Consider the following 227504-nt stretch of genomic DNA (forward strand, 5'->3'; position numbering starts at 1 on the left):
TGAGCTCCGCCGCTGGGCCGCTGTACCGAACGGCGTGCTGGTGGACCGCCCGGTAACGCAGCCCGCGCTCGCAGGCGTCGAGGTAGCCGGCGGGCGGCACGCGGTGCGTGCCGGGCTCGAGCACGGACACGCTGGAGACTGATCGCGACAGCTCGTCGTCCAGCAGGTCGGCAAGGGCCGTCTCATCGCCGACGATCTCCAGCGCCTGCCCGTACTTGGAGTGTTGCAGCTGTTCATGGACGGGCACGAGCCGCTGGAGCTGATGGCGCAACCGCGCCGCTTGGGCCGCTCGCCGGCGGGCGTCCGCCTCGATCGGCGACACCAGTCGCGCCATCGCCACGTGCGGCGACACGGCGGTCCAGCCCCGGCCCCGCTCCGGGCTGGGCTCGATGACCCGCAGCGCGGCCAGGCTGCGCAAGACGGCGTCGAGATCCTCTACCGCGGCGCCGGTGACGGCACGCAGGCTGTCGTCGTCCCAGCCGCCGGTCTCGGCGATCTGACGGTAAGCCGTCACTGTCAGGTCGTCCAGTTGGTCGACGACCCCCTTGGCAAGGTCCACCACTCTTATCTCCTTCCACGCCATCAGTCGACTTAACGACGGACTCCATCGGTTCTGTCCGGTTGATGGCGCAAACTCTGCACAGGTCCCGTTACGGATACCAGCCTGGTCACGACCGGAGGCGCCGTCCTGAGTAGGCGGTACTCAATCGAACCGGCCCAAAGGCGACGCCGTTAAAGCATTGAACGAGAGGGTGTACAGCCGAATGCCGCCACATGTCGATGCTGCTCAGAGCCCCTGCCGGCGCGGTCCGGCGGGCGAGAATCCAGCGGCGGCGGCGTCGACTGAGTACCGAAAGGACAGGCTTGCGCATGGGTGACGGAGAGATGACAGCGCGGGATCACCGGCTCGTCGGCCGGATCGAGGAACTCGCGGCGGTGCGACGATCGCTTTCCGCGGGCACCGGTTCGGGAGCGCTGTTGACCGGCGAGCCCGGCGTCGGCAAGAGCTGGCTGCTCGGGGCGGCCCTCGACCAACTGGAAGGCGACGGCTTCGGCATCGTGCGCGTCAGCGCGACGCCGTCGTGGCAGGACGTGCCGTTCGGCTCCGTGCCCGGGTTCGCACCGCCGGACGACTCTGACCTCGCCGGGGCGTTCCAGCACGTGAGAGGGAGGTTCACTACGGGCTGCCCGACCGGTCCGATGGTCATCGGCATCGACGACGTCAACTGGCTCGACGACGCGTCCACCGCGTTGCTGGAGCGGTTGCTCGCCGACCGGCTGGTCAAGGTGCTCGCCACGGTGCGCAGCAACGCGGTCAATTCGCGTGTCGTAGCGCTGGTACGCCGGGCCGGCGCGCTCGACCGCGTCGACGTGCCGCCACTCGACCGCGCCGGCCATGACGACCTGGTGGCGGCGGTGCTCGGCGGCCCGGTCAGCGGCCTGACCCTCGACGCGCTGTGGCGGATCACGCTGGGCAACCCGCTGTTCGTCCGGGAGACGCTGCGTGCCGCCGCCGCCGAGGGCACCCTCGTGGCCCAGGAGGGCGTCTGGACCTGGCGGCCGAGCGGTCGCGCCATTCCCAGGCTGTACGAAGCCGTCGATCTGACGGTCGGGATCCTGTCGGACGAGGAGGCGGCCGCACTGGCGTACGTCGCCTACGCGGAGCCGCTGCGGCTCGCCGTGCTGGACCGGCTCGTCGCACCGGCGGTGGCCGAGCAGCTGGAGGATCGAGGCGTCATCAAACTGGTGGATACCGGCGGTGTGTTCGTGCGACTCGGTCATCCGCTGTTCGGCGAGGCTATTCGAACCCGGACGAAGCCGTTGCGCCGCCGGCGCCTGCTGCGGGAGCTCGTCGAGGCCATGCAGGACGATGTGGTGTCGGTCGAGGACCGCATCCGTGTCATGTCCTGGCGTTGCGAGGCGGGCCTGCCGGTCGACCTCGGCGATGTGCTGGCCGCGGCCGACGCCGCGCTGGACCGGGGCGGCGCATCCCTGGCCGAGCGGCTTGCCCGGGGCATCCCCGGTCCGATGGGTGCGTGGTATCTGGGGCGGACGCAGGTCGCGCTGGGCCGGCCACAGGACGCCGAGGTGTCGTTGGCGACGGCGTACACGCAGCTCGACGCCCCACTGTTGCGGGCTCGGGCGGCCGCGTTGCGCGCCCTGAACCTGTTCTGGGGATTGCGGCAGCCGGACGTCGCGTTGTCGCTGCTCGAAGAGGCCCATCGGGACCTGCCGGATGAGGTGCACGCGGAGATGCTCGTCGCCGAGGCCGGCATCGCGGTGTTCTACAAGGCCGACATCAACGCCGCGGCCACCGTCGTCGCCGCGTGGGAGAAACCGCCGCAGGAGCCGCTGCTGGCCGGCGCGCTGACCCCGCTGCTGCCGTTCGTCCTGGTGTACGCGGGAGCGCCCAGACAGGCCGCGAGCGAGCTCGCGGGCGGCGTGTCACCGCAGCCGAGCTGGCCGACGATGCGGGCCGCGACCCAGGCCTGCCACATCCACGCGCTCGTGATGTGCGGGCAGTTGGAGGAGGCCGCGCTCCTCGCCGAGCGGTACTACGAGGATGCGGTGGCGCACGGCTCCCCCGACGGGGTCGGCCTGCTCGCCATGATGGTGGGCGTCTGCCACGGCGAGCAGGGCCGGGTCGAACAGGCCGCGAAGTGGACCAGCGAGGCGTTCGCCCTCACCGACGCCCATACGCTCTTCCCCATCCGAGCGAACATCCTCGGCATGCAGGCGTGGTGGGCGGCGCACCAGGGCCACGTCGAACGCGCCACCCGGGCCCTGGCCGCGATCGATGACCTGCTGCCCTCCGCGGACAGCCGCAGTGGCGACTACGCCCAGCTCGCCCGGGCCCTGCTGCTGGCCAGCACCGACCAGCCGGCGATCGCCGTGAAGATCCTGCGGGACCTGGCCGAGCAGTTCATCGGCACAGGCGTCGTCGGCTCGGCCATGGAGGCGTTGCACCTGTGGTCCCGGGTCGAACCATCGGCCGAGGCCGCCGCCGAGGTCCGGCGAGTGGCGGACATGTCGGACAGCCCGCTGTTCTCGTGGTATGCCGATTACGCCGCCGCCCTGGCCGGCGCCGACCGAGGCCGGCTGGAAGCGCTGAGCCTGGATTGGGAGCAACGCAACTACACCGTGCTCGCCCTCGAGGCGGCGGTGCGGGCGCGGCAGGCGTGTCCGGATTCGGACCAGCGTGCGGCGGGGCGGCTGACGCGACGGATCGCCGAGCTGCGAGACCGCTGCGGCGGCCACTGGCCCGCGTGGCTGGTCGAACCGGTGGCGGTGTCCGGCCTCACCAGGCGGGAGCAGGGGGTCTGCGCGCTGGCGGCGGCCGGGCTCAGCAACACCGAGATCTCCGTGCGGCTGGTACTGTCCGTCCGTACGGTGGAGAATCACCTGCAGCGCGCCTACGACAAGCTCGGCATCCGCCAGCGCAGCCAGCTCGCCCAGGTGCTGTACGTGACGGACCCGAACCCAACACCGCAATGATCGGCCATCGTGGCGACGCGCGGCCGCACCCGGGGCGAGGGGTTGCGGCCTGGCAGGTTGTTCGACCGGTGTCACCCTGCCGGCGCCGGGGCTGCTCCCCTAGCGTCGAGCCGTGCGGAAGACACTCGCGTTCGAGCAGCCGCTCGCCTACGGCTTCTTGTTCTACGCCGCCCCCCTCGGCATTCTGGCGGCCCGTCCGAAGGCCACGGACTGGGTACTCAGCAATTACGTCCAGGTCGTTTACGAGCATTCAGGCGAGGCCGCACCCGTGCCGTTCGCCTTCTACGTCCACGACTACTCGGTCAGCCCGTGGCTGGAGACGCTCCGGCTGAACCGGGACTGGGTGAGCCGGCAGGACCGGGGCATCGCCGGTATCGTACGGGACGCGATCGAGTTGGACTTCTACGTCTACCTCGGCCTCAACGAGCGGTACGTCCCGGAACGGCTGGCCTACGGTCGCAACGACTACCCGCACGAAAACCTGATCCGCGGCGTCGACGACCGGGACGACTGCTTCGAGCTCTACGGGTGGGACCAGCACCAGGTCTTCCGCGCCACGCAGCTGCCGCAGGACGACCTGCCGATCGCGTATCACAACAACGGCTCCGGCCCGTTCTACGACGTGCCACTGACGCTCTACCGGTACAACGACGCCGGCGAGTACACCTTCGACCTCAAGTACGTCGAGCGCGGCGTCATCGAATATCTGGAGTCCTTCAACACCTCAACGCACTTCCAGGCGCAGCGGGACCCTTGGGACCGGGCGTACGGGCTGGAGACCTACAACCTGCTCGAATCCTACCTGGACGGTTACGCGGCCGGTCGCGAGGAGTACAACCCCCGCAACGTGCATGTCCTGTGGGAGCACAAGCGCCTGATGGTGGCCCGGTTGAGCCGCTGCGCCGAGCTCGTTCCCGCGGTCGGGGACCTGGTCGAGCCGTACCGGCAGGTCGAGCGCATGGCCCGAGCCCTGCGCATGATGACGATCGCGCACGCCGAGGGCCATGGCACCGACTTCCGCGCTGAGGCCATCGCGCTGCTGCGCTCGATCAGGGCCCAGGACGAGCGGCTGCTGCGACGGTTCGCGGCGTGCCTGGCGGACGCCCGGGAGGCCGTGGCATGAGATGCCTGTTCGTCACCCAGGAGTACGCGCCCTACTTCGCCGAGGGCGGCCTCGGCCTGACCAGCAACGCGCTGCCCGCCGCGCTCGCCGGGCGGCACGGCATCGAGCACGATCTCGTTCTGCCGTACTATCCGCGACTGGTCCACCGACTCGGCCTGCGCACCGAGGCGGTGCTGGAGCTGCCGGAGCGGGCGGCCACCGTGCACCGGCTGCTGGACGGCACGCCGGCCGGCAACATGTACCTGATCCGCGCCGACCGCTGGTACGACCGGCCCGGCATCTACCGCGACGACGACTACGTGGCGTTCGCGGACGAGGCCGAGCGGGCGGCCTACTTCGGCCTGTGCGTCGCCGACTGGGTGTCGGCGACGGCCGCGGGCTCCGCGGCGCACACGCTGGTGCACGGCAACGACTGGCAGTCCGGCGCCGCCATGGCCCATCTGCGCGAGCGGTTTCCTCACCTGCCCCAGCTGCTGACCATCCACAATGGACTGTACCGGGGCGACCTGCGCGGGCGCGACCCGGTCGTGCGGGGTCTGCCGGACCGCGTCGCCCGGCGGCTGCGCGACGACTCCCGTGGCCGGCCCAGCCTGCTGCTCGCCGGGTTGTTCGTGGCGGACGCCGCGGTGACGTGCAGCCCGACGTACGCCGACGAGCTGCGGGCACCGGTCGACGGCGACCCCATGCCTGAGGCGCTGTGGCGGCTGGAACTGTCCGGCGTCCTCTTCGGCGTCGACGAGCGGCTGTGGGACCCCGCCGCCCCCGGCCGCTCGTCCACGGTGTACGACGCGACGACGGTCGAGCAGGGCAAGCGGTCGAACAAGCTGGCCCTGCAGAAGCGGCTCGGGCTGCCGCAGGACGACATGCTGCCGGTGGTGGGGGTCTGCTCGCGGCTGGTCCCGGAGAAGGGCTCCGACCTGTTGGTCGCGGCACTCGCGCCGCTGCTGCGCGCGGGGCGGCTGCAGCTGGTGCTCGTCGGCCCCGCCACGGCCGACGTGCGACGGCAGATGCGGGGGCTACCCGGGCTCGCCCACGTGCCGGGCTACGACCAGGACATAGCGTGGCTGACGTTCGCCGGTGCCGACCTCACCGTGATGCCCTCACGGGTCGAGCCGGGCGGACTCAACCAGCTCATCGCGTTTCGCTACGGCACCGTCCCGGTGGTCAGCCCGGTCGGCGGCCTCAACGACACGGTTGCGGATCTGCGCCGCGACCCGGACCGCGGGACCGGCTTCGTCATCGCCGAGCACACGGTGGCTTCGGTGCGCGACACGGTCACTACCGCCCTGGACTGGATGGCCGGCGACCCGGGGCGGCACACCGAGCTGCGCCGCAGGATCATGGCCGACGACTGGTCCTGGGCCCGCACCGCGGCCCACTACGCCGCCGTCTACTCCCGGCTGAGCCGAGGGTGAGCGGGTCGCGGCGGGTGGCGCCAGACCTGCCGCTCGACGCGAGCCGCGCCCGGCCGATGGCTCACGTGGTGGCTCAGGCCGCCTCCAACGAGGCGGATCGGCGGCTCTCGATCTCCAGCAGGCGCAGCAGCAACGCGCCGGCGAGGCCGTAACCCGCGCCGATGAGCGCCTCGGTGATCAGCAGATGGCCGACCCCGGCCAGAGTCGCTCCGGCGACCAGCGCGCGGGTGGCCGCGATGCCGTGCGTCAGCGGCATCCACTCGCCGATCGCCGCCATCCACGACGGCAACGCGCCCGGCGGGATGTTGGCCCCGCTGAACAGCAGCAGCACGCCGAACAGCAGGTTCGACAGCACCGCGGTGTCGAGCAGCCGCAGTCCGAAGGCCGCGTTGACCAGTCCGAGGCCGATGCACGAGCCCGAGCACGTCAGAACTGCCAGCACGACGGGCCCGATCGCCGCGTACGGCACCGCCACCCCCAGCAGCGCGCCGCCGGCGAACAGCCCGAACAGCGCAACCCCGAAGCCGTTGACGAGGACCGGCAGCGCCCGGCCCAGCACGAGCGCCAGCCGGGACGCCGGCGAGACGAGAACGATGCCAAGCGTGCCCTGCAGCCGCTCGCCCGCGATGGTGCTGGTCATCCCGAACAGGCACGGGATGGCGGCGTACTGCACCGCGTTGCCGACGACGAAGAACGTGTCAGTCTCAAGGCCGGCACTGCGCCCGATGTAGGCGAACAGCATGATCTGCGCCAGCGGCGCGACGACCAGCGACGGGATCAGGATCCACGGGGAGAGCCATCCGAACAAGGCACGGTAGCTGGTGACCCCGCCGACGACAAGAATTCGAAGCCAGTTCATGCGGCCCACCGTTCAGCTGAGGGACAGGGCGGCGTTCTTCCGGGCGGAACGCAGGATCGTCTCCGTGAGCCACACGCCGAGGGTGCCGTAGGCCACCGCGAGCCCGGCACACAGCGCCAGCTGCCGCCACGGGTTGGCGCCCTCGACCGTGGCCCTGATCGCCGCCATCCCCCAGGAAGGCGGTAGCGCCCACGACAGCGGCCGCAGCCACTCCGGCAACAGCCCGGTTCGCACGAGGAACCCGCAGACCAGCCATACGGGGTACTCGAGCAGGCCGCTCAGAGCCCATGCGACGCGGTACCGTACGACCGTCACGCACAGTACGAAGCCCAGGACCGCGAAGGACAGCACGGTCGCGGCGACCGCCCCGGCGAACAGCAGGGGCCGGCCGAGGTGCAGCTCCACGCCGAACAGCAGGCGCGCCCACACCAGCGTCGCAAGCATCCCGTAGCTGCCCACGGTCGAGACCGCGGACACGATTGCCGCGATCGACAGCGGGAACGGCGCCGGGGCCGCCACCAGCAGCTCCAGCGTGCCGAACCCGCGCTCGCGCTGCAGGACGGCGCTCGCGGTGGTGCTGATCGCGGTCCAGATCGTCATCACGCTCGCGCCGAGTGCCGCGTAGACGAGCGCGTCGGCATCGCCGTGGACCCGGTAGATCAGCAGCGCTGCGGTGGCGAAGAACAGCGGCCACACCACCTGCATGACGCCGTCGAACACCGATCGATGCAGCATCTTCATGTGCATCCGCCACGTGATGGCGAAGACGCGCAGCACGCGGCCGGCGGTCATGACCGGCCCACCAGCTCGACGTAAGCGTCTTCCAGCGTCGGCTCGCGGGTCAGCACGCTGCCGATGGTGACGCCGTCGAGACAGGCCAGCACCGCCTGCGCCACCTCGGCCCCCGGCTCGGTCCGCACCAGCAGCGCCTGCGCCTGCGCCCGCTCCTCGACGGCGACCGATCGCACGCCTGCGAGATCGCCGATCCGCTCGACCGTGCCGTCCGGCACCCCGTAGACGACGACGTCGAGGACGGTGCTTCCGGACGCGCGGGCCTTGAGCTCCGCCGGGGTTCCCTCGGCGACGATCGACCCGTCGCGGATGACCGCGATCCGGTCGCACAGCTCGTCGGCCTCGTACATGTAGTGCGTGGTGAGCAGCACCGTCTTGCCCACGGCCGTCAGCGCCGCCACGGTCGCGCGCAGCTTCCGCGCGCCGATCGGGTCGATGCCGATCGAGGGTTCGTCGAGGAAGATCACGGGCGGGTCGTGCAGCAGGCCGCGAGCGATGTGCAGGCGCTGCCGCATGCCGCGGGAGAAACCCTCGACCCTTTCCCGTTGCCGGCCGGCAAGGTCGACCGTCTCCAGCACCTGCGCGATCCGGCGCCGCTGCTTCCGGGCCGGCACGCCGTACAGTTCGGCGAAGTAGCGCAGGTTGTCCAGCGCCGACAGCCGGTCGTAGAGGCCGCGGTCGCCGCCGAACACGTAACCGACCCGCCGGCGGACCTCGGTCGTGGCGGAGACCACGTCGTGGCCGAGCACCCGTGCCGATCCTGAGGTGGGCAGCAGCAGCGTGGTCAGCATCTTGATGATGGTGGTCTTCCCGGCGCCGTTCGGCCCGAGCAGGCCGAACAGCTCACCCTGCCGAACCGCGAAGCTGACCTCGCGCACCGCCTCGGTCTCCTGGCGCTGCCGCCACAGCACGCCGGTGCGGCTGTGGTACCGCCGCGAGATCCGGTCGACCTCGATCCCGGCCACTAGACGTGCTCGGCCCGAGCCGCGGCGGCAGCCTTGACGCCGGCCTGCCACCGCAGCAGTTCGCGCGGTGTGGCACCCGGCGGCACGGCCACGGTCCGCTCCTGGAACCACGAAACGACCTCGTCCATGCGCTTGAACAGCTCCGCGCGGGAGTCCGCCGCGAACAGCACATGACCCATTTTCATGATGGTGCTCACCATCGGCTCCATGTCAAAGCCGATCGGCCACTCGACCATGGCGTATTCGACGTTCGGCAGCGCCATCAGCTCGTGCTCCGTCGGGTGGGACACGAGCAGGCCGGGCACGTAGGGCAGGAAAGCCGCACCGACCGCGGCGGGGCGGATCTCCGGCTTCAGGGTCGGCTCGATGCCCAGCGCGCACTGGGCCGCGGCCTCGGCGAGGCTGACGCCGAACTTGTGGAGGACCTCCTCCTCGACGCATCCACCGCCGCGGCGGGCCGCGCACTCGCCGAACGTCAGGCGTTCGTGCTCCGCGTCGTAGAACATCTCCATGTGGAACACGCCGGCCCGCAGCCCAAGCACCCGTAGCGCCTGCTCCGCCATCGGGGTAACCCGCTCGTAGACGGCCGCGTCCTGGACCGGGTCGAACACGAACGTGCGCAGCCACTGATTGTTGGACACCGCGGTCAGGCAAGGCTGCACGTAGCCGCCAACGCTGAGGAACCGCAGCTCGCCGTCGAACACCACGCCGTTGAGGTGGTACTCGTCCCCGGGTACGAACGACTCGAGAATGTACGTACGGAAGCGCCGGTCGGCCCGCGCCCGCTTCGCCGCCTCCTGCAGCTCCGCGCTCGACCGGATGACGGACGTGTAGTAGGTGGCACCGCCGGAGACGGGCTTCAGCACCGCCGGGGCGAACGGCACCTCGAAGTCGGCCGGCAGCTCGCACAGGTCGTCGATGACGATGAAATCGGCCGTGGGCACGCCGGCGGCGGACAGCGCGGCCTTCGCCAGCGATTTGTCCCGGCACAGCGCGGCGACGCGTGGCGACATGGACGGGATACCCAGCGCCTGGCCGAGGAACGCCGCGGCGGTGACGCCGCCCTCGTCCGTGGAGTACACGCCGTCGAAGCTCGACGGATCGATTCCGGCCCGGTACAGGCCGAGCAGCACGGTCTCGACGTCGTGGGCGCTCTCGAGGAAGAGCTGCCGGTCGGCGGACGGGATCGCCACCCGGCCGAAGTCGGCCTGCGGCAGTCCACAAGCGACGGTGAGATCGACGCCGAGGTCGGCACAGGCGCGTACGACGTGGGCATCGTCGCTGAGCATGAGCAGAGATTTCCGAGTCATGGGCACAGTCCCATCCGAAACAGTTCAGGGCAGATTCGCTCGCTGCAAGCCGATGCTAGGCCCCCGCACGGGCCCCCGGCCCGTCTCCGTGCGCGGTACAAGTTGCCTGTCCGCAACTGCCACCGGCAACGGCTGGCCCGCGGTCCGTGCCGCGCCATAGCTTCGGTGCTCATGGACTTCCGCGTCTTCACCGAGCCGCAGCTGCAGGGCGCGACCTATGCGCAACAGGTGACCGCCGCCCAGGCCGCCGAGGATCTCGGCTACACCGGCTATTTCCGATCCGACCACTTCCTGGCCTTCGGCCCCGGCAGCGACCGGGCCGGGCCCACCGACTCCTGGCTGACTTTGGCCGGCATCGCCCGCGAGACCCGCACGATCCGGCTGGGCACGCTGGTGTCGGCGGCCACCCTGCGGCTGCCCGGCCCGCTGGCGATCCAGGTGGCGCAGGTCGACGAGATGTCCGAGGGCCGCGTCGAACTGGGACTCGGCGCGGGCTCCCACGAGGACGAGCACACCGCCTACGGCATCCCGTTTCCCGCCCGGCGCTTCGACCCGCTGGAAGAACAGCTGGAGATCCTCAAGGGCCTGTGGTCGACGCCGGCCGGTTCGACGTTCGATTTCATCGGTAAGCACTACCGACTCCACGATGCCCCGGCGTTGCCCGGCATCCGGCAACGCCCGCATCCGCCGCTGATCGTCGGCGGGCACGGTGCCCGCCGCACGCCGCGCCTGGCGGCACGGTTCGCCGACGAGTTCAACATCGGCATGGCCGGCATCGAGAAGACCGCGACAGCGTTCGAGCGGGTCCGGGCGGCCTGCGCTGAGACCGGCCGGGACCCGCGAGACCTCACGTATTCGGTCGCGCTCACCATCTGCTGCGGCGGCACCGACGCCGAGGTGACCACCCGCGCGCACCGCCTGCAGCGGGGCACCGCCGAGCTGCGCTCGACCGGTCTCGCCGGGTCACCGGCCGAGATCGTCGAGAAGGTCGGACGATACGCCGAAGCCGGCGTCCAGCGCTGTTACCTGCAGTTCCTGGACCTCACCGACCTCGACCACCTGGAGCTGGTCGCGCACCAGGTGCTGTCACAGGCTCGCTAGCGCAGCGGCGGTGAGCTCGACGTAGGGCGGCACAGCCGGTCCTGCGCCGGGCCGCAGCCGCAGCCGCCGGACGAGTTCGCCGCTACCGCCGTCGCCGGTCTCGACGAAGCCGGCGAGCCGGTAGACCATGTACATCGGACGGTTGACGTCATTGGGCAGGAAGTCGGCGGTCAGGATGCGTCCGTGTGTGCTGGCCTGCTGCGCCAGGTAGGCCAGGACCGCGCCGCCGATGTTGCGGCCCATGACCCGGCACGACATGAGGAAGAGCCGGATCCGCCACTCGTTGTCGTCGAGGCCGAGCAGCACGATGCCGATCGTGCCGTACGAGCCGAACCGATCCTCCAGCGACATCGTCAACAGCGCCTGATCGGCGCGCGGCAGCAGCGCCGCCAGCTCGTCGGCCGAGAACGTGAGACCCGTGGTGTTGAGCTGATGGGTCCGCTGGCTCAGCTCGGCGGCGCGCAGCAGATCGTCCACCGTGGCCGGTGCGATCGTGAGCCGCATGCCGAGCGTGGCCAGGAAGTCGTTGCGCGGCCCCTCGAAGGTCTCCTCGTAGGCGCGCCTGGTCTCCTCCTGCCGGTACATCAGCCGGCGGTTGCGCGACTCGGGCGTGACCGCCGCCGCCAGCCCCGGAAGGGCCAGCAGCTCGTGCAGGTCGGCGGCGTCGACGCAGCGCACCTGCGGGCACACGTGGGCCACCTCGGCCCGCTCGAACGGCGAGTCGTCGACGAACAGCAGCGTGTCCAGGCCGATGTTCAACGCCTTCGCGATGGCCTGGACCAGCTCCGACTTCGGCTGCCAGGAGATCTGCGGGTACAGGAAGTAGTCCGCTACGCCCAGTTCGCGAAGCCGTGCCATCGCTCGTTGCGGCTCGTTCTTGCTGGCGATCGAGTGCAGCACGCCCCGTTCGTCGAGGGCGGTGAGGATTTCGGCCAGCCGCGGGCGCAGTTCGGCGCCGCCGCCCTCGGCCAGGATGCCGGACCACACAGTGTCGTCGAGGTCCCAGACCACGCACTTCACGCGGCTGGATGGCGCTGGGGACAATTCCTCGATCCTTTCAACGGGACGGTGGCGGCTCAATGTGGCCGGTGGTGCGGAACCGCGCGAGCTGCTGCTCCGCGATGAGGTGCTGCAGCAGCTGGGTGCTGCCCTCGATGATCTCCATGACCCGGGCGTCGGCCACGTGCCGGTCGACCGCGCTGCCGGCGACGAGGCCCTCCGCGCCGTGCAGCTGGGCGGCCGTCGCCGCCGCGGCCGATGCTGCGCGGCTCGCCGCCAGCTTGGCGGTGAGCACGTGGGCGACGGCCCATTCGTTCCGGTCGTCGAGCGCCCGGGCGGCCCGACGGCACAGCAGCTCCGCGGCGTCCACGGCCACCGCGCTGTCGGCGAGGAGGCCGCGGACGAGTTGCAGCCGGTGCAGCGGGCCGTCGAACTGCTCGCGGCGGATCGCCCGTCCGGTCGCCGCGGACAGCGCGGCCCGGGCCAGCCCCCACGCGCCGAAGGCCACACTGAGCCGGCCGACGATGAGCGCGTCCGCCGCGATGTGCGACAGTGCCGTTCCCGGCCGGCCGAGGAGCCGTTCCGCCGGGACGTGGCATCCGGCGAGCTCGACGTCGGCGAGCCGGGAGCCGCGGAAGCCGCTGGTGGCCGGGGCCGGCCGGGTGCGCAGGCCGGGGTCGTCGCGCCGGACGAGCACCGCGACCGGACCGGCCGGGGAGGTGGCGAAGACCAGGAACAGGTCGGCGGTCTCCCCGAAGGTCACCCACCGCTTCCGTCCGGTCAGCTCCCACCCGCCGGCCACCGGCCGGGCGGTCGTCGTGATCCGGCGCACGTCACTGCCGGCGTTCTCCTCGCTCAGCGCGAAAGATGCGGTGGCGGTACCGTCGGCGAAATCCGGCAGCAGGGACTTGCGGAGCTCCTCCTGGCCCCAGCGGGACACCGCCCGGCAGACCATGCCGTGCACGGTGAACAGGCTCTGCAACGACGGCGACCGTTCGGCGACCGCGCGGTTGAGCTCGCCGAAGCGGGCGTAGTCGAGGCCGAGACCGCCGTGTTCGCGCGGCACGAGCGCGCCAAGCAGACCGGTGCGGGCGGTGTCACGGACGAACTGCGCCGGGAACTGCGCCGCGGGCTCCTGGATCGAGGCGAGGAACCCGGCCAGCGCCACCGGCAGGCCGTCGTCGGCGGTCACGTGCCGACCTTCCGGCCGACGAACGCGACGATGGCCGCCACGCTGTCGAAGTTTTCGATGTCGAGGTCCTCGTCGTCGACGGTCAGGGCGAACTGGCGTTCCAGCTGCGCGATGAGCTCCACGGCGGCGAGTGAGTCGAGCAGGCCGCCGGTGATGAGCCGTTCGTTGTCGATGAGGGTGGTGTCGTCGACGTAGCGCGCCAGGAAACGGGTGACGACACCCCGGATCGTCGCCTGGTCCGGTGTTGTGGACGGCGCGGACGAGATGGTCATGACGCCTCCCCGGCGTAGATGTAGAAGCCCCGGCCCGTCTTGCGGCCGAGGTGCCCGTCTCGCACCATGCGCAGCAGGCGGGCGGAAGGGGTGAAGCGCTCGGGCCCGTAGGCGTCTGTGAGGACGCGCAACGTGTGCACGATCGTGTCGATGCCGATGATGTCGGCGGTGCGCAGCGGGCCGGTGCGGTGCCCGACGCACCCGCGGAACAGCCGGTCGACCTGCTGAGGGCTGGCCACGTCGTCGTCCAGGACGGCTGCGGCCTCGTTGATGAACATCATGAGGCAGCGGTTGATGACGAACCCGGTGGCGTCGGCGACCACCACCGAGTCCTTGCCGAGCCGACGGACGAGCGCGCCGAGCCGGTCCAGCGCCCACTGCGCGGTGTACGGCGTCCGGATCACCTCGACCATTGACGACGTCGCCACCGGGTTCATGAAGTGGGCGCCGACGACCCGCTCGGGGTGGCCGGTCACCAGCGCCAAGCCCGACACGGCGATGGCGGAGGTGTTGACGGCCACGACCGCGCCCGGGTCGAGGATCCGGTCGAGCCGGTCGTGCAGAGCCTCCTTGACCCGCGCGTCCTCGGTGACGTTCTCGATGACCAGCGCGCAGTGTGCGAGCTCCTCCGTCGCCGTGACGTAGCTGAGCCGTCCCGGGCCGTCCGCGGGGCCACCGGATCCGCCCGCGGTAAGGCGGGCCAACCGGTCGCCCGCGGCGATCCGGTGGGCGGCCTCCTGCAGGGCCGCGGGATCGGCGTCCTGCAGCACGGTGGCGACGCCGCGGGCGGTGAGGGCCTGGGCGAGGCTGGCGCCCATCACGCCGGCGCCGACGACACCGACGACACCGCTGTCATCGGCCACGCTGTCCATGGTTGCGTTCATCGCGCTGTGTTCCCGTCCCGCCATGCGCCGACGTGTTTGGCCATGCCTTCGAGTGACGACGCCTCGAAGGCCACGGTCGCGGGCACCCTGACGCCGACGGTGCGCTCGATGCCGGCGAGCAGCCGGACGCTCATCATCGAGTCGCCGCCCAGCTCGAAGAAGTCCGCGGCGGGGCCGAGGTCGGCGACGCCGAGGATCTCCCGCCACAGCCCCGCCAGGACGGTGCGGAGCTCGTCCGGGTCCTCGTCGGCGGTAGCCGTCGCCGGGCGCTGTGCGGCGGTCGGTGGGCCGGCGGGCGCGACGGGTGCCGCGACCATCGAGCCGGCCGGCGCGACCAGCGTCCAGCCTTCGGCGATGTAGACGCTGCGGTCGTCGGTGGCGGTCGGTGGCGCACTCACCCGCTTCGGCGGGCGGCCCGGCCGCAGCGCCTGCCAGTCGGGTTCGGTGCCGGTCTGCCAGAGCCGGCCGAGCGCCCGCAGCAGGACGGCGGCGTCGGAGTCGTTCTGGTACTCGCGGCGAACCGTCGCGACGACCGCCGTGCCGCCGAGCTCGGCCCTGGCCTGGGCCACGAGGGTACGTAGCTGGCCGGGTCCGATCTCCAGCAGGACCCCGCACCGCTCGGCGGCGGTGCGTAGCGCATCGCTGAACAGGACCGGTGCGGTCAACTGCCGGTGCCAGTAGCCGGGCAGGCGGATCTCGTCGGTGCTCCAGGTGCCGGTCAGATTGGCGATCATCGCGACGTCCGGTGCCGCGATGGGGATGTCGGCGAGCAGTTCGGCGAGCTGGCGCCCGGCGTCGTCGAGCATCGGCGTGTGGAATGCGTGCCGAGCCGGGAGCAGCCGTCCGGGCATCCCTTGCTGGTCGAGCCGGTCGGCGACCGCCATGACGGCGGGCCGCTCGCCCGCCAGAACGCAGCTGCGGGGTGAGTTCACGGCCGCCAGCCAGACACCGGGGCCGGTCAGCTCCTCGGCCTGCGTCCTGGGCAGGCTGACGGCGAGCATCACGCCTTCGGGCTGGGCCGCGACGAGGGCGGCGCGCGCGACGACGATCCGGAGTGCGTCGTCGTCGCTGAACATGTTCGCGGATGCGGCGGCGGCCAGCTCACCGAGGCTGTGCCCGGTGACGGCAGCGGGCTGGACGCCGATCGCTCGCAGCGACCGGGCCAGTGCGAGCTGCACCGAGAACAGCGCCGCGTGGACCGCGACCGGATCAGTCAGCGCGGGGTCCTGGGTCCGGCGGCCGTCGACGAGCCGCCGGAGGTCGACGGCCGCACCCGTTCGCCGCGCTCCCGCAGCCGGTGCCCGCAGGATGCCGCGCAGGTCGCGCCCGGCGTGGTCGCTGCAGACGCTCAGGTACCGCTCGACCAGGTCGGCGAAGCCCGGCAACAGCTCCGCCAGCCCGCCGCACATGCCCGGATAGTGGTCACCGACGCCGGGGAAGACGAAGCACACCTCGGATGCGGGAACCGCGTCGTGAGTGTGGCCCGTGCCGTCGTCGAGCTCCGCGGCCAGCTCCGCGCCGTCGTGGCCGATACCGAAGCGGCGGTAGCGGCGTTGCCGGCGACCGAACTGCGAGACGTCGGCGGCCTCCGCGGGAGACATCCGCCCGGCGGTCACCGCAGCACGCCATGCCGTCGCGGTACGGTCCGCGGCGGCGGCCGAGCTCGCCGACACGAGCACGAGCGACGGTGCGGCGCCGTCGGTTTCCCGGTCTGCCGGCAGCGGCGGCTGCTCGACGATGACGTGCACGTTGGTGCCACCGAGGCCGAACGAGCTGATCGCGCCGCGGCGCAGGTCGGTGTCCGCCCAGTCCCGGGCCACCCTGGCCAGCTGCAGGCCGGACCCGCGCCCGACCGCCTGCGCCGGTGTGCCCACGTGCAGGGTCGGCGGGATCCGTCCATGGTGGACACTGCGCACCATACGGACGAAGCCGGCGAGCCCGGAGACCTCGCGCACGTGCCCGATGGAGGACTTCACGGAGCCGACGAAGGCCGGACGCTGCCCGCCGTACACTGCGGACAGGGCCGCCCACTCCACCGCGTCGCCGAGGGGGGTGCCGGAGCCGTGCGCCTCAACGGCACCGATCTGCTCGGCGTCCACCTCGGCGAAGAGCAGGGCATCGCGGATCACCCGTTCCTGCGCCTCGGCGCTGACCATGGCGTAGCCGCTCTTCGCACCGTCGTTGTTCACCGCCGAGCCGCGGACGACAGCGTAGATCCGGTCACCGTCGGCCCGGGCGTCGTCGAGGCGCTTCAGCACGACGGACACGACACCGTCGCCGCTGACCGTCCCGCTCGCACGGGTGGAAAACGGTCGGCAGTACCCATCGGGTGAGCCGATACCGCCGGCCAAGTAGAGATATCCGAACTGGTCGGGCAGGCGCATCGTAGCGGCGGCCACGACGGCCACATCGCACTCGTAGCCGCCGAGGCTCTGCCCGGCCTGGTGCAGGGCCACGAGGCCGGTCGAGCAGGCCGACTGCACGGTGATCGCGGGGCCACACAGGCCCAGCCGGTACGCGACCTTGGTTGCGCTGTGGTCCTTGTCATTGCCTACTTCGAGCGCCAGTTCGTCGACCGCTTCACCGTTCGCGGCGAGCACCCCACGCACCAGCTCCTCGTGCCGGTTGCGGCCGACCCCGGTGAAGACGCCGATGGTGCCGGCGGTCCGCTCGGGCACCACGCAGGCGTCCTCGAGGGCGTCGTGCACCACGCTCAGCAGCAGCCGGTGCTGCGGGTCGGTGATCAACGCCTCCTTCGGCGACATGCGGAAGAACGCTGCGTCGAAGTCGAAGGCGCGGGAGAGGCGACCCGACGCACCGACCCACCGGGGGTCGTCGAGCAGGTCGTCGGGGACGAGGCCTCGCAGGTCGGCGGCCGGCGTGCGGCTGATCCCGTCCCGCCCGCCGAGCAGGTTGTGCCAGAACTCGTCCAGGGTGTCGGCGCCGGGGAGCCGGCCGGCCATGCCGATCACGGCGATTTCTGTCATCGGTCACCCACCTTCCGTCCTGTCTCGTCGGGCTCTCTCGGGTCGGGCTCACACACGGCTGTCCACCCGCCACTCTGGGGTCTCGGCCTCGTAGTGCTCGGCGAATGGCCGGAAGAACAGGTGATCGGCGGGCCGGCCCTGGTTGCGTATCCGCCGGATCATCCAATGGCAGAAGAGCGGGGTGAGCCGCATGATCGCGGCGGAGTCCGCGCCGGTGAGCCGCGCATAGCGGTCCAGGGCCTGGTCAACGGCGAGCCGGAACGCGCCGGTGCCGTGGAACACCTGCTCGAACAGCCAGCCGAAGCCGCGTTCCCGATAGTCGGGGTGGGCGATGAGCGCCGCCGTGTGCACGACGTTGAGCACGTCGAGTGCCGGCAGGCCGGTCGGCTGGTAGTCCTCCCAGTCGATGAGCGAGATCCGGCCACGGCCGTCGACGCGCAGATTCCACGGGCCGAGGTCGCCATGGGCGGGGCCGACGGCGGCGCCGTCCAGACCCGCCAGGGCGGAGCCGGGCAGGCGGTCGAGGTCGGGCAGGTAGGCGGCGGCGACGTCGATCGCGGTGACCGACGTCGAGGCCGGCGCGCTGCGGTGGACCGTCGCGGCGAGTTCGAGTGCATCGCCGAGCAGTTCCGGCCACGCCGCGGGCGACGCGGCGGCCATCCGGTCCGGGAAGTCGACGGCCGCCACGTAGGTCATGACGAAGCCCCGTCCGAGCCGCCGGACGGCCCGCGGTCGCAGCGTGTCCAGTCCGCGCAGGCCCGACAGGATCTGCCACTCGCGCTGGACCATGCCGTCCTGCTCGTCGAGCGGGACTTTGGCCACGTATCGCGGGGTTCCGTCGAGCGTGGACTCCACGAAGAGCCGTTGCCGTTGTTTGCGCTCGCTGTGCGGCGTCCAGGACCGGAAAGTGATCCGCTCCTTGGTGGCACCGTCGGTGTCGCGGTGAACCGCGAGCAGCGCCTCGGACACCTCGGCGACGGTCGGAGCGGGCCGGCCGGTCATGATGTGCTCCGCGCAGTGGCTCCGACCGGCAGCAGCCGGCCGAGCAGCTCAGTGAAGCGCTCGCCGTGGAACAGCGATCGTAGTTCGGCCGCGCCGGTGGCCCGCTCGTCCGCGCTCAGCGCGACGAACGCCTCGATGCGTTCGTTCATCCCGCGCCGGAACCTGCGGTACGCCGCGTCGTCGGTCAGCAGCGGGGCGACCTGTGCGATGATCGCGGCGGTGCCCTGGTAGTCGTGGTCGGGCACGGCGTAGTTGTCGACCATGTCGGCGAAGCGGCTGCCGCACTTCGCGAACAGGGTCCCGCGCAGGCCGGCGAGGTTGACGATGTGACCGTAATGCTCCTCCGGCAGGGCCATCGGGAACCGGTCGAGGACCGTGGCCTCGTGAATTGCCGTCAACCCCGGCGTAAGCATGCAGTGCCGGGCGGACGCCAGGAACCGCATGAACGCCGGCTGGGCCAGGCACGTCAGGTCCGCCCGCCGGTCGCCGACCGAGACAGAGCCGGCCCGGTCGCCCGCGAATCCGCCCGAGCACGCGACCACCCGCTCGAACCGGGGCCAGTCCGCCAGCAGATCGCTCATCCATCGGGCGATGAGCCGCAGGTACTCGTTGTTGTGGTCGAAGTCGAGCAGGAAGTTCTTGTACCCGCCGAGGCTGAGCAGCAGGTCCGGACCCGCACCGGACCCGGCGGCGACGGCGAGGCTCTGCTCGTCCACGATGGAACCGGTGAGGTGGATCCGGCCGTCGTACACCCGCTGGATCTCGGCCAACCGCTCGGGGACCCCGGGGAAGTTCTGCACCGCCGAGGCGTCCGCGAGCAGATGCGCGGCGTATTGCCGCTCGTGCGGCGACAGGCCGCCGAGGTGATGTTCGAGGGTCCCGAAGCCGGCGCGGCGCACCTTCGCGCACAGCTCGGCGATCGCCGCGGGCTCCCGCCGCAGCTGCCAGAACGCGAAGAGACTGTCGACGTAGAACACCGGACGGCCCAGGGCGACCGCTCGGAACACCAGGTCGGCATCCATCACCGAAATGACGTAGTCACTGTCGAGGATCAGGCCATCCAGTGCGGTCGGTGAGCTGTCCCGCGGGGCCACCACCTCGTCGAACGCATCGGCGTTGATCCGGGCGAAGTCGGCCCGGATCGTCGTGCCGGTCAGGACGCGGTGGTGGCCGGCCAAGGCCCGGGATATCGCGGTGAGCTTGGATATCGGGCCGAACCCGAAATCCGACGCGCCTAGGACGATGCGCACGGTGCTCTCCCTGCTCGTGAGTGCGTCAACTCGAGCACGGTCCGCGCGATCGTGGCCGCGTTGATGCCGTAGAAGTGGTAAAGGTCGTCCCGGTCCAGTGCCGGGGCCGGCCGGTCGTCGACCGCAAGAGCGGCGAAGGGCAGGTGGTGCCGTCCGGCGAGGGTGAGCGCGACCCGGCCGGCGATGCCGCCCAGGGCGAAATGGTCCTCGACGGTGACGACCACGGTCGCCGTGCGCACAGCGTCGAACAGCGCCTGCTCCGGGAACGGATGCACGGCCGTGAGCGCGAGCACCCGCACGGGTCCGGCCGCGTCGCGCAGCAGCTGCGCGGCGTGCAGTGCCTCCGCGACGGTCGACCCGGTGGCCACCACGAGGGCGCCGCCGGGGGGCCCGAGCAGCCGCGGCTGCAGCGCCGAGAACGGCTGGGCCTCGTCGTGGACGACCGTGTCGGCGCGGGCACCGAGACGGACATAGCCGGGGCCGTCGCCGTCGACCGCCTCCCGCACCGCCCACGCGGCGTCGTGGACGTCGGCCGGGCAGAAGACCCGGACACCCGGCATGGCGGACATCGCGGCCAGGTCCTCCGGCACGTGGTGGCTGGCGCCGAGGCTGCCGTAACTGAGACCGCCGCCGACGCCGAGGAACGTCACGTCCAGGCCGGGGCGGCACACGTCGATGCGGATCTGCTCCGCCGCCCGGCGGACGAGGAACGGCGCCATGGCGGCGACGACCACCTTGCTGCCGCCCCGGGCGAGTCCGGCGGCGACACCGACGAGGTTGGCCTCGGCGATACCGACGTCGACGGCCCGGGCGGGATGTCGCCGCTCCACCCCCGCCGTGAGGGCTCGGGCGTCGGCGGTGACGACAACGAGGTCGGGATGCCGGTCGCTGAGGTCGACGAGCACCTCGGCGACGATCGGCCGCATGCTCAGCGTCTGCGTCGTGGTGGCCGGCTCAGCCATGCGCCACCGGGGCCGGGTCGCCGAGGCCGCGCAGAGCCGTGCTGAGGAGGTCCGGAGTGAGCGAGCCGACGTGCCATTCGGCGCTGTGTTCCATGAATGAGACGCCGCGGCCTTTGACGGTGCGGGCGAGGACGACCGTGGGCCGGTCGCCGTCGGCGGCCGCCGGCAGGCAGCGGGTCAGCGCGGCGTGGTCGTGGCCGTCGACCGTCGCGACATTCCAGCCGAACGCCCGCCACTTGTCGTCGAGCGGCGCGAGGTCCAGCACGTCGGCCGTGCGCCCCTCTTGTTGCATGCCGTTGACGTCGACGATCGCGGTGAGGCGGCCGAGTCGCCGGTGCGCGGCAAACATCGCGGCCTCCCACACGGAGCCCTCGTTGAGCTCGCCGTCACCCAGGACGACGAACGTGCGGTGGGCCCGTCCGTGCAGCCGGGCCGCCATGGCCAGGCCGGCGCCGATCGACAGACCATGACCGAGTGCGCCGGTGGCCGCATCGACGCCGGGGGTGCCGTCCGCGGGGTGGCCGGGCAGGAGTCGTCCGGGGCCGAGGTCGAGCAGGCCCAGCTCACTGAGCACGGCATAGAGCGCCCAGACAGCGTGCCCCTTGCTCAGGATCAGCCGATCCCGGTCAGGGTCGGTCAGGTCCTCCGGCGTCAACCGCATCACGCCGTGGACGGCGACGAGAATGTCCACGACGGACAGCGACGATCCCAGATGGACGCTCTGGGTGGCGGCGAGCCGGAGCAGCGCACGCCGCGCGCCGACGGCAACGTCGGCGGCCGGACGGAGCGCCTGCGGTGCGGTCATTACGTGTCTCCTCTCCTTTCGAGGATCAGCCGGGCAGGCGTTCGAGGACGGCCGACAGGTCGTCGTCGAACTCGGCGACCGCACGATCCAGCGGTCCGGTCGCCTCGGGAAGGATCTCGGTGGCGTCGAACTGGCTGTCCAGGAGGAATCGGCCCGGGCAGATCCGTCGTGCGCGCATGGCGGTGAGGACCGGGTGCAGACCGTACGCCAGCGCCAGCGCATGGGCCGGTGAGCCGCCGGTCGCCAGCGGCAGCACGCATTTGCCGGCGAGTGCGTGCCGCGGCAGCAGGTCGAGAAAGACCTTGAGCAGCCCGGAGTACGACGCCTTGTAGATCGGGGTACCGATGACCACGCCGTCGGCGTCGCGGACCAGGTCCACCGCCATACGCACCGGCGGGTCGTCGGCCCGGCCCTGAAGCAGCGCCTCAGCCGGGAGCTCGCGCAGCTCCAGGTGGCCGACGTCGTGGCCGCGCGCCAGCAGCCCGCCGCGCACGTGCGAGACGAGGCACGACGTGCGCGAGGAAGGCGACGGCGACGCGGCCAACGTCACGACGACGGCCATCAGTGGTACCCCCGTTCGGTTGCAGGACTGGCGACGGCCGCGAAGCCCAGGTCGCGGCGGGAGGTCAGACGGTCTCGGCCGTGTCGCCGGCGAGCCGCTGCAGGTCGCGCTCGCTGAACCCGGCCAGCGCTCGCAGCTCGAGGTTGGGCTTGCCCCGGCCACGGAACGCCATATGGTCGGTCTCGCGTTTGGCGTAGTCGCCGAGGCCGACCTCGTCGACGATCTCGTTGTGCCGCGCCAGGCACCGCTCGGTCGCCGCTTCGACGGCCAGGTCGTCGCCGTCGTAGAGGTGCCGCAGCCACCGGTTGGCGTACGTGACGTGGCGGACCTCGTCGGCGAGCACGTGGTCGAACATGATGCCGACGGACTCGTAGCCGGCGGCGCGGAGCCTCGGCACGGCGTTGGAGAACACCTCGATGGCGGCGTCCTCGCCGGTGCGGCTCAGCACGATCATCCGGTGGTCGAGCGGCTGCCCGGCCATCGCCGAGTAGAGGTCCGGCTCGCGGTACGGAAACTGGCGGTAGTCGACGCCCATCGCAACGAGGTGCTCGACGAGCAGGTCGGTGTGCCGCAGCTCGTCGTGACCGTGGCGATTCATGTCCAGGTAGAACCCGAGCGGGAGATCCTCGAAGTCCGCCATGCTGCGTAGCGGCACGTCGGTCGCGATGAACTCGATCTGGATGCTCTTGCGCAGCAGGTAGACGACCGTGGCGTCGTCCAGCTCGCCGAACGACGGGTCGGGCGTCGCCCCGCCGATTGCCGGCACGCGCGGTGCCCAGCTCGGGTAGCTGCGGTGCGGGCACGGCGCGGGCCGCAGCGCCACGGTACCGGTCGGGGTCACCGACGGGCCCGGCTGGTGCTCCGCGCGCAGGATCGCGCCGATGCCGACGTCCGGCAGATCGACGCCGCGGTAGTAGTCGAGCCCGTCCTCGGCGAGGGCGAGGCAGCGAAGGTACAGCCGCTTGTCGTGGAAGGTCGTCTCGGCCTCGCACTGGCCGCCGGCGGTCCGGTACAGCTCGGCCAGACCGGCGAGCAGCGTGCGGCTCCAGGCCAGTGCCCGGGCGGGGTCGTCCGCGTCGAGCAGGGCGGTCACCTCGTCGATCGCCTCCGGCGACGGCCGGCCCAGGTTCCCCGGCCTGACCCGCAGCTCGTGGGCGCGGGCGTGCAGCAGCTCTGCCTGCAGGATCAGGCTGTGGACGCCTTGCACCAGCGCGCGCCTTGGTTCGAGGTCGCCGGTCCGGGGCGCGAACGCGGCCAGGACGCGCCCGGCGAGCAGGGTGGCGTGGAACAGCGTGAGATCGAAGGCGGCGAGGTCACTGATGAGCATCGCATCGATCCGCTTGCTTCGGGTGTTGGCACTCATACGAATCGCTCTCCTATCGGTCCGCGACACCCTCGACGGTAAGGACTTTCGCGGTGGCGATGCCACGGATCCGTTGCGGGACTAGAGGCCTGGCAGCAACTTGCGCCGACGTCGCGGCGGACTCATTGAGGGCGGGCGACCCACGCGTCGTGGAGGGCGGCGTACGCACCGCCACGGCGCAGCAGCGCTTCCGGTGGGCCGGACTCGACGATCCGCCCGCCGGCGAAGACCAGCACCGTGCCGGCGGTCTGCGCGGTCGCCAGGCGGTGCGCCACGACGATCGCGGTGCGGCCGGCCGTCAGCCGGTCCAGCGCCCGCTGGATGCGTTCCTCGGTGGCCGGATCGACGGCCGAGGTGGCCTCGTCCAGAATCAGCACGGACGGTTCGGCGGCGTGTGCGCGAGCCAGTGCCACCAACTGCCGTTCGCCGGCCGAGAGAAGCCCGCCGCGCGGCCCCGTCGGCGTGCCCAGGCCCAGCGGCAGCGCGGCCAGCCAGGCGGCCAGGCCGAGGTCGGCGAACGCCTGCCGGATCGTGTCGTCGGTCGGCGACGGCGCCCCGAGGCGGACGTTCTCGGCAATGGTGGTGTCGAAGAGGTACCCCTCCTGCGGGACGACGACGATCCGCCGGCGCAGCGAGTCCCGGCTCAGCTCCCGCAACGGCACGCCGCCGATGCTGACCTGACCGGCGGCGGGCTCGAGCAGCCCGCAGGCGAGCTTCGCGAAGGTGGTCTTGCCCGCGCCGGTCTCGCCGACCACGGCCACCCGCGCGCCGGCCGGCAGGGTCACCGACAGGTCGTCCAGCACCGGACGGCCACTCGGGTAGGCGAACGTCACGCGATCGAAACGGATCTCGGCCGGCCCGGGCCCCAGGACGGCGGTGCCGAGGCACGACGCGTCGCCGTCGCTGGGCCCGTCGTCGGCCGGCTCGTCCAGCACCCCGAGGAGCCTGCGCCAGCCCGACAGCGCGCGCTGCGCCTCGGTGAGCGCGGTGACGCTCAACCGGGTCGGGGTCACGAGCAGCACCGACAAGAACAGGAACGCCGCGAGATCGCCGACGGTGAGCGTGGCGCCGGCGACGAGCCGGGCACCGTACAGCACGAGGGCCGCCGTGATGAGGCCGGGGACGATCTCGGCGACGATTTGGGCGCGTACCGTTCCCCACTGGGCGTGCAGCTGGGCGGAGCTCACCGCGTCGATGGCGGCGTCGGCCCGGCCGGTGACATAGCGCTGCGCGGCGTGGGCGTGGACCGCCTCCGCCCCCGCCAACATCTCCGACGCGACACCGAGCAGGCCGGCGACGCTTTCCTGGAGGCGGCCGAACCGTGCGGCCAAGGCCCGCTGCGCCCGGCTGAGCAGCACGATCAGCGGTAGCTGGAAGGCCCAGACGACGAGGGTGAGGCGCAAGTCGTACCAGGCCATCACCGCGGTCGTGGCGATCAGCTGCAATCCGCTCAAGGCGAGCATGAGTCCCTTGTACTGCAAGAAGCCGCTTACCACGTCCACATCGGAGGTGACACTGGCGACCAGCGCGCCGCGCGGCTTGCGCTCCTGACGGACCAGCGGCAGGGCGTGGATGTGCCGGAACACGAGCGTCCGGACGTCGGCCAGGCCGGCCTCGCTGCTGCGATACAGGCGGACACTTACCAGATAAGCGCACGTCGCCGTGGCGAGCACCGCGCCGGCGGCGAGAAGGACCGGCCCGGCGACGTCGGCCGCGCCGGACGTGTCGGTGGCCGTGACGGTATCCAGCGCCGTCTGGACCGCCACGGGGAGCGCGACTCGGCCGGCCGCGGCGACCAGACCGAGCACCGAGGTCGTGACGATCCCGGCGTGCAACGCCGGCGACAGCCGGAAAGCGCGGCGGAGGACGCTCAGAGCCCCGCCGGTGGTGGCGGCCCGGTTCACCGCGGCAGGTCCACGTCGACCGCGCAGCGGTCGCGATCCCGGCGATACGCCGAGATCAGCGCGGCGTAGGCGGTCCGGCGGCGCAGCAGCTCGTGATGCGGACCGCGAGCGACGACGGTGCCGCGGTCGAGGTACACCACCTCGTCCGCACGTTGGATCGCAGGCAGGCTGGAGGCGGCGAACACGATGGTCAGGTCCGGTCGCAAGGTGTCGAGTCCTTCCAGGATCGCGGCCTCCACGCGGGCGTCGACCGCCGACGTGGCGTCGTCGAGGACCAGCAGTCCCGGGCGGCGCACCAGCGCGCGGGCCAGCGCGATCCGCTGCCGCTGCCCGCCGGACAGGGTGTGCCCGCGCTCGCCGACGAGCGTGTCGAGACCGCCGGGCAGGGCTCCGACGAACTCGTCGGCCTGCGCGAGCCGCAGGGCCGCCCAGATGTCGTCTTCGGGCGCGGCCGCGCCGAGCAGGACGTTGGCGCGGATCGTGTCCCGGAACAAGAACGGCTGCTGCGGTACCAGTGAGATCCGCCGGGTCCGGAAGTCCTCCGCCGTCCGATGGAGCTCGGCACCGTCGACGCGGACCGTGCCCGTGCCGGGCTCGCCGAGCCCGGCCAGCAGCCCGCAGAGGGTGGACTTGCCCGAGCCGGACGGTCCCACGAGCGCCAGCCATCCGCCGGGCTCGGCGGTGAGCGAGACGTCGCGCAGCGCCGGCTCCCGCGCGTCGACGTGGTGGAACGTGACCCGGTCGAGCCGGACCCGGGCGGGTCCCGCGGCGACCGGCCCCGGCTCGGTCCCCGCCGATGGAGCCGGCGTGCCGAGCACGGTCATGACCCGTGCGTGCGCGGTGGCATTGAGCGGGAACTCGCTGATGATCCAGCCGAGCGACACCAATGGCAGCGCGATCAGGGCGACCAGGAACGCAACCCGGACCACGTCACCCGGCTGGACCGCACCGGCGGCGGCCCCGTGCGCCCCCACCAGGACGACCGTCAGCACGCTCAGGCTCGGCAGGGCCTCCATGACGGGGTCGAAAACCGACCGGACCCGACCGGCGGCCATGGCGGCCCGGCGCAGGCGTTGCGCGGCCGCGCCGAACCTTTCGCCCTCGGTACGCTGCCGTCCCATGGCCTTCACCAGCAGCGCCGCCTCGAAGCTCTCGAGCGCGACGGCGGCGAGGTCACCCCGCACCGTCTGCTGGAACGCGATCCGTGGCCCGGCTCGCTGTTCGTAGGCCACGCTGAACCCGACGGAGCACACGAACAGGGCCACACCGACCCAGCCGAACATCGGGTGGGTGAGGAACATGGCGGTCAGGCCGCCGGCGAGCATCAGCAGGGCGCTGCACGCCGACGGCAGTTGCCGGACGGCCTGCCAGGTGACCTCCACGTCGGTGTCTACGATGGACAGCAGGTCCCCGGCGGACCGCCCGCGGTGCCAGGCCGGCGGCAGCGCGGCGAGCCGCCGCACGAGGCGCCGGCGCAGGTCCGCCTGCAGCCGGAACCGCATGACCGCGGAGAGCGACTCGCGGCACACGAAGCCGGCCGCCTGCAGTACCGCTGCCGCCAGCAGCCACCCGGCGATGGCGCCGAGACCGGCTGAGGTCCCGGTGCCCGCGATCCGCACCAGCTGGTCGGTGGACCGGCCGAGCAGCCACGCCGTCGCCACCGTGGTGGTCGCGTAGACGGCGCTACCGGCGAACGCACAGGCGAAGCTGACCGGTTCGGCGCGCACGGCGGACATCAGTAGTCGCAGGCCGTGCCGCGACCGCGAGCCCCACGACTCCACGCTCAGCACGCCGCCGGAACGCGGCTCGCGTAGGCCTGGTCGTAGAGGTCGAGCACGGTGTCCAGGGTGTCGGCGGCGGCGGCGGCCGGCACCATCATGGCGGCGCCGGTGGACACCGCCCGCCCGAAGTCCGCGATCTGCCGCCGGTGCGAGATGCCGTAGTAGTCGATGCCCGGCGCCGTTTCCTCGTGCGACCGCGCACGCTCCAGCTCCGCGCGGCGCAGCAGGTCCGCCGAGCCGGCGCAGTGGTGCAGCGTGCCTGGGTGGTCGAGGTCGATGACCGCGGTACCGTCGCCGCCCACGACTTCGAGCCGGGTCCGCCAATCGACCCGGCCGGCCACGGTGACGTGCAGGGTCACCGGCACGTCGGCCGCCTGGAGCAGACCCACGATCGTGTCCTCCGTCTCCAGGGCGTCGCCGAGGAACCGGGCCGATGCCATGGCGTCGCGCACGGTGAGGTCGCCGCAGATCCACCGGATGGCGTCGAGGCAGTGGTACCCCTGGTTGATCAGCGCCGATCCCCCTTCGCCGGTGCGCCGACCCCGCCAGTAGCTGCCGGTGTAGTACTCGTTGGTACGGCGGGCCTGCAGGCTGGCGGTGACGTACACGAGGTCGCCGAGCAGTCCCTCCCGCACCCATGACCGCAGGGCGAGGACGAGCGGGTCGTAGCGGTGCTGCGCCACCGTGGACAGCACCAGCCCGCGGTCGGCGGCGAAGGCCACCAGTTCACGGGCCTCCCGCCGGTCGAGGCAGATCGGCTTCTCTACGAGCACGTGCTTGCCGGCCTGCAGTGCCTGGCGAACGAGCGGCCCATGCTGGGCGTGGTCGACGGCGATGGAGACGCTGCCCACGCTCGGGTCCTCGAGCACGTCGCGCACCGACTGCGTCCAGCGGGGGATGCCGTGCGCCGCGGCGAAGCGCGCCACGGCCGGGTCGCGGTCGCAGGCGACGTCCACGGACCAGCCGGAAAGCTGACCGAAGCCGTCGACGTGATTCGGCGCGACCCGCCCGCAGCCGATGATCGCGTGGCTGCGTTTCGCGGGCGCCGTCGTGTCGGTCGTCATGTCGTCTCCACTCCTACGAAGCCCTGGCTCACAGGTAGCCGTAGCTCAGCCAGCCGCCGTCGACGACGAGCGTCTGGCCGGTGACGTACTCCGCGGCCGCGGAGCACAGGAACAGCACCGGGCCGCTGATGTCCTCCGGGCGCCCCCGGCGCCGCATCGGGATCCGGCCGACGATCTCGTCCTCGGCCAGCGTGCCCGCCTGGACGGCCGGGTGCGGCGTCTCGACGGCGATCATGCCCGGAGCGACCGCATTGACGGTGATACCGCGGGCCGCCCACTCCACGCCGAGCACCCTGGTCAGCTGCAGCACGGCGCCTTTGCTGGCCGCATACATCGCCCGGCCCGGGAACGCGGTGAACGACAGCAGGGAGGCGATGTTGACGATGCGCCCGCCGCCCTCGGCCAGCATGTGCCGCCCGACCTCCTGGCACATCAGCATGGTGCCGAGCGTGTTTGTGGCCAGGAGTTCCCGCGACGCATCGACCGGAGCCTCCTCCGACGGGCCCATCGCGAAGATGCCGGCGCAGTTGACAAGGACGTCGATGCCGCCGAAGCGTTGCCGAACCGTCGACACGGTGTCCCGCACACGGTCCACGTCGGACACGTCGCACGGCACGGCGAGCGCCTCGACGCCGTGCTCGGCGATCTCCCGCGCGACCTTGCCGAGCTGGTCGGCGCTGCGGCTGGCCACCGCGACCCGCGCGCCTTCGGCGGCGAACGCGAGCGCGACAACCCGGCCGATGCCCCGCCCGCCACCGGTGACGAGTACCCGGCGGCCGGCGAAACGCCCGGCCCCGACGGCCATCACCGCCTCCGGAACAGGCCGAGCCAGTGCCATTGGTCGGGTCGTTTCTCGGTCGGCAGGTTGCGGAACCGGCGCAGCTCCTCCACCGCGAAGTGCGGCAGCAGCGGCTGGACAATGTCGTCGGAGGTCAACCGGATCGGTCCGGTGCCGGGCGTCATCCGGTCGGAGAACCCGACGAGGACGAACAGGCCACCGGGTGACAGCAGCCGCGCGGCCTCGGCGGCGTAGAGCCGCCGTGCGTCCGGGCGCACGTTGTGGTAGACGAACGAGTCGTGGACCACGTCGGCGCCGGCGTCGGGTAGCGGTACGGCAAGGATGTCGCCGCTGATGAAGTCCGCCTCCACGCCGTAGAGGCCGGCCAGCGCCCGGGCCTTCTCCAGCGCCGCGGCGGACCTGTCGACACCGGTGACTCGCATCCCGTGCGCGGCGAGGAACGTGGCGTGGACGCCGGGCCCGCAGGCCAGGTCTATGACCCGGGCACCGCGCGGGATGGTCTGGTCGATGACGAGTTGCTGCAGAGCCGGGCTGACCGAGGTGGTCACCCAGGAGATCGTGCCGAGCCGCTCTGTCTCGTACAGCGACGAGAACCCGGCGACCCAGCGGTCGGTGAACGCTTCCATCGGCAGATGCCCCTTCAGCTGAGCAACGGTTTCATGAGCTACTGGAACGGCGGGCGGCCTGCGCGCCCCGCAGCGCGCCACGCCGTTGCCGCTCGGCCGCGGCGAGTGCACGCGACCCGCCGCCGGGTGGTGTGACGGCCGGCGCGGGAGCCGCGGTGACGGAACCACCGGTCAGCAGTTCGGCCTGGGCCCGGATGGTCGACGCGCCGAGGAGCAGGGCCAGCTCGACGGTGGTGCCGAACTCGTCCTCGATGGCGGAGCGCAACACCAGCACACGCAGGGAGTCGCCGCCGAGCTGGGTGAAGTCGTCGTCAATGCCGACCGGCCCGGCATGCAGGACCCGCTGCCAAAGCTCGCGTACCCGGCGCTGGGTCTCGGTGCCGGGCGGGGCGGGCGGGCCGAGGTCTTCCGGGCGAGCCGCCGCCGGCGCGCGTAGCGCCTGCCGGTCGACCTTGCCGCTGGGCAGCTGGGGCAGCCGGGCCAGCCGGACGAGGTAGCGGGGCACCATGTACTCCGGCAGCCGCTGCCGCAGGAACCGGCGCAGGTCGTGGTCGTCCGGGGTGGCCCCGTCGACGGGCACGAGGAACGCCACGACCATGCCGCCCTGCTCGGCGTCCGGGTATCCGACGACGGCGACGTCGTGCACGCCCGGGTGCTCCCGCAGGTGATGCTCGACGTCGGTCGGCTCGACCCGCTGACCCCGGACCTTGATCTGCAGGTCGCGTCGTCCGTGGTACTCCAGCAGGCCGTCGGGGCGGTGCCGGGCCAGATCTCCGGTGCGGAACACGATCGGCGCCTGTGGATCGCCGAACGGGTTGGCGATGAACCGCTCCGCGGTGCGGACCGGGTCACCGACGTAGCCGGACGCGAGGCCCGGGCCTCCGACGAGGATCTCGCCGACGACGCCCGGCGGCACCAGCCGGCCCCGGTCGTCGCACAGATAGACGCGGGCGTTGCGAGGCTCGCCGAGCACCGATGCGCCCGACCCGCCGCCCGGAACCGGCTCGCCGCGGCTGGCGACGTGGTCGGCCTCGGTGAGCACGTAGGCGTTGTCGACGCCGTACCCCATGGCGCGCAGGCTCTCCTCGAGGTCGGGCGGCAGGGCCTCGCCGCCCACGAAGATCTGCCGCAGGTCGGCACAGGCGGCGAAGCCTGCGTTCGCCGACAGCACGCGTAGCATCGACGGCACGAAGCTGATCACCGAGATCCGCTCGCGCCGAATCAGCTCCACCAGGTAGCGATCGTCGCGCTCGCCGCCCTGATCCGCCACCACCGCGGTGCCGCCGGTCGTCAGCGGCAGGAACAGTTCACGAGCGCTGATCACGAGCTTGAGCAGGTGCCGGTCCGCCGATCCGAAGCCGTAGAGCCCACTCTGCAACAGGATCGTGGAGGTGTGCAGCCGGTGGGAGCGCAGCACGCCCTTGGGCACGCCGGTCGACCCGGACGTGAACAGCACGTACGCCGGATCCTCCGGGCCGACCACCACGTTGGGTGCGGTGCGCGGCATCGACGGGTCCGGGGCGGGCAGCGCATCGAATTCCACGACCGGCAGCGCGGTGGCGGGCAGGACCGCACCGGGGCCGCGCAGCACCAGCCGGGCGTCGCTGAGGTCGAGGAACTCCGCGAGCCGTGCGGCCGGCTGGTCCGGGTCGAGGTAGAGGAACACCCCACCTGCCTTCAGCGTGGCCAGCAGCGCCACGAACAGTCCGATGCGGCGTTCACCCGCCACGGCCACGACGCCGCCGGGCGGGACGTGGGCGGTCAGTCGGTGGGCGAGCTGGTTCGCGGCGATCTCCAGCTGGCGATAGGTCATACTCGCGGTGCCGTGCCGGATGGCCTCGGCGTCGGGCGTTCGCCACGTCTGCAGCGACACGAGCTGGTGCAGGGTCACCGGCGGGTGGTCGGGGAGTTCCGCCGGGGTGCCGCCGTTCACCGCACGGTCCTGCGGGGTGAGCAGGTCCAGCGCGGACAGCGGTAGGTCGGGGTCGTCGGCCAGTTGCGCCGCGAGCCGCTCGAGGTGGTCGAGGATCCGCTCGACCGTGCCCGGTGGATAGGCCGCCGGGCGGAACGCGACCTCGACCTCTGCGTGTGCCGCGGTGAACATCAGGTCTGCGCCAGCGGATTCGGTCGCCTCGATGCCGACCACGACTGATGGAGCGTCGGCCGGCCCGTCGGACAGGCCGTCGACGGCCCTCAGGAGGTCGGCCCAGCGCAGCGTCCCGGCGTCGGCGGCGAGCAGCCGCGCGGCTTCCGCGCCGGCACGCACCGACGCGCCGGCCCCGTACCGTTCGAACTGGACCGCGAGCAGCCCGCGCAGCAGGCGGTCCGGCGCCTCGCCGGTGTCACACAGCGCGGTCCAGCCGGCGGCGGTCCACCGTCGGCGGGCCAGCGGCGCGGCGCGGTCGGGGATCCTGGTGGGTAGCTCGAGCACGACTCTCCTCAGCCCCGCAGGATCGCGTCGGCCGCGGCCAGGCCGGTCGCGGCGCCGTACGTCACACCGATGATCTTCGACGAGCAGTCGCCGGCGAAGTACAGGCCCGGCCGGTTGCTGGCCATGTCGGCGGAGAGCTCGATCTCCGGGTACACCTTCTCGACCACGGGTGCGGCGACGACGGTCCGCGGGCCGACGATGTCCGGGAGGATCGCGGCGAGCCGGTCCACCATGCCCTCGATGTCGGCGACCCGCTGGGGGCCGAGCGCCGCGGCAAGGTCGGTGTACGCCGCCCGGATCAGGCTGCTGTGCACCGGGGCGTCCACGCGGCCCCGGCCGAGCAGCTCCACGAGCGGTTGAACAACCGGAAGCCCGGCGCCCGCCATGTTGACGCGGCGGGCGAAGTCGATCCCGTGGTCCGTGCCGTCCTGCGTCTCCGGCACCGCGACGGTGCTGACGATGCCGAAGTTGGTCCGCTGCGTCGGCGACGTCAGGCAGTGCTGGCCGTCCAGCACCACGGTGCCGGCGAACTCGTACTGCATGATCCGCCCGCCCTCGCAGACGCAGAACGTCCGTACCGGCTCGTCCCGCTCGTTGATGAAGGTCAGCTTCGGGTTGTGGCACGACGCGGTGAGCGGGGCGGCGATGTCGCGGTCGGTCTCCAGGCGCACCCCGACGTCGACCTTCCGGCTGGGCCGGTGCGCGACGCCGAGGCGCTGCAGGAGCGGACGCAGCCAGTCCAGGCCGAGCTTGCCGACGGCGAGCACGACCGAACGGGTCGTCAGCGCGCCCGAGCCGTCGGCCAGGCGCACCGTGAAGCCCTGCGGTGCGTCCGTGACGTCGTCCACCCGCCGGCCGAGGTACAGGCGCATGCCGTGGTCAACCGCCTCGCGGGTCAGCGCGTCGACCATGCCGAGCGCGTCGTCGACGGTGATGGCCTGCGACGCGGCCTGGTCGGCGAGCGCGAACGGCGCCGTCGCGGGCACGGCTTGCTGTTCGGCTCGAAGTGCCGTGCCGCCGACGCGGGGCAGCCCGAACCCGTACATCAGCCGGTACACGTCGTCGACCGCTCGCGCGGCCCGGGCGAAGTCACCGAAGACGCGCTCCAGCCCGCTGTACGACCGGACTCCACCGTGGCCGTCCGTCTCGATCTTCGATCGGGACAGACCCTGCACGTAGCCGAGGTTGGTGTCGAAGTGGAACGCCGCACCGCCGAGTCCGGTCAGGCAGTCGCAGCGTTCGCACTGCAGCCGGAACTTCTCGGCCGGCCGTACCGTCTGGCCCCGCACCCGGGCGGTCACCCGGGGGCACAGGCTCTGGCGCATCCCACCGCCGGCCTCGACCAGTGCGACCCGGGCACCGCCGACGGCGAGCCGCCACGCGGCGAACAAGCCGGCCGGGCCGCCACCGACCACCACGGCGTCGAGCAGGTCGTCGTTCATCACGACTCGGGTCGGCGGAACACCGACACGACGTTGCCGGACTGCGCGGTGAACGGTTCGCCGGCCCATCCGCCGAAGCGCTCGATCGGTTCGAGGCCGGCCAGCCGCGCCATCAGGTCCATCTCGGACGGCCAGGTGTAGCGCAGGAAGGCCGGGAACAGCTCCGCCTTGCCCTGCCGGAAGTGGATGTGCTGCTCCAGGATCCGTTGCGTCGACGGGTCGTGCTGATCGGCTTCGATCAGCACGTGGTCGAGGCCGACCTGGTGCACCTGGGTCCATGAATTACGCCGGAAGCGGGTCGGGTCGGGCATGAACGCCTCGACGACGAAGTGCCCGCCCGGGCACAGGGCGGCGGCCACACTGCGGAAGCAGCTGAGCTGCTCCTCCTGGGTTTGCAACGCGTACAGCGTATTGAGCACCAGGAATGCGAGGGCGTATTCGCCCTCCACGGTGAACGCCGCGATGTCGGCCGTCCGCACCGGGATGTCGGCGCCGCCGTCCTTTGCCCGCAGCTGGGCCACCATCTCCGGCGACGTGTCCAGTCCGTGCACCTCGACGCCCCGCTGCACCAGCGGAATCGCGACGCGGCCGGTGCCGATCGCCAGCTCCAGCGCCGGGCCGTCAGCGGCGAGCTTCGCCAGGAAGTCGACCGCCGCCGTGGGCTCAGGCCAGGGCAATCCATCGTAGATCTCGTGCCACCGGCTGCCGTAGGTCTGCGCGTCCCACACGTCCATTCGGTTCCCTCATTCCATTCCGTGGCGGAAAGCTGCCCGTATGCGGGCGCGCGGCATCACCGGCGGAGGCGTCTTCGGCGCTGTGCCGGTGAATGCGAGCAGTCGATGTCGAACTCCGGTTTTGCGGTGGTACGTCGATGCTAGGACGGCCGAGGCGGGCCGACGACGCCCTGCGCGGCCGCACTAGTTGCTTGGCCGCTTGTTCGCCGCCGGGCCGGCCACGCGTCTGGCCGTTCGTTCGCCGGGCCGATCACCGGCGCCGGACGCCCAGCCGTTCGGCGGCGGCGACGCCCTCGGCGCAGGCCCGCCGAGCCTCGTCGGTGGTGAGGGTCCGCCAGGGCGAGCCGAACTCCAGCCGTACGGTGACGGCGCGGTGGCCGTCGGGCACGCCGGTGCCGAGGTAGACGTCGGCCACGTGCCCGGACAGCAGCAGGGGCCCACATGCGCGCAACGCTCGCAGAACGTCGGCGGTGTGCACCGTGTCCGGCACGACGAGACCGATGTCGAGGCGTACGGCCGGCCGGCCGAGCGGCGCTGCCACCTCGGGCCGGCACTCCGGCAGCTCCAGGACCGTGTCCAGGGCGATCTCCGCGGATACCGCCCGCTGCCCGGCCGCGGTGCCGGTGAGCCCGTGGACGGCCAGGTGACCGACCGACCGGCCGGCAACGGTGACGAGGGCGCGTATCTCGTCCTCCGCATGCGGGTCGGGGCTCAGGGTGATCTCGCAGTCGGGCCGGCCGGCGGCCGCCAGTGCCGCCGAGACGGTCGCGGCGACCTCGGCGAACCGGTGGCCGACCGTTTCATCGGTGGTGCCCTTGCCGCCCACCGTCCGCAACACCGCGAGCGCGACGCCTTCACCGCCTGGTCGCACCACGGTGCCGAGTTCGAACACGGCGCGGTCCGGCCGCGTCGGCGCTCCAGCGGCCGCGACGGACTCCAGCCCGGGCACCAGGCGGCGCCGCAGCACGCGCGGCGCCCCGTTGACGCCGACGGCGCAGCAGCTCCCGGCCCGCGTCGTTCGGCCGGCCCGGGCGGGCGTCGACCGCGAGCGGAGTGACGAGCTCTTGGTATCCGCTCGCCACCACGGCCGCCCGGGCCCGTTCCCGCCGCGCCCGGCGCGTGTCCCGGTCGACGACGACGGGATCGGCCGGCACCGTCGGCGGCAACCGCCGGAAGCCGAGCAGCCGCACGATCTCGGCCATCAACTCCGCGCCGGCCGTCAGGTCGGACCGTGACGCCGGGATGGCGACGGACAGCCACCCGCCGGCGAGCGGCTCGACCAGGGCGCCGATCCGGGCCAAGAGCCCAGCGATCTCGGCCGGGCGCAGCGCAACGCCGACGACGTCGGCGATCTCGGACAGTCCGATGTGGACGCGGATAGGAGGCGATGCGGGACCGGTGGCCGTGACGGGGATCGACCCGACCGGTCCGGTGCGGCACGGGGACAGCAGTTCAGCCAGCCGTTGGACCGCTGCCCGGCATCGCGCCCCGCCGTCGGCGGCCTCGGTCGGGGCCGCGGCCAGGACGAGCAGTCGACTCGCCGGGTCCCGGGCACCTTCGACGGCCACGGGCAGTTCGACCGGCCAGCCCAGCTCCGCGGCCGGGGCGGCGGCGAGCGCCGATCCTCCGACCACCGCCCGCACGCCGGCGTCGCCGGCCGGAAAGGCGGCCAGCCGCACACCATACTCGAACGCGGTGACGTTCAGGGCGTCCCCAAGAGCGTCGTTGCTCCAGAGCCCCGCGAGCGTGGCTTGCGGCCGGATCCGCTCCAGCGCCGGCGACGGGCCGTCGTGCGCGACGACCGAAGCGCTCACCGTCCAACCTGGACGATCGACCGCGAGCCCGTCCGGCGGTGCGGCGGTGCCGTCGGAACGCGGGGTGACGCGTGCGGTGCCGGCGCGCGGCGCGAGCTCACCGGCGAGACCCCACAGCCCGGCCGCGTGGACGAAGGTGTCCGGCACGGTGACCTGCAGCACCTCGGCCCGTGGACCCGGCGGCAGTACCTGCGCGACCGGAGTACCGGGCCGGGAACCGTCCGGCAGCGTGTACGGTCCGCTGTCGTGGCCGAGGCCGAGGTCGGCGGCGGTGCAGATCAGGCCGACCGGCGACGGGTCGTGGCGCGAGCGATCGATCCGCCGCACGCCCTGCCGCCCTCGCGGGTCGAACAGCTGGGCGCCGGGCAGCGCCACCGCGACAAGGGTGCCGGGGGGCGGCGGGCCGGCCGGCGCGCTGACGCGCTCCGGTGTCGGTACCGACGCCGTCACGCAGCAGTCCGATTCGGGCGGTTGCGCCTCGACGCGCCCCACGACCACGCGGGGGTCACCGGCGCCCGGCGACGAGACCCGGGTGACCGCGATGCCCGCCTCTCCGAGATACCGGTCGGCGTCAGCGGCGGTCACCGGCCGGGCGAGAAAGTCGTTGAGCCAGGACAGAACGACACGCGGCACGGGCGTCTCCTCAGCGGAACTGGTTGAGCACACGCGGGTCGTTGCGCAGGAAGTGCCGGATGTCACCGAGCCCGTGGCGGACCGCCAGGACCCGTTCCAGGGACACGGCCAACGCCACGGCGCGCAACTGAGGTGGCAGGCCCGCGGCTCGCAGGACGGCCGCAGTCAGCAGGCCGCCGCCGATGACCTCGACTTGTCCGCTCCCCCGGCACAGCTCGCAGCCCACCGTCCGGCACGCGGTGCACGGCACGTCGACTGCGAGTCCGGGGGAGACGTACGGCAACGAACGGAACCGTAGCCGCGCCTCCACGCCGCTACCGAGCGCCGCGGCGACATAGCCGAGCACCAGGCCGGTGAGATCGCTGATCCGCACCGCGGGACCGACCGCAACGGCCTCCACCTGGTGGAACTGGTGAACGATCCGCGCCGACGGCACCGCGTTGCGATGGCACGCGCCGGCGACCGTGAATCGCCTCGCGCCCGTTCCACCGCGCAGGACGCGGAGGGCGGACGAGGTCATGTGGCTGCGCAGGAGCGCCCCGTCGACGGTGTAGAACGTCCGGGCCGATGTGCGGGTCGGATGGTCGGCGGGGACACCGAGCAGGTCAAACGTGAACCAGGCGTCCTCCAGCTCCGGCGCCTCGCGGGGAGAGAACCCGAGGTCGGCGAAGTGCCGAACTGTCTCTTCCAGCAGCGCCGTCACGGGATGCAGCCCGCCACGGTGCGACCCGTCCGACGGTGCCATGGGGTCGACGCGAAGCCTGCTGCCCGGCATGAAGACGGTCCTCTCCGACAAGGGACCTCCGACGCTACGAGCGCCGCCTCCGCCGTGCCAGCGGCCCCACCCCCGGAGAACCTGCCTGGCCTGAAGTGCCCCGGGCCGGCAGGTCGGGAGCCCGCGTGGACAAGAACGTCGAGATTCTTACGCTGCGCCACCAAGTCGCCATGCTGCAGCGTCAGATCGACAAACCTCGCCTCACCCCGCCCGACCGGGCGTTCCTTGCCGCCCTTCTGCACCGGCTACCAAGACCGACGCTGCGCCAGCTACACCTGATCGTCTCCCCTGGCACCGTCCTGCGCTGGCACCGCGACCTGCTCCGACGTCACCACGCCAAGGCATCCCGCCCGAAACAGCCCGGCGGGCGCTGTTGCGTTTGGAGACCGTAGGGGCGCGTGTGAGCGCGTGTTGCCGGTCTTCAGATGGCGGTAGCGAGCTCGGTGAACGCCGCGGCGACGCGGAGCCCGCGTGGGGCGTCGAGTCCGAGTTCGTAGTGGCCGCGGCGTAGGTTCTGCATGAAGGCGTGTCCGGCGATGACGGTCTGTGCGGTCCGGTCGGTTCGTAGGCCGCGCATCGGTCTGAGCCGGTGCTTGAGTTGGCTGTGGTAGGCCTCGATCCGGTTGTTGGCATGCCGTTCGACGTGGTGCCACGCCGAGGGAACCAGTTCATCGAGGACCGCCGGGTACACCGGTGCCGCGTCAGTGACCACCTCGGTGGGTCGCACCTTCAACATGGTCATCGACCTGCGAAGGAACCGGCGTGCCGCGGCCGCGTCGCGGCGGGCGGAGACGAGGACGTCGATGACCTGGCCGCCCTGGTCGACGGCCCGGTACACGTACCGCCAAACACCGCTGACCTTCACGTACGTCTCGTCGACATACCACCTGTCACCGGGTGCGTGCCGGCAGAACCGGGCCGCGTCGGCCAGCAGCGGGGTGAAGCGTTGCACCCAGCGGAAGACGGTGACGTGGTCGACCTCGACACCACGCTCAAGCAGCAACTCCTCGACGTCGCGGTAGGACAGGTCGTACCGCAGGTAGAGCCGGACCGCGACCACGATGACGTCGGGCGGGAACCGGAATCCGGCGAACGCCGACCGAGGTGGCAGGGACGGACGCCGACGGCTCGATTACTTCATCGTTCAAGGCTGCCTGACGTGGGAACGCTCAACGCAACGGACCCGTACAGTCCGCTCCGCGCATTATTCGTCGCGAGCCGTGCTCGGTACTCCCGTACGGTGCCTGCCCACCTGTTGCCGTGCGGCTGGCCCCCTCCCGTCCGGCCTCCCGGGTCGGCAGAATCGGCTCGGAGGTGTTTCGCGGTGGCTGTTGTCCGGGTGCTGGTGGTCGACGACCAGGCGGCGTTCCTGCGCGCCATGGCGTCCGTCGTCCGGGAGACTCCCGGTTTCGAGGTCGTCGGCGCGGCGTCGTCCGGGGAGGAGTCCCTGGTCGTCGCCGCCGAACTGTTGCCGGACCTCGTGCTGATGGACGTGAACCTGCCGGGCATCGACGGGCTGGAGGCCACCCGGCGGTTGCTCGGGCGCGACCACCCGCCGGTGGTGTTGCTGCTGTCCACCTACGACGAGGACGCCGGCGAGGATTTCGTCGCCGAGTCCGGGGCCTCGGCCTATGTGACCAAGTCGGCGTTCGGGCCGGACCAGCTTCAGGAGGCGTGGTCCGCCGCTGCGCGCTGATGCGTCGCCGGCGCGCGGACCTCGATGACGGTCTGTCCATGTTCCCCACTGATGGAGACCGAGCCGCCGGCCGCCTCGACCCGGTCGCGCATGTGGTCCTGTGGCAGGCCGCCATGGTCACTGCCGCTCACGACGAGGGATAGTTGGTCGTCGGGAGCGTCCAGCACCACCACGATCGGGCCGTCGAGGTTGCGCATTGCCTCGGCCACGCAGAAGTACGCCGCGGCTTCGATCCGGGGGTCGAAGCGTCGGCCGGCGGCGGGGGTCTCCACGACGAGCCGCCCGGTGCTGCCGGTGCGGCCGAGCAGCGACGCCAGCGCTGTCGCGAGACCGGAGCGGGCGAGCTGGGCCGGGAACACTCCCCGGGTGATCTCCCGCAACTCCGCAAGGGCGGTGTTCACGGTCTCGACCAGAGGCCCGAGCAGCGCAGCGTCCACCGGGACCGTGGCCCGGTGGCCGGGGCCGGACAGCTGGCGCAGCCGGTCCGGAAGTGGGGCGAGGTGCCGGATGACCTGCCGGGCGATCGCACGTTCGAGCCGGCTCCGTTCGGCGTCGCCGGCGCTGATCAGCCGACGGCGGGACTCGGCCAGCTCGTCGGTGCGATGGCCGAGTTGCGCCACCTGCCCCGACAGTTCGGCGGTCAGCCGGGCGTTGCGGAATGCCAGACCGGCCTGGTCCGCCAGGTCGGCCAGCAGCCGGTGTTCCCTGGCCTGCAGCGGGCGGCCGGTCCGCATGTCGACGGTGATGCTTCCCAGCCGTTCCCCATGGTCGATCACCGGCAGCGCGACGCCGACGGGCGGCGGGTCGTCCGGGCTGGACAGCGGCCATGCCACCGTCCGGTCGGGACCGGCCTCGACGTGGAGCACAACGATGACCCGGCTCGCTGCGACCGCGCGCGCGGCCGCGTCGGCCACGGCCGGCAACAGGTCCGCCGGGTCGGGGCGGTCGCCGAGGCGGCGGCTGAAGTCGGCGAGTGCCTCATAGGGGGCAGCCGCCGCGCCGAAGGCCAATCGGTCGGCGAGCCGCACCACGCGCCGCCGTAGCGGCTGGAAGATCAACGCCACCAGGGCTGTCGCGAGCAGCGAGGGCCAGAAGCCGCCGGTGCCACCGCCGACCGCAAGGCCCACCACCACGACAACAAGCACGTAACCGACGGCGACCAGCCCGGTGGCGAAGGCGAGCAACAGGGCCCGGTTGACGATGAGGTCGATCTGGAGCAGGCGGTGCCGCAGCACCGCGACCGCGACGCAGACCGGGACCGCGAGTAGCGCAAGCCGCAGCGGCAGCCCGGCCAGCCAGGTGCCCTCCGCCCCCTGGATGCGCGGGACCACGAGCACGACCACGACACCGAACGCCAGGAAAGCGGCGGACGAGGCGATCCACAGCAACTGCCGCCGTACGTCGTCGGTGGCCTTTCGCAGGCGCAGCGCGATGGATACGGCCGAGATGACCAGGCCCGCCGCGACGAGCAAGACCCCGACGGTCATCAGCGGCTCCGAGATGCCGCGATTGCCGTAGTCCTCCCCGTACACGAAAGCGCCGGGGTCGATCGTCAGCGTGCCCACCGTATGCAGGCCGAGGCCGGCCATCGTGACCCAGACCACCCAGCGCCACCTGGGTGACGGCAGGTGGCCGTCGGGTGCGAAGAGGAAGATCATGATCAACGCGGTGAAGGCAGGCCAGCCCAGCAGAGGCGACGCCCAGGCCGACACGTGCGCCCAGCGTTGCGAACCGGGGCCGTCACCGTCCAGAACCCACATGCTGTACGCGTCAACGGCGAGTGTCACCGAGAGCAGGCTCGCCGCGGACAGAAGCCAGCCGAGCAGCTGCCCCGGGTGGCGCGAGACGATGAGCGCACCCATGAACGCGCAGCCGACACCGGCCAACGGCGCCAGTGGCCATCCGTGGTCCGCCCACGTCGCCTCGCTCAGCAGCGAACGGTGAGCGGCCGTGAAAACGGTGTCCAGGATCCCGGCGAGCGTGGTCAGACCGAGAACAGCCCAGGCGATCCGGGCACGCACCTCAACTCACCTGTCCCTCGGGACCACGGCGGTGACCGTCGTACCCGAGCCGGGCACCGATCCGACGGTGACCGTGCCGCCGACCGCGTCCAGCCGGTCGCGCATGTTGGCCAGCCCCGCTCCCGTCCCCGCCGCACCGGCTGGCGCCTGATCGAAACCGCCCCCGTCGTCCTCGACGATGAGCAGCCATCGGTCCCGGTTCGCCGCCAGCCGCACCGACACACTCCGCGCTCCTGAGTGCTTAGCGGCGTTCTGCACCGCCTCCATGCAGCAGAAGTACAGCGCCGCTTCGACCGCCGCCGGAAGACGCCCGACACCGATCGCATCAACGGTGACCGGGACAGGACTGGTCCCGACCGCGGACAGCAGGGCCGCAACCAGCCCTTCACTCGAGAGCAGCCTCGGGTAAATGCCGCGCGACAGCGAGGAGAGGGTCTCGATGGCGACGTCCGCCGCGTCGGCCTGCTCGGCCAGCACGCGCGCCGCGCGTTCCGGGGAGCGAACTGCCATCCGCTGCGCCAGTCGCAGGCTGACGGCCAACGCCACCAGGTGTTGCTGCGCGCCGTCGTGGATGTCGCGCTCCAGGCGACGCCGCTCGGCGTCCTGCGTCCTGATCAGCCGCTGCCGGGACACCTGCAGCTCGTCCGCCTGCGCCATCAGCTCCACGCGGCGGACCTCGAGCTCGGCCCGCAAACCCACCATCCGCAGCACCAGCCCGGCCTGCGCCGCCAGCCCGGCGAACAGCCGCTCCTCGACCGCGGTGAGTGCCAAGCCGGGTCGCTCCTGGAGCCGGAGCACCCCCAGCAGCCGGCCACCGTGCCGCACGGTCAGGGAGCGCCGGCCCACTGCCCCGACGTCCACCCCGCCGGGTTCAACGGACGGGGCGGTCCGGTCCTCCTCGGCGTTCGCGGGCCAAGTGGCCGCCAGGTTCAGCTGGCCCGAAACCATCAGCCACACCTGCGCCCACGCGGCCCCGGTGCCCTGAGCGAGCAGCATCGACATGCGCGCGGGAAGCGCTCCGGCCGGGTCGCCGTCCGTGACCGATTCCGAGAATCGACGCAAAACATCGTACGGCGTAGCCACCCCGCCGTATCCCATCCTGGTCGCGACCCGTTCGAGAGCGGCCGTGACAGGGGCGAACAACAGCGCCACCGCGGCGGTCGCCAACACCGCCAGGTACGGGCTGGGTGAGTCCGTCCGGCCGACGAGCGCCCCGCCGCCGAGCACGACGGTCACATAGACCGCGACCACGAACCCGGCCAGGCCGACCGTCACCACCAGCCGACCCTGCCCGCCGCGCCGCAGCCAACCGATCACGCGACGGGTCTGCATGTGGTCAGTGTGCGCCCTTCGGTCATCGGCCGGAGCCGGTGGCCTCCAAGTAGGCAAGGACCGCCATCACCCGCCGGTTCACCTCGTGTTCGTCGACCAGGCCCAGCTTCTGAAATACCGACCCGATGTGCTTCTCGACGGCGCGGTCGCTCATGAACAACGACTTCGCGATCGCCGCGTTGTTCCGGCCAGCCGCCATCTCCCGCAGGACCTCGTGCTCCCGCGTCGTCAGCCCCAGCAGCGGACCGTCGCCGGCCCTGCGCGCGAGCAGCGCCTCGACCACCTGCGGGTCGAGCACCGACCCGCCACGGGCCACCTCCCGCAGCGCACGAACGAGCTCATCGAGCTCGGTCACGCGCTCCTTGAGCAGGTAGCCCATTCCGGCCACGCCGTCGGCCAGCAGCTCGAAAACGTAGTCCTCCTCGACGTACTGCGAAAGCACGACGACGCCGACACCCGGATGCTCGGAACGGATCCGCTTCGCGGCCCGGATGCCCTCGTTCGTGCCGGTCGGGGGCATGCGAATGTCAGTCAGCACCACGTCCGGCGAGTGCTCGGCCACCGATGCGATCAGCGACCCCAGGTCGGTCGCGGTGGCCACCACATCGACGCCCTCGGCCTCCGCCAGCAGCGCCGAAACACCCTCGCGAACCAGGTAGTTGTCGTCGGCGAAGATCACTCGAAGGGCCACGACCTCGACTGTAGCGACCGCGGTGGTGCCAGCACCCACGCGCAGGTGTGCTAACCCCCGCTCTCCGTGCTGCCTACCCCATCGTGGCGGGCACCGCTGCTTCCTAGTGTCAGGGACGCGGCCGGCGCACCGGGTACTCAACCAAGGAGAGTCATGTCAAGAAGGATGATCGCGGTCACCGTAGGCATTCTGTTCATCGTCCAGATGGTCACCGCCATGGTAGGCACCTCACTGATCGAAGCATTCCTGAACGGTGACACCGCAAGATCACCGCTGACGGTCGGCGTGCTGCTCATGATGTGTTCCGGCGTGGCGGTCGTCGGCATCGGCCTGCTGATGTACCAGGTCTTGAAGCCCGTCAACCAGCGACTGGCGTTCTGGTACACGGCACTGAGAATCGTCGAGTGCGCCGTCTCCGCCGGATGCGGCGTCTACCTCCTGACGCAGTCGCATGTGGTCCCGAACCACATGCTGTGGGTCTACATTCCGACCGGCTTCGGCGGCGTGATCCTCACCTACCTGCTCTTCGTCTCCCGGCTGGTTCCCCGGCCCATCGCGGTGCTCGGCCTTGCCGGATACACGCTGCTCACCCTGGGAGTGCCGCTCGACCTCCTCGGCATGCTCAACATGAACGAAGGAACCGGGCTCGCGCTGCTGGCCCCCGGTGGGCTGTTCGAGGCGGTGTTCCTGCCGATCTGGCTGATCGCCAAGGGATTCAGATCACCGTCGCCCGCGACAGCATTCGCGGCGCCTGCACTGGCGTCGACCCGATGAACAAGGTCTGCGTCGTCGGGGCGTCGGGGAAGCTCGGACAGTACATGATTCAGCACGCGCTGGATCGCGGCTTCGAGGTCGTCGGCGTCTGCCGCGAGGCAAGCGTCAAGAAGCTCGATCGGTTCAGCGGCCGCATCACCATCATCCCGGGAGCGACGAACGACCCCGAGGTCATCAAGCGGGCGGTCGCCGGTTGCGACGGCGTGCTCACCGTGCTGGTCCCGCCCGGGACCGACAACTACTCGTCGGGAACGGCCCAGGCGGTGCTCGACCATGCCGAGCCCGGCGCACGCCTCGTGTTCTCCTGCGGATGGCACATCACGCGCGACGGCCGTGACGTGTACACATGGAAGGTCAAAGCCCTGGTGTTCGCCGCCCGGCTAGCGAAGCTCGCCCGCCTCGCGGACCTCGACGACCAGGTCGAGGCGTGCCGGCGGGTGTTCGCCAGCGACACCCGATGGACCGTCGTGCGCGGCAGCAGCCTGGAGGAGGGCGCCAGCCAGGGCCTGCCGGTATGGAGCCGCCACGCGGGTGACCCGATCCTCAAGAGCGACCTCACGCGCCGCGTGGACTTCGCGCTGTTCATGATCCACGCCCTTGCCAACGACGAACTGATCCACGAGGCACCAGCAATCGTCGGCAGCCGAACGCCGTCGGCGCTTGCCCACGCCTCCGCGACCCCGTCGCCGTAGCGACGATGCCGACGGCTCAGGTACCGAATGCTGAGCCGCTCCCTCGGCGAACACATCCACCTGATCACCAGCCTCGATCGGCAGTTGTGGCCGCTGTACGCCGACGCCAGCCAACTCGAACAGATCCTGGTCAACCTCGCGGTCAACGCCCGCGATGCCATGCCGACCGGCGGCACCCCGTCCATCGACACCAGCAACGCCGAACTCGGCAACGACGCCGGGACACCGCTGCAACCGGGCCGCTACGTGCGCCTACGGGTCAGCGACACCGGCACCCCAGCGACCGCCGCACCGGTCAGCCACCAGACCACCGAGCCGGCGACCCGCACCTCGCCCCACGAAACCATCCTCATGGACGAAGACGACCTCCGCCAGATCACCGCCCGCATCCTGACCCGCGCCGGCTACCAGGTCCTCAGCGCCACCGGCGGAACCCACGCGATCCACCTCGCCCACACCCACCCGGGCCCGATCCACCTGCTCCCCACCGACGTGATCATGCCCAAGATGCTGGGCAACGAAGTCGCCGCCCAGGTACGACAGCGCCGCCCCGACCTCTCCGTGCTCTACATGTCCGGCTACGCCGGACCGGTGCTCACCGAGAACGGCACCCTTCCCGACGGCGTCACCATCGTCGAGAAACCCTTCACCAGCCGCGAACTCCTCGACCGCGTCTACACGATCCTGCACACCGCCACAAGAACCAGGGACGCAGTCCGCCAGTAGCTCCCAGCGACACCGCGGGAAACGTCAAGCCCTCCAGATAGCACTGATCCATCGAGACTCGCCAGATTGTCCGAGACGTCTGCCAGGCATACATGTACATATCGGTCCTCTGCCGCCACCGTGCACGAGAGTCGGCCGGGAAGCACGCCTGCTGTCTGACGCTGGAAGCGTGATCTAGGGGCCCTGCATTGTTGCTTCGAGCACGCGAGTCCGCCTCTGTCCTTGCCCCGTACCGTTCCCGCGGGTGACCACCCTGTTGCTGCGTGAATGAAGGGTGGTACCGGTGGAAGAGGTCACCGAGGAGCCGGTGCAAGTGGTCGCGCGGGTCTGCGCGATCGACATCGGTAAGGCAGGTTTGGTGGCGTGCGTGCGGGTGCCGCACCCACGCCGGTCGGATCGGCGGGTGCAGGAGGTCCGTGAGTATGCGACGGTGACGCCGGCGTTGCTGGCGTTGGCGGACTGGCTGCGGGTCGAGCGGGTCCAGTTGGTGGCGGTGGAGGCAACGTCGGATTACTGGAAGCCGGTGTTCTACCTGCTGGAGGCGGAGGGCTTCACCTGCTGGCTGCTCAACGCCAGACATGTCAAGAACGTGCCCGGCAGGCCGAAGACCGACCGGCTCGACGCGGCGTGGCTGGCCAAGGTCGTCGAGCGGGGGATGTGCCGGCCCAGCCTGGTGCACCCCAAGGCGATCCGCCAACTACGGGGTGTGACTCGTTACCGGCGCAGTCTGGTGCGGGAGCAGACCAGAGAGAAGCAGCGGCTGGAGAAGACCCTGCAGGACGCGCAGATCAAGCTGGACTCGGTGATCAGTGACCTGCACGGGGTGTCCGGTCGGCAGATGCTGCAGGCGATGATCGACGGGCAGCGCGACCCGAAGGTGCTCGCGGAGATGGCCTACGGTTCGATGCGCCGCAAGATTCCCCAGTTGCGGGAGGCGTTGACCGGCCACTTCGACGACCATCACGCGTTCATCTGCGCCACCATGCTGCGCCGCATCGACGCTCTCGCCGCCGACATCGCCGAGCAGGACACCAAGATCGAGGAGTTGATCGCCCCTTTCGCCCAGGCGGTGGAGAAACTGGATGAGATCACCGGTATCGGCGCGCGGTGCGCCCAGGAGATCATCGCGGAGATCGGGGTCGACATGGCCGTCTTTCCCACCGCCGCGCACCTGGTGTCCTGGGCGAAGTTCTCCCCGATCGACGCCCAGTCGGCCGGCCGGAAGAAGGGCAACTCCACCGGCAAGGGCAACCCGTGGCTGGCCGGTGCCATCGGAGAGGTCGTTGCCGGACTTGCCCGGACCAACACCTTCCTCGGCGAGCGTTACCGGCGCCTGGTCCGCCGGCGGGGTAAGAAACGCGCGATCGTCGCGGTCGGCAACTCGGTGCTGACCATCGTCTGGCACCTGCTGTCCGACCCGGACGCCCGCTACCACGATCTCGGCCCTGGCTACCACGAGTCTCGGATCAACAAGCAGCGCCGCCAACGTGACCTCACCCGTCAGCTTGAACACCTGACTGGCCAGAAGGTCACCCTTCAGCCTCAACCCGAACTGCCCACCGCGGCCTGACCGCAACCAACCACGAGCCCGGCTCCGCTGCGCTACGCCGGGCGCTACCGCCTGCCCGCTCACTCACCGATTTTCGAGTCAGGCAACAGAGTCGTACAGGTGCACCACGACGAAGAAGTTGAACACGCTGTCCCGCCAGGCGTCGCCGCTACCCGGCGCCGTGCCGCCGTAGATCGCGATGATCTACGCGTGGTAGCGCTCGACCCGGCGCCACTGCTCCTGCCACGGCCGGCATGGCTTATAGATCACGGTGGACGTGATCTCTGCGCGGATTGGCCCGATGCGGGCGCTTGCAGTCGTGTACAGCCGACGCGTCAGCCCGCCGCAGGACGGGCAAGCTATGCCCCCGCATCGTTGAGCACATGCCTCAGGCCCGGCCTGCCGTCGACGAGGCTCTGCGCCTCCTGGACCGTCAGGACTTCTTCGAGCTGGCCTTCGCCACCGCAGTCTGCTGGGGCCGCAAGCCAGCACCGCATCAGCCCGCACACCAGCACTGAGCCACCGCCTCACACCCCGCCCAGGCCCGACCGGCGGCATGGCGCGCGGCCGATCAAGCGGTCCAGGCAATGGCGGCTGTGCTGTTGTCGCTGTCGGTTCAGACCGCGGTGAGATGGACGAGCATGATCGTCTCCGGGCGCGGCGGCGGTGCCGGGAGCCCGACATCGCCCAGGACCGCGCCGGAGCAGCGCACCCCTTCGCCTCGCCACGGCGGCGCGCCGGATGCCGGCAGCAGCTGCCGGGCGACGTAGTCCTGCCCGGCCGGCAGCCCGGGGACGCGGAGCGGCTCGGGCTCGTGCACCTGATCGTCGAGCTGCACGTACGCGATGACGGCCGCGCTCGCGTCCGGTGCGACGACGCCGTGCGTGAACACCGCGGGCTGGGTGGTGTCGCCGCGGAAGGCGCGCCCGCCGTGCAGCAGCCCACGCAGCCGCCGGTGCTCGGCGATCCACTCGGCCAGCCGGGCCAGCTCCTGCGGGCCGGCCGCGGTGAGGTCCCACTCGATGCCCATGCTGCCGAAGAACGCCGTGGCGGCCCGGAAGTCCAGCGACAGCCGCCGGCCGGTCTGGTGGTTGACCGGGGCGCTGACGTGGCTGCCCAGGTACTCCGGCGGCACCAGCTGCCCGGTCCATCGCTGGATGAGCTGCCGGGACAGCGCGTCGGTCATGTCCGAGGTCCAGCACCGCTCGACCCGCTCGATCACGCCGAGGTCGATGCGCCCGCCGCCGGAGGCGCAGCTCTCCCACTCCACGTCCGGGTGGGCTGCGCGGAGCCTGTCCAGCAGCGCGTAGAACCCCAGGGTGGCGGCGTGCACCCCGGGCGCGTCGCCGCGCGGCGTCGAGCCCGCGTCGGCGAGGGCCCGGTTGTGGTCCCACTTGACGAACCGGATCGGGTATTCACGCAGTACCGCGTCGATCCGCGCGAAAAGATGTTCGCGGACGTCCTCCCGGCCCAGGTCGAGCACGAGCTGGTGACGCGAGCGGCGGGGCGGCCGGTCGCCGACGGACAGGACCCAGTCCGGGTGGGCCCGGTACAGCTCGGAGTCGGGGTTGACCATCTCCGGCTCGAACCACAGTCCGAACTGCATGCCCCGGTCGGCGACCCGCTCGACCAGCGGGCCGAGCCCGTCGGGCCAGACGTCTTTGGAGACGTACCAGTCGCCCAGCCCGGTGGTGTCGTCGCGGCGCCCGCCGAACCAGCCGTCGTCGAGCACGAACCGCTCCACGCCCACCTCGGCGGCGAGGTCTGCGAGCGTGGTGAGCCGGTCGAGATCGTGATCGAAGTAGGTCGCCTCCCACACGTTGTACACAACGGGCCGGGGGGTGCGTGGGTGGGCCGGCATGGCCCGCACGTGCTCGTGCCACTGTGCGGCCAGCCCGTCGAGCCCGTCGGTAGACACGGCCAGCAGCACCTTCGGAGTCGTGTATTGCTCGCCCGGCGCGAGCACCAGCTCTCCGGGCAGCAGCAGCTCGCCGCCGCGCAGCAGCGACAGGCCCGAGGGCAGCCGCTCCAGGGCGTAGCGGCTGTTGCCGCTCCACGCCACGTGCAGCCCGTGGACCAGCCCATGAGCGAAGCCGAACCCGGCGGTCCCCGCGACCAGCACCGTGGGGCTGTCGAAATGCGGCCGGCCGGCCCGGCCCTCGCGCAGCCAGAGTCCGTCGGTGATCGGGTGGCGCTGCGGGCTGCGCTCGCGGGCCCATCGCCCGGTGAGGTCGAGCACCTCGGCGACCCGGTCGGCCACCGGGTACACCACCTCCAGGTGGTCCACGACGTAGTCACCCGGGGCGGTGTTGGTCAGCGTGTGCCGGGTCTGCAGCACGCCGCCGGGGCACGCCTCGATCTCGGTCAGCAGGTGCAGCCCGGCCCGCTCGTCGACCGCCTCGACCCGGACGGCGCTCACGTCGCCGGTCAGGGCGGTGGTCACGAACGCGGTCGCCCAGTCCCGGCCGGTCGCCGGCGGCGAGCCGCCGTGACGGTACCCGGCGAGCCCGGGTCGGCCCAGCCAGAGCCGGGACGCCTCCGGCAGCAGTGCCGCTCCGGTCCGGTCACCCCGTCGTCGTCCGGCCGGGGCCCGCCCCCGCGGACCGCGGCGATCTGCGCCGGGTCCAGCCCTCGCCGGGCCGGGCCGGTCCAGACCAGCCGGGGCAGCCCGGTCGGGTCCGGCACCAGGACGGCCACAGTGCCGTCCTGCGTGCCGGCACCGATCAGCGTCGGCGTCCGAATGGGGGTCAGGGGCACGAGCCCTCCTTCGACGTCGTGTCGTGCCGGACCGTCCGGCGTCATCCCTTGTTGGCACCCAGCGTCAGTCCGGAGATGAACTGCTTCTGCAGGGCGAAGAAGACGATCAGCGTGGGCAGCGCCACCATGACGGAGCCTGCCGCCAGGAGGTTGTAGTCGGTGAAGAACTGACCACGCAGATTGTTGAGCGCGCTGGTGACCGGCAGCTTGTCGCCGCTGCTCATCAGCACCAGGGCCCACAGGAAGTCGTTGTAGATCCAGGTGAACTCCAGGGTCGCCAGCGCGCCGAGGGCCGGGCGGAGCAGTGGCATGGTGATCTGCCAGTACTGCCGCCAGACACCGGCACCGTCGACCACGGCGGCCTCGGTCAGCTCCACCGGAATGGTCTGCGTGTAGTTGTACAGCACGAACACGCAGAACCCGGTCTGGAACGCCACATGGATCGCGATCAGGCCCAGGTACGAGTCGTACAGCGTCAACGAGCTGGACATCCACTCCGGCAGCGGGATCTTGGTGTACGCGGTGTAGAGCGGCGTCACCATGACCTGCGGCGGCAGCAGGTTGCCGGCGGTGAACATGACCAGCAGCGTCTTGCGCCCGGGAATCTTGAACCGGGCCAGCGCGAACGCCACGAACGAGGCGAAGAACAACGTCAGCAGCACGGCCGGGACCGCGATGAAGAACGTGTTGCGGAAGTAGCGCGGCATCTCCGCGCCGCTCCACGCCTGCTGGTAGTAGTCAAACGACAGCTTGTGCGGCCAGGAGAAGTAGCCGTACTGGGCGGTCTCCTGGTACGGGCGCAGCGACGCGTACAGCGCCAGCAGCAGCGGCGCCAGCCAGCCCAGTGCGACCACGGTCAGGAAGATGTAGAGAACGATCCGCGCCGGGCGCAGTGGTCGCCGGGTCCGCCGCGCGGCCGGTTCGGCGCCGGTCGGTGTGGTGGCGCGGGTGGCGGCCGCGATGCTGCTCATGCCGGCCCGCCCAGGACTCGCTGGCTCATTGCCGTTCCTCCCGGATGATCTGCGAAAGGTAGACGACCACGAAGCCGATCGACGTGGTCAGCAGGATGACGGCGATCGCCGAGCCGAAGCCGATCCGGCTGGCCTCGCCCACGATGTTCTGGGTCACCAGCACCGACAGCAGCTCCAGGCCGTTGCGGCCGGAGTTGATCGCGTAGACGATGTCGAAGGCGCGCAGCGCCTCGATGACGGTGATGACCAGGACGATGATGTTGATCGGGCGTAGGGTCGGGAAGATCACCCGGAAGAACAGCTGCCGCTCGTTGGCCCCGTCGAGCGCGGCCGCCTCCTTCAGCGCCGGGTCGACGGCCTTGAGCCCCGCCAGGTACAGGATCATCACGTAGCCGGTGTGCCGCCAGACGGCCGCGACCAGGACCGCCCAGATGTTGATCTTCGGGTCGCCGAGCCAGTCGGTCGGGTGTTCGGCGTTGCCCAGCAGCACGTTGAGCGCGCCGTGGTCACGCGAGTAGACCAGTTGCGCGATGAAGCCCACCACGGCCAGCGACAGCACCACCGGCATGTAGAAGACGCTCTGGTAGAACCGGGTGAAACGGATCTGCTTGTCCAGCAGGAACGCGAAGAACAGCCCCAGCGGCGTCGCGATCAGGCCCAGGACCGCCAGCCACAACAGGTTGTTGCGGACCGCGCCCCAGAACGGCTCGTAGATCGTGACGATCTGCGTGTAGTTGCGCGTCCCGATCCATTTGACGTCGGTCACGCCGTTGTAGCTGGTGAACGACAGGCCGATGGACGCGGCCGTCGTGGCCCAGATCAGCGCGAGGCTGAGCAGGGTCGGGATGGCCAGGAGCACCGAGAGTACGGCGACGTCCCGGCGGGTGAGTTTGCTCAGACGGCGGCGCCGGCGCCCGCGGACCTTTGTGGTCCGCGGGGCCGGCGCTTCGGCCGTGAGGGGTGAAGACGTCACAGGACCGCCTTGTCATCGGCCGGCAGGAGTTTCCGGCGGTGGTGGATCAGCCGGTGTAGATGCTCTTGGCCTGCGACTCGATGCTCTTGAGCAGCCCGTCGATGTCGTTGGGGTCGCCAATGAACTTCTGGATCGCCGGGATCATGACGGTCGAGGCGAACGTCGGGTTGGCGTCGCGGTCCAGGAACTGCGAGATCTGCTTGGCTTCCCCGATGAACGTGGCGGCCTTCTTCTGCAGGGCGTTGTACCCGCCGCTGTCGGTCTTCGAGTTGGCGCCGACGTCGCTGGGGTCGCTCTTGAGGTAGGTGTTCTGCGCCTCGGCGGTGCCGAGGTACTTGAGCACCTCCTTCGCGCCGGCGGCGTTCTTCGCCTTCTTGGAGATCATGAAGCCGTCGATCGGGGCCTCCACCGCCCCGGTGCCGATGGTGGAGTCGACCTCCGGGAAGCCGAAGAAGTCCAGGTCATCGAGGTCTGCGCCCTTGAACTGCTGTGCGACGAAGCTGCCCAGCAGATACATGCCGGACTTCTTGGCGCCGAGGTCCTGCGCGGCCTCCTGCCAGGTGCGCCCGTTGGCGCCCTCCTGGTGCAGCGGCAGCAGCCCCTTCCACAGGTCGAACACCGCCTTGACCTTGGGACTGACCCACGACTCCTTGTGCGCCATCAGGTTGATGTGGAAGTCGTAGCCGTTGAGCCGCATGTTGAGCTGGTCGAACGTGCCCATGGCGGGCCAGCCGTCCTTGTCGGCGAACCCGATCGGGACGAGGCCGTCGGTCTTCATCTTGGCGCCCAGCGTCCGCAGCTCGTCGATCGTCTTGGGGACCTGGTAGCCCTTGGCCTGCCAGACGCTCTTGCGGTAGAACAGCGCCCACGGGTAGTTGTAGAACGGCACGAAGTACTTCTTGCCGTCGTCACCGGTGGATGCCTTCTTGAACGCGTCGCTGTAGTTGGCACCGATGGTTTCCCAGACGTCGTCGATCGGCTGCGCCAGACCCTGCGCGGCGAAGTACCGCATGCGGAAACCGGCGAACCAGTTGTAGGCGTCGTCCGGATTGCCCTGCAGGTACCGGGTGATGTTCTCCTGGAAGGAGTTGTGGTCGACTGTGTTGACTTTTGTCGTGAACCCTTTTTCAGTGTCGAACTTGGCCAGCGTGTCCGCGAACGCCTTCTTAGGGACCTCGTCGGAGTAGTTCGAGCCGAAGGTGACGGACTTGTTGGTGCCGTCTCCGCTCTTCGAGTCGCTGTCTCCGCAGCCGGCCAGGGCGGCGGGGACAGCCAGTGCGCCGGCGCCGAGCAGGGAGCCCCGCAACATGGTGCGCCTCGACAGGGAGTGGGCCATACGTCCTCCTGCAGTGCGGGTGGGTGGGGTGTGGGGTGTGGGTGTGGTGTGGGGTGTCTCGATACGCCATGATCGATATTGCGATCCAACGCAAACGATCACGACGCTACACAATCCAACGCCGCAGCTCTGAGGCTGTCAATAGACCGCACAATCATGTTTCGTTGATGTGATCTACGGGCGTCCGACCGCGTGCCGGACGAATGGTCGAGGTCCGGCTTGTTGCCTTCTGTTGACTTGCGATCGATCAACGCTGCACCCTGTACGCCATGTATCCGCCGCGGACCGGACGCCTCTGCTTCGGCGCCGACTACAACCCCGAGCAGTGGCCGGCCAGCGTGTGGCGTGAGGACGTGGCGCTGATGCGCGATGCCGGCGTCACGATGGCGACCGTCGGGGTCTTCAGCTGGGCCTGGCTCGAGCCGTCCCCGGGGCGCTACGAGTTCGGCTGGCTGGACGAGGTGCTGGATCTCCTCGGCGACAACGGCATTGCGGTCGACCTCGCCACCGCGACGGCGTCGCCTCCGCCGTGGCTGTCGCAGGCGCACCCGGAGGTGCTGCCGGTCGACCGGGACGGCCGCCGGCTCTCCTTCGGCAGCCGGCAGGCGTACTGCCCGAGCTCGCCGTGGTATCGCACCGCGGCGCTGAGCCTGGTGGAGCGGCTCGCCGAGCGCTACCGCGAGCACCCCGCCCTCGCCATGTGGCACGTCAACAACGAGTACGGCTGCCATGTGACGCACTGCTATTGCGACGCCAGCGCCGCGGCCTTCCGCGACTGGCTGACCGCCCGCTACGACAAGGACCTCGACGCGCTCAACGCCGCCTGGGGCACCGCCTTCTGGTCGCAGCGCTACAGCGACTGGGCGCAGGTCCAGCCGCCGCGGGCCACACCCAGCTTCAGCAACCCCACGCAGGAGCTGGACTTCCGCCGGTTCTCCTCCGACGCGCTGCTGGCCCTGTTCACCGCCGAGCGCGACATCCTGCACCGGCTGACCCCGCAGATCCCGGTGACGACCAACTTCATGGCCGGCATCTTCGACCGCCTGGACTACTGGCGCTGGGCGCCGCAGACGGACGTCGTCTCCACCGATCACTACCTGACCGCCGCGGAGCCGGACAACTACCTCGGCCTGGCCTATGCCGCCGATCTGACCCGCTCGCTGGCCGGCGGGGAGTGGCTGCTGATGGAGCACTCCACCAGCGCGGTCAACTGGCAGCCCCGCAACGCCGCCAAGCGACCCGGTGAAATGGTGCGCAACAGCCTCTCCCACGTGGCCAGGGGCAGCCAGGGCGCGATGTACTTCCAGTGGCGCGCGTCGCGGGCCGGCGCGGAGAAGTGGCACTCGGCGATGCTGCCGCACGCCGGCACCGACTCGGCCGTGTGGCGCGACGTGGTCGCCCTCGGCGGCCACCTGGCCGCGCTCGCCCCGGTCCTGGGCTCGGGCGTCGACGCCCCGGTCGCCCTGCTGCACGACTACCAGAGCTTCTGGGCCGAGGCGCACCCGGCCCAGCCCAGTGACGACATGGCGCCCGAGGCCGAGATCAGGCGCTGGCACGCCGCGCTGCTGCGGCTCGGTGTCACCGCCGACCTCGCCCACCCGGGCGCGCCGCTCGGCCGGTACCGGGCCGTCTTCGTCCCGAGCCTCTACCTCATCAGCGACGCGGACGCCGCCAACCTGGCCGCCTACGCCCAAGGCGGCGGCACCGTGCTGGTCGGCCCGTACAGCGGCGTCGTGGACGAGCACGACCAGGTGCGGCTCGGCGGCTACCCCGGCGCATTCGGCAACCTGCTCGGCGTCCGGATCGAGGAGTACTTCCCGCTGCTGGCCGGCGAGTCGGTCGCCCTGGATGACCGCACCCGCGGCACGGTGTGGACCGAACGCGGCCGCACGACCGGCGCCGAGATCCTGGCCCGGTACGCCGACGGGCCGCTGGCTGGGGCGCCCGCGCTGACCCGCAACGGGCGGGCCTGGTACGTGGGGACCCGTCTCGCCGACCCGGATCTCGGGCGCCTGCTGGCCACGGTGTGCGCCGAGGCCGGCGTGGCCGCCCCGGTGCCGGATCCGCCGCCCGGCCTGGAAGTGGTACGCCGCAGCGCGCCCGACGGCTCCGCCTACCTCTTCCTGCTCAACCACTCCGGCGCCGAGGCCGGACTTGAACTCGCCGGCACCGACCTGCTGACCGGCACCCACCACGACACTGTGCGGGTGCCGGGCGGCGGTGTGGTGGTCCTCGCCACCGACGGCCCCGGCCAGGACGACAAGCGGTAGGACCGTCGGGTTCGTGGCTGGGCCGCCGGTAGGACCGGTGGCGGGCGGGCTGCCGTCACGTTGGGTAGCGAGCGCTCCGCGCAGATGTGTGCACTGATTGTGGTGCGTTTTGGCAGTTCCATCATCGCGGGGCGGCGGATCGCCCCGTCCGGGCCCGGTGGCGGGTGGACCGGCGCAGGTGGTGGCGCCGCCGCCGTACCATGCGCATCTTCCGGAGCGGGCTCGCGGGCGCCGCCGGGGTCGTTGCGGGACGGTTCACCGGCAGGGCCGCGTCACGCGCTGCGGAAGGTGTCACCGTGGCCTTGCTGCGCTGCGCGGGAATCGTCACCGCGGCCTCGACACCCGCAACGGGACCGGCCACCGGCGCCGGTCGGCGCGACGCCATGCGGCGGCCCCGGGTGGCCAGCACGATGACGATCGCCTCCAAGGGCCCACGGCCCACGGTGTACCGGATGGCGAGCGCGATAAGGACGACGGCGATGAGTTGCACGAGGCAGCCGGTCGTCGCGCTGTACGTGTCGTCGTCGGAGTTGATGAACAGGACGTGCGCGGCGTAGAAGGTGAGGGTCATGCTGCCGGCGGCGGCCAGCGGTACGAGGATCGCCCCGGCCAGCCACCGACCGACCCGGTGCCGGAGCCGGCCGATGAGCAATAGCAGGCCCAGGACGGCGACCGCCGTGCTGGTGGTGCCGAGCAGGTCGAGCGGTGTGCTGGTGTGCGGGGCGTCGATCGCGAGCCACCACCAGGTCGACGAGGGTGTGTTGCCGTTGCCGCCGAGCTTGAGCAGTCCGTTGGTGCGCTCGACGCTGACCCCGCTGGCCGGCTGCGCGGCCCAGATCCGGTCCAGGCCGTGGTAGCGGTGCAGTAGCAGCCACGACGCGGCGCCGGATGCGACGGCGAGCACCGTGCCGCCGGTGAGCAGCGTGACTGCGACCCGCGCCCGGGCGAGGTTCAGCCGCCCGATCACCACGCCGACGCTCATGTACGCAAGCCACGCCGGCGACGGGTAGAAGCCAGTGAGGGTCAGTTCGGTGACCAGGCCGACCGGATCGTCGAACAGCCAGGCGAAGGTCGGATTGACAAGCTCGGGCTGAGGCAGGTGAGGCAGCAGCAGGTGGGCGCCCGCGGGACCGGCCGTCAGCAGGGTCACGCCGATCGCAGCCACCGCCCAGGTCGGCAGAAACACGAGCGGGATCGCCAGGAGAAACACCACGGCGAGGTAGGCGAGGATGACCGCGTTGAGCATGCTGTCCGCGGCGCCGAGCAGTAGGCCAATCGCGCCGATGGTCAGCGCCCGGACCGCGAGCAGGGCCACGGTCGAGCGGGCGTCGGCGGGCCGGACCCGGCGGCGGCCGGTCGCCAGCGCGACGCCGACCCCGGCCAGCACTGCGAACGCCGCCGCGGCTCGGCCGCTGAAGACGGTGTCTGACCAGGTCGGGTTGCCGGCCGCGTCGGACTCGTACAGGGAGTGCAGGGTGATCATGCCGAGCAGTGACACGCCGCGGGCGGCGTCGACGCCTAGCAGCCGGGCCCGCTGCTTCGTCGCGGGCGCTTGTGAAGACGAGACTGAGGATGCCGGCACGGCCGACGCCGACACCACCGGCGAAGAAGGTCCGCCATCAAGCGTTCGCGACGTCATGGCCGCTTCACCGCATCCATCAGGTCGATGCCGAGCCGGTCGCCGGTCAGCCCGGGGGCGATGAACCGGTCTCCAGTGGTCTTCGGGTGTCGATCAGTGTCGGCCCGACCGTGCCCGAACCCGGCGGCGATGGCAGCGCCGGGGCCGTTGGGATACATGGCCACTACGGTCGCGGGCCGCGCCAGGGCCCCGGCAAAGTCGTGATTGGTGTCCGGCTTGAGGTGGTTGGTGTAGACGCGCCCATGCTGGAGGCGGCAGGGCGGGCATGACCCGTTTAGAAGAGTCGAGTCGGCATGGGGCGCGGTGCCGGGCTTGCGCCTGGTCCGTTTCCCCATGCCGCTCGCCGAACCCGCCGTACCGGTTTCCCGGTAACGGGCTCTCCACGGGGTCTGCCGTCGGGTTCAGCTGGCCGGGCCCCAGGGGGTCGGGATGCTGTTGCCTCGGTACTGGTATCGGGTGATCGGCACCTTGGCCAGGTTGAACAGCTCGATCCCGTCCGCGGTGATCGGTTTCCACCGCCCGGTTGGGGTGGTGAAGTGCCGGCGGACGTCCGTCCAGTTCCAGCGGTGTCGTTGTCTGAGCCACCGGATCACCCGCTGCCAGACGAACCTGGCGAGGGTGGACATGGTGTGCTTGGCTACGGCGTGCCGGAAGTAGTTGGCCCAGCCACGCATGACCTGGTTCAGTCTGGTCAGCACGAATCCGGGGTTCCGCTGTGTGGTCCTGCCGGTCAGTGCACGAACCTTGTCCTTCAACGACCTGACCGGGCGGTCGGCGATGAAGGTATACACGTACCAGTTCCTCGTGCCGTACTTGCGGCGCCACCGGATGTGGAACCCCAAGAAGTCGAACCCGTCGCTCATGTGCACGATCCGGGTCTTGGCCGGTGACAGCCGCAACCCCAGCGGATCGAGAACCTGAGCGACCTGTTCCCGCAACGCCTCAACGTCGTGGCGGCCGCCGTGTACGAGCACGACGAAGTCGTCGCAGTAGCGCACGACCCGCCAGGTCGGCTGGCCCTTGCCCCGACGTGCGTTACGGCGGCTGGACGTACTCATTGTCCCGCCGGGCCGCCAGGGCCCGTGCAGGTGTTCGTCCAGCACCGTCATGGCAACGTTGAAGATCAGCGGTGACAGGATCCCGCCCTGCGGCGTGCCGGTGCGGCTTTCCCGGTACTCGCCGAGTTCCGTCAGGATCCCGGCCTTGAGGAAGGCGTTCACCAGCGACAACACGTGCTTGTCCTTGATCCGCAGTCGTATCCGTTGCAGGAGCGCGGGATGCGACACCCGATCGAAGGCCGCCTCGATGTCCGCGTCCAGGACCCACTGGTAGCCGTGGGTGCCGTAGAAGTGGATCTCGGCGACGGCGTCGTGCGCCCGCCGTCTGGGCCGGAACCCGTAGGAGACCGGCAAGAAGTCGGCCTCGAAGATGGGCTCCAGCACCAGTTTCAGAGCGGCCTGGACGACCCGGTCCGCGATCACGGGGATTCCGAGCTCACGGACCTTGCCGGACCCGCCCGGTTTCGGGATCGTGCGTTGACGCACCGGCAACGGCCGGAACGTCCCCTCCCGCAGCCGGGTCCGCAGATCGTCCAGAAACTGTGTCACACCGATCTTCTCCTCGACCAGCGCGACCGTCATTGCATCGACGCCGGGCGTGTTCGCGCCACGGTTGCCCGCGACCCGGTCGAACGCCACCATCAGCGTCGCCGGGTCGTGCACGAGGTTGAACAGATCAGCAAACCGGCGGCCATCATCGGCCGCCGCCCAACGGTGAAGTTTGGTCTGCATATTCGATACCCGCCCGAACGGCCCCACCGGGCCGTCCGTGCTGGCGCCGGTATTCACCGGCGCGTCTTTCGATGTTGCAGCATCCACGCTTCGCAACCTCCGCTGCCGTCCTTTCCCATGTGACCGGCTCTCCCGGCCTCGGAGTACTACGACGGCTCCGCCCCGTCCCGGACCGTTCGACCGACGATGGGTTTAGCCCTGCAACCGTCCACACCGGACGTGTGGTGGCGGGCGGACCCGGGACGGTTCCCGTGTTCACTGTGATTCGTTCGACGAAGGAGGAGCCCAGCTTTACCCCTGCGGCATCGCCACGAGTACGCCGCAGACCTTCCTCGTGGCCTCCCGGCCAGCCGATGAATACCAGCCCAGAAGTTCCCCGCCCGACGACGGACGGATTCGCACCGCGCCCGGCCCGTATCCTCCAGGTTTGAGCCGGTAGAGAATTGAGGGGCGTAAAACGCTGGTTCCTCGCGTACTCCTCTTCATCTCGCTTGCCGGACCCGCACCATCTGGTGGTACTGACACGTCCCGGCGTTGTCAGGGCCGCTTGCCACCCTCCCCGGCATCTCCCGGATCAGGCTGCCCCCAGCTTCAACCGCCTTGCTGCGACGAAACGGCGGTAGGGCCTTGCACCCCACACGAACCAACAGCGCTTCACGGCGCACTCATCGAGGTTCTCTACGCCTTGTTGATCGCTTCCGAAGTGAGTCATGCCCGCATCGCCATCATTGCTGATCGCCTCGTTGTCGGCCGCACCGGCCGGACTCTGCCCGCGGGAGTTGACCCGCGGCCTGCCCACAGCCCTGGCTCGGGTGCCGGATCCACGCGCCCGGCGGGGCATCCGTCATCAACTCGCGGTCGTCGTCACCGCAGCGGTCTGCGCGGTGGTGGCCGGCTACCGCTCCTACACCGCGATCGCCGAACGGGTCGCGGATCTTCCCACCGACACGGCAGTGCTGCTCGGAATCGCAGCGGACCGTCGACCGTCCGAGGCGATGATCCGCCGGCTGCTGCAGGCCGTCGATCCCGAACTGCTCGCCACAGCGATCGGAACCTGGCTTGCAGCAAGGATTCCCGCACCTGCGCCCGGCTGCAGGCAGGCTCTCGCCGTGGACGGAAAGACCCTGCGTGGCTCGAGGACCCGCGACACCACCGCCCGGCACGTCCTGGCCGCGGCCGACCAGCACACCGGCATCGTCCTGGCCAGCACCGACGTTGTCGGCGCTCACGTAATTCGGCTCTGGCACTCATTCGGTGATCGACAGATCTTGATGGTTCGATCGTTCCCTTGTGGAGCTTGTTGGCGCGTTGTTCCCGCATCTGCATGGCGTCGTGGTGGACCGGGTCGTGCTGGCGGAGTCCAGCGTTCATGTGGAGGCGCGTTGCGTCGCGTCGGCGGCACCGTGTCCGAGCTGCCGCGGGTCATCCGTGAGGGTGCATAGCCGGTATCGGCGTCGGTTGGCCGATCTGGCGATCGCCGGGCGGCGGGTGCTGATCCAGCTGATGGTGCGCAGGTTCTTCTGCACCGATGCCAGCTGTGACCGGAAGATCTTCGCCGAGCAGATCGGCCTGGCCTCCCGGTATGCGCGCCGAACCGACCTCGCTGGCGGCGTTCTGGAGACCGTCGCGTTGGCGCTGGGCGGACGGCCGGGCGCGCGGATGACTGATGCGCTCGAAGTCCCGGTCAACCGGATGACGTTACTGCGTGTCATCCGCCGCATCCCAGACCGCCCCGTCCAGGCGCCGGAAGTGCTTGGCGTCGACGACTTCGCGATCAAGAAAGGCCAGAACTACGCGACGATCCTGCTCGATATGGCCACGCACCGGCCGATCGACGTCCTGCCCGACCGCACCGCGGACACCTTCGCCGCGTGGCTGCGCCAGCATCCGGGCGTTCGCGTCATCTGCCGCGACCGCGGCGGCAACTATGCCATCGGCGCCCGAGCCGGCGCCCCGGAAGCGATCCAGGTCGCCGACCGCTACCACCTGTGGGCCAACCTCGGCGAGGCCGTCGAGAAGACGGTACTGGCACACCGGGCCTGCCTGCACCCGCCCGAACCCACCACCGGCAGGCAGACCGAACCGGCACCCGTCCAGACCGCACCGCCGCCTGACGGAGTCCGTGACGTTCACGGCCGCGACCGACCGCTGGTCACCCGAACCCAGGAACGCTACGCCGCGGTGCAGACTCTGCTGGCCCAGGGCAAGTCCCTGAGCGCAATCTGCCGGGAGCTCAACCTGGAACGGGGAACGGTCAGACGGTTCGCCCGCGCCGAAAGCCTCGACGAGCTGCTGTTCAAGGCAACGCACCGGGTGACCAAACTCGACCCGTTCAAGGCCTACCTGATCGAACGCTGGAACCACGGCCAGACCGACGCCGCGGCCCTGTTCCGGGACCTGCTCGAGCAGGGCTACCAGGGCGGCAAGCTGACCGTCCGCCGCTTCCTGCACCAGTTCCGCGGCCACCAACACGTCCCGCGACCCGGGCCGCGTCCGATCAAGCCTCGCCACGCCACCCGATGGATCATGACCAGACCTGACCGGCTCAAGGATGCCGACCGCGCCTGTCTCCGCCAGATCCGGGACCGCTGCCCCGAACTCAACCGCACCGCCGATTACGTGCGCGCCTTCGCCGTCATGATGACCGGACGGCAAGGCGGCAACCTCGAGCACTGGCTCACCACGATCGAGGGCGACGACCTTCCCGCGCTGCGGTCCCTCGCTATCGGCATGCGCCGCGACCAGGAGGCCATCACCAACGGCCTCACCCTGCCCCACAGCTCAGGAGCAGTCGAAGGCGCAGTCACCAGAGCCAAAGCCATCAAACGCGCCATGTACGGCCGCGCCAACCTCGACCTACTACGCAAACGCATCCTCGCCCAGCACTGATATCCCCATCCGTCGATCATCGAATGAGTGCCAGAGCCCGTAATTCCCCAGCTGTAGCGGTCTGCCGCTCACGTAATTCGGTTCTGTCACAGGAAGCGTGGTGGGGTGGGTCGAGTGCAGCGGCGTCCAAGTGGTGGACCAGGACTCTTGATGTTGTCGATTGTGGACAAGTGCGCGGTTCCAGCGGGCCAGAGCGGTTGACCAGCAACGCTTTGCGGACGATCCGCAAGCCGCGATCATGTCGCGGTGAATGATCAGATCGTTGGCGGGTTCGTGTTGCCGCACCTGGACGGCGTCGTGGTGGATCGGATGGAGTCCACCGCTGAGGGCACCGTCCTGTTCGTCCGGGCCCGCGCGACCGCCGCGCCGTGCCCGGCCTGCGCGACGGTGTCCGCCTCGGTGCGCAGCCGCCACCATCGGCGACTGACCGACACGCCGGTCGGCGGGCGCCCCGTCTGGCTGCAGCTGGCCGTACGCCGGTTCAACTGCCGCATGGCCAACTGCCCCACCGGCACGTTCGTCGAGCAGATCCCCGGCCTGACCGTCAGACGCCGGCAGCGCAGCCAGCCCCTGCAGCAGTTGCTGCACGGCATCAGCGCCGCCCTGGCCGGCCGCGCCGGCGTTCGGCTGGCGGCCAGACTCACCATGGACGTGTCCCGCAGCACCCTGCTGCGGCTACTGCGCAGCGAGCCGGAACGGGCGCTGACCACGTCGCCTCGCGTGCTCGGCGTCGATGACTTTGCTCTGCGCCGGGGACAGGTGTATGCAACGATCCTGCTCGATATGGAGACGCACCGGCCGGTCGATGTGCTGCCCGACCGGGAGGCCGGCACCCTCGCCGCGTGGCTGCGCGCCCATCCTGGCGCCGAGATCATCTGCCGGGACCGCGCCGGTGCCTACGCTGACGGCGCCCGCACCGGTGCGCCGGACGCGATCCAGGTAGCTGATCGGTGGCATGTCTGGCACAACCTCGGCGAGGCCGTCGAGGCTGTCGTCGTCGCCCATCGTGCCAGCCTGCCCGACCCGTCCGCCGAGGCCGTCGCGCCACCCACGCCGGAACCCGGACCTCGAGTCCAGCTCGAACAGCCCGTTGCGCCGCCGGGCAAGGAGCTGCGTCTTGTCACCCGCACGCATGAACGCTATGCCCAGGTGCAGCGTCTGCTGACTGACGGCGTCTCCCGCGGCGAGGTCGGGCGCCGGCTCGGCTTGGACCCGCAGATCGTCCGACGGTTCGCCGACGCGACCAGCATCGACGAGCTGCTGGCGAACACCCGCCGGGAAAGTGTCCTCGACCCGCACAAGACCTACCTGCACCGAAGGTGGAACGCTGGCTGCACTGACACCGCGACGCTGCACGCCGAGCTCCGCGAGCGTGGCTTCCGCGGCAGCGTGCAAACCTTGCGCAGGTTCCTGCAGCCGTTACGCCCGATCGAGGGCAGCACCCGCCGGCGTCTGGCTGCTCCGAGCGCGCCGACGCCACCGAAACCCCGCCGGGTCGCTAAATGGATCATGAGCGACCCAGCCAAGCTCAAAGCCGAGGACCAGCAGAAGCTCGACGCCATCCGACAGCGCAGCACCGCGCTCGACGCACTCGCCGGCCACGTCCACGACTTCGCCGACATGATGCACAAGCTGCGCGGAACCCTGCTGCCGCAATGGATCACGGCGGTACTCGCCGACGACCTGGAGCAACTGCACTCCTTCGCCAACGGCCTGCAACGCGACCTCGCTGCCGTCACTGCCGGCCTGACCCTGCACTGGAACTCAGGCGCCGTCGAAGGCCAGGTCAACCGAGTAATTCTGTGGAATCAGAGTTTGTCGATGAATACTGCTGGTGCGTTCGGCGCCGGGGTTGGTGGCAGCACGGTCAGGGGCAGTTGTCTGCCAGGCTCGGCGCGTAATTGGTTCGGCGTCGGGCCGGCGGGGGTGGCGATGTCGGCGAGGCGTTGCAGGAGGTGGTCGACGGCGGCATGGTCGTTGTCGACCGCGGCGCGTTCGTCGTCGGTGAGCGGGATGCCGATCAGCATGCGTTGCAGGCCTGTCTTCGCCTCGAGTAGCTGAGCCGTGCTGGAGGTTTTCGGGGTGTAGAAGTCGCAGTGGGCGCAGGCCATCCGGTGCTGGCACTGTTCGAAGAACGTGTAGTTGCAGTAGCCGTGGCCGAGGTCGTAGTGCTGCCAGGGTTCGCCGTTGGTGGTGGCGCCGGAGGCGACGGCGTCGCGGTCGATGAGGACTTCGATGGTGCGCACGTTGCGGGCGAAGTAGCCGGCGTCTTGGTAGGCGCGGGTCAGGGTGGTGGGGCTGATCTTCGTGTAGTACTGGGTCGATTGCGGGGACCGGTGGCCGAGCCAGGCTTGCAGCTCGAACAGGGTCATCGGTTCCTTGGCGTTGTAGAGCTGGCTGGCGATGGTGGATCGGGCCCGGTGGCTGGTGATCGCGCCGCGCACGTCGGCGGCTGGGACGCCGCCTTTGCGGCAGAGCATCGGGATGATGGTGTTGTTGATGTAGGCGGTGGACACCCGGCGGGCGCGGGCGGCGAACAGCAGGTTGACGCTTTCGCCGGTGCGGCGATCGGTGAACGGCGGCTGGGCGGGTCGGATGGCCTGCCAGGCGTCGATGGCCTGGCCGAGGATCGGATCGACCGGCTTGGTGAACGCGGTGCCGGTCTTGTGGGTGGGGACGTCGAGCAGGCAGACGGCTTCGCTGGCCAGGACGTCGGCGGCGTCGCCCGGGATCGGGCTGCCATGGTGTTGCCAGCGGATGCAGCCGACGCGCAGCCGGGCGATTTCGTCGCTGCGTTGGCCGGAGAACAGCCAGGTCAGGGTGACCGCGCGGACCAGCTCGAACGGGTAGTAGGGGCCGGACTGCGTGGTCGGCAGGTCGTCGGCGGTCAGGTTGAGCCCGGCCCAGAGCAGCTTCGCCCAGATGTCGTCGGCGATCACGCGCGGGTTCGGGCCGAGCAGGGCAGCGATGCTGCGTGGGACGGCCGGGGCGCGTTGTGGGTCGAACCGGCGGGGCAGCCATTCCCATTCCTGGCAGTCCCCGAAGAACCTGCGCATTGCGCTGATCTGCCCGGCCTTGGTCGCTGCGGTCAACGGCTGGCCCATCCGGTCTCCGAGGCCGGCGGTGCGCTGGACGAAGTCACCGACCCGCATGCGGTCCAGCGCGGCGATCCACGTCGCGCAGGTCTGCCGCGTCCACGCCGCTGGGTCGGCGACCTCGGGGTGTTCCGCAGCCAGCCACCGACCGGCCTTGAGCAGGTTCGCGCGGACACTGCCGCGGACCCGCGGGGTGAGCGTGGATGTGTCATACCAACGGTCCGCGGCCTGTTGCCAGGCCTCAGCGCCGCCGGTGGCCCTCGCGTGCTGGGCGGTGCGACCGGGCGGGGCCGCGCAGAACCCGAGCTCGGCGACCGCTCGCTGCACCGCGTGGACGGTGTTGAGCCGGACGCCGTCGAGCAGCCGCTGCTCGCGGACCCGGTCGAACAGGCCGGTGGTCATGTCCTGCAGGTGCGGGCTGCGGTTGGCCAGCATCAGCTGCGCGACGGTCAGCGGCAGCAGCGGGTCGGCGGGCCGGCCGAGTTGGTAGCCCCAGCCGCCCAGCACCCGGCGGAGCTGACCGAGTTCACCGTCGACGCGGTCACGGCCGAAGATCCGCCAGCACAGGACCAGCCGTTGGAAGCTGCCGAGCCGGTGAAATCCGGTGAACCCGCCCAGCAGGAACGCGTGCGCCGCCAGATAGGGGCGGACCTCGTCTCCCACCCAGGCCGGCGCGGCGGCGCGGAACTCGGCCACGGTGCGGCCCAGCATGGCCTCCCACTGCTCGGCGGTCCAGTCCCAGTAGCTGCCGGCATCGGGCTGCGCGCAACGCGTCAGCAGCAAGGCGACCACATCCAGCATGGCGCGGCGCCGGTGCGGGGTCGGCGGGGAGTCCAACCCGGCGTTGACCGCGTCCAACGGCCGCACCAGCCGAGCGATGACCGGCCAGCCCGGCGCGGCCGGATCGCCGGTCTTGAGCCGGCGCAGCGTGACCAACCCGAGCTCGCCGATGGCGGCGGATTCCTCGGCCCGCACGACCACCCGCAACCGCGGACGGGTCACCGACGGAAGCCACCGGCCCGGTCCCGTCGGCGACGGCTGCGACATCGCCGCGCTCATCAGCTTGAACCCGTGCTGGCCGTGCCGGCGAGCATTTCGATGCGCCAGGCGTGGATGTGCTGCATCCCGGCGGTGAGCTTGTCGGCCAGGTCCCGGCCGGACAGATGAATGTATTGCAGCGTGGAATCGGTATGCCGGTGGCCGGCGAACGCGGCGATCGCGTGAATCTCCCAGCCCATCCGGGCCAGATCCGTCAGACACAGATGCCGGGTGGTATGCGTCGAGAACCGCGGCAACCCTGCCGCCGACGCGACCCGCCGCACCACCTTCGACCAGGTCCACAACGTCACCGGCTGCGCCGTGTTGCGCCGCGACTCCGACAACAGCAACGGGCCCCGGGCACGGCTCAACGTCGCCCGGTGCCGCAGATAATCCGCCAGCAACACCCCGGTCGGCGCCGAGTACGGCACCGCGCGTTCGAGGCGGTTCTTCGTCGTCTCCGCCCGCACCCGCAGCATCCGCCGTCCCGGATCGAGATCGTCGGTCCGCAGTGAACACAGCTCCTCCCGCCGCAACGCTGCGTCATACGCCAACGCGAGCATCAACCGATTCCGCGCCGACTCGCCGCGGAACACCGTCAGCAACGCCAGCCACTCGGCCTCGGACGGGATCCATGGCAGCTTCGTCAGCCTCGGCACCAGACCGCGCTGCTGCCCACCGAACCGGCGACCAGGGGTATAGCGGCCCCGCCCGACCGGGTTCGACTCGCGCACACCCTCCTCGATCAGATAGTCGAAGAAGAGCCGCACCGGCACCAGCCGCTGCTGCAACGTCGCGTTCGACAACCCCGAACCCGAGTCGATCGACACCACGTTCGCGCCGTGCCGACTCGGCCGCGACGTCAACGTCCGAACGAACACCGCCACATCCGCCCGCGACGCCCGGACCGGATCAACGCCAGCGCCCTCGCACACCTCGAGGAACTCGGCCAAGCCCCGGGCATACGCGTCGATAGTCCGAGCCGCACGCCCCAGATCGGTCCACACCCGAAGCCACTCGGCCGCCCGCTCGTGGCGGACCAGGACTGGCCACTTCTCCTCGAGGATCATCAGAGGCTTCAACCGCGGCACCACCGCCTGGCAACGCCTTTGACCAGGGGTTCAGTCCACCGCGTGATTCCAAGTAACTTTAAAGATGCTGAAGAGACAGATGTATCGCCGGGCCAAATTCGACCTGCTCCGACAACGCATTCTCCAACCCAACTAATACTGCAACGGCGGGTCGCTACCTCGTGTGGTTCGCGATGGTGGTCTTCATCGCCAGCTACGCATTCTCGCTCGGCCCCGTGGTGTGGACCGTGATCAACGAGATCTATATCCGAGCACGATCCGCGGCCTCGGGGTCTCCGCGGCAACCGCGGCCAACTGGGCAGCGGCCTGGCTGGTGACGCAGTTCTTTCTCAGCCTCACCAGCTGGATCGGCGAGTCCGGCACCTTCGGTGTGTTCGCCGGGATGTGCGTGGTGTCCTTTGTGTTCGTGTGGAAACTCCTGCCGGAAACCAAAGGCAAGACACTCGGCGAGATCCAGCAGATGTGGGTCGACCGGACCCGACACGTCGCAACCGAACCCTGAAAACCCCGGTGGAAAAACCCCAGGACGGGTCCAAGGTACCCGGAGCGCCCCTTCCATGAGTCGCCCCGCTCCCCTTGACCCGCCCAGGTCTCCCGCGTACCCCCCCCGGTCGGGCACGAAATTGAATCGGCCGATTCGGCGCCTACGTTGCCGTTCGTGCAAGCCCGTCGGGCATCGCCTGACGTACCGCGCGCTGTTGTTCGGCGCGGTTGGTCAGGGCACCGAACAGCAGGCCGAGGGCTCCCCACAGCACGAGCTGGACACCGGCCGAGGCCAGCCGGAAGCGCCACAGCAGGGTCGCCGGGAAGTCGGCAGGGATCTCGTTGACGGCCGGCAGCAGCAGTCCGGCGAGCGCGACGACGGCAACATACGCGCCCGCGGCGACCAGCACCGCGTTCCAGTTGCCGAGCCGGGGAGCGAGGCTGCGGGCGACCAGCACCGAGCCGACCGCGGCCAGCAGGCTCACGCCCATCATGATGAAATACAGGGCGGTACGCCGTCCGATGGTGTCCGGTTCGCCGACCGCGGGCGGATTGGCCGGGTACTTCACGAACGGGACCAGGAACGTCGCGATGAACCCGAGACCGCCGACCAGCAACGCCGTAGCGCGCGGCTGAAGCGTGCCGACGCGTCCGTGGCAGAAGGCGAACATCATGGCGAAGACACCGCCGATGGCGGTGCCGTAGAGGAGCAGGGCGACACCCAGGCCGATGGTGGATTGCACGGTGCGGCTGACCGGCTCCGGCTCCGCCACGTCGGCGTGCTCCGGCCCCGTCGTGTCGGTGTGGACGTGTGCGGGTGCGTGGGCGTTCTCGAACGCGATCGCACCGTCGATTTGAGGTTCCCCGACCGTGCTTGCGAAGGCGAAGGCCAATGCGGCGGCCATCACCCCGACGAGCATGCCGCGTATCAGGAGTTTACCTGCGGTCATGTCTTCGGCCCGTCAGTGGCAGGGGAAGGACAGCAGGTGCCTGCCGTCGTGCGTGAACTCGTGCACGAACGTGCCGGAGAAGATCGAAGTGGCGCCCTGTTCGGCGCCGACGAAGTAGACCGCCAGGACGGCCAGGAGCAGGCCGAAGACCGCCCAGGGCAGTAGCTGGCGCAGCGGGATCGCCGCCGGTAGCGACGGGTGGACGGGTGTCGGCAGGGCTGCGGTCTGGGACACTGTGAACCTCCGTAAGATCTGAAGGCGGCCGGTCAGGTGTCGGCCCCCGGTTTCGGATCACGCACTCCCCCGCGATCCAGGTTGCAAACGCCGCAGAAGGGATCTCGCCGGGGTACCCGACCGGCACACCCGGTTGTCGCGGAGCACGATCCTCGATGCGTTCGGCCCGGTGGTCCGTAACACCGGGGGCAGGCCGGCCGCGTCGCTCATCGCCGGCGACGCAACGACCGCAGCGTCAGCATGAGCGCGACGAGCACCGCCGCGGCGAGGGCGAAGGTCAGCATCGGACCGATTCCGACCAGCGCGCCGACGAAGCTTCCGCTGACGTAGCCGCCGATGCCGAGCAGCCCCAGCAGCACGCCCTGCGACGCCTTCCGGCGAGCCTCGCCACGGCCGGTGATCCAGGCGACGACGCGGGTTCCGATCTTCGTGACGGTCCCGGACTGGTACGTGATCGTGGTGGCGATCCCCGCGGTCCGGGCGAACAGCCCTCCCAGGCAGCCCATGAAGAACGCCCCGGCGGCGGCGAGCACGGCCCGCCGGTCCAGGCCCGGCGCTCCCCGGTCGAGCGCGGCGCCCACGACCGCCCACAGCAGCAGGGCGGCGAGCGCCAGGCAGAACCCAGCAACAGCAGGATCCGGCCGGTGACCGGGATCGCAGGTGCGGCGCACCCCGAAGGCGACCCCCGCGCCGAGTCCGAACGCGCCGATCGAACACGCCGAAGCGAGCCACAACGGGTCGCGGCCGGCCAGGCCCATGCCCACATGGACGAGATTGCCGGACTGGTTGGCTACGAAGACGCCGTACCGGGTCACGGCCAACGCGTCCATGAGACCCGCGATACCCGTGGCCACCGCCAATGCCAGCACCGGGAACCTGAACTCCACGCGGGAGTCCGCGGCGGCCGGACCGCCCGTCGCACCCACCGGCTCAGCGCCTCGGCCCAGCGACGGTGACCGCCGTCGCCTCCTCGATCCGCACGACCAGCACGACCACCCACGCGCCGACGGTTAACTTGGTGACCAGGAACGCCACGGTGGCCACCCCGGTCGTGGTGAACACCCCGGACGGCGTACAGCGGGATCAGCCTGATGGTCTGCCCGCGCACCGCGACGAGCAGCACCCCGGCCAGGCCGGCCAGCGTCCAGATGCCGACGGCGAACACCTGCCGCTCGTCGCGCAGCGAGAACAGGTGCGGCAGGTAGTTGTCGTGGGCCAGCCGGCTGGTCAGCACCGGCAGTCCGCCGAACGAGGTGTTGGCGGCCAGCATGAGCACTACGGTGATGGTCACGGCCATCACGTAGTACGCCCAGTTCCTGCCGACGGCGAGGGCGATGACCTGGCTCAGGATGGTCTCACCGGACCGGGGGCCGAGGTGCCAGCGGTCCGCGAGCACGGCCAGGCCCAGCAGCATCGCGCCGAGGATGCCGCCGAGCAGCAGTTCGGTCCGCTTGGCCCGGGCCACCCGAGGCTGTTTGAACAACGGCACGCCGTTGGCGATCGCCTCCACCCCGGTCAGCGCGCTGCACCCCGCCGAGAACGCCTTCAGCACCAGCAGGACACCCACGGCCTCCAGCCCCTCGGTGGGCGCGAGCGGCTGCCCCTGGCGCGGTGTGTGCAGCGCCAGCGGGTGGATCAGGCCGATGCCGATCACGACCAGCAACCCGGCGATGAACGCCATGGTGGGCAGCAGGAACGCCCGGGCCGTGTCGCCCAGGCCGCGCAGGTTGAGCGCCGTGACCAGCGCGAGGATGGCCAGGCAGATCGGGACCGTGGCCGGGGTCAGACCCGGGAAGGCCGACGTCAGCGACCCCACCCCGGCGGCGATCGAGACCGCGACCGTCAGCGTGTAGTCCACGACGAGCGCCGCGGCGGCCAGCACGCCGACGCTGGGCGGGAAGTTCGCCCGGCACACCGCGTACGTGCCGCCGCCACCCGGATAGGCCTCGATGACCTGGCGGTAGGAGAACACCAGGATGGCCAGCAGCACGACGATCGCGACCGAGATCGGCAAGACCAGCTGCAGCGCGACGAGCCCGGCCGGCGCGAGCACGACAAGGATCGCCTCCGGCCCGTACGCCACCGACGTCAGCGCGTCCAGGGAGAGGGCAGGAAGCCCCTCGACCGGCGTGATCTGCTGCTTGGCCAGCTGCCGTGCCCGCAACGGGGGCCCGACGAGGAACCGCCACACCGCCGCCACCGCGCCCATGGTCTGACCGCCCGCCTCGCCCGTCGGTACCCGCTGCGCCACCGCCCTTGCCGGCACCGCCCTTGCCGGCGATCGCCTGCCCGCAGGCCGGCACTCGGTGCCAGCATGCAATGCGGAGAGTCGCCGGCATGTGCGCTGGACGCCGCCGGCGGCTCAGGCGGCCCATCGGGCGGGCCAGCCGACGAGGTCAGACATCCTCAAGCCTGGCGCGGACCTGCGCCATCTTCGATCGCAGCTCCTGCTCGTCCAGGATGCCCTGCTCGATCAGCAGATGGGCGACCACGAGCGCGGATCGGGCCTGCACGGGATAGTCGACGTACACGGTCTCGCCCAGCCGGTCCTCGGTATGCCGGCGTTCGAGGTTGTCGAGGGCGCCGCGCCACGACAGGCATTCGCAGGTCGCCTGCATGCTCGACTCCCACGGGTCCGGCATGCGGTCCAGCTCGGGCAAGCTGCGATCCTGGCGGCGAGCCTGGGTGCTCATGATGTCAATCAGAGGATGGCCCGCTGTCGCCCCGGTCATCGACGTCCACCGATCTTCTCGTTCGGCGGGTTCGCGGCGGTCCACTCAGGGTTCGGCAGGGCGACACCGATCATCGTGTCCCTTGTCACGATCGACGCGAGCTGCTCCTCGGACCACCCCTCGGTGCCTTCCGGGCGCATGGGCATCACCATGAACCGGGACTTCTGGTTCGAGTCGTGCACCCGCACCTCGACGTCCGGCGGCAGGTGGAGCCCGAACTCGGCCAGCACCTCACGCGGCCGGCGCACCAGCCGCCGCCGATAGTTCGGCGTCCGGTACCAGTCCGGTGACATCCCGAGGACGGGACGCGGGTAGCAGGAGCACAGCGTGCAGACAATCACGTTGTGGACCTTCGGCGTGTTCTCCAGGACATAGAAGTACGTGTAGTCGCTGGGCGTGCCCTTCCCGGTCGGGTCGAGCCAGTCGACGCCCACCGCCTTGCTCGCCTCGGTGCCGTCGCTGAGCAGCTGCTGCTTGAAGGCGGGATCGAGCCACGCCTTGGCCACCAGCTGGGAGCCCTTGGCCGGCGTGCGCGCCTCGGCCCATTCGGCGAAACGCCGGTGGTCCTCGGCGGAGAACAGGCCGTGTTCGATGGCGAGCTCACGCACCGCGCGCTCCAGCACCTCGAACTCACTGACCTCGGCAGGTCCCTCAATGTGCTCGTGTTCGGTATGAGTCACTTCGTGGCCACCTTCTCGGGTTCGAGCCAGCGTTCGGAGCACTCGGTCTCCAACGTGTCGACGTCGAAGCCGGTGTAGTCGGGCCAGAGGTCGGTCTGCCGGAAGCGCACGACGTAGAAGGGCTCGTGGCGGCCGTCCTCGTCACGGCCCCAGGCCTCATCCTCCGGAATGACCCACTCGGGCCGGTATTCGGTGACGACACCGGTCCGCCCCCTGGCGAACCGCTGTGTCCTGGTGTGGAACAGGCTGGTGGCGTCCCGCACCGTCACCCGATCCCCGATCGAGAACCGTCGCTGTGTCATGACTTCTCCTTCATGCGCGCCCGTACCTCGTCGATCTTCGAGGACAGTTCGTCGGGCGTGATCAGCCCCTTGTCGATGAGGGTCTTGGCGGCGACTGTGATCCACCGCGCGTAGTACGGCAGACCGAAGTAGAGCGTTGCTCCAAGGTCGTTCTCCGCCCTGCGCCTGATCTCTGCGTTCCACGCACCACCCCACGCCAGGCACTCGCAGGTGACATAGGTGTTCATCTCCCAGGCTTCTTCGCCCTTCTCCTTGTACGGCTCCGGCAGCGCGGGTTGTCCACCCACGTCGTGCAGGACGCTGCGGAGCGCCGCGTACGTCTCGTTCGAGATCTCGTAGGGTGAGTCCAGCGGGATCCGCTCGACGGGCAGGATGCCGGCGATCCCTCGCGTGATCTCCTCGAAGCGGACATTCAGGCTTGCCGTGCTCATCGTTGCCTCCGTCGCTTGGTCGCAAGCGGACTGCGTTCCCGGGGCGATGACGATCACGCACGGGCTGGTCGACGGCACCGACGAGTGCCGCTGGCCGCCCAGATGTGCGGCCATGACGACCGTGCACATGATTGCAATGCACGATGTGTGCGTGATTCTCGACGAGCCCTGCGCGGGACCGTCGCATCCCCAGGCCCACGCTACCCAGGCAGCCACGACGACACCGCCGATCGGCGCATCTGTTCGGCGTATCCTCCTCGCCACCACCCGCGGCGGGCAGGCCGGACCATGCGTGGTCGCGCACGACTAGTGGCCGGCGTGGACCTTCTCCGCCGCCTCGGCGCCTACCTGATGCGTGCCATCGTCGACCTCGGCAACGACATCAACCCCGTCCCGCTCCCCTGCAGGGAGGACGGTGACGACAACGCATCCTGACCGCGGTCGTGGCGCACGAGGGCCGTCACGGCTCCGCCGACCGCTCGCGCAACCGGGGGGAGAGAGAGTTCACCCCGCCCGCCTCCAGACGGCCTGGAGCCCTTCGCTCCGCCGCATCCAGAAGTAGCCGTAGGCCGGGGTGCTGCCCAGATCCGGCCCGATCTCGCGGAGCAGCACCTTCGTGAAGCTCCACCCTCGGACCGGACACCCTGAAACCAGACAGTTGGTCTGGGGAAGGATGTCCTGGTGCCACGTCCATCGAAGTACCCTGAGGAGTTCCGCCGGGACGCGGTCGAGCTGGTCCGCTCGTCGCCGGCCGGACGATTCGTGAGATCGGCCGAGAGCTCGGCGTGAACCACGAGACCCTGCGCAACTGGGTGAACGCCTCCAAGCGGACCGAGCAGTCCGATCGGGCCGAGGGCAGCGCTGAGCGCGACGGGCAGGTCAGCGTGGACGAGCGGGAGGAACTGCGCCGGTTGCGGAAGAAGGTCGCGGAGCTGGAGTTGGAGAAGGAGATTCTCCGTAAGGCGGCCCAGTATTTTGCCAAGGAGATGGGTCGTTGATCCACCGCTACCGGTTCATCTCCGAACACCACGCCACCTACGGCGTCACGCGGGTGTGCCGTGTTCTGGCGGTCGGTCGTCGGCAGGGCTACTACGAGTGAGTCGCCGCCCAGCCCGCCCGTCAGGAGCGTGCTGAGGCCGAGGACGACCTCGCTGCCGAGATCCGCGCCATCCACGGCGAGCACAAGGGTTCCTACGGCTCGCCGCGTGTGACGGACGAGCTGCGCCGGCGCGGCCGCCGGGTCAACCGCAAACGGGTCGAACGCATCATGCGGGAACGCCACATCGTCGGCATCACCCGCCGCCGGCGGCGAACGCTGACCAGGCAGGACAGCACCGCCGCGCCTGCACCGGACCTGATCGGACGTGACTTCACCTCGCCGGCGCCCGGGCACCGGCTCGTCGGCGACATCACCTACCTGCCTACCCAGGAAGGCTGGCTCTACCTGGCCACCACCATCGACCTGTTCAACCGCGAAGTCGTCGGCTACGCGATGGCCGAGCACACGCGCGCCGACCTCGTGTGCGACGCGGTCGAGCTGGCCCACCGGCGCGGTCTGGTCAAGCCACAGGCCATCTTCCACTCCGACCGCGGCTCAGTACACCTCGGCCGAGTTCCGCACCACGCTCAAGACGCTCCACATGAGAGGGTCGATGGGCCGCGTCGGATCGTGCTACGACAACGCCGTCGCCGAGTCGTTCTTCGCGACCCTGAAAGCCGAGATAGGCACCCGAGTCTGGGCCACCCGGGCCGAGGCACGCCGAGCCGTGTTCGCGTACCTTGCCTACTACAACCGCAACCGTCTACATTCGACACTCAACCATCGCACCCCGTACGAGGCCCGCGTCTGCTACCGTCAGGCCATCGCCCTCGCGGCATGAAACCCCGGTGTCCGATCCTGGGGGTGGAACTTCATTCTTCGCTGTGGCGTTGACCGCCAACCTATACGACATGGCAAACCTCGTGGTGCGCGTGGGTGTGCACCCCGACAACGCCCTCTATGTCAACAACCTCGTCGCCGGCGCGGTGCTGCTGGCGGCCGGTGTCTACTTCGCGCTCCGCGTCAGGGGATCGAAGGCGTCGTGACGCACGTCAGCCAGGACCTGGACGACACGGTCCACCAGCGCACGAGGCTGGGGATCCTGGTCGTCCTGGCGGAAGGCAAGCGGGTCCAGTTCGGCTTCCTGCAGGAGACGCTCGGCCTCACTGACGGCAACCTGTCCCGCCACGTAGAACCCCAGCTCAAGAGGCCGTCACCGGACTACGCAATCGCCCTGCCCGCCCCGGGCCGAATCCGGCCGGGATCTTGGCATCCGGATCTGCCGCAGGTTTCGCGCGACCGCCGATACGGAGGTCGTCATGCTTCGTGGCGGCAGGTTCGGCGACGGACCACGGCAGCAGTGCTCGTTGGTGCCGGAAGTAGTGCGCTCGTGGATCGACATTGCCTTGTCGCGAGACGCCCGGAACATGGCAAGGCCTTGGACGGGGCTCAATGGCTGGATTCGGCAACGAGGCGCGGCGCGCGATACTACGGTGGTGGTCGACGTGGACGTCCGAAGCCGATTGGCGGGCATCGCCGACTACGACGGCTGAAGGGGTCGCGCTGAGCCCCACGCCAAGCGGCCCGGCATGTACTTCATCGTCACTGCTTGCCCTTGGTTGGCAAGGCGCTCCGGTTGCCGCACTACGACTCGCTGGAACGGTTGCGCAGGCCCTGGCCGACGTGCCCGTGCCGGCCGGGCGCGGAGTCATTGCACTGTCGGCACGAGATCGGGCCGCACCCCATCGAAAGCGAGGCCGAGGCCCGGAACTGCCGAATAGCGTGAATGTCGGCGGCTCGGCACACTGCGGTGGTGGACGCGGAAGACGTGGGCGCGCGGTTGGTCGATCGATTCGGTCCCGAGGTCGAGGGGTGGCTCGCTGAGGTCCCGGCTCTGGCTGTGCGTTGGTGGCTTCGATCGCCCCGATGTAGTTGGCGCGTTGTTTGAGCATGGTCTTGCGGTATGAGCCGACGATGCACCGCTCGGCGTCGAGTCGTTTGGATTCGGCCGGCGGCTCGAACGTCAGGACGTAGGAGAGCAACGCTCCTTGCGGTGAGTCGCTGCCCCGGCTGACCGCGACCGTGACACGGATGATCGGCACAGCGATGAAGGCGAATGGTGCGCCGAGGCAGACCGCCAATACGCCGCCGATAATGACCGCCAGAATCGGGGCCATCGTCGGCGGCGATGTGTTGGACGCGTCTCGGTGGGCCGATGAAGCCTGGGTCGACTACCTCGCCCTCGATGACCTTGCCGCAACCCTGCTGTACATTCACAAAATCGAAGATAGCCGATGACACTCTCCGCACACGCGGGCATGAACCGTTTCTGCCTTGATAATCCGAACCTGTCATGCCCGCGTGGGGTCAATACCGGGTCAATACCCAGCTAGCGCGCCCTAGTACCAGTACCAAGTCTGGCGGTTATCAGCATTCATTCCATTGTACAGCAACACGGTTCCGTTGAAATCCGTTGACAGCCAGCCCCCGGTATTGAAGCTTTTGAGGTTAAAGGGCCAACCACCGGAATAGAGGTCTCCTGGGGTTCCGTACCAGCGGAACGAGACAGACACACCGCTGCAAGGGGCAGTGACCACATGTTCGTAGTCCACCTGCTGCAGGCAGCGTCCGGTCACCTTGTTCTGCAGCACATATGTGCCATACCAGGGATCATTCGGATAGATCTGAATTGCCCGCCACTGCTGGTTGGCGTCGTTGCAGCCGCCCCAACTGTAGACTTGGGTGCTCCAGTCGGTTGCCAGGCAATACCCTGTCTCTTCATTTCGCAGATAATGCCAGTCCCCGTAGAAGTCGGCGCTTGCCGGTGCGACGGATGAGACGACCAAGGCTCCTGTGACCGCGATGCTCGCCAGCAGTCCCGCGGCGATACGGCGCAGCGAATTCCGCATTGCCAACCTCACTTCTCACCTTCTCTCGATTAACGCTCTCATGCACACGCACAGGTTGACCGTTGCCGCAGGCATGGGCTGTTGTGTCCGTTCGGAAGGGCGTCAACGAGTTCAGGCAGCCTGGTCAAACGCTTCGAGCGCTTCCCATGACACGAGCAGCCGTCATGACCTATGCAGGTGGCATCTACACATAGTGATCATTGTATACGTCGGGCTCCATCCGCACTACCCCAGATTTATAGGTCTGGATTACCTCCAATGGCAGTGTCGATGTACGAGCCAGCCGCCCAACCGAGGTGCCTGGTCTGGCATGCCTGATCTGTCCTGGTCTGGCTTGGTCTGGTCTGGCATGGCGTGTTCCACTTGACCCGTTACACATCAGCTTCAGTTGACGGGTGACAGTCGGCCGGATCTCTCCGGTTCTGCTGTCACAGTGCGTAACCGGCGTGCCGTCCTATCGCCGGGGTTGGGATCCTCGACGCCGGTCAAGACGCGCGGTCAGCGGCATAGCGGACGTTCGTAGCGTGTCGGGTACACAGCGTTTGCGACCGTGGCCGGTGGTGGGGCTCACGGTCCTGGTGTTGTTCCTCATCGGCACGGCGGTACTGGCTGTGTTGCTCTCCCACGCGAATGCCGAGGTCGTCGGCGTTGTCGTGTCGATCGCGACCGCGGTGGTCACGCCATTGATCACCGCCATCGCGGTCCAGCTGTGGCGGCGCCGGTCCTGGGCGGAACTGGATCTGGCGGCGGCGCTGGCCGGAGCGGGAGACGATCTCGCCGAGGCGGTGCGGCGGCAGTGGGAGCCGGCGGTGATCGATCGACGCCTGCGCGACCCGATCCCGGTGCGCTGGGCCTGGTCGACCCGGCCCGTGACGGGGCGGATCAATGAGGTGGTCGGTGTGGGCGACGGGTTGGGCATCGACCGGCTCGAACAGCTGCCCGGGACCGTGCGACTCACCGCCGAGGCGGTACAGGCCGGTGGGCTGGCGCAGCTGTTCGCCGTCTACGCCGGTCTGGGCTCCGGCCGGACGGTCGTGCTCGGCGCTCCCGGTTCCGGCAAGTCGGCGGCGGCGATCCTCATCCTGCTCGAAGCCCTCAGGCATCGCCGGGCCCTCGATGCCGACACCCGCGCACGGGTACCGGTTCCGGTCCTGTTCACGCCGCAGACCTGGGATCCGCATCGCGAGTCGCTGCACGGCTGGCTGGCCCGGCGGATCAGTGGTGACTTCCGGTTTCTGCGCGACGCCAAGTACGGCCCCGACGTCGCCGCGCGGTTGATCGGTGACAATCGCATCGCGCTGTTCCTCGACGGGTTCGACGAGATGGCGCCGCAGTACCGGGCGGCCGCGCTGGAGGCGCTCGACGATCAGGCCGACCTCCGGCTGATGCTGTTCAGCCGGAGCGAGCGGTACACCGAGGCGGTCCGCGGTCGACACCTGCGCGGCGCGGCGGCGCTGGAACTGCGTCCTGTGCCGGCCGTCGAGGCCGCCCGCTACCTCGCGCGCTGGCAGGTCGCTGACCTGCCGCCGCCGTGGCGCCGGCTCATCGAGGAGCTCGAAACGACACCGGACGGCCCGCTGGCCCGGGCCCTGGCGTCACCGTTGACCGTCACGCTCGTCCGGGACACCTTTCCGGACCCGTCCGAACTCGAGGAACTCCTCGTACCGGGCCGGTTCAACACGCCGGTCGAGGTCGAGGACCACCTGCTCGACCGGGTGCTGCCAGCCGCCTACCGTCAGCGTCCGGGGCAGCCGCCCGCGCAGTACGACCTCTCCCACGCCCGTCGTTGGTTCGGCCACCTGGCCGCCGAGATGGCTCGCCGGAACACCAACGAGCTCGCGTGGTGGCGGATGCATCAGTGGGCGCCGTCGTGGCTGCGGGTGGTCGTCACGACGCTCCTGGGGGCTTCACAGCGGCGGCGACGGCCGCCGTAATCGCCTGGCTCACCGAGGACTTCGGGGAACGCGACACGATCGACCCCCCGCCGGCTGCGATGGTCGGGATCCTACTCGGCGCGGCGATCGGCCTGGCGCAGGAGCGCCGGGAATCCCCGGTCAGTGGGTTGACCGGGTTCCGCGGCTCCCGGTTCAGCCCTGCCATGGGCCTGGTGTCCGCGCTGGCCGCCGGGATCGCCACCGCGCTGACCGTCGGTCCGATTCTCGGGCCGTCCGGGCTCGTCATCGGCGTTGCCGCCGCGGTTACCGCGGGGACCGCGACGGCCTTCACGTCGCGGGCCGGAGCGCAGCGCCACACGGAGGCCCTGCCGCCGCAGGCCGGCATAGCCGGAACGCTGGGAACGGGACTCACACGGGGCCTGCCCGTGGGGTTCGCCACCGGCGTGGCGCTCGGGACCTCCGCGGGATTGACCACCGGCCTGGTCATCGGGCTGACGTTCGTCGTGGCCTTCGGGCTGGTGGACGGCTTCGCCACCGCGGCCATGAGGGTCGCCGCGGTGCTCGACCCGGCCTCCGCGTGGCGGCAGGACCGCCGCCGCAGCCTCGCCGTCGGCGGTGTCTTCGGCGCAACCGTGGGTCTGGCCGCCGGGATCACGGACGCGATGGCCATGATCAGACACGACCCGTTCGTCGTCGCCGCGGTCGTCGGGCTCGTCACCGCCGTGGCGGTCGGCGTGGCGTTGACCATAGCGGCGGCCCTGGCGGTGTCCACGACCTGGCGGACGGCATTGTTCTTCCTGCAACTGCGCGCCCGCGGCCACGGCCCTGTCCGGGGCATGGCATTTCTCGCGGACGCCCACCGCCGCGGCGTGCTCCGCGTGGTCGGTTCGGTCTACCAGTTCCGCCACGCCCGGCTCCAGGACCGTCTGGCCCGCCACACCCCCGACGCAGGGCCGGACTCGTAGGGACGGATCGCGTCGGGCAACGGGCAGGCAGGCCGGTAGCCCGTGACCGTCTCGTCGCCTACCGTTCCGGTTCCGGGGGACGTGGGTGTCGACCGGTGAAATGGCGCCATTAGGTCATCCGCCGGCCGACCGTCGCCCGGATACAGAATGTCGAAGCACGCGCCGGCCGCGCCGACATCGGCCGTCCGAAGGTCGAGGGGGCCCGAGACTGGGCGGCCCGGTGCGCACCGACGGCCTGCGCACCCTCGCCGCCCCGGCGGTGGCGGTCGTGCCGTCGTCCCTCGCGCTCCTCGGCGCCGCCCGCGGCGGCCGGCGGATCCTCAGTGCCGCGGTCCGGCGGCGGCGGACCAGCACCTCCGGTGCACAAGCAGCCTGACGGCCAGGCCGTCGAGGTACTCGTCTCGGCCCGCCGGGCGCTGACCACGTCCAAGGTGACCCACCGAGGTCCTCACCGACGGCTGATGATCGTTTTCAGGCGCTTTCATCGTCACCGCGCCGGTCGGCACGGGCCGCGCACGCCATCCACCGCGATTGATTGACGTTGGTGCGGCGCCCCTGCCAGCATCCGGCTGCCCGCCGACCGGCGTGGCACTCTGCCAGGGGGAAGGACCGCCGTGACCGGATCTGTCACATGGCGCGGACGCGCGGCGGCGCTGGTCGCCGTCCTGCTGCCGCTCGCCGGCCTGCCGTTGTTCGCGGACGCCGCGTGGGCGGCGCCGACCGAGCACATCGAGAACGGCACGTTTACCGACGGGACGGACCCCTGGTGGGCGGGCGGCACCACGCTGTCCGCCCGCGACGGCAGGCTCTGCGTCGACGTCCCGGCGGGCGCTGCGAACCCGTGGGACGTCAGCATCGGCCACAACGCCGTGCCGCTGGCCGACGGTGCCCGGTACACGCTGCGGTTCACCGCGCAGGCCAGCGCGCCGGTGACGGTCAAGGCCAACGTGCAGCTCAACGAGGCACCGTGGACCACCGTCACCAGCCACGACGTGGCGCTGACCAGCCAGCCGAGCACCCACACCTATGAGTTCACCGGCGGTATCGACTCGGCCAACGGCACGCTGACCTTCCAGCTCGGTGGTGCCGCCTCCGCGTACACCTTCTGCCTCGACGACGTGTCGCTGGCCAGCGAACCGGGCGAGGACCCCGGCGGCGGCCCGGAGCAGATCGACAACGGCCGGTTCGACGAGGGCACGCTGGCCTGGTACTCCTACGGCACCTCGAACACGGGGGTCACCGACGGCGCGCTGTGCGCCACCGTGCCGGGCGGCCTGGCGAACCCGTGGGACGCCGGCGTCGGCCAGAACGACGTGGCGCTGGTCGCCGGCGCCCAGTACACGCTGAGCTTCCGCGCCAAGGGCAGCTCGGCGGCGTCGGTCCGCGCCGCGGTGCAGCTCGGCGAGGAGCCGTACACGGCGAGCCTGGCGCAGGCGCTGACGCTGGACACCGCGTGGAAGAGCTACTCCTACACGTTCACCGGCGCCGGTGACAGCGCCAAGGGGCAGGTCGCGTTCCAGCTCGGCGGCGGCGCCACCGACCTCACCTTCTGCCTCGACGACGTGTCGCTCGTCGGCGGCGAGGCGGAGGAGCCGTATGTGCCGGACACCGGCCCGCGGGTACGGGTGAACCAGGTCGGTTACCTGCCGGCAGGCCCGAAGGCCGCCACCATCGTCACCACCCGCACCGAGGCACTGCCGTGGCAGCTGCGGGACGCGGCCGGGGCGCTCGTCGCGTCGGGCACGACCACACCCCGCGGAGTGGACGCCGCCTCGGGGCAGAACGTGCACACCGTCGACTTCAGCGGCTTCACCCGCCCCGGCGCCGGGTACACGCTCGTCGCCGACGGCGAGACCAGCCACCCGTTCGACATCTCCGCCGAGCTGTACCGGCGGCTGCGCTCCGACGCGCTGCAGTTCTTCTACATCCAGCGCAGCGGCATCGCAATCGACGGCGGGCTCGTCGGTGAGCAGTACGCCAGGCCCGCCGGCCACCTCGGCGTCGCGCCGAACCGCGGCGACACCGACGTGCCGTGCCAGGCGGGCGTCTGCGGCTACCGGCTCGACGTGCGCGGCGGCTGGTACGACGCCGGCGACCACGGCAAGTACGTCGTCAACGGCGGTATCGCCACCGCGCAGCTGCTCAGCACCTACGAGCGGACGAAGACCGCAGCGACCGGCCGGTTCGGCGCAGCCCTCGGCGACGGGTCGCTGCGGGTGCCGGAGCGGGGCAACCGCATCCCCGACGTGCTGGACGAGGCGCGCTGGGAACTGGACTTCCTGATGCGCATGCAGGTGCCGGCCGGTCAGCCGCTCGCCGGGATGGCCCATCACAAGGTGCACGACCAGGCGTGGACCGGCATCCCGATGCAGCCGCAGGACGACCCGCAGCTGCGGGAGCTGCACCCGCCGTCGACGGCGGCGACACTGAACCTGGCCGCGACGGCGGCACAGTGCGCCCGGCTGTTCGCCCCGTACGACACCGTGTACGCGCGCCGCTGCCTGACCGCGGCCCGCACCGCGTACGCGGCGGCGAAGCAGCACCCGGCGGTGCTCGCCGACCCGAACGACGGCAACGGCGGCGGGACCTACGCCGACGGTGACGTCAGCGACGAGTTCTACTGGGCTGCGGCGGAGTTGTACCTCACCACCGGGGAGGCCGGCTACCTCGGCGATGTGACCGCCTCCCGGCACCACACCGGTGACGTGTTCACCAGCTCCGGCTTCGGGTGGGGCTCCACCGCCGCACTCGGCCGGCTCGACCTCGCCACCGTCCCCAGTGGACTGTCCACTGCGGAGCGCAACAGGATCCGGCAGTCCGTGCTCGACGCGGCCGGCCGGTACCTGACCACGCTCCGCGGCCAGGCGTACGGGCTGCCGATGCCCGGCGACGCGGGCGCCTACTTCTGGGGCGGCAACAGCAACGTCATCAACAACGCGGTGGTGCTCGCGACCGCGTTCGACCTGAGCGGCCGGGCCGAGTTCCGCGACGGCGCGGTGCAGGCGATGGACTACATCTTCGGCCGCAACGCCCTGAACCAGTCGTACGTGACCGGGTGGGGCGAGCACGCGTCGCAGAACCAGCACAGCAGGATCTTCGCCAACCAGGCCGACGAGCGGCTGCCGCACCCGCCGGCCGGTTCCCTCGCGGGTGGCGCCAACGCGGGCCTCGACGACCCGTACGCGGCGAAGCTCCTGCGCGGCTGCAAGCCGATGTTCTGCTACGTCGACCACATCGAGTCCTACGCGACGAACGAGGTGGCGGTGAACTGGAACTCCGCGCTGGCATGGATGGCGTCATTCCTCGACGACCAGGGCACAGCGGCGCCGGCAGTGGCCGCCTGCACCGTGCGATACATCGACTACGGCCGCTGGCAGGACGGGTCGGGCTTCACCGGCCAGGTGGAGGTCACCAACACCGGGACCACAACGGTCGACGGCTGGACGCTACGGTTCGCGTGGGCCACCGACCCGGTGCTGCGCGAGGCGTGGATGGCGAAGACGACCCAGGACGGCGCGACGGTGACGGCGACGAACGAGACCTACAACCGGCGCATCCAACCGGGAGCGACGGTGATGCTCGGATTCAACGCCACCACCGCCTTGGGACTCGCGAAGCCTCCACCGGGGTTGTTCACCCTCAACGGCGCGGTCTGCGGCAGCGGCTGAGCCACCGGTGACGTGGGTCCTCCCGGGAGTCCGGGAGGGCCCACCACCGCGGAGCCGGCCGCTCCGAGTCGTGCTCATCTCCGGCCGCGGGCCAGCGCCGGGCCGCGTTCGCGCTGGAGTCGTTGCAGGGCGAGCTGGCGCACATCGTGGGGCCCGGCGGTGGTGATCCTGTGCGCGTCGACGATGGGGTCCGGCACCACGACGCTGCTCAGCGGCGTCGACCTTGCCATCGTCGCCACGCTCGAGGAGGCGGGCCAGGCGTCCTGGGCCGCCGCGGTCGTGGCCGTGTTCGGCGTCGCGTCGGTCGCCGGCGGGCTGACCAGGCCGACGGCGAGGTGTCTGCGAGGCCTGCCGGCCCGTATCCGGTTTTCCGTACGCGGACGATATGTGCCGGCTCGTAGCATCGGAAGCATGCGTGTCTTGGTCGTCGAGGACGAGCCCTACATGGCGGAGGCCATCCGCGACGGGCTGCGCCTGGAGGCGATCGCGGCCGACATCGCCGGTGACGGTGACACGGCGCTGGGGCTGCTGAGCGTCAACGCCTACGACATCGCCGTCCTCGACCGCGACATCCCCGGCCCGTCCGGCGACGAGGTCGCCAAGCGCATCGTCGCCTCCGGCAGCGGCATGCCGATCCTCATGCTCACCGCCGCCGACCGGCTCGACGACAAGGCCTCCGGGTTCGAGCTCGGCGCCGACGACTACCTCACGAAGCCGTTCGACCTCCGCGAGCTCGTACTCAGGCTCAGGGCACTCGACCGCAGGCGGGCGCACAGCAGGCCGCCGGTGCGACAGATCGCGGGCCTGCGGCTGGATCCGTTCCGCCGTGAGGTGTACCGCGACGGCCGCTACGTCGCGCTCACCCGGAAGCAGTTCGCCGTCCTCGAGGTGCTCGTCGGCGCCGAAGGCGGTGTCGTCAGCGCCGAGGAGCTGCTGGAACGGGCGTGGGACGAGAACGCGGACCCGTTCACCAACGCCGTGCGCATCACCGTCTCGGCGCTGCGCAAACGCCTCGGCGAACCGTGGATCATCGCGACCGTGGCCGGTGTCGGCTACCGCATCGACACGGCACCCGGAGTCGGGTGTGAGGGAGTGGACCGTGGATAGGCCGCCCGGTGTGAGCGTTCGGGTCAAACTCACCGCCAGCTACGCCGGATTCCTCATGCTCGCCGGCGTCCTGCTGCTCGCCACCGTGTGGGTGTTCCTGCTGCGGTACGTGCCCGATGTGGTCACCCAACCCGGCCGGCGGCCGATGGAGCCCTCGACCCCGCTGCTGACCGGACCGAGCCGCTCCGATCTGCTGCGCGCCTTCGCCCCGAAGGCGGCCGTCGTCCTGGTGTTCCTGCTGGTGTTCGGCCTCCTGGGAGGGTGGATCCTCGCCGGTCACATGCTGGCGCCCCTGACTCGCATCACCCAGGCCACCCGCGTGGCCGCGAACGGGTCGCTCTCCCACCGGATCTACCTGGAGGGCCGCAAGGACGAGTTCCGCGAGCTCGCCGACGCCTTCGACGCCATGCTCGCGCGGCTCGAGGCGCAGGTCGCCGAGCAGCAGCGATTCGCGGCCAATGCCTCCCACGAGCTGCGCACCCCGCTGGCGATCACGCAGACACTGCTGGACGTGGCCCGCAACGATCCGAGCCGCGACACCAGCGAACTTGTCGATCGCCTGCACTTCGTCAACACCCGGGCGATCGATCTCACCGAGGCCTTACTCCTGCTCAGCCGCGCCGACCGGCGGTCGTTCATCCGGGAGCACGTCGACCTGTCCCTCATCGCGGAGGAGGCCACTGAGACGCTGCTCCCGCTAGCGGAGAAGCGTGGCCTCACCATCGAGACCTCCGGCGATATCACCCCCACCGTCGGCTCCCACGCGCTGCTGCTGCAGATGACGACGAACCTCGTGCACAACGCGATCCTGCACAACCTGGCCGAGCGCGGCACGGTGTGGGTCACGACGAGCGTGCACCTCAAGACCGTGGTGCTCACGGTCGAGAACACCGGTGAGCAGCTCTCCCCGCAGTTGGTCTCCACGCTGGTCGAGCCGTTTCAGCGCGGCACCGGACGGATCCGCGACGGTCACCCGGGTGTCGGCCTCGGCCTGCCGATCGTCAAGAGCATCGCCCAAGCGCACGACGGAACACTCACCCTCACCCCTCGCCCCGATGGGGGGCTCCGCGTGACGGTCCGGCTGCCCGCCGCGCCGGCGCACACCGGTACGTGATGACCGCCGGCGACCACGACGCGCGGCGCCGTCACCGCCGTGCCAATTGCCTGCGCCGGCTCGACTCGGTGATGGGAAAGTCGAAGTAGGTGTCAGGGTAGGGCTCGTCCCGCAGCGTGTAGTGCCACCACTCGCGGTCGTAGCGGTCGAAGCCGGAGGTCTCCATGATGGAGCACAGGTGGTGCCGGTTGCCCGCCTCGGCCGGCGTGATCGCTGCCGCCCCGTGATGGGAGATCGCATCCATCAGGTCGTGGTCACCGCCCATGGGAGCCAGCTCACCGGTACCCAGGTGGTAGAGCGTCAGGTCGACGGTGCTGCCGCGGCTGTGGCCTGACCTGGCGGCGACGTATCCCTGTTCGAACATGGCGTGCCGCTCGATGTTCGGGTAGTGCCGCAGTTTCGTCCGGCCGTCCTCGGGCTGTTGCGACCAGCGCAGGAAGCAGTCCACGGCGCGCTGGGGGCGGTACCCGTCCCAGAGCAGCAGGCCGAAGCCGAGGGACGCGGCCGCTTCCTGCGCCCTGTCCAGGGCCGCGCACAACGCCGTCGTGCCGACGATCCGGTTGGCCAGATATCCGTCGACAGGTTTTCCGGTGAAGTTGTCCCACGTCGCGTACTTGGCGTCCCACCGGATTCCGGGCACCAGCTCGTCGACGAAGACGAAGTCGTCGTTCACTGCTGTTTTCCCGTCAACGCCAGCGACACCATCCGGTCGATCACCTCGGTGAGCGGCAGCCCGGCGGCCGCCATCATCCTCGGGTACCGGCTGTACGAGGTCATGCCGGGCAAGGTGTTGACCTCGTTCAGCACGACGGTTCCGTCCTCCTTGAGGAACATGTCGACCCGCGACAGCCCCCGGCATCCCAGGGCGCGATAGATGACCTTCGCTGTGTCCTGGACCAGCGTGCGTGAGGCGGCCGGGATGTCGGCGGGGACGACCGGTGTCGAGTTGTCGGAACCGGTCTCCGGCGCTCGCTCCTGGTGGATCCTGAAGAATCCGTGCGACAGGACGATGCGATCCACCTCGCCGGCGATCAGGTCCGGGTCGTTGCCCAGGATCGCGCAACCGACCTCGCTGCCGACGACGGCCTCCTCGATGAGCACCTTCGAGTCGTACTGCCGAGCGCTGTCCACCGCAGGCGCGAGCTCTTCCTTGCGGGACACTTTGCTGACGCCGAACGACGATCCCGAGCGCGCCGGCTTCACGAAGACGGGAAAGGTGAGCCGGTCGGGATCGATGTTCTCGTTCGCCGCGACCGTCCAGAAGTTCGGCGTGGCGACGCCCGCGCTTCCGGCGACGGCGTAGGCCAGGGACTTGTCCATGCACAGCACGGAGCTCTGGACGTCGCAGCCCACGTAGGGGATGCCGGAGAGCTCCAACAGGCCCTGCATCGCACCGTCTTCGCCGAGCGTGCCGTGCAGCACGGGCAACACCAGGTCCAGCCTGATCGTCTCGTACCTTCCGTGCTCCAGCACCAGCAGCCCGTGGACGCTGCGGTCCGGTGACAGCACGGCCGGGCGGCAGCTGCCGTCGTCCCAGTCCGCGTCGGGGCCGTCACAGAGCCTCCAGGCGCCGTCCTTCGTGATCCCGACCCAGAACGGTTCGTACCTGCCGGTGTCGAGGGCCTTCGCGATCTCTCGCGCGGATTTGACGGAGACCGGGTGCTCCTCGGAACTGCCCCCGAACATGATTCCGATCTTCAACCTATCCACGCCGGCTCCTGCTTTCAAACCTCAGGCAATTGATCAGGGACTGTTCCACGGTGTCGCTCAGGGCGTGGTCCGTGTAGTACGCGATATGCGGACTGACCAACGCATTCGGCAGCGCCCGCAGTCGCAGCAGCAGCTGGTTGTCCAGGGGTCTGTTGCCACAGTCCTCGTAGAAGACGCCTTCCTCCCCTTCGAGGACGTCCAGCGCCACGCCGCCCAATCTGCCGCGTTCCAGGGCCGCGACGAGCGCTTCGGTGTCCAGCAGCGAACCGCGTCCGGTGTTCACGACGAACGCGCCGTGCTTCATCAGCTCGATACGCCGGCGATGCAGAAGATGACGGGTGTCCGCGTTCAGCGGGGTATGGAGCGTGACGACGTCGCTCTGCCGCAGCAGTACGTCGAGCGCGACGTAGCGGGCAGCGGTCGTCGGGTGGCTGTCGTTGGCCAGCACCCGGCAGCCGAAACCACGCAGCCGGTCGATGACCGCGGCGCCGATGCGTCCCGTGCCGACCACCCCGACGGTCAGATCGCGCAGTTCCCTGCCGCGCGCCTCGGGCAACCGGTAGTCGTGGACATCCGCACGGCGGACGACGGTTCCCGCATTCCGCACTGCCATCAGGATCAGCATCAGGGTGTAGTCGGCCACGCTGTCGGGCGAGTAGGCGACGTTCTCCACGCAGATGCCCACGCTCCCGGCGTATTCCACGTCGATGTGGTTGTACCCGATGCTTCTGGTCGAGACGTACGTGACGCCGGCGCGGCTCAGCGCAAGCAGCGTGGAGTTCGCGACGTGCGTTCTGTGGCCGACGCTGATGCACCGGTTTCCGGACGCGAGGTGGACGTTGGCCTCGGACACCGCCGCCTCCGTGATGGTCGGCATCACGCCGAAGCGGGGCGCCATCGCCCGGAACAAGGCGCCCTCGTCCTGCCCGCACCCGTACATCGTGATTCCCGTCGTCGGCGCGGCGGGGGACGGCGCCGGCGCTCTGGTGCGGCGGGACGCTCGTGCTTGATCGCTGTAGGTCACGCCGTCCAGTCAAGGCGGCGGGGTGTTGCAGGCACGTATCCGGTTTCCGATACGCCGACGATATGCTACTGACCGGTAACCGATGGGAGTTCCGCCGGTTCGGCGGCGGCATCGGATCGCACAGTGCCGAAGGTCCAGCCGCCGCAGGTCCCGTCGTACGCGCCGGCACTGTTGAAGACCGCTGCGGCGTTCGACGTGCCGTCGCGGTTCGACCCGTACGTGATTGACGCGGGCCCCGCATCGCCGCGGCGTTCACCGAACTCGCCACCGCCATCTGAAGACCGAGCCCGGCCCTCGTCTTCACCGCGTTCCGGCGCTCCCCTGGGCGGCCCTGGACACGTTTCAGATCGGGGTAGCGACGGGGAGACCGGCGACACAGCGCACGTTGAGGCGGAGGTGGACGGCGAGCAGGTCGATCTCCACACGCGCCGTGTCACGGGCGCCGCCCTGGACGCTGACGACCTTCGCGCCGGGGGCGGGCAGCACCTCGACGACGCTCACCTTCCCGTCTGCGCAGCCGGCGACGACGACGCCGCCGAGGGTGGACAGGCGGACGGCGACCAGCGCCGACGTCGTGGTGGCGGGCGTGCCAGCGGCCGGCGGGGCGGTCGTGCCGCCGGGTGCCGGGTTGGCCTGACCGCCATCGCCTGTGGCGTTGCCCGGACGTCCGGCGATGGCGTCGGACTCGACCCGGTGATCCGGGTTCGTGTCCGTCGACGGACCGCTTCCGGTGTCCGTGGACGGACCGACGCCGGTGCCGGGATCGACGGGAGGCTCGCTCGTCCAGTCCGGCTGTGCGGGACCGGTCACGCTGGGCATGCCTCCCTCCGGGCCTGCCAGCCCCTGCGGCGGGTCGGCGTCACCGGACAGCAGGAAGGACGCCAGAATCACCGCCGCCGTGACCGACATGGCGAGTGCGAGCCGCAGCTGGCGCCGGGTGTGGAACTCCTCGATCACGTCGTCCGCCGGCGGGCCGGCGAAGATGCCGATCGCCCGGACCGGGCGGTCCGGGAGCGGGCTGCCAGCGGCCGCGGCCAGCAACACTGCGTGACGATCTTCGTGTCGGCGCGGCGCGATCTGTGCGGCATGTTCGGAAGCGTGATCATGCGGGTTCGGCGGCATGGGTGGAACCGCTCGTCGGCCGTGGGCCGTACCCTTTCGTTGTGCCGGTGGCCGGAATCCGCACCCTCCTTGTGCATCTTCATCTTCTGTGGGATCGCTCCCGGCACCGACGGGCGGCTGACCTGTGCGCGTAACGCTGCGGTCGTACTCCGCGACGCTGTCCTGGTCATACGATCCGGACGTGCGCGTCGACGTGACGCCGCACGGTGCCGCGGCGTGCTCGATCGCGCTACGAGTCGGCGACCGGTGGTACGACCTCATGGCCTTCAATGACCGCGAACCGCAGTGGACGACGATCGCGAACATCGCCGGTGTCATTCCCCGTGGCGGGCTCCTGCCACGATCCCGCGGTCTGGAGATCGCGCGGACGGCCGCGACGGACGGTCCAGAGGCCTTGCGCACCGCGCACAGTTGGCGCCCGGTCCCGTCGTGGGTGGCCGACCGCGGTGAGTACCTGGTCCGCGACATCGCGGAGGCCCTTCTCGACCAGGCAGGCGATGAGTTCATGACGATCGCCGGTCACGCGGACAGGACCAGCCACCCACCGGCCGGCGTTCAACGCTTGGCGTACCTGCTGGGCTTCCACAACGAGGCCATGAGCAGCGGCCTCGGCTCCGCCCTCACCGAAACGCCGGCGGAATCATGGGGCGAGGCGATCAATGCGTGCGACGATCTCGGCCTGACCGACGTGGCCGGCCTGCTGCGCCGCCTCGACCCCGGCGAGCCCGACCTCGGACTCACCACCGGGATGGACAGCGAGTACATCCAGCTCACCATGGTGGGCGGATGGCACGGCGACGACGCGATTCGCACGGCACTGCGGCGCCGGGTCGAGCAGACACCACCCGAGTACGGCATACACGAGACGCCGCCGCCACCTCCAACAGCGCGATACGACGAACTCCTGCCGAGAGGGTCCGGAGCTTTCCTGCAAAGCCTGGCCGAGCTCACCGAGACGTAAGCGGCGACCGGACGCGCTCCAACCGCAGCCGCAAGTCCATCACGATCCCGTGGCGCCCGATCAGCGGCATTTCCGCGCATCCGATCATCGTGTTGGTGCTTGGGGTTCACGCTCGCCATCCCGTCGGAGGGAGCGGCGGTTGAGGGATGTGTTCTGCCAGGCGCAGGACGCGTGGGCTGACGCAGCCAGGTGTCACCGACCTTGCCCTCGTCGGAGGGCGACGAACCGAGCTCTATATGCTCGCGCCGTTTCGATGACGACGGGGAGGTACGAAGCGGTGCGGATCTTCATGGTTGCAGGGGTTGCCGCGGCGGTGCTGGCACTGGGCGCCGGGTGTGCGGACGAGGGCGGGGCGACCGATGCGGCGGTGTCCGCGGCGGCCACAACTGCGGCGTCGCCGTCGGTGGCGGACGGGGAGGCTGCTTGTGAGCCGATCAAGGCGTTGCAGGTGCAGTACTTCGACAAGGTCATCGCCGCGTTGCAGAAGGCTGGGCAGGCCGCCCAGAGCGGTGACTCAGCCGGCGGCGCCGCGGCACTCACGGACGCCCGGAAGCTTGCCACCGAGTGGGCCGGCAAGCTCGAGCCGGTGGCAGGCCAGGTCAATGACCCGGAGTTGAGATCGGCAGTGTCGCAGTTCCTGGGTCAGCTCAAGCAGTTCGGCACCGGCCAGGCGAACATCGCCCAGATCCAGACGGCCGCGCCAGCCCTGACCTCCGTGCTGCTCAAGGTGTGTCCGTAGGGCTGACCAATCTGGTCGGGTGCGCGCACATCGGCATGTTCGCTGCGCCGCGAGGCGTCCTGTTGTATCCCCAGCGCAGCTGGGAGGAACTCGGAGGGAGGTTCCTGGGTCTGATGGCTGACCTGGATCCGAAAGGTGAAGGGGACAAGAGCATGCCAGGAAAGCAGTGGTCGCGCCCAGGCGTCAGGGGCGGTGCGCTGCGGGACCCGCGGAATATGGCGAGAGCTGGATTGCCCGAAGCCCAATCTCCAGACGATGCAAGCCGACATCCACCGGCAAGACGCCCGAAGCCGGTGCCGTGCCGTGCGCTGGTGTTCCGGATTCGCCGGCGCAACCTTCGGGGCACAGGGCGATGCCCAGTGAGGGCATTCAAGGAGATGAGTGGGCCGCCTACGTTCCGCTGTCACGTACACCAGGGACGAACGCGGGATCGCCTACGGGACGCGAGTCCTATGGCGACGGAGGCCTCGTAGTAGTCGGTGCGCCATGAGGTGCACTGGTGTATCGCCCGTGCAGCGGGCAGAGACGGGAGGAGATGTCTCTGGATCTGATGGCTGACCCGGCCCTGAAAGGGTAGTCGGGGACAACAGCATGCCAGGAAACCGGCAGTTCATGCCCAGGCGTATGGGGTGGCGTGCCGGGGGATCCGCGCGACATGGTGAAAGCCATACTGCCTGAAGCCTAGTCTCCAGAAGGTGCAATACGGAACCTACCGGAAAGACGCCTGAAACCGGTACCGGCCCCTGCGGCGAGTTGGCGACTAACTCGCTGCAATCCTCTTGGGGTGCTGGAGCGATGCCCTGTCAGGGCATTCAAGGAGACGGACGGGACGCCTAAATCGCGCTCGACACGTACAGCAGTGATGAACATGGGATCGCCTACGGGACGCGAGTCCTATGGCGACGGAGTGCCCACAGTAGTCGGCGGGGTAACGTCCGCCCAATCTGGAGACCGCTAATGACGGTCCACAGGGCGAAGGGGCACAGGCGATGAACGGGAAGCAACCATGAGGGATGCGTAATGCAGGAAGCCGTAGTGGTACTTGACGTTCTCCGCGAGCGCGGCAGGAAGGGCCTGCCGTTCACGCAACTGTACCGGCAGATGTTCAACAAGGAGTTGTACCTGTTGGCGTACGGGAACATCTACTCCAACCAGGGGGCGATGACACCCGGGGCCAGCGCGGAAACCGCTGATGGCATGTCCGAGGACAAGATCGACCAGATCGTCGAGGCGATGCGGCACGAACGGTACCGGTTCTCCCCGGCCCGCCGCGTCTATATCCCGAAAAAGAATGGGAAGCTACGGCCTCTGGGCATGCCGTCATGGTCCGACAAGCTGGTTGGTGAAGTGGTTCGCCTGCTCCTTGAGGCGATGTACGAGCCACGGTTCTCCGACCGGTCCCACGGGTTCCGGAAAGGGCGAGGGTGTCATACCGCACTGCGGGAGATAAACAACACCTGGAGCGGGATAACGTGGTTCATCGAGGGTGACATCTCCGACTGTTTCGGGAGCTTTGATCATGATATTCTTCTCGGAATACTGGCGGAGAAGATCCAGGACCAACGGTTCCTGCGGCTTATTCGAAACATGCTCAAAGCCGGGTACCTGCAAGACTGGGAATACCACGACACGCTCAGCGGATGCCCGCAGGGCGGCGTGGTTTCACCAATCCTTTCGAACGTTTACCTGGACAAGTTCGACACATTTGTTGAGCAGAAACTGATCCCGCAGTACACGCGGGGAGCGCTTCGGGCCGCCAATCCCGCCTACCGGCAGATAGACGCTCTGCTCAGGAGGGCACGGCGACGCGGGGACCGGGCACAGGCCCGGCACCTGATGAAGCAGATGCGCATGCTCCCCTCCACCGACCCGATGGACCCGGGCTACCGCCGCCTGCGCTATGCGAGGTACGCGGATGATCATCTGCTGGGGTTCACCGGGCCGAGGGCCGAAGCCGAGCAGATCAAGGCCAGGCTGGCGGAGTTCCTCCGGGAGACCCTCGGACTCGAACTCAACGACAGCAAGACCCTGATCAGCCACGCCCGCACCCAGCCGGCGCGGTTCCTCGGCTACGACATCATCGTCCAGCACTCCAGCACGAAGATCACCAGAAACCGGAGATCGGTCAATGGCAGGATCGCGCTGCGGGTGCCGCCGGACGTGGTCAAGGCCCAGTGCGCCCGCTACCGGCAGCACGGCAAACCGTCGCGCCGGACCCGGCTGCAAAACCAGGACGACTACGACATCGTCCGGGTCTACGCAGCCGAATACCGTGGCGTCGTCAACTACTACCTACTCGCCCAGGACGTCTGGCGGCTCGGCACGCTGCGCTGGCACGCCGAGACGTCCATGCTGAAAACCCTGGCTGCCAAGCACAAGTCCACCGTCACGAAGATGGCCGCCCGTTTCCGGGCGAAGGCCACCACCAGCGACGGGCTGCGGACCTGCTTCGAGGCCAGACGGAAACGGCTGGGCAAGCCGGACCTGGTTGCACGATTCGGCGGGATCATCCTGCGGCAAGACCGGCGGGCGGTCATCAACGACCCTGCCCCGGTCCCGGTCCGTGTTCCTCGTAAGGAACTACTCGCTCGGCTCCACCAGCGGGTGTGTGAGCTGTGTGAGACCGGCGCCACGGTGGTTGTCCACCAGATCGCCGCTCTGCGACAGCTCGGGAAACCAGGACCGGACCAGCCCGCGTGGGCCACCGTCATGGCCAGGATGCGACGCAAGACGCTCATCGTCTGCGCACCCTGCCATGGCTGGATCCACGCAAACCCGGTCGCGAACGCGGCGTAATCGCTGGAGAGCCCGGTGCCTGGAAAGCGGGCACGCCGGGTTCGGAGGGAGGCTGCCCGGAAAAGGCCCAGATTCGCTGGGACCTCGTCGGGCAGCCCACCCTACCAGGAGTCACGACCTGCCAGGGGGTCCGGGAGAGCCGGACACAGGGCGAAGGGGGCCAGGTGATCGGACACCACGATTCCGGGAGGTATGCGTAATGCAGAACGCCGAAACGGTACTGGATGTCCTGCGTGAGCGCGGTAGGCGTGGCCTGCCGTGTACCGAGCTGTATCGACAACTGTTCAACCCGGACCTGTACCTGATGGCCTACGGGCGCATCTACGCCAACCACGGCGCGATGACGCCCGGGGTCGACGGGGAGACCGCCGATGGCATGACCCTGGGCCGGATCGGGCGCATCATCGATGCGTTGCGCCACGAACGTTACCGGTTCATGCCCGCGCGCCGTGTCTACATTCCCAAGAAGGACGGGAAGAAGTTGCGGCCGTTGGGTCTGCCATCATGGGCGGACAAGCTCGTCGGTGAGGTGGTGCGGCTGCTGTTGGAGGCGTACTACGAACCGAGGTTCTCCGCCCGGTCACACGGTTTCCGTCCCGGTCGGGGGTGTCACACGGCGTTGACCGAGGTGGCGACCTGCTGGTCCGGGACAACCTGGTTCATCGAGGGTGATCTCGCCGACTGTTTCGGCAGCTTCGACCACGAGGTCATGCTGTCGATCCTGGCCGAGCACATCCACGACAACCGGTTCCTGCGGCTGCTGCGTAACATGCTGCACGCCGGGTACCTTGAGGACTGGGAGTTCAACGCCACCCTCTCCGGTGTTCCGCAGGGCGGGGTGGCTTCGCCGGTATTGAGTAACATCTATCTTGACCGACTGGACCAGTTTGTCGAAACACAGCTCATCCCCGAGTACACCCGAGGCGTGAGCCGGGCACACAACCCGGCCTACGGGCGGGTGAGAGCCGCGATCGAGCGCGCCCGGCGTCGCCGCGACGTCGAAGCAGTCCGCCAGCTGCGGCAGCAGCTGCGGACCCTGCCGCGGGGCAACCCCCGCGATCCCGACTTCCGGCGGCTCCGGTACACCAGATACGCCGACGATCACCTGCTGGGATTTACCGGACCACGACAGGAAGCCGAGTACATCAAGGCCCGGCTGGCGCAGTTCCTGCGCGATGACCTCAAGCTGGAACTCAACCAGGACAAGACGCTCATCACTCATGGGCGTACCGGCGCGGCGAGGTTCCTCGGCTACGAGATCACCGTCCAACACGCCGACCACAAGACCACCCGTGGTCACCGGTCGGCCAACGGGAAGGTCGCCTTGCGCGTCCCCCGGGACGTGATCACTGCCAAGAGCGCCGCGTTCATGAAACTCGGCAAACCCGAGTTGCGCCCCGAACTGCTGAACCACCCCGATCACGAGATCATCGGCAGGTACGGGGCACAGTGGCGCGGCTATCTGCAGTACTACCTGCCCGCGCAGGATGTGTGGAGGCTCAACCGGCTGCAATGGGTCATGTTGACCTCCATGCTCAAGACCCTGGCCGGCAAGCACCGCTCGACCGTGTCGAAGATGGCCGACAAGTACCAGGCCACCATCGACACCCCCGCAGGGCGACGGGTGTGCTTCCAAGCCACGGTCGAACGCGCCGACAGGAAACCGCGGGCCACACGGTTCGGCGGTATCCCCCTCAAACGGCAGAGGAAAGCGGTCCTCGACGACCGTCAACCCGCCCCACTGGCCGGCCGACGCAACGGCAGCGAACTACTCGCCCGCCTGCGCCGAGGCTGGTGCGAACTATGCGAGCAACGCGCCCAGGTGCAAGTCCACCAGGTCGCCAAACTCGCCCAACTCGCGACCCCGGGACGAACACAACCGGTATGGGCGCAACAGATGGCCAGGATGCGGCGCAAGACACTGATCGTCTGCCCACCCTGCCACAACAGCATCCACCACCGGCAACCTGCCAACACGCTCACGTAGCAGTCACTGGAGAGCCCGTTGCCGGGACAACCGGCACGGCGGGTTCGGGCCGGGGGTCGCTGGAAAAGGAACCGCGAACAACGGAAACCTCGCCAGCGACCTACCGGTGCGGAGCCGGGCGACCCAACTTGCCGTGACGTTCCATAGCGAGCTGATCGCGGCATGTGCGCGCAGCTGATCAAGCCGTCCTGGTGGTCAACGTCGTGCACGGCACCCGGCATGATCGAGTGCCTTGGTATACACGTGCGACGCATCGTGGAAGGGAACCGTCGTGGGTTACGAGACTACGTTCACCGGCCAGGTGACGATCGCTCCTGCGCTGAACCAGCACGAGGTCGACTACCTGCTGGCGTTCGCCGAGACCAGGCACGAGCCCCGGTCCACCGGCCCCTACGCCCTCGGCTACGGCGACGAGATCGACGGCGCCCCGGACCCGGGCAAACCTGGGTACTGGTGCAAGTGGGCGCCGACCGCCGACGGCACCGCGATCGCCTGGAACGAGAACGAGAAGTTCTACGAGGCCGATCTCTGGATGGGGTACCTGGTGCACACGTTTCTGAAGCCCGATGCCACCGTCGCGCGGGAGCGGGTCGACCCGGTGGCGGGCCGGGTGTATCCGCCCGCGCTGGACAGGTTCACCTTCGACCACGTCGTCGACGGCGTCATCGAGGCCGAGGGCGAGTGGCCCGACGACCGGTGGCGCATCGAGGTGCGCGCCAACGCCGTCTACGTGGTCCGGCTGCTGACCGAACCGGACCACGCCGAGTACCCCCGCACTCACCGCGACGACTGGACCGACGAGCAGCGGGCCGACTTCGCCGCGCGGACCCGACACAATTTCGTGTACCTGGTGCGGGACGGGCAGTTGCACGAGGTCGGCCTGGCGGACGGGACATCGTTCGACCCGATCCCGGCCGACGTGGACTGAGCGCCGGCCCAGGCGTCCGTGTGGGCAGGACGGGGTCGCGTCGGGCTGGTCAACGATGAACAGCTCCCGTGCGAGGAACTCGTGACCACCCCCGCGCTTTCGCTCAGCGCGCGGCGACGGCGCGCCGGCTGGCCAAACTCGATCTTCGGCTCGATTGCGACCAATACGTGTACTGAGTCGCATCGTTCCCCACAGCCCGACGGCTCACCAACCTCCGGCAGGCGGATGCCGTGCGTCACTGGCGCTCCGGCGCGGCCGGCTCGACGTCCGGTCATCGGCCACAAGCGTGCGCGGACTTGCAGATCAGGTCGCCTGGCGGGCGTACGGAGCGTGACAATCACCGGCGAGCCGTAGCGCCCGACCGGCGGCATGAGCGGATGCCATGATCGTCGCCCTGGCTGCCTGGGCGTCTACTTTGGACGGCGAGTTGCCAAGTTGCACACCGCGTCCTCGTCGGGAGCATGTTTCGAGTTGGTGGCGCTCGATCAGATGTCGCCCATGGGCGCCGCGAACGTCACGTCCGGCCGCTGACCCGGCCCGCCGACCCACTCCGAGCCGGCCGGGACCGGCCTTGGGAGCCGTGGAAGTTTCACGACGGGCGGCGCGCGGCAACGCCTTGCATCGACGCTCGGCGATCCGACGTTGACGCGCTGTCCGGACGTTCCTATGGTTCGGGTCAGCAGGGCCCGACGATGCCGTCGACCGCGGCGCACGCCGGTTCTCGTCCCACCGCAGGGAAGGATGCGTGTCATGGCTGTTTCCGGGCGTTCCGCAGCCCTGGCCATTGTCGGGGTCGCCGTGAGCACCGGTGCGCTCGCGCTGATGATGACGCCGGCCATGGCCGATGGCGCGCCGCTCATGACCGGCAGTGCGGCAGCGCCCGCCCTGGCAGGTTCGTGCAGCGCGACCGCACACGTCGACACGCAGTGGTCCGGCGGTGAGATCGTCACCGTCACGATCACCAACACGTCGACGTCGGCCGCAACGAAATGGTCCGCGACCTGGACACTCGCCGCCGGCCAGCGGGTCGTGTCGGCGTGGAACGCCTCCGTCACCACGACCGGCAGCACGGCGATCGCGGTCAACGCCCCATATAACGGGGCGCTTGCGCCGGGCGCGTCGACCACCTTGGGCATGCAACTCGCCGGTCCCACCTCGACCCCCACGCCGAGTTGCACGAACGACGCCGCGGGCACATCCACCGGCGCCGACGTCACCGTCACCCGGTCCGACAACGGCCGCACCCTCACCCTGTACGTCGGGCAGACGCTCGGAGTGAGCCTCGGATCGGAGTACCTCACGCCCACGGTCAGCGGCACCGCACTCGCCCAGGTCTCGGCGAGTGGCGGCTATCCGAGCGGGCAACCCCTCGCCACGCTGTACCGCGCGGCCGCGCCGGGCTCGGTCGACGTCACCACGCACTCGGACTACGCCTGCCTGCACGACCCGCGGCCGTGTGCCGTGCCCATCGCGCTGTGGACGGTGCACGTCAACGTCGTCGACGTACCCTCGACCGGCCAGACCGTACCCTCACCCAGGCCGACAACACGCGCAGCGTGAGCCTGCACGTCGGCGACCTGCTCGTGGTGAATCTACCCAGCATGTACCAGCCACCGAGGCTCTCCACCCCCGGCATCCTGATCCAGCGCGACGTCACCGGCGGCTACCCCACCGGCCAGCCGCTCGTCGCCCGCTACACCGCCGGCGCACCGGCCGGGACCGACCTGTCGACCATCACCGACAACACCTGCCTGCACCAGCCCACGCCGTGCCCGTCACCCCAGGTTCCGTGGACAGTCCACGTCACGGTGACCGCCTGAGACTCGAGGGAGTCCTGCCGGGCCATCGTCCCGTCACAGGAGCCAACGCATACGCCGCGCGCCACGCATCTGCGACCCGTCCGGAGCGATCCCCGATGCCACGAGCGCGCCGCTCGGACCGCCCTCGACAGGTAGTGCCGCCAGTGGGGTGGTCTGCAGCACGGCGGCGACCTCGGACAACCCAAGCACCATGATCCGATCGTCGCCCGACGCATGCCGCCGTCAGGAGAATCGCGCCGGGCCGTCGAGGCCGAGCAGCGGCGACGCTCCGTCGCCTTCCAGCCACAAGCAACGCACAGACAAAGACACTGGACAGCACCTGAAACGCCAAGATCACGTGCACTGCATTCGGCATGTTCGGCTGCTCACCCCACCGACACGTTGCTACGGTCGGTGACGGACCCGCAGGTGGACGTCCGCGCCGTGACAGCGGCAGATGAGGGCACTGCGCCGACAAGACCGGGTGGCGTCAACGCGCCGTGCCTACACGTGATCAGGCAGACTCGCGGCGTGTCTCACGAGTTGTACCGCGACGTCGAGTTTCCGTTCCCAGGCGGCCGCTTTCCGCACCAGCTCGGGGCGGTCGTACAGCGCACCGTGTCCACCGGCGCGGAGCCGGCCCGAGAGGTTGTCCACACTGATGACAACAGTTGGCTCGTCGGCGACGGAGTCAACGACCCGAACCAGCCCGGAGCGGTGCTGATCGACAGCATGAGCCACCTTGCCGACGACGATCCCTCGATCGCCGAACTGGCTGACATGCCCCGGGCCACATCGCTTAACGCGCCGGGCCACATGCACCCTACTGACCTTCTGGAGTCAGGGTCAGGGTGGTTTCAGGCCGCTGGTGGTGAGGAAGCCGTGGGCGAGGGTGGGCCGGTACTGCATGGCCTTGAGTCGGTGCTTCGCGGTGCGGAGCAGGTCATGGATGGTGCCGGCGGCGAGGTTGGCCATGCTGCGTTTGAGGCTGGACCACAGGTTCTCGACCGGGTTGAGTTCGGGGGCGTAGCCGGGAAGCTGGTAGACGCGCAGCCAGGGCCGGGCAGCGATCAGGGCGCGCATCTTCGCGGACTTGTGGGCGGGTAGCCCGTCCCAGACGACGATGATCGGGCCGTCCAGGTGCTGGTGCGCGGCGTCGAGCAAAGCGGCGAAATGCTGCTCGGTGAAGCCTTTCGGTTCGCCTTTGCGGCCGCGGTGCAGCATCGTGCGGTAGATGATCCGCGGCTGCCGGCCGGCGCGGTAGGCGACGATCCCGGCCACCGAGACCCGGCGTCCGCCGCGGCCGGCGACCTTCACGACAGGTGTCTGCCCTCGCGGGGCCCAGGTCCGGGCCCGGGCTGGTCGAAGGGTCAGACCTGACTCGTCGATGAAGCAGATCCACGCGCCCAGCCTGCGCGCGACCCTTTTACCGCGGGCCACTGATGACGCCGCCAGTGCTCGATCGCCGCTTCATCGCGTTCAGCGGCGCGCTGCACCGGCTGCTGCGGCGTGAACCCGGCACGGTGCAGGATCTCCGCCACGGTAGCGATGCTGACCGTGATGTGGAACATCCGGCCGATCAGCGTGCGGACCCTGGCCAAGGTCCAGCGTTGGTCGACGTCCCAACCCGCCGCGGCCGGGCCCTCGTCGAGCTTGCGGACCAACTTGGCCACCAACTCCGCCGACAGCACCGGGTCAGGACCCGGCGCGCCCCTCGACGCGAGAGCGTGCTCACCACCACGCAGCCAGGCCCGCCGCCACGCATACGCCGACTTCGTCGACACCTCCAACGCCGCAGCGACCTGCGCACCGCTCATCCCATCAGCGAACATCCGCGCCGCCCGAAGACGAACCTGCTCACGCCGCGCACGCCCCTGCCGTCCGACCCCACCACCATCGCCGTAGCGCATGCTTCCATCAATGCACGAACACCGATCCGCCGGGAATCACTCGTATCAGTGACCTGCACCAACGAGTGACCCTGACCCCAGAAGGTCAGTAAAGCATCCGCGTCGACAGCAACCGCACACAGCTCGGCGGCAACGTCATCTCGAGCCGCCGCTCAGCCTCGACGATCCCCTGCGCCGCCACCGCCCGCCCCGAATCACAGTTCTACCCCTCCATGCCGCTCGTCCTGAAGATCGTCGCGGCCCAGGAGACTACGACGTCCTCGCAACGAACGGCCGTCAGGGCACAGGCCTGCTCACGTGCGCGAACTGCAGGCCTGCCGACCATGCCGCGGACGTCGCGCCGTGCTGCCGATCCAGGTTCCAGGTGTCCAAGATCACGGGTCGACTTCCCGTACGGCATCACCCGATTCTGCGGACACACGGTATTCGCGGCGATCCCTACGATGAGCGCGTGCGAAAACTTCTCGGCATGCTCTGCGGTCTCTCGCTGCTCGTCGTCGCGGGTTGCGGCGACGAGGCCACGCCCACCGCGAAGGCGAGCTCGTCGTCTTCGGCGGCCACCTCCGCCGCCCCGCCTGCGTCACCTCCGCCGTCGCCGTCACCCTCGTCGTCGGCGCCCGTAGATCCGGCAGTCGCCGCCAACACCCGCCAGGTGTGCGACGAGCTCAAGAAGGTCAACTTCGACCAGACGGCCGCGTTCATCAGCGGGCTCTCAAAGCACGGCGACATCAAAGCGATCACCGACCCGGCGAAGCAGCAGGCCATCATGAGCGCGGCCAAGAACGGGCTCACGGCCTGGGCGACGACGATCCGCCCGATCGCTGCGAAGGCCATCAACCCCGCCCTGCGCAAAGCGATCGACGACCATGCCGCGGCGCTGGACGACACCGCCGCGACCCTGCGCACGTTCGACCAGGTGACGTCGGTGCTCGTCGCGCCACCGATCGCCGTCGCCGAACGCGAGACGCGGGAGATCTGCGGCTGACCCGCCGATCAGTGCGGGAAGAGCGGTAGGAACAGCCGGCACCCACGTTGCCCCGGCTCCTTGATCGCGTTTCCGCTCATCGGCAAATGAGTAAATTGATCAAGGTCTCTAGCGTCCAGTTCGATGACGCTACGTAGTCGCCGGTGTCGGGGGTCGGGCTTTGCGTCGGTGCGAAGCCCCGGTGGCGGGTCGGCGTGGGCTGGCTCTGGCGGAACGGGTCGCGTTCCTGCGTGGCCGTGTGGTCGTTGTTCTGGTCATGTCGGGAGCGAAGCGCCGCATACCGGTCGTGGTGGTGCGAAAGCCGAGGACGGCACCTCGTTCGGCGGAGGATCGCCGGGAGTCGGTGATCGCCTTGGCCGTCATGATCCACCAGTGGTGGTCGGGCGGCCGGGGCCGCAGCGCCAGAACTGTTCGCGGATCGGATCCGTCCGGCGGCGCTGCGGCTGATGGCCATCAGTGAGCTGGTCAGGGTAGGCGTCGGCGTACGGCCGTCAGGGTGATGATTGGACCCTGAACAGGGTGAATGCGGTTCGTGTTCTGCCACATCGGGTCCACCACGGGATGTGACCTGGGGAAACGTGAATCCGTTTGGGTGCCCGAACCGTCTTCGCGATATGTCCCGTGGCTGATGCGGTAAGCGGTGACAGCCGGTAGCGATCGGATCGCGGCCATGAGCGGATGCCGTGATCGTCGCCGGATACCTCGATCCCCAGGTCTCAGCGAACTCCAGGAACCGCTCCGTCGAGGCGGCCTCGGTCGCGGCCGCGCGCTGTCCTCGTCATCGGGTCGCTGCCGACCATCGGCGGGGAACCCGCCTGCGGCGTCACCACAGAGGCACCTGGCCCGGGTCCAGGGCGGCCGGGCCCCGCCGGCGCTCCTCGGCCTGTTCGCGGGTCCAGGACTCGGGCCCGGTGACTGCGGGCGCCGCGTCGTTCACGTGCCTGGATCAAACGCACAGCTCGTGGACCAGCGGACACTCCAGACACTGCCCATTCGGCACGGATTCCCGACACGTCCGCCGGTTCCGCAACGCAACTGTGCCGCTCGGCTCACGCGGCGAGCGCCGCACGAAGGACCGCCGTCGCTCGTGACGACCACAGCACGTGTGCGGCCAGGTCCGGCCCGCCCCGCGCGTCCGTCATGAGCATCAGTTCGTTGGCCATGTCGACGCCGGAGGAGTCCGAGCCGACGGCGATACGGGTACCGTCCAGACCGTGCTCGCCACCGTGCTGGGCAACCCATGCTGCGGCGACGTAGTTCTCCTCGATCGCTACCGGGATGCGGGCGTTCGGGGAAAGGGAGTAGTCGACGACGACGACCGCCGCCCGCACCTCCGCCGCCATTCTGAAAGCCTGCCAATGGGTGTCAGCGTCGCTGAACGTCGCATCGCCGCCGTGCACGTAGATCACGACGGGCAGCGGTCCGGGCGCGCCGAGCGGCCGGAACAGCCGCAGCCAGGTCTCACCGGCCGGGCCACCAGGCACCGTGATGTCCTCGCCATTGGCGATCCCGCCGACGGCCGCGGCCGACTTCCGCGAAGCGGCCGGGCTGCGACGCGGCGCCAAGGCCGGCTTCGGCGCGGTAGGTGCGAAGGCATGCGAGGCACGCCTCGGCGCCGGTACGGCAACGGTCTTCGACATCGTGGTCATCGCAACTCCAATCCGGCAGCCGCCGAGTGAACGGCAGCGGCTCCTGGCCAGTTCCTGGCCTGACAAGAGAAGCGTGCGATCGCCGTAACTACCCGGGCATGGGTCATTTGACCGCATTGGTACTGCGGGCCGCGGCGATCCTGTCCGAGGGCGGCCTGCGGCCCGCACTCAATGCGCTGGCCCGCCGTTCCGCCGTCGCGATAGACCTCGACCTCCACCTCAACGGCCGGCTCGCCGAGCCCGTCGAGATGGCGGCGTACCACATCGTCGCCGAAGCACTCGCAACCCCACCAAACATCCGCACACTTCGCTCGTGCGCATCGACGCGGCAGTACTTGATGGTCGCCCGCACCTGTCAATCGCAGACGACGGCGTGGGTGGCGCCGATCCGGCATGCGGTACCGGCCTCATCGGACTCACCGACCGGGTCGAAGCGTTGAACGGCACAATTATGATCAGCAGCCCGGCCGGGCAAGGGGCGCTGTTGCATTAAGCGATCCCGAGCATCTGACGCCGCAGATCGTCCGCTGAGATCAACCGAGGGTCTACCTGCCTGCAGGGCGTGATGGCTTCGGAGGCGGTGTTTTGCCCGTTTCGTAACCACTGCGGAGCGTGGCACTCCCTGCCGATGCGACGCGCGTTATCTGCGGCATGGTTGTCCGGCAGGACCCGCCCCGGTCCGGAACACCGCTGCTGCCTGAACTTCAGCGGGCCGCCCACGACAGGTCCGGCGGCTGGTAGGCCAACTCCTCGACCAGGCGGAGGTTCTCCTCGAGCGTCGTGTGCCACTCGGCCGGATAGCTGCCCTTGCGGCCCTGAATGGAGACGAGCACCCCGTCGGGCATGCGGACCCAGGCGCCGTCGGTCGCGGTCACGTTGCCCCGTTGGCCGCGCAGCGTGACCGTGTCGACCGTCTTCTCGAGCGGGTCGGGCCCGCCGAGCGCGGCCACGATGGTCACCGATCCGCGGTAGTCCAGTGTTCCGCGGCCGAGGAACTGCGACCAGCCAGTCAGCGTCCTGGTGGCACCGAACTGCTCGTAGCCCTGCATCCGGTCCGGGACCCACGGCAGGTACATGGTGGAGCGCAGCGCGGTCCGGTCGTCGGGCGCGATCGACCGGGCGATGCGCAGGGCGGTGTTTGTGTTGTCGGGCAGGCCGAAGACGCTGAGCACCATGCTGGGTCCGCCGCGAGGCTGCCACTCCACGATGGTGTCCTTCGACGTTGGTACGCGGAGTCTGCCGGTCACACCGTTGACGGTGACGCTGGTCCCGGCGTTGTCGTCGACGCGCTCGCCGATGCTGAGCTGGACCCCGACCGTGCCGGGCTTACCGAGGTCGGCGGTCCCCGGGGCTGCCCACAGGCGGGCACCGCGCGGCGCGTCGGGGGCGAGGTAGACGGCCCGGTGGTACTCCACCAGACCCGATGGGAGCCAGTCCGCCCGGTACCCGAGGAGCCGGGCGGGCCGGTCGGGCAATGTCGGGGTCGAGGACACCGACGGCACCGGCGTGGTGGGTACGCCGTGACCGGACACCTCGGAACTGGAGCCGTCGGGTCGGTCGCGGCGGGCGGCGAGCAGGAGGGTGGCCGGGCCCACGGTCGCGGTGACCGCCGCTGCCGCGCCGACCCCGATGAGCACCGTGCGTCGTTGCCGGCGGACGCGAACCCGGGACTGGATCCCGTCCCGCACCCGGTCGACCGCCGGTGCGTCTGCGGCGATCCGCTCGTACGCGGACTGGATCAGCTGTTCGTCGATCATCGGTTCCTCCCGGATTCGTCGATGGGAACGGTGATGCGTTTGCGGAGGGTGGCCAGGCCGCGCGCAGCGTGGGAGCGGACGGTGGCTACGGCGCAACCCAGGACGTTCGCGATCTGGTCGTCGGGCAGGCCCTCGTAGTAGCGCAGCCCGATGACGATCCTCTGCTGGACCGGCAGGCCGGCGATCTGCTGGATGAGGGCGTCGCGTTCAACGATCCGGTCGGCGGCGTCGCCGACCAGGCCGCCGATCACGGCGAGCGCCTCGTGCGATAGTGGGATCACCCGTGAGGCGCGACGCCGCCGCCACGAGATCAGCTCATTGATGATCATGCGCTTCACGTACGCCTCGGGCGCGTCAGCCGCAGCGATCCTGCTCCAGCGGGGATGGGCGCGCGCCATCACCTCCTGGACCACGTCCTCGGCGAGGTGTGGGTCGCAGGCCAGGACCGTCGCGTATCGCAGCAGCGCGGACAATCGTGCCGTCAGGAACTCGTCGAAACTCAAGCCGCTCCCTTCCGCCCCTATGACGCATGCGAAGGCGGATTTGTGCAGGGGGCGGCGAGATTTTCCGACCAGGAGCCGTAGACCCCGAACTCCCGGAGCGAGGAGCCCCACCGGGTCCCGCGCAACGTACCGTCGATCCTCGCGTGCCGACCGGTGACCGACTGGTCGCCGCCCCCGCCGTCGTTGAGAACACCACCAAGGTCCAGGTGATGCCGTGGCGGCCCGCATTGACGACTGCCCGTTTTGGCAGGCGGCGGCTGGACCCCGCGGGCGGTGCGCCGCGTTACCAACAACGCCGCACCGCGTTAGGTGGTCGGCTGGCACGCGCTGCGAGCGAACCGGGCCGTTGTACCGCCGGTCGAGCCGCCCGGGCTGTGGAACCCGCGGTGGGAGGCCGCCGTCGCGGCGCCGCTGGCCCGCCGGCTGACAGTGTCGGCCGCTACACGGGTGACTCCCGCTGACGGCCTTGTCGCCGACACCTTCCGCCGAGCACCCGACACTGTGCGACACGCTCCGCCGCCAGATCACGGGCCGACACGAAGACATACGCGCCGCGTTCGGCGAAATCTTCGGCCAAATCCCGTCCCGTGTCGCGCGCGGTACGGGTGACAACCACACCCGGTATGAGCAACTCAAGCGCGATCTCGCGCAAGCTCACGGCGCCGACCTCATGGCCTATGCGCGCAACAAGGACGACTTCGTCAACGAGGTCCTCGGCGTGCGCGACAAGACGGAAGCTCCGCTCGTCGGCGCCCCCCAGAGACCGTGACGGTCTCCGACACCCGACGGATAAGGCCGACATGATCGGACTCGCCGGCGTCGAGTTCGTCCTGGGCTCGGGTGGGGTTCATCGCACTGATTCGAACCGCGCGAAGCCAATCGGGTCCTCGTAGTGCAAGCCGTCCAGTTGGACAGCGGCCCTGCAGCATGGAACCGTCACGTCCAGGTGATCAAAGCTCAAGCTGCCGTTCTGCCTGACCAGGTCGCCCAGCCAGTCCAAGCCTGTGTTCCTCCCACCGGCGCACCGCGTTGTCGAGCAGCACACGTGAACCGGACCTCGGCGCGCTTGCGGATTACAGCGGCGCCTCGGCGTGTATCCGGACGGCGGGTCGTTCGACGGCTGGGAATCGCAACTCGATGAGGACGCCGGGCGAGCCGACCGTGGCCGGTGTGCAGGTCACAGTCGCGCCATGGGCCCGAAGGATCTCCGCGACGGCGCGCGGCACAGGGTCATCGGAGTGCCGCATGCCGGTCAGCTCCGCGTACCAGTCAGCCGTCATCGCCCCACCCGCGTGGGCGAACTCGATCGACGGCACAGGCGTGTCACGGACCCGTACGCCGACCTGCCCGTCGGCTGGGGCGACCTTGAGCGCTGTGAAGACGATGTATCCGAGCACCCGGGACAGCTGCCGCGGATCAGCACGTAGCGGAGCGCCGTGTTCCACGATCAGCGTGATGCAGATGTTGCGTGCGTCGGCGATGCAGCGGAGTCCCTGGACGTAGTCGTCGGTCAGGTAGGCGAGATCGATGGTGAGCGCCGGTTTCACGTCGAGCTGCGCGGTGACGATCAGCCGCCGTAGCTCCAGCAGTTCGGTGACCTGGTGCGCCAACGCCCGCAGGGCGCGCATCCGGTCGAGGTTCAGGCGGTGCGGCGCGTGGTCGACGACGCAGAGTGTGCCGAGCGCGGCACCCCCGCTCGTCATCAGGGGAGCGCCGGCGTAGAAGCGGATGCCATCGTCGCCGCGAACGTACGGGTTGTCAGCGAACCTGGGGTCCCTCGTCGCATCCGGTACCACCAACAGGTCCCGGCCCATGATTGCATGCGCGCAGAACGCCGCCTCGCGCGTCTCCGCAAACGGGACTTCGCCGATCGTCGCCTTGAACCACTGCCGGTCCGTATCGACCAGTGTTACCAGCGAGATCGGCGCGCCGCAGATCTCCGCGGCGATCCGGACGATGTCGTCGAAGTCGGTTTCAGGCGGCGTGTCGAGGACCGCCACGGCGCGTAGGGCGAGAATCCGCTCCGCCTCGTTGTCGGGCATCGGTGTTTCCATACCGGCCCCCCCAAGTGCTTGGTCCACTGGGCCAGACAATTGTGACGCCTCTTTCCGCCGACGGCCACCGCCCGGGAGCTGGCAGCATCGAGTCGGTGATCCCCAAGCAGATCACGCATCCTGCCGCTGCTGGTGCTCAGCGACCTGTCCAACCTCACCCTGTCGCTCGGCATCACCGCGTGCCAGTCCCAATGCTCCCAGGACACTGCCCGGATCCTCGCCTGCATCGCGGCATCGACAATCCCCGCGATCGGCTTCGCCGGAGGGCGGAGGTCGCCTGAGCGAAGGGTGTGACGTCTTGCGGCAGTAATCCGCTCTTCTGAATGATGCGAAGTATGTCGACCTGAGGAGGATCTGTCGTGCGGCATCTTGGAACCCTGATCACCGCGATCATCGTCGCCCCGCTCGCCTGGGTGTTGTTGGCGATCGGTCAGCAGCGGTCCGTCGCGGCGTTTTCTGGGGACCTGCAGCCCGCAGAGTTCGTGCGGCCCTTGCTGGTACTGGCGGCAGCCGGACTGCTCCTGGGCGTGCTCGGCACCCTGCGGTTCTCTCCGCTCGGCGCGATGGCGATCGGCATCGTGTACATCTTCAGCAACACGATGCTGCTCGCCTCCCCGTCGACCGTGATGCGCGTGTTCACCGACGATCTGCATGTCGCGGGTCGGCACATCGACCTGACCGCGCCGATCCGGACCGGCACGACGATGGTGCTCGGCGTGCTGCTGCTGGTCGGGGCGACCAGCGTGCAGCGGTGGCGTCGCTGGCCACGGCCTGCGGGCGACGGGGCGCCCGCGACGGGGGTTGAGGACCGTCCACTCGGCGTCGACGGGCTCGGCCTGGACATTCCGCAACAGGACACCGAGCCCGAGCCGTCCGTCCGGTACGTAACGAGCCCTGATCCCTATGCGACCTCGCGGCGCGGCACCTCGGCAAGCGACGCCCCCTACGGCTGGTGAGCCAGCAACCGGCCACGCCTTCGCGCAGAAGTCCCCCGCATCGGTGAACCGCATCGATGGCTTGACATCAATGGAGAAACATCCTACGTTCCGCCCTAGACGCCTGCGGCCACCGCCACGGACCGCGGGCGCAACTGCGCACTGCTGCCCTCAGTAAAACGCACAAGGTCGCCAATGAGTCGGCGCTCGGCGACCGCCATACATCCCATGTATGTCCGCCGAAAGGAAGCAGATGCTCCCGAGAGTCCGACGCAAGCCCCTGCTCATCGGGGCAACAGCAGTAGTCACAGGTGCAGCGGCCGGGTTCGCGCTGATCCTGCCCATGCCGCAGGCCTCGGCGGCGACCGCGGCGACCTTCTATGCGTCGCCGGCCGGTGCCGGGTCGGCGTGCACGCAAGCCGCTCCGTGCGCGCTGGCGGGCGCGCAGAGCGCGGTGCGCGCCAAGCTCGCGGCCGATCCCGGCGCGGACGTCCAGGTGCTGCTCGGCGACGGCACGTATCAGCTGTCGAGCACGTGGAAGTTCACCGCGGCCGACTCGGGCAGCGCCGGACATCCCGTGGTGTGGCGTGCCGCGCCCGGCGCCTCGCCGCTGATCTCCGGCGCGACCCGGGTGACCGGCTGGGCACAGGACGGCACCAGCGGCGTCTGGTCCGCGCCGGTGCCGGCGGGCAGCGAGACCCGGCAGGTGTACGTCGACGGCGTGAAGGTGCCCGTGGCCGGTGCGACGGTGCCGGAGCTCGGGTGGAGCGGCAGTTGGGCCGGGTCGTCGACCGGGTACACCATCAACGGCGACGCCACTGCGAGGGCGTGGTTCGGCGCTCGCACGGCGGCCGAGGTGGCGAAGGTGGAGTTCGACTATCCCGGTGGCAACGGCCCGTGGACGCAGTCGCGGTGCCGGGTCGCGGGCTACTCCGCGAGCACCGCGACGCTGACGATGGCGCAGCCCTGCTGGACGAACGTCACCAACCGGGCCGCCTTCAGCCAGGGCAGCGGCGGCCTGCCGTCGATGTCGGTGAACACCAAGCCGGCCCGGGTCGACAACGCCAGGGCACTGCTCAGCCCCGGCGAGTGGTTCCTGGACTCGGCGGCGAACCGGCTGTACTACCAGCCCCAGTCCGGGCAGCAGATGCAGAACCTCGACGTGCAGCTGCCCCGCCTGGAGTCGCTGCTGCAGGGTGCGGGCACGCTCGCCAGCCCGCTGCACGACATCACGTTCACCGGGTTGCAGTTCTCCTACGCCACGTGGAACGACCCCTCACGCCCGGCGGGCTTCTCCGACGTGCAGAGCAACCTGCGCATCACCGAAGCCCGCAACCAGGGCATGTGCACGTTCGCCAACCCGGCGGGCAGTTGCCCGTGGGGCGCGCTGACCCAGCCCATGGCCAACGTCGCGTTCACCGCCACCACCAACCTCACCCTGGCCGGCAACCGGTTCGTCAACCTCGGCGGCGCGGGTCTCAGCGTCATGTACGGCGCCCGCAACACCCTCATCCAGGGCAACGAGTTCACCGCCATCGCCTCGACCGGGCTCCTGCTGGGCTGCACCTACGACCCGACGCCGACGAACGCTTCCGAGGCGCAAGGGATCAAGAACCACTGCACGCCCGATCCCTCGGCGGTCGCCGGCGACAGCATCGGACTCAACGAGATCCTCACCGACACCACCGTGTCCGACAACGTGATCCACCACATCGGCACCGAGTACACCTCCGCGTGCGGCATCACGCTGCTGTTCTCCCGCGGCACGAAGATCACGAACAACGCGCTCTACGACCTGCCCTACACCGCCATCACCGCGGGCGTCATCCAGGGCCACGTGGATCAGGCGAGCACGCCGCAGAACTCCACCAACATCAACGAGCGCAACACCATCAGCAACAACCTGTTCCACGACTACATGTCGGTGCGCAGCGACGGCGGCGCGATCTACGTCGAGGGCCACCAGGCCGGCTACGTCAACAGGTCCGACGGCACCATCGACCCGGTCGCGACCCTGGCCAAGGGCCTGCAGGTCAAGGGCAACGTCGCCTTCAACGGGCGCAACACCAACTTCACCTACTACGACGACGCCGGCGCCGAATGGATCAACTGGGAAGGCAACGTCGCCTTCAACGCCGGCGGGTCCGCGCAGGGCGGCTGCAGCCCCACCGGCCACTTGTGGATCCGCAACAGCTACTTCTCCGCCCCCACCCAGTCGTACCCCTGCGCTCAACCGGTCGACTCGAACGCCTCCGGCAACGTCTCAATACCAGCGGCACCAGGTCCCGGTCACATCCCGGCCGGCATCCTCGCCGCTGCGGGGCTGACCTCCGCATACGTCGCGCAGCCGAACGCCGGCGCTCCGCAGGTCCGGTACATCTCGGCGACGAACGCCGCGCAGGTCCTCATCGGCGGGCACGGCTTCACCGCCGCGACCCCGGTGTTCGTCAAGAACGTGCGGGTCACGGGGGTGCAGTTCGTCTCCGGCGGGTTCCTGATCGTGCCCGTCCCGGCCGGGACCACGGCGGGCGACATCCGCGTCGGCGACGGCGGCGGACCGGCCACCGCGGGGCGCATCGACGACACCGACAGCCGCATCATCTACGGCGGCTTCAGCCAGCAGTCCGGGCGGACCTTCGGCGACCTCAACGGCGACGTGCACTTCGCCACCGCCAACGGATCGACCGCCACGCTGACGTTCACCGGCACCGGCATCGCCGTCTACGGTGAGCAGAACACCGACCAGGGCAACATCGGCATCAGCATCGACGGCGGCACACAACAAACCGTCAGCACCCTCCCCACCGACGGCGTCCGCCACGCCAACGTCGCCGTGTACAGCAGAACCGGGCTCAACGCCGGCACCCACACCATCGTGGTCACCAAACTGTCCGGCAGCTACGCCGTCCTCGACGGGTTCGCCGTCACCTCGGCCTGACCGTCACGCCCCCAGGGCCGGGTGATGGCGTGCCACTACCACGCCATCACCCGCGGGTCCGGCCTCATGGTCGTCATCCGCGCGACGAGACGAGCGGAAGCACCGTGACCGCGGCGCTCGAATCCGGCTCGGCGAGCGGGATCTCCGCGCTCAGGGTCGTGCCCTGCGCCGGCGGGCTGACGATGCCGAACCGGCCTCCCAACGCCTCGACGCGGTCGCGCAGGCCGACAAGTCCCGTTCCGCCGTCTGGCTTGGCCCCGCCGATACCGTCGTCGCAGACCGCCAGCCACACGCGCCGCGCGTCGGCGTTCACCGTGACACAGGCGACGGATGCCCGTGCGTGCTTGACGATGTTGGTCAGCGCCTCCGAGACCACGTAGTACACGGCCACCTCCACCCGCTCGGGAAGCCTGCCCGCGACCTGCAGCCGCAGGTCGACCGGCACGACGCTGCGCCGGGCCAGTGTGCGCAGCATCGGGCAGATCCCGCCCTGGCTCAGCAGTGCCGGGTGAATGCCACGGGCGAGGTCGGTCATGCACTCGTGGATCTCGGTGAGATTCCGGACGGTCTCGGACACCAGCCGCCGCGCCGCCGGCAGGTCGTCCAGCGTCGAGTCCTCCGCGATGCGCAGCCGCAGGGCGAGTGCGACGATGCGCTGCTGCGGCCCGTCGTGGAGGTCCCGTTCGATGCGGCGCCGGGCGTCGTCCGCCGCGGTGACCAGCCTGACGCGGGATGCGATGAGCCGGGCGCGGTTCTCGGTGTTCGCGATCATGGTGGAGACGAGCTCGGTGAAGGCGAGCAGGCGTCGCTCCGCGGCGTCGGGGATCGGCTCCGGCTCGTAGGACATGACGAGCGTGACCCCCCACAGCTCACCGTCGACCACGATCGGCACGCCGAGGCCGCGGTGGAGGCCGCGGGCCTGCAGTTCCCTGGCGATCGGCCCGGTGGCGGTGTCGTAGTCGATCCTCGCCGTGCTGTGGGTACGCAGGATCGTGCCGACGATGTTCTCACCCGCAATGGGCAGCCTCGGTTGGTTGTACAGCAGCTGCCCGCTCTTGTCGCGTTCTGAGATCGCCGTGACGGTACGGTCCGGCTCGTACCGCAGCAGCGCGGTGTGGAACCCCGGGAACAGGCAGTGCAGTTCGGCCGTCACCGCCGCGAACACCTCTGCGGACGGTCCGCCCGTGGCCACCATCGTGGCCACCCGCTTGAGTGCCGCCTGCTCCGCCAGCAGCGTCTGGGTCGCCTGCTGACTGGCCCGCAGGGTACCGATGAGCTCCTGGCGCTCCACGGCGGTGTGGACGATCTCCTCCAGTGCGGGGCCGAGCCGGTCGCGGAGGCGGTCCAGCGTCGCCGGCGGGGTGGTGCCGGGAACGACGAGCCGCACCACAGGGCGCTCCCTGGCACCGAGTTCGAGCACGGTCGCACCGGCGATCCTGTCCACTGTCGATGCGTCGCCGACCTCGATCGACACGCGCGGGAGGCCGAACCTGGTCGCCAGGCAACGGGCTCCCGCCTGGAGCCCGGACGGCAGTTCGTCCTGGCCGAGGATCTGGCGGGCGACCTCGGCGGCGATGTCCGCCTCGGCCGCCCGCTGTTGCGCCTCCACCGCCCGCTCCCGGGCGAGGTCGGCCAGCCCGCCGCTGGCCAGCGCGACGATCGCGAAGATCACGGCCCGTGGGACGTCCTGCGCCAGGCTCAGGTGCAGCCCGCTCGGGGGAACGTGGACAAGGTTGAACACCACCGCGCTGGCCAGCGCGACGCCGACGCCGAGCCGGGCGCCCCACACGGTCGTCAGCGCCACCACGCCGAGGACGTAGACGGCAGCATTCGGTTGGCTCTGCGGGTCCACGGCATGCAAGGTCGAGAGCATGACCGTCTCGGCGACGACGACCACCGCCGCGACGGCGACGCCGACGAGGAGCGGTGGCGGCGTCGTCGGCAACCACGCCGTGAGCCTGCGCCGGACACCGTTGGTCACCGTCATACCGCCTCCCGGGCGGCGAGGTCGCGTCTGGAACCCGGGCCGTGCCGGGACCGGTCCGGCATGCACACGTCGACCGTTCGCCTTCGTACCGACGGTCAACACCACCCGATGCGGGTGACATCCCCCCGCCGCCCGGTGCGGTCCGGACGGGCGCCACGTCCTGCACGACATCGGTGGTGTGAGTGCCGCCACCGGGGGGAAGAGCCGTAGCACGGCGGGCTCCCCCGCCGAGGAGCCTGCGCCGACCGGCGTCCGAAGCCGCCGCACCGCTACAGGGAGGTTGACATGTCAACGGCCAAACATTGGAGCGTCGACGTCTACATCGGCGAGGACGACGGACGGACGTCGGCCGAAGCCCGTTTGCAGACCGGCGATGCCACCCAGCTCCGCGGATACGGCGTGGCGCGCCTCAATCCCGCGGACGAAGACGTTCCGGAGATCGGCGACGAGGTGGCGGTGGCGCGGGCGCTGACCGACCTCGGCCATCGCGTGCTGCTCGCCGCGGCGGCAGACATCCAGGCCACTTCCGACGCACCCGTGAGCCTGCACCGGTAGTCCGGTCGAGGTGGCCCGGTCGCCTGCGGGTGGCCGTCAGGACGCGGGAGACCGGGCGTGGCAAGGAGCCGCTCCGGCCCGCCGGCGCCGAGCTGGACCCTGACCGCAGACGTGCACGGCGGGCGGGGCGGGGTGGGCGTGGAGCTGTCCGTCGGGCCGGAGTCCACCACCGCGATCATGACCGCCGTCGTGGTGGGCCCGCTCGCCGCCGCACTCGGCTGGATCGTCGTCTACGCCGCGCTCAAGCTGATCGAGGTTGCCGGATTCCGGCGACTCGCCGCGTTCCGCCGCAGCGAACTGCTCCTCGCGCTCGCCGCACTGGGTGGCGTCCTCATCCTGGACATTCTCTACGGGGTGCTGCTCGCGGTCGCGCTCTCCGTCACCGAGATGCTCGCCCGGATCGCCCGTCCCCACGACGCGATCCTCGGCATCGTGCCGGGTCTGGCCGGCATGCACGACGTCGACGACTACCCCGCGGCGCAGACCACACCGGGTCTCGTGGTCTACCGGTACGACTCGCCCCTCTTCTTCGCCAACGCCGAGGACTTCCGCCGCCGCGCCCTCGCCGCTGTCGACGACCATCCCGGGCCGGTCGCCTGGTTCGTCCTCAACGCCGAGGCCAACATCGAGGTCGACATCACCGCACTCGACGCCCTCGAGGCGCTGCGGCGCAAACTGGACAGCCGCGGCATCATCTTCGCGCTGGCCCGGATCAAGCGGGACCTCCTCGACGACCTCGACGCGTTCGGCCTCACCGCGTCCGTCGGCCCCGACCGCATCTTCCCCACGCTGCCCACGGCACTGGCCGCGTACCACGACTGGCGACGCCGGCATTCCCCGACCGAACCCACCGGGCATTGATGCGGGCCGCCGCTCGCGCACCCGGCGGCACGTGGTGCAGGGCCGGCCCGACGACTGCCGTGCTGCGGGAGGCGATGACTCCGGCGGATGTCATCCTGCGGTTGGGCCGACCCAGCTTCCAATCAACCACGCTGCGATGTCGCCGTCGTCGGCCTGGCCGCTCGCCGTGGGTCGATGATCGGACACTTCCCTGCCGTCGAAGCGTCGACCCCGGTCGAGTGAACGGCGGGCCACGCCACCGGGCGCTGCGAGCCTGAGCAGGGAGTCCAGATCGCCTGCCCGGGGTGAGCGAAGACCGGCCATGATCGTGTTGTGTGCCTGATAGACCTGCAAGCAAGGAGAGCGCCGTGCCCACCAAGATCACGTTGATCATCGACAACCCCACCGACCCCGACGAGTTCGAGCGCGCGTACGCCGACGTGAAGGCGGCCGCCGGGGCGTTGCCCAAGGTCCAGCGGGTCGAGTCGGCCAAGGTGTGGCCGAAGGAGGACGGCACGCCCACGCCCGCGTACCGGACGCTCGACCTGTACTTCGCAAGCTACGAGGACGCCTCCGCCGCAGTCGCCACCCAGGCTGCCGCCGCCGTCTTCGGCGGGCTCCAGGCGACGCAGGCGACGTTCACGGGGCTGTTCTCGGACATCGAGTAGCCCCCGCTGCACCGACGGCCGTCAGAGGTCCAGCACGAGCCGGGGCGAGCGGGCGCGGCCGACGCAGATCATCATGACCTCGCCGCGCCGGCGTTCGGCGTCGGACAGGACGGTGTCGCGGTGGTCGGGGACGCCGGCGAGGACCTTCGTCTCGCAGGAGCCGCAGTAGCCCTCCTGGCAGGAGTACGCCGCATCGGGTACGGCGTGGAGGACCACGTCGAGCAGGGAGCGCTGCGGCGGCACGACCAGCACCATCCCGCTCTGGCGCAACTCCACCTCGAACGCCTCCCCACCGGGCGGGGGCGGCGCGGCGGTGCCGGTGAAGCGCTCGAGGTGCAGCTCCCTTCCGGCGGCCGCGCACACGGCGGCCGCGGCGTCCAGCATCGGGGCCGGACCGCAGGCATAGACGACCGTGTCCGGGGCGGTGGCCGCGACGATGTCGGCCAGCGGCAGGAGTCCCCCGGTGTCCTGCGGCCGCAGATGTACCGCGCCGGTCGGCAGCTCCGCGGTGAACGCCATCGCCGAGCGGTTTCGCCCGCCGTACCAGAGCGTCCACGGCACCCCGGCAGCGGCGGCCGCCCGGGCCATCGTGAGGATCGGTGTGATCCCGATGCCGCCGGCGAGAAACAGGTAGCGCGGCGCGGCGGCGAGTTCGAAGTGGTTGCGCGGCCCGAGCACCTCGAGGATCCGGCCGGCGAGGGCCGTCTCGTGGATCTCGCGGGAGCCGCCCCGGCCGTGGTCCTCCCGCAGCACCGCGATCCGGTACGAGGTCCGGTCGTCCGGGTCGCCGCACAGTGAGTACTGCCGCAGCTGGCCGCTGGGCAGCCGCAGGTCGATGTGCGCGCCCGGCCGCCACGGCGCGAGGGCGCGCCGGACGGTTCGGCGAGGCGCAGGGGAGAGTACCGCGTCGGCCTCCCAGGTGACCTGGGTGATCCGCAGCCGTTGGACGGCGCCGCTCATGGCCGGCCGAACCTGTAGATGTCCATGGTGGACTCCCCGGCCCGGATACGCCGCAGGTATTCGGACTCGGTGAGGCCCGCGCCTCGGCGGCAGCGGTGACCCGGGCGAGCAGCGGCGGCGCGTAGTCGAGCCCGTCCAGCGCATGACGGGGTCCGGTCGCAGCGGCCGCCTCGGCCCGCCAGTCCGGCCGCTCGAGCAGTGCGCGCAGATCCGGGTGGCCCAGGTCGACCGCGCCGTCCTCGTCGACGCGAACCGCACGGGTGCGGCCCCGCCGTGCGAATCGTGGCCAGCCTCATCGCCGGCACCGCGTCGGGCTGCGGCGCCTGCGGCATCGGCCCGCCCGTTGTGTCCACAGTGGATTCAGGTCGGCGTCGGCGAAGTCCTGATACGGCGGGTCCAGGGCGCTGGGCTCGCGGACGTCCACGGCGGCAACGTACGACCGCTGCGCGCAGGGCGTCCATCAACACCGACGCTTTTCCGCAGGGCGGAACCCACCCCGGCCCAGGCGGTCACGGGTTCCGTGCGCAACGCCACCGGGCAGGCGTCCGCGGGCGGCGGAGCCCGCCCGGTGCAGTTTGTGCCAGCACAGCTGCAGTGGCAGGACCCACAGGCCGCGGAGCTTCTCCTTGTCCAGGCGGAAGGCGACGACAGCGGTGAGGACCTGCTCGCACTTCCTGCGCCTGGCGGTATTCAAGCCGATCGAAGGCAGAAGGGGTGCCCGGCCGGGCTGGCGTAGACCCGGCCGCCCTTCAGCGCGGCGGGGTCGACGTCGTCGGTGGGCGCCAACCGGCGTGCACCGGCTTCGAGAGCCAGCCCGTCCGCGGCCGCGAGGTCGTCCGTCGTCAGGTCGACGTGCATCTGCTGGGCGTTGCCCTGCGGCCACTGCGGGGGGACGTGGCCCGGAGCCAGTTGGATCACGAATGCGGGGAACCCGTCGATGTGCAGGAAATGGTGGGTTGGGGTCTTCGCGATCGAGCCGCCCAGCAACCGGTACCAGAACGCGCTCTCGGCTTCCAGTTCGCCGGCGTCGATGATGACGGCGCTGAGGTTGATGTTCATGCTCGTTTTCCGTCCTGCCTGCTCGGTCTGGGCTCAGACCACCGGGATGATGCCGCCGTCGACGCGGAACTCGGCTCCCGTGAGCCACTTCGCGCGCTTGGAGGCGAGGAACGCGATCATTTCCGCTACGTCCTCGGGATCGCCGGGCCGGCCCATCGGCACGTTCAGGTGATCCACGATCTGCTGCGTGACGTGCTTCACGCTGGTGTCCTGCTGATCGGCGATCCGTCGCAGGTGCTGGGTTGCACCTTCGGTGACGACGAAGCCGGGGAGGACACACACGACCCGTACTCCGTGTTGTCCCACTTCGGTCGCCAGCTCGCGGCTGTAGGCGTTGAGGGCCGCCTTCGCTGCGGCGTAGGACGATTCGGTGCGCTGCGGCAGCCGGCTCGCGATCGACGAGACGTGCACGACGACGCCGGAGCCCCGCTCGACCATTCCCGGGACCAGGGCCCGGTCGAGCCGGACGGCGCTGAGCAGATTCATCGCCAGGTCCGCATGCCAGGCGGCCCGGGTGACCGCGCTCGTCCGCGACGCCACCGCGTCCGGGGGCGAGCTGCGCCGGATCGGCGCCGCGGCGACCGTCGAGCAGCTCGACGGCGACTTCGACTTCGTGCTCGACGCCGTCGGCGGCGAGGTGTTCGGTCTGGCCATCGAGCATCTGGCGGCGTATGGCCTGCTGGTGAATGTCGGCACACCGAGCCACGACGCGACGGTCACCTTCCGCGCCAGCCGGCTGGACCGGGCCACCGGCGCGGCCATCCGCACCCTCAACCTGCCCGACGAACTGGTCCGCCACGCCAGCGGCGCCGCCGACCTGCGCCGGCTCTGCGAGCTGGTGCTCGACGGTCGCCTCGATCCCCAGATCGGCCACGAGGCCTCCTGGCGGGAGATCGCGGACGCGATCGACGCGCTGCTGACCCGCCGGGTCGGCGGGAAAGTCGTGCTGCACGTGGACTAGCGGCGCCGCTCTTGCAGGGCTCCGGCGACTGAACGGACAGCGTCTCCATGATCGGGTGCGCTCGGTAACGGCCACTGGCCGTCGCAGGTTCAGCTGTCCGTGAAAGCTCGTGTTGTCGACGGCACCTCAGGGAGGTGCCCCTCCTGACGTTTCCGTGCAGGAAGGGCACCTTCGTGCCACCCACGAACAGTCGGCTTGATGACGTCAGAGGTCCAGGACGTTGATGGAGATGCGGTCGGTGCTGGACGGCCAGTTCGGCACCGTGAACTGCTGGACGCCCCCGCCGGCCCGTGAGGTGATGTTGAGGGCGATCGTGCCCGACGCGGTCGGGCTGGCCGGGATGTAGATGTCTGCCCCGGTGATGAACGTTTCGTCGAAGTCGGCGAGCGCGGTGGTCAGGTTGGTCTGCTTGTCGGTGTTCTGGTCGTGCGCGAAGATCCCGATGGCCCGCTTGTCCCGCGGTGCGGTGACCGGGTTCAGGATGTTTGTGCCGTTGATGGCCAGCACATCGTTGCCGGACGAACCCTGGTCACCCCACCATTCCTTGTAGCGGCTGATGGAGAGCGCGCTGTGGGCCGGACTGACCGGTACCCGTGCGCCGATGCCCTCGCCGGGACGGTTGGTGAGCAGGCGGATCAGCTGGTCGGTGCGTTGGAACGGTTGGAAGTACTGGTGCTGCACCTGTCCCCCGCCCTGTTCGATGGCGAACTCGTACCGGGCCGCCGGGTTTGCCGCGAAGGCCGGGAACGAGCCGTCACCGGCGAGTTGGAAGGTCGCCACGGCCTGGCCGGTGGTCCGCTGTCCGGTGGCGGCCGCAACCTCGTACACGGTGACCCGCATGCCGGAAGCGCCTGCGTTGCTCGGGAAGAGCACCACCTTGCCGGAGAGCTGCACCGTGCCGGTCTGCGGCGTGACCGCCGTGGTGGCCGGGTTGGTGCCGTTGAAGAACCGGTACATCTGGGTGAAGCTCTGGGTCGACGTGACGGTCTGGGTGTGCGACTGGTCGCGCTGGTACACGTTCGTGGCGCCACCGATCCGGCGCAGGATCGAACCCTCGCCCCAGATCGCCAGCGTGGGCACCCCGCCAGGCTGCCACAGGGCCGTCGAACCGTCCAGGTTCACGTAGTGCGCCACCTTCGCCGCTCGCGAGGGTCTGTCGAGGTAGCTCTGGCTGAGGAAGGTGCCGAGGGAGTGGGCGACGAGTTCGACCTTGTCCGCGCCGGTCTGCTGCAGCAGCGCGTTGATGCGCTGTTCCAGGCGGTTCAGCACGGCCGTACTCGACTCGGCGGCGAACGTGTAGTCGTAGTCGATGGCGTCGATGCTGGTGACCGGATAGCCGTTGCTCGCGAAGCGTTTGGCCTGGGTCTCGAACTGGGCGGCCGAGCCGGCGGCGCCGTGGACGAAGATGACAGGGCGGACAACGGCGGCGGCCGCCGGCTCGGCGCTCGGGATCATGATCGCGAGTGGCACCACCACCAGCGAGATCGCCGCGGCGACGGCGACCGCGAGGCGGCCCTTGCGATGTTGAGACATGCCTGTGCCTGGATGCATCGATACCTCCGAGAGCGGGGCCTGGCGTTGCAGTGTGCCCCGGCAGCCCTGTCGGCGGCATCGGCATTGGTATCGGCTATTTTGCCAGTCCTGACCGGATCGGCAGTTCGGGCCCAGCGGCCGTCGCCGGCGCCAGGCGACACTCCACGGCAGGTATGCGCAGGTCCTTCACTGCTGGTCACGAACCAACCGTGCAGGCGGGCAGCTCACTTACGGGGTGATCGGCGACCTGAGCCCTTTGACCGGAGCGGTGGAGTCCCAAGCCGGCTCCATCTTGGACAAGATCAGGTGCGAGTTCATCGGCACGAAGGCGCACCGGCCCTGCAAACCTCGCCGCCTGCGCGGGTGCACGGACCGTGACAGTCACCAACGAGCCGCCGTACGCGGTCGGCGGCACGAACGTCAGGCGATGCGGCGGATGCGGCGGACGGCGAGCCAGAGGAGCAGGGCGGCGAGAGCTGTGAAGAGGCCGGCCTCGATCAATTGGAAGGTCAAGTACCGGTCGGCGGGTTGGAGGACGTGGTGGTTGTAGGCGCCGGGCTGCAGGCCGAGTCCGGTGTCGGCGGGGCATGAGGTATTGCCGGTGGGGCAGCGGATGCTGCCGGTGGTGACGACTGTGCCGTCGGGTTGGCGGACGTCGCTGGACAGGAGCCAGCTGCCGTCCGGGACTGTGGTGGTGCCGGCGCCGAGAATCTGGTCGGTGACGGTGGGGTGCTGGTAGTGCGGCCGGGCGAGTAGCGCCACGAGCGCGCGGGTGCTGATAAAACCCGCCAGGGTCAGCGCCGTCGCTGGCAGGGTCTTCGGCACGACGGTGCCGGCCAGGACGCCCAGGGCAACCGCGAACAGTGTGTAGCCGACGGGCGCGACGCCCTGCAGGTCGAAGAAGACCTCGGTGAAGCGGCTCTCGCGGACATCGATGTGACTCAGGGGTGCGTACCACCAGGAGAGGCCGGCGCCGTAGGCGACGGCGAACATGGTTACCGCGGCCCCGAGCAGGCCGCATTTGACCAGGGCCCAGTGCCGACGGCTGATGCCCTGCGTCCAGATCATCCGGTGGGTGCCAGCGGATCCGTGCGCTGTCAGGGCGCATGACCTGCGCTCAACGACTACTGAGCGAGACGACGCCGACGTACGCCAGGCCACCACCGCAGGAACAACACTGCCGTTGCACCTCGGCGCCGTCTCCCCACCCGCACATCGAATACCCCGGCACGGCGACCGGTCTGCGGTGGTGCTCTACACGGTGCCCGGCGACGGCCACACCATCCCCGGCCGCGTAAGGCACCGGCCACCCTCGGCCGGACCAACCAGGACATCAGCACGGCCAACCTGATCGGCGAGTTCTTCGGCCTGTCGCGGTAGGCGCCGGCACGGAAACTCCTTGCGGCACGGCGTCGGCCAGGGTGCGCGTGGCGCTGTCAGGCACCAACGGCGATGTCGGTGCTGGTGGCGAGCTGCTGGCCGGCCTCGATGTCGTCGCTCAGCGCCTCGATGCGAGCCTTGGCCAGGCCGTAGGAGTCCGAGCCGAGGATCTGGTGCAAGGGGGCGACGCCGGTCCGCGCGATCGTGATGATCGCGGTGGCGGCTTTCGCGGGGTCGCCGAGCTGGGTTCCCGGCATCGCCAGATGGGCGTCGGTCATCTCTCGGATGGCGTCGTAACCGTCGGCGACCCGTGTGGGCAGGCGCAGGCTGTCGGTACGCAGGAAGTCGGTGCGCATGTAGCCGGGTTCGACCAGATTGACGTTGATGCCGAAGGCGGCGAGCTCGCCGGCCAGGGAGCTGGTGAGGCCCTCCAGAGCGTATTTGGCGGCGCAGTACGCGCCCCAGCCCGGGAAGGCGGTCAGCCCCAGGATGGAGGAGATGTTGAGGATGTGGCCCTCGCGGCGCTCCCGCATCCCCGGCAGGACGGCACGCAGGACGTTCCACGTGCCGAAGACCTGAACATCGAACAGTTCCCGCGCCTCGGCGTCGGTGACCTCCTCGACGGCGCCGAGCAGGCCGTAACCGGCGTTGTTGACCACGACGTCGATAGCGCCGAACCGGTCGGTGGTCTCGGCGACGGCCACGCCGACAACCTTCTCGTCAGCGAGGTCCAGCGGCAGGATCAGCAGCCGGGACGTGTCCGCGGAGCCCAGCGCCGTGCTGAGCCGCTCGGGCGAGCGGGTGGTCGCGGCGACGTTGTCACCGCGCTGCAGCAGCTGCTTGACCAGCTCGAGACCGAGCCCGCGGGAAGCTCCGGTGACGAACCAGGTTGCGGGTCGGGTGGTGGGGTACGGCATGGGAATGTCTCCTTGACGGTGTGCGATCGATGGCGTCCCCGCGGCGGGGTTGCCATTTCATGCTGGCTCGCCCCGCTGGCCGCCGACACGGTCAGCCGAGCCCTCTCATGCCTGGGAACGACGTGCCCACGCAACGTCTGGCCGCCGCATCTTCCACGGCGTCATCATTGAGGAATGGCAGGACAGGCAGATCTGGGTGACTTCTTGCGCAAGTGCCGGGCCGATATGACGCCGGAGGCCGCGGGCATCGCCGGCTACGCCGGCGAGCCCGGCCGAAGGGTGCGCGGCCTACGCCGGGAAGAGGTCGCTCAGCTCGCCGGGGTGAGCGTCGACTACTACACCCGGCTGGAGCAGGGTCGGCACGCCAGCCCGTCGACCGCGGTGCTCGACGCCTTGGGCCGGGTCTTTCAACTCGAGGCGGCCGCCCGCGCTCACCTCGCCGATCTGGCCCGACCGTCCCGGCATCGCGCCACGCAGATACCGGCCCAGCGCGTCCGGCCGGCGATGCAGCAGCTCATCGCGTCGATGATCGATCACCCGGCGTTCATCGTCGGCCGCCGGACGGACATCCTCGCAGCCAACCCGCTCGCGCGGGCCCTGCTCGCCGACTGGCCCAGCTTGCCTGTCCGGCAGCGCAACTACACGCGGTGGGTCTTCCTCGATCCGGCCGCCCGGGAGGCCTTCGTCAACTGGTCGACCGTGGCGGCCGAGGTGGTCGGCACCCTGCGTCTCTATGCCGGCCGGTTCCCCGACGACACCAAACTCAACGAACTGGTCGGGGAACTGACCATCAAGAGCCCGGAATTCCGGTCCTGGTGGAACGGACACCAGGTGCACGAGCGTACGCACGGAACCAAGCACATGAAGCATCCCACCGTTGGACCGATCACCATCCGCTACGAGGCGCTGGCACTGCCCGGCGACGAGGAACAGACGCTCTTCATCTACTCCACGGATCCCGGCAGCCCCTCGCACGACAACATGCGGCTCCTCGCGCTCTCCATCCAGCAGGGGCCGGACGCCACCAACGCCCGCCCCACCGCGGCACCCGACGCTGTCCGGCGCTCATCCCCGTACGACGCCATGACCGACTCGGTCTGACGGGCGTCGCGGCTCAGCGCGCGTGCCGCCGGAGGTCATTGAGGTAGTTGGCCACCGCGTCGCGGTTTCGGGTCAGGACATCGATGCGCTCGGTGAGCTTGTCCCGCTCCCGTTCGAGCGCGGCCACCGTCTCGGGGGTGACGCCTTCGAAGATGATGGGATCACGGGGTGATTCCAGGCAGGGCACGATCGCAAGAATGAGCTGGGTCGACAGGCCGGCTTTGAGCAGTTCGCGGATCTGCTGGACGCGGGCCAGGGTCGTCTCGCTGTAGTCACGGTAGTTGTTCGATCCACGGGTCGAGGTGATCAGGCCCCTCGCTTCGTAGAACCGCACCTGCCGCGGGGTCGCGCCCGCTCGCGCGGCCAGTTCACCGATACGCACCCTGCCGAAACTACCGCTTGACCTTGACACAAACGTCAAGGTTCGACGCTGTCGGCATGACTGAACTGCATGGAACTGTCAGCGGGTCGTTCGAGCCCGTCCGCCACGTGGTGCAGGAGCACCTGCGCGGCGCTGAGGTGGGGTTGTCGCTGGTCGTCGACCTTGACGGTGACCGGGTGCTGGACCTGTGGGGTGGCTGGCGTGACGCGGCCCGTACGCAGCCGTGGCAACGCGACACGATCACCAATGTGTGGTCCATCACGAAGACGGCGAGCAGTCTGGCTGCTCTGCTGCTCGTCGATGCCGGCGAACTGGACGTCTCCGCACCGGTGTCGCGGTACTGGCCCGAGTTCGCGGCGAACGGCAAGGAGCACGTCGAGGTGCGGCACCTGCTGTCCCATACCTCGGGTGTCTCGGGCCTCGATCACCCGGCGCAGCTCACGGGCCTGTACGACGTCCGGGCCGCGGCAGCCCGGATGGCGGCCCAGGCGCCTTGGTGGCAGCCCGGCTCGGCCTCCGGATACCACGTCCTGAACTACGGCCACCTGGTCGGCGAGCTGGTGTACCGCCTGACCGGCCTGTCGCTGCGTGAGTTCGTGCACCAGCACATCGCCGGGCCGCTCGGCGCCGACTTTCAGATCGGGCTGCGCGACGACGACGTTGCACGGGTCGCCGACGTCCTCACGCCGGCGGTCGACTTCGATCCCTCGGTACTGGATCACAGCACCGTGGCGTACAGGACGTTCACCGGTCCCTCGTTCAGCGCGGAGGTGGCCAACACCCCGGCCTGGCGCGCCGCGGACCTCGGCGCGGCCAACGGCCACGGCAACGCCCTGTCCGTGGCCCAGATCCTCGCGCCCGTCTCCCGCGCCGGCGACGCCGCCCACGGTCAGTTCCTCAAGCCCGCCACCGTCGAACGCATCTTCGACGAACAGTCCAACGGGCCGGACCTCGTCAGCGGGCTGCATGTGCGATGGGGCGTCGGATACGCACTGGCTGACCGTCGTACCCTGCCGTGGTTGCCGGGCGGCCGCATCGCGTTCTGGGGTGGCTGGGGCGGCTCGATGGCGATCATGGACCTCGACCGGCGCATGACGATCAGCTACGTCATGAACAACATGGGCGCCGACATCCTGGGCTCGGCGCGAGCCGCCGCCTACATCCGTGCCATCTACCGGGTCCTCGGCGTCGGCGATCAGTCCTGACCTGCCCGCTGCCGCCGGGGTGCAAGCACGGGGCGTGGTGCCGGGGTCAGCTGATGAGGCTTGCGCCCAGGGCGAGGACGGCCAGGCCCTGCAGGACGGCTCGGGGGACGATGATGCGGTCCCAGTCCCGTTGCAGGGTGCGCGCGTCGCCGGGAGTTTCGTGAGCGTCGGCGGCGGCGGTGAGTCTGCGGTTGATCGGTGCACTGATGCGCAGGTAGAGCAACACCCAGGCGACCAGCAGCAGGAATGCCGCTCCCGCGGTCGCCGATCCGGCGGGGTGGCCGGCCACCGCGGCGAGCACGGACGCGGCAGCGGCGGCGATGACGCCCAGGATTCCGGGAGCCGGCATTCGCCGGTCGGCGAAGCGGTGCAGGTTTCCCATGACCGTGGTGAGGGTGGCGTCGTCGACCTGCGCCAGTGCGGATCGTTGCACGAGCGCGCACCCTGGCCGAGCGTGAAGGCTGGGAGGCGGTCACCACGCGCAGACTGTCCACCGAGATCGAGTACAGCCAGCCGGTGCTGTACAAGCATTTCGGATCGATGGAGGACATCGTCGAAGCGGTCGCGCTGGAAGGCTTCAGCGAGCTCGCCGAGACACTGCGCGCGGCCCGTCGCGACAGCGCCGCGCCCGGCGACGAGATCGGCCGGGTTGCGGCCGCTTTCAGCGGCTTCGCCGCGCAGAACCCCGCGCTCTACGACGCGATGTTCACCCGGTCCACGCGACTGCACTTCGGTGTGGAGGACACCCCGGCGCCGCCGGCCGAAGCATTCAGTGAACTGCGCGAGGCAGTCGCCACCGTCACCGCTGCGCGCGACATCGACACGCTCACCGAGGTCGTGTGGGCGGCGCTGCACGGATTGGTCGTGCTCGGCCGCAACGGTCGGCTACGCCCGGGACATGACGCCGACCGCATCGAGGTCCTGCTCGCCCAGTTCCGCGCCGCCGGGTCCTGAAGTGACCACTTCGACAGCAAAGAGGCGATCCTGCAATCGCTGTTCGAGGAGCGCGGCACCGAGACCGAACAACTGCTGACCTGGCTGCGAGCGCAGCCCTGCACCCCGCAACTGCTGGAGGCGGCGAGGTCGTCATCGCCGTCGCCCAGCGGGCCGCGCGAGCCGTCCTCACCGAAGTCATGAGATGAGCTGACGACCGTTCCGCCCTGCAACCGCCGCCCTGGACCGCACCTCCGGCACGACGGCCCACACCACCCCGCTCACCGCCGGAACCGCCGTCTGCCAGTTCCTCGGCGGGGTTCCTGACCGTCGCCGGAACAGCGCGGGCTGCGGCCAGGCCGGCAGCAGAACGTGGTGCAGGGCCGGCCCGACGACTGCCGTGCTGCGGGAGGCGATGACTCCGGCGGATGTCATCCTGCGGTTGGGCCGACCCGGCTCCAATCAACCACGCTGCGATGTCGCCGTCGTCGGCCTGGCCGCTCGCCGTAGGTCGATGGACACGGCGTCGACCGCGGATCCGGTGCGCAACGCCGTGCGGGAATCCGCGGGCGGCGCCGCCCGAGGGGCTGGGGCGGCTGCGGCGGCGGAGCCCGCCCGGTGCAGCTTGTGCCAGCGCAGCCGGGCGCCGGTGAGGGCCGTGCCGAGGGACTGCAGCAGCACGAGGTACATGAGCTGGCGGTAGGCGATCTGCTGCAGTGGCAGGACCCACAGGCCGCGGAGCTTCTCCTTGTCGAGGCGGAAGGCGACGACGGCGGTGAGGACCTGCATCGCGAACATGGCCAGCCAGGCGGCGGTGGTGACCTTCCAGCTGGAGAAGCACAGGCCGTACACCAACATGACGTCGATGAGCGGGGCGAGCAGCGGCAGTGCGATGCCGAAGAACGCGACCAAGGGCAGGCCGACCCGCCCGAACCGGCCTGACGGGCCACGGTCCACGATGGCCCGGCGGTGCTTCCACATCGCCTGCATGGTGCCGTAGCTCCAGCGGTACCGCTGCAGCCACAGCTGCCGCAGGGTGGCCGGCGCCTCGGTCCAGGCGCGGGCGCGTTCCTCGTAGACGACGCGCCAGCCGGCGCGGCACAGCGCCATGGTCGCGTCGGTGTCCTCGGCGAGGGTGTCGTTGCTGATCCCGCCGATGTCCTGCAACGCCTCGCGTCGGAACGCGCCGATCGCGCCCGGGATGGTCGGCATGCAGCGCAGGGTGTCGTACAGCCGGCGGTCGAGGTTGAACCCGATGACGTACTCGATGTGCTGCCACCGGGCCACGATCGACCGGCGGTTGCCGACCTTGACGTTGCCCGCCACCGCGCCGACGGAGGCGTCGGCGAACGGCTGCACCAGGTGCCGAATCGAGCCGGGTTCGAAGACCGTGTCGCCGTCGACCATGACGATCAGTTCGTGCCGGGCCATGGCCACCCCGACGTTCAGCGCGTTCGGCTTGCCGCCGTTGGGGACCCGCACCACCCGAACGTTGGATAATCGCATCGCCTCCACGAGCGCCGCCGTGCCGTCGGTCGAGCCGTCATCGACGACCACCACCTCGATCCCGCCCGGATGGTCGCCGCCCGCGAGGGACCGCACCGCCGCCTCGATCCCCGCCTTCTCGTTGTAGGCCGGCACGATCACCGACACCGGCAGGCGCACCGGCGGGCCCCACCGCCACGACGCGGCCCGCCGTCGCCGCGCGTGCCGGCCCGCGAGCAGGAGCATCGTCACGGTCCGGGCGATCGTCAGCAGGCCGGCGGCCAGGAACAGCACGCGGAACGCGGCCGTCACCCAGTCGGCCAGCACGACGGCCGTGGCCAGTGCGAACGCGCGCCGCTGCTCGACCGCGCCCGTCGGCGCGCCGACGACGACCGCCTGTCCTGCGAGCGTGCGGGCCAGGCCCTGCGACAAGGTGGTGAAGGTGTAGCCGCGCCGCTGCATCATGGGTATGAACCTGTCCAGCGCCGCGACCGTCTGCGCGCGGTCGCCGCCGCCGTCGTGCATGGGCACGATCGCGCCCGAGTCGCCCTGCGGGGTCGCGCCGGCGATGATCGCGTCGACGCCGGGACTGCTCCAGTCCCGGCTGTCCGTGTCCGCCAGGATCGACAGATAGCCGAGCCGGCCGGCCTCCTGGATCAGCGGCCACTGGATGTCGTCGACGGCACGGACGCTGGAGGTGTACGGCAGCCGCAGCAGCGCCGACTTGGTGCCGGTGGCGTGCACGACGGCGAGCTGGGTCTGGGAGTACTCCAGCTCGCGCCGCCACCGTGGCAGGCGGTCCAGTCGCGGGTGCGTGAAGGTGTGGACGCCGATCTCGTCGCCGGCCCGGGCAAGCTCCGTGACGACCTCCGGGTGCCGGATCACCTGGGCGCCGACAACGAAGAACGTGGCGTTGACGTGGTGCCGGCGCAGCACCTCCACGACCCGCGGCGTCCACTGCGGGTCCGGGCCGTCGTCGAAGGTGAGGGCGATGGTGCGGGCCGGCAGCCGGTAGGAGCGCACCGTGCCGTTGCGGGTGTCGATGATCGGGCCGCCGTCGATGACCTCGGCCGGCACCTTGGTCCGCTGCCCGGGCTTCGCGGTGTGGTCGGGGCGGAACTCGGCATTGGCGTACGCCTCGACCAGCAGCGCGCCGACCAGCACGCTGAGCGCGATCACCCCGAAGATCAGCCGGCTGAACGACACCCGCCCCCGCGCCCGGGTCACGCCGGGCCCACCACGACGAGCACGGTGACGGCGGGGGCGGAGCTCTGCTGCGTCGCGGCCGGCGTGGCGGACGGGCTCGGCTCGGCCGGTGGGATCGACGGTGACGCGAGGGGCGCCACGCTCGTCGTCGCTTCGGGCGTCGGCTCGCCGGTCGCGGAGCCGCTCGGCCCGGCGGACGCACTCGGCGCGACCGGCGTGGGGCTGCCGCGGCCGGGGAGGCCGCCGGTGGTGCGCTTGCCGGCCTGAACGGGCGTCGGCGTGTTCTGGCGGGCCGGCGCGGGCGCGGACGCGGTCTGCCCCGGCGCCGGAAGCGACAGCAGGTCCAGCGGGCCGGTGAAGAGGAGCGCGGCGATCACGACCAGCACCGCATAGACCGACGCCGCTCCACCGGCCAGATGGAAGACGAATCGGATTCGGCGTCCACGGCGGCCCGTGGTGTCGACGAAGACTGGCGCTGACGCCTCACCGGCGGCGGCGACGGTGATGTCGTCCGCCTCACCGGCGGCCGGGGCTCTCACGGACACCGCGACAGCTTAGGAGCGACCTGCCGCCGGAATCACCGGAAGAACGGGCGTTGTCGAATCTCCTACCTCACTCACCTCGCGACCGCTCCGGCCTCACCCCGGCGGTCTCACACCGCCGGCACCGCCTCACACGACGCCGCTGTGAGACCCCGCTGACCTGGGGCCGGATCAGCGCGGAGCCATGCGCAGGGCGCCGTCGAGGCGGATGACCTCACCGTTGAGGTAGTCGTTGGCGACGATGGACAGCGCCAGGGCGGCGTACTCGGCCGGGGTGCCGAGGCGGGCCGGGAAGGGCACGCCGGCGGCGAGGCCGGTGCGGTACTCCTCCGAGACGGTCTCCAGCATCGGGGTGAGCATGATGCCGGGGGCGATCGTCATGACCCGGATGCCGTGCTGGGCGAGATCGCGGGCGGCGGGCAGGGTCAGGCCGACGATGCCACCTTTCGAGGAGGCGTAGGCGGCCTGACCGATCTGGCCCTCGTACGCGGCGACGGACGCGGTGTTCACGATCACGCCCCGCTGCCCGTGTGCGTCGGGCGCCGTCGCCGCCATCCGCTCGGCGGCGAGCGCCATGACGTTGAACGTGCCGATCAGGTTGACCTGCACGACCTTCGCGTACATGGCGAGGTCGTGCACCCCTGCGCGGCCGAGGATCCGGGCCGACGGGGCGATCCCGGCGCAGTTGACCACGACCCGCAGCGGTTCGGGTCCGGACGCCGCGACCTCGACCGCCTCCCGGACGGCGTCCGGGTCCGTCACGTCGACCCGGACACCAGAGAAGTCGGCCAGGTCGAAGCCGTGCACGGTCGCTCCCGCCGCGGTGAGCGCGGCGGCCGTGGCCGCGCCGAGGCCGGACGCCGCGCCGGTGACGATGGCGGCGGTGTTGGCGAGTTCCACGCTCAGTCCTCCGTGTACTGGATGTCGGTGACCCGCAGGCCGGCGTGGGCCTTGTACCGGCGGTTGACCGAGATGAGGTTGGCGGTGAGCGCCTCGACCTGGTGGGCGTTGCGCAGCCGGCCGCCGTAGATGCCACGGACGCCGGGGATCGTCCCGGCGAGTTCCTGCACCAGGTCGGTGGCGGCCCGGTCGTCACCGAGCACCAGCACGTCGGTGTCCACAGTGGACCGTGACGGGTCGTCGAGGTGCACGGCCGAGACGTTGTGGAACGCGCCGACCACGGTGGAGGCGGGCAGGATCGCCGCGGCCTGCTGCGCGGCGGAGCCCTCCTCGACGGGCAGCGCGTACGCGCCCTGCTTGTCGAAGCCGAGCGGGTTCACGCAGTCCACCACGATCTTCCCGGCGAGGACCGGGGCGAGCTCCCTGAGCAGTTCGGCGTGCCCGTCCCACGGCACCGCCACGACGACGATCGCACCGGCCGCCGCGGCGTCCGCATTGGACATGCCGAAGACCCGGCCGGGCAGGCCCGATGCGGTGAGGACGGCGCGCGCCGGATCCCGCGAGCCGAGCACGACGTCGAGCCCGGCGGCGGCGAACCGGCGGGCCAGCCCGCGCCCCTGCGGCCCGGTCCCGCCCAGCACGGACACCGTCATGTCGGCCAGGGCGGACCTGCCGTCACCCCCGCCGGTCACGCCGTCACCTCCGCTGCGCTCCGGCGCCGTCCTGACCTGAAACTGCGCCTCTGATGACCGGCTCCTCCGCTGCGCTGCGGGCCGGTCATGCCATCACCTCCGCTGCGCTGCGGGCCGGTCATGGCAGCCGCTCGTACAGCACGACCGGGTTGCCGCCCGGGTCGGTGACCAGCGCGCGCCGCTCGTGCGGCCCGGTCACGGGTGCCGAGGCGGTGGCGCCGGCCGCGGTCAGGCCGGCGATGCTGGCGTCGAGGTCGTCGACCTGGATGCTCAGCACGGTCCGCCCGGCGACCGGCTGCTGCGACGCGTCGGCGAGGCCGATGGTGACGGTGCCGTCGGTGACCGCGGCGTACCGGTCGCCGTCGCGGAACCGGGTCGTCAGCCCGAGCGCGGTGTAGAACGCCAGCTGCGCGTCCAGCGAACCGGCGGGGACGATGACGTGACCGATCTTCATGGGCGGAACCTCGGCATGACCTCGCGGGCGAACCGCTCGACGATCTCGATCGAGCGGGCGATCGGCAGCCCGAGCCACTGGGCCCGGAAGACGAAGTGGTTGTAGCCGGCGTCGGCGAAGTCCTGCACCTTCGCGGCGATGTCGTCGGGCGAGCCGAAGAACAGCGCCTTGCTCTCGATGCCCTCCCACTGGGTCTCGAAGTAGTCCATGCCGTACTGGACGTACTCGCCGTAGGAGCGGCGCACGGCGGTGCCGGCGATGGCGTAGGCGGCGTCGAACGAGTCGGCGACGCACAGGTCCCGGTGGATCGGGAACACCGCGCCGTTCTCGGAGTGTCCGGCCTCCGCACGGGCGGCGCGGTAGTCGGCGAGGTTGCCGACGGCCCAGTTGCGGCGCACGTTGGACGGGGCGAGCCACGGCAGGCCCTGCCTCGCGATCCGGGCGATGCCGATCGGGCCGTTGGCGCCGACCCACACCGGCGGGTGCGGCCGCTGCGCCGGCAGCACGCTGCACCGCACCCCGTCGAGCTCGAAGTGCTGGCCCTTGTGGGTGACGGGCTCGCCGGTCCACAGCTGCCGCATCACGTCCAGCGCCTCGTTCATCCGGGACACCCGGGTACGTCGTTCGATGCCGAACGAGGCGAACTCGTCGTTGCGGTAGCCGGAGCCGATGCCGAGGACGAACCGGCCGCCGGACATCTGGTCGATGGTGGCGATCTCCTCCGCCCAGTGCACGGGGTGCCCGAGCGGCAGGATGAGGATGCCGGTGCCGAGCTCCATCGTCCCGGAGTGGTCGATCAGGCGCGACAGCAGCGGCAGCGGCTGCGGCGTCGACAGCGACGACAGGTAGTGGTGGATGCCGAAGACCGAGTCGTACCCGAGGTCGCGGACGTGCTGGACGTACTCGACGATCTCACCGGTGCGCCGGTGCAGGTCGTCGCCGGGCTCGTACTGGTGGTCCAGCAGGATGCCGAACTTCACGAATCGGCCGAGTCTTCGCGGGACCGCGACTCGCTGAGCCGGAAGTACGGCGCGACCATCCTGTCGCGGTCCTCGAGGGCCTGCCGGATGCCTTTCTCGCGACGCTCCTTGAGGAAGTTCCAGTCGCCTTCCTCGAAGCTGACGTTCGTGGCCCAGCCGTGCCCGACCCAGCCGGTCATCGCGCCGAGGCCCTTGCCCCGGGCCTCCATCACGATCTGCATCATCGACTTGCCCATCATCAGCGAGTCCAGCGGCATGACGGCGATGGCGTCGGCGTAGTCGTCGACCCAGCGTTGCAGGTCCTCGCGGGGGACGACCTTCGTGACCAGGCCCTTGCGCTCGCCCTCCTCGGCGCCGATGGCGCGCATGGTGAGCATGACGTCCTTCATCGTGGTCAGGCCGACCTTCTCGATCCAGTGGTACATGTCCTGCGGGGCCGGGCCGAGGTAACGGAACGCCGGGTGGGTGAAGCGGGCGTCGGGGCTGGCGATGACGATGTCCGCCGACAGCGCGATCTGGAAGTGCCCGCCGTAGCAGTATCCCTGGACCTGGCAGATGGTGGCCTTCAGCGACTCGATGATGGGCCGGGTGAAGCCGGAGCTGAGCACGTTGCGGTCGGGCAGGATGCGCTGCCGTTGCGCCGGGCGGCGCCGCGACGCCTTGTCGGTGCCGGCCTTGTAGCCGATGTAGTGGCCGAGTTCGGCGGCGTCCGCGCCGGTACCGAAGTGCTCGCCCTCGCCCTTGAACACGATCACCTTGACCCGGTCGTCGGCCTCGGCCTCGCGGACCAGGTCGCCGACCCGCTCGAAGGCGGCCACCGGGATGGCGTTGAGCCGGTCCGGGCGGTCGAAGGTGATGGTGGCCACGGAGCGCGGCTCGTCGACGTCGTACCGGACGTACTTGGCGAGGACCTCCGGGTCGACCTCCATGTTCTCGACGTCCCACTGGTTTTCCAGGAGTTCGGCTTCGGTCTTCTTCACGGCGATTCCTTAAGGGCGGAAAGCGGGGAACACTTCGGAGGCGAACAAGCGCAGCGAGGCGCGGACCTGCTCGGTGGGCATGCCGAGCCAGCCGGGCCGGAAGATGAGGTGGTCGAAGCCCAGGTCGCGCAGGGCGCCGATCCGTTCGATGAGGAACTCGGGCGAGCCGAGCAGCAGGGTGTTGCGGACCAGTTCGTCGAAGCGGTCACGCTGCCAGCGCAGCGCCGGGTACTCGGCGTAGGTGGAGTACTCGACCCGGGCGTGCGGCAGCGCCTCCTCGACGGCCCGTTCGGTGCTCGGCGCGCAGTACAGCTCCACGCCGACGGGGCGCGACACGGTCGACGGGTCGCGGCCGTACTCGGCGAGGGCGTCGTTGTAGACGGCGAGGTGCTCGGGCAGGAAGCGGCGGCTCGGCGAGTTGCCGGGCGCGTACCAGGCGTCGCCGAGCCGGGCGGCCCGCCGGACGGCCTTCTTGCCGCCGGCGCCGATCCAGATCGGCGGCCCGCCCGGGGTCAGCGGCCGGATGCCGATGGTGGCATCGGTCTGCGGGTAGAACTCGCCGTCGGTGGTGACCGGTTCGCCGCCCCACAGCGCCCGGATGAGCCGCAGGCTCTCGTCGAGGCGGCGGAACCGGGTCTCGGGGTCGATGCCGAACGCGGCGAACTCGTTGTCGCGGTAGCCGGCGCCGACGCCGAGGACGACCCGGCCGCCGGACAGGTGGTCGAGGGTGGCGAACTCCTCGGCGATGTGCACCGGGTGGAACATCGGCAGCAGCAGGATGCCGGTGCCGATGAGCATGGTTCCGGAGCGCGGGATGAGGCTCGCGGTCATCGAGATCGGCTGCGGGGTGTTGAGGTTGGACTGGAAGTGGTTGATCGTCCAGACCGAGTCGTAACCGAGCTCGGCGGCCAGTTCGACGGTGCCGAACAGGTCGCTGAGGTGCTTGCCGAGGTCGTCGCCGTGCGGGTACTGGTGCGACGCCATGATCCCGAACTTCATCGGTGCTCCTCTGCGGCGGCCCGGCTGATCTTGCCGGTGGTGCTGCGTTCCAGGGCGGCCACGAACTCGATCCGCCGTGGGGTCTTGAAGTGGGCGAGCCGGTCCCGGGCGAACGCGACGAGCTGGTCGGCGAGGTCGTCGTCGGTGACGGTGTCTGTGTTGGTGTCGGCGCGCACGACGAGCGCCACCGGGATCTCGCCGAGCCGGTCGTCGGGCCGGCCGAGCACCCGCACGTCACGGACGAGCGGGTGTTCCCGCAGTTCGTCCTCGATCTCCTCGGGCCACACCTGGAACCCACCACATTTGATCATGTCTCGCTTGCGCCCGACGAGGAACAGCACACCGTCGGCGTCGACGTAGCCCATGTCGCCGGTGTGCACCCAGCCGTCGCGGACCAGTTCGCGGGACGCCTCGGCGTCGTCGACGTAGCCCTTGGTCAGTTCGGACCGCACGACCACCTCGCCCTCGGCACCGGCCGGCAGGGCCTTGCCGTCGCCGTCGCGGATCTCCAGGTCCACGCCGGGGTAGATCCGGCCGGCGGAGCCGGGTTTCCACCGGCCGGCCTTCATGTCCCGGCTGTTCCAACCGGCGATGTGCCCGGCCTCCGTCGAACCGTAGTTGACCAGGATCGGCACGTGGTAGCGCTCCTCGAAGGCGCGCCGGACCGGCCACGAGATCGCCTGGCCGGCCACGAGGACCGACTTGACCCCTTGGAACGGCAGGTCCCGGGCCGAGTGGACGATGTCGTAGACCATCGTGGGCAGCAGGAAGAAGTTGTCGAAGGCGAACCGGTCCATGAGGTCGGCGAGCCGGTCGACGCCGAAGCGTTCCCAGACCACCACGGGCCGGCCGACGAAGAACGCGAAGAGCAGCGAGTGCTGGCCCCCGCTGTGGAACAACGGCAGGGCGATGAGGTTGGCCTTGGCGTCGGTGGCGGCGGTACCTTCGGCGTCGCTGCCCGTGGAGACCCTGGCGAGGCGCTCCAGGGAGGCGCGGGTGCCGCCGTGGGTGACGCGGACCGACTTCGGCCGCCCGGTGGTGCCGCCGGTGGACAGGATGCAGGCCTCGGCGTCGTCGGCGACGTCGACCGCGGGCACGCTGACCTGCTGCCGCCAGGCGAGTTCCGCCACCCCGGCGACCGGCCCGTCCACCGAGCGGACCGGCCCGTCCACCGAGCGGACCGGCACGGCGGAGGCGCCGCCGGTGAGGAACGCGGCGATGACGTCGGGCCGGCGGTCGTCGACGAGCAGCAGCCGCGGCCGGGCCTTGGTCAGCGACTCGTCCAGCTCGGCGGCGTTGTACAGGCTGCTGACCGTGACCGGGACGGCGCCGATCTTCCAGGCGCCGAACAGGAAGAAGACGATCTCGGGGCCGTTGGTGAGATAGCAGGCGACCCGGTCCCCCGCGCCGATCCCTTCGGCACGCAGGGCCGCGGCGACGCCACCGGCGAGCCGGTCGACCTCTTCGAACGTCCAGGAGCGGCCGTCGTCGCCGTACAGGGCGGGCACGTGCGGCCGGTCCGCGGCGCGGCCCTCGAGGATGCGGGCGAGGTTGGTCACCGCGGCACCCCCGCACTCACCCGCGGGATGATCTCGGCGCCGAAGCGGGCGAGCTGCTCCATGGCCTCGTCCTGGCCGGCGCCGACGAACTGGTGGCGCAGCGACACCTCGGTGATGCCGAGGTCGGTCTCCCAGCGGCGCAGCTTCGCCACGACCTCGTCCGCCGACCCGACCAGGCAGTCCTCCGCGAGGTACCGGTCCACGTCGATGGCCTGCGCGTCGTCCCAGGACTTGTAGCCGGCGTACTGGCGCTGCAGGTGCGGCCGGACGGCGGCGGCGGCGGTCGCGTACGTGTCGCCGACGCATGCCTCACGGCTCATCGGGTATTCCCGGACGGGGTCGTGACCGTGCTCGGCGAGGGTGTCGCGGTAGACGCCGAGCAGCCGGGCGAGCTCGGCGTCGTCGCCCTTCGGGCCGATGAGCCACGGGGTGTCGAGGCGGGCGGCGCGGCGCACGGCGGCCTCGGCGAACGCGCCGATCCACAGCGGCGGCCCGCCGGGCTGCACTGGACGCAGGGCCAGGGAGGCGCCGGGGACCTCACCCCAGCTGCCCTGCGCGTCGACGGTGGCGCCGCTCCACAGCGCCCGCAGCAGCGGGACGTAGTCGCTGAGCCGGCGCAGCCGGTCGTCCCACGCGACCCCGAAGGCGGCGGTCTCGCGTTTGCGATAGCCGGCGCCGAGGCCGACGGTGAGCCGGCCACGGGACAGCACGTCCAGCGACGCGAGCTCCTCGGCGAGCGCGATCGGGTTGAGCAGCGGGGCGAGCAGGACGCCGAAGCCGATCCGGACCCGGCTGGTGGCACCGGCGAGGTAGCCGGCGAGCGGGACCGGCTGGACGAACGCGGACCTGGCCAGGTAGTGGTGGCCGAGGTAGACGGCGTGGAACCCGGCCGCCTCGGCCGCGGCCGCCTGGGCGAGCACGTCGTCGATGCCGTCGGTGGCGGAGACCGAGGGGTCGAACTGGGCGCTCAGGAAGCAGCTGATCCTCACCCGACGACCGCCGCGGTCTTGCCACGATTGTCGGCCTGCGCGCGGAAGTGCGGGATCACCTTGGCGGCGAACTCCTCCATGGAGCGCAGCGCGGCCGCACGGTCCAGCGTCGGGATCCGCAGCCAGCCGATGTAGTGGTTGATGCCGAGCTGCTCGCGCAGCATCTCGATGGTGTCGATGACCTGCTGCGCCGAGCCGAAGTTGCCGCCGTGGGTCAGCGTCTGCTCCAGGGTGAGCAGCTCGATGTTCTTGGCCACCGCCGCGTAGTAGGCGCGCTCCTTCTCGATCGCCTCCTCCGAGCCGGGGATGACCTTGCCGACCGACTTGTAGTACTGCATCGCGGACTTCGCGGCCTCACGCAGCCCCGTCTCGCCGTCGCCGCACCAGACCTGCTGCATGAACGGCAGGTCGTAGGTGGAGATGTCGAAGCCGTTGTCGCGCATGGCCTGCTGGTACAGGTCGAAGTTCTTCTGCATGATGCCCAGCGGGGTGAAGTTGGGCGAGGTGATGATCGACTCGCCGGCCGCACCGCGTTCGCGGAAGCTGTCCGGGGAGACGGTGCCCTGCAGGATCGGCGGCCCGCCCGGGGTGAACGGCCGCGGGTAGGTGGTGATGTTGTCGTAGTGGAAGATCTCGCCGTGGTAGGAGAAGTTCTCCTGCGACAGGGCGAGCCGCAGGATCTCCAGGCTCTCCTGGTAGCGCTGCTTCGACTCCTCCAGGGGCACGCCGAAGCCGGCGAACTCCGAGGGCTGGTAGCCCCGGCCGACACCGATCGACACCCGGCCGCCGCTGAGCACGTCGAGGGCGGCGATGTCCTCGGCCAGGCGCAGCGGGTGGTGCAGCGGCAGGACGAGCACGGCGGTGCCGATGGTGATGCGCTTGGTCCGCTCCGCGACGGCCATGCCGAAGTTGATCGGGCTGCCGAGGATGCCGTACTTGGAGAAGTGGTGCTCGGCCAGCCAGATCGAGTCGAAGCCGAGCTCGTCGGCCAGCTGGATCTCCTCGAGCGTCTCCCGCAGCACCTGGTGGTCCGACGTGCCTTCGTTCACCGGGAACAGGTTCATGATGCCGAACTTCACGATCTCTCCTCGTTTATTCCGACCAGACGGAATGTTACTGCCACCGCGCTGGCCTTCGCAAGATGATGCAGGCCAGGGCCTATGCCGAACGAGCTGCCGAGCGGGCCGCGACCCGCAGGGCGCCGACCCGGCGGCGGTGCCAGGCCCCGGCGCCGAGCACCGCGTCGAGCACCAGCGCGCGGCGCAGGAACAGGTGCGGGTCCGCCTCCATGGTGATGCCCATGCCGCCGTGCACCTGGATGCAGCGTTCGGCGGCGAAGACCGCGGCCCGGCCCGCCGCGGCCTTGGCGGCGTGCACCTGGATCTCCGCGTCGGGCCGGCGGTTGTCGACCGCCCAGCCGGCGTACAGGGTGAGGTCCCAGGCCGCCTTGCGCGCCGTGGCCGCCTCGGCGAGCTGGAACGCGACCCCCTGGTAGGAGCCGATGACCCGGCCGAACTGCTGGCGGGTGCGGGCCTGCTCGGCGGCAAGGTCGATCGCCCCCTGCGCGACCCCGCACAGCTCGGCCGCCACGACCAGGGTGGCCCGCCACGGGCCGGCACCGGCCGGCACGAGCCCGTCCGGCTCGGCCGGGGCGACGTCGGACAGCGGCACGGACGGATCGAGCGACTCGCGTGGCAGCACGCCGGAGACCGGGGCGATCCCGGCCTCGCCGTCGCGCAGGACCGCCAGGCCGTCGGCCTGGGCCGCGTACCGCACGAGGGTGGTCCCGTCCATGACCGGGGTCAGCACCCGCGCGCCCTCCAGGACGTCCACGGGCAGCGCAGCCCCGCTCAGCAGCTGCACCGCGGCCGCGTGCGCGGGGAACCGGCTCGGCACCAGGTGCTCGCCGAGGACCTCGACGGCGACGAGCAGGTCGATGAGGTCCGAGCCGATGCCACCGGCCGGCTCCGGCACCCCGAGGAGGCCGAAGTCGCGCAGCAGCGGGCCGTCGCACGCGGGAGCCCGCCAGCCGCCGTCGAGCGCGTCCCGGGCGGTGACCCCCTCCCCTTCGGCCAGGGACCGGACGGTCTTGGCGATCTCCAGTTGTTCCTGGGTGAATGTCGCGCGCATGCCGGGCTCCGCTCAGCGTGAACGGGGCAGGTTGAGCACCCGCTCCGCGAGGATCGACTTCTGGACTTCCTCGGTGCCGCCCTCGATGGTGTGCGCGCGGGCGCGCAGGTAGCGGCGCATCCGGGCGGCGGCGCCCGCGCCGTCCAGCAACACCCCGCCACCGTCGTCGAGCTGCACCGCGAGCCGGTTGGCGTTCTGCACGACACCGGCCCACAGGCTCTTCAGCGCCGAGGTCTCCGGGCCGGGGACGCCGCCGGCCCGGGTCTCGCCGAGCATCCGCATCGAGCCGATCCGGACCGCCTCGGCGTCGCACTGCAACTGGCCGACCGTGTCGAGGAACGCGGTGTCACCGGCACCGTGCCGATCGATGACGCCCCGCTCGATCGCGACGTCGATGACCCGATCGACGGCCTGCCGGGCCCACACCCACAGGTTCAGTGCCATGCTGCCGCGCTCGAACGCGAGGGTGGTGAGGGCGACCTTCCAGCCATTGCCGACCCCGCCGAGCACATCCTCGTCGGGGACGAACACATCGTCGAGGAACATCTCGTTGAACTCGGTGTCCCCGTTGATCATCACCAGCGACCGCACAGTGAACCGGTCCATCGGGGCGAGCAGGTAGCTGATCCCCTGATGTTTCGGCGCGGCGACGTCGGTACGGGCGAGCAGCAGACACTTGCCGGCATTGTGCGCGTTGGAGGTCCAGATCTTCGAGCCGTTGACGAGCCAGCCGCCGTCCACCTTCGTCGCGGCGGTGCGCAGGCTGGCCAGGTCGGAGCCGGAGCCGGGCTCGCTGAAGCCCTGGCACCAGTACTCGTCGCCGCGCAGGATGCCCGGCAGGTGCCGGGCCTGCTGCTCGCGGGTGCCGTGCGCGATGATCGTCGGCCCGGCCAGCATCATGCCGACGCCGTTGAGCGGGTACGGGGCGCCGCGGACGGCGGCCTCCTCGTTGAAGATCGCCTGCGCGAGCGCGTCCAGGCCGCGGCCGCCGTGCTCGGCCGGCCACGACAGCCCGGCCCAGTTGCCGGCGCACAGCCGGTCCTGCCAGACCCGCGACCAGTGCTCGCGCTGCTCCTGGCTCAGGTCCTCCTGGTCGGGCACGTCGCGCAGCGCCTCGTCGAGCCAGCCGCCGGCCTCCCGCCGGAATGCCCGGTCGGTGTCGCTGTCATCGAAGTCCATTGGCCGGTACCCCCTCAGCCGGCTTCAACCGGGTCTTGTAGAGCTTGCCGTTCGGGTCCCGTGGCAGCGCCTCGTGCAGCACGTAGGTCCGCGGGCGTTTCGGTTTCGCCAGCCGGGTCTCCAGGTGCGCCCGCAGCGCCGCGATCACGGTCTCGCGGTCGGGCGCTTCGTCGCGCAGGGCGAGGTGCGCCTGGGGTACCTCGCCGAACTCGGGGTCGGGCGCGCCGACGACGGCGGCGTCGGCGACCCACTCGTGGGTCAGCAGCGCCGCCTCGATCTCGGCCGGGTAGACGTTGACCCCGCCGACCAGGATCAGCTCGGCGGCCCGGCCGGTGATGTACAGGAAGCCGTCCTCGTCGACGTGCCCGACGTCCCAGACCGTCATGAGGCCGTCGCGGCGGGCGCCGTCGGTCTTGCCCGGGTCGTTGTGGTATTCGACCTTGTCGCTGCCCTGGCGCATGTACACGATGCCGGTCTGCCCGACGGGGACCTCCCGGCCCTGCTCGTCGAGGATCTTCAGGGTGGAGATCGAGGCGGGGCGCCCGACGGTGCCGGGGTGGGCGAGCCACTCGTGCGGCCGGGCGACGGTGGTGCCGACCTCGGTGGAGCCGTAGTACTCGTAGACCACCGGCCCGAACCAGTCCAGGATCTGCTGCTTCACCTCCCGCGGGCACGGCGCGGCACCGTGCAGCACGTAGGCGATCGAGGAGATGTCGTAGCGCTCGCGCGTCTCGCGGGGCAGCTGCAGCAGCCGGTAGAAGTGGGTCGGCACCATGCTGGTGCCGGTCACGCGCTGGTCCTGGACCCGGCGCAGGAAACCCTCCGGGGTCCAGCCGTCCATCAGGACCAGGGTGCCGCCGGCGTGCAGCGCGCCCATCGCCGGGGTGATGTTGGCGGAGTGGTACAGCGGTGCCGACACCAGCCATGACGCGAACGCGGAGCGCTGCATCCCGAACTCGTTGAACAGCCATACGTACGTGCGCGCGCCGGCGTCGGCGTCGATGCCGCTGAGCGGGCGCTTCACCCCTTTGGAGCGGCCGGTGGTGCCGGAGGTGTACATCATCAGCGAGCCGGCCGGGGTGTCTTGCGGGCTGGTGTCCGGCATGCCGGCGGTGAGCTCGGAGAGGTTCTTGCCGTCGACGTACACGCGGACCCTGTCGGGGGCGGCGGCAACGACGACATCCTCCACCCGCTGCGAGGCGACGACGACCTTGGCGCCGCTGTCGCCGAGGATGTAGGCGACCTCGGGCTCGGTCAGGTGGTAGTTGAGGGTCACCAGGTACAGCCCGGACTGCATCGCCGCGAGGTACAGCGCGACCATGCCCGGGCTGTTGGTCATCACCGCCGCGACGGTGTCGCCGACCCGCAGCCCCGCGTGGGTCCGCAGCCCGTGCGAGAGCCGGTTGACCTCGGCGAACAGCGCACCGTAGGTGATCTGCCGGTCATCGGCGGTCACGATCGCGCACAAGTCCGGTTCGGCGGCTGCCCACAGCCGGAAACCGGTCCGGTCCTCCGTCATCGGACTCCTTGAATTAAATTCCGACCATCCGGTATGTTGTTGCCCAACAGTAAGGGAGCTCCCCCACGATGTCCATACCCGTGAGCGAGGCACACGCCGCCAGCTACCGCGCCCGTGAGGTCCCAGCCCCCGCCCAGGTCATCGACGGTGTCTGGGCGGTTCCGGTCCCCCTGCACGGCAGCGCGCTGCGCGCCGTCACCGTGTTCCTGATCGAGACCCGGGCGGGTCTGGTCCTCATCGACGCCGGCTACGACCACCCGTCCTGCTGGGCGTCGTTCCGGCGTTCCCTGACCGCGATCGGGCACACCGTCGAGGCGATCTCCACCGTCCTCATCACCCACAACCACCCCGACCACGTCGGCTTCGCCGATCAGGTCCGCACCCTGTCCGGTGCCCGCGTGCTGATGGGCGCCGCCGACGACTTCGCCACGATGCACCGGGTCCGCGGCGCCTTCCTCGACCAGCTCGGCACCGCCCTGGACCTGACCGGCGCGCCACGCGACGTCGTCGACGGCATGTACGCCGACGCGGTGAAGGTCGCCGAGCACCACGAGCGGCTGCGCCTGGACACCGCCCTGATGGGTGACACCGATCTCGACTTCGGCGACGTGACGATCCGCGCCGTGCACACGCCCGGCCACACGTACGGGCACACCGTGTACTACGACAGCCGCGGGCTGGTCTTCACCGGCGACACGATGATGGCCGAGGGCCCGACCCAGCTCGCCATCGTCAGCCGCCCCGGCGACGACCCCGCCGGGGACCTGCAGCGCTCCCTGGACCGCATCCGGGACCTCGGCGCCACCATCGCCTGCCCGGCCCACCAGTTCCCGTACCGTGACGTCGCCGGCCGCGCCGAGCAGCTCAAGGCCTTCCACCAGGCCGAGGCCGACCTGGCCCGCGGGCTCATGGGCCCGGACGCCACCGCCTGGGACGTCGCCCGCCGAATGCCGTGGAAGAAGCCGTGGGACGAGCTCGGCCCCGGCACCCGGCGCTTCTCCCTCGTGCACACCCTGGCGTTGCTGCGCAACGCGCAGGCCCGTCAGCTGCCGTAGGTCCAGTCCGGACGCATGGACGGCCGCAGGTCCCGCAGCGTGCGCTTGAGGACCTTGCCGGACGGGTTCGTCGGGAACTCGTCCACGAGGTAGATCTCCTTCGGGACCTTGAACTTCCCGAGCCGCTGCCGGGCGTGCTCGACCAGCGCCTCCGCGGTCAGCCCCGGCCGACCGATGACAAACGCGACCGGGACCTCCTGCCACGTCGGGTGCGGCGCGCCCACCACCGACGCGGCGAGGACGAGGGGGTGGTCCGCCAGGACGTTCTCGATCTCGGCGCTGGACATGTTCTCCCCGCCGCTGCGGATCATGTCCTTGAGCCGGTCCCGGATGTACAGGTAGCCGTCCTCGTCGAAGCAGCCGACGTCACCGGTGTGGAACCAGCCGCCGCGGAACGCGTGCGCGGTGGCCGCCGGGTCGTCCAGGTAGCCGGGGCTGACCTTCGGGCCGCGGGCGACGACCTCGCCGTTCTCCCCCACCGGGACGTCGTTGTCGTCGGCGTCCACGACCCGGACCTGCACCCACGGCACCGGGATCCCGACGGAGCCCTGCTTGGACTCCATGTGGGCCTCGTCGAGGTACGTGAGGCCGCTGCACGTCTCGGTGAGCCCGTAACCCTCGATCAGCCGCGCGTTCGGGAACAGCTCCCGCGCCACGGCGAACAGCGCGGACGTCACCTGCGAGTAGATGAGCCACCGCACCGAGCCGAGGTCGGCCTCGGTGCCGGTCTCGCGGCGGACCATGTCGAGCATCGTGGCGGCCATGACCATGCCGGTGATGCGTTCGGCCTCGATCGCGCGTCTGACCGCGGCCGGCTCGAAGCGTCGCTGCAGCACCATGCAGCCGCCGACGTGCCAGATGCCGTAGCCGGGCAGGTCGGTGCCGCCGACGTGGTACAGCGGCGCGAAGTTGAGGATCCGGTCGGTCGGGCGCAGGCCCAGCTCGACGATCTGGGCGTGCATGTTCATGTTCACGTTGCCGTGGGTGAGCATGACGCCCTTGGGCAGGCTGGTCGTGCCCGACGTGTAGATGATCCGTTGCAGGGCGCCGTCGTCGAGTTCGGCGTCGGCGACCCGCTCCCCCCGGTGTGCCTCGACGACTGCCCGCAGGTCGGTCCAGCCGTCGATCGGCTCCAGCGCGAACCGCTCCACGGCGGGCAGGCCGGCGATCGCGGCGGCGGTCAGCTCGGCGAACTCCGGGACGGTCGCGACCGCCTGCACCCCGGCGTGCCCGAGCAGCTGCGCGAGCTCACCCGCGGTGAGGCGGTAGTTCAGGGGAACGAAGACGGCGCCGAGCTTCGACAGCGCCAGGGACAGGATCAGGAACTCGGGCACGTTGTTCGCCACGATCGCGACCCGGCTCCCCCGCCGGACGCCCTCGGCGGTCAGACCTGCGGCGAGGGCGTTGACGTCGTCGTCGAGCTGCCGGTGCGTCCACCGCCGGCCCTCGAAGACGAGCGCGTCCGCGTCGCCGAACCGCAGCGCGTTGCCGCCGAGCATGGCGGCGATGTTGGCAGTGCTCATGCCGCCACCTCCGCTGCGCTCCGGCGTCGGCCTGAGCCAACACTGCACCTCTGATGAGCGGCCCCTCCGCTGCGCTCCGGACCGCTCATGACTCGCGCAGCTCCCGCTTGAGGACCTTGCCGGAGTCGTTGCGCGGCAAGGATTCCACCACGTCGACGTACTTCGGCACCTTGAACCCGGCGAGGTTGGCTCGACAGTGGTCGCGGATGTCCTCGCCGGTGGTCGTGGCGCCGTCTCGGAGGATGACGAACGCCTTCGGCACCTCGTCCCACTGCGGGTCGGGGACGCCGATGACGGCGACCTCGGCGACGTCCGGGCACTGCGCGATGACCCGTTCGATCTCGGCGCCGGCGACGTTCTCCCCGCCGGACTTGATGAGGTCGGTGCGCCGGTCGACGAACCACAGGTAGCCGTCGGCGTCGATGCGGCCGACGTCGCCGGTGAGGAACCAGCCGTCGCGGCGGCTGCGCCGGTTGGCCTCCTCGTCGTTCCAGTACCCGGGTGAGATCTTCTCCCCGCGGATGATGATCTCGCCGTCGGTGCCGGGCGGGACCTGCCGGAAGTGCTCGTCGACGATCCTGATGTGCACGCCGGGGAACGGGGCGCCGAGCGCGCCCATCTTGCGCTCCTCGTGCGCGGCGTCCATGTAACAGACGCCGTTGCACAGTTCGGTCATCCCGAACGTGTCGATGAGCCGCACGTGCGGCAGGCGCTGCTTCACGCTGCGCCGCACGCTCGGCGCGACCCCGGCGAACAGCAGGTAGCGCAGCGCCGACAGGTCCGGCTGCTCGGGCAGGTCGAGCAGGCCGAACAGGATCTGCGCGGCCAGGACCATGCCGGTGATGCGTTCCGCGGCCGCGATCCGCGCGATGTCGTCGGCCTTGAACGTGGGGGTGAGCACCATCGTCGCGCCGGCCGTGAAGATCGCCAGGCCGGGTGCCTCGAGGCCGCTGACGTGGAACAGCGGCGCTGAGATCAGGATCCGGTCCTGCTGGGTCAGTTCCAGTTCGAGGACCTGCGCGAGGTGGTTGGCGGTGAGGTTCCCGCAGGTGTGGATGACGCCCTTCGGGTGCGCGGTGGTGCCGGACGTGTACAGCAGCCGGTGGATGTCGCCGGGCGCCTTCTCCGCGTCGGGGATCCTGATCCCCGCCGGTTGCCGGTCCAGCAGCGCGGCGAGCAGGTGCGCGCCGGGGACGGCCTTGTCCCCGTTGGCGACGGCGATCCGGATCCCTGTGGTGGCGACCAGGTCGGCGGCGGTGCCGGCGAAGTCGTCGTCGTACAGCAGGCCGGCGATCCCGGCCTGCTCGATGACGTAGGTCTGTTCGGTGGTGTGCAGCCGCCAGTTGAGCGGGACCGAGATCGCGCCGATCCGGGCGAGGGCGAGCAGTTCGATGACATAGGTGGCGGTGTTGCGGCCGAGGACCCCGACCAGGTCGGCGGCGGTGATGCCGGCGTCGAGCAGGGCCGCGGCGTGCCGGTCGACGTCGGCGTCGAGCTGCGCGTAGGTCCAGCGGCCGGCGCCGTCGACCAGGGCCTCCCGGTCCGCGCGGCGCAGCGCCTGCAGCCTGAGCGTCTCGGCGAAGTTGCTGGCGGCCATCAGCTGCCGCTTCCACTTCGGTACGCCAGGATCTCCTCCCGGCTGGGCAGCGACACGAACTCCAGCAGGTTGCCGTCGAGGTCGCGGGCCGCGAACGCGGTGATGTACCCGTAGTTCTCCAGCAGCACCCGGTTGGGCTCGCCGAGGCACTCCGCACCGAGCTCGGTCATCCGGCGGTGCAGGTCACCGATCTCGTCGATGGGCACCTCGAAGCTGAGCAGGAACGTGCCGAGCTCGAGGTGCCCGGCGGTCGCGGTCCTGGTCTTGGTGCCGCTCCACTCGATGAGTTCGAGCTGCCCGATCCTGCTCGGGCCCTGCATGTACTGGACCCGTCCGGTGGTCCCGGCGGGCAGCCCGAGCGAGACCTCGATCCCGGGCCCGCCGACGTCGGTCCGCAGGGTCTTGCGGTAGCCGAGCGCCTGTTCGTAGAAGTCGGCGGCCCGGTCCACATCGGACACCGTCATCGCCACGTGATGCACTTCGCTGACCGGCATGCGGTGAACTCACTTTCCGGAGAGAACCTTCTGGATGAGCTCGACTTCGTCGGCGCCGCTGTCGGGCACGATGAAGTCGTCGAGACGGCAGATCTCGTCGATGGATCCGAGGATGTCGTCGGGAGTGGCAGGCGAAGCACCGCCGTACCAGCCGGGGGTGACGCCGAGGAAGATCCGGCCGACGCGGCCGCCGCCGACGGTGAGGATGTGCCGGTTGAGGGTGCACTGCTCCGAGGCGAGGAACGTGCCGACGGCGGCGACGTGCCGCGGGTCGAACCGGTCGGCGAGGTCGCCGAGCAGGCCGTCGGTCATCCGGGTCGCGGCGGTCGGGGCGATCGTGTTGACCAGGATGCCGCGCCGGGCGCCCTCCAGGGACAGCACCTGCATCAGCCCGGCCAGGCCGGCCTTCGCGGCGCCGTAGTTGGACTGCCCGAAGTTGCCGAGCAGGCCGGAGGACGAGCTGGTGAGCACGATCCGGCCGTACCCCTTGCCGGCCATGATCGGCCAGGCCGGGCGCAGCACGTTGAACGCGCCGGTGAGGTGCACGTCCAGGACCGCCTGCACGTCGTCGTCGGTGAGCTTCGCCAGGGTCCGGTCGCGCAGGATGCCGGCGTTGTGGATGACGGCGTCGACCGTGCCGAACGCGTCGACCGCGCGCTGCACGAGGGCCGCCCCGCCCGCCGAGGTCGCGACGGAGTCCGTGGATGCGGTGGCGGTGCCGCCGGCCGCCCGGATCTCCTCGACGACGAGTGCGGCCGCGCCGCCGGTGCCCGTACCGTCGAGACCGCCGCCGACGTCGTTGACCACCACCGACGCACCGTGCGCGGCGAGGGACACCGCATGCGCGCGGCCGATGCCGTTGCCGGCGCCGGTGACGATCACGACCCGCCCGTCCAGCCTGACCGCGCTCATTCGCCCTCCGCTTCGCCCTCCGCTTCGCCCTCCGCTTCGCTCCGTGCGCCCGAGCTCCGAACTGTGCCCATGATGAACGGCCTCTCCGCTACGCTCCGGACCGTTCATCGCTCGCTGCCCAGGACCGCGACGAACGCGACGCAGGAACCCGGCTGGCCGCCGAGGTTCTGCGCGACGGCGAGCTTCGCGTCGGGCACCTGCCGGGCCCCGGCCTCGCCCCGCAGCTGGGTGAAGCACTCGAACATCATCCGCAGGCCGGTCGCGCCGATCGGATGGCCGAAGGACTTCAGGCCGCCGTCGGTGTTGACCGGCAGCGCCCCGCCGAGGTCATAGCGGCCGTCGAGCAGGTCCCGCCACGCCTTGCCGCGCTCGGAGAACCCGAGGTCCTCCATGAGCACCACCTCCGTCGGGGTGAAGCAGTCGTGCACCTCCGCCAGGGAGATCTGCGCGGCCGGGTCGGTGACGCCCGCCTGCTCGTACGCCTGCCGGGCCGCGGCGACCACCTCGGGGAAGGTGGTGAAGTCATAGCCGTCAGCGGCCAGGCCCGCACCGGAGCCGGCAACGAAGCTCATCCCCCGCAGATAGACGGGTCTGCTCGTGTACCGGTGGGCGTCCTCGGCCCGCACGATGATGGCCGCCGCGGCGCCGTCGGACACCCCGGAGCAGTCCATGACGCCGAGCGGACCGGCGATGCGCGGGGAGTTCTCGACGGTCTCGGCGGTGACGGCCTTGCGGAACTGGGCACGTTCGTTGAGGGCCCCGTTCGCGTGGTTCTTCATCGCGACCTTCGTCAGGGCGCTGCGCATGTCGCGGGCGTCGACGCCGTACGCCTGCTGGTACGCCGGGGCGAGCAGGGAGAAGCCGGCCGGCGCGGTCCAGTCGACGTCGGTGCCGTCGGCCGGCGGGTACACCGCGGACAGCCCGGAGTAGGAGGAGTCCTTGAGCTTCTCCACGCCGGTGGCCATGACCATGTCGTAGGCGCCGGAGGCGACCGCGAACACGGCATTGCGGAACGCCTCCGAGCCGGTCGCGCAGTAGTTCTCGACCCGGGTGACGGGCTTGCCGACCAGGCGCAGCGGCCGGGCCAGGGTCTGCCCGGACATGCCGGAGCCCTGGGTGCCGACCCAGAACGCGTCGATGTCGTCGAGGGTGACCGACGGCAGCGACCCGACGCACTCCTGCACGGCGTCGACGAGCAGGTCGTCGGCGGAGGAGTTCCAGTGGTCCCGGAACGGGGTGCAGCCCATCGCGACGATCGCGACGTCGTGGGTGGTGCGCCTACTGCCCATCCGTGGTGTCCTTCCGTGGGCGGAGTTTCCAGAAGTAGTTGTGGATCGCGTCGGTGGTCCACAGCCGCCGGAACGTCGGCGTCATCGGCATGCCGACGGTGACGTCGCCGGGCGGGATGTCCGTGGCGTAGACGCTGAGCCGTCCACCGCCGTCGACGTCGGCGATGACGACCGCGACCTCCGGCTCCGGCATGGTGGTCAGGTGGTCGCGGGTCACGGAGACCACCCGGGCGGTCCTGTCCCGCAGCGACACCTTCGCCTCGCCCGCGCCGGCGATGCCGCACGCGGCGCAGACCCGGCTCGGCGGCGTCGTGATCCGGCCGCACGCGCCGCACTGGCTGCCTTCGAGGCGGTACTTCCAGCCGGCCCGGCGGTGCATCGGTGGCGCCGCCGGCGCGGTGCCGCCGGGCGGGCCGGTCCCTGCACGTCGAGGCCCGCGCCAGCGCAGGTACCGGCCGTACCCGAGGTGCTGCCGCGCGGCCAGCTGCTCGCGCACCGGCGGCCCGGTGCGGGCTTCGCGGATCCCGTCGCCGGCCCGGAACACAAACGCGTCGGCGCCCTCGGTCGCGGACAGCAGCAGGATCGTCTGCCCCGGATCGGCGTCGTCGAGGGCCGCGGCGAGCAGCAGCCCCGGGTGGGCGGCGCCGGTGAAGCCGGTGGCCCGTTCCAGGGCGGCGTCCTGCCCGGCGCCGCGCAGGCTCTTGCGGAGCGCGGCGGCGGCCCGCGGGTTCGAGGAGGCGACCACGACGTGGTCGACGGCGTCGAGCGACGCCTCGGCGAGCGCGCGCCGGGCCGCGTCGAGACCGGCCGCGGCGAGGATCTCGGCGGTGAACCGCTCGTCCCAGACCCGGTCGTGCCGCTCGCCGGGCAGCCGCCACCGCTCCAGGATCTCGGTGGTGTGCCCGGCCCGGCCCAGCAGGACCGCGGCCCGTGCGCCGCCACCGGCGAACGCGGCAGCGGCGTCGCCCTGGCCGAGCTCGTCGGGGGCGCCGGGGCGGGTGGTGCGCACGTCGGCCGCGGCGGCGAGGGCACCGGCGCGCAGCACCAGGTCCAGGGCGGTCGCCCCGGAGCGGTGCCCGCGCAGGTCGGCGGCGCTGACGCCGGGGTCCAGGCCGAGGGCCTCGTGCACGATCCCGGCGGCCGTCTTCGCCTCGTAGGGCGCGCTCGTCGTGGCCAGCAGCAACGGCCCTGTGGAAGCGGTCAGGTGCCGCAGCGCCTCGACCGCCATCGTGACGACGTCCTCGTCGAAGCCGGCGACACCGCGGGACGGGCCGCCGGTCCTCGGCGGGCCGTCGGCGTCGAGGCGGTTGTCGGTGAGCACGTAGGCGGGCAGGTAGGCCGCGTACGCGTCGATACCCTGGTCTGGCACAAAAGGCTCCACGGGGTTCAGGTCCACGAGGGGATCGCGGCGAGCAGCCGCCGGGTGTAGTCCTGCTGAGGGCGGTCCAGCACGTCCTCGACGCCGCCCTGCTCGACCACCCGGCCGCCGCTCATCACCGCGATCCGGTCGCAGAGGTCGCTGGCCAGCATCAGGTCGTGGGTGACGAACAGCAGGCCGATGCCGAGCTCGTCGACCAGGGTGCGGAACAGTCCGACGACCTTGGTCTGGGTGGTGACGTCCAGCGCCGTGGTGCACTCGTCGGCGATCACGAGCGCCGGGCGGGTGACCACGGCCAGGCCGATCGCGACACGCTGGCGCAGCCCGCCGGACAGTTGGTGGGGATAGCTGTCCAGGACCCGGGCCGAGTCGCTGATCCGCATCTGCTCCAGGACCTCGACCGAGCGCCGCTGCACGTCGGCCCTGGTGATGCCGCGGACGTGCCGGCGCAGCACCTCGCCGAGCTGGGTGCGCACCTTCATCAGCGGATTCAGCGACCGGGACGCGTCCTGGAAGACCATGCCGACGGCGGTGCCGCGGATGCGGTCGGTGCGGTCGACGCCGTGCGCGACCACCACGTCGCCGGCGAGCTCGATGGTGCCGGACTCGACGGTGACGTTGCGTTCGAGCAGCCCGACGACGGCGCGGGCGAGCGTGGTCTTGCCGCTGCCGGACTCGCCGACGACGCCGACGATCTGGCCGCGGCCCACGTCGAGGTCGACGCCGTCGAGCAGCCGGAGGTGCCCGGCGGCGAGCCGGGCCGAGATGGACAGGCCGGACACGTGCAGCAGGCTGGTCATCGGCGCCTCTTGCGGGGGTCGTAGTGGGTGAGCAGTGCGTCGCCGAGGAGGTTGACCAGCAGTACGAGGACGGTGACCGCGAGGCCGGGGAAGAACGCGATCCACCAGGCCGTGCTCAGCTCGTCCTGGCCGGCGGCCAGCAGCGAGCCCCAGCTGTTCATCGGGGGTACCACACCCAGGCCCAGGAAACTCAGGGCGCTCTCGATGAGGATCGCGGTGCCGACCTGCAGGGTGCCGAGCGCGACGATGGTGCCGCCGAGGTTGGGCAGGATGTGCCGGAACACGATGCGCAGCTCCGACGCCCCGGCGGCGCGCAGGCCCAGCACGAACTGGCGTTCCCGGATGGCCATCGTCGCGGAGCGGGTGACCCGGGCGCAGACGGCCCAGCCGGTGAGGGCGAGGACCAGGAACAGCACCGGCAGGGAGCTGCCGCGGTTCGCGATGATCGCCAGCGCGACGAGGATGAACGGCAGGGCGAGCTGCGCGTCGATGAGGACCGAGATGACCCGGTCGACCCAGCCGCGGAAGTAGCCGGCAAGCAGGCCGAGCAGGGTGCCGGGGCCGATCGCGACGATCGCGCCGACCAGGCCGATCATGATGGTCAGCCGGCCGGCCTCGACGAACTGCGTGAGCAGGTCCTGGCCGAGCTTGTCGGTGCCGAGCGGATGCGACCAGGAGCCGCCGGAGAGGAAGCCGGGAGGCCGGCGGGTCGCGTCGAGGTCCTGACCGGCGTCGGGGAGCAGGCCGGTCAGCGGCAGGACGAACACGGCGACGGCGACCACGGCGATCGGCAGTGCCAGCCAGAAGGCCGACGTGCGGCCGCGCCGGGCCGGCGGCTGGGTCGCCACCTGGAGCTCCAGTTGGCTCACGTGGTCACCTCACCCTCGGGTCGACGATCGAGTGGATGACGTCGACGAGCAGATTCAGCAGGACGAAGACGAGGGCGCCGAACACGACGATCGCCTGGACGAGGGGGAAGTCGCGGAACTGGATGGCCTGCAGGGCGAGCTGCCCGAGGCCGGGCCAGGAGTACACGTATTCGACGGCGACCGCCCCGGACAGCAGGATGCCGGTCTGCAGCACGACGATGGTGAGGATCGGCATCATGGCGTTCTTGAACGCGTGCCGCCACACCACCCGGCGGCCGGTGATGCCGCGGGCCTTGGCGGCGTCGATGTACGGCTCCGCGAGCGCCTCGCTCATCGAGGCGCGGGTGAGCCGGGCGATCTGCGCCATCGGGTACACCGACATCGTCAACGCCGGCAGCACCAGGTGCGCGGGGGTGCCGGACTGCCCGGCCGGGAGCCAGCCGAGGTTCACGGCGAACAGCACCACCAGCATCATCCCGAACCAGAAGACCGGGACGGACTGGCCGAGCAGGGCGACGGTGGACGCGGCGCGGTCCCACCAGGTGCCCTCGCGGGTGGCGGCGAGCACGCCGAGCGGGACGCCGACGAGGATCGCGAGGGCCATGCCGGCCGCGACCAGCTGGAGTGTGAACGGCAGCCGGTCCATGATCATCGAGGTGTTCGACTGGTAGAACTGCAGCGACTGGCCGAGGTCGCCGGTGAAGACGCCCTTGAGGTAGTCGAAGTACTGGACCAGGAACGGCCGGTCGAGGCCGAGCTCGTGGCGCAGCGCCTCGCGCTGCTCGGGCGGTGCCATCGGCCCGAGGATGGTGATGGTCGGGTCGCCGGACAGCCGGCCGAGCATGAACGCCATGCTCAGCGCGATGAGCAGCGACGCCAGCAGGGCCGCGAGCCGGGCGCCGGCACGGCGCAGCGCACCGATCCGTCGTGACCGGCCGCTGCCCGCCGCGGCGACGGTCGACCGGCTCGCCACCGCTGTTGTCTCCGCTGCTGTCCCCACCGCTGTTGTCTCCGCCGCCGCTGTCGCCGGCGGCGCCGGGTCGTGCGTCGCCGGGGTGTCCTTCGCCGGCGGAACCGGGCTGGTTTTCACTGCCGTGACCTCCATCGCGCTCCTGGCATCGCGGCGAGCAGCTCGCGGGTGTAGTCGTTCCCGGGCCGGGCGAAGACGGTCTCGCAGGGCCCGGACTCCACGACCCGGCCGTGGTACATGACGTGCACGACGTCGCAGAGCGAGCGGACCACCGCCAGGTCGTGGCTGATCATGAGCAGGGCCGCGCCGGTGGTCGCGCGGATCTCCTTGAGCAGGGCCAGCACGTCGGCCTGCACGGAGACGTCGAGGCCGGAGGTCGGCTCGTCGGCGACGATGAGCCTGGGCCGCATCAGCAGCGCCCGGGCGATGCAGACCCGTTGCGCCTGGCCGCCGGAGAGCTGGTGCGGGTAGCGCTCGAGGATCGACGGCTCGAGCCGGACCCGCTCGAGCAGGTCGGTGTCCTCGATCCACGAGGTGCGCTCCGGCTGCAGCGCGCGCAGCTCCCGCAGCCCGGACCGCACGGACTGCCGGGGATCGAGCGAGCCGTGCGGGTCCTGGAAGACCACCTGCGCCTCGGGCCGCAGCCGGCGCAGCTGCTTGCGACCGACCGCCGACAGCGAGTGCCCGAGCAGCCGGATGTCGCCGGCGCCGCGGGGGCCCAGCCCGGTCGCGGCCATCGCGAGGGTGGTCTTGCCCGAGCCCGACTCGCCGACGACCGCGACGCTCTCGCCGGCGCCGATGCGCAGCGACACGTGGTCGACGGCCCGGAACACCTCGCCGGTGCGCCGGTTGCGGTGCTCGACGACCAGGTCGTCGACCTCGAGCACCGGCGGGTCCTGAACCGGGGCACGGTCCGGGGTGCGGTCCACGGCGCGGGGGTGCCGGGCGTCGCCGCCCGGCATCCCCTTCTGCACGACGTCGGACATTGTCAGCGGGTCGTCTGGGTGAAGTCGACGGTGTTCAGCGGGCCGAACACCACACCCTTGACGCCGACGGCGGTCGCGTAGCTGAAGACCTGCCGGTACAGCGGCACGTAGCAGTGCTTGTCGACCACGCCGATCGTGTTGAGCTGCTCGTAGATCGGGGCGGCCGCCGCGGCGTCGGACTGCTCCAGTGCCTTCTGGGCCAGGTCGTCAATCTGCGGGTCCGGGCAGTTGCCGGTGATCGACTTGGCCTTCATGAAGCCGCTGGCGAAGAAGTCCGGGACGGCGACGTTGGGAACACCGGCGAAGATCGCGATGCCGGGGACCTGACGGCCGACCACCCGCTTGACCAGCGTGCCGTAGTCGATCGGCACGTAGGTGACCTTGAAGCCGGCCTTCTCGAGGGCACCGCCGACGGCCTGCGAGACCTCTTCGATGTTGGTGTACTGCGCCGCCGGGTAGTGGATCTGCACCGCCGGGGCGGCCGCGCCGACGAGTTCCTTGGCCTTGGCCGGGTCGGCGGACACGCTCTGCGCGGGCTTCTGGCCGGGGCTGACGTTGAGCAGGCCGGCGTCGGCGACGGCCTGGCCGTCGAAGATGCCCTTGACGATCGCGTCCCGGTCGATGGCCAGGGCCGCCGCCTCACGCAGCTTCGGGTCGTCGAACGGCGCCTTCGTCGAGTCGAGGAACGCGATGATCTTGATGGCGGTCTCGGTGCTCGTCACCGCGATGCCGGCCTTCTTGGCCGTGGCGGCCTGGGCAGGGGGCAGGTCGAAGGAGACGTCCACGCTCTTACTCTGGATCAGTGCGAGCCGCTGTGCGGCCTCGTTCGCCCAGGTGAACGTGATGCCCTCGTTGATCGCCTTCTTCGAACCCCAGTAGGACGGGTTCTTCTTGACCGACATGTCGCGACCGGCGTTGGAGCCGGCCCACACGTAGGGCCCGGTGCCCACGGGGGCGGCGGCGAAGCCCGCCGAGCCCTTCTCCGCGTAGTACTTCGGCGGCACCAGGTAGACCGTGGTGAGCAGGTCGGCGAAGTTGTACTGGGAGGTCTTGGTCTTCACCACGACGGTGGTGGCGTCGGGCGCCTCGATCCCGACCACGTTGGTGAAATACGACTTCAGCTGCGACGCCGCGGCGTCCCTGGTGAGCGTGAGGGTGTTGGCGACGGCGGCGGCGTCGGCCTTCTCGCCGTTGCTGAAGCTGATGTCGGGCCGCACCTTGAACGTCCAGGTGGTCGCGTCGGTGCGGGTCCAGCTCGTGATGAGGCCGGCGTCGGTGGGCTTGAGGGAGGAGTCGGTGGTGATCAGGGGCTCGATCATGGTGGCCCAGACGATCTGGGCGGAGCGCGCGCCGACGATCGGGTCGAGGGTCGCGGGCTGGGCCGCCAGCAGCGCCCGGACGGTGAACGGGCCGGCCGACTGGGCGGTGCCGGGCTCCGAGCCGCCACAGGCGGTGAGACCGGCGCTCGCGAGGGCAAGGGTGGCGACCAGCGCCAATGGCCGCCGGGATCGCAAGGAGTTCATGAGCATGTATGGACGTCCTTCACAACGATGGACCCGTCATGTCGCCGCGAGCCGCGGCCGTGACGCTCGCCACAAAGTACCGACCAGCCGGTATCAAGTCAACAGGTCGAACGGGTGTCGCGTCCGTGACGACCGTGTGACATACCCCTACCTGCCTGCGTCGTTGTCTTCATACCGACTGGTATGTATGATCCGCCCGTGGCTCTCAACCTGACCCGCGAACACGACGGTCGCGTCGTGCGCGTCCGCTACGACAACGCGGCCCGCGGCAACTGCTTCGACGACGACGCGCTGCACGGACTCGTCGCCGCGATGGAGACCGCCGCCGCGGACGACACCTGCGCGGTGATCCGGCTCGACATGGCCGGCCGGCATTTCTGCGGCGGCTGGGACACCACGTCGTTCGCCGCCCTCGCCGGCACCACCCAGGAGGCGGTCGCGGCCGGGCTGCGCGACAGCGACGCCGCGCTGCACCGCATCCGGCAGCTGCCGGTGCCCGTCGTCAGCGCCGTGCGCGGGCAGGTCATCGGGTTCGGCGCCGGGCTGCTCAGCGCCGTCCACCTGCCGGTGGCCGCCGCCGACGCCCGCCTGTCGCTCCCGGAGGCCCGCTTCGGCTTCGCGCCCGCCGGCGTCGGCTACACGATCGCCCGGGCGCTGCCCCGGCCGCACGCCTACGCGCTGCTGACCGGCGCGAGCACCGCGACCGCCGCCCAGCTGCTCGGCTGGGGCCTGGTCGCCCGGGTCGTCCCCGCCGACGACCTGGACGCCGAGGTCGACGCCCTCGTCGAGGCCCTGGCAGCGGTGCCGCCGCGCACCCTGCGCGCGGTCGTCGAGGTCGTCGAGTCGAGCCTGGCCACCGGCACCCCGGAACACGCCTACGACGTCTCGGCCCGCACGATCGTCGCGAGCGTGACGGCATGACGGAGGCGTTCCAGGCCGGCGAGGCGGTATGGGTGGAGCTGTGCACCATCGACCCGCAGCAGGCCGAGGAGTTCTACACCGCGCTGCTCGGCTGGACCGTGCGGCACGAGCAGCTCGGCGCGACCACGTACCGGATGTGCAGCGTCGACGGTCACGACGTCGCCGGCATCTCCGACGCCGCGGGCCTGCACGGCGGGCGGCCCCGCGGCTGGATCGCCTACTTCGCCGTCGACGACGTCACCCGGTCCGCCGAGCAGGCGGTCACCCTCGGCGGGGAACTCGTCACCCAGCCCCGCTACCTGCCGGCGGCCGGCACCGGCGCCGTCGTCATCGACCCGTTCGGCGCGGCGTTCGGCCTGTACCAGGGTGAGTCCCGGGCGGGGGTGCAGACGCTCAACACGGTCGGCGCGCTGTGCTGGAACGAGCTGGACACCGGCGAACCGCAACGGTCGGTGGCCTACTACCAGGACCTGTTCGGCTACACCACCCAGCAGCGCGACGACTCGCCGACCGCCCACCCGTACACCGTCCTCATGCTCGCCGACGTCCCGGTCGCCGGGGTCCTGGAGCTGGACAACGAGTGGCCCAACATCATCCCGTCCAAGTGGATCACGTACTTCAACGTCGGGTCACTCGACGAAGCACTGACGCGGGTGTCCGACCTGGGCGGCATGCCGACCGTCGGCCCCGTCGACAGCCCGCACGGGCGGCTCCACCTGGTGAAGGACCCCGGTGGGCACACCCTGTGCCTGGTGCAGCTCGAAGGCGGCCTGCGCCCTTCCCGTGCCGTCTGCGACCTCTCCGACCCGGCGGTGGACCGATGATGACCGAGCCCCTGTTCGACTCCGGCGAGTTCCGCCAGGTGTGCGGGCACTTCCCCACCGGGGTGACCGCCGTGACCGCGACGGCGCCCGGCGGTGCCGTGGCCGCGCTGACCGTCAACTCGTTCACGTCGGTGTCGCTGTCCCCGGCCAAGGTGCTGTTCTGCGTCGCGACGTCGTCGTCGAGCTTCAAGGTGCTCGTCGCGGCGGACCGGATCGCGATCCACATCCTCGGCCAGGACCAGGAGGACATCGCCCGCCGCTTCGCGACCTCAGGGCTGTCCGGCGCGGAGAAGCTCAGTGGGGTGCCGTGGGCGCCAGGTCCGGATGGGGTACCGCTGCTGCCCGGCACCCCGGCCATCCTCGCCGGCGTGCGCGACGACGTGATCACCAGCGGCGATCACGTGATCGTGCTGCTCGACGTCGACCACGTGCACCTGAAGCCGACGAAGGTCCCGGCCCTGTCGTTCTACCGCGGCCGCTTCGTCGCCCCGACCGGCCCCACGGAGTAGCTGCATCCGCGCCGTTACTGCGGCAGCCCGCGCCGCACCGGCGGCAGCGACGCGTAGTCGGGCAGGTCCAGGTCGGTTGCCCGGTCGTCGGCCAGCTTCAGTTGCAGGGCCATCAGGGCGGGCCGGTTGAGCAGCCAGTTGCGCGTCCTGGCCGCCCATGCCCGCCGGGGCGCGAGGAAGCGGCCGGTGGTGTCGCCGCCCTTCTGGGTGCGCCGGGCGTAGTCGCGCAGCAGCCGCTCGTAGCGCGGGAACGCCACCGTGTGGTCGCCGCCGGCCGCGACCAGTTCGCCGGCCAGGGCGTACGCGGCGACGAGACCCGTCCCGGTGCCCATCCCGCCGATGGTGGCACCGCACGCCGCGTCACCGACGAGCGCGACCCGCCCGCGCGACCACGGGGTGATGTCGACCCGGCAGATCGCGTCGAAGTACAGGTCGGGGGCGTCGTCCAGCGCGGCGAGGAGCCGCGGCACGTGCCAGCCGACGCCGGCGAACCGCTCACGGAGGATCGCCTTCTGCGCCTCGGCGTCGCGCCGGTCGAAGTCCAGCCGGGGGGACGCGAACGCCACGAACGCGCCGGCCCGCGCCGGGTCGCGGTGGTCGCCGCCGACGCTCGCCATGCGCCCCGGCACGTTGTACAGCAGCGACGTGCGGTCCTGCAGGCCGAGATCGTTCGGCACGCTCCAGGTGGCGACGTGGTAGCCGAGGTGGCGCACATACCGCGACTCGGGGCCGAACACGAGCCGTCGCACCCCCGAGTGCACCCCGTCGGCGCCGACCACCAGGTCGAACCGGCCGCGGGTGCCGCCGGTGAACGTCACGTCCACCCCGTCGGCCGTCTCGTCGAGCGCGGTGATGCTGTCGCCGAAGCGGAACTCGGCGGTCGCGCGGCCGTGCTCGTACAGGACCCGGGCGAGGTCGCCGCGCAGCACCTCGATGTCGCCGCCGGCGAAGTCCGCGGGCAGCTCCATCAGGCGCCGGCTGTGCTCATCGACGAAGCGCATCGCCGTGCCGCCCGTCCGCACCCGCTCCAGGTCGGCCAGGATGCCCATCCGCTCCAGGATCGAGCGGTGCAGCGGGCCGCGGAAGTCGACCGCGTTGCCGCCGGTGCGCAGCGTCGGGGCGAGCTCCACGACGGTGGTGTCGAAGCCGGCGCGGCCGAGCCAGTGGGCGAGCACGAAGCCGGCGACACCGGCGCCGGAGATCAGGACGGTAGGCATCGAACAGGTCCCCCCAGTAATTGTGTCCTGCGGACACGGTTCTTTCTGTGTACGGTAGACGCAGTTTCCGGACCGGGCAAGGGTGACCACGATGTCGAGCGATTTCCTCTGGACGGACCGGCCGCAGCCGACCCGCGGGCCGAAGCCGGCGCTGACCCCGCAGCGGGTCGCCGACACCGGCATCGCGCTCGCCGTCGCCGAAGGGCTCGGCGCCCTGTCCATGCAGCGGATCGCCGCCGAGCTCGGCTTCACGAAGATGTCGCTGTACCGCTACGTGCCCGGCAAGGCCGAACTCGTCGCGCTCATGGTCGAGCGGGCGATCGGCGCGCCGCCGGCGGTCGCGCCGGCCGACTGGCGGGCCGGGCTCGGCGCCTGGGCGTCAGGCATGCTGGACCGTTTCCTTGCGCACCCGTGGGCGCTGGAGGCGACGCTCGGGCCGCGCCCGATCGGCCCCAACGAGCTGGCCTGGATGGAGGCGGCGGTGTCGGTGCTCGTCGGCACCGGACTGACCGGAGCCGAGCGCTTCGACACCGTCGCGGTGATCGCCGGACACGTGCGGATGATCGCCCAGCAGGCGGCGGTCGCACGCCCCGGAGAGGCCGAGCTGCTCGACGCGATCGGCGCCGTCATCGGCCGGCACGCCGATCGGTTCCCGGCCCTCGCCGCGACGCTCGCCGACTCGGCCGAGGGGCGCGACCAGGCGTTCACGTTCGGCCTCGACCGCATCCTCGACGGCGTCGGCCTGCTCATCGCCCGCCGGGGCGGTGCCCCGGCGGCGGCCGGTCAGCTGTAGTAGCGGAACAGGATCTCCGCGGCGCAGCACGTCTCGCCACTGGCGGCGAACTCCACCACGACCGACGCCTTGGCCTGCACCCCGCCGGGGCGGCCGTGCTCGGCCTCGATCGGCTTCGCCGACAGCAGCGTCGCGGTGCCCTGGATCTGCACCCCCGGCGGCAGCGGCTTGACGAACCGGACCCGGTCCAGGCCGTAGTTGACCCCCATCGAGTAGGTCTGCACCTCCAGGATGTCGGCGAGCAGGCGCGGTACCAGCGACAGCGTCAGGAAGCCGTGCACGATCGTCGTGCCGAACGGCCCCGACCGGGCCCGCTCGACGTCGACGTGGATCCACTGGTGGTCCTCGGTGACGTCGGCGAACAGATTCACCTGCTCCTGGGTCACCACCTGTGGTTCGCTGGCGCCGAGTTCCCGGCCGGTGAGGCCGAGCAGGTCGTCGGGGGCGGGCACGGTGGTGCGCTGGACGGGTCGCATGATCACTCCGGTTCGGTGGCCTGGCTGGCGAGGTGTTCGCCGAGGGTGTCCCATTCGCGGTCCCACGCCTGCGCGCCGATGACCGGCCGGGCGACCCGCAGCATGCGCCGCACCGCCGCCTCGTCGAGGGCCGCGATCCGCTCGGCGAGGGCGTCGACGTGCCGGTCGAGATCCGCGGCGGGGACGGCCTCGCTGACGAGTCCCCGCCGCGCGGCCTCCTCGCCGGTCCAGGTCTCGCCGGCGATGAGCAGCCGCCGGGCGAGCGCCGGCCCGACGGCGTGCGGCAGTAGGACGCTGGAGCCCCAGCCGGGGACCTGGCCGACCGCGATGTGCCGGTCGCCGATCCGGGCGGTGTCCGCGGCGACCGCGATGTCACAGGCGAGCAGGAGTTCCAGGCCGCCGCCGAAGGCCGCACCGTTGACGGCGGCGATCGTCGGTACACCGGCCGCCATGACCGCACGGACCAGGCCGCGGCCCCGGTCGAGGAACGACCGCAACGCGGGCAGGTCACCGAGCAGGGCCGTGGCCTCGGTGAGGTCGGCGCCGGCGCAGAAGCTGCGGCCGGTGCCGGTGAGCACGAGCACCCGCACGCCGGGATCGGTCGCGGCGGCGAGCCACTCCTCGAGGCGGCCCATCACCTCGGAGCCGCACGCGTTGCCGGCGCCGGGCCGGTCGATCCGGGCCCAGAGCGCGGGCCCGCGGCGAACCAGCGCGACCTGGGTCATGCCACACGCACGCAGAGTTTGCCGAAGGCGTCACCGGCGAGCATCCGGCCGGCCTGGGTACGGATGTCGGCGAGATCGACGGTGCTGTCGACGGCGGGCCGCAGCCGGTGCTCGGTGACGAACCCGACCAGCGCCCGGAACTCCGCGAGGGACCCCATCGTCGACCCGCGGACCGTGATCTCGCGGGCGAACAGCCGCGCCAGGTCGAGGCTCGCCGTGAAGCCGCTGGTGCCGCCGCAGACCACGATCGTCCCGCCGATGCGGGTGGACCGGGTCGAGTGCTCGAACGTCGCGCTGCCGACGGTCTCGATGACCACGTCGGCGGGCTCCGGGGTCCGTGCGCCGGTGTCGAGGGCCGCGGCGGCGCCGAGGGCCAGGGCCCGTTCCCGTTTCCCGGCCGACCGGGAGGTGACGATGACGGTGGCACCGGCCGCGACGGCGAGGCTCACCGCGGCGGTCGCCACTCCCCCGCCGGCGCCCTGCACCAGCACCACCTGCCCGGGGACGAGGCCGGCCTTCGTGAACAGCATCCGGTAGGCGGTCAGCCACGCGGTCGGCAGGCTCGCCGCCTCCGCCCAGTCCAGGTGCGCCGGTCTGGCCACGACGTGCCCGGCCGGGACGGCGATGTGCTCGGCGAGCACGCCGTGGCCGGCGTCGGGCAGCAGGGTCGCGTGCGCGACGGCCCGGCCGCCGGGCGCGGGCAGCACCGGGTAGACGACCACGTCCCTGCCGCCGGCCACCCCGGCGGCGGCTGCCCAGCACGTGCGGGCCGGCGTGCGGCCGCCGGGTGACGCCGCGCAGCGTCCACAGGTCGTGCATGTTGAGTGCGCCGGCCCGCACGTCGACACGGACCCAGCCGTCGGGGACGGCGGGGACATCGAGGTCGCCGACCCGGATGGCGGCGACCGGGTCGGCCTCGGACGGCTCGGCGACGAACGCGGCCCTCACGCGGACCCAGCCCGCTCCCCGGGGCCGACCGGGTCTGCGGCGGACGGCTCGGCGGCGGCGGGCGCGGACCCGGCCCGCTCGGTGGCGCCGTTCCAGAACGTCACCTCGGCGAGGTCGGCGCGGGCGGCGGGCCGGAAGTCGAGGCCCTTGGTGTAGGCGACCGGCAGCAGCGTGATCGGCCGCCAGTCCTCGGGCAGCCCGAGCACCTCCTGCACCTGTCGCGCCTTGTGCGCCAGCGCGGTCGCCATCACCGAGCCGAGGCCGCGGGAGCGCAGCGCCAGCTGGAACGACCAGGCGAACGGGAAGATCGAGCCGTAGTAGCCCGACGCGGTGCCGCCGACGGGGCGCTGCGGGACCGGTTTGGTGCTGCACAGCACGACCAGGACCGGCACCTCCTCGAGGTGGTCGACCAGGTACTTGACCGCGGCGAGGATCCTGGCCTGCCGGGCCTGCGACACCGGGTCGGGCCGCACCGACGGCGACAGCCGGGTGGTCGTCGCCGCCTCACCGCCGGCCAGGGGCCCTTCGACGGTCTGGTGCCAGACCTCGGTGTACAGCGCACCGATGCGGCGTTTCAGCGCCGGGTCGTCGACCGCGACGACCCGCCAGTCCTCGAGGTTGGAGCCCATCGGCGCCTGCTGAGCCAGGCGCAGGCAGTGCTCGACGACGGCACGGTCGACGGGCCGGGTGAAGTCCATACGGTGGCGCACCGCGCGGGTCGTGGTCAGGACCTCGTCGATGTCGGTGATCACTGCCGGGACGTTCATACGGTGTCCTCTCCCGTCAGGCGGTCGACGGATTTGTCCTCGTACGGCAGCGGGTCGCCCCACCGGTCGAGGAAGGCGACGCTGCTGACCGGCTTGCGGGCGGCCACCTTGAAGTCGGTGCCCTGGGTGTAGGCCACCGGGAGCATCGTGATCTGCACGGCGTCCTCGGGGATGCCCAGCAGCGCGGCCGCGGCGGCGGCGTGATGCAGGTGCAGGGTGGTGATGACGGTGCCGAGCCCGCGGGCCCGCAGCGCGAGGTTGAACTGCCAGATCGCCGGATACAGCGACCCGTAGACGGCCGAGTGCGTGCCGGGGCCTCCCTTGGCCGGGTTGGGCCGGGTCGCGCACGGGATGACGAGGAACGGCGCCCGGCCGAGGTGGTGTGCGAGGTGCTCGGCGCCGCTGAGGATCCGCGCGGTCCGGGCACTGACGGCGCCGTGCTCGTCGACCCCGCCGAGGCGCCCCCGCACGATCCCGCTCTCGGCACCCTCGGCGCTGTGCAGCGGCTTGTGCACGTACTCCAGGTAGGCGTCCAGGTACAGCCGGGCCAGCTCGGCCTTGCGCGCCGGGTCGCCGACCACGACCCAGCGCCAGTCCTCCGCGGCGCCACCGGTCGGCGCCTGCAACGCCAGCTGCAGGCACTCGCCGATCACGCCGAGCGGCACCGGGCGGTCGTAGTCCAGCCGCAGCCGCACCGACCTGGTCGTGGTGAGGACGTGGTTGAGGTCCGTGAACGGCAGCCCGGTCATGCCGCCACCTCCGCTGCGCTCCGGCGTCGGCCTGACCCCAAGACTGCACCCATGATGACCAGCTCCTCGCTCCGCTGCGGGCCGGTCACGCCGCCACCTCCGCTGCGCTCCGGCGTCGGCCTGACCCAAAGGCTGCACCCATGATGACCAGCTCCTCGCTCCGCTGCGGGCCGGTCACGCCGCCACCTCCGCTGCGCTCCGGCGTCGGCCTGACCCAAAGGCCGCACCCATGATGACCAGCTCCTCGCTCCGCTGCGGGCCGGTCACGCCGCCACCTCCGCTGCGCTCCGGCGTCGGCCTGACCCAAAGGCCGCACCCATGATGACCAGCTCCTCGCTCCGCTGCGGGCCGGTCATGCGTCATAACCCATCAGGTCGGCGATGTGCAGCGTGTCGCAGTACTCGCGGACCTGTGCGATGCCGTCCGGTCGCACGTCGACGACCCAGAGGTAGCGGTTCTGGTACCGCAGGCCGCCGCCGAGGGTCGCGTCGCCGCTCGCCTCGATCGCGACGAGGGTGTCGTCGGCGACCCACCGGTGCGGGGTGACCGCGACGGCCGCGGACGCGTAGGCACCGGAGGCGATCCTGGCCCGCATCGCGGCGAGCTTGTCGGCCATGGCGACGACGCCGTGGAAGGGGCCGTTGGCGGCGATGTCGCCGGTACGGTGCAGCCGCCCGCGCGCACGGTCCCGGCCGGAGTCCGTCCACCAGGTGGCCCCGTCGGCGAAGAGTGCGCCGAACGCGTCGATGTCCCCGTGCTCCAGGGCGGGCCACAACGCGAGCGCCTGCCGCTCCTGCGGGCTCGACGGCCGTTGCCCGGCGGGTCCGGGCACGTGGTCCAAGGCGGTGCGGGGCACCGGGGCGGCGCCGCCGACGACGTGCTGGGCGTGGATGGTGTCGAGGTACTCGCGCACCGACACGATCGCCCCGGCCTCGTCGACGTCGAACACGAAGGCGTAGCGGTTGGCGTACTCCAGCCCCGAGGCGTGCACGCCGTGGCCTTCGACCTCGATGACGCACACGCCGGTGCCGGCGATCACCCGGCGCGGGACCTGCCGGCAGCCGGTCGGGAACGCCGCCGGCCCGAGCGACCGCATCAGGGCGAGCTTGTCGTCCATGCGCATCAGCCCGTGCAGCGGGAACCGTCCGCTGCCGCCGGGCGACACCGCCGGGTCGCCGCCGCGCCGGTCCGGCCCGCTGTCGACCCACCAGGTCGCGCCGGGCGCACACAGCCGGGCGAGCCCGCCGAGGCTGCCCCGGTCCAGCGCCGTGACGAAGTCCATGCCTGCCCGAACCGCTCGTGTCATGCACCCCTCCGTCATACCGACTGGTAGGTATCTACCACACCGAGTGCGGCACACTCAAGGGTTCGCCCCGCTCATGCCTCTTGCCGGTCAGGCGTACAGGCCCTCCAGGACCATGGCGCTGAACTGGCGGGCCACCTCGTCGACACTGAGCGGGCCGCTGAGGTTGAGCCACTGGTACGCCCACGCGCACATGCCGACGAGCCCGAAGGTGGCGATCCGGGCATCGACGTCCGCGCGGAACACGCCCCGGGTCACCCCGTCCTGAACCATCCCGGCGAACGCGGCCTCGACCAGGTCCCGCTTGCGGGTCACCTCGGCGAACAGCTCACCCGTGAGGTACCGCCGCTCCTGATAGAAGATCGTCACGTGCGCCCGGTACTCGGCCACGCTGGTCAGGCTGAACCGGATCAGCTCGGCCACCCGCACCTTCGGGTCGTCGCTGGCGGCCTCGATCTGCTGGATCGCGGTGAGCTGGGCCTCCAGGTACTCCTCCTGGATGTGCCGCAACAGGTCGTCCTTGCTCTCGAAGTGGTGGTAGAACGCACCCTTCGTGAGCTGCGCCTGGTCCGCGATCTCCTGCACCGACGTCCGGTCGAAGCCGCGCTTCTCGAACAGGCTCAGCGCGCTCGTGACCAGCGACCTGCGGGTGTTCTCCGGGTCGTATCCGTCGACCCACCGCTGCCGGCGGCGGGTCGACTCCGGCCGGGCGGACGTCGCACGAGCCATCTACAGCCTCCTGAATCACTGCGGAGCCTCCCAGCCTACCGTCCGGTCGGAAGGTTTACTGCGGAACCCCTTGGACTTTCGTTCGGACACGTTACGGCGTCACGCCGCAGTTCGCGGCCCCGGCGACGTTCGCAGCCGTCGATGCTACGCGGTCACGTCCAGGGTTGCCTTCGCGGAGCGCTTGCTCTTGGCGCCGGTGAGCTCGACGGTGGCAGTGCCCTTCTTCAGGGTCCCGGTCGGCATGCTCCACTCCACCGCGCCGGTGGCGGTGGCGGTCCTGACGATCTTCTGGGTGCCGTTGACCTTGATGGCCACCTGCTCGGCCTTGTCGAAGCCGGTGCCGGTCACCGTGACCGAGGTGCCGGCCTTGACGGAGTCGGGGACGAGCTTGACCGACGTGGTGGCGGCGGCGGTGGAGCTGCCCGACTTCGCGGGGCTCGCCTTGGTGGACGTGGAGACCGCGACGGTCGGCGTGGCGGACGGGCTGCCGGTCCACTCGCTGATCTTGTCACGGCCGGCGCTGAGCAGGCCGCGACCCCACGGCGTCAGGGCGAGGACGATGACGACGGGCACGGCGATGAGGCGCAGCCGCCAGAACATGCGGGAGATCGAGAACCCCGAGCCGCCGCGGCGGGCGCGGGCCGGCGGCTCCTCGGGCGGTGCCGGAGGCTCGTCGCGGGTCCGGCGGTCGGGTTCGTCGCGGGCGTACTGCGGCATGAGGTCTTCGTCGCCGTAGATGGCGACGTTGCCCTGCATCGTCACCCCTGGGCCGATGATGACCGACGGCCGTTGCGGGCGTTGCTGCGGTACGACCGGCTGCTGCTGCGGCGCGTAACCCTGCTGCGGTGCGTAACCGTCCTGCGGCGCGTACCCGGCCGGTGGCGGGTACGCGGCCGGTGGCGGGTACCCGGCCGGCGCCCCCTGATACGCCGCCGGCGCCTGATACGCGGCCGGCGGCGCCGAGGCCTGATACACGGGCGGCGCCGACGCCTGGTATGCGGGCAGCGCCGAGGCCTGGTACGCGGCGGGAGGAGCCGAGGCCTGATACGCCGCCGGCGGCGCGGACGCCTGGAACGTCGACGACGCGGGCGCCTGGAACCCGACCGGCGCCGTCTGATACGCCGCGGGCGGAGCCGACGCCTGATACGCGGCCGGCGGCGCCGAGGTCTGATACGCCGCGGGCAGCGCCGACGTCGGATACCCGCCCGCCGGGGTGACCGGCGCGCCATGGCCCGTGCCCGCGGTCTGCGTGTTGCCCAGCAGCAGCGCCCCGTAGGCGACCGGCAGCTCCGGCTGCTCCGGCACCACCGGTGCCAGCCCGAACCGGGCGTGCAGGCGGCTCGCCACCAGCGGCAGCCGGCTCGACCCGCCCACGAGCAGGATCGCGTCGAGCTGCGACGCCGGTACACCGGAGCGCTGCAGCACACGGCGCGTCTCGTCGACCGCGCGGTCCACGAGCGGGCCCGCGACCCGGTCCAGCTCCTCGCGCGTCAGGTGGGTGGCCTGGTCGACGCCCGGCACGTGCACCGGCGCGGTGGCGGACCTGGACAGCATCTCCTTCGCCGCGCGTACCTCGGACCAGAAGTTCATCCGGTCGCGGAAGTCCGCCGGGGTCTGCGGGTGCTGCAGCCGGCGCCACAGCTCGCCGTCGTGCGCGGCGACCTGCTGGCCGAGGTGCCCGACGAGCGCGGCGTCGATGTCGGTGCCGCCCAGGTCGTCGAGGCCGCCGGTGGCCAGGACCCGCAGCCCGCCGTCGGGCAGGGCCTGGGCGACCGTGACGTCGAGGGTGCCGCCGCCGAAGTCGAAGACGGCGACGCTGCGGCCGGGGGCGATCCGCGAGCCGAGGACCCGCATGCAGTACGTGGCGGCGGCGACCGGCTCGTCCAGCAGCGTGACCCTGCCGAGCCCGGCAACCCCGGCGGCCTCGGACAGGACGGCCCGGCGGCGCGGGCCCCAGTCGGCGGGGCAGGTGAGCACGGTGGTGCCGCCGGCCAGGACGCCGGTCTGCGCGGCCTCGGCGGCGACGCGGCGCAGGATCGCGGCGAGCAGCTCGACGACCGGCACCTCGCGGTCGCCGAGGAGGATCAGCCCCTCGTCGATGTGCCCCTTGGGGTTCGGCTCGTAGCGGGCCGCGTCGGTCGCCATGTGCCGCTCGGCGTCGCGCCCGACGAACACGGTCCCGAAGGCGTCGGCGAACACTGCGGACGGCAGCAGCGGGTTGCCGTCGAACAGCAGCGGGCGGGGCGTGCCGTCGCCCCGGTCGACGACGGCCACCGTGTTGGAGGTGCCGAGGTCGACGGCGAACCGGACCTGACCCTGCACGAACAACCCCCCAGCCGCGGGACCCGGACGCCGAATGGTACGCCACCACGCACCGTACTCAGTACGCAACTGAGTACGAACGCCGATGCCCCGGCGGGCGGCGGCGGCAAGGATCTCGGCATGGAGAACGACCGCACGCAGTACGGGGCGAGCCTGCTGGTCGCCGTCGGCTGGTTCCTGACCCCGGTCGCGGCGTTCGCCGTCGGCCAGTGGTCGCTGCCCGACGGTCCGGAAGCGACGGACATGGACTGCGGCTCCGGCGGCTGCGGCTGGTCGCTGATGGACTTCCTGCCGGCGCTCGTGGTCGTGGTGGGTGTGCCGCTGCTGCTGATCCTCATGGCGGCGACGGCCGTCGTGACCCGGCTGCGCATCCCGGCGGCGCTGGCCGGCACCCTGTCCGCGCTCGCGACGGTGCTCTTCGCCGCCTTCGGTGTCGCGCTGTACTCGGCCGCCGTCCGATGAGACGCGCCGGCCTGGGCGTGCTGTTCTACATCACGATGTACGGCGCGCCGTTCCTGCTCATCGTGGCACTGGTCCGCCGGACCACGGTGATCTGGCTGCCGACCCGCGCGGCGGCGGAGGCGTTCGGGGCGACCACCGACACGCTGTTCATCTCGGGGATGGCGGCGGCCGTGGCGCTGCCGGCGCTGGGCATCGCCCTCGCCAAGGCCGCCGACGAGCCCGGCTGGGGCCGGCACTTCCTCGGCGCGCTCATCGCCGCGCCGCTGCTGTTCATCGTCCTGGCCGTGGTGAGTGCCAGGGCGAGCACCCCGCTCATCGGGCACGTCCCGGGAAACCACGGGCTCCCGGCGCCGGTCACCGTGTGCGCTCATGAGTGCCCAGGCGGTTAGCCTGTTCCGCATGCCGGTGTTGTACGTCGTCGCCTGCGGTGGCCGCCCCGCCGCGGACCTGCCCGACTTCGTCGCCTCCGCCCAGCGGGACGGGTGGGTGGTCTGCGTCGTCGCGACCCCGGACGGGCTGAAGTTCGTGGACGCCGGCGCCCTCGCGCGGCAGACCGGGTATCCGGTGCGGTCGCAGTACAAGCAGCCCGACGAGCCGGACGTGCTGCCGCCCGCCGACGCGTTCGTGGTCGCGCCGGCCACGTTCAACACGGTCAACAAACTCGCCGCCGGGATCAGTGACACCCTGGCCCTGGGACTGCTCAACGAGGGCATCGGGCTGGGCAGGCCGGTCATCGTCGTACCCACGCCGAACGTCGGGCTGTCCAACCATCCGGCGTTCCAGGCAAGCCTGCGGACCTTGCGCGGGTGGGGCGTGACGGTCGTGTTCGACCCGGCGTCGGTGCCGCCGCTGGACAGCGATCCGACCACCCCACCGCCGCCGTTCCCGTGGCCGGCGACGCTCGACGCGCTGCGGGCGCTCCCACGATGAGACGACTCGGCGTCCTCGGCGTCCCGGGCTCGGACCGGGAGACCGTCGCCGAGGCCATCGCAGCCCGTCTCGCCGTCCCCCTCATCACCATGCGCGACGTGATCCAGGCGGAGTTCCGGGCCGGCACCGCGGCGGCGGCCGAGGCCGACCGCTGCATGCGCTCGGGCAACCTGGTCCCCGAGGACGTGACGCTGTCCATGGTGCTGACCCGGCTGGGGCAGGACGACGCCCGCGGCGGCTTCGTCCTCGACAACCTTCCCGGTCCGGTGTTCCCGGCCGCGAAACTCGACGCCGCCCTCGCCGGTCGCGGCATGCCGCTGGACCGGGTCGCCGACGTCGTCCTGTCCGATGATGACGTCATACGCCGCCTGTGCGGCAGGCGCGTGTGCCGCGGCTGCGGCCGGTCGTGGCACGTCGAGTTCGACCCGCCGGCCGTCCCGGCCCGCTGCGACCGCTGTGGCGGCGAGCTGTTCCAGCGCGAGGACGACACCCCGCACACGGTCGCGGTCAAGCTTCGCATCTTCCGGTCCGCGGTCACGCCGACGGTGGAGCACTACCGGTCGCGGGGGCTGTTGGTGTCCGTCGACGCGACCCTGCCGACCGGGGAGATCGCGGAGGCCGCGACGTGCTGACCGACGACGGGTGTCGACTGTGGACGGAGGCCGGCGGTGAGGGGCCGCCGTTGGTGTTCTGCCACGGCGGGCCGGGGCTGTGGGACATGGCCGGTGACCTCGCCACGATGTTCGCCGGGCACTACCGGACCGTCCGGTGGGACCAGCGCGGGTGCGGCAGGTCGCAGCGGCGCGGGCCGTACACGTTGGACCGCAGCATCCGCGACCTCGACGCGGTGTTGGACCAGTACGCCGGCGGGCCTGCCACGCTGCTCGGGCATTCGTGGGGCGCGCACCTGGCCCTGGAATACACGCTGCGGCACCCGGATCGCGTGCGGCGCCTGGTGTACGTGGCCGGCACCGGCGTCGACGACGAGGACACCTGGAAGCCCGCGTTCCGGGAACGGGTCCGGGACCTGCCGCGCGGCCACGACCGGGCGTCGGTGGTGCGGCAGTGGAGCGCCGAGTTCCCCGACCGGGAGCGGGCCGTCGCGCACGCGGAGGCGATGGCGACGCCGTGGTTCGACATCAACGGCGAGTGCAACGTCACCCTCAACGCCGAGATGGCGCGGCGGCTGCGGGAGACGGACCTCGCCGCGCAGTGCCGGAGGCTGCGGGTGCCGGTGCTCATCATCGACGGCAGCGAGGACCTGCGGCCCCGGTGGGCGGTGGACTCCCTCGCGGCGGCGCTGCCGGACGTGCGCCGGGTGGTCCTGGAGGGTGCCAGCCACCTGCCGTGGGTGGAGGACCCTGACGGCTTCTCAGGGACGGTTCTCGGGGACCCGCGGAGGTAAACCCCGGATGCCCGTGCGGCACCGCCGGCGACAGGGTGGGAAGTGACCAATTTCCACCTATCGTTGGAGGTGTCCGCTTTGCGCAAACTCAGTGCCGCCCTGGTCGCGGCAGCGCTCGTCATCGGAACGGCCGGCACCGCGAACGCCGGGGAACCGGGCCTGCACCGCTGCACGACCGTGGCGGACGGGACCCCGCTGCGCAATGCCCTCGCCGGGCTGCCGGACGAGGAGGCGTCCGGGGCGCTCCTGCTGCTCAACGACGCCGACGGATGCCGCCAGGGCACGGCCGGCGTCGCCGATGTCCGCAGTGGACGGACGGTCCCGATCGACGGGCGCTTCCGCATCGGCAGCATGACCAAGACCTTCACGGCCGTGGTCGCGTTGCAGCTCGCCGCGGAGGGGAGGCTCGGCCTGGACCAGACCGTGCAGCACTACCTGCCCGACCTCCTGCCCGCCGGGACCGCGCCGATCACGGTGCGGCAGGTGCTCACGTACACCAGCGGCATCAACCACGTCCCGGTGCCGAACAAGCAGGCGGAGTGGTTCCTCGCGCACCGCTACGACCACTGGGCGAAGGGCAGCCAGATCGACACCGCCGAGCCTCTGGCGTTCACGCCCGGCACGAAGCAACGGTACGGCAACGTCGACTACATCGTCGCCGGCCTGCTCATCGAGAAGGTCACCGGTCGCAGCTGGGAATCGCAGATCCAGCGGCGGATCATCGACCGGCTCGGCCTGCGCGGCACCACCGCGCCCGGCCGGGACGTCGAGGTGCACGGCCCGCACGCGCACGGCTACGAGGCAACCGCGGACGGCTGGGTCGACGTGACCCGCGCCGACACGTCGCTGCAGTGGTCGGCGGCGTCGATCATCTCGACGGCGCCGGACCTGGACCGGTTCATGGTGGCGCTGTTCAGCGGGCACCTGGTGCCGGAGCCTCAGTTGTCGGAGATGTTCACCGTGCCGGCCGGGGTGAAGCTGTACGACGGCAACGACGACGACACCGACGACAAGGACGCGGTCTACAGCGCCGGGCTCACGAAGCTGCTGGACCTGCCGTCGTCGACGGTGTGGGGCAAGAGCGGCGACCGGCCCGGCTACAACAACGCGATGGCCGCGACCCGGGACCTGTCCATGCGGCTGGTCTTCTCCGTCAACACCCTGCACATGGGCGGCACCGACCAGCCGCTGCGTTCCCAGCGCATCGTCGGAGCGGCACTGCAGAGCATGTGATCAACGGCGGCCCCACTTGCTTCTTCTCTACTTATACGACAGGACTTGCAGACTTTTGCAACGCCGATCGCATCGAAGTAGGGAGCGCCGTGAACGCCGAGTGGGGCCGCCGGATCGGACTGCGGGTGGTGGCCGTCGCCGTGCTCGGGGTGCTGTGGCAGGTCACCGCTGGCGGGCCGGCGACGTGGCCGTGTGGGACAACCGCAGCACCGCCCACTACGCCGACCGCGACTACGGCACCGCCCACCGCGTCACGCACCGCATCACGTTGCGCGGCGACGTCCCGCGAGGCCCACACTGAGGGCATGCCCCAGCGCCTGCTCGCCGTCCTGCTCACCGCGGTCCTGCTCACGCTCACCGTCACCGGGTGCTCGCTCAAGGAGCGGATCTGCCGCTCCGGCGAGCACCCGGTGAAGGCCGTCGGCAACGCCACCGGCCGCACCTGCGTCCGCGACGGCACCGACCCGCCGTCCGGCTACGTGCCCTACCCTGCCGGCAAGGTCCCCGTGCACGTCGATGACGAGTGGGACCGCTACTGGAGCGACAAGGTCCTCGACGAGCGCGGCCTCCTGGTGTCCCCGTCACCGGCTTGAGCGATTAAGGTGTCGCCGTGATCCGTATCTGGTTGATGCCCCTGGCGTTCGTGGCGTGCGGCGCGGCGGTCGCCGCCAAGCAGGCCGCGGACGGCTCCGTGACCGGTGCGGTGGTCCTCGGGCTGGCGTTCCTCGCCCTCGCCGTCGTCTTCTCCCCGCTGTCCTTTCCCCGGCACGTGCCCGCCGCCGTGGCACAGGCCGCGGGACGCCCCATCGTCTACTGGCGGCCGGGCTGCCAGTACTGCCTGCGGCTGCGCCTGCGCCTGCTCGGCCGTGCCCGGCACGCGTCGTGGGTGAACATCTGGCGCGACCCCGACGGCGCCGCCGCCGTGCGCCAGGTCGCCGGCGGCAACGAGACCGTGCCGACCGTCATCCTGCCTGACGGCGCCCACGTGAACCCGGACCCGGCCTGGCTGCGCACCCAGCTGGCGCACGCCCCGGCGTAATGACCCGCGGCGTGGCGGTTTGCCGGGCGCCGTGGCGGGGGACGCAGTGCAGTCATGGGCGAGATCAAGGTGGGGACCGCCTCCTGGACCCACAGGACGCTGCTCGAATCGGGCTGGTACCCGCACGACGCGAACAGCCCCGAGCGGCGGCTGGCCTACTACGCCACCCAGTTCCCGATCGTGGAGGTCGACTCGACCTACTACGCGCTGCCCGCCGAGCGGAACACCGCCCTGTGGGCGCAGCGCACCCCGGCCACCTTCACGTTCAACATCAAGGCGTTCGGCCTGCTGACCGGCCACCCGATCAGGGTCAGCACGTTACCGAAGGACCTGCGGCCCGACGCCGGCAAGCAGCGCCTGTACGCGGACGACCTGCCGCCGAAGACCTACGAGGAGGTATGGACCCGGTTCCTGGCCGCGCTGGACCCCCTGGTGCGGGCCGGCAAGCTGGGCGTCGTGCTGTTCCAGTTCCCGCCGTGGTTCACCGCCCGCGCCGCCAGCAGGCAGACACTGCTCGACGTCGTGGCCCGCTGCCGGCCGCTGCGGGTGGCCGTCGAGTTCCGGCACGCGTCGTGGTTCGACGGTGACTCCGAGCAGGCAACGCTGCGCTTCCTGCGCGAGCGCGACATCCCGTACGTCGCCGTCGACATGCCGCAGGGGCACCGCTCGTCGGTCCCGCCGGTCGTCGCGGCCACCTCGGACCTCGCGGTCGTGCGCTTCCACGGCCGCGGCGACCACTGGACCAGCACCGACATCGACGAGAAGTTCGCCTACCTGTACTCCGAGCACGAACTGGCCGACTGGGCCACGAAGCTGCACGACCTGGCCGCGCAGACCGACGAGACCCACGTGCTGCTCAACAACTGCTGCGCCGACAACGCCCAACGCAACGCAGCCCAGCTGATGGAACTGCTCAACCAGCCATGACCCTACGATTCCGGCGTGGGCTTCGATGTCGGTATCGGACTGTTCCTGTGCGACGAGACGTACTGGCCGTTGGAGGAGCGGCAGCGGTTCCTGGACGAGCTCAACGCGGACCTGCAGCTGCTCGGGCTGCCGCCACACCGGGAGCCGCTGTCGGTCACCGCGATCGAGCCGCCGCTGCCGCCGGACACCGACCCGTGCCTGCTCGGCGCGTCGATGGGGTCGTACTCGTCGCATGCCCGGCGGGTCGACCGGCTCGACTGGTTCGCGCGGCACGTCGCCGTCCGTGGCACGGCCCCCGCCGAGGCCCCGCCCTACGGGCCGGATCTCTACCAGGCGTATGACACCCTGGCCGACCGCGCGACGGCGTTCGACCACCTGCTCGCCGCGTGCGGCGACGGCGTCGTCATCCTGCCGAGGCCACTGCCCGGCGTGCTCTTCGGCGAGCACGGCTGCATCGTGTCGGCGCACCGCCTCCGGGCCGAGGCGGTGGCGCTGGGCTACGTCCTGCGCACCGGTGACTCACCGGTCACGGACTGGGTCGCCGGGACACCGGTGGAGGACCGTTCGTTCGAAGACCTCACCGCCCGCATCGCCGATGACGACGACGTCTGGCAGGGCTGGGCCGAGGAGTCCGACCTCTGCCACCGCCTGCTCACCTCCGCCAACGATGTGCTGCGCACCGGCGCGCTGGGCCGCACGAGCTGACACCGCGGCGCGGTGGTCCGGACGATCGGCCGTGCCGGGGCTGCCGGGTGGCCAGGCCGGCCTGGATGATCGTCGATCGTGTCGCGGCCGTAGCGCGCTGCCCATCGGGTACGGACTGTGCTGGACTGTTCCCATGACGTTGGACCGGCTGTTCGACCGCCGGTTCACCGCGGTCGACCTGTTCACCGACCGCGTCCCGGAAAACGAGGCATTCCACGACGCCGTCCTGCGGCACCTGGAGCGGGTCGTCGACGGCACCGCGGTGCTCGACGAACCCGTCCGCCGCAACGTCCTGACGTTCTACGGGATCGGAGGGGTCGGCAAGACGGAGCTGTCCCGCAGGTTGGAGCGCTGGCTGCACGGCGAACTCCCGCCGGACACCGACTGGGGCGCACCACCCGCACTGGACCATCCCGTCTGCACCGCCCGCATCGACTTCCACGGCAGCCGCGTGGTGAGCGCCGTCGACGTCGTGCTGAGCCTCCGCGCGGCCGTCGCGGCGCGCGGCCGCCGGTTCCCCGCGTTCGACCTGGGACTGGCCGCATGGTGGTCGCTCGCCCGCCCCGGCACCGCCCTGCCGCAGCTGAAGACCTCCACCGGGTTCGACGTCCACGGCCAGATCATGGACACCCTCAGCGACGCCATCGCCGACGCGGGCGCACAGCTCGGCCTGGGACCCCTGTCGGTGCGGACCGGCATCATGCTCGTCGACGCGATCCGCAGCCGCCGCCTCAGCAACCGGATGCTGCGCGACTGCCACGCCCTCGAGGCGATCGTCGAGGCGGCCAGCCGGGACGCTTCGTCCGAGGTCGCCTCGTACCTCCCCGGGCTGCTGTCCTGGGACCTGGAGCGCCTGGTCCGAGGCTCCCGGCCGCTGGTCGTCGCGTTCGCCGACGCCGTGGAATACGTCCAGGGCGGCGACCGCGAACAGGAACGGCTGTTGAACCGGATCGTCCACCTCACCCCGGGCGTGCTGTGGACGGTCACGTCCAGGCGGAGCCTGGACTGGGCGGACCCCGCGCTGTTCGGGGTCCTGCCCGAGGTCGGCGCGAGCGTCTGGCCGGGCCTGAGCCTGCTGTCCACCGCCGAGCCGCGGCAGCACCTCGTCGGCGACCTCGCCGACGAGGACGTGCTGCGCTACCTGGCGCGGGCGTCCGGGGCCGGCGGCAACCCCGTCCTCGGCGCCGACGTGACCGAACGCATCCGGCGCGGCGCGCACGGCCTGCCGCTGTACCTCGACCTGTCCCTGGCGATCGCCCGCTCGGCCGGACCCGGCGCCCTGGACCCCGGCACCTTCGGCGGTCCGCTGCCCGCCCTGGTGACCCGGGTCTTCGCCGATCTGCCGGACGAGGAACGCGCGATCGCCCGCACCGCCAGCCTGCTCCCCCGCTTCGACACCCGGCTGCTGGCGTCGGCGGCGCGCCGGCTGGAGGGCGACGCGCAACGGTTCTGCACCAGGGCACTGGTCCGGGGCGACGCTCACCCGGTGTTCCCCTACCGGTTGCACGACGCGGTCCGCGCCGCCCTGGCCAAGGAGTCGGTCAGCAGCCCCGGCGCGTTCACCGCCGCCGACCGCCTCGACTGCGCCCGTGCGCTGCTCGACGTCCTGCGGCAACGCCACGACGAGGTGATCGAGGACGTCGACCGGCGGCTGGACGTGCTGGAGCTCGCGGCCGGCCTCAGCGCCGAACACGATCTCGAGGTCCCGTGGCTGGCCACCGCGCTGGTCGAGCTGCCCGGCATGGGCCGCACCGCGGAGCGCCTGCCGCCACCGGACACCCGCACCTGGATGGGGCAGCTGTCACGCTTCTTCGACGCGTGGCGGGGAAAACACACCGACGAACGCATCCGCCACCTCGAACAGCTCCTGGCGACCCCGCTACCGGCCGACATCACCCGCCGGGCGAAGGTGTTCCTGGCATATTCGATCCGGGTCAGCGGCGACCCAGGACGCGCCCTGACCCTGCTGCGCGAGTTGCTGGCGGCGGAGCCGGACTCGTCGGTGCTGCGGTATCAGGTCGGCCGCACGCTGCACACGTTGTGCCGGTACGACGACCTGGACCGGCTCCTGCGGGAGACGCCGCCGACCGTGCCGACCGAGCTGCAGCGGCTTCGCAGCGACCTCGCGTTCGAGCGCGGCGACCTGGACGAGGCGATCGCGGGCACCGTCAGCCGGGCGGCGTTCCTCAACGATCAGGGCCAGCACCGCATCGCGCTGGAGAACACGACCGCCGTCACCTGGCGCTCCGCCCTCGCCCGCCGGATCACCACCGCGGAATGCGACACGGTGATCGCGCAGTGCGACCGCTTCGGCATGCACCTGCAGATGCGCACGTCGGTCGCGGCCAAGGCGGTGTGCCTGCTCGGCGATGACGCCGCCGTCATCGCCGCGCTCGACGAGGCGAACGCCATCATCCAGGCGGTCTCGGGCCGGCCCGGCTGGCGGGAGTGGACGGTCGAGTTGCTGCTCGGCCTGCACCGCGGCGACGCCGACCGGATCGCCCGCGTCCGCGGATCGTGGCTGCGCCGCGCGCCGGCCTGCACCCCGAACACCAGGCTCGTCGACCGGCTGTTCCGCCATGCCGGCTACCCGGCGACGTTCCCGTCGCTCACCGCGGCCGGGGGCGTCGATCCCGAGCAGCGGTGGACGGACATCATCACCGCCCTGGCGGGGCCGCCGCGGACGCCGTGACGGTGCGGAAGCCGGCGTTGTGGTAGCGGTTGCAGCAGGAGTTGTGGCAGAGGTAGGAGCGGCCGCGCGCGTGGACACCCTCGACGGACACGACGACACGTTCGAGGCGCTGGTCGGGCCCCTGCGCAACGAGCTGCTCGCACACTGCTATCGCATGCTGGGCTCGCTGCACGACGCCGAGGACGCCGTGCAGGAGACCTACCTGCGGGCGTGGAAGGCGTTCCCGGACCTCACCGATCGCGGCGGGGTGCGGCCCTGGGTGTACCGGATCGCCACCAACCGCTGCCTCACCGCGCTGGAACGGCGGGGCCGCCGCGAGCTGCCCGCGGATCCGGCCGGCGAGCCGCTGTGGCTGCAGCCGTTCCCCGACGCGATCACCGGGATCTCGGTGGAGCTCGCGTTCGTCGCCGCCCTGCAGCATCTCGCGCCGCGCCCGCGGGCCGCGATCCTGCTCCGGGAGGTCCTCGGCTTCTCCGCCGCCGAGACCGCCGACCTGCTCGGCACGACGGCCGCCGCGGTCAACAGCGCCGTCCAGCGGGCCCGCAAGGCGCTGCCCGCGCCCGACGCCGCGCCCTCCCCCGACGTGCGGGACGTGGCCCGCGCCTATCGCGCGGCGTGGGAGGCGGGCGACGTCGACGCCATCGTCGGGATGCTGGCCGACGACGCGAGGTACTCGATGCCACCGCTGCCCGAGGTGTACCACGGTGCCGCGGCCATCCGCACGTTCCTCCTCGAAGGTCCGGCCCTGCACCGGTGGCGGTTCCTGCCGACCCGCGCCAACGGCCTGCCGGCGTTCGGCACGTACCTCCTCGCCCCCGGCGGCGGGTTCGAGGCGGCGAGCATCGACGTGCTGACGGTCCGCGGCTCCCGGGTCACGTCGGTGGTGTCGTTCCTCGGCCCGGCCCTGTTCCCCGCGTTCGGCCTGCCCGGGTTCCTCGATCCGCGATGAGTCCGGGCGCCACGCCGGGTTGTATCGGTGACGGACACACCGACGCGGAAGGAAGCACCATGCTGCTGGCAGGGAAGAACGCGATCATCTACGGGGGCGGCGGCTCGGTCGGCGGCGCCATGGCCAGGGCGTACGGGCGGGCCGGTGCACGGGTGTTCCTCGCCGGGCGCACCCTGCGCGCGCTGGAGCGGGTCGCGGCGGACGTCCGCGCGGCCGGCGGGACCGCGGACACCGCCGTCGTCGACGCCCTCGACGAGCGGGCCGTCGAGGAGCACGCCGCTGCGGTCGTCGCGGCCGCCGGACGGATCGACGTGGCGGTCAACGTCATCGCCGACGCCGACGTGCAGGGCACCCCGATGCTCGACATGAGCGTCGAGGACTACCTGGCGCCGGTCGTGCAGTCGGTGCGGTCGAAGTTCATCACCTCCCGCGCCGCCGGCCGGCACATGGCCCGCGACGGCGGCGGCGGGGTGCTGCTGTTCTTCGGCGGGTCCGGCGAACCGCCGCGCGACTACCACCTCGGCGGCCTGCAGACCGCCTTCGAGGCCGTCGAGCAGATGCGCCGCCAGCTCGCCACGGAGCTGGCGGCGCACGGCGTGCGGGTGCTGACCCTGCGCACCGGCGGCGTGCCCGAGGGCATCCCGGCGGACCTGCCGGGCCGCGCGGAGATCGAGGCGGGCATCACCGGCCAGACCCTGCTGGGCCGGGCCGCGACCCTGGAGGACGCCGGCAACCTGGCCGTCTTCGCCGCCTCCGACCTGGCCCGCACGATGACGGGCACCGCGCTGAACATGACCTGCGGGGCGATGCTCGACTGAAGCTATGCCGGTGCGGCCCGCCGGCGGGAGCGGCGGGCCGCGACCACGCTGATGACGCCGGCGAGGAACCCGGCGGTGGCGTAGCTCAGCGTCCAGCTCTGCATGAACGCGTGGGCGCCGAGGGCGGCATAGAACAGCAGCAGCGCCGCGACGAGGCCGAACGGCACCGCGAACGCCAGCCGCAGCGCGGGACCCGCCGGCGTCCAGGCCGGGGTGCCGAGCGCGGTCCAGCGGCGGGCCATGAACAGGGCGGCCAGCAGCGCGGCGCCCGCGAGCGCCACGACCACGAACGGGAACCGCGCCCCGCCGGCGGGCACCGTGGCGAGCTGGCTCTGGTAGAGCGCGGCGCAGTCCAGGCCGGGCGTGCCTGGCACCCACGGCCGCTCGCACATGTCCCGCTGGCTGCCGAACCGGTCGGTGGCGATCATCAGCTGTGCGAACGGCCGGCCGAGGAGCCAGGTGACGGTGCCGCTCGCGCCGTACCAGGCGAGCGCGGCGCCGGTGACGGCCCACGCGCCGACGGTGAGCCTGCGCAGCGCCACCCGCAGACCCGCCGGGGCGGGCCGGACCTGCCGGGCGATGTCGGTGGCGGTGCCGAACCTGGCGACGGCCTCCCGCTCGGCGGCCATCGGATCGAGGCCGCTGGCGATGCCGTCCTCTGCCGCGGCGAGCAGGTGGGTCTCGGCCTCGGCGAGGATCCGGCGGCCGGGCGCGCCGGTGCCGGCCAGCCGGTCGAACATCTCGTCGAGGTACTCCTCGACCGGGCTGCCGCCCTCCCCGGTGGTCATGCCGTCACCGGTCCGGCGGCGGGGCCGATCACGGACTGCACGCCGCTGACGAAGCTGCGCCACTCGCTCTGCTTCGCGACCCTGGCCTGCCGGCCGTCGCTGGTCAGCGCGTAGACACGGCGGCGGCGGGGCACAGCCTGCTCCCAGTGGCTCACGACCAGACCGTCGCGCTCGAGGCGGTGCAGCGCCGGATAGACGGTGCCCTCCGGCAGGTCGAACACCCCTTCGGAGCGGTCCCGCAGCGCGGCGATCAGGGCATAGCCGTGCACGGGGCCGGCGTCGGCCAGCACCGCGAGCAGCAGCAGGTCGAGATGACCCCGGACATCCATACCTAGGCAACCTAGGTATGGATGTCGTCGATGTCAACTACTGTCGGACCGGTGCAGATCGCGTTCCTCGTCCTGGCGGGCATCCTCGGCGGGGTGGTCGGCACGGCGGGCGGGATCGCGTCGCTCGTCACCTATCCGGCGCTGCTCGCCGCCGGGCTGAACCCGTTGCAGGCGAACGTGTCCAACACCGTGGCGGTCATCAGCGGTGCGGTCGCGTCGTCGGCGGCGTCCCGGGAGGAGCTGCGGGTCCACCGGCAGCGACTGCCGGGGTGGGCCCTGGTCGCGGTGGCCGGCGGCACCGCCGGGGCCGTCCTGCTGCTGGTCACCCCGCCGGGAGTGTTCGCGTGGATCGTGCCGTTCCTGATCGCGTCCGCCGCCGTGCTGGTGCTGGTGCGGCCCGCGGTGGACAAGACCTCCGCCCCGGCGGCCGCCGCCGCGGGCACAGCGGCGGCCGGGTCCCGGAGCCGGCTGGCGACGGGACGCCCCGTCGCGACGTGGCGCCCCGTCGAGACCTGGCGGATGGTCGTCGCCGCGGTGGCGCTGTGCGCGGTCTGCGTCTACAGCGGCTACTTCGGCGCCGGGGCCGGCATCCTCACCCTCGCCATCGTGCTGCTGCTCGTCGACCCGGACCTGGTCCGCGCCAACGCCGTGAAGAACGCCCTCACCGCCTGCGCCGGCGTCATGCCCGCGGTCATGTTCGCGGTCCTCGCCGACGTCGCCTGGTGGGCCGTCGTCCCGCTCGCCGTCGGCTCAGGCATCGGCGGCGCGCTCGGCCCCGCCGTCACCCGCCGCCTCGACCCGCGCGTGCTGCGCACCGCCGTCGCCGTCATGGGTTTCGGCCTCGCCGCCTGGCTGCTCGTGCGGGCGGCCGGTTAGCCGGCCCACTCCTTGGCGAGCAGCTCGAAGGAGCGCACCCGGTCGGCGTGGTCGTGGGTGATGGTGGTGACCAGGAGCTCGTCCGCGCCGGTGACCCGCCGCAGCGTCTCCAGCCGCGATGCGACGGCGGCCGGGTCGCCGACGAACTGGGTGTCGAGGCGGTCCTGGACGAGGGCCTGGTCCTCGTCGGTCCACGGCGCCGCGGCGGCCTCGGCCGGCGTCGGGAAGGGGATGGCGCCGGCGCCGGTGCGGATGCTGCGGACCCAGTGCCGGTACGGCGACGCGAGATGCCGCGCCTGCGCCTCGTCGGGTGCGACGACGACGTCGGCGGAGACGAGCACGTACGGGCGGTCCAGCACCACGGACGGGCGGAACGCGGCCCGGTACGCCTCCACCGCCTCCAGCACGGTCGCCGGCGCGACGTGGTAGTTGGCGGCGAACGGCAGCCCCCGCTCCCCCGCGACGGTCGCGCTCTGCCCGGCGCTGGAGCCGAGGATCCACAGCTCGACCTTCGCGCCCTCGCCGGGCGTGACGTGCACGTCGAGGTCGCCGCGGGTGTAGGTGCCGGCGATGAACGCCTGGATGTCGTCGACGACCTGGGCGAAGTCCGGCGCCGTCGCCCCCGGCTGCTGCAGCAGCTCCGCGAACAGCGCGAAGCGCGGCTGCACGACCAGTTTCCCGAAGTCGAACGCCGGCGGGATGAGCAGCCCGTCGACGACCCGGGCCGGCGCCGGCGCCGGTGGCGGCGTGGACAGCGCGGCCAGGGCCTCCGTGCGCCGCTGCCCCGAGCGGCCGAGGCCGAGGTCGAACCGGCCGGGGTGGACCGCGTCGAGGAGCCCGAACTGCTCCACCACCGACAGGGCCGTCTGGTGGCCGACCTGGACGGCGCCGGACCCGACCCGGATCCGGTCGGTGGCCGCCGCGATGAGGCCGATGAGCACCGCCGGTGCGGCGCTGGCGACGCCGGGCGCGAAGTGGTGCTCGGCGACCCAGTACCGCTGATAGCCGAACGACTCGGCGTGCCTGGCGAGGTCGATCGTGTTGCGCAGGGCGGCGCCCGCGTCGCTGCCGGAGCTCAGCGGGGCCAGGTCGAGGACGGACAGTGGAACGGTCATGACGGCACCGCCAAGGATGGGAACGGGCGACTGGGGATCTCACGGCGCAGCACGGGGGCGACCTCGGCCTGGAAGAGCTCCAGGGAGCCGCGGTGCTGTTTGTCGGTGAGCCCGTCGGCATCGGCCTGCACGTGCATGACCTCGTGGCCGAGCCGGGCGTGATACCGGTGAACCTTGTCGATGATCTGCTGCGGGCTGCCGACGAGGATCGAGCTGCGTTCGATCGCGTCCTCGAGGGTGTGGAACACCGGCTCGACGCCGACGCGCTTGAACAGCTCCAGGCGCTTGTTGAAGATCGGCCGGTACACGTCGGTCGCGTCCTGGGACCGTTCGGCCACGTACGTCCCGGCGGAGCCGGCGCCGACGAGCGCCGTGGACGCGTCGTGGCCGTGGAAGGCGAGCCGTTCGCGGTAGTACGCGACGAGTTCCGCGTAGGGCTCGACCGGGTTGGTGACGTTGGCGGAGAAGAGCGGGTCGCCGTGCAGGGCGGCCAGCTCGACGGAGGCCTTGCTGGTGGCGCTGCCGTGCCAGATGCGAATCCGCGGCTGCAGCGGCCGCGGCCACGCCTCGGCGTCCTCCAGCGACGGGCGGAACCTGCCCGACCAGGTGACCTTGTCCTCGCGCCACAGGCGGGTGAACAGCTCGTAGCCCTCGCGGTTGCGGTCCCACTGGTCCTCGGCGGTGACGTGGAACAGTTTCGCCTGCGCGGCGCCGTTGCCCTTGCCGACGATGAGTTCGAGGCGCCCGCCGGACAGGTTGTCCAAGGTGGAGTAGTCCTCGAACGCGCGGACCGGGTCCAGCAGGCTCAGCGTCGTCACGGCGGTGAACAACCGGATGATGCTGGTGCGGGCCGCGATGTGGCTGAGCACGACCGGCGGCGAGGAGGAGATGAAGGGCCGCTCGTGGCGTTCACCGACGCCGAAGCCGTCGAAGCCGAGCTCCTCGGCGAGGACCGCGTTGTCGACGACCTCCCGCAGCCGTTCGCGGGCGGGTTTCCTGCCGTCGGTGACGATCAGGGTGATGGCGAGGAACTTCAACGCAGGACCCCTTCAGCGAACGTGTACGCCTCTTCCAGGTGCGGGTAGCCGGACAGGATGAACTCCTCGATGCCGACCGCGCGGTATTCGTCGATGCGGGCGGCGACCTCGGCGTGGCTGCCGACGAGTGCGGTGCCGGCGCCGCCGCGGACCAGGCCGATGCCGGCCCACAGGTTGGGTGCCACGACCAGCCGGTCGCGGTCGCCGCCGTGCAGGTCGAGCATGCGGCGCTGGCCGACGGAGTCGAGGCTGCGCAGGCTCTCCTGCCGCTGCCGGATCGTGTCGTCGTCGACACCGGCGATGAGCCGCTCCGCGTCGGCCCAGGCCCGGTCGGCGGTGTCGCGGGTGATGACGTGCAGCCGGATGCCGAAGCGGATCGGCCGGCCGGCGGCGGCACGGACCTTCTCGACCTTCTCCGCGACCTGCTCGACGGGTTCGCCCCAGGTGAGGTACACGTCGGCGTGCCGGGCGGCGAGCCGGACCGCGGCCGGCGACGACCCGCCGAGGTACACGGTCGGGATCGTCGGTGGCGGCTCGCGCAGCAGCCCGCCCTCGATCTCATAGAACACGCCGTCGTGGTCGACCCGTGCGCCGGTCCAGGCGGCGCGCACGATGTCCAGGAACTCCCCCGCCCGTTCGTAGCGGGCGTCGTGGTCCAGGGGGTCGCCGTAGCCGCGCTGCTCGGCGGCGCTGCTGCCGATGACGACGTTGAGCAGCAGCCGCCCCGCCGACAGCCGCTGGAACGTGGCCGCCATCTGCGCCGCGAGCACCGGGGTGATCAGCCCCGGCCGGAACGCGACGAGGAAGTTGAGCCGCCGCGTCTCGGCGATCAGCGCGGCGGTGGTCAGCCACGCGTCCTCGCAGTGCACCCCGGTCGGGGTGAGCACACCCGTGTAGCCGAGCTGGTCGGCGGCGCGGGCGATCTGCGTCAGGTAGTCCAGGGTCGGCGCCCGGTGGGTCGCCGAGCGCGGCAGCGGCGTGGCGTCCTGGGCGCCGATGATCCCGCCGTGGGTGCCGGCGCCCACTGCGTGGTCGTCGCCCCCGGTCGGGAGAAACCAGTGAAAGACCGCGTCAGACATCGTCGAGTCCGAGGTGCCCGCGCAGCGTCGTGGTGGTGTACTCGGTGCGGAACACCCCGCGCTCCTGCAGCAGCGGCACGACCCCGTCGACGAACTCGTCGAGGCCGCCGGGCACCAGGTGCGGCACGAGGATGAACCCGTCGGCCGCGTCGGCCTGCACGAACTCGTCGATGGTGGCCGCGACGGTCGATGGGGTGCCGATGAACGTCTGGCGGCCGGTCACCTCGATGATGAGGTCGCGGATGCCGAGCCCCTGCTCCTCCGCGGTCGCGCGCCACTGCCGGGCGGTGGCGAGGGGGTCGTCGAAGAGCCGGGTGCGGCCCTTGATGATGGAGTCGTCGTCCAGGACCGGGTCGAAGGCCGGCAGCGGCCCGTCGGGGTCGTGGTCGCTGAGGTCCTTGTTCCACAGCTGCTCCAGCAGCAGGATCGCAGTCTGCGGGCTGACCTGCTGCCGACGGATGTGGTGCGCGCGTTCAGCGGCGTCGGCCAATGAGGAGCCGAGGACGAACGTGCTGGCGGGCAGGATCTTCAGCTCGTCGGGTCGCCGGCCGTGGCGGGCCATGCGGCCCTTGACGTCGGCGTAGAACGCCTTGCCGGACTCGAGGGTGCCGTGCCGGGAGAAGATCGCGTCGGCGTCGCGGGCGGCGAACTCGCGGCCCGGGTCGGAGTCGCCCGCCTGGATGATCAGCGGCCGGCCCTGCGGGCTGCGGGGCACCGTGAAGTGGCCCCGGATGTCGACGTGTTGTCCACTGTGGACGAATTCGCCGGGGTCCGCGGTACGGGTGAACCTCCCGGCCTCCCGATCGGCGACGACCTCGCCGGACGGCCAGGTGTCCCACAGTTCGCGGGCGGTGTGCAGGACCTCGGCGGCGCGGGTGTACCGGTCCGCGCGGTCGAGGTAGCCGCCGCGGCGGAAGTTCTCGCCGGTGAACGCGTCGTAGGAGGTGACCACGTTCCAGCCGGCGCGGCCGCCGGACAGGTGGTCCAGCGAGGCGAGCTTGCGGGCCAGCTCGTACGGCTCGTTGAAGGTGGCGTTGACGGTGCCGGTGAGCCCCAGGTGGGTGGTGACCGCGGCGAGTCCGGCGAGGACGGTGAGCGCGTCGGGCCTGCCGACCACGTCCAGGTCGTGGATGCGGCCGCGCTGCTCGCGCAGCCGGAGCCCCTCGGCGAGGAAGAAGAAGTCGAACTTGCCGCGCTCGGCGCTCTGCGCGAAGCGCCGGAACGAGTCGAACGCGATCTGGCTGCCGGCCGCCGGGTCGCTCCATACCGTGGTGTTGTTCACGCCCGGGAAGTGCGCCGCGAGGATGACCTGCTTCTTCGGGTGCGTCATGCGGTGACCTCCGTGCGGGCGTAACGGTTCTGCGCGGCGGGCAGGCCGAGGTGCCCGCGCAGTGTGGTGGCGGTGTAACCGGAGCGGAAGGCGCCCTCGGCCTGCAGCAGCGGCACGAGGTCGTAGGCGATGGCCGACAGGTCCGCGGGCAGCGCGCCGGGGCGCAGCCGGAACCCGTCGATGCCGGTCTCCCGCCACGACAACAGCAGCTCGGCCAGGCCGGCGACGTCGCCGGTGTAGACGTACGCGTCGCTGGTGTACTCCGCGCCGTCCAGCGCGTCGAGGCGGGCCTTGCGGTCCGGGTCGAGGAACACCACGACGTCGGCGAAGACCTTCGCCGGGCCGAGCGGGCCGAGCGAGCGGACCTCGGTGACGATGCCGGCCGCGTCCGCCACGCTGGACGGCGTCACGTACAGCACGTCGGTGCCGAGCTCGTAGCCGGCACGGGTGTGGGCGAGCGCGGTGACGACCGGCTGGCCCTGCGGCGGTCGCGGCGTGATCGACGGGCCCTTGACGCTGAAGTGCCGCCCGGTGAAGTCGATGTAGTGCAGCTTGTCCCGGTCGATGAACCGCCCGGTGGCCACGTCGCGGATCTCGGCATCGTCCTCCCAGCTGTCCCACAGCCGGCGGACCACCTCGATGTGGTCGGCGGCCTCGGCGAACAGCTCCGCGATGTGCGCCTGGGTGGCGGGCTCGTCGAGGTGGTCCAGGTCGAACGGGGGCAAGGTGCGCCGGCCGAAGTGCCCGGCCTCCGCGGGCCGGCCGGACACCTGGGCCCGCCAGCCTGCGCGGCCGGTGCTCAGGTGGTCGAGGGTGGCGAGCTGGGTGGAGACGTGGAACGGCTCGGTGTGGGTGACGGTGACCGTCGGCACCAGGCCGATGTGGGTGGTGACGGGGGCGACCCGCGCCGCGATGAGCAGCGCGTCGAGGCGGCCCTTGACGTGGTCGGCCCGCCCGTCGAGCCCGTCGTAGCGGCCGGACTGCAGGCCGAGGGCGTCCTCGATGGTGACGAAGTCCAGGTTGCCGCGCTCGGCGAGCCGAACCAGACGCAGCCAGTACCCCGGCGAGAACAGCTCGTCGGGCAACGCCGACGGATCCCGCCAGGCGGCTGGATGCCATCCGGCGCCGTCCAGCGCGACGGCCAGGTGCAGCTTCCCAGTCATGCCGGGATCCCTTCGGGACGGCGCGCGGGAGCGTTCCAGTCGAGCAGCTCGTTGCCGGGCGCGGTGAACGTGGTGAAGTCGGTCGTGTCGCGGATCACGGGGGTCGCCACGTGCCGGAACCGGGTGGCGAAGTCGATGCCGATGCCCTTGAAGTCGTTGCTGACCACCCGGGCCGTGGCGCGGTCCCACAGCGTCGGGACCGAGACGTGGCCGTCGAAGCCCTCCTCGGTCGCCTCGTACGCCTGGCGCAGCAGCGTGAAGCCGTTGACCGGGTCGGGGCCGTAGCGCTCGCGGAACGCCCAGCCGCGGCCGTCGCGCGCGTTGTCGACGTAGGACACCGTGACGACGTCGCGGAGACCGGCGAGGGCATGGGCGATCGTCACTCGCTGCGACCACGGGCAGAACCAGCCCGCGTAGAGGTGGTAACGGCCCGGTTGCGGGTCCTCGACCACGTGGCCGGAGAAACGGTACAGCGGGCGGGGGTCGTCGGGCTGTCGAGCAATGCGGTACTCGCCATGGGCCGTCGTGTCAACGGGGCTGGCCAGACGGCTTGAACGCGGCAGTTTCGGCATGCGGTCCTCCGCGGATCCGGAGCTAGATAGCCGACTAATCCTACGTGCAAGATATGAAATTATCCAGGGGTACGTGACATGGCCGACAGGACTGCCCATCGACCGTTGACAGTCACGCACAGCCACTGCTGCACTGGCCCGACGAGACGCCGCTGACCACCCGCCGGCGACTGCCGGCAGGGCGCAACGGCGGCGTTCGCCGGTCGCGAACTCCGGTCGCGAACTCCCATTGAGGATGTCCCATGCGTAGATACCCCTTGCCCAGATATCTCGCGTCCCTCGCCGTCGCGGCCCTGCTCCTCGGCGGGTGCAACGGCGCCGCCGCCGAGGACCCCGCCGCCGACGGCGCACCCGTCCAGGGCGGCAGGCTCACCTGGGCGATCGAGACCGAGCCGATCACCTTCAACCCGCACCAGTACGCCCAGGCGAAGGCCCGCCTGCTGGTGTGGAACAGCTTCGAGGCGCTGCTCACCCACGACGACAAGGGCGGCTACCTGCCCTGGCTGGCCACGTCGTGGGAGGCGTCCGCCGACGGGCTCACCTACACGTTCAAGCTCCGCGACGGCGTCACCTTCCACGACGGCGACACGTTCGACGCCGCCGCCGTCAAGGCCAACCTCGACCAGCTCCTGGTCGCCGGCTACAACCCGAGCGTCGCCACGACCCAGCTGAAGAACTTCAAGGACGCCCAGGTCGTCGACCCGCTGACCCTCGCCGTGCACCTCAAGCAGCCCGACGTGCTCGTCCTGGACTTCTTCGCCTCCCCGCAGGGCGCGCAGGTGTCGCCGAAGTCGCTCAAGAGCCCCGATCTGAAGGCCGGCGGGCCGTCCGTCGCCGGCACCGGGCCGTTCATCCTGGACCGCTACACCAAGGGCCAGGAGGTCCACTACAAGAAGAACCCGGCCTACGCGTGGGCGCCCGCCAACGCCGGCCACCAGGGCCCCGCCTACCTCGACGAGATCACCTACCGGTTCCTCAAGGAGTCCTCGGTCCGCGTCGGCGCGCTGACCTCCGGCCAGGTCGACGTGATCGAGGGCGTGCCCGCCACCGAGCAGGAACTGGTCAGGAGCGACCCGAACCTGAACTTCGCCAAGCAGCTCAACAGCGGCACCTCCTACAACCTCTACTTCAACCAGACGCACGCGCCGTTCGACGACATCCGGGTCCGCAAGGCGTTCCGCGACGCGGTCGACGTCGACGCGGTCCTGCAGGGCGTGTACCGCGGCACCGCGACCCGGGCGTGGAGCATCCTGAGCCCGTCCAGCCCGTTCTACGAGGCGTCGGTCGAGAAGACCTACGGCAACAACCCCACCCGGGCCAACGGCCTGCTCGACGAGGCCGGCTGGGCCACCAAGGACAGCGAGGGCTTCCGCACCAAGGACGGCAAGCGGCTCACCGCGCGGATCGTGCTGTCGGCGCCGTTCGTGCGGGACAAGCGCGACATCCTCGCCCAGGCCGTGCAGGCCGCGGTGAAGCAGACCGCCGGCATCGACCTGCAGGTCAAGGTCGTCGACCAGGGCACCGCCGCGGACGCGCTCGCCAAGAACGAGTTCGAGGTCTTCGACAACTCCCGCGCCGACACCGAGGCCGGCGCCGCGCTCAACCTGATCGTGCCGAAGGGCGCCCCGATCAACCGGCACGGCTTCACCGACCCCGAGCTGGAGAAGCTGGTCGTCGAGGCGCAGGCCACCAGCGACCAGGCCAGGCGCAGGGCCGCGTACTCGACCGTGCAGAAGGTCTTCACCGACCAGGCGGTCCTGCTGCCGCTGTACGCGCCGGCGGACCAGGTCGCGTCGCAGAAGAAGGTCGGCGGGGTGGGCTTCGAGCCGACCGCGGGCGTGCCCGGCAGCGCCTACAACGTGTGGATCGGCAAGTAGCGATGCTGAAGCCGATCCTGCGGCGGCTCGGCAGTGGGGCGGTGGTCCTCTGGGCCGCCGCCTCCGCGGCCTACCTCGCGCTGCGCCTCGCCCCGGGCGACACCGTCGACACCCTCGTCGGCGACGGCCCGGACACCCCGCAGATCCGCGCCCAGATCGCCCGGGACCTCGGCCTCGACCGGCCGGCGGTGGTGCAGTACGCCGACTACCTGTGGCGGCTGCTGCACGGCGACTTCGGCCGCTCCTACGTGCTGCAACGCCCCGTCATCGACGTCATCGGCAGCCAGATCTGGCCGACGGTGAAACTGACCCTCCTCGCGACCGCGTTCAGCGCCGTCATCGCGGTCGGCCTCGCGATTCTCACCGCCGGCCGCGCGAAGTGGCTGCGCGGCCTGGTCTCCGGCCTGGAACTGTCCATCGTGTCCGCGCCCGGGTTCCTCATCGGCATCCTGCTGCTGAGCGTCTTCTCCTTCCAGCTCGGCTGGTTCCCGGTCTCCGGCGACCGGGACGTCTCCGCGCTCGTGCTGCCCGCGGTGGCTCTGGCGCTGCCGATCGGCGGGCTGCTCAGCCAGGTCATCCGCGAAGGCCTCGAACGGGCGCTGGACGAGCCGTTCGCGGTGACCGCCCGGGCCCGCGGGCTGACCCGGTTCGCGCTGCTGTGGCGGCACGCCCTGCGCCACGCGCTGCTGCCGGCGGTCACCCTCGCCGGGACGCTGATCGGGTTCCTGCTCAGCGCCGCCGTCATCGTCGAGCGGGTCTTCGGCCGGCCCGGCCTCGGTGAGGTCGCCACGGAAGCGGTCAGCAACAAGGACATCCCCGTGGTGCTCGCCGTGGTCATGCTGGCCGCCGCCATCTACGTGGCGCTGAGCACCCTGGCCGACCTGGCGTACCTGCTCATCGACCCGCGCCTGCGGAAAGGCTGACCCCTCATGTCGATCGCCTTGCCCTCACAGGCCACCGCGCCGGCCGCGGTGGCCACCGAGTCGCCGTCGCGCGGCCGGGCCCTCGCGCCGGGGCTCGTGGCCGCTTCGCTGGTGCTGCTGCTCGTCGGCGTCGCCGCCGTCGCCCCGAAACTGCTGACGGGCACCGATCCCCTGGCCGCCGACCCGTTCGCCAGCCTGGAGGCGCCCAGCGCAGCGCACTGGTTCGGCACCGACCAGCTCGGCCGCGACGTCTTCACCCGGGTCGTGCACGGCGCCCGGTACTCCCTGAGCATCGGCGTCGCCGCGACCCTGCTGTCGGTGCTCGCCGGTGGGCTGCTCGGCCTGCTCGCCGGGCTGTCGCCCCGCGTGGTCGACGAGGTGCTCAGCCGCGCCCTCGACGTGCTGTCCTCCTTCCCGGAGGTGCTGCTGGCGCTGCTGTTCATCGCGTTCACCGAGCCGGGCACCCCGAGTCTCATCATGGCCATCGCGTTGGCGTTCGCGCCCCGGTACGGCCGGATCGTGCGCGCCCAGACGCTGCTGGTGCGCCGATCGGGTTACGTCGAACAGGCCGTCACGTTCGGCTTCTCCAGAGCCCGCCTGGTGTGGCGGCACGTCCTGCCCAACGTCCTGGGCCCGCTGCCGATCCTCGCCACCATCGGCCTGGGCAGCGCCATCGTCAACGCGTCCGCCCTGTCGTTCCTCGGCATGGGACCGCAGCCACCGTCGCCGGAGTGGGGCGCGATGCTCGCCGAGAGCCGCAACTATCTGCGCGTCGCGTGGTGGGCCGCGATCCTGCCCGGCGCGACCCTCACCGTCACCGTCATCTCGCTGACCGCCGTCGGCCGGCGGCTCCAGCGCCGCTTCGAGGGAAGGCGCTGACGTGAGCACCGACACCGCCCCGCTCGTCACCGTCACCGACCTGCACGTCACGTTCCCCGGGCCGGTCCACGCCGTACGCGGCATCAGCTTCACCGTCCAGCGCGGCGAGTGCGTCGCGATCGTCGGGGAGAGCGGCTCGGGCAAGAGCGTCACCGCCCGCAGCCTCGTCGGCCTCGCCGGCCCCGGCGCCGACGTGCGGGCGTCCGCGCTCGTCGTCGACGGCCGCGACACCACCGGCTACACCGACCGGGACTGGCGCCGGCTCCGCGGCCGGGTCGCCGGGCTGGTCCTGCAGGACGCCCTGGTCTCCCTCGACCCGCTCAACACCGTCGGGCAGGAGATCGGCGAGGTGCTGCGCACCCACCGCGTCGGCTCCGCCGCCACCCGCGACGCCCAGATCGCCGCGCTGCTGGACGCGGTGCACGTGCCGGAGCCCGCGGAACGCGCCCGCCAGTATCCGCATCAGCTGTCCGGCGGGCTGCGCCAGCGCGCCCTGATCGCCTCGGCGATCGCCGCCGACCCGCCGCTGCTCATCGCCGACGAACCCACCACCGCCCTCGACGTGACCGTCCAGGCGCAGCTGCTGCGCCTGCTCGCGGAGCGCCGCGCGGCGGGCTCGACGCTGCTGCTCGTCAGCCACGACCTGGCCGTCGTCGCCGGCATCGCCGACCGGGTCCTCGTCATGCGCGACGGCGTCATCGTCGAGCAGGGCCCGACGTCGCAGATCCTCACCGCGCCGCAGCACGACTACACCCGGATGCTCCTCGCCGCAGTGCCGACCGCCGCGTCGCGCGGGCACCGGCTCAGCACCGCGACCCGCGAGCCGCTGCCGGCACCCGCCGTCGACCCGGGGCAGACCGTCCTGCGCGCCGACGGCCTCCACAAGCACTTCGGCGCCCGGCACGCCGTCGACGACGTCAGCTTCACCCTCGCCCGCGGCGAGATCCTCGGCGTCGTCGGCGAATCAGGGTCGGGCAAGACGACTGTCGCCCGCATCGCGCTGGGCCTCCTCGAACCCGACGGCGGCACCGTCCACCTCGGACAGACACCGTGGACCGGCGTCCCCGAACGGCGGCGGCGCCCGCACCGGCGCCGGCTCCAGGTCGTCTCGCAGGACCCGCTCAGCTCGTTCGACCCGCGGTACACCGTGGAGCAGCTCGTCGCGGAACCCCTGGACCTGCGCGGCGCCGCCCGCCGGGACCGGGTCGTGGAGCTGCTGGAACGCGTCGGGCTCGGCGCCGCGCACCTGCGCCGCCACCCGCGGGAGCTGTCCGGCGGGCAGCGGCAGCGGGTCGCGATCGCCCGCGCCGTCGGACCCCGCCCCGACGTCCTCGTCTGCGACGAGCCGGTGTCCGCGCTCGACGTGTCGGTCCAGGCGCAGGTCCTCGACCTCCTCGCCGACCTGCGCGCCGCCGACGGCACCGCGCTGCTGTTCATCTCCCATGACCTCGGCGTCATCCACCACCTGGCGGACCGGGTCCTCGTCATGCACGACGGCAGGCTCGTCGAGCACGGCCCGGTCGAGGACGTCTTCGCCCGGCCCGAACACCCGTACACGCAAACCCTGCTCGCCGCCCTTCCCGTCCTCACCGCCTGACCGGAGGGATCAGATGCACATCCTCGACAACCCGGTGTGGGCCGCGCTCGGCGGCCCGCACCGGCGCTTCGCCGAGCGGGTCGGTGACGCCGCGCGCTACCAGACCGACGTCGCCCCGTTCATCACCGTCGCGCCCGGCGCCGGCCCGGCCGTCTGGGCCGATGTGGCCGCGCTCGCCGGCGCCGGCGAGGTCGTCACCATCACCGGCACCGCACCGGCCCCACCGGAGCACTGGGAGGTGGTCATGGAGGCCGGCGGCGTCCAGCTGCTCGACGTCTCCCTCGATGCCCGGCCGGACCCGGAGGCCGTCGAGCTGACCGCCGCCGACGTGCCGGAGATCCTCGACCTCGTCGAACGCACCCAGCCCGGGCCGTACCGGCGGCGCACGATCGAGCTCGGCACGTACCTCGGGATCCGCCGCGACGGCAGGCTCATCGCCCTCGCCGGTGAGCGGCTGCACCCTCCCGGCTGGACCGAGATCTCCGCGGTGTGCACCGACGCCGCCCACCGCGGTCAGGGCCTCGCCACCCGGCTCGTGCGGGCCGTCGCGCACGGCATCCGCGCCCGCGGCGAGCACCCGTTCCTGCACGCGGCCGCGACGAACACCAACGCGATCCGCCTGTACGAGTCGATCGGCTTCGAGCTGCGCCGCCGCACCACGTTCCGCGCGGTGCGGGTCCCGTCGCTCGTGGGAGGTCCGACCTGACGCGGGAGCGCGGCGTGCACCGCACCGCGTACGAGGGCACCACGCTCCGGGAGCATCTGGAGCTGCCGCCGCTGCGACCGCGACCGGGGATGTACCCTCACGTGCAGTGCACTGAGAGACCAGCCGGGGAGCACAGGTGGCCGCAGCAGCGAAGGACACCGGCGCAGAGGCGGCCGGCCAGGCCCGGGTCACGATCCGCCAGGTCGCCGTCCACGCCGGGGTGTCCGAGGCCGCGGTCTCCTATGCGCTCAACAACCGCCCCGGCGTGTCCGAGCAGACCCGGGCGCGGGTCCTCGCCGCCGCCCGGGACCTCGGCTGGGCCCCCAACATCGCCGCCCGGTCCCTGGGCACCGCCAGGGCCAACGCCGTCGGCCTCGTGCTGGTCCGCCCGCCGCGGGTGATGATCGTCGACTCCTGGTTCACGCAGATGCTCAGCGGGGTCGAGGCCGAGCTCAACCGCAACGACATCGCCCTGGTCCTGCACCTCGTCGACCGGATCGACGACACCATCGACGTGTACCGCAAATGGTGGGCCGGCCGGCACGTCGACGGCGTGATCCTCACCGACCTGCGCAAGGACGACCCGCGGCTGGACGCCCTCGTCGAGATCGGCCTGCCCGCGGCCGTCATCGGCGGCAAGCCCGGGCTCGACGGCTGCAGCACCGTCGACGCCGACGTCGCCGGCACCGCCCGCGCCATCGTCGGCTACCTGCGGGCCCTCGGGCACCGCACGATCGCCCGGGTCGCCGGCACCGAGGAGCTGTTCCACACCGGGCAACGCGACGCCGCCTACCTGGACGCCCTCGACCACGCCGGCCTCGACCGCGCGCTGTACCGCGTCGTCTACACCAACTACAGCGCGGTGGACGGCATGCGGGCGATGCGGGAGCTGATGAGCGGCGCCGAGCCGCCGACCGCGGTCGTGTTCGACAACGACGTGATGGCCGCCGCGTCGCTGAAGGTCGCGCACGAGATGGGCCTGTCCGTGCCGGAGGACGTGTCGGTCGTCGCCTGGGACGACTCGGACCTGTGCCAGATCACCGTCCCGGCGATCACCGCCGTGCAGCAGACCCCGGCGCACCAGGCGGAGCTCGCCGCGCGGGCCCTCCTCGTGACGATCAACGGCGGCGGGATCAGCCACGTCACGCTGCAGCCGGGGACGCTGACGGCTCGCCAGTCGACCCGGCCGCTGCGCGCCGCCCGCACCGCCTGACGCGCTTCAGCTCACTATTGTTGACACTCTTAACATCTGCATCCTAAGGTCATGCTTCCGCTACTTATCCGCTTCAGTGCGGGTTGTGATCGAGGGAGCACACATGCCTGTCCTGCGCCCACTGCATTCCGGGTGGACCCTGCGCGCGGCGGGTCCTGCCCCGCTGGGTGCCGAGCCTGTCCCGGCGACGGTGCCGGGCTGTGTGCACACCGATCTGCTCGCCGCCGGCCTGATCCCCGATCCGTACGTGGACGCGAACGAGCTTGAACTGGCGTGGATCGGCCGGACGACGTGGGTGTACGAGACGACGTTCGACGCCGAGGACGTGTCCGGTGACCGGGTGGATCTCGTCGCTGATGGTCTGGACACGGTGGCGACGGTGACGCTCAACGGGGTGGAGCTGGGCCGGACGGCGAACATGCATCGTGGGTACCGGTTCGACGTGCGTGAGGTGCTCCGTCCCACCGGGAACCGTCTTGAGGTGCGGTTCGATTCGGCGTACGAGTATGCGTTGGCGGTGCGGGACGCGGTGGGTGAGCGGCCGAACGCGTATGACGAGCCGTTCCAGTACATCCGGAAGATGGCGTCGAACTTCGGCTGGGACTGGGGCCCGACCCTCGTCACCGCCGGGATCTGGCAGCGGATCGGCCTGCAGGAGTGGTCGCGGGCGCGGCTGGCGGAGGTCCGGCCGCTGGTCACCGTCGACGGCGGCGACGGCGTGGCCGACGTGCACGTCACGGTCGAACGCGCCGGCGACGACCCGCTGACGCTCACCGCCACGGTCGCCGGCGTCACCGCGACGGCCACGATCCCCGCGGGCGAGACCGAGGCGACGGTGCGGGTGCGGGTGCCGTCGGTGCGGTTGTGGTGGCCGCGAGGGTTCGGCGCTCCCGACCGGTATGACCTGACCGTGTCCCTGGCCTCCTCGGACGGTGGCCTGCTGGACACGTGGCAGCGGCGGATCGGGTTCCGGACCGTGGTGCTGGACACCACCGCAGACGCTGACGGCACCGCGTTCACCCTCATCGTCAACGGCGTGCCGATCTTCGTGCGGGGCGTCAACTGGATCCCCGACGACGCGTTCGTCACCCGCGTCGACCGCGCCCGCTACGCCACCCGCATCGGGCAGGCCCTCGACGCAGGCGTCAACTACCTGCGGGTCTGGGGCGGCGGCCGATACGAAAGCGACGACTTCTACGACCTCGCCGACGAACACGGCCTCCTCATCGGCCAGGACTTCCTCTTCGCCTGCGCCGCCTACCCCGAAGAAGAACCCCTCGGCTCCGAGGTCGCCGCCGAAGCCCACGAGCAGGTGCTGCGACTGATGCCACACCCCAGCCTGGTCATGTGGGTCGGCAACAACGAAAACCTCTGGGGACATGAGGACTGGAACTGGCAGGAACCCCTCGCCGGCCGCACCTGGGGCGCCGGCTACTACCTGAACCTCCTACCCGGCATCGTCGCCGCCGTCGACCCGACCCGCCCGTACTGGCCCGGCAGCCCCTACTCCGGAACCCCCTCGCTACACCCGAACGACCCGGCACACGGCACCACCCACATCTGGGACGTCTGGAACACCCACGACTACCGGCACTACGCCACCTACCGGCCCCGGTTCCTCGCCGAATTCGGATTCCAGGCCCCACCGGTGTTCGCCACGCTACGCCGGGCCGTCTCGGACGAGCCGTTGACGCCGACGTCACCCGGAGTCCTGCACCACCAGAAAGCCGCCGACGGCAACACCAAACTCGCCCGCGGCCTCACCGGCCACCTCCCCGCACCGGCCGGGTTCGACGACTGGCACTGGACCACCCAACTCAACCAAGCCCGCGCCATCACCTTCGGCATCACCCACTTCCGCTCCCTCCGCCCCCACTGCATGGGCACCATCCTGTGGCAACTCAACGACAACTGGCCCGTCACCTCCTGGTCCACCATCGACGGCGACGGCCGCCGCAAACCCCTCTGGTACGCCCTCCGCCACGCCTACACCGAACACCTCCTCACCATCCAACCCCGCAACGGTGTCCCCACCCTCATCGCCGTCAACGACACCACCACCCCCTGGCACACAGAAATCGACGTCCGCCGCATCACCTTCAACGGCGACCCCCGCGCGAAGACCACCATCACCATCGACGTGCCGGCCGGCGGGACACTGACCCTGCCGCTGCCGCCCGAGGTCACCACACCCGACGACCCCAGCCGCGAGCTGATCGTCGTCGACGGCGGCCCAGACCGCACGGCCTGGTACTTCGCCGAAGACATCGACCTGCACTACCCGACGGCGGCGACGGACGTCGTGGTCCACCCCACCGCGGACGGCGCGCTGGTCGAGGTGACCGCCCGCACGTTCGTGCGTGACCTGACCCTGTTCGCGGACCGCCTCGACCCGGCGGCGACCGTCGACGAGCAGCTCGTCACGCTCCTGCCCGGCGAGTCGGTGACGCTGCGGGTCACCGGCGCCGCGCTCCCGGCCGCGGACGACCCTGCCTGGCGCACCGCACCCGCCCTGCGCACCGCCAACGACCTGACAACCCGCTGACCGCACCGCCCCCGGAACGAGGCGCCGCCCGGATGCGGTCAGCCGGCTCCGGGGGCTGGCCTGCGCGACACGGCGACCGCCGCGACGAGCAGGCAGACGATGGCGGGGGCGATCGGCGCCGGGATCAGCCCGCCCTGGCCACCGTCGTCCCAGTGGCCGACCCAGCCGAGCGGCGCCGCGAGCAGCAGCAGCGCCGCCGCCGCCCAGCCGGCCACCCGCCACCGGTGGGCACGGCCCCGGGCGGCGACCGCCGTGCCAAGGGCGATCATGACCCCGCCCGGCGAGACGGCCAGCACCATCAGCGCGGCGATCTCCTCGTTCCCCTGAAACCCCTGCTCGTTGATGAAGCTGCCGCTGCTGGCAACGACCATGGAGCCGACCAGCCCGAACAGGTACACCAGCAGCCCGGCGGCGGCAAGCAACGTGCCGGCCACGCGCCCATTGCCGCGCGCCGCCCGTGGCGCCGTCGCCCGTACCTGCGGCGGCGGCCCGGCGGTCGCGGCCGGCGGCACCGTTGCCGGCGGGGTGGGCGGCGGCACCAGCGGTACGCCGGGCGGCCGAGCAGCGGACGCGACGCCATCCGGGGAGCGGCGCGGCAGGCGGGCCCGGCGCAAGCCGCTGGGCCGGCGCGGAGCCGGCACCGGACGGCGCGGCGACCGTGGCCGCCGGCGCGGAGACGCCGGCGGACGGCGCGGAGACGCCGGCGGACGGCGCGGGCACAGCAGCGGGCGGAGCGGGAACGACAGCGACCGGTGCGGAGACGGCGGCGGACGGCTCGGGGACAGCGACGGACGGCGCGGGGGCAGCGGCGGACGGTGCGGAGGCAACGGCGGACGGCGTGGCCTCGGTGTGCAGGGCGCCTTCGGCGACGACCAGCTCGGGCTGGTCGATGACGGTCGGGGCGATCCGCAGCGCGCGGTGCAGCAGCGTCGCGGCCAGTGGAATGCGGGACGAGCCCCCGACGAGGAACACGCCGGCGACGTCCTCCGGTGGAACGCCGGCGGTGCGCAGCACGGCCCTGGTCAGCTCCGCGGTGCGGTCCAGGTGGATGCGCGCGGCACCCTCGAACTCGTCCCGGGTCAGGTGGATCGCCCGGTCGACCAGCGGCAGGTGCAGATCGCCGCTGGGATGCCTGGACAGCTGCTCCTTCACGGCCCGGGCACCGGCCCACAGGCTGTGCCGGGCCAGCTGGTCGGCGGCGGTCTGCGGCCAGTCCAGCCGCTGCCAGGCCGCGGCGTCGTCGCCGGTGACGGTGCGGGCGTGGCGGACCACCGCGGCGTCCAGGTCCAGGCCGCCGACGTCGGACAGGCCGTCGGAGGCGACGACCTCGAAGCCGCCGGCCGTCGGACGGACCACGCTGACGTCGAAGGTGCCGGCGCCGAAGTCATACACCACGATCGACGCGCCGGCACGGACCCGGTGCTCCGTGATCGCGGCGAAATACCCGGCCGCGGCGACGGGCTCGGCGACGAACCGCACCGGCCCCAGCTCCGCCCGGTCCGCGGCCTCCGTCAGGATGCCCAGCCGCTGCCGCTGCCACGTCGCGGGGTGGGTCAGCACGACCTCGTCGGCGCTGCGGCCCGCGACCCGGCCGGCCTCCGCACCGACCCGGGCCAGCACGGCGGCGACGAGCTCGGCGACCGGGACCTCCCGCTCGCCGAGCCAGACGGTGCCGTCGTCGATCCGCCGCTTCGGGTTGGCCTCCAGCCCGGCGGGCGACCCGACCGCGGCGCGCAGCGCGTCCGCGCCGACGAGAAGCCCGCCGCCTGCGGCGGCGAAGACCGCCGACGGCAGCAGCGGCGAGCCGTCGAACAGCAGCGGGCGGACCCGCCCGTCCGGGGCGGCCAGTGCCGCGACGGTGTTGGACGTGCCGAAATCGATCCCGAGCCGGTGCCCTCGCGCAGCCACGAGTGTCACTGTATGGCGCCCGGCCCGGCGCGAAGACCCTCCGATCGGCCCGTCCGCAGCCGCTGCCCGCCGGACGGCAACCGCCTACGCCGCCGCCGGCATCACGGCAGGCGCCGAAGCGTCACGGCCGGCGTCGCGGCGGGGTCGGATCGCTTGGCACGGGCGGGCCGCCGGGGCCCGCGACGGGTGCCGGCTCCCGCGAACCACGTTCACGCGGCGGGTCGAGCGCCGGACGGGCCGGCGATGCCGGGGCGTGTGGGATGTCCTTGCGTGCCTCCGGGTCGCTCACGAATGCTCCTCGGGGTCGATGGGCGGTGTGGCCACGGCTACCCCGTGGTCCGCGCGCCCAACGCGAGGTGATGGTGGGCTTCCGGGTGACCGGGGGGATGCCTGCGACGGCACCCCCGGGCCGGGCTGCCGTCAGGACTGCTTCGGTGGGGTGGCCTCGATCGTCTTGCGCTGCTGGCCGGCGTCGGCGGCGCGGACGGTGACCTTCTGCGGCGGCAGGACCGGCTTGGTGACGTTGCGGATCCGCAGGCGGAGCATGCCGTTGTCGGACTCCGCCTCGACCTGGTCGGCGGTCACCCCGTCGGGCAGCTGGAACGTGCGGCGGAACGCGCCGTAGCGGACCTCGCGGACCAGCATCTTGCCGCGGCGGTCCTCCCAGCGGTCCTTGCGCTCGCCGCTGACCGTCAGCAGGCGGTCGGCGACCTCGATGTCGACGTCGGCCGGGTCGACGCCGGGCACCTCCAGGGTGATGAGCACGTCGGCGCCGTCGGTGGCCATCTCGACCGGCGGCACGAACTGGTGCGCGGCGGTGCCGAACGTGCGGCGGACGACGGAGTCGAACTCGTCGTCGAGACGGGCGAGGGCGGTGAACGGGTCCCATCGCATCACAGGCATGGTGAAAACACCTCCGAAAGACTTCAGGCTCTTCGATCGGCTGCGTTAGCACTCTCGCTCGGCGAGTGCCAGCTCTCGAACCGATGACAGGACTCCCCGGCGAGATCGTTCAAGTGACCTCCGCAAGCCGCCCGGCCAGGAATTCCCGCTCCGCGTCGTTGCCGCACAGGGCGAGGGCCTCCGTGTACGCGTCGGCCGCCTCGGGCAGGCGTCCGAGCCGTCGCAGGAAGTCGGCGCGGGCCGCGCTGAGGTAGGCGTACGCGGCGAGCGCCGGCTCGTCGAGCAGCGGGTCGAGGGCTGCCAGGCCCGCGGCGGGGCCGTCGCGCAGCCCGATCGCGACGGCGTGGTTCAGGGCGACGACCGGCGACGGCCAGAGGCGCAGGAGCACGTCGTACAGGGCGACGATCTGCGGCCAGTCCGTCGCCTCCCACGAGGGCGCCTCGGCGTGGACGGCGGCGATCGCGGCCTCCACCGCGTAGCGGGTCGGCTCCCGCCGGCGCAGCGCCGCGGTCAGCAGGTCGGCGCCCTCCCGGATCTGCCGGGCGTCCCACCGGGTGCGGTCCTGCTCGGACAGCAGCAGCAACCGGCCCCCGGCGGTGCTGCGGGTGTCGCGACGGGCGTCGATCAGCAGCATCAGGGCCAGCAGCGCGGCGACCTCGGCGTCGTTCGGCAGCAGCAGCCGCAGCATGCGGCCCAGGCCGAGGGCGCCGTCGACCAGGTCCTGCCGGACCAGGCGCTCCCCCACCGGCGCGGCGTGGCCGGTGGTGAAGACGAGGTGCACGACCTCGAGCACCGGGCCGAGCCGCGAGGGCAGTTCGTCCGGCGACGGCACCCGGTACGGGATCCGCGCGGCGCTGATCTTCCGCTTCGCGCGGGTGACCCGGGCCGCCATCGTCGCCTCCGGCACCAGGAACGCCCGAGCCACCTCGGCGGTCGACAGCCCGCACACCAGCCGCAGCGTCAGCGCGACCTGCGCCTCCCGCGACAGCGCCGGGTGGCAGCAGGTGAAGACGAGCCGGAGCCGGTCGTCGTCCTCCCCAGGACCGGGCGTGGTCTCCTCGGTGACCAGCAGCGGCAGCGCCCGCCGCAGCGCGGACTCGCGGCGCAGCACGTCCAGGGCGCGGTTGCGCGCGACGGTGGTGAGCCACGCGCCGGGGCGGGCCGGGACGCCGTCGACCGGCCATGCGCGCAGGGCCTGCGCGTACGCGTCCTGGACGCACTCCTCGGCGAGGTCGAGGTCGCGGGTGAGGCGCACCGTCGCGGCGAGCACGCGGGCCCACTCGCGCCGGTGCGCCTCGGCGACGGCGTCGCTCACCCGTGGTCCACGATCGGCCGGATCTCGACGCCGCCGTGGCCGCTGGACAGCTCCGGCAGCAGCCCGGCGAGGGCGATGGCGGCGTCGAGGTCTGCCGCCTCGATCACGTAGAACCCGCCGAGGGCCTCCTTCGACTCCAGGAACGGCCCGTCGGTGATCAGGCCGCCCCCGCGCAGCGTGGTGGCGGTGCTGGACGCCTCCAGCTCCTGCCCACCGAGGACGCGGGCGCCGGCCGCGGCGTTGAACGCCCGGTGGCCCTCATCCTTCGCCCGCAGCTCCTGCTCGGTCTCGGCGTCCCAGCGCTGCTCGTCGCCGTAGATGAGAATCAGGTACTTCGCCATCGTCCGTCCCATTCGTCCGGGGCCCGTGTCGTGCCCGTCTACCTGTACGACGTTCCGGGTGGCACGGATTTCGACAGTTCCCGGTACCTGCCGCCGGCGAACACCAGCGGCGCGCCCGTGCCGATCGCGTCGAACGCGCGGACCCGCCCGACGCACACGTCGTGGTCGCCGGCCACGTACACGGTCTCCAGTGTGCAGTCGAAGTACGCCAGCCCGCAGTCGAGCACGGGGCTGCCGGTGCCGGGTCCGGGCGTCCAGCCGGTGTCGCCGAGCCCCGGCGGGCGGGACGGGTCGGCGAACGCCTTCGACACCGCGCCCGCGCCGGCGGGCAGCACGGTCACGGCGAACGCGCCCGCGACCGGCAGCAGCGCCGCCGTCCGGCTGGAGCGCCGCACACAGAACAGGACCAGCGGAGGCTCCAGCGACACCGTCGTGAAACTGTTGACCGTCATGGCGTGGCTGATGTCGCCGGTACGGACGGCGACGACCGTCACCCCCGTGGGGAGCCGCCCTGCCACCGCCCGGAACTCCTCCGGCGCCCTGGTCCCCCGGCCGGCCGGGCGGACGTCGACGGCGGTCATCCCGCCACCGCAGCGACCGACAGGGCGGCGGCGCGGTTCGCGCGGGCGATCGGGTCGTCCTCGATGGCGAGGGCGCGGTCGAAGCAGCGGACCGCCTCCGCGGCGTCGCCGAGCTCGAACACGGCCGCGCCGAGGTTCGTCCACGCGCCCGCGAGGTCCGGCTCCGCGAGCAGCGCGGCCCGGTAGTCGGCGACGGCCGCGGCGAGGTCGCCGGTGTCGGCGGCGAGCATGCCACGGGTGCACAGCAGGTGCGGCTGGCCCGGTTCCAGGTCCAGGCCCGCGGCCACGTCGGCGCGGGCACCGGCGGCGTCGCCGACCTCGTACCGCAGCGCCGCCCGGTTGACGTAGGCGGGGAGGAAGTCCGGTTCGAGGTCGAGGACCCGGTCGAAGTCGGCGAGGGCGGCGTCGAGGTCGCCGAGCTCGGCGTACAGGTCGCCGCGGTTGTAGTGCGGTTCGACGTCGGGCAGCCCGTTGGCGATCGCGGCGTCGTAGTCGGCGAGCGCCTCGGCGAACCGCCCGAGGCGGCGCAGCAGCCCGGCGCGCTCGGCGTAGTAGTCGGGGTGGTGTGGGTCCAGGCCGATGACGGCGGTGTACTCCAACACCCCGTCGGCCGGTGCGGCGCGGGCGATGAGCTGCGCCCGGTTGTACCGCAGCACCGACAGGTGCAGGTCCCGCTCGCCGTCGGTGAATGTGGCCTGCATGCGTTCGATGCCGGCGTCGATGAGGCGCATCGCCTCGGCCGGATCGCCGAGGTGCATGGCGATGAGGGCGCGGCCGTTCTCGTTGAACGTGAGGTTGTAGGCGCGGCGCCGGTCCTGCGGCAGCAGCGACGCCAGCGACACGGCGGTGTTGACCCAGGCGCTGGCCTTGCGCAGGTCGCGGCGGGCCTCGCCGAAGTAGCGGGTGTACAGCATCGCGCGGCCGTATGCCGCCTGCATGTGGACGCTCGGTGAGGTCGAGCGGGCGCACGCCTCGTCGTAGAGGGCCATCGCCTCGTCGGCGCGGCCCATCGTGGACAGCGCGATCGTCATCTTCACGGTGGCGAGCCAGCACGCCTCCGGCTGGGTGGTCCAGTCGGCGAGGTCGAGGCAGCGCCGGCCGAGGTCGAGGACCGCGTCGTAGTGCCCGGCGAGGATGCAGTCGCCGAGGGCGTCGCTGAGCGCGGCGACACCGGCGCCGCACGGGTCGCTGCCGTGCTCGCGGTGGTGACAGACGGCGCCGAGCCGCAGCAACGGCTCCCCCAGTGTCAGCAGTTCGTCGGCGCGCCGGTCGTGCAGCAGCGCCCGCTCCGCCGGGTCAAGCGCGGCGTAGGCGGCGAGGAGGACCGGGTCGTCGCTGACGCAGTCGCCGTCCACATAGGACCGCGCCGGGTCGCCGGTCGGCGCGCCGTGCGCTGCGGCACCGTGCACGATGGCGAGCAGGGCGGGGTCGACGCGGCGGGCCAGCAGGGCGAGCCACTCGGCGTCGGTGCGGTCGGCCTCGCCGGCGTGCGTGACGACGAGCGTGCGGGGGCCGAGGTCGGCGAGCACGGCCTGCAGCAGGTCGACGAGCCCGTGTCCGATCTGGACGGTCCGGGCGTACGGGTAGTACCGGGTCCGCGACTCGGGTGACGCCTGTGACGTGAGGGTCTCCCGCTCGCATGTCAGCAGCGTCGCGAGCTCCGGCGCCGCGGCGAGGATCTCGATGTCGTGCGCCCGCACCAGCTCCGGATGGGTGCGCAGCAGGCCGGGGACGATCTGCCGCAGCAGGGTGCCGGCGGCGGTGAACGGGCCCCGCAGGCGCCGATGGGCGTCCACTGTGGACAAGGTTGGTGACATGACGACTCCTCAAGGGCTTGCGCGGGTTCAGGGCTTGCGGGAGCGACGGCGGTCGCGGACGGCGAGCGCGGCGGCGAGGACGAGCTGGCCGGCGGAGGCGACCAGGAAGAGCAGCGCGTCCCAGAACCGGGCCACGGGCACGGCGGGGTCGGTGACGGCGGCGACGGCGGTGCCCAGGAAGTGCCACGCCAGCGGCAGCGCGACGAACACGAGCACGGCGAGCATGGCGGCGTAGCCGATGGCGTACAGGGGTGCGTACCAGCGGGCCACGGCACGGTCGCGCGGATCCCAGCGGGTCTCGTCGGCGAGCCGGTCGGTGCGCCCGAGCAGCCGCCACATCCGGTTGTGCAGCAGTTCACGGGCGGTGGCGTGCAGGTCGACGCAGCCCAGGACGGTGGTGATGAGGTGGTACACGTCGGTGCGCAGGAAGAAGTACAGCTGCGCGAGGATGCCGAGCAGGGACATGAACGCGACGGCGAGGCAGGCGCGGCCCGCGACCGGGATGGTGCCGTCCGGCTGCCGGGTCAGCCACGCCACGACGGTGAGCGCCGAGGCCGTGAGCACGTCGGCGATCACACCGGCGAGGATCGGCAGGTACCGCTGCCGCCGCGGGACGACGACGAGCCCGTCGAGTTTCGTCTCGGCCACGAGAAAGTAGAGCCGGTGGCCCAGGTGCATCGAGGAGTGCAGGCCGAGCCGGCGCCCGGCGAGCATGTGGAACAGCTCGTGCAGCACGACGAACGGCAGCTGCCCGAACAGGATGGTCAGCTCGACGACTAGCAGGTAGTCGGTGAAGAACACGTTGCCGCGGGTGGGCGCGAGCCGCGGGTCGGCGACGCAGGCCGCGACGGCGGCGGCGACGAGCGCGGCGTAGCAGGCCCAGGCGACCGGTGAGAACAGGGCCGCGCCGAGGCGCTGCCAGCGCGGCGGGGCGGCCCGCTCCCCCGCGCCGTCGGGGCTCAGGAAGTCCAGGTCCCGCAGGGTGTCGAGGAACTCGTCGATGTCGACGGGTTCGCCGTAGCGGTCGGTGTACCAGGCGGCGGCGTCCTGCGGCGGGCGGCCTCCGGCGACCTCCCGGAGCAGTGCGGCACCGTCGGGCGGAAACACGCCGTAGGAGTCGCAGTCGGTGCGGCCGACGACGACCCGGTCGCCCTCGTCGAGGTACCGCAGGTCGTGCAGCGCCACTGAACCGGTCGGCATGCCAGATCTCCTCTGCTGGTGGGACCCCGGCCGGGGGTGAGGGTGGGTTGCGCCCCCGGCCGGGTGTCCCGCGGTGTCGGCCTACCGGTGTGTCGTCAGCCCAGGAACTCGGCGCAGCAGCACATGCCGTAGCAGTAGTTGTTGCAGAGCCTGGTCAGCCGCACCGCGCCCGCCTTGCGGACCACGATCTTCTTCATCTCGGTGCTGGTGCCGGTTTCCGTGGTGGCCTGTGCCATTGGGATTCGCCTCCTCAGACGATGGGTGGATCACGTTGCGTAATGAGAATGGCACGCAGCGTAACTATCGTGGAGTCACCCGGATGACACTTCGGCCCTGCCTAGCCGACAGCTACCAGCGGTCGTGATGCAGCGCCTCGACCAGCGGAATCCTGCTACGCCAGCCGTGCCGTTCGAGGTCCGGCACCGCCTCCAGGTGCGTCACCGGGCCGAGGCACAGCCACGCGACGGGGCGGATGCCGTCGGGGATGCCGAGCAGGTCACGGACGAACGGCTCGCGGTAGAACGACACCCAGCCCACGCCGAGACCCTCGGCGGTGGCCGCCAGCCACAGGTTCTGGATGGCGAGGCAGACCGAGTACAGGCCGGCGTCGGCGATCGCGTGCCGGCCGAGCACCGCCGGACCGCCGCGACCGGCGTCGTAGGTGACGACCACGGACAGGGTCGACTCCAGTACACCGTCGATCTTGATGCGGGCGAACGTCCCGGCGGCCGCACCGTCCAGGGTGGCGGCGAACGTGTCCCGCTCCTGCCGCACGTGGTCGTGGAACGCGCCGCGCAGGCCGGGATCACGCACGAGGACGAAGTCCCACGGCTGCGACAGCCCGACGCTGGGCGCCGCGTGGGCCGCGCCGAGCACGCGGTCGAGGACCTCGGCGGGGATCGGCGCCCCGGTGAACTGGCCGCGCACGTCGCGGCGGCGGTGCACGACGTCATACAGGTCGGTGCTCATGTGGGCAGGCTCCCGCTGCTCAGGCCGGCCCCGGCGCGGGGCGGGCGGTGAACGCGAGGCCGGTCTTCGGACTCTCGGATCAACGCCTGACCGTCCGCCTTCCCAGCCCGCAGGCCAGTGACCGCACACGTTGTCGCGCGTGCATGGACGGCAGCTCCCCGATCACCGCGGCGGGCCCGTGCCGGATTCACACCGGCTTCCCGATTCTCCCCGGTCGCCCGGGGCACCTCGCATCAGTTCATGCCGCCGGTGAGCTTAGACGCACAGCCGGAAGTGTGTCGTGAGGCGGCCGTCCCGCAGGAGGTGGAACGCGAGCGCCGGCGGCGCCTCCGGCCGGTCCGGTGGCTCCCAGGGCAGCAGCATCGTGGACTCGACGCCCGGTGCGGCCAGGACCGGCACGCCCGCGAACGTGCTCACCGCGGCGCTGTGGACGTGGCCGCAGAGGACGGCGACCACGTCCGGGTGCCGGCCGAGGACCTCGGCGAGCCGGCCCGCGCCGAGCTGGCGGACCTGGTCCGCGGCGGGCTTGCCGACCGGCACCGGCGGATGGTGGCAGCACACGAACGCGGGCGTGCCGGCGGTCGCCGCGAGGGTGCGGTCGAGCCAGTCGAGGGTGTCGTCGTCCAGCCGGCCCTCGGCATGCCCCGGGACGCTGGAGTCGCACAGCGCGAACACGGTCCCGGCGACGGTCTCGACCCGGTTCACGGGACCGGTCGCCGGCGCCTCGTCGAGGAGTTCGCCACGGAACACGGACCGGTCGTCGTGGTTGCCCGGCAGCGCCAGCACCGGCACGCCGAGCTGCTGGAGCTTGCCGAACAGCGCGTACTCGGCGGCCAGGCCGTGATCGGCGACGTCGCCGGTCACCACGATCGCGTCGAGCGGGCGCTGCAGGCCGCCCAGGTAGGCGACGACCCGATCGAGGCGGTCCGGCGGCTCCGATCCGATGTGGAGGTCGCTGAGGTGGGCGATGAGCACCCCATCCGGTTACCCCAGCAGCGCCGCGCTACCCGCGGCTTCGAACGCGGCGCGCACGTCGTCGGGGCCCTCGGTGAAGTGGGCCCAGCTGTCGACGTGGACGGGCAGGACCGTCTTCGCGCCGAGGAGGCGGGCCGCCTCGAGCATGCCGGCGGCGCCGAGGGTCAGGTCGGCGTCGCCGAGCAGGACGGTGCGGGCCTTGCCGCCGAACAGGATCGCGACGTCGACGGCCGGGAAGCGGTCGGCGATCCGCGCCACGACATCCAGGGAGGCGTTGTCGCCGCTGACGTAGACGGTGGGCAGGTCGTCGCCGTGCAGGACGAAGCCGGTGACCGGGCCGGTGAGGTGCTCGGTGCCGTCGGGGCCGTGCTGCGCGGGCACGGCGGTGACCCGCACGAGGCCGCCGCCACCGGGCCGGGGCAGGTGCACCTCGGTCCACGGCGGCAGGCCGACCGCGGGGCCGCCCAGCCGGGCGGCCGCTGCCGGAGTGCTGAGGATCAGGGGTACCGACGCCGCGAAGGCCCGACCGGAGTGGTCGAGGTTGTCAGGGTGCTGGTCGTGGGACAGCAGCACGACGTCGACGGTGCCGGCGTCCGCCGGGGTGCCGGACGCGGCCGCCGTCTTGGTCAGCACCCGGTTGCCGAGGGGGTAGTCACCGGGCGGGTCGAACGTCGGGTCGGTCATGAACGTGACGCCGCCGACGGTGAACACCGCGGTCGGGCCGCCGAACCGGCGGATCTGGAAGGTCATGCACCCCACTCTCCTGCCTTCCGGCCGCCACCAGGAGTGGCCGGAACGCCATCCCCCGATACGATCAAGCCATGAACCGCGCGCGCACGACAGTCGGGGTGCTCATCGGCGACGGCGCCCCGATGCTGGAGGTCGCGGTCGCGCCGCGGGTGTTCAGCGTCGTCGGCGCCGGCTTTGCGGTGCGCACCGCAGGGGAGCATCCCGGCCCGCTGTCGACGACCGCGGGCATCTCGATCAGCGCCCCGCACGGCCTCGACGACCTCGATGCGGCCGGCGTCGTCATCGTGCCCGGCTGGCGGCCGCCGGGTGGCGCCCCGGTCGCCCCGGGCATCCTCGACCGGCTCCGCCGCGCCCACGACGAGGGTGCCACCGTCGTCGGTCTGTGCCTGGGCGCGTTCGTCCTCGCCGAGGCCGGGCTGCTCGACGGGCGGCGGGCCACCACGCACTGGAAGCACCTGCCCACGTTCGCCGCCAGGTTCCCGGCCGTCGAGGTGGTCGACGACGTGCTCTACGTCGACGAGGGCACGGTCGTGACCAGCGCCGGCAGCGCCGCCGGCCTCGACGCGTGCCTGCACCTGCTGCGCCGCGACCACGGCCCCGACGTGGCCAACACCGCCGCCCGCGCCCTCGTCGTGGCGCCGCAGCGGGCCGGCGGGCAGGCGCAGTTCATCGAGCGCCCGGTCCCCCAACTCCGCGCCGGCGACGCGGTCGGCGACGCGATGCGCCACGCGCTGGAGCGCCTGGAGGACGTCACGCTCGACGTGGATCGCCTGGCCGCGGCGGTACACCTGAGCCGCCGCACGTTCGATCGTCGCTTCCGGGAGACGACGGGCTCCTCGCCGCTGCGGTGGCTGCTGCAGCAGCGGGTGCTGCGCGCCCAGCACGTGCTGTCCACCACGGACCTGGACATCGACGCGGTCGCCCGCGCCTGCGGTTTCACCGACGGCGTCGCCCTGCGCCCGCACTTCCGCCGCCTCGTCGGTGTCCCGCCGCAGTCCTACCGCGCGAGCTTCCGCGCCTCCTGACGCGGGAGCTCCGGGCGCCTTTGCGATTCCACTGACATGGTCTTATGCTCATATTCAATTCGACGCCGGTCAGGCGTCGTTATGCTTCGAGAGTGGACAGGAGGAGCGACATGAGCCCAGCGGCTATCGCTGCCCACATGCCGGCCACCATCAGTCTCGACGACGTCGCAGCCATGGCGGATGCGGATGAGCGCCACCGCTATGAGCTGAGCCGAGAAGGGGTGTTGTCCATCATGCCGCCGGCCGGCCCGGAGCATGCGCTGGTCGTGGCCAGGATCATGCACTGGTTCTTCGCCAACGGATTCGGGGCCGAGCAGGTCACCGCGGACTGCGGCATCGACGTCGGCGGCGGGCGCCAGCCGGACCTGACGGTCTGGGCCAAGGGGATGCCGCCCCGCCCGGCCCGGTCAAGTTACGCGGGCCGTGACGGCCTGCTCCTGGCCATCGAGGTGATGTCATCCGACAGTGAGATCATCGACCGGGTGGTCAAACGCGACGAGTATGCGGCCGCAGGCATCCCCCGCTACTGGATCGTCGAGCGCGACACGGCAACGACCGTGCACGCTCTGACCCTGGTGCACGGCGAGTTCGTGGCGGAGCGCGAGCCCCTGCCCCTCGCCTGGTTTCTCAACGGGCCGGTGCCCGAGCTCAGTTGACGGTGAGGACGAGCTTGCCGGTGGTGCGGCGGGCGAGCAGGTCCTCGTGCGCCCGGCGGGCGTCCTCCAGCGGATAGGCGGGGCCGACCTGCGGGCGCAGGACGCCGGTCGCGGTCAGGTGCAGCAGTTGGGCAAGCGGGCCGTGGAAGGCGTCGGGGCGGGTGAGGACGGGGCGGAGCCAGAAGCCGGCGACCGCGATGCTGCGGGTGGCCAGGTCGGCGGGCTCGACGGGTGGGCGGCCGCCGCGGGAGGCGTCGCCGTAGGTGACGAGGCGGCCGAGCGGGGCGAGGGCCGCCAGGGCGGCGGTGAACGTGGGGCCGCCGGTGGACTCCAGGACGATGTCGACGCCGGCGCCGCCGTTGGCGGCCAGGACGCGGTCGGTGTAGCCGTCGGGGTCGCTGTCCACGGTGGCGTCGGCGCCGAGGGACGCCGCCAGGTCGCGTTTCGCGGGGCTGGAGGCGGCGGCGATGATCCGGCCGGCGCCGAGGTGGCGGGCGAGTTGCACGGCGAGGGTGCCGACGCCGCCGGCGGCCGCGTTGACCACGACCGTGTCGCCGGGGCGCAGGGCGGCGCTGCCGTGCAGCAGGTGCCACGCGGTGAGGCCCTGCACCAGCAGCGCGAGGGCCGGGCCGTCTGCGACGGCGTCCGGCACGTCGACGGTGTCCACTGTGGACACGGCGGCGCGGGCGGCGTAGCCGCCGCCGGCGAAGGTGAGCGCGGCGACCCGGCGGCCGTCCGGGGCGCGGCCGACGACCTCGGTGCCGGGGATGAAGGGCAGGGCCTGGCCGCCGCTGTACGTGCCTGCCGTGCGGGACGTGTCGGCGTAGTTGATCCCGGCCGTGCTCACGTCGACGAGCACCTGCCCGGGGCCTGCAACGGGGTCGGGGACGTCGGCGGGCACGAGGACTTCCGGACCGCCGAAACGGTCGCAGCGGATGGCGCGCATGATCCCAACCCTACGACGTGATCAGCTCCACGATCCGCCGCCAGGCGTCGGTCGCCGGGTCGGGGCGGAACGTGGGCGGGCCGGGCAGCAGAAAGGCGTGCGGCGTGCCGGGGTACACGACGATCTCGTGCCGCACGCCGGCGTCGCGCAGGGCCGCGCCGACGGTGGCGACGTCGGCGGCCGGCACCACGTGGTCGTCGGCGCCGACGAGGAACAGCAACCGGCCGGTGATCGCGGGCGTCAGGGTCACCGTCGGCGCCGGGCGGCTCAGCGCGATCTGCGGGCCGGTGAGCCAGCCCGGGTACAGCACCGCGGTCGCCGCCAGGCCCAGGCGGGCCGCCGCGAGGTAGGCGACGTGCCCGCCCATGCTCAGCCCGACCATGCTGACGCGGGCCGGGTCGCCGCCCAGGACGTCCACCGCCCCGGCGACGTCACGGACCACCTCGTCGCGGTCCAGGGCGTGCAGCAGCTCGAAGCCGCGGGCCCGCCCCGCGTCGTCCTGGGCGAGCTCGATGCCGGGTGCGGTGCGGTGGTACAGGTCGGGCACGGCGACCAGGCAGCCGGCCGCGGCGAGCCGGTCGGCGAACGCACGGACGGGCGCGTCGACGCCGAAGAGCTGATGGCCGACGACGACCCTGTGCCGCGCCGCGCCGGTCGGCGGCCGTGCGATGTACATGCCGGCCACGCTAACGACCAGGGCACGGCGGCGACCAATAGCCGCGTCGATGGCCGCGATCAGTCCTCGGATGGCACCTCGCGGAGCTTGCCGGTGGCGACGTCGTAGACGAAGCCGCGGACGGACTCCTTGCGCGGGATGAACGGGTCGTCGAGGATGCGGCGGACCGACTGGCGCACGTCGTCGTCGAGGTCGGTGAACGCCTCCGCGGACCACGGCGGCTTGATGCCGACCTCGGCCTGGATGCCGGCCTTGAACTCGTCGTCGGTGAAGGTGAGCATGCCGCAGTCGGTGTGGTGGATGAGGACGATCTCGCGGGTGCCGAGCAGTCGCTGGCTGATCGCGAGGCTGCGCAGCTCGTCGGCGGTGATGACGCCGCCGGCGTTGCGGATCACGTGGGCGTCGCCCTCGGCCAGGCCGAGGAGGCCGTAGGGGTTGAGCCGGGCGTCCATGCACGCGACGACGGCGATCTGCTTCGCGGGCGGCAGCGGCAGGTCGCCATTGGTGAAGCCGGCGGCGTAGCGCTCGGCGTTGGAGAGCAGCTCATCGGTGACGGTCATGCCCGTACCATAAACCCATTACTCATATCGGAGTAGTGGTCTACTTGCTCAAACCCGATCCAGCGAGGAGACCCGGTCCAGCGTGGAGAACAGCAGGGTGCGATGGTCAGCGACACCCGCCGATCGTATGCCTATATTTCCCATCGGAAATAGCGTCATAGACGTCACCCGTATGATCCGCACCCGTGACGGTGCAGGGGGTTCTGCTCGACCTGGACGGCACGCTGCTGGACCACGAGGCGGCGGTGACGACGGCGCTGCTGCGGTGGCTTCCCACCGTAGGGGTCGAGCCGGCCGGGCCGGCCCTGGCCCTGTGGCGCACGGTGCAGGAGCGGCACCTGAGGGACTGGCGGGCTGGACGGATCACGTTCCAGCAGCAGCGCCGCCGCCGGGTCCGGGACTTCCTGGTCGCGGTCGACCGGCCCACCGGCGACGACGATCGGCTCGACCTGCTGTTCGCCGGGTTTCTGCGGGGGTACGAGCAGTCCTGGGCGCCTTACACCGACGCCGCACCGGCGCTGGAGGCGTTGCGCCGGGCCGGGCTGCGCACGGCGGTGCTGACCAACGGCATCGAGGAGCAGCAGACCGCCAAGCTGGCCAGGATCGGGCTGCTCGACCGGGCCGGGCCGGGCCGGTCTACACCGCGGAAGCGCTGGGGCTGTTCAAGCCCGACCCGGCCGTGTTCGCCGAGGCGTGCCGGCGGTGGGGCCTGCCACCCGCCGCCGTGGTGAGCGTCGGCGACCGGCACGACCTGGACGTGGTGGCGGCGCGGGCCGCCGGGCTGCACGCCGTGCACCTGGACCGCGACGGCGCCGGGCCGCTCGACGAGCCGCACCGGGTCGCGTCGCTGACCGAGCTACCGGGGTGCCTGCACGCGTTCGGCTGAGGGCGCCGACGCGGAGGCGAGCAGCGCCAGCTTGTCCGCGTCGGCCGAGCCTGCATCGGGGTGGTAGACGACGAGCATGATGCCGTCGGTGCTGCCGACCAGGAGCTTCTCCCGGTTCAGGCGGATCTCGCCGACCTGCGGGTGGTTGAAGGGGATCACCGCGCCGACCCGAGGGCGCACGTCGTGGCGGGCCCACAGCCGCCGGAACAGCGGGCTGGCCAGGGACAGCTCGCCGACCAGCTCGATGCAGCGCGGATCGTCGGTGCCGGTGGCCTGGCGGAAACCGGCGACCAGGCCGGCCGCGGCCAGCTCGAAGTCGGGGAACAGGGCCTGCTCGGCCGGGTCGAGGAACACGTCCCGCAGCCGGTTGCCGCCCCGGACGAGGCGCGGCGAGAGGGCCGTGGCGAGGGGGTTGGCGGCCAGGACGTCGAGGTACCGCCCCTCGATGAACGCGGGCAGCGGGAGCATCGCGACGAACTTGGCGGTGCTGGGCGGGACGGCCTCCTTCCGCGGGCGTGGCCGGCGGCGGGACTTCGCGGCGGCGAGGCCGAGCAGGTACGCCGTGGTGTCCTCGTCGAGGCGCAGGACCCGGGCGAGGGACTCGAGCACCTGCACCGACGGGCTGCGGTCCCGCCCGCGCTCCAGGCGCAGGTAGTAGTCGGCGCTGATGCCGGCCAGCATCGCGACCTCCTCGCGGCGCAGGCCCGGCGTGCGCCGCACCCCCACGACGGGGACGCCCGCCTCCTCGGGGGTGACGAGCTCCCGGCGGGCGCACAGGAACGCGCCCAGCAGGTTCGGCTCCTCGCTCATGCCGTCACCTCCGCTACGCTCCGGCGCCGGCCTGAGCCAACCCTGCACCCCTGACTCGCGATCTCTCCGCTACGCTCCGGACCGCTCATGCAGCCAACGGTAGGCCGCGCCGGGGCCCGGTGAGGGGGTCCTGCCGGACCCCTGGCTGGCCGGGGCTCTGGCTCGGTCCGGCCGGGCGCCGGACCGTGGTCGCATGACCACGAACCAGCAGCGGGTACTCGTCACCGGCGGATCCGGTTTCATCGCCGGGCACTGCATCCTGCAGCTGCTCGACCAGGGCTACCTCGTGCGCACGACCGTGCGTTCGCCGCAGCGGGAGCGGGTGGTGCGGGCCGTGCTCGCCGACGCCGGCATGGTGCGCGGCGACGCGCTGAGCTTCGTCGCCGCCGACCTCACCGGCGACGCCGGATGGGCCGAAGCGGTCAGCGGATGCGACTTCGTGCTGCATGTGGCGTCGCCGGTACACCTCGGCAAGGTCAAGCGCGATGACGACGTCGTCGTCCCCGCCCGCGACGGCACGCTGCGGGTGTTGCGCGCCGCCCGCGACGCCGGCGTCAAGCGGGTCGTGCTCACCTCCGCCTTCCACGCGGTCGGGTTCGGCCACCCGCACACCGACCGCACGTTCACCGAGGACGACTGGTCGGTGCTCGACGGGCCGGGCGTGGACGCGTACGGCCGGAGCAAGATCCTCGCCGAGCGCGCCGCGTGGGACTTCATGGCCGCGGAGGGCGGCGCGACGCAGCTCACCACGATCCTGCCCGTCGCCGTCATGGGGCCGGTGCTCGGCAAGGACGTCTCCGGTGCCAACCACATCGTGCGGCGGATCCTTGACGGGCAGCTACCCGGCTACCCGAACCTGTGGATCCCGATCGTCGACGTGCGCGACGTGGCGCACGCGCACGTGCTGGCGATGACCGCGCCCGGCGCGCAGGGGCAGCGGTTCCTGCTCGCCGGCGGTCCCTCGATCGCGATGCGGCAGATCGGGGCGATCCTGAAGACGCACCTCGGCGACGCGGCCGGGCGGGTGCCGACCCGGGGCATCCCGGACGCCGTCGTGCGGATCGCCGCCGTGTTCTCCGCCGAGTTCCGCCCCGTCGCGGCCGACCTCAACTTCGTCAAGAAGGTCTCCACCGACAAGGCACGCCGCGTCCTGGGGTGGCGGGCGCGCCCGCCGGAGGAGGCCGTCGTCGCCTCCGCCGACAGCCTGATCGCCAGGTCGCTGGTCAGGCGGTGAGCCGCAGGTGCCGGTCCAGGAACTCCAGCACGGCGCCGGTGAGCTCCAGCCGGTGGTCGGACAGGGCATGGTCGGTCGGGAACAGCACGTGCTCGAGGCGGATCCGCGGGCTCGCCCCGTACACCTGGACCAGCGGCACATGGTGCACCTCGTGCGGGGCGACGGGGTCCAGCCCGGTGCCGACGAGCAGCACCGGACGGTCCTCGAACGCGGACGCGAGACCGGCCAGCCGCCACGCCGGGCCGGCCGCCATCATCTCGCCGACGAGGGCCTCGCCGCTGGTGCCGCGCAGCGGAAGCAGGTCGCTGCCGAGCGCCTCGACGCACGCCGCGCGGGTCGCCGGGTCGGCGCACAGCTCGGCGGCCCTGCCGACGTCGAACCCGGCCACGGAGACGGCCGCGCGGAGCGCCGGGTCAGCGGCGGCCGTCATCAGCGCCGCGAACCCGCCGAGACTGTGCCCGGCGACCGCCACCCGCGACGGGTCCAGGCGGTGCGTGGCGGCGAACGCCTCGGCGCGCACGGCGGCGACGACCGTGGCGGCGTCCTGCAGGACGTGCCGCCAGGAGTAGTCGCCGCCCATGCCCCACGACCCGCGGTAGTGGAAGACCAGCGCGGCGTAGCCGGCCCGGCGCAGGGCCTGCGCCAGGTCGAAGTTGCGTTCGTTGCCGGGGAAGCCGTGCAGCAGCACGACCGTCGGGTGCGGGCCGGGGCCGGCGGGCAGGTGCAGGACGCCGGCGAGGGTCTCGCCGCCACTGGTGAAGGAGACCGCGGGTGTGCTCGCGGCCGGGACCGTCGTCATCGTCGGGACGCTAGCACAGAGATCGAACCGTTCGGTACCATCTAGGGCGTGCCAGTCACCAAGGGAAGCGCGATCGACCCGGCCCGCACCCGCGCCGGCATCCTCACCGCCGCCACCGAGCTGCTCTACCGGCGCGGCCTGGACGGCATCGGCGTGGCCGAGCTGTGCGCGAGCATCGGGGTGTCCAAGGAGACGCTCTACCGGCACTTCGGCTCGAAGGACGGCCTGGTCGAGGCGGTGCTGCAGGAGCGCAGCGACCGCGTGACGCGGTGGCTGGCCGACGCCGCGGCCGCCGCCGGCGAGGACCCGTGGGCGCAGCTGGCGGCGGTGTTCGACGCGCTCGGGCGGTGGCACGCGGAGCCGTCCTTCCGCGGCTGCGCGCTGCTGAACGCGGCGACCCAGTGGCACGAGGGCACCGCTCGCGCCACCGCCGCACGGCACCTGGACCGGCGCCTCGACCTGCTCACCGGGATCGCCCGGCGGGCGGGGGCGCACGACCCTGCGGCGTCGGGCCGGCAGCTGCTCACGCTCGTCGTGGGCGCCACGGTGCTGGCGGATCTCCACCCTGGACCGGACGCCCCAGCCACCGCCTCAGCCACCGCCGCGGTCACGGCCGGGCAGGCCGCGGCGGCGCTGCTTCGAGCGGGTTGTCCAACGGTGTCCAACGATGGGCGATCGACGGGCATCACATCGACAGAATGACGATATGGCGGCGGCTCAACTGGTACATGACGAACTGTATTGGAACTATCGGGAGCAGACCCGGACATCGGGGATGCTCTTGCGCACCGGGCGGTTACGCGCGTGGCGCGAGGACGGCGGCAGATTACTGGCGATGCTGACCGTCCAGCCGTACTTCGAGGACTACGGATGCACGATCCCGGAGCAGGTCCGGGCCAGGTTCCCGTTCTCCGGGCGACTCGTGGACGTGGTGTCCTACGAGCCCGGATGGTGGGGCGGCAGCTGCCGCTACCACGTCGCGGACCCGGCCTATGCGGCCGTGCAACGGTGGATGTACGTGGACGCCCGGACGATCGGCCGAAGGATCGGCCCGGGCTTCCAGATCGACGACGAGGCTGACACGACGTTCGGCCAGCTCGGCGCTTGACCATGCACGAAGCGGCTCGCACGGGGGGCCGCCCACTTGGCGTAGATATCGGGCAAAACGCTATGAAGGCCGCGGGGCGTCCGTAGCGTTGGGTTGATGAGGATGGTTCACAGGCTGACGGCCGCACTGGCCGCCGTCGCGGTGACCGGTTCCCCGGCCACCGCCGCCCACGCCCACACCGCTTCGTCGGCCACCGCCGCTCACGCTTCTTCGCCGGCCACCGCCGCCCAGGCCCGGGCTTCCGAGGACCTGCGGCCCGCGTTGCTCACGCCGGCCGACCTGCCCGAAGGCTTCGTGCCGGTCGCGGTCGCCACCAGCGACGACGGCGCGGTCACCCTCGGCGGCAACTTCCCCGGCTGCCCGTCACTGGACCCGGTGACCGGCGAGGGCACCACGGCCGCCGCCGTCACCTACAGCAAGGGCGTCGTCGGGCCGTACCTGACCAACGCCCTCGTGCACTTCCCGGCCGGCGGCGCCGCGACCGCGATGGACCGGGTCGCCGCCGCCGTCACCACCTGCAGGTCCTTCAGCCAGGAGCTCGCCGGCATCACGGTCCGCTTCACGCTGTCGCCGACCGAGGTCCCCGCGACGCTCGGCGACCGCGCCTTCGGGGTACGGATGACCGGCGACACCGACTTCGGCATCGCCGTCACCGCCGACATCGTCGCGGTCCGCCGCGGCGAGTTCGTGCTGTGGCTCAACGACATGGCCGTCGGCACCACCGGCGCCGGCATGGTCGGCACCCTCGCCGAGGCCGCTGCCGACCGCTGCGCGCAGCGCGTCAAAGTCTGCTGACGGCGAGCACGACCTTCCCGGCCGAGCGGCCGGTGGCGACCCGCTCGTGCGCCTCCGCGACCTCCTCCAGCGGCAGCACCGCGTCCACGACGACCCTCAGCTGCCCCCGGTCGACGAGGTCGGCGAGGGACCGCAGGCCCGCGTGGTCGGGCTGGACGAGCAGGAACCCGGCCCGCCGGCCCTGACGGCGCGCCACGTCCGCCAGGTACGCCTCGGCGGGCGAGGCGAGGGACACCAGGATGCCGCCGGGCCGCAGGGCCGACAGGGACCGTGGGCCGTACTCGCCGCCGATCGGGTCGACCACCACGTCGAGGTCGGCGACGGCGTCCTCGAACCCGACCGCCGTGTAGTCGATCACCTCGTCCGCTCCGAGCCCGCGGACGAGGTCGTGCTTCGCGGCCCTGGCCGTACCGATGACGTACGCGCCCCTGGCCTTGGCGATCTGCACGGCGAGGTGCCCGACACCACCGGCCGCCGCGTGGATGAGCACCCGCTGCCCAGGCCGGACGTCGGCGGTGTCGACGACCGCCTGCCACGCGGTGAGCCCGGCCAGGCCGAGCCCGGCGGCCTCCACATGCGACAGTCCGGCCGGCTTGCGGGCCAGGTGCCGGGCCGGCGACGTCACGTAGTCCGCGTACGTGCCGGCGGCCTCCGGCAGGCGAGGCATGCCGAACACCTCGTCGCCGGGCCGCAGCCAGGTCACGCCGAGCCCGACCTCCTCGACCACCCCGGACACGTCCCAGCCGAGCCGGACCGTGGTGCCGAGCAGGCCGCCCGTGCTGCGGTGCCACAGGTCGGTGGGGTTCACGGCGGTCGCGTGGACCCGCACGAGCACCTCCGAGATCCCCGGCTCGGGCCGGCCCACCTCCATCACCCGCAGCACCTCTGGCCCACCGAACGTCTCCTGACCGATCGCGCGCATCGCATTGTTTCCCATACGCCAGAGCCTCGCCGTGACGGGCATCGCATTCCAGTGGCCACATTGCCAGTATGTGCAAGGATCTGGCCATGGCCGCGCACCGTGTCGTCGTCCTCGCCCTCGACGGCGTGTATCCGTTCGAGCTGAGCATCCCGAGCCGGATCTTCGGCACCGCCGGGCCGCTGTACGAGGTGGTGACCTGCAGCCTCGACGGCGCCCCGGTCCGCACCGGCTACGACTTCAGCGTCACCGTGCAGCACGACGCGGCCGCCATCGACACCGCCGACACGCTCGTCGTGCCGCCGTTCGTGTGCGCGCCCGACGGGCCCCGCGACTGGCTGCCCGCTCCCCTGGCGGCGGCGCTGGGCCGGCTGCGGCCCGGCGCGCGGATCGTGTCGATCTGCACCGCCTCCTACGTCCTCGGCGCCGCCGGGCTGCTCGACGGCCGCCGCGCGACGACGCACTGGAACGACGCCGAGCACTTCCAGCGCACGTTCCCCGCCGTCGACGTCGACGCCTCCGTGCTGTTCATCGACGACGGCGACGTCCTCACCGCCGCCGGCGCCGCCTCCGGCATCGACGTGTGCCTGCACCTGATCCGCCGCGACCACGGCAGCGCCGTGGCGAACCGGGTCGCCCGCCTGTGCGTCGTGCCGCCGTGGCGCGAGGGCGGCCAGGCCCAGTACATCGACCGCCCCGTCCCGTCACCGGCCACGGCGACCACGGCCGCGACCCGGCAGTGGGCCCTGGGCCGCCTGGACCGTCCGATCTCCCTCGCCGAGCTGGCGGCCCACGCCCAGATGAGCGTCCGCACGTTCTCCCGGCGCTTCCGCGAGGAGGTCGGCATGACCTCGGGGCAGTGGCTGACCCGGCAGCGGATCGAGCATGCCCGGCGCCTGCTGGAGACCACCGACCTGCCGGTGGACCGGGTCGCCGCCGAGGCCGGGTTCGGCACCGCCGCCTCCATGCGCCAGCACCTCGCCGGCGCCATCGGCGTGCCGCCGATGGCCTACCGCAACACCTTCCGCGCCGCCACCGCCCCGGCCTGACACCGTGCCGCGCCGGCGGCGCTCGCACCTGTCCGCGGGCGCCGCCGGCTGGGTCGCTCAGCCGTTGAGGAAGTCGTACACGGCCGCCGGCGCCTCGATCACCGCTTTGCCCGTGGGCCTGGCCGGGATCGTGACGGTGCCGTGCTGGGTCACGGTCATCTTGAGCTGGTGCGGCTTCGTGGGACCCGCGGCCGGGACGTCGATGAGCAGCTCGGTGAGCCGGCCCTCGGCGTCGAGGGTCGCGGTGAACGGCACGGTGGCCGCCTTGGCCCCCAGCGCCTTGACGACGGCCTCATCGGTCACCGGCGTGCGTACGCCAGCTTCCTGGGCGCGTCGACCGCTGCCGACCCTGAACTGTCGCTGGCCCGCGGCTTCGGGGTGGTCGCTACGGGCGCAGGCCGGACTGGACGGCGAAGACGACCAGCTGGGCGCGGTCGCGGGCGTGCAGCTTCAGCATCGCCCGGCTGACGTGGGTGCGGACCGTGGCGGGGCTGACGACCAGCGCGGCGGCGATCTCGTCGTTGGACCGGCCGGTGGCCACCCACGCGACCATCTCCCGCTCCCGGTCGGTGAGCCGGTGCAGCTGCGGGTGCGGCACGGGCGGTGGCGACCCGGTGGCGCCGAAGCGTTCGATGACGCGGCGGGTCACCGACGGCGACAGCAGCGACTCGCCCGCGGCGACGACCCGCACCGCGCGCAGCAGGTCCTCCGGCGGGGCGTCCTTGAGCACGAAGCCGCTCGCCCCGTCGCGCAACGCGGTGAAGATGTACTCGTCGAGCTCGAACGTGGTGAGCATGACGACGCGCACCGCGGCGAGGGCCGGGTCGGCCGTGATCTGCCGCAGCGCCGCCAGGCCGTCGAGGACCGGCATCCGGATGTCGAGCAGGACGACGTCGGGCAGGCAGCGGCGTACCGTGGCGACCGCCTCCATCCCGTCGGCCGCCTCGGCCACCAGGTCCACATCGGACTCGCCGCCGAGCAGGGTCCGCAGCCCCATGCGGACCAGGGCCTGGTCGTCGGCGACCACGACGCGGATCACGGCGCTCGCTCCACCGGTGGCTCCAGCGGCAGCCGCGCCGTCACCGCGAAGCCGCCGCCGGGTCGCGGGCCGGCCTCGAGGGTGCCGCCGGCGCGTGCCGCTCGGGTCCGCATCCCGGTGATCCCGCTGCCGCCGGTCGCCGCGCCCGCCGCCCGCCCGTCGTCGTGGACCTCGACGAGCAGGTCGTCGCCGTCGCGGGCGACCCGCACCCGGGCGTTGCCGGCGTCGGCGTGGCGCAGCACGTTGGTCAGCGCCTCCTGCAGGATGCGGTACGCGGCGACGTCCACCTCCTGCGGCAGCTCCCCCGCCCAGATGTCGGCGGCGACCGCCAGCCCACCGGACCGGATCCGCTGCAGCAGCACCGGCGCCTCGGCGAGCCCGGCCGCCGGCCGCCGCGGCCCGTCGCCCTCGCCGCGCAGCAGCCCCAGCTCGGCCCGCATCCCGTCCAGGGCGTCGCGGCTGGTCGCCCGGATCGCCTCGAGCGACTCCCGCGCCTTGCCGGGGTCGCGGTCCAGCACGTGCAGCGCGACCCCGGCCTGCATCGCGATCACGGCCAGGCCGTGCCCGACGGCGTCGTGCAGCTCGTGGGCCATCCGCGTCCGCTCGTCGGCGACCACCCGCAGGACGTTCGCCTCGTGCACGTCGGCGAGCGCGTCGCGGCGGGTCCGGACGTTCACGCCGATCGCGGCGGGCAGCGCGACCGCGAGCAGCACCAGCAGCGGCCAGGTGCCGGCGACCCCGCTGTAGGGCAGGCCGAAGCGGAGCCCACCGGCCACGTAGACGGCGAGCCCCAGCGCGACGTTGGCCGGCACCGAACGCCCGGCCGGCCACGCCACGGCGACGCCGGCCGCCGCGACCGGGACCGCGACGAGGATCGGCCCGACGGGATACCCGGCGGCGAGATACGCCACGACCGCGGCGCCGCACCCGGCGAGCGTCACCGCGGGCAGCCGGCGCAGCGCGAGCGCGGCGGCCGCCGCGGCCACGACGAGCAGGTAGGCGGTCAGGTCCGGCGAGCGGGTCCAGCCGAACTCGCCCTCGCCGGCGTCGCCGGTGCCGGCCAGCCCGGCCCCGGCGATGAGCAGCGCGGGCCACACAACCCGCCACGCCCGCGACACCATCGGCCGAGGATACGTTGATTTGCGTACGTGAGGTGCCGTCCGCACGCTGACGCGGTGCCGCCCGCCGGCGCCGATGCTCGGATCATGACCGAGACGATGGTTTCCACCGACCGGCTGACCCGCCGCTACGGCACCCGTGCCGTGGTCGACGGGGTCAGCCTGACCGTCCACAAGGCCGAGGTGTACGGCTTCCTCGGCCCGAACGGCGCCGGCAAGACGACGACGCTGCGCATGATCCTGGGACTGGTCCGCGCCTCGTCGGGCACCGCGACGGTCGCGGCGCGGCGCACCGGCGCGCTGATCGAGGGGCCGGGGTTCTTCCCGTACCTGTCCGGCCGCGACAACCTGCGCGTGCTCGCCCGGCACCGCGCCCTGCCGGACTCCGCCGCCGACGCCGCCCTCGACCGGGTGGGCCTGGACGGGCGCGCGGCGTTCCGCACGTACTCCCTCGGCATGAAGCAGCGGCTCGGGGTGGCGGCGGCGCTGCTCGGCGACCCGGAGCTGCTGGTGCTCGACGAGCCGACCAACGGCCTGGACCCCGGCGGGATGGCCGGGATGCGCGGGCTGCTGCGCGACCTCGCGCGGGAGGGCCGCACCGTGCTGCTGTCCAGCCACCTGCTCGGCGAGGTCCAGGACATCTGCGACCGCGTCGGCGTCATCAACGGCGGGCGGCTGGTCGCGGAGAGCACCGTCGCCGCGATCCGTGGCGCCGCAACCCTGTTCGTGCGGGCCGCACCGCTCGACGCGGCGCTCGACGCCGCGACGCGGGCCGGCTTCCCCGTCTCCGTCGCCGACGGCGGCCTGCGATGCGCCACGGAGGCTCCGCCGCTGGTGCGGGCGCTCGTGGAGGCGGGGGTCATGGTGTACGAGGTGCGCACCGTCGAACGCTCCCTCGAGGACGTCTTCTTCGACCTGACCGACGGGGGTGTGGCGTGAACGCGGAGCTGCTGCGGCTGCGGAAGTGGCCCGTGCTGTGGGTGCTGCTCGGCGTCGGGCTCACCCTGGACCTGCTGTTCGGGTACGTCTTCGACTACCTGTCCTACCGCACCGGCAGCCGCCCGGTCAGCGAGGACGCCCCGCTGCTCGCCGGTCTGCTGCCCGCCGGGGTGCCGGTGACCACCGTGGAGGGCATGCCGATGTTCGGCGGGGCGATCCTGCTGGTCCTGGGCGCGCTCGCGGCCGGCAGCGGCTACGGCTGGGGCACCTGGAAGACGGTCCTGACCACGTCCCCGTCACGGATCCGGGCGTTCAGCGGCCTGGTCGGTGCGCTCGGTGCCGTCGTCATGGGCCTGGTCGCGGCGATGTTCGCGCTGAACTTCGCCGCGGCCGCCGTCATCGCCACCGCCGAGTCCCAATCCCTTGCCCCGCCGGGGTTCGCGGACCTCGCCCGGACGGTCGGCGGCGCGCTGCTGACGCACGCGATGTGGACGGCGTTCGGGGTCCTGCTGGGCATCCTGGCCCGCGGCCCGGCCCTGGCCGTCGGCCTGGGCATGGTCTGGGCCCTCGCGGTGGAGAACCTGCTGCGCGGCACCGGCAACGTCCTCGCCCCGGTCGGCGCGGTCGCGGACCTGCTGCCGGGCACGGCGGCGGGCTCCCTCGCCGGCGCACTGGGCGCCGCCACCTTCACCGACGGCGGCACCCCGGGCGTGCTGTCCACATTGGACGGCGCTCAGGCGGCGCTGCTCCTCGCCGCCTGGACGGCGCTGTTCGTCGTCTCGGCCGGCGCCCTGCTCACCCGCCGGGACGTCACGTGACCGCCCGGGCTTCGAGGCGGCCCGGTAGGCCGCCTCGAAGCGCTCGGTCTCCACGGTCCACCGCACCCGGTACCGGTCCTGCGGTGGCATCCGCTCCAGCAGCCCGGCCGCGACGTCGCCGGGCAGCGCGGCCAGGATCCATCACGGTCAGGAACCGGGCGGCGACGTCCGGCGGCCGCCATTGCAGCTGCGATGCCGCCGCCAGCGGCGGCATCGCGCACAGCCGGTCCGTGGCGTCCTCGGCGCTCATCAGCAGCAGGACCTGGTCGCGCTTCGGGCGGGGAAACCGCTCCGCGGCCACGGCCGGCGGCATGGCCGCCAGCAGCTGCGCGGCCAACGGTTGCGGCATCGAGTTGAACATCCACGCCGCCGAGCGGACGTCCATCGCCGCGATCGCGGCCGCCACCGTGGCGGCGTCGCCCATGGCGGCCGCGATCCGGGCCGCCGGCGCGGGTTCGAGCGCCTCGAACACCGCCGCGGCGGCCTCGGCGGCGGGCAGTGCGGCAAGCTCCGGCGCGGGCCGCGGACGGGTGATCGGCACGCCGTGCGTAGCGCTGCCACAGCAGGTCCAGGTGCCGCTGCAGGGCCGCCTCACGGACCCCGGCGTCGGCGGCGACGAGGTCGAAGACCCAGGCGTAGGCGTCCAGCGCCCTGATGTCGAAGCGTTCCGGCACCGGGTCAGGGTCTCACCCGGGCAGGTCTCACTCGGACAGCAGTGCGGAGACCTGCGGGGAGAAGGTGGCGTGCAGCACCAGGGCGGCGCCGCCGACAACGGCGGCGTCGACGCCCAGCGGGGACAGCGCGACGTCGACGATGCGGATGTGCCGGGCCAGGGGCCGGGTCGCCAGCGCCCGCACCACCGCCTGGCGGAAGCGGGCCTCGACGTGGCGGATGCCGTGGCCGCCGAGGATGACCAGGTCGACGTCGACGATGTTGACGACATTGACGACGACCGTGGCGAGATGCTCGGCGGCGGCGTCGATGACCGTGCAGGCGAGGGGGTCGCCGGCCGCGGCGGCGAGACAGATCGCCGGGTGGTCCACGGCGAGGGGGTCCGCGCGGTACACCTCGGCGAGCGACGAAGCGGGCGGGTCGGCGGCGGCGAGCAGGCGGTGCGCGGCGGCGACGATCGCGGGCGGGTTGACGAGGCTCTCCAGGCAGCCGCGGTTGCCGCAGTAGCAGCCGGGTCCGTCGGCGACGACCGAGGTGTGGCCGAACTCGGCGGCGTTCATCGAGCCGCCGCGGTGCACCTGGTGGCCGAGGACGAGGCCGCCGCCGACGCCGGTGCCGAGGAAGAAGTAGGCGAAGTTGGCGACGCCGCGGCCGGCGCCGGCCCAGCGCTCCCCGACTGCGGCGGCGGTCGCGTCGTTGTCGAGGGTCACCTCCAGGCCGGTGGCGGTGGCGAGCATCTCCTTGATCGGCACCCGGCTCCAGTTGGCCAGCTGCGGCGGGGAGATGACCATGCCGACGTGCTGGTCGATGGGGCCGGGTGCGGCGAGGCCGAGGCCGAGGACCTGGCTGCGCTGGACGCCGGCCTCGGCCAAGACCTCGTCGACGAGCCCGGCCATGGCGGCGGTGACGCTCACCGGGTCGACGGGGCGTGGGGTGGGGCGGCGGGCGGTGACGAGCGGGCGGCCGAGGAGGTCGACGACCACGGCGGCGAGCTCGACCGGGTCGAAGTGCAGGCCGACGGCGCGGCCGGCGTCGGCGTTGATCCGCAGCACGGTGCGGGGCTTGCCGCCGTTGGACGTGCGGGCGCCGTCCTCGTGGACGATGCCCTCGTCGATCAGTCGGCGGACGATGCCGGACACGGTCTGCGGGGTGAGCCCGGTGTGCTGTGCGATCTCCACGCGGCTGACACCGTCGGCGAGCTGAATCTGATCCAGCACCACAGCCCGGTTATATTGTCCTACTTTAGGGAGATTGGTCCCTACCTGTCGCACGCGTCCCCGCCTTCGTTCAGTTGCTGATCACATGCTGATCACATCCTCTCTCAGCACGTTGACTTTGTAAAACAATTTGATTTAGGCTCGGACACACGCAGCTAACCGCCCGGACACGAGGCAGTGGCTCTCGCCCCGCTCGCGACGCCGCGTCATTACCGGATTGTTACCAACCAGTCCAGCTGGTGGCTTTGCAAAGTCTGCGATCTGAAATAAGTTGGTCGCCACAACAAATGTGCCAACTGGCGTTCCCCCGGAGGCAACATGACGAGCAGCGCTCCGGTCTTGCTGGAGATGCGTTCGATCACCAAGGAGTTCCCCGGCGTCAAGGCTTTGGCCGACGTCAACCTGGTGGTCCGTTCCGGCGAGATCCACGCCATCTGCGGCGAGAACGGTGCCGGCAAGTCCACGCTGATGAAGGTCCTCAGCGGTGTCTACCCGTATGGCTCCTACAGCGGTGACATCATCTACCAGGGCGCCGAGACCCGCTTCCCGGACATCCGCAGCAGCGAGCACGCCGGCATCGTGATCATCCACCAGGAGCTCGCGCTCGTGCCGGGCATGTCCATCACCGAGAACCTGTTCATGGGCAACGAGCCCAAGAAGTTCGGCGCCATCGACTGGCAGGCTGCCAACAAGAAGGCCAACGAGCTGCTGGCCCTGGTCGGCCTCAAGGAAGACCCCGACACCCTCATCAAGGACATCGGCGTCGGCAAGCAGCAGCTGGTGGAGATCGCCAAGGCGTTCGCCAAGGACGTGCGGCTGCTCATCCTCGACGAGCCGACCGCCGCGCTCAACGAGACCGACTCCCGGCACCTGCTGGACCTGCTGCGCGGCTTCAAGGAGCGCGGCATCACCTCGATCATGATCTCGCACAAGCTCAACGAGATCGAGGACATCGCCGACACCATCACGATCCTGCGCGACGGCAAGACCATCGAGAGCCTCGACGTCAAGGGCGACGGGGTCGACGAGGACCGCATCGTGCGCGGCATGGTGGGTCGCGACCTGAGCAGCCGGTTCCCCGACCACACGCCCAACATCGGCGACGTGTTCTTCGAGGTCCGCGACTGGACGGTCCGCCACCCCATCTCCGCCGACCGCCTGGTGTGCAAGAACTCGAGCTTCAACGTGCGCCGCGGCGAGATCGTCGGCTTCGCCGGCCTGATGGGTGCCGGGCGCACCGAGCTCGCGATGAGCATCTTCGGCCGGTCCTACGGGACCTGGCTGTCGGGGCACATCTTCAAGGACGGCCAGGAGATCGAGCTCAAGACGGTCGCCGACGCCATCAAGCACGGCCTGGCCTATGTCAGCGAGGACCGCAAGGCGATCGGGCTCAACCTCCTCGACGACATCAAGACGTCGATGGTGGCGGCCAAGCTGTCGAAGATCTCCCGGCGCGGCGTGCTCGACCAGGTCAAGGAGCACACCTACGCCGAGGAATACCGCAAGAGCCTGCGGGTCAAGACGCCGACGGTCGACGAGGGCGTCACCAAGCTCTCCGGTGGCAACCAGCAGAAGGTCGTGCTGGCCAAGTGGATGTTCACCGACCCGGACCTGCTGATCCTCGACGAGCCGACCCGCGGCATCGACGTGGGTGCCAAGTATGAGATCTACGGCATCATCCAGAAGCTCGCCGACCAGGGCAAGGGCGTCATCGTCATCTCGTCCGAGCTGCCCGAGCTGATCGGCCTCTGTGACCGCATCTACACAGTGTTCGAAGGCACCATCACCGGCAACATCGACCGCCGCGACGCCAACCCGGAACTCCTCATGAAGCAGATGACCTCCACGAAGACGATGCCGACCACGAAGAAGATGCCGACGCCATGAGCCGATTCAAAGACCTGCAGAAGAACCTCTTCGGGGGCTCGACCTCCAACGCCCGGCAGTTCGGGATGATCTTCGCGCTCCTGGCGACCATCCTGTTCTTCCAGATCAAGACCGACGGGCTGACCCTCACGTCCGGCAACCTCATCAACGTCGTCAGCCAGTATTCGTACATCCTGATCCTGGCCATCGGCATGCTGATGGTGATCGTGGCCGGTCACATCGACCTGTCGGTCGGATCGGTCGCGGCGTTCGTCGGCATCGTGGTCGCCAAGGCCATGCAGGAGTGGGACCTGCCCTGGTGGCTGGCCATCCTGTTCGGGCTCGGCGTCGGCGCGCTCGTCGGGGCGTGGCAGGGCTTCTGGGTCGCCTACATCGGGGTGCCCGCCTTCATCGTCACCCTGGCCGGCATGCTGCTGTTCCGCGGCGCCAACCAGTACATCGGCAACGCCGACTCGGTGCCGGTGCCGGAGGCCTTCAAGAAGATCGGTGCCGGCTACCTCAACGAGGTCGGCCCGGACACCGGGTACAACAACCTGACGTTGCTCCTCGGCCTGGCGGCCTGTCTCGCCGTGGCCTACCGGGAGTACCGGGCCCGCCAGGTCCGCGTCCAGATGGGCGCCGAGCCGGCGCCGGTGTGGGTCTCGCTGATCCGCCTGGCCGTGATGCTGGGTCTGATCATCTTCGCCACGTTGCGGTTCGCGGGTGGCCGGGTCGGCACGAGCTTCCCGATCTCCGGCATCATCCTGGCCGTTCTGGTCCTCGCGTACGGCTTCTACACCCGCAACACGGCCGGCGGCCGGTACATCTACGCGGTCGGCGGCAACGCCCGCGCCGCGGAGCTGTCCGGCGTGAAGCTCAAGCGGGTCAACTTCTTCGTCATGATGAACATGTCGGTGCTCGCGGCACTGGCCGGCATGATCTTCGTGGCCCGTTCCGGGGCCTCGGGCCCGCAGGACGGTCTCAGCTGGGAGCTGGACGCCATCGCGGCCGTCTTCATCGGCGGCGCGGCGGTCTCCGGCGGCCTCGGCACCATCAGCGGCTCCATCGTCGGCGGTCTGGTCATGGCCCTGCTCAGCAACGGCCTTCAGCTGATCGGCACCGGCACCGACAAGGTCCAGATCATCAAGGGCCTGTTCCTGCTCGCCGCCGTCGCGTTGGACGTCTACAACAAGAGCCAGGGTCGCTTCTCGATCATCGGATCGTTGAGTAAACCCTTCCGCCGGGAGTCAACCGGAGGTCCGTCCGCACCATCCGGAACCGGACAAGAGGCCGCCAAGACCCCGGTGGCCGGCTGACGCCCTGTCCCGCCCCAACACCCGCACCACCATCCGAAGAAAGGCACTCCCCAACATGCGCAAGTTCCTCACCAGGAGCCTCGCCGTCAGCGCGGTAGCTCTGCTCGCACTCACCTCCGCCGCCTGTGGCGACTCGGAGCGCGAGGGCAGCAGCAGCCCAAGCGGTGCCGCCAAGGGCTTCGCGGCCGACTCCCTGATCGGTGTCGCGCTGCCGTCGAAGACGTCGGAGAACTGGGTGCTCGCCGGTGACCTGTTCACCAACGGCCTCAAGGACGCCGGCTTCAAGTCCGACGTGCAGTACGCCGGCGCGTCGACCACGGTCGCCGACCAGCAGGCGCAGATCTCCGCCATGGTCAC

221 protein-coding genes, 3 pseudogenes and 1 riboswitch (2 of these 225 running past the window's edge) are annotated in these 227504 nt (G+C 71.3%); of the genes and pseudogenes, 88 read left to right on the forward strand and 136 right to left on the reverse strand.

Annotated elements, in window-relative coordinates:
- Positions 1-583 carry the 5' portion of a helix-turn-helix transcriptional regulator gene (locus tag OHA72_RS57135; RefSeq protein WP_327004476.1) on the reverse strand. The gene continues 437 nt to the left of window position 1, outside the view, so only the first 583 of its 1020 coding nucleotides appear in the window; the start codon lies at positions 581-583; its stop codon lies off the left edge, out of view.
- A 302-nt stretch (positions 584-885) separates the two neighbouring features.
- Between OHA72_RS57135 and OHA72_RS57140 the strand changes: the two genes are divergently transcribed.
- The 3 genes from OHA72_RS57140 to OHA72_RS57150 all read left to right on the forward strand — a co-directional run bounded on the left by OHA72_RS57140 (position 886) and on the right by OHA72_RS57150 (position 6033).
- Complete coding sequence (locus OHA72_RS57140; protein ID WP_327004477.1) at positions 886-3495, forward strand: helix-turn-helix transcriptional regulator; 2610 nt, start codon at positions 886-888, stop codon at positions 3493-3495.
- Positions 3496-3607: 112 nt separating this feature from the next.
- On the forward strand, positions 3608-4618 hold the full coding sequence (locus tag OHA72_RS57145; RefSeq protein WP_327004478.1) for a hypothetical protein: 1011 nt from the start codon (positions 3608-3610) through the stop codon (positions 4616-4618).
- On the forward strand, positions 4615-6033 hold the full coding sequence (locus tag OHA72_RS57150) for a glycogen synthase (RefSeq protein WP_327004479.1): 1419 nt from the start codon (positions 4615-4617) through the stop codon (positions 6031-6033). Before OHA72_RS57145 ends, OHA72_RS57150 begins: the two co-directional genes overlap by 4 nt.
- A 73-nt stretch (positions 6034-6106) precedes the next feature.
- On the opposite strand, the gene OHA72_RS57155 is transcribed toward OHA72_RS57150, so the two are convergent.
- From OHA72_RS57155 to OHA72_RS57170, 4 genes are read right to left on the reverse strand one after another with little or no spacing between them, the layout of a single operon-like run.
- A complete protein-coding gene (locus OHA72_RS57155; RefSeq protein ID WP_327004480.1) occupies positions 6107-6892 on the reverse strand; it encodes an ABC transporter permease in 786 nt (261 codons plus the stop codon).
- Positions 6893-6904: 12 nt separating this feature from the next.
- Positions 6905-7684: an ABC transporter permease gene (locus OHA72_RS57160; protein WP_327004481.1), complete on the reverse strand. Its 780-nt coding sequence runs from the start codon at positions 7682-7684 to the stop codon at positions 6905-6907.
- On the reverse strand, positions 7681-8649 hold the full coding sequence (locus OHA72_RS57165) for an ABC transporter ATP-binding protein (protein ID WP_327004482.1): 969 nt from the start codon (positions 8647-8649) through the stop codon (positions 7681-7683). Before OHA72_RS57165 ends, OHA72_RS57160 begins: the two co-directional genes overlap by 4 nt.
- Positions 8649-9959, reverse strand: coding sequence for an ATP-grasp domain-containing protein (locus OHA72_RS57170; RefSeq protein WP_327004483.1), 1311 nt, complete (start codon positions 9957-9959; stop codon positions 8649-8651). The genes OHA72_RS57165 and OHA72_RS57170 overlap by 1 nt, the downstream gene beginning before the upstream one ends.
- A 171-nt stretch (positions 9960-10130) precedes the next feature.
- On the opposite strand from OHA72_RS57170, the gene OHA72_RS57175 reads away from it, so the two are divergent.
- Positions 10131-11060: an LLM class F420-dependent oxidoreductase gene (locus tag OHA72_RS57175; RefSeq protein WP_327004484.1), complete on the forward strand. Its 930-nt coding sequence runs from the start codon at positions 10131-10133 to the stop codon at positions 11058-11060.
- Here the strand turns inward: OHA72_RS57175 and OHA72_RS57180 are convergent.
- The 22 genes from OHA72_RS57180 to OHA72_RS57285 all read right to left on the reverse strand — a co-directional run bounded on the left by OHA72_RS57180 (position 11046) and on the right by OHA72_RS57285 (position 37362).
- Complete coding sequence (locus OHA72_RS57180) at positions 11046-12080, reverse strand: HAD-IIIC family phosphatase (protein ID WP_327004485.1); 1035 nt, start codon at positions 12078-12080, stop codon at positions 11046-11048. The genes OHA72_RS57175 and OHA72_RS57180 overlap by 15 nt on opposite strands.
- A 37-nt stretch (positions 12081-12117) precedes the next feature.
- Positions 12118-13251 carry an acyl-CoA dehydrogenase family protein gene (locus OHA72_RS57185; RefSeq protein ID WP_327004486.1) on the reverse strand — a complete coding sequence of 378 codons (1134 nt, stop codon included), beginning with the start codon at positions 13249-13251 and terminating at the stop codon, positions 12118-12120.
- Complete coding sequence (locus OHA72_RS57190; RefSeq protein WP_327004487.1) at positions 13248-13523, reverse strand: acyl carrier protein; 276 nt, start codon at positions 13521-13523, stop codon at positions 13248-13250. Before OHA72_RS57190 ends, OHA72_RS57185 begins: the two co-directional genes overlap by 4 nt.
- Positions 13520-14386: a 3-hydroxyacyl-CoA dehydrogenase family protein gene (locus OHA72_RS57195; protein WP_327004488.1), complete on the reverse strand. Its 867-nt coding sequence runs from the start codon at positions 14384-14386 to the stop codon at positions 13520-13522. The genes OHA72_RS57190 and OHA72_RS57195 overlap by 4 nt, the downstream gene beginning before the upstream one ends.
- Positions 14387-14403: 17 nt before the next feature.
- Positions 14404-17394: a type I polyketide synthase gene (locus OHA72_RS57200; RefSeq protein WP_327004490.1), complete on the reverse strand. Its 2991-nt coding sequence runs from the start codon at positions 17392-17394 to the stop codon at positions 14404-14406.
- 48 nt (positions 17395-17442) lie between these two features.
- Positions 17443-18396, reverse strand: a complete 954-nt coding sequence (locus OHA72_RS57205; RefSeq protein WP_327004491.1) for a phosphotransferase — start codon at positions 18394-18396, stop codon at positions 17443-17445.
- Positions 18393-19646, reverse strand: coding sequence for a hypothetical protein (locus tag OHA72_RS57210; RefSeq protein WP_327004493.1), 1254 nt, complete (start codon positions 19644-19646; stop codon positions 18393-18395). Before OHA72_RS57210 ends, OHA72_RS57205 begins: the two co-directional genes overlap by 4 nt.
- Entirely contained in the window at positions 19631-20608 is a 978-nt protein-coding gene (locus tag OHA72_RS57215; RefSeq protein ID WP_327004494.1) for a transketolase family protein, read from the reverse strand. The genes OHA72_RS57210 and OHA72_RS57215 overlap by 16 nt, the downstream gene beginning before the upstream one ends.
- Positions 20601-21413: a transketolase gene (locus OHA72_RS57220; protein ID WP_327004495.1), complete on the reverse strand. Its 813-nt coding sequence runs from the start codon at positions 21411-21413 to the stop codon at positions 20601-20603. The genes OHA72_RS57215 and OHA72_RS57220 overlap by 8 nt, the downstream gene beginning before the upstream one ends.
- 25 nt (positions 21414-21438) lie before the next feature.
- Positions 21439-21975 (reverse strand): NADPH-dependent FMN reductase, encoded by a 537-nt coding sequence (gene ssuE, locus OHA72_RS57225; RefSeq protein ID WP_327004496.1) that lies wholly within the window; start codon positions 21973-21975, stop codon positions 21439-21441.
- Positions 21976-22039: 64 nt separating this feature from the next.
- Positions 22040-23302, reverse strand: coding sequence for a DUF455 family protein (locus OHA72_RS57230; RefSeq protein ID WP_327004497.1), 1263 nt, complete (start codon positions 23300-23302; stop codon positions 22040-22042).
- Between the two features lie 158 nt (positions 23303-23460).
- The gene (locus OHA72_RS57235; protein ID WP_327004498.1) at positions 23461-25242 is read right to left on the reverse strand and encodes an ABC transporter ATP-binding protein; all 1782 of its coding nucleotides are present in this window, start codon (positions 25240-25242) and stop codon (positions 23461-23463) included.
- The gene (locus OHA72_RS57240; protein WP_327004499.1) at positions 25239-26978 is read right to left on the reverse strand and encodes an ABC transporter ATP-binding protein; all 1740 of its coding nucleotides are present in this window, start codon (positions 26976-26978) and stop codon (positions 25239-25241) included. The genes OHA72_RS57235 and OHA72_RS57240 overlap by 4 nt, the downstream gene beginning before the upstream one ends.
- Before the next feature lie 47 nt (positions 26979-27025).
- Positions 27026-28087, reverse strand: a complete 1062-nt coding sequence (locus OHA72_RS57245) for a Gfo/Idh/MocA family protein (protein WP_327004500.1) — start codon at positions 28085-28087, stop codon at positions 27026-27028.
- A gap of 28 nt (positions 28088-28115) precedes the next feature.
- A complete protein-coding gene (locus OHA72_RS57250; protein WP_327004501.1) occupies positions 28116-28892 on the reverse strand; it encodes an SDR family NAD(P)-dependent oxidoreductase in 777 nt (258 codons plus the stop codon).
- Positions 28892-29512 carry a class I SAM-dependent methyltransferase gene (locus OHA72_RS57255; RefSeq protein WP_327004502.1) on the reverse strand — a complete coding sequence of 207 codons (621 nt, stop codon included), beginning with the start codon at positions 29510-29512 and terminating at the stop codon, positions 28892-28894. The genes OHA72_RS57250 and OHA72_RS57255 overlap by 1 nt, the downstream gene beginning before the upstream one ends.
- A gap of 31 nt (positions 29513-29543) precedes the next feature.
- Positions 29544-31943 carry an amino acid adenylation domain-containing protein gene (locus OHA72_RS57260; protein WP_327004503.1) on the reverse strand — a complete coding sequence of 800 codons (2400 nt, stop codon included), beginning with the start codon at positions 31941-31943 and terminating at the stop codon, positions 29544-29546.
- An 8-nt stretch (positions 31944-31951) separates the two neighbouring features.
- Complete coding sequence (locus OHA72_RS57265) at positions 31952-33385, reverse strand: FAD-binding protein (protein ID WP_327004504.1); 1434 nt, start codon at positions 33383-33385, stop codon at positions 31952-31954.
- Positions 33385-34119: a class I SAM-dependent DNA methyltransferase gene (locus OHA72_RS57270; RefSeq protein WP_327004505.1), complete on the reverse strand. Its 735-nt coding sequence runs from the start codon at positions 34117-34119 to the stop codon at positions 33385-33387. Before OHA72_RS57270 ends, OHA72_RS57265 begins: the two co-directional genes overlap by 1 nt.
- Before the next feature lie 250 nt (positions 34120-34369).
- Positions 34370-35011 (reverse strand): phenylalanine--tRNA ligase subunit beta-related protein, encoded by a 642-nt coding sequence (locus OHA72_RS57275; RefSeq protein ID WP_327004506.1) that lies wholly within the window; start codon positions 35009-35011, stop codon positions 34370-34372.
- Positions 34974-36566: a phenylalanine--tRNA ligase subunit beta gene (locus tag OHA72_RS57280; RefSeq protein ID WP_327004507.1), complete on the reverse strand. Its 1593-nt coding sequence runs from the start codon at positions 36564-36566 to the stop codon at positions 34974-34976. The genes OHA72_RS57275 and OHA72_RS57280 overlap by 38 nt, the downstream gene beginning before the upstream one ends.
- Before the next feature lie 10 nt (positions 36567-36576).
- The gene (locus OHA72_RS57285; RefSeq protein ID WP_327004508.1) at positions 36577-37362 is read right to left on the reverse strand and encodes a tRNA ligase subunit PheS family protein; all 786 of its coding nucleotides are present in this window, start codon (positions 37360-37362) and stop codon (positions 36577-36579) included.
- 104 nt (positions 37363-37466) lie between these two features.
- Between OHA72_RS57285 and OHA72_RS57290 the strand changes: the two genes are divergently transcribed.
- Positions 37467-37733, forward strand: a complete 267-nt coding sequence (locus OHA72_RS57290; RefSeq protein ID WP_327004509.1) for a hypothetical protein — start codon at positions 37467-37469, stop codon at positions 37731-37733.
- Between the two features lie 29 nt (positions 37734-37762).
- Here OHA72_RS57290 and OHA72_RS57295 read toward each other — a convergent pair whose 3' ends face one another.
- Positions 37763-38452 carry an IS6 family transposase gene (locus tag OHA72_RS57295; protein ID WP_327011869.1) on the reverse strand — a complete coding sequence of 230 codons (690 nt, stop codon included), beginning with the start codon at positions 38450-38452 and terminating at the stop codon, positions 37763-37765.
- Positions 38453-38665: 213 nt separating this feature from the next.
- Between OHA72_RS57295 and OHA72_RS57300 the strand changes: the two genes are divergently transcribed.
- Complete coding sequence (locus tag OHA72_RS57300) at positions 38666-39037, forward strand: response regulator (RefSeq protein ID WP_327004510.1); 372 nt, start codon at positions 38666-38668, stop codon at positions 39035-39037.
- Here the strand turns inward: OHA72_RS57300 and OHA72_RS57305 are convergent.
- Genes OHA72_RS57305 through OHA72_RS57315 form a run of 3 tightly spaced genes read right to left on the reverse strand, consistent with a single transcriptional unit; the run spans position 39007 to position 43081 of the window.
- Positions 39007-41058, reverse strand: coding sequence for a GAF domain-containing sensor histidine kinase (locus OHA72_RS57305; RefSeq protein WP_327004511.1), 2052 nt, complete (start codon positions 41056-41058; stop codon positions 39007-39009). The two genes, OHA72_RS57300 and OHA72_RS57305, sit on opposite strands and share 31 nt — an antisense overlap.
- A gap of 6 nt (positions 41059-41064) precedes the next feature.
- On the reverse strand, positions 41065-42390 hold the full coding sequence (locus OHA72_RS57310; protein WP_327004512.1) for a sensor histidine kinase: 1326 nt from the start codon (positions 42388-42390) through the stop codon (positions 41065-41067).
- Between the two features lie 22 nt (positions 42391-42412).
- Positions 42413-43081, reverse strand: coding sequence for a response regulator transcription factor (locus OHA72_RS57315; RefSeq protein ID WP_327004513.1), 669 nt, complete (start codon positions 43079-43081; stop codon positions 42413-42415).
- A 165-nt stretch (positions 43082-43246) separates the two neighbouring features.
- Between OHA72_RS57315 and OHA72_RS57320 the strand changes: the two genes are divergently transcribed.
- The 5 genes from OHA72_RS57320 to OHA72_RS57340 all read left to right on the forward strand — a co-directional run bounded on the left by OHA72_RS57320 (position 43247) and on the right by OHA72_RS57340 (position 47340).
- Positions 43247-43855: a DUF4386 domain-containing protein gene (locus OHA72_RS57320; protein WP_327004514.1), complete on the forward strand. Its 609-nt coding sequence runs from the start codon at positions 43247-43249 to the stop codon at positions 43853-43855.
- On the forward strand, positions 43852-44547 hold the full coding sequence (locus OHA72_RS57325; protein ID WP_327004515.1) for an NAD(P)-dependent oxidoreductase: 696 nt from the start codon (positions 43852-43854) through the stop codon (positions 44545-44547). The genes OHA72_RS57320 and OHA72_RS57325 overlap by 4 nt, the downstream gene beginning before the upstream one ends.
- 27 nt (positions 44548-44574) lie before the next feature.
- On the forward strand, positions 44575-45273 hold the full coding sequence (locus OHA72_RS57330) for a response regulator (protein WP_327004516.1): 699 nt from the start codon (positions 44575-44577) through the stop codon (positions 45271-45273).
- Positions 45274-45556: 283 nt separating this feature from the next.
- Positions 45557-46843, forward strand: coding sequence for an IS110 family RNA-guided transposase (locus OHA72_RS57335; RefSeq protein WP_327004517.1), 1287 nt, complete (start codon positions 45557-45559; stop codon positions 46841-46843).
- A 362-nt stretch (positions 46844-47205) separates the two neighbouring features.
- Positions 47206-47340, forward strand: coding sequence for a hypothetical protein (locus OHA72_RS57340; RefSeq protein WP_327004518.1), 135 nt, complete (start codon positions 47206-47208; stop codon positions 47338-47340).
- A 98-nt stretch (positions 47341-47438) separates the two neighbouring features.
- On the opposite strand, the gene OHA72_RS57345 is transcribed toward OHA72_RS57340, so the two are convergent.
- The 5 genes from OHA72_RS57345 to OHA72_RS57365 are packed head-to-tail and all read right to left on the reverse strand — an operon-like array spanning position 47439 to position 52859.
- Positions 47439-49265: an alpha-galactosidase gene (locus OHA72_RS57345; RefSeq protein ID WP_327004519.1), complete on the reverse strand. Its 1827-nt coding sequence runs from the start codon at positions 49263-49265 to the stop codon at positions 47439-47441.
- On the reverse strand, positions 49262-49579 hold the full coding sequence (locus OHA72_RS57350) for a hypothetical protein (RefSeq protein ID WP_327004520.1): 318 nt from the start codon (positions 49577-49579) through the stop codon (positions 49262-49264). Before OHA72_RS57350 ends, OHA72_RS57345 begins: the two co-directional genes overlap by 4 nt.
- Before the next feature lie 41 nt (positions 49580-49620).
- Complete coding sequence (locus OHA72_RS57355) at positions 49621-50550, reverse strand: carbohydrate ABC transporter permease (RefSeq protein ID WP_327004521.1); 930 nt, start codon at positions 50548-50550, stop codon at positions 49621-49623.
- Between the two features lie 25 nt (positions 50551-50575).
- The gene (locus OHA72_RS57360) at positions 50576-51523 is read right to left on the reverse strand and encodes a carbohydrate ABC transporter permease (RefSeq protein ID WP_327004522.1); all 948 of its coding nucleotides are present in this window, start codon (positions 51521-51523) and stop codon (positions 50576-50578) included.
- 46 nt (positions 51524-51569) lie between these two features.
- Positions 51570-52859, reverse strand: coding sequence for an ABC transporter substrate-binding protein (locus OHA72_RS57365; RefSeq protein ID WP_327004523.1), 1290 nt, complete (start codon positions 52857-52859; stop codon positions 51570-51572).
- A gap of 269 nt (positions 52860-53128) precedes the next feature.
- Here OHA72_RS57365 and OHA72_RS57370 point away from each other — a divergent pair, with 269 nt between their 5' ends.
- Entirely contained in the window at positions 53129-55129 is a 2001-nt protein-coding gene (locus tag OHA72_RS57370) for a beta-galactosidase (protein ID WP_327004524.1), read from the forward strand.
- Between the two features lie 121 nt (positions 55130-55250).
- Here the strand turns inward: OHA72_RS57370 and OHA72_RS57375 are convergent, their stop codons facing one another.
- From OHA72_RS57375 to ltrA, 3 genes are all read right to left on the reverse strand, one after another.
- A complete protein-coding gene (locus tag OHA72_RS57375; RefSeq protein ID WP_327004525.1) occupies positions 55251-56711 on the reverse strand; it encodes a heparan-alpha-glucosaminide N-acetyltransferase domain-containing protein in 1461 nt (486 codons plus the stop codon).
- A 53-nt stretch (positions 56712-56764) separates the two neighbouring features.
- Positions 56765-56926 carry a hypothetical protein gene (locus OHA72_RS57380; RefSeq protein ID WP_327004526.1) on the reverse strand — a complete coding sequence of 54 codons (162 nt, stop codon included), beginning with the start codon at positions 56924-56926 and terminating at the stop codon, positions 56765-56767.
- A gap of 243 nt (positions 56927-57169) precedes the next feature.
- Entirely contained in the window at positions 57170-58558 is a 1389-nt protein-coding gene (ltrA, locus tag OHA72_RS57385; RefSeq protein WP_327004527.1) for a group II intron reverse transcriptase/maturase, read from the reverse strand.
- A 710-nt stretch (positions 58559-59268) separates the two neighbouring features.
- On the opposite strand from ltrA, the gene OHA72_RS57390 reads away from it, so the two are divergent.
- The 3 genes and pseudogenes from OHA72_RS57390 to OHA72_RS57400 all read left to right on the forward strand — a co-directional run.
- Entirely contained in the window at positions 59269-60000 is a 732-nt protein-coding gene (locus tag OHA72_RS57390) for a transposase family protein (protein ID WP_327004528.1), read from the forward strand.
- Positions 59987-61447 (forward strand): ISL3 family transposase, encoded by a 1461-nt coding sequence (locus OHA72_RS57395; RefSeq protein ID WP_327004529.1) that lies wholly within the window; start codon positions 59987-59989, stop codon positions 61445-61447. The genes OHA72_RS57390 and OHA72_RS57395 overlap by 14 nt, the downstream gene beginning before the upstream one ends.
- 309 nt (positions 61448-61756) lie before the next feature.
- Positions 61757-63184: pseudogene (locus OHA72_RS57400) on the forward strand (ISL3 family transposase); the annotation flags it as partial.
- A gap of 71 nt (positions 63185-63255) precedes the next feature.
- On the opposite strand, the gene OHA72_RS57405 reads toward OHA72_RS57400, so the two are convergent.
- Both OHA72_RS57405 and OHA72_RS57410 read right to left on the reverse strand, forming a co-directional pair.
- Positions 63256-65601, reverse strand: coding sequence for a tyrosine-type recombinase/integrase (locus OHA72_RS57405; protein WP_327004530.1), 2346 nt, complete (start codon positions 65599-65601; stop codon positions 63256-63258).
- Positions 65601-66650, reverse strand: a complete 1050-nt coding sequence (locus OHA72_RS57410; protein WP_327004531.1) for a tyrosine-type recombinase/integrase — start codon at positions 66648-66650, stop codon at positions 65601-65603. The genes OHA72_RS57405 and OHA72_RS57410 overlap by 1 nt, the downstream gene beginning before the upstream one ends.
- Positions 66651-66891: 241 nt before the next feature.
- Here OHA72_RS57410 and OHA72_RS57415 point away from each other — a divergent pair, with 241 nt between their 5' ends.
- Positions 66892-67173, forward strand: coding sequence for an MFS transporter (locus OHA72_RS57415; protein ID WP_327004532.1), 282 nt, complete (start codon positions 66892-66894; stop codon positions 67171-67173).
- A gap of 142 nt (positions 67174-67315) precedes the next feature.
- Here OHA72_RS57415 and OHA72_RS57420 read toward each other — a convergent pair whose 3' ends face one another.
- The 8 genes from OHA72_RS57420 to OHA72_RS57455 form a co-directional block, all read right to left on the reverse strand.
- Positions 67316-68074 carry a CbtA family protein gene (locus OHA72_RS57420; protein ID WP_327004533.1) on the reverse strand — a complete coding sequence of 253 codons (759 nt, stop codon included), beginning with the start codon at positions 68072-68074 and terminating at the stop codon, positions 67316-67318.
- A 42-nt stretch (positions 68075-68116) separates the two neighbouring features.
- Complete coding sequence (locus OHA72_RS57425; protein ID WP_327004534.1) at positions 68117-68338, reverse strand: CbtB domain-containing protein; 222 nt, start codon at positions 68336-68338, stop codon at positions 68117-68119.
- Between the two features lie 206 nt (positions 68339-68544).
- On the reverse strand, positions 68545-69168 hold the full coding sequence (locus OHA72_RS57430; protein ID WP_327004535.1) for a DUF1275 family protein: 624 nt from the start codon (positions 69166-69168) through the stop codon (positions 68545-68547).
- Positions 69150-70547: an APC family permease gene (locus tag OHA72_RS57435; RefSeq protein ID WP_327004536.1), complete on the reverse strand. Its 1398-nt coding sequence runs from the start codon at positions 70545-70547 to the stop codon at positions 69150-69152. Before OHA72_RS57435 ends, OHA72_RS57430 begins: the two co-directional genes overlap by 19 nt.
- A gap of 187 nt (positions 70548-70734) precedes the next feature.
- Positions 70735-71031, reverse strand: a complete 297-nt coding sequence (locus tag OHA72_RS57440) for a hypothetical protein (RefSeq protein WP_327004537.1) — start codon at positions 71029-71031, stop codon at positions 70735-70737.
- Positions 71032-71066: 35 nt separating this feature from the next.
- A complete protein-coding gene (scnC, locus tag OHA72_RS57445) occupies positions 71067-71750 on the reverse strand; it encodes a thiocyanate hydrolase subunit gamma (protein ID WP_327004538.1) in 684 nt (227 codons plus the stop codon).
- Entirely contained in the window at positions 71747-72052 is a 306-nt protein-coding gene (locus OHA72_RS57450) for an SH3-like domain-containing protein (RefSeq protein WP_327004539.1), read from the reverse strand. The genes scnC and OHA72_RS57450 overlap by 4 nt, the downstream gene beginning before the upstream one ends.
- Positions 72049-72483, reverse strand: coding sequence for a hypothetical protein (locus OHA72_RS57455; protein WP_327004540.1), 435 nt, complete (start codon positions 72481-72483; stop codon positions 72049-72051). The genes OHA72_RS57450 and OHA72_RS57455 overlap by 4 nt, the downstream gene beginning before the upstream one ends.
- Before the next feature lie 46 nt (positions 72484-72529).
- On the opposite strand from OHA72_RS57455, the gene OHA72_RS57460 reads away from it, so the two are divergent.
- From OHA72_RS57460 to OHA72_RS57480, 6 genes and pseudogenes are all read left to right on the forward strand, one after another.
- Positions 72530-72793, forward strand: coding sequence for a hypothetical protein (locus OHA72_RS57460; RefSeq protein ID WP_327004541.1), 264 nt, complete (start codon positions 72530-72532; stop codon positions 72791-72793).
- A gap of 475 nt (positions 72794-73268) precedes the next feature.
- Positions 73269-73481 (forward strand): hypothetical protein, encoded by a 213-nt coding sequence (locus tag OHA72_RS57465; RefSeq protein WP_327004542.1) that lies wholly within the window; start codon positions 73269-73271, stop codon positions 73479-73481.
- A 170-nt stretch (positions 73482-73651) separates the two neighbouring features.
- Positions 73652-74020 (forward strand): annotated as a pseudogene (locus OHA72_RS65385) (IS3 family transposase); the annotation flags it as partial.
- Positions 74021-74135: 115 nt separating this feature from the next.
- Positions 74136-74363, forward strand: a complete 228-nt coding sequence (locus OHA72_RS65390) for an integrase core domain-containing protein (RefSeq protein WP_442788447.1) — start codon at positions 74136-74138, stop codon at positions 74361-74363.
- Positions 74364-74433: 70 nt separating this feature from the next.
- A complete protein-coding gene (locus tag OHA72_RS57475; RefSeq protein ID WP_327004543.1) occupies positions 74434-74568 on the forward strand; it encodes an SPW repeat domain-containing protein in 135 nt (44 codons plus the stop codon).
- 1045 nt (positions 74569-75613) lie between these two features.
- Positions 75614-75820: a hypothetical protein gene (locus OHA72_RS57480; RefSeq protein WP_327004544.1), complete on the forward strand. Its 207-nt coding sequence runs from the start codon at positions 75614-75616 to the stop codon at positions 75818-75820.
- Between the two features lie 101 nt (positions 75821-75921).
- On the opposite strand, the gene OHA72_RS57485 is transcribed toward OHA72_RS57480, so the two are convergent.
- Positions 75922-76431, reverse strand: coding sequence for an RICIN domain-containing protein (locus tag OHA72_RS57485; RefSeq protein ID WP_327004545.1), 510 nt, complete (start codon positions 76429-76431; stop codon positions 75922-75924).
- Between the two features lie 560 nt (positions 76432-76991).
- Here OHA72_RS57485 and OHA72_RS57490 point away from each other — a divergent pair.
- The 4 genes from OHA72_RS57490 (at position 76992) to OHA72_RS57505 (ending at position 82959) form a co-directional block, all read left to right on the forward strand.
- Complete coding sequence (locus tag OHA72_RS57490) at positions 76992-78365, forward strand: NACHT domain-containing protein (protein WP_327004546.1); 1374 nt, start codon at positions 76992-76994, stop codon at positions 78363-78365.
- A gap of 59 nt (positions 78366-78424) precedes the next feature.
- On the forward strand, positions 78425-79291 hold the full coding sequence (locus tag OHA72_RS57495; protein WP_327004547.1) for a hypothetical protein: 867 nt from the start codon (positions 78425-78427) through the stop codon (positions 79289-79291).
- A gap of 220 nt (positions 79292-79511) precedes the next feature.
- A complete protein-coding gene (locus OHA72_RS57500) occupies positions 79512-79667 on the forward strand; it encodes a hypothetical protein (protein WP_327004548.1) in 156 nt (51 codons plus the stop codon).
- Positions 79668-79905: 238 nt separating this feature from the next.
- Positions 79906-82959 (forward strand): glycoside hydrolase family 9 protein, encoded by a 3054-nt coding sequence (locus tag OHA72_RS57505; RefSeq protein ID WP_327004549.1) that lies wholly within the window; start codon positions 79906-79908, stop codon positions 82957-82959.
- 74 nt (positions 82960-83033) lie between these two features.
- Here the strand turns inward: OHA72_RS57505 and OHA72_RS57510 are convergent, their stop codons facing one another.
- Positions 83034-83189 (reverse strand): hypothetical protein, encoded by a 156-nt coding sequence (locus OHA72_RS57510; RefSeq protein ID WP_327004550.1) that lies wholly within the window; start codon positions 83187-83189, stop codon positions 83034-83036.
- 181 nt (positions 83190-83370) lie between these two features.
- Between OHA72_RS57510 and OHA72_RS57515 the strand changes: the two genes are divergently transcribed.
- Both OHA72_RS57515 and OHA72_RS57520 read left to right on the forward strand, forming a co-directional pair.
- Positions 83371-84066, forward strand: a complete 696-nt coding sequence (locus OHA72_RS57515; RefSeq protein ID WP_327004551.1) for a response regulator transcription factor — start codon at positions 83371-83373, stop codon at positions 84064-84066.
- Positions 84067-84076: 10 nt separating this feature from the next.
- Positions 84077-85180: a sensor histidine kinase gene (locus OHA72_RS57520; protein WP_327004552.1), complete on the forward strand. Its 1104-nt coding sequence runs from the start codon at positions 84077-84079 to the stop codon at positions 85178-85180.
- Positions 85181-85211: 31 nt separating this feature from the next.
- Here the strand turns inward: OHA72_RS57520 and vanX are convergent, their stop codons facing one another.
- From vanX to OHA72_RS57540, 4 genes are all read right to left on the reverse strand, one after another.
- Positions 85212-85853 carry a D-Ala-D-Ala dipeptidase VanX gene (gene vanX, locus OHA72_RS57525; RefSeq protein ID WP_327004553.1) on the reverse strand — a complete coding sequence of 214 codons (642 nt, stop codon included), beginning with the start codon at positions 85851-85853 and terminating at the stop codon, positions 85212-85214.
- A complete protein-coding gene (vanA-Sc, locus tag OHA72_RS57530; RefSeq protein WP_327011871.1) occupies positions 85850-86890 on the reverse strand; it encodes a D-alanine--(R)-lactate ligase VanA-Sc in 1041 nt (346 codons plus the stop codon). Before vanA-Sc ends, vanX begins: the two co-directional genes overlap by 4 nt.
- The gene (locus tag OHA72_RS57535) at positions 86883-87830 is read right to left on the reverse strand and encodes a D-isomer specific 2-hydroxyacid dehydrogenase family protein (RefSeq protein WP_327011872.1); all 948 of its coding nucleotides are present in this window, start codon (positions 87828-87830) and stop codon (positions 86883-86885) included. Before OHA72_RS57535 ends, vanA-Sc begins: the two co-directional genes overlap by 8 nt.
- A 426-nt stretch (positions 87831-88256) precedes the next feature.
- On the reverse strand, positions 88257-88958 hold the full coding sequence (locus OHA72_RS57540; protein ID WP_327004554.1) for a hypothetical protein: 702 nt from the start codon (positions 88956-88958) through the stop codon (positions 88257-88259).
- Positions 88959-89217: 259 nt separating this feature from the next.
- Here OHA72_RS57540 and OHA72_RS57545 point away from each other — a divergent pair, with 259 nt between their 5' ends.
- The 7 genes from OHA72_RS57545 to OHA72_RS57575 all read left to right on the forward strand — a co-directional run bounded on the left by OHA72_RS57545 (position 89218) and on the right by OHA72_RS57575 (position 98267).
- Positions 89218-89997: a hypothetical protein gene (locus tag OHA72_RS57545; RefSeq protein ID WP_327004555.1), complete on the forward strand. Its 780-nt coding sequence runs from the start codon at positions 89218-89220 to the stop codon at positions 89995-89997.
- A 277-nt stretch (positions 89998-90274) separates the two neighbouring features.
- Entirely contained in the window at positions 90275-90736 is a 462-nt protein-coding gene (locus tag OHA72_RS57550; RefSeq protein ID WP_327004556.1) for a hypothetical protein, read from the forward strand.
- 1020 nt (positions 90737-91756) lie between these two features.
- Positions 91757-93532 (forward strand): reverse transcriptase/maturase family protein, encoded by a 1776-nt coding sequence (locus OHA72_RS57555; RefSeq protein WP_327004557.1) that lies wholly within the window; start codon positions 91757-91759, stop codon positions 93530-93532.
- 199 nt (positions 93533-93731) lie between these two features.
- Positions 93732-95519 carry a reverse transcriptase/maturase family protein gene (locus OHA72_RS57560; protein ID WP_327003212.1) on the forward strand — a complete coding sequence of 596 codons (1788 nt, stop codon included), beginning with the start codon at positions 93732-93734 and terminating at the stop codon, positions 95517-95519.
- 271 nt (positions 95520-95790) lie between these two features.
- Complete coding sequence (locus OHA72_RS57565) at positions 95791-96447, forward strand: hypothetical protein (protein WP_327004558.1); 657 nt, start codon at positions 95791-95793, stop codon at positions 96445-96447.
- Between the two features lie 750 nt (positions 96448-97197).
- Complete coding sequence (locus OHA72_RS57570) at positions 97198-98007, forward strand: cellulose binding domain-containing protein (protein ID WP_327004559.1); 810 nt, start codon at positions 97198-97200, stop codon at positions 98005-98007.
- A complete protein-coding gene (locus tag OHA72_RS57575) occupies positions 98004-98267 on the forward strand; it encodes a hypothetical protein (RefSeq protein ID WP_327004560.1) in 264 nt (87 codons plus the stop codon). Before OHA72_RS57570 ends, OHA72_RS57575 begins: the two co-directional genes overlap by 4 nt.
- A gap of 483 nt (positions 98268-98750) precedes the next feature.
- Here OHA72_RS57575 and OHA72_RS57580 read toward each other — a convergent pair whose 3' ends face one another.
- Genes OHA72_RS57580 through OHA72_RS57590 form a run of 3 tightly spaced genes read right to left on the reverse strand, consistent with a single transcriptional unit; the run spans position 98751 to position 100156 of the window.
- Positions 98751-99068, reverse strand: coding sequence for a hypothetical protein (locus OHA72_RS57580; RefSeq protein ID WP_327004561.1), 318 nt, complete (start codon positions 99066-99068; stop codon positions 98751-98753).
- Between the two features lie 24 nt (positions 99069-99092).
- Positions 99093-99686, reverse strand: a complete 594-nt coding sequence (locus OHA72_RS57585) for an IS630 family transposase (RefSeq protein WP_327004282.1) — start codon at positions 99684-99686, stop codon at positions 99093-99095.
- Positions 99617-100156: a winged helix-turn-helix domain-containing protein gene (locus OHA72_RS57590; protein WP_327004281.1), complete on the reverse strand. Its 540-nt coding sequence runs from the start codon at positions 100154-100156 to the stop codon at positions 99617-99619. The genes OHA72_RS57585 and OHA72_RS57590 overlap by 70 nt, the downstream gene beginning before the upstream one ends.
- Before the next feature lie 364 nt (positions 100157-100520).
- Between OHA72_RS57590 and OHA72_RS57595 the strand changes: the two genes are divergently transcribed.
- On the forward strand, positions 100521-101141 hold the full coding sequence (locus OHA72_RS57595) for a hypothetical protein (RefSeq protein ID WP_327004562.1): 621 nt from the start codon (positions 100521-100523) through the stop codon (positions 101139-101141).
- Between the two features lie 1049 nt (positions 101142-102190).
- Here OHA72_RS57595 and OHA72_RS57600 read toward each other — a convergent pair.
- Positions 102191-102550 carry an alpha/beta hydrolase fold domain-containing protein gene (locus tag OHA72_RS57600; RefSeq protein WP_327004563.1) on the reverse strand — a complete coding sequence of 120 codons (360 nt, stop codon included), beginning with the start codon at positions 102548-102550 and terminating at the stop codon, positions 102191-102193.
- 338 nt (positions 102551-102888) lie between these two features.
- On the opposite strand from OHA72_RS57600, the gene OHA72_RS57605 reads away from it, so the two are divergent.
- Positions 102889-103230 carry a hypothetical protein gene (locus tag OHA72_RS57605; protein ID WP_327004564.1) on the forward strand — a complete coding sequence of 114 codons (342 nt, stop codon included), beginning with the start codon at positions 102889-102891 and terminating at the stop codon, positions 103228-103230.
- Between the two features lie 264 nt (positions 103231-103494).
- On the opposite strand, the gene OHA72_RS57610 is transcribed toward OHA72_RS57605, so the two are convergent.
- Positions 103495-104547 carry a hypothetical protein gene (locus tag OHA72_RS57610; protein ID WP_327004565.1) on the reverse strand — a complete coding sequence of 351 codons (1053 nt, stop codon included), beginning with the start codon at positions 104545-104547 and terminating at the stop codon, positions 103495-103497.
- Positions 104544-105020: a SigE family RNA polymerase sigma factor gene (locus OHA72_RS57615; RefSeq protein ID WP_327002694.1), complete on the reverse strand. Its 477-nt coding sequence runs from the start codon at positions 105018-105020 to the stop codon at positions 104544-104546. Before OHA72_RS57615 ends, OHA72_RS57610 begins: the two co-directional genes overlap by 4 nt.
- 496 nt (positions 105021-105516) lie before the next feature.
- On the opposite strand from OHA72_RS57615, the gene OHA72_RS65395 reads away from it, so the two are divergent.
- A complete protein-coding gene (locus OHA72_RS65395; protein WP_442788448.1) occupies positions 105517-105819 on the forward strand; it encodes a hypothetical protein in 303 nt (100 codons plus the stop codon).
- Between the two features lie 304 nt (positions 105820-106123).
- Here the strand turns inward: OHA72_RS65395 and OHA72_RS57625 are convergent, their stop codons facing one another.
- Positions 106124-107092 (reverse strand): GAF domain-containing protein, encoded by a 969-nt coding sequence (locus OHA72_RS57625; protein ID WP_327004566.1) that lies wholly within the window; start codon positions 107090-107092, stop codon positions 106124-106126.
- A 371-nt stretch (positions 107093-107463) separates the two neighbouring features.
- Here OHA72_RS57625 and OHA72_RS57630 point away from each other — a divergent pair, with 371 nt between their 5' ends.
- The gene (locus OHA72_RS57630; protein ID WP_327004567.1) at positions 107464-108060 is read left to right on the forward strand and encodes a hypothetical protein; all 597 of its coding nucleotides are present in this window, start codon (positions 107464-107466) and stop codon (positions 108058-108060) included.
- Positions 108061-108292: 232 nt separating this feature from the next.
- Positions 108293-110977 carry a hypothetical protein gene (locus OHA72_RS57635; protein WP_327004568.1) on the forward strand — a complete coding sequence of 895 codons (2685 nt, stop codon included), beginning with the start codon at positions 108293-108295 and terminating at the stop codon, positions 110975-110977.
- Between the two features lie 73 nt (positions 110978-111050).
- On the opposite strand, the gene OHA72_RS57640 is transcribed toward OHA72_RS57635, so the two are convergent.
- Positions 111051-112964, reverse strand: a complete 1914-nt coding sequence (locus OHA72_RS57640; RefSeq protein ID WP_327004569.1) for a DUF4118 domain-containing protein — start codon at positions 112962-112964, stop codon at positions 111051-111053.
- A 285-nt stretch (positions 112965-113249) separates the two neighbouring features.
- On the opposite strand from OHA72_RS57640, the gene OHA72_RS57645 reads away from it, so the two are divergent.
- From OHA72_RS57645 to OHA72_RS57655, 3 genes are all read left to right on the forward strand, one after another.
- Positions 113250-113519 carry a DUF1876 domain-containing protein gene (locus OHA72_RS57645; RefSeq protein ID WP_327004570.1) on the forward strand — a complete coding sequence of 90 codons (270 nt, stop codon included), beginning with the start codon at positions 113250-113252 and terminating at the stop codon, positions 113517-113519.
- A gap of 57 nt (positions 113520-113576) precedes the next feature.
- Entirely contained in the window at positions 113577-114380 is an 804-nt protein-coding gene (locus OHA72_RS57650) for an STAS domain-containing protein (protein WP_327004571.1), read from the forward strand.
- A gap of 347 nt (positions 114381-114727) precedes the next feature.
- The gene (locus tag OHA72_RS57655) at positions 114728-115027 is read left to right on the forward strand and encodes a hypothetical protein (protein ID WP_327004572.1); all 300 of its coding nucleotides are present in this window, start codon (positions 114728-114730) and stop codon (positions 115025-115027) included.
- 21 nt (positions 115028-115048) lie between these two features.
- On the opposite strand, the gene OHA72_RS57660 is transcribed toward OHA72_RS57655, so the two are convergent.
- From OHA72_RS57660 to OHA72_RS57670, 3 genes are all read right to left on the reverse strand, one after another.
- Complete coding sequence (locus OHA72_RS57660; protein WP_327004573.1) at positions 115049-115987, reverse strand: PDR/VanB family oxidoreductase; 939 nt, start codon at positions 115985-115987, stop codon at positions 115049-115051.
- A gap of 690 nt (positions 115988-116677) precedes the next feature.
- Positions 116678-117046, reverse strand: a complete 369-nt coding sequence (locus OHA72_RS57665; RefSeq protein ID WP_327004574.1) for a VOC family protein — start codon at positions 117044-117046, stop codon at positions 116678-116680.
- Positions 117047-117079: 33 nt separating this feature from the next.
- Positions 117080-117532 carry an SDR family oxidoreductase gene (locus OHA72_RS57670; protein ID WP_327004575.1) on the reverse strand — a complete coding sequence of 151 codons (453 nt, stop codon included), beginning with the start codon at positions 117530-117532 and terminating at the stop codon, positions 117080-117082.
- Positions 117533-117560: 28 nt separating this feature from the next.
- Between OHA72_RS57670 and OHA72_RS57675 the strand changes: the two genes are divergently transcribed.
- A complete protein-coding gene (locus OHA72_RS57675) occupies positions 117561-118007 on the forward strand; it encodes a zinc-binding dehydrogenase (RefSeq protein ID WP_327004576.1) in 447 nt (148 codons plus the stop codon).
- Between the two features lie 204 nt (positions 118008-118211).
- Here the strand turns inward: OHA72_RS57675 and OHA72_RS57680 are convergent, their stop codons facing one another.
- The 3 genes from OHA72_RS57680 to OHA72_RS57690 form a co-directional block, all read right to left on the reverse strand.
- Positions 118212-119540, reverse strand: coding sequence for an alpha/beta fold hydrolase (locus OHA72_RS57680; RefSeq protein WP_327004577.1), 1329 nt, complete (start codon positions 119538-119540; stop codon positions 118212-118214).
- Positions 119541-119960: 420 nt separating this feature from the next.
- Entirely contained in the window at positions 119961-120608 is a 648-nt protein-coding gene (locus OHA72_RS57685; protein WP_327004578.1) for an ABC-2 membrane transporter-related protein, read from the reverse strand.
- Between the two features lie 368 nt (positions 120609-120976).
- Positions 120977-121837: an SDR family NAD(P)-dependent oxidoreductase gene (locus OHA72_RS57690; protein ID WP_327004579.1), complete on the reverse strand. Its 861-nt coding sequence runs from the start codon at positions 121835-121837 to the stop codon at positions 120977-120979.
- Positions 121838-122011: 174 nt separating this feature from the next.
- Here OHA72_RS57690 and OHA72_RS57695 point away from each other — a divergent pair, with 174 nt between their 5' ends.
- A complete protein-coding gene (locus OHA72_RS57695; protein ID WP_327004580.1) occupies positions 122012-122938 on the forward strand; it encodes a helix-turn-helix transcriptional regulator in 927 nt (308 codons plus the stop codon).
- A gap of 13 nt (positions 122939-122951) precedes the next feature.
- Here the strand turns inward: OHA72_RS57695 and OHA72_RS57700 are convergent, their stop codons facing one another.
- The gene (locus OHA72_RS57700; protein WP_327004581.1) at positions 122952-123320 is read right to left on the reverse strand and encodes a MerR family transcriptional regulator; all 369 of its coding nucleotides are present in this window, start codon (positions 123318-123320) and stop codon (positions 122952-122954) included.
- A 56-nt stretch (positions 123321-123376) separates the two neighbouring features.
- On the opposite strand from OHA72_RS57700, the gene OHA72_RS57705 reads away from it, so the two are divergent.
- Positions 123377-124525 (forward strand): serine hydrolase domain-containing protein, encoded by a 1149-nt coding sequence (locus tag OHA72_RS57705; protein ID WP_327004582.1) that lies wholly within the window; start codon positions 123377-123379, stop codon positions 124523-124525.
- Positions 124526-124571: 46 nt separating this feature from the next.
- On the opposite strand, the gene OHA72_RS57710 is transcribed toward OHA72_RS57705, so the two are convergent.
- Complete coding sequence (locus OHA72_RS57710) at positions 124572-124958, reverse strand: anthrone oxygenase family protein (RefSeq protein WP_327004583.1); 387 nt, start codon at positions 124956-124958, stop codon at positions 124572-124574.
- Between OHA72_RS57710 and OHA72_RS57715 the strand changes: the two genes are divergently transcribed.
- A complete protein-coding gene (locus tag OHA72_RS57715) occupies positions 124943-125479 on the forward strand; it encodes a TetR/AcrR family transcriptional regulator (RefSeq protein WP_327004584.1) in 537 nt (178 codons plus the stop codon). The genes OHA72_RS57710 and OHA72_RS57715 overlap by 16 nt on opposite strands.
- A gap of 441 nt (positions 125480-125920) precedes the next feature.
- On the opposite strand, the gene OHA72_RS57720 is transcribed toward OHA72_RS57715, so the two are convergent.
- The 14 genes from OHA72_RS57720 to OHA72_RS57785 form a co-directional block, all read right to left on the reverse strand.
- Positions 125921-128170 carry a bifunctional polysaccharide deacetylase/glycosyltransferase family 2 protein gene (locus OHA72_RS57720; protein ID WP_327004585.1) on the reverse strand — a complete coding sequence of 750 codons (2250 nt, stop codon included), beginning with the start codon at positions 128168-128170 and terminating at the stop codon, positions 125921-125923.
- Positions 128167-128694, reverse strand: coding sequence for a hypothetical protein (locus OHA72_RS57725; RefSeq protein ID WP_327004586.1), 528 nt, complete (start codon positions 128692-128694; stop codon positions 128167-128169). The genes OHA72_RS57720 and OHA72_RS57725 overlap by 4 nt, the downstream gene beginning before the upstream one ends.
- A 168-nt stretch (positions 128695-128862) precedes the next feature.
- A complete protein-coding gene (locus tag OHA72_RS57730) occupies positions 128863-129591 on the reverse strand; it encodes an SDR family NAD(P)-dependent oxidoreductase (protein ID WP_327004587.1) in 729 nt (242 codons plus the stop codon).
- A gap of 2 nt (positions 129592-129593) precedes the next feature.
- Positions 129594-130244 carry an NADPH-dependent F420 reductase gene (gene npdG, locus OHA72_RS57735; RefSeq protein ID WP_327011874.1) on the reverse strand — a complete coding sequence of 217 codons (651 nt, stop codon included), beginning with the start codon at positions 130242-130244 and terminating at the stop codon, positions 129594-129596.
- 157 nt (positions 130245-130401) lie between these two features.
- Positions 130402-130737 (reverse strand): VOC family protein, encoded by a 336-nt coding sequence (locus OHA72_RS57740; protein WP_327004588.1) that lies wholly within the window; start codon positions 130735-130737, stop codon positions 130402-130404.
- The gene (locus tag OHA72_RS57745) at positions 130734-131717 is read right to left on the reverse strand and encodes an LLM class flavin-dependent oxidoreductase (protein WP_327004589.1); all 984 of its coding nucleotides are present in this window, start codon (positions 131715-131717) and stop codon (positions 130734-130736) included. The genes OHA72_RS57740 and OHA72_RS57745 overlap by 4 nt, the downstream gene beginning before the upstream one ends.
- Positions 131714-132697, reverse strand: a complete 984-nt coding sequence (locus tag OHA72_RS57750; protein WP_327004590.1) for an enoyl-CoA hydratase/isomerase family protein — start codon at positions 132695-132697, stop codon at positions 131714-131716. Before OHA72_RS57750 ends, OHA72_RS57745 begins: the two co-directional genes overlap by 4 nt.
- Before the next feature lie 9 nt (positions 132698-132706).
- Entirely contained in the window at positions 132707-133696 is a 990-nt protein-coding gene (locus OHA72_RS57755; protein ID WP_327004591.1) for an LLM class flavin-dependent oxidoreductase, read from the reverse strand.
- Positions 133693-135255: a class I adenylate-forming enzyme family protein gene (locus OHA72_RS57760; RefSeq protein WP_327004592.1), complete on the reverse strand. Its 1563-nt coding sequence runs from the start codon at positions 135253-135255 to the stop codon at positions 133693-133695. The genes OHA72_RS57755 and OHA72_RS57760 overlap by 4 nt, the downstream gene beginning before the upstream one ends.
- Positions 135252-136244 carry an LLM class flavin-dependent oxidoreductase gene (locus OHA72_RS57765; protein ID WP_327004593.1) on the reverse strand — a complete coding sequence of 331 codons (993 nt, stop codon included), beginning with the start codon at positions 136242-136244 and terminating at the stop codon, positions 135252-135254. Before OHA72_RS57765 ends, OHA72_RS57760 begins: the two co-directional genes overlap by 4 nt.
- The gene (locus OHA72_RS57770) at positions 136241-137323 is read right to left on the reverse strand and encodes an LLM class flavin-dependent oxidoreductase (protein ID WP_327004594.1); all 1083 of its coding nucleotides are present in this window, start codon (positions 137321-137323) and stop codon (positions 136241-136243) included. Before OHA72_RS57770 ends, OHA72_RS57765 begins: the two co-directional genes overlap by 4 nt.
- 79 nt (positions 137324-137402) lie before the next feature.
- Positions 137403-138374 (reverse strand): acyl-CoA dehydrogenase family protein, encoded by a 972-nt coding sequence (locus OHA72_RS57775; RefSeq protein WP_327004595.1) that lies wholly within the window; start codon positions 138372-138374, stop codon positions 137403-137405.
- A 12-nt stretch (positions 138375-138386) separates the two neighbouring features.
- Positions 138387-139553 carry an acyl-CoA dehydrogenase family protein gene (locus OHA72_RS57780; protein ID WP_327004596.1) on the reverse strand — a complete coding sequence of 389 codons (1167 nt, stop codon included), beginning with the start codon at positions 139551-139553 and terminating at the stop codon, positions 138387-138389.
- Positions 139540-141072: an AMP-binding protein gene (locus OHA72_RS57785; protein WP_327004597.1), complete on the reverse strand. Its 1533-nt coding sequence runs from the start codon at positions 141070-141072 to the stop codon at positions 139540-139542. Before OHA72_RS57785 ends, OHA72_RS57780 begins: the two co-directional genes overlap by 14 nt.
- An 80-nt stretch (positions 141073-141152) precedes the next feature.
- Here OHA72_RS57785 and OHA72_RS57790 point away from each other — a divergent pair, with 80 nt between their 5' ends.
- A complete protein-coding gene (locus OHA72_RS57790; RefSeq protein ID WP_327004598.1) occupies positions 141153-142127 on the forward strand; it encodes an MBL fold metallo-hydrolase in 975 nt (324 codons plus the stop codon).
- Here OHA72_RS57790 and OHA72_RS57795 read toward each other — a convergent pair.
- From OHA72_RS57795 to OHA72_RS57845, 11 genes are all read right to left on the reverse strand, one after another.
- Positions 142115-143650: a class I adenylate-forming enzyme family protein gene (locus tag OHA72_RS57795; protein WP_327004599.1), complete on the reverse strand. Its 1536-nt coding sequence runs from the start codon at positions 143648-143650 to the stop codon at positions 142115-142117. The two genes, OHA72_RS57790 and OHA72_RS57795, sit on opposite strands and share 13 nt — an antisense overlap.
- Positions 143651-143735: 85 nt before the next feature.
- Positions 143736-145247, reverse strand: coding sequence for a class I adenylate-forming enzyme family protein (locus OHA72_RS57800; RefSeq protein ID WP_327004600.1), 1512 nt, complete (start codon positions 145245-145247; stop codon positions 143736-143738).
- Positions 145247-145741 (reverse strand): VOC family protein, encoded by a 495-nt coding sequence (locus OHA72_RS57805; protein ID WP_327004601.1) that lies wholly within the window; start codon positions 145739-145741, stop codon positions 145247-145249. The genes OHA72_RS57800 and OHA72_RS57805 overlap by 1 nt, the downstream gene beginning before the upstream one ends.
- A gap of 9 nt (positions 145742-145750) precedes the next feature.
- A complete protein-coding gene (locus OHA72_RS57810; RefSeq protein ID WP_327004602.1) occupies positions 145751-146653 on the reverse strand; it encodes an SDR family NAD(P)-dependent oxidoreductase in 903 nt (300 codons plus the stop codon).
- A 104-nt stretch (positions 146654-146757) separates the two neighbouring features.
- Positions 146758-147942, reverse strand: coding sequence for an acetyl-CoA acetyltransferase (locus tag OHA72_RS57815; RefSeq protein WP_327004603.1), 1185 nt, complete (start codon positions 147940-147942; stop codon positions 146758-146760).
- A complete protein-coding gene (locus tag OHA72_RS57820) occupies positions 147932-149311 on the reverse strand; it encodes a zinc ribbon domain-containing protein (protein WP_327004604.1) in 1380 nt (459 codons plus the stop codon). The genes OHA72_RS57815 and OHA72_RS57820 overlap by 11 nt, the downstream gene beginning before the upstream one ends.
- Before the next feature lie 17 nt (positions 149312-149328).
- Positions 149329-150120 carry an ABC transporter ATP-binding protein gene (locus OHA72_RS57825; RefSeq protein ID WP_327004605.1) on the reverse strand — a complete coding sequence of 264 codons (792 nt, stop codon included), beginning with the start codon at positions 150118-150120 and terminating at the stop codon, positions 149329-149331.
- On the reverse strand, positions 150117-150989 hold the full coding sequence (locus OHA72_RS57830; protein WP_327004606.1) for an ABC transporter permease: 873 nt from the start codon (positions 150987-150989) through the stop codon (positions 150117-150119). The genes OHA72_RS57825 and OHA72_RS57830 overlap by 4 nt, the downstream gene beginning before the upstream one ends.
- 4 nt (positions 150990-150993) lie before the next feature.
- Positions 150994-152079, reverse strand: a complete 1086-nt coding sequence (locus OHA72_RS57835; protein ID WP_327004607.1) for an ABC transporter permease — start codon at positions 152077-152079, stop codon at positions 150994-150996.
- Positions 152076-152945 (reverse strand): ABC transporter ATP-binding protein, encoded by an 870-nt coding sequence (locus OHA72_RS57840; RefSeq protein ID WP_327004608.1) that lies wholly within the window; start codon positions 152943-152945, stop codon positions 152076-152078. Before OHA72_RS57840 ends, OHA72_RS57835 begins: the two co-directional genes overlap by 4 nt.
- Before the next feature lie 2 nt (positions 152946-152947).
- The gene (locus tag OHA72_RS57845) at positions 152948-154468 is read right to left on the reverse strand and encodes an ABC transporter substrate-binding protein (RefSeq protein WP_327004609.1); all 1521 of its coding nucleotides are present in this window, start codon (positions 154466-154468) and stop codon (positions 152948-152950) included.
- Between the two features lie 198 nt (positions 154469-154666).
- Here OHA72_RS57845 and OHA72_RS57850 point away from each other — a divergent pair, with 198 nt between their 5' ends.
- Genes OHA72_RS57850 through OHA72_RS57860 form a run of 3 tightly spaced genes read left to right on the forward strand, consistent with a single transcriptional unit; the run spans position 154667 to position 156722 of the window.
- A complete protein-coding gene (locus tag OHA72_RS57850; RefSeq protein ID WP_327004610.1) occupies positions 154667-155389 on the forward strand; it encodes an enoyl-CoA hydratase/isomerase family protein in 723 nt (240 codons plus the stop codon).
- Positions 155386-156213 (forward strand): VOC family protein, encoded by an 828-nt coding sequence (locus OHA72_RS57855; RefSeq protein WP_327004611.1) that lies wholly within the window; start codon positions 155386-155388, stop codon positions 156211-156213. Before OHA72_RS57850 ends, OHA72_RS57855 begins: the two co-directional genes overlap by 4 nt.
- On the forward strand, positions 156210-156722 hold the full coding sequence (locus tag OHA72_RS57860; protein WP_327004612.1) for a flavin reductase family protein: 513 nt from the start codon (positions 156210-156212) through the stop codon (positions 156720-156722). The genes OHA72_RS57855 and OHA72_RS57860 overlap by 4 nt, the downstream gene beginning before the upstream one ends.
- A gap of 14 nt (positions 156723-156736) precedes the next feature.
- Here the strand turns inward: OHA72_RS57860 and OHA72_RS57865 are convergent, their stop codons facing one another.
- Entirely contained in the window at positions 156737-157939 is a 1203-nt protein-coding gene (locus tag OHA72_RS57865) for an FAD-dependent monooxygenase (RefSeq protein ID WP_327004613.1), read from the reverse strand.
- A 91-nt stretch (positions 157940-158030) separates the two neighbouring features.
- On the opposite strand from OHA72_RS57865, the gene OHA72_RS57870 reads away from it, so the two are divergent.
- The gene (locus OHA72_RS57870) at positions 158031-158732 is read left to right on the forward strand and encodes a TetR/AcrR family transcriptional regulator (RefSeq protein ID WP_327004614.1); all 702 of its coding nucleotides are present in this window, start codon (positions 158031-158033) and stop codon (positions 158730-158732) included.
- Here OHA72_RS57870 and OHA72_RS57875 read toward each other — a convergent pair.
- The 8 genes from OHA72_RS57875 to OHA72_RS57910 form a co-directional block, all read right to left on the reverse strand.
- Positions 158723-159208 carry a MaoC family dehydratase gene (locus OHA72_RS57875; RefSeq protein WP_327004615.1) on the reverse strand — a complete coding sequence of 162 codons (486 nt, stop codon included), beginning with the start codon at positions 159206-159208 and terminating at the stop codon, positions 158723-158725. The genes OHA72_RS57870 and OHA72_RS57875 overlap by 10 nt on opposite strands.
- Before the next feature lie 2 nt (positions 159209-159210).
- The gene (locus tag OHA72_RS57880) at positions 159211-159933 is read right to left on the reverse strand and encodes an enoyl-CoA hydratase/isomerase family protein (RefSeq protein ID WP_327004616.1); all 723 of its coding nucleotides are present in this window, start codon (positions 159931-159933) and stop codon (positions 159211-159213) included.
- Positions 159930-160673 carry a zinc-binding dehydrogenase gene (locus OHA72_RS57885; protein WP_327004617.1) on the reverse strand — a complete coding sequence of 248 codons (744 nt, stop codon included), beginning with the start codon at positions 160671-160673 and terminating at the stop codon, positions 159930-159932. Before OHA72_RS57885 ends, OHA72_RS57880 begins: the two co-directional genes overlap by 4 nt.
- A gap of 204 nt (positions 160674-160877) precedes the next feature.
- The gene (locus tag OHA72_RS57890; protein ID WP_327004618.1) at positions 160878-161648 is read right to left on the reverse strand and encodes a nitroreductase family protein; all 771 of its coding nucleotides are present in this window, start codon (positions 161646-161648) and stop codon (positions 160878-160880) included.
- Positions 161645-162397 (reverse strand): nitroreductase family protein, encoded by a 753-nt coding sequence (locus OHA72_RS57895; RefSeq protein ID WP_327004619.1) that lies wholly within the window; start codon positions 162395-162397, stop codon positions 161645-161647. The genes OHA72_RS57890 and OHA72_RS57895 overlap by 4 nt, the downstream gene beginning before the upstream one ends.
- A 352-nt stretch (positions 162398-162749) precedes the next feature.
- On the reverse strand, positions 162750-163703 hold the full coding sequence (locus tag OHA72_RS57900) for a nuclear transport factor 2 family protein (RefSeq protein ID WP_327004620.1): 954 nt from the start codon (positions 163701-163703) through the stop codon (positions 162750-162752).
- A gap of 87 nt (positions 163704-163790) precedes the next feature.
- The gene (locus tag OHA72_RS57905; protein ID WP_327004621.1) at positions 163791-164429 is read right to left on the reverse strand and encodes a TetR-type transcription factor C-terminal domain-containing protein; all 639 of its coding nucleotides are present in this window, start codon (positions 164427-164429) and stop codon (positions 163791-163793) included.
- Between the two features lie 144 nt (positions 164430-164573).
- Complete coding sequence (locus OHA72_RS57910; protein WP_327004622.1) at positions 164574-166751, reverse strand: Hsp70 family protein; 2178 nt, start codon at positions 166749-166751, stop codon at positions 164574-164576.
- 120 nt (positions 166752-166871) lie between these two features.
- On the opposite strand from OHA72_RS57910, the gene OHA72_RS57915 reads away from it, so the two are divergent.
- The 14 genes from OHA72_RS57915 (at position 166872) to OHA72_RS57980 (ending at position 177911) form a co-directional block, all read left to right on the forward strand.
- A complete protein-coding gene (locus OHA72_RS57915) occupies positions 166872-167213 on the forward strand; it encodes a hypothetical protein (protein WP_327004623.1) in 342 nt (113 codons plus the stop codon).
- Complete coding sequence (locus tag OHA72_RS57920; RefSeq protein ID WP_327004624.1) at positions 167210-167602, forward strand: hypothetical protein; 393 nt, start codon at positions 167210-167212, stop codon at positions 167600-167602. Before OHA72_RS57915 ends, OHA72_RS57920 begins: the two co-directional genes overlap by 4 nt.
- A gap of 10 nt (positions 167603-167612) precedes the next feature.
- Entirely contained in the window at positions 167613-168143 is a 531-nt protein-coding gene (locus OHA72_RS57925; RefSeq protein ID WP_327004625.1) for a flavoprotein, read from the forward strand.
- Positions 168140-168775, forward strand: coding sequence for an adenylate kinase family protein (locus tag OHA72_RS57930; RefSeq protein ID WP_327004626.1), 636 nt, complete (start codon positions 168140-168142; stop codon positions 168773-168775). The genes OHA72_RS57925 and OHA72_RS57930 overlap by 4 nt, the downstream gene beginning before the upstream one ends.
- Entirely contained in the window at positions 168769-169548 is a 780-nt protein-coding gene (locus OHA72_RS57935) for an alpha/beta fold hydrolase (RefSeq protein ID WP_327004627.1), read from the forward strand. Before OHA72_RS57930 ends, OHA72_RS57935 begins: the two co-directional genes overlap by 7 nt.
- 78 nt (positions 169549-169626) lie before the next feature.
- Positions 169627-170781 carry a serine hydrolase domain-containing protein gene (locus OHA72_RS57940; RefSeq protein WP_327004628.1) on the forward strand — a complete coding sequence of 385 codons (1155 nt, stop codon included), beginning with the start codon at positions 169627-169629 and terminating at the stop codon, positions 170779-170781.
- A gap of 154 nt (positions 170782-170935) precedes the next feature.
- The gene (locus OHA72_RS57945) at positions 170936-171082 is read left to right on the forward strand and encodes a TauD/TfdA family dioxygenase (protein WP_327004629.1); all 147 of its coding nucleotides are present in this window, start codon (positions 170936-170938) and stop codon (positions 171080-171082) included.
- A 4-nt stretch (positions 171083-171086) separates the two neighbouring features.
- Complete coding sequence (locus OHA72_RS57950) at positions 171087-171374, forward strand: SCO0607 family lipoprotein (protein ID WP_327004630.1); 288 nt, start codon at positions 171087-171089, stop codon at positions 171372-171374.
- Positions 171375-171391: 17 nt separating this feature from the next.
- Complete coding sequence (locus tag OHA72_RS57955) at positions 171392-171820, forward strand: glutaredoxin domain-containing protein (protein WP_327004631.1); 429 nt, start codon at positions 171392-171394, stop codon at positions 171818-171820.
- Positions 171821-171874: 54 nt separating this feature from the next.
- Positions 171875-172747: a DUF72 domain-containing protein gene (locus tag OHA72_RS57960; protein ID WP_327004632.1), complete on the forward strand. Its 873-nt coding sequence runs from the start codon at positions 171875-171877 to the stop codon at positions 172745-172747.
- A 15-nt stretch (positions 172748-172762) separates the two neighbouring features.
- Complete coding sequence (locus OHA72_RS57965) at positions 172763-173452, forward strand: hypothetical protein (protein ID WP_327004633.1); 690 nt, start codon at positions 172763-172765, stop codon at positions 173450-173452.
- 133 nt (positions 173453-173585) lie between these two features.
- On the forward strand, positions 173586-176144 hold the full coding sequence (locus OHA72_RS57970) for a hypothetical protein (RefSeq protein ID WP_327004634.1): 2559 nt from the start codon (positions 173586-173588) through the stop codon (positions 176142-176144).
- A gap of 70 nt (positions 176145-176214) precedes the next feature.
- Positions 176215-177093 carry an RNA polymerase subunit sigma-70 gene (locus OHA72_RS57975; RefSeq protein ID WP_327004635.1) on the forward strand — a complete coding sequence of 293 codons (879 nt, stop codon included), beginning with the start codon at positions 176215-176217 and terminating at the stop codon, positions 177091-177093.
- Positions 177094-177152: 59 nt separating this feature from the next.
- Entirely contained in the window at positions 177153-177911 is a 759-nt protein-coding gene (locus OHA72_RS57980) for an SDR family NAD(P)-dependent oxidoreductase (protein ID WP_327004636.1), read from the forward strand.
- Between the two features lie 2 nt (positions 177912-177913).
- On the opposite strand, the gene OHA72_RS57985 is transcribed toward OHA72_RS57980, so the two are convergent.
- Positions 177914-178699, reverse strand: a complete 786-nt coding sequence (locus OHA72_RS57985; RefSeq protein WP_327004637.1) for a permease prefix domain 1-containing protein — start codon at positions 178697-178699, stop codon at positions 177914-177916.
- Positions 178696-179028 (reverse strand): PadR family transcriptional regulator, encoded by a 333-nt coding sequence (locus OHA72_RS57990; protein ID WP_327004638.1) that lies wholly within the window; start codon positions 179026-179028, stop codon positions 178696-178698. The genes OHA72_RS57985 and OHA72_RS57990 overlap by 4 nt, the downstream gene beginning before the upstream one ends.
- Before the next feature lie 30 nt (positions 179029-179058).
- Here OHA72_RS57990 and OHA72_RS57995 point away from each other — a divergent pair, with 30 nt between their 5' ends.
- Entirely contained in the window at positions 179059-179904 is an 846-nt protein-coding gene (locus tag OHA72_RS57995) for a sulfite exporter TauE/SafE family protein (protein ID WP_327004639.1), read from the forward strand.
- On the opposite strand, the gene OHA72_RS58000 is transcribed toward OHA72_RS57995, so the two are convergent.
- Genes OHA72_RS58000 through OHA72_RS58025 form a run of 6 tightly spaced genes read right to left on the reverse strand, consistent with a single transcriptional unit; the run spans position 179901 to position 186200 of the window.
- Positions 179901-181019: an MsnO8 family LLM class oxidoreductase gene (locus tag OHA72_RS58000; RefSeq protein ID WP_327004640.1), complete on the reverse strand. Its 1119-nt coding sequence runs from the start codon at positions 181017-181019 to the stop codon at positions 179901-179903. The two genes, OHA72_RS57995 and OHA72_RS58000, sit on opposite strands and share 4 nt — an antisense overlap.
- On the reverse strand, positions 181016-182056 hold the full coding sequence (locus tag OHA72_RS58005) for an LLM class flavin-dependent oxidoreductase (RefSeq protein ID WP_327004641.1): 1041 nt from the start codon (positions 182054-182056) through the stop codon (positions 181016-181018). The genes OHA72_RS58000 and OHA72_RS58005 overlap by 4 nt, the downstream gene beginning before the upstream one ends.
- Entirely contained in the window at positions 182053-183135 is a 1083-nt protein-coding gene (locus tag OHA72_RS58010; RefSeq protein WP_442788449.1) for an LLM class flavin-dependent oxidoreductase, read from the reverse strand. Before OHA72_RS58010 ends, OHA72_RS58005 begins: the two co-directional genes overlap by 4 nt.
- Positions 183128-184465, reverse strand: coding sequence for an NtaA/DmoA family FMN-dependent monooxygenase (locus tag OHA72_RS58015; protein WP_327004643.1), 1338 nt, complete (start codon positions 184463-184465; stop codon positions 183128-183130). Before OHA72_RS58015 ends, OHA72_RS58010 begins: the two co-directional genes overlap by 8 nt.
- Positions 184462-185628 carry an LLM class flavin-dependent oxidoreductase gene (locus OHA72_RS58020; RefSeq protein ID WP_327004644.1) on the reverse strand — a complete coding sequence of 389 codons (1167 nt, stop codon included), beginning with the start codon at positions 185626-185628 and terminating at the stop codon, positions 184462-184464. The genes OHA72_RS58015 and OHA72_RS58020 overlap by 4 nt, the downstream gene beginning before the upstream one ends.
- Entirely contained in the window at positions 185625-186200 is a 576-nt protein-coding gene (locus OHA72_RS58025) for a glutathione S-transferase family protein (protein WP_327004645.1), read from the reverse strand. Before OHA72_RS58025 ends, OHA72_RS58020 begins: the two co-directional genes overlap by 4 nt.
- A gap of 242 nt (positions 186201-186442) precedes the next feature.
- On the opposite strand from OHA72_RS58025, the gene OHA72_RS58030 reads away from it, so the two are divergent.
- From OHA72_RS58030 to OHA72_RS58060, 7 genes are all read left to right on the forward strand, one after another.
- On the forward strand, positions 186443-188077 hold the full coding sequence (locus tag OHA72_RS58030) for an ABC transporter substrate-binding protein (protein WP_327004646.1): 1635 nt from the start codon (positions 186443-186445) through the stop codon (positions 188075-188077).
- Between the two features lie 2 nt (positions 188078-188079).
- Positions 188080-189000, forward strand: coding sequence for an ABC transporter permease (locus OHA72_RS58035; protein ID WP_327004647.1), 921 nt, complete (start codon positions 188080-188082; stop codon positions 188998-189000).
- 6 nt (positions 189001-189006) lie between these two features.
- Complete coding sequence (locus tag OHA72_RS58040; RefSeq protein ID WP_327004648.1) at positions 189007-189879, forward strand: ABC transporter permease; 873 nt, start codon at positions 189007-189009, stop codon at positions 189877-189879.
- Between the two features lies 1 nt (position 189880).
- Positions 189881-191476, forward strand: a complete 1596-nt coding sequence (locus tag OHA72_RS58045) for a dipeptide ABC transporter ATP-binding protein (RefSeq protein WP_327004649.1) — start codon at positions 189881-189883, stop codon at positions 191474-191476.
- A 13-nt stretch (positions 191477-191489) separates the two neighbouring features.
- On the forward strand, positions 191490-192182 hold the full coding sequence (locus OHA72_RS58050; protein WP_327004650.1) for a GNAT family N-acetyltransferase: 693 nt from the start codon (positions 191490-191492) through the stop codon (positions 192180-192182).
- Positions 192183-192318: 136 nt separating this feature from the next.
- The gene (locus tag OHA72_RS58055) at positions 192319-193395 is read left to right on the forward strand and encodes a LacI family DNA-binding transcriptional regulator (RefSeq protein ID WP_327004651.1); all 1077 of its coding nucleotides are present in this window, start codon (positions 192319-192321) and stop codon (positions 193393-193395) included.
- Between the two features lie 103 nt (positions 193396-193498).
- The gene (locus OHA72_RS58060; RefSeq protein ID WP_327004652.1) at positions 193499-195940 is read left to right on the forward strand and encodes a glycoside hydrolase family 2 protein; all 2442 of its coding nucleotides are present in this window, start codon (positions 193499-193501) and stop codon (positions 195938-195940) included.
- Positions 195941-195978: 38 nt separating this feature from the next.
- Here the strand turns inward: OHA72_RS58060 and OHA72_RS58065 are convergent, their stop codons facing one another.
- The 12 genes and pseudogenes from OHA72_RS58065 to OHA72_RS58120 all read right to left on the reverse strand — a co-directional run bounded on the left by OHA72_RS58065 (position 195979) and on the right by OHA72_RS58120 (position 206699).
- Positions 195979-196374: a hypothetical protein gene (locus tag OHA72_RS58065; protein ID WP_327004653.1), complete on the reverse strand. Its 396-nt coding sequence runs from the start codon at positions 196372-196374 to the stop codon at positions 195979-195981.
- A 481-nt stretch (positions 196375-196855) separates the two neighbouring features.
- Positions 196856-197857 (reverse strand): annotated as a pseudogene (locus OHA72_RS65400) (Hsp70 family protein); the annotation flags it as partial.
- A 411-nt stretch (positions 197858-198268) separates the two neighbouring features.
- Positions 198269-198751, reverse strand: a complete 483-nt coding sequence (locus OHA72_RS58075; protein ID WP_327004655.1) for an Hsp20/alpha crystallin family protein — start codon at positions 198749-198751, stop codon at positions 198269-198271.
- A gap of 109 nt (positions 198752-198860) precedes the next feature.
- Positions 198861-200021 carry an RNA polymerase sigma factor gene (locus OHA72_RS58080; RefSeq protein WP_327011875.1) on the reverse strand — a complete coding sequence of 387 codons (1161 nt, stop codon included), beginning with the start codon at positions 200019-200021 and terminating at the stop codon, positions 198861-198863.
- 41 nt (positions 200022-200062) lie between these two features.
- Positions 200063-200407: a YciI family protein gene (locus tag OHA72_RS58085; protein ID WP_327004656.1), complete on the reverse strand. Its 345-nt coding sequence runs from the start codon at positions 200405-200407 to the stop codon at positions 200063-200065.
- A gap of 38 nt (positions 200408-200445) precedes the next feature.
- On the reverse strand, positions 200446-200988 hold the full coding sequence (locus OHA72_RS58090; protein WP_327004657.1) for a flavin reductase family protein: 543 nt from the start codon (positions 200986-200988) through the stop codon (positions 200446-200448).
- Complete coding sequence (locus OHA72_RS58095; RefSeq protein WP_327004658.1) at positions 200985-202805, reverse strand: tetratricopeptide repeat protein; 1821 nt, start codon at positions 202803-202805, stop codon at positions 200985-200987. The genes OHA72_RS58090 and OHA72_RS58095 overlap by 4 nt, the downstream gene beginning before the upstream one ends.
- A gap of 27 nt (positions 202806-202832) precedes the next feature.
- On the reverse strand, positions 202833-204005 hold the full coding sequence (locus OHA72_RS58100) for a hypothetical protein (protein WP_327004659.1): 1173 nt from the start codon (positions 204003-204005) through the stop codon (positions 202833-202835).
- Between the two features lie 95 nt (positions 204006-204100).
- Complete coding sequence (locus tag OHA72_RS58105; RefSeq protein WP_327004660.1) at positions 204101-204241, reverse strand: hypothetical protein; 141 nt, start codon at positions 204239-204241, stop codon at positions 204101-204103.
- Positions 204242-204353: 112 nt separating this feature from the next.
- A complete protein-coding gene (gene bluB / locus OHA72_RS58110; RefSeq protein WP_327004661.1) occupies positions 204354-204974 on the reverse strand; it encodes a 5,6-dimethylbenzimidazole synthase in 621 nt (206 codons plus the stop codon).
- Positions 204975-205014: 40 nt separating this feature from the next.
- A riboswitch (cobalamin riboswitch) is annotated at positions 205015-205219 on the reverse strand.
- A 10-nt stretch (positions 205220-205229) separates the two neighbouring features.
- Positions 205230-205949: a metallophosphoesterase gene (locus OHA72_RS58115; RefSeq protein WP_327004662.1), complete on the reverse strand. Its 720-nt coding sequence runs from the start codon at positions 205947-205949 to the stop codon at positions 205230-205232.
- A gap of 9 nt (positions 205950-205958) precedes the next feature.
- Positions 205959-206699: an MBL fold metallo-hydrolase gene (locus OHA72_RS58120; protein ID WP_327004663.1), complete on the reverse strand. Its 741-nt coding sequence runs from the start codon at positions 206697-206699 to the stop codon at positions 205959-205961.
- Between the two features lie 71 nt (positions 206700-206770).
- On the opposite strand from OHA72_RS58120, the gene OHA72_RS58125 reads away from it, so the two are divergent.
- Both OHA72_RS58125 and OHA72_RS58130 read left to right on the forward strand, forming a co-directional pair.
- Positions 206771-207724 carry a GlxA family transcriptional regulator gene (locus OHA72_RS58125; protein ID WP_327004664.1) on the forward strand — a complete coding sequence of 318 codons (954 nt, stop codon included), beginning with the start codon at positions 206771-206773 and terminating at the stop codon, positions 207722-207724.
- A gap of 137 nt (positions 207725-207861) precedes the next feature.
- Entirely contained in the window at positions 207862-208380 is a 519-nt protein-coding gene (locus OHA72_RS58130; RefSeq protein WP_327004665.1) for a Uma2 family endonuclease, read from the forward strand.
- Here the strand turns inward: OHA72_RS58130 and OHA72_RS58135 are convergent.
- Genes OHA72_RS58135 through OHA72_RS58145 form a run of 3 tightly spaced genes read right to left on the reverse strand, consistent with a single transcriptional unit; the run spans position 208373 to position 210562 of the window.
- Positions 208373-209326, reverse strand: coding sequence for a quinone oxidoreductase family protein (locus OHA72_RS58135; RefSeq protein WP_327004666.1), 954 nt, complete (start codon positions 209324-209326; stop codon positions 208373-208375). The two genes, OHA72_RS58130 and OHA72_RS58135, sit on opposite strands and share 8 nt — an antisense overlap.
- A gap of 10 nt (positions 209327-209336) precedes the next feature.
- The gene (locus tag OHA72_RS58140; protein ID WP_327004667.1) at positions 209337-210002 is read right to left on the reverse strand and encodes a dienelactone hydrolase family protein; all 666 of its coding nucleotides are present in this window, start codon (positions 210000-210002) and stop codon (positions 209337-209339) included.
- A 59-nt stretch (positions 210003-210061) separates the two neighbouring features.
- Positions 210062-210562 carry a beta-class carbonic anhydrase gene (locus OHA72_RS58145; RefSeq protein ID WP_327004668.1) on the reverse strand — a complete coding sequence of 167 codons (501 nt, stop codon included), beginning with the start codon at positions 210560-210562 and terminating at the stop codon, positions 210062-210064.
- Positions 210563-210747: 185 nt separating this feature from the next.
- Between OHA72_RS58145 and OHA72_RS58150 the strand changes: the two genes are divergently transcribed.
- Both OHA72_RS58150 and OHA72_RS58155 read left to right on the forward strand, forming a co-directional pair.
- Entirely contained in the window at positions 210748-211293 is a 546-nt protein-coding gene (locus tag OHA72_RS58150; RefSeq protein ID WP_327004669.1) for an HAD family hydrolase, read from the forward strand.
- On the forward strand, positions 211242-211448 hold the full coding sequence (locus OHA72_RS58155; RefSeq protein ID WP_327004670.1) for an HAD family hydrolase: 207 nt from the start codon (positions 211242-211244) through the stop codon (positions 211446-211448). The genes OHA72_RS58150 and OHA72_RS58155 overlap by 52 nt, the downstream gene beginning before the upstream one ends.
- On the opposite strand, the gene OHA72_RS58160 is transcribed toward OHA72_RS58155, so the two are convergent.
- Positions 211419-212258 (reverse strand): helix-turn-helix domain-containing protein, encoded by an 840-nt coding sequence (locus OHA72_RS58160; protein ID WP_327004671.1) that lies wholly within the window; start codon positions 212256-212258, stop codon positions 211419-211421. The two genes, OHA72_RS58155 and OHA72_RS58160, sit on opposite strands and share 30 nt — an antisense overlap.
- Before the next feature lie 193 nt (positions 212259-212451).
- On the opposite strand from OHA72_RS58160, the gene OHA72_RS58165 reads away from it, so the two are divergent.
- Positions 212452-213492 (forward strand): SDR family oxidoreductase, encoded by a 1041-nt coding sequence (locus tag OHA72_RS58165; protein ID WP_327004672.1) that lies wholly within the window; start codon positions 212452-212454, stop codon positions 213490-213492.
- Here OHA72_RS58165 and OHA72_RS58170 read toward each other — a convergent pair.
- The gene (locus tag OHA72_RS58170) at positions 213482-214291 is read right to left on the reverse strand and encodes an alpha/beta hydrolase family protein (RefSeq protein ID WP_327004673.1); all 810 of its coding nucleotides are present in this window, start codon (positions 214289-214291) and stop codon (positions 213482-213484) included. The two genes, OHA72_RS58165 and OHA72_RS58170, sit on opposite strands and share 11 nt — an antisense overlap.
- Before the next feature lie 48 nt (positions 214292-214339).
- Between OHA72_RS58170 and OHA72_RS58175 the strand changes: the two genes are divergently transcribed.
- The 3 genes from OHA72_RS58175 to OHA72_RS58185 all read left to right on the forward strand — a co-directional run bounded on the left by OHA72_RS58175 (position 214340) and on the right by OHA72_RS58185 (position 216194).
- Entirely contained in the window at positions 214340-214993 is a 654-nt protein-coding gene (locus tag OHA72_RS58175) for a TetR/AcrR family transcriptional regulator (RefSeq protein WP_327004674.1), read from the forward strand.
- A 133-nt stretch (positions 214994-215126) separates the two neighbouring features.
- Complete coding sequence (locus OHA72_RS58180) at positions 215127-215399, forward strand: hypothetical protein (RefSeq protein WP_327004675.1); 273 nt, start codon at positions 215127-215129, stop codon at positions 215397-215399.
- A 96-nt stretch (positions 215400-215495) separates the two neighbouring features.
- The gene (locus OHA72_RS58185) at positions 215496-216194 is read left to right on the forward strand and encodes a hypothetical protein (RefSeq protein WP_327004676.1); all 699 of its coding nucleotides are present in this window, start codon (positions 215496-215498) and stop codon (positions 216192-216194) included.
- Here the strand turns inward: OHA72_RS58185 and OHA72_RS58190 are convergent.
- Positions 216181-217131, reverse strand: coding sequence for an NADP-dependent oxidoreductase (locus tag OHA72_RS58190; RefSeq protein WP_327004677.1), 951 nt, complete (start codon positions 217129-217131; stop codon positions 216181-216183). The two genes, OHA72_RS58185 and OHA72_RS58190, sit on opposite strands and share 14 nt — an antisense overlap.
- A gap of 71 nt (positions 217132-217202) precedes the next feature.
- Here OHA72_RS58190 and OHA72_RS58195 point away from each other — a divergent pair, with 71 nt between their 5' ends.
- Positions 217203-218162 (forward strand): GlxA family transcriptional regulator, encoded by a 960-nt coding sequence (locus tag OHA72_RS58195; RefSeq protein WP_327004678.1) that lies wholly within the window; start codon positions 217203-217205, stop codon positions 218160-218162.
- 57 nt (positions 218163-218219) lie between these two features.
- On the opposite strand, the gene OHA72_RS58200 is transcribed toward OHA72_RS58195, so the two are convergent.
- The 3 genes from OHA72_RS58200 to OHA72_RS58210 all read right to left on the reverse strand — a co-directional run bounded on the left by OHA72_RS58200 (position 218220) and on the right by OHA72_RS58210 (position 220322).
- Positions 218220-218465, reverse strand: a complete 246-nt coding sequence (locus tag OHA72_RS58200; RefSeq protein WP_327004679.1) for a hypothetical protein — start codon at positions 218463-218465, stop codon at positions 218220-218222.
- A gap of 82 nt (positions 218466-218547) precedes the next feature.
- Positions 218548-219201, reverse strand: coding sequence for a response regulator transcription factor (locus tag OHA72_RS58205; protein WP_327004680.1), 654 nt, complete (start codon positions 219199-219201; stop codon positions 218548-218550).
- Complete coding sequence (locus tag OHA72_RS58210; protein ID WP_327004681.1) at positions 219198-220322, reverse strand: sensor histidine kinase; 1125 nt, start codon at positions 220320-220322, stop codon at positions 219198-219200. Before OHA72_RS58210 ends, OHA72_RS58205 begins: the two co-directional genes overlap by 4 nt.
- An 84-nt stretch (positions 220323-220406) precedes the next feature.
- On the opposite strand from OHA72_RS58210, the gene OHA72_RS58215 reads away from it, so the two are divergent.
- Complete coding sequence (locus OHA72_RS58215; RefSeq protein ID WP_327004682.1) at positions 220407-221258, forward strand: ABC transporter ATP-binding protein; 852 nt, start codon at positions 220407-220409, stop codon at positions 221256-221258.
- On the forward strand, positions 221255-222076 hold the full coding sequence (locus tag OHA72_RS58220; RefSeq protein WP_327004683.1) for an ABC transporter permease: 822 nt from the start codon (positions 221255-221257) through the stop codon (positions 222074-222076). The genes OHA72_RS58215 and OHA72_RS58220 overlap by 4 nt, the downstream gene beginning before the upstream one ends.
- Here OHA72_RS58220 and OHA72_RS58225 read toward each other — a convergent pair.
- Both OHA72_RS58225 and OHA72_RS58230 read right to left on the reverse strand, forming a co-directional pair.
- Positions 222069-222617: a magnesium transporter MgtE N-terminal domain-containing protein gene (locus tag OHA72_RS58225; protein ID WP_327004684.1), complete on the reverse strand. Its 549-nt coding sequence runs from the start codon at positions 222615-222617 to the stop codon at positions 222069-222071. The two genes, OHA72_RS58220 and OHA72_RS58225, sit on opposite strands and share 8 nt — an antisense overlap.
- Before the next feature lie 160 nt (positions 222618-222777).
- Entirely contained in the window at positions 222778-223968 is a 1191-nt protein-coding gene (locus OHA72_RS58230) for an ROK family transcriptional regulator (protein ID WP_327004685.1), read from the reverse strand.
- Positions 223969-224283: 315 nt separating this feature from the next.
- Here OHA72_RS58230 and mmsA point away from each other — a divergent pair, with 315 nt between their 5' ends.
- The 3 genes in view from mmsA to OHA72_RS58245 are tightly spaced (at most 55 nt apart) and all read left to right on the forward strand, a layout consistent with a single transcriptional unit that may run on beyond the window.
- Positions 224284-225852 carry a multiple monosaccharide ABC transporter ATP-binding protein gene (gene mmsA, locus OHA72_RS58235; protein WP_327004686.1) on the forward strand — a complete coding sequence of 523 codons (1569 nt, stop codon included), beginning with the start codon at positions 224284-224286 and terminating at the stop codon, positions 225850-225852.
- Complete coding sequence (mmsB, locus tag OHA72_RS58240; RefSeq protein WP_327004687.1) at positions 225849-227147, forward strand: multiple monosaccharide ABC transporter permease; 1299 nt, start codon at positions 225849-225851, stop codon at positions 227145-227147. Before mmsA ends, mmsB begins: the two co-directional genes overlap by 4 nt.
- Positions 227148-227202: 55 nt before the next feature.
- Positions 227203-227504, forward strand: partial view of a substrate-binding domain-containing protein gene (locus tag OHA72_RS58245; protein ID WP_327004688.1) — the start only. The gene runs 808 nt beyond the window's last position; 302 of the gene's 1110 nt are visible here — the first part of the coding sequence; it begins with the start codon at positions 227203-227205; its stop codon lies off the right edge, out of view.

The organism is Dactylosporangium sp. NBC_01737, assembly GCF_035963215.1.
GTDB lineage: Bacteria > Actinomycetota > Actinomycetes > Mycobacteriales > Micromonosporaceae > Dactylosporangium.

Excerpts from the sequence above, each read along its gene's own strand:
- OHA72_RS57140 (WP_327004477.1), top strand. The coding sequence starts at position 886 with ATGACAGCGCGGGATCACCGGCTCGTCGGCCGGATCGAGGAACTCGCG.
- OHA72_RS57150 (WP_327004479.1), top strand. The coding sequence starts at position 4,615 with ATGAGATGCCTGTTCGTCACCCAGGAGTACGCGCCCTACTTCGCCGAG.
- OHA72_RS57155 (WP_327004480.1), bottom strand. The coding sequence starts at position 6,892 with ATGAACTGGCTTCGAATTCTTGTCGTCGGCGGGGTCACCAGCTACCGT.
- OHA72_RS57160 (WP_327004481.1), bottom strand. The coding sequence starts at position 7,684 with ATGACCGCCGGCCGCGTGCTGCGCGTCTTCGCCATCACGTGGCGGATG.
- OHA72_RS57170 (WP_327004483.1), bottom strand. The coding sequence starts at position 9,959 with ATGACTCGGAAATCTCTGCTCATGCTCAGCGACGATGCCCACGTCGTA.
- OHA72_RS57175 (WP_327004484.1), top strand. The coding sequence starts at position 10,131 with ATGGACTTCCGCGTCTTCACCGAGCCGCAGCTGCAGGGCGCGACCTAT.
- OHA72_RS57190 (WP_327004487.1), bottom strand. The coding sequence starts at position 13,523 with ATGACCATCTCGTCCGCGCCGTCCACAACACCGGACCAGGCGACGATC.
- OHA72_RS57200 (WP_327004490.1), bottom strand. The coding sequence starts at position 17,394 with ATGACAGAAATCGCCGTGATCGGCATGGCCGGCCGGCTCCCCGGCGCC.
- OHA72_RS57205 (WP_327004491.1), bottom strand. The coding sequence starts at position 18,396 with ATGACCGGCCGGCCCGCTCCGACCGTCGCCGAGGTGTCCGAGGCGCTG.
- OHA72_RS57215 (WP_327004494.1), bottom strand. The coding sequence starts at position 20,608 with ATGGCTGAGCCGGCCACCACGACGCAGACGCTGAGCATGCGGCCGATC.
- OHA72_RS57220 (WP_327004495.1), bottom strand. The coding sequence starts at position 21,413 with ATGACCGCACCGCAGGCGCTCCGTCCGGCCGCCGACGTTGCCGTCGGC.
- ssuE (WP_327004496.1), bottom strand. The coding sequence starts at position 21,975 with ATGGCCGTCGTCGTGACGTTGGCCGCGTCGCCGTCGCCTTCCTCGCGC.
- OHA72_RS57230 (WP_327004497.1), bottom strand. The coding sequence starts at position 23,302 with ATGCTCATCAGTGACCTCGCCGCCTTCGATCTCACGCTGTTCCACGCC.
- OHA72_RS57240 (WP_327004499.1), bottom strand. The coding sequence starts at position 26,978 with ATGTCCGCCGTGCGCGCCGAACCGGTCAGCTTCGCCTGTGCGTTCGCC.
- OHA72_RS57245 (WP_327004500.1), bottom strand. The coding sequence starts at position 28,087 with ATGACGACCGACACGACGGCGCCCGCGAAACGCAGCCACGCGATCATC.
- OHA72_RS57250 (WP_327004501.1), bottom strand. The coding sequence starts at position 28,892 with ATGGCCGTCGGGGCCGGGCGTTTCGCCGGCCGCCGGGTACTCGTCACC.
- OHA72_RS57255 (WP_327004502.1), bottom strand. The coding sequence starts at position 29,512 with ATGGAAGCGTTCACCGACCGCTGGGTCGCCGGGTTCTCGTCGCTGTAC.
- OHA72_RS57265 (WP_327004504.1), bottom strand. The coding sequence starts at position 33,385 with ATGAACGACGACCTGCTCGACGCCGTGGTGGTCGGTGGCGGCCCGGCC.
- OHA72_RS57270 (WP_327004505.1), bottom strand. The coding sequence starts at position 34,119 with ATGGACGTGTGGGACGCGCAGACCTACGGCAGCCGGTGGCACGAGATC.
- OHA72_RS57310 (WP_327004512.1), bottom strand. The coding sequence starts at position 42,390 with ATGCAGACCCGTCGCGTGATCGGTTGGCTGCGGCGCGGCGGGCAGGGT.
- OHA72_RS57320 (WP_327004514.1), top strand. The coding sequence starts at position 43,247 with ATGATCGCGGTCACCGTAGGCATTCTGTTCATCGTCCAGATGGTCACC.
- OHA72_RS57325 (WP_327004515.1), top strand. The coding sequence starts at position 43,852 with ATGAACAAGGTCTGCGTCGTCGGGGCGTCGGGGAAGCTCGGACAGTAC.
- OHA72_RS57330 (WP_327004516.1), top strand. The coding sequence starts at position 44,575 with ATGCTGAGCCGCTCCCTCGGCGAACACATCCACCTGATCACCAGCCTC.
- OHA72_RS57340 (WP_327004518.1), top strand. The coding sequence starts at position 47,206 with ATGCCTCAGGCCCGGCCTGCCGTCGACGAGGCTCTGCGCCTCCTGGAC.
- OHA72_RS57355 (WP_327004521.1), bottom strand. The coding sequence starts at position 50,550 with ATGAGCAGCATCGCGGCCGCCACCCGCGCCACCACACCGACCGGCGCC.
- OHA72_RS57365 (WP_327004523.1), bottom strand. The coding sequence starts at position 52,859 with ATGGCCCACTCCCTGTCGAGGCGCACCATGTTGCGGGGCTCCCTGCTC.
- OHA72_RS57370 (WP_327004524.1), top strand. The coding sequence starts at position 53,129 with ATGTATCCGCCGCGGACCGGACGCCTCTGCTTCGGCGCCGACTACAAC.
- OHA72_RS57380 (WP_327004526.1), bottom strand. The coding sequence starts at position 56,926 with ATGTATCCCAACGGCCCCGGCGCTGCCATCGCCGCCGGGTTCGGGCAC.
- ltrA (WP_327004527.1), bottom strand. The coding sequence starts at position 58,558 with ATGCAGACCAAACTTCACCGTTGGGCGGCGGCCGATGATGGCCGCCGG.
- OHA72_RS57390 (WP_327004528.1), top strand. The coding sequence starts at position 59,269 with ATGCCCGCATCGCCATCATTGCTGATCGCCTCGTTGTCGGCCGCACCG.
- OHA72_RS57405 (WP_327004530.1), bottom strand. The coding sequence starts at position 65,601 with ATGAGCGCGGCGATGTCGCAGCCGTCGCCGACGGGACCGGGCCGGTGG.
- OHA72_RS57410 (WP_327004531.1), bottom strand. The coding sequence starts at position 66,650 with ATGATCCTCGAGGAGAAGTGGCCAGTCCTGGTCCGCCACGAGCGGGCG.
- OHA72_RS57420 (WP_327004533.1), bottom strand. The coding sequence starts at position 68,074 with ATGCTCGTCGGGGTGATGGCCGCCGCATTGGCCTTCGCCTTCGCAAGC.
- OHA72_RS57430 (WP_327004535.1), bottom strand. The coding sequence starts at position 69,168 with ATGGACGCGTTGGCCGTGACCCGGTACGGCGTCTTCGTAGCCAACCAG.
- OHA72_RS57435 (WP_327004536.1), bottom strand. The coding sequence starts at position 70,547 with ATGGGCGCGGTGGCGGCGGTGTGGCGGTTCCTCGTCGGGCCCCCGTTG.
- OHA72_RS57440 (WP_327004537.1), bottom strand. The coding sequence starts at position 71,031 with ATGAGCACCCAGGCTCGCCGCCAGGATCGCAGCTTGCCCGAGCTGGAC.
- OHA72_RS57450 (WP_327004539.1), bottom strand. The coding sequence starts at position 72,052 with ATGACACAGCGACGGTTCTCGATCGGGGATCGGGTGACGGTGCGGGAC.
- OHA72_RS57455 (WP_327004540.1), bottom strand. The coding sequence starts at position 72,483 with ATGAGCACGGCAAGCCTGAATGTCCGCTTCGAGGAGATCACGCGAGGG.
- OHA72_RS57460 (WP_327004541.1), top strand. The coding sequence starts at position 72,530 with ATGACGATCACGCACGGGCTGGTCGACGGCACCGACGAGTGCCGCTGG.
- OHA72_RS65390 (WP_442788447.1), top strand. The coding sequence starts at position 74,136 with ATGGGCCGCGTCGGATCGTGCTACGACAACGCCGTCGCCGAGTCGTTC.
- OHA72_RS57475 (WP_327004543.1), top strand. The coding sequence starts at position 74,434 with ATGGCAAACCTCGTGGTGCGCGTGGGTGTGCACCCCGACAACGCCCTC.
- OHA72_RS57480 (WP_327004544.1), top strand. The coding sequence starts at position 75,614 with ATGATCGGCACAGCGATGAAGGCGAATGGTGCGCCGAGGCAGACCGCC.
- OHA72_RS57485 (WP_327004545.1), bottom strand. The coding sequence starts at position 76,431 with ATGCGGAATTCGCTGCGCCGTATCGCCGCGGGACTGCTGGCGAGCATC.
- OHA72_RS57495 (WP_327004547.1), top strand. The coding sequence starts at position 78,425 with ATGGTCGGGATCCTACTCGGCGCGGCGATCGGCCTGGCGCAGGAGCGC.
- OHA72_RS57510 (WP_327004550.1), bottom strand. The coding sequence starts at position 83,189 with ATGGCAAGGTCGACGCCGCTGAGCAGCGTCGTGGTGCCGGACCCCATC.
- OHA72_RS57515 (WP_327004551.1), top strand. The coding sequence starts at position 83,371 with ATGCGTGTCTTGGTCGTCGAGGACGAGCCCTACATGGCGGAGGCCATC.
- OHA72_RS57535 (WP_327011872.1), bottom strand. The coding sequence starts at position 87,830 with ATGTACGGGTGCGGGCAGGACGAGGGCGCCTTGTTCCGGGCGATGGCG.
- OHA72_RS57555 (WP_327004557.1), top strand. The coding sequence starts at position 91,757 with ATGCAGGAAGCCGTAGTGGTACTTGACGTTCTCCGCGAGCGCGGCAGG.
- OHA72_RS57560 (WP_327003212.1), top strand. The coding sequence starts at position 93,732 with ATGCAGAACGCCGAAACGGTACTGGATGTCCTGCGTGAGCGCGGTAGG.
- OHA72_RS57570 (WP_327004559.1), top strand. The coding sequence starts at position 97,198 with ATGGCTGTTTCCGGGCGTTCCGCAGCCCTGGCCATTGTCGGGGTCGCC.
- OHA72_RS57590 (WP_327004281.1), bottom strand. The coding sequence starts at position 100,156 with ATGCGCTACGGCGATGGTGGTGGGGTCGGACGGCAGGGGCGTGCGCGG.
- OHA72_RS57605 (WP_327004564.1), top strand. The coding sequence starts at position 102,889 with ATGGGTCATTTGACCGCATTGGTACTGCGGGCCGCGGCGATCCTGTCC.
- OHA72_RS57610 (WP_327004565.1), bottom strand. The coding sequence starts at position 104,547 with ATGATCGACGAACAGCTGATCCAGTCCGCGTACGAGCGGATCGCCGCA.
- OHA72_RS57625 (WP_327004566.1), bottom strand. The coding sequence starts at position 107,092 with ATGCCCGACAACGAGGCGGAGCGGATTCTCGCCCTACGCGCCGTGGCG.
- OHA72_RS57635 (WP_327004568.1), top strand. The coding sequence starts at position 108,293 with ATGCTCCCGAGAGTCCGACGCAAGCCCCTGCTCATCGGGGCAACAGCA.
- OHA72_RS57640 (WP_327004569.1), bottom strand. The coding sequence starts at position 112,964 with ATGACGGTGACCAACGGTGTCCGGCGCAGGCTCACGGCGTGGTTGCCG.
- OHA72_RS57645 (WP_327004570.1), top strand. The coding sequence starts at position 113,250 with ATGTCAACGGCCAAACATTGGAGCGTCGACGTCTACATCGGCGAGGAC.
- OHA72_RS57660 (WP_327004573.1), bottom strand. The coding sequence starts at position 115,987 with ATGAGCGGCGCCGTCCAACGGCTGCGGATCACCCAGGTCACCTGGGAG.
- OHA72_RS57665 (WP_327004574.1), bottom strand. The coding sequence starts at position 117,046 with ATGAACATCAACCTCAGCGCCGTCATCATCGACGCCGGCGAACTGGAA.
- OHA72_RS57670 (WP_327004575.1), bottom strand. The coding sequence starts at position 117,532 with ATGAATCTGCTCAGCGCCGTCCGGCTCGACCGGGCCCTGGTCCCGGGA.
- OHA72_RS57680 (WP_327004577.1), bottom strand. The coding sequence starts at position 119,540 with ATGTCTCAACATCGCAAGGGCCGCCTCGCGGTCGCCGTCGCCGCGGCG.
- OHA72_RS57685 (WP_327004578.1), bottom strand. The coding sequence starts at position 120,608 with ATGATCTGGACGCAGGGCATCAGCCGTCGGCACTGGGCCCTGGTCAAA.
- OHA72_RS57690 (WP_327004579.1), bottom strand. The coding sequence starts at position 121,837 with ATGCCGTACCCCACCACCCGACCCGCAACCTGGTTCGTCACCGGAGCT.
- OHA72_RS57695 (WP_327004580.1), top strand. The coding sequence starts at position 122,012 with ATGGCAGGACAGGCAGATCTGGGTGACTTCTTGCGCAAGTGCCGGGCC.
- OHA72_RS57705 (WP_327004582.1), top strand. The coding sequence starts at position 123,377 with ATGACTGAACTGCATGGAACTGTCAGCGGGTCGTTCGAGCCCGTCCGC.
- npdG (WP_327011874.1), bottom strand. The coding sequence starts at position 130,244 with ATGACGGTGTCCGTGCTGGGCGGGACCGGGCCGCAGGGGCGCGGGCTG.
- OHA72_RS57740 (WP_327004588.1), bottom strand. The coding sequence starts at position 130,737 with ATGAAGATCGGTCACGTCATCGTCCCCGCCGGTTCGCTGGACGCGCAG.
- OHA72_RS57755 (WP_327004591.1), bottom strand. The coding sequence starts at position 133,696 with ATGAAGTTCGGGATCATGGCGTCGCACCAGTACCCGCACGGCGACGAC.
- OHA72_RS57775 (WP_327004595.1), bottom strand. The coding sequence starts at position 138,374 with ATGCGCGCGACATTCACCCAGGAACAACTGGAGATCGCCAAGACCGTC.
- OHA72_RS57780 (WP_327004596.1), bottom strand. The coding sequence starts at position 139,553 with ATGGACTTCGATGACAGCGACACCGACCGGGCATTCCGGCGGGAGGCC.
- OHA72_RS57785 (WP_327004597.1), bottom strand. The coding sequence starts at position 141,072 with ATGACGGAGGACCGGACCGGTTTCCGGCTGTGGGCAGCCGCCGAACCG.
- OHA72_RS57795 (WP_327004599.1), bottom strand. The coding sequence starts at position 143,650 with ATGAGCACTGCCAACATCGCCGCCATGCTCGGCGGCAACGCGCTGCGG.
- OHA72_RS57800 (WP_327004600.1), bottom strand. The coding sequence starts at position 145,247 with ATGGCCGCCAGCAACTTCGCCGAGACGCTCAGGCTGCAGGCGCTGCGC.
- OHA72_RS57805 (WP_327004601.1), bottom strand. The coding sequence starts at position 145,741 with ATGCCGGTCAGCGAAGTGCATCACGTGGCGATGACGGTGTCCGATGTG.
- OHA72_RS57810 (WP_327004602.1), bottom strand. The coding sequence starts at position 146,653 with ATGAGCGCGGTCAGGCTGGACGGGCGGGTCGTGATCGTCACCGGCGCC.
- OHA72_RS57815 (WP_327004603.1), bottom strand. The coding sequence starts at position 147,942 with ATGGGCAGTAGGCGCACCACCCACGACGTCGCGATCGTCGCGATGGGC.
- OHA72_RS57825 (WP_327004605.1), bottom strand. The coding sequence starts at position 150,120 with ATGACCAGCCTGCTGCACGTGTCCGGCCTGTCCATCTCGGCCCGGCTC.
- OHA72_RS57840 (WP_327004608.1), bottom strand. The coding sequence starts at position 152,945 with ATGTCCGACGTCGTGCAGAAGGGGATGCCGGGCGGCGACGCCCGGCAC.
- OHA72_RS57845 (WP_327004609.1), bottom strand. The coding sequence starts at position 154,468 with ATGAACTCCTTGCGATCCCGGCGGCCATTGGCGCTGGTCGCCACCCTT.
- OHA72_RS57855 (WP_327004611.1), top strand. The coding sequence starts at position 155,386 with ATGACGGAGGCGTTCCAGGCCGGCGAGGCGGTATGGGTGGAGCTGTGC.
- OHA72_RS57860 (WP_327004612.1), top strand. The coding sequence starts at position 156,210 with ATGATGACCGAGCCCCTGTTCGACTCCGGCGAGTTCCGCCAGGTGTGC.
- OHA72_RS57865 (WP_327004613.1), bottom strand. The coding sequence starts at position 157,939 with ATGCCTACCGTCCTGATCTCCGGCGCCGGTGTCGCCGGCTTCGTGCTC.
- OHA72_RS57870 (WP_327004614.1), top strand. The coding sequence starts at position 158,031 with ATGTCGAGCGATTTCCTCTGGACGGACCGGCCGCAGCCGACCCGCGGG.
- OHA72_RS57875 (WP_327004615.1), bottom strand. The coding sequence starts at position 159,208 with ATGCGACCCGTCCAGCGCACCACCGTGCCCGCCCCCGACGACCTGCTC.
- OHA72_RS57880 (WP_327004616.1), bottom strand. The coding sequence starts at position 159,933 with ATGACCCAGGTCGCGCTGGTTCGCCGCGGGCCCGCGCTCTGGGCCCGG.
- OHA72_RS57890 (WP_327004618.1), bottom strand. The coding sequence starts at position 161,648 with ATGAACGTCCCGGCAGTGATCACCGACATCGACGAGGTCCTGACCACG.
- OHA72_RS57895 (WP_327004619.1), bottom strand. The coding sequence starts at position 162,397 with ATGACCGGGCTGCCGTTCACGGACCTCAACCACGTCCTCACCACGACC.
- OHA72_RS57900 (WP_327004620.1), bottom strand. The coding sequence starts at position 163,703 with ATGACACGAGCGGTTCGGGCAGGCATGGACTTCGTCACGGCGCTGGAC.
- OHA72_RS57905 (WP_327004621.1), bottom strand. The coding sequence starts at position 164,429 with ATGGCTCGTGCGACGTCCGCCCGGCCGGAGTCGACCCGCCGCCGGCAG.
- OHA72_RS57915 (WP_327004623.1), top strand. The coding sequence starts at position 166,872 with ATGGAGAACGACCGCACGCAGTACGGGGCGAGCCTGCTGGTCGCCGTC.
- OHA72_RS57920 (WP_327004624.1), top strand. The coding sequence starts at position 167,210 with ATGAGACGCGCCGGCCTGGGCGTGCTGTTCTACATCACGATGTACGGC.
- OHA72_RS57925 (WP_327004625.1), top strand. The coding sequence starts at position 167,613 with ATGCCGGTGTTGTACGTCGTCGCCTGCGGTGGCCGCCCCGCCGCGGAC.
- OHA72_RS57930 (WP_327004626.1), top strand. The coding sequence starts at position 168,140 with ATGAGACGACTCGGCGTCCTCGGCGTCCCGGGCTCGGACCGGGAGACC.
- OHA72_RS57950 (WP_327004630.1), top strand. The coding sequence starts at position 171,087 with ATGCCCCAGCGCCTGCTCGCCGTCCTGCTCACCGCGGTCCTGCTCACG.
- OHA72_RS57960 (WP_327004632.1), top strand. The coding sequence starts at position 171,875 with ATGGGCGAGATCAAGGTGGGGACCGCCTCCTGGACCCACAGGACGCTG.
- OHA72_RS57970 (WP_327004634.1), top strand. The coding sequence starts at position 173,586 with ATGACGTTGGACCGGCTGTTCGACCGCCGGTTCACCGCGGTCGACCTG.
- OHA72_RS57980 (WP_327004636.1), top strand. The coding sequence starts at position 177,153 with ATGCTGCTGGCAGGGAAGAACGCGATCATCTACGGGGGCGGCGGCTCG.
- OHA72_RS57985 (WP_327004637.1), bottom strand. The coding sequence starts at position 178,699 with ATGACCACCGGGGAGGGCGGCAGCCCGGTCGAGGAGTACCTCGACGAG.
- OHA72_RS57990 (WP_327004638.1), bottom strand. The coding sequence starts at position 179,028 with ATGGATGTCCGGGGTCATCTCGACCTGCTGCTGCTCGCGGTGCTGGCC.
- OHA72_RS57995 (WP_327004639.1), top strand. The coding sequence starts at position 179,059 with ATGTCAACTACTGTCGGACCGGTGCAGATCGCGTTCCTCGTCCTGGCG.
- OHA72_RS58000 (WP_327004640.1), bottom strand. The coding sequence starts at position 181,019 with ATGACCGTTCCACTGTCCGTCCTCGACCTGGCCCCGCTGAGCTCCGGC.
- OHA72_RS58010 (WP_442788449.1), bottom strand. The coding sequence starts at position 183,135 with ATGTCTGACGCGGTCTTTCACTGGTTTCTCCCGACCGGGGGCGACGAC.
- OHA72_RS58015 (WP_327004643.1), bottom strand. The coding sequence starts at position 184,465 with ATGACGCACCCGAAGAAGCAGGTCATCCTCGCGGCGCACTTCCCGGGC.
- OHA72_RS58020 (WP_327004644.1), bottom strand. The coding sequence starts at position 185,628 with ATGACTGGGAAGCTGCACCTGGCCGTCGCGCTGGACGGCGCCGGATGG.
- OHA72_RS58025 (WP_327004645.1), bottom strand. The coding sequence starts at position 186,200 with ATGCCGAAACTGCCGCGTTCAAGCCGTCTGGCCAGCCCCGTTGACACG.
- OHA72_RS58030 (WP_327004646.1), top strand. The coding sequence starts at position 186,443 with ATGCGTAGATACCCCTTGCCCAGATATCTCGCGTCCCTCGCCGTCGCG.
- OHA72_RS58035 (WP_327004647.1), top strand. The coding sequence starts at position 188,080 with ATGCTGAAGCCGATCCTGCGGCGGCTCGGCAGTGGGGCGGTGGTCCTC.
- OHA72_RS58040 (WP_327004648.1), top strand. The coding sequence starts at position 189,007 with ATGTCGATCGCCTTGCCCTCACAGGCCACCGCGCCGGCCGCGGTGGCC.
- OHA72_RS58050 (WP_327004650.1), top strand. The coding sequence starts at position 191,490 with ATGCACATCCTCGACAACCCGGTGTGGGCCGCGCTCGGCGGCCCGCAC.
- OHA72_RS58060 (WP_327004652.1), top strand. The coding sequence starts at position 193,499 with ATGCCTGTCCTGCGCCCACTGCATTCCGGGTGGACCCTGCGCGCGGCG.
- OHA72_RS58075 (WP_327004655.1), bottom strand. The coding sequence starts at position 198,751 with ATGCCTGTGATGCGATGGGACCCGTTCACCGCCCTCGCCCGTCTCGAC.
- OHA72_RS58085 (WP_327004656.1), bottom strand. The coding sequence starts at position 200,407 with ATGGCGAAGTACCTGATTCTCATCTACGGCGACGAGCAGCGCTGGGAC.
- OHA72_RS58090 (WP_327004657.1), bottom strand. The coding sequence starts at position 200,988 with ATGACCGCCGTCGACGTCCGCCCGGCCGGCCGGGGGACCAGGGCGCCG.
- OHA72_RS58095 (WP_327004658.1), bottom strand. The coding sequence starts at position 202,805 with ATGTCACCAACCTTGTCCACAGTGGACGCCCATCGGCGCCTGCGGGGC.
- OHA72_RS58100 (WP_327004659.1), bottom strand. The coding sequence starts at position 204,005 with ATGCCGACCGGTTCAGTGGCGCTGCACGACCTGCGGTACCTCGACGAG.
- OHA72_RS58105 (WP_327004660.1), bottom strand. The coding sequence starts at position 204,241 with ATGGCACAGGCCACCACGGAAACCGGCACCAGCACCGAGATGAAGAAG.
- bluB (WP_327004661.1), bottom strand. The coding sequence starts at position 204,974 with ATGAGCACCGACCTGTATGACGTCGTGCACCGCCGCCGCGACGTGCGC.
- OHA72_RS58120 (WP_327004663.1), bottom strand. The coding sequence starts at position 206,699 with ATGACCTTCCAGATCCGCCGGTTCGGCGGCCCGACCGCGGTGTTCACC.
- OHA72_RS58125 (WP_327004664.1), top strand. The coding sequence starts at position 206,771 with ATGAACCGCGCGCGCACGACAGTCGGGGTGCTCATCGGCGACGGCGCC.
- OHA72_RS58130 (WP_327004665.1), top strand. The coding sequence starts at position 207,862 with ATGCCGGCCACCATCAGTCTCGACGACGTCGCAGCCATGGCGGATGCG.
- OHA72_RS58135 (WP_327004666.1), bottom strand. The coding sequence starts at position 209,326 with ATGCGCGCCATCCGCTGCGACCGTTTCGGCGGTCCGGAAGTCCTCGTG.
- OHA72_RS58140 (WP_327004667.1), bottom strand. The coding sequence starts at position 210,002 with ATGTACATCGCACGGCCGCCGACCGGCGCGGCGCGGCACAGGGTCGTC.
- OHA72_RS58145 (WP_327004668.1), bottom strand. The coding sequence starts at position 210,562 with ATGACCGTCACCGATGAGCTGCTCTCCAACGCCGAGCGCTACGCCGCC.
- OHA72_RS58160 (WP_327004671.1), bottom strand. The coding sequence starts at position 212,258 with ATGAGCGAGGAGCCGAACCTGCTGGGCGCGTTCCTGTGCGCCCGCCGG.
- OHA72_RS58165 (WP_327004672.1), top strand. The coding sequence starts at position 212,452 with ATGACCACGAACCAGCAGCGGGTACTCGTCACCGGCGGATCCGGTTTC.
- OHA72_RS58170 (WP_327004673.1), bottom strand. The coding sequence starts at position 214,291 with ATGACGACGGTCCCGGCCGCGAGCACACCCGCGGTCTCCTTCACCAGT.
- OHA72_RS58180 (WP_327004675.1), top strand. The coding sequence starts at position 215,127 with ATGCTGACCGTCCAGCCGTACTTCGAGGACTACGGATGCACGATCCCG.
- OHA72_RS58185 (WP_327004676.1), top strand. The coding sequence starts at position 215,496 with ATGAGGATGGTTCACAGGCTGACGGCCGCACTGGCCGCCGTCGCGGTG.
- OHA72_RS58190 (WP_327004677.1), bottom strand. The coding sequence starts at position 217,131 with ATGGGAAACAATGCGATGCGCGCGATCGGTCAGGAGACGTTCGGTGGG.
- OHA72_RS58195 (WP_327004678.1), top strand. The coding sequence starts at position 217,203 with ATGGCCGCGCACCGTGTCGTCGTCCTCGCCCTCGACGGCGTGTATCCG.
- OHA72_RS58210 (WP_327004681.1), bottom strand. The coding sequence starts at position 220,322 with ATGGTGTCGCGGGCGTGGCGGGTTGTGTGGCCCGCGCTGCTCATCGCC.
- OHA72_RS58215 (WP_327004682.1), top strand. The coding sequence starts at position 220,407 with ATGACCGAGACGATGGTTTCCACCGACCGGCTGACCCGCCGCTACGGC.
- mmsA (WP_327004686.1), top strand. The coding sequence starts at position 224,284 with ATGACGAGCAGCGCTCCGGTCTTGCTGGAGATGCGTTCGATCACCAAG.
- mmsB (WP_327004687.1), top strand. The coding sequence starts at position 225,849 with ATGAGCCGATTCAAAGACCTGCAGAAGAACCTCTTCGGGGGCTCGACC.